We start from the raw sequence: 229,184 nt of genomic DNA on the forward strand, positions 1-229,184 counted from the left end.
TATCGCTTTAAGGGAGTAGGATTGACATGCGATGGGTCATTGGCGGCAGGGGGTGCCGCCATGCGTGCACCAGCTCAGACGGGGGCGGGCGGTGTGGCCGGCGGCGTGCTGGCGCGGGGGGCTTTTTGCGCCGTTACTTTACCGCCGTCGGCGATCCAGCGGCGATACACGCGCAGGGCCACTTGCGCATCGTCGGCTGCGTACAGGATCTGTTTTTCCGTCAGGCGCGAGGTGGCCCAGTTGGTGGTGGAGATCTTTTTTGATTTCTGCAGGTGCAGGCCAAAGAACTTGGCCACGGCAGTCTTCGCGCCCAGGTCGTTGCGCTGGCCGCCGCGCAGGGCGACGGACAGGTCGAGCACCTGGGCCGGCGCGATACCGAGCTTGTTGCGCAGGCGCTTGACGTCGTCGGACAAGCCAAAGCCCACCTTGATGGTGGTGGTCGATTCGAGGATGGCTTTCAGTTCGGCCAAGGCCAAGGCCGGTGCACTGCCTACCTGGAACAGGTAAGCGATGTCGTCGGTGGCCAACTGGATCAGGTGCGGCCCCGTGGAGGACTCGCCCTTCACAAAGGTCGGCTTCGATTCCGTATCGAAGCCGATGGCGTCCGCTGCCAGCAGGGCTGCCATGGCGGCCCTGGCGTCATCACTGGTGCGTACCAGTTTGACGTGCTCGATTGCAATGCCTTGATATGGGGGCAGAGGCGGTGCGACAGCTGTGTCCATGAAACCGGATCAACCTTTGCGCGAGAATTTTGCGGTCAGCTGACTCAGTTTTTCCAGGCGCAAACGGTTCGCTTCTTCGGCAGCGGCGGCGTCGCGTTCGGCCTTTTTGCGATCGGCTTCCTTCTTGAAGCGTTGCTGCAACACTTGCGTGGCGTGGTCGCGGTGCGTCTGTGTCACTTCTGCGCCGGCTGTACCGTCGAGGTCATAGCGAATCTTGGCTTTTTCCATCATGCGCAAATAGCGCAGCGAACCCGTGTGGATGCCCAGCGCCGTGCGCATCAGCTTGCGGTCCAGGTCCGGCAGGCGTGCCAGGATCTGCTTGTCGATTCCGATCGATAATGGCAGGCAATCGCGGAACGGCGGGAATTGCTCTTGGAACTGCTTGAGCAGGGCGCGCGCTGTCAGGCCGGTAGGGGCCGGCGTGGCCGCTGCCGCTGGAGCCGCCGCTGGGGCTGCATCGACTGGCGTGTCTGGAGTGGTGGCTTGCTGGTCTGGCGTGGAGCTGGTCATCGACATCATTGGTTGGGCTATAAAAGGCGAGCATAGCACGCGCCACAGGCAAGTGCATTGTCTTTTTTGGCAACTTGTGCAGAGATAAGCTAGTCCGCACGACAGTGCACGCAGCGCGAATGGCGAGAAATGTGTATAATGTCCGCTTGCGCTGATGACTAGGCCCCGTATTTCACGGTCTGGCTCAGGTGTGCAGGGGATAAGAGCAGTGCGGTGCAGGGCCACTATTATTGATATTTTTGATACCAGATATTTTGCTTATCAATTATCCAGATAACTGGCCTTCGTGCATAATCTTGCTCTCCGCTGTGTCTTCACTGAACAACAATAGATTCAAGCCCGTTCTGGTACGGGCTTTTTTTCATTCCGCAATGTACATCGCTTATTTATCTGACCCGGCTTCGGCCCCGCCGCCGCTGTGTGCGCGGGCTTTGAACGTCCCGATAGACAGGCGCCGCTGCCCTTGACGGCAGCGGCAACAATACGCTCCATCGAGTCCGGTTTCGCAGGCTTAGGTGGAATCATTCACTTCGCGCCGACACCATCTGGTCTCGCATTAAGAGATATCTCATGAAGAATACGCCAAAAACTTTAACGTTGTCCGCCAAGGCGCCACGCCCAGCTGCGGCACCACTTGCCGTACCCAAAACGACTTTATCTTACTTCATCGATAATGCGCAAGCGAATCCGGAAGCCACCGTCACGACGGCGCCCACCGTCGTCACCGTGGTAAAGAAAAGCCGTTCGCGTCTCGCTGCCGTGCCGCCGGCCGAGTCGGCTGTGGAAGCAGCCATTGCCGCACCTGCCGCCGAAGCCGTTGCCGAGGTAGTCGATGCTGCGCCGGCCAAGACTCCGAGCGTGAAGATCGCTCCCGGCGCCAAGGCGCCGGTTGCGCCACGCAAGATCAGCGAAAGCGCCGCCACGAATAAAGTGGTGACGGCTGCCCGTTCGAAAGTCGTGCGCGCCAAGCCTGAAGTGGCGCCCGTGACCATTATCACCGGCGCGCAAGTGGTCAGCAAGACCACGGACGCCGATGCCCTGGCCGCCATCGACACCTCGAATTACTTCTTGCCGAGCGTCAAGGTGCCGGGTCGACGTGGCCGCAAACCGAGCGAATTCACGCCAGAAAACGATGAAGTGGCAGCGCTTAACGCCGTTGAGCGCGCCGAACTGAAGGCGGTATCGAAAGCGCGCGACCGCAAAGCCAAAGGCGGCCTGGCCGATGCACTGGGCGATCCGGAAGCCTCGGCAGCGGACCTGGAACGCCGTCGCAAGCAGATCACGGGCTTGATCAACATGGGCAAGGAGCGCGGCTTCCTTACCTATGCCGAGATCAATGACCAATTGCCGGAAAATATCATCGATCCGGAAGCGATCGAAGGCATCATCGCTACCTTTAACGACATGGGCATCGCCGTCTACGAGCGCGCCCCTGACGCGGAAAGCTTGTTGCTGACCGACAACGTCGCCACCGTCACCAGCGATGATGAAGTCGAAGCCGCTGCCGCTACCGCCTTGTCGACGGTCGACTCCGACTTTGGCCGCACCACCGACCCTGTGCGCATGTACATGCGTGAAATGGGCGCCGTGGCGCTGCTGACGCGCGAAGGCGAGATCGAGATCGCCAAGCGCATCGAAGGCGGTCTGAAGGACATGATCCAGGCAATTTCCGCCTGCCCGACCACCATCGGCGAAATCGTTGCTCTGTCGCAAAAAATCGCGCGCGACGAGATCAAGGTCGATGAAGTGGTCGACGGTTTTGTCGACTTGAACGAAAGTAATGCCCCGGCGCCTGCCGCTGCCGCTGCGCCGGTCGTCGCCAGCGGTGACGACGAGGAAGAGGAAGAAGAAGCCGAGGAAGAAGACGGCGACGCGAATGGCGGCGCAGCCGGTTTCTCCAGCGAGCAATTGGCCCAGCTGAAAAAGAATGCGTTGGAGAAGTTCAACGTCATTTCGACGCAGTACGAAAAGATGCGCAAGGCGCCCGAGGGTTACAACTCGAAAGCCTACACGAAGGCGCAGGAAGCCATTTCGCAGGAATTGCTGGGCATCCGCTTTACGGCCAAGGTCGTGGAAAAGCTGTGCGACACCCTGCGCGGCCAGATGGAAGAAGTGCGCCACATCGAGCGCGCCGTGCTGGAACTGTGCGTGAACAAATGCGGCATGCCGCGCGCCCACTTCATCAAGGTGTTCCCGGGCAATGAATGTGACCTGGAATGGGTAGACCGCGAAGTCGATTGCAAGTATCCGTACAGCGCCATCCTCAGCCGCAACGTGCCCGCCGTCAAGGAACTGCAAAAGAAGATGATCGACCTGCAAGCGCGCGTGGCCCTGCCGCTGGCTGACTTGCGCAAGATCAACAAGCAGATGGCTGCCGGCGAAAAACGTGCGCGTCACGCGAAGCGCGAAATGACGGTCGCCAACTTGCGCCTGGTTATTTCGATCGCCAAGAAATACATCAACCGCGGCTTGCAATTCCTCGATCTTATCCAGGAAGGCAACATCGGCTTGCTGAAGGCGGTCGATAAATTCGAATACCGTCGCGGCTACAAGTTCTCGACTTACGCCACCTGGTGGATACGCCAGGCCATCACGCGTTCGATCGCCGACATGGCGCGTACCATTCGCGTGCCGGTGCACATGATCGAAACGATCAACAAGATGAACCGCATCTCGCGCCAGATCATGCAGGAAACGGGCAGCGAGCCTGACCTGGCGACGCTGGCCGTCAAGATGGAAATGCCGGAAAACAAGGTGCGCGAAATCATGAAGATCGCGAAAGAGCCGATTTCCATGGAAACGCCGATGGGCGAAGATGGCGATTCGCAACTGGGCGACTTCATCGAAGACAACACCACCCTGGCACCGCTGGACGCCGCACTGCACGCGTCGATGCGCAATGTCATCAAGGAAGTGCTCGATTCCTTGACGCCACGCGAAGCGAAAGTGCTGCGCATGCGTTACGGCGTGGAAATGTCGAACGACCATACCCTGGAAGAAGTGGGCAAGCAGTTCGACGTGACGCGTGAGCGCATCCGCCAGATTGAAGCGAAAGCCATGAGCAAGCTGCGCCAGCCTTCGCGCTCGGACAAGCTGAAAACCTTCCTGACGCAAAACTAGAGACACCCGCCAGAACCTACTGCGCGTCCTCACTTGCGCCCGCTACGCTACTGTCAGGTGTCGCGATAGGTATTGAGTACATTTAAAAAGAGGCGCAAGCCTCTTTTTTTTTCGTCCATCCGTAGCGTTGGCTTACATGAGACGCGTGCGCGCGCCCGGCAGGCCCATGCGATAGTTGCGTTGCAATTTGTATAGCAGGACGCCGCTGGCCGAGATCACGATGGTGATCACCAGCCAGTCCAATGGATTACTGCGCTGCGGTGCGGGGGCCGCTTGTGATGGCACGGCGAAGGCCTGGAATTTATGCCCCGTGTAAATGGCGCCCACCACCAGGCCGGCGTCCGTGATCTTGTTGGTCAGGTACAGGCCATCGTCGCGGCGGCGCACCGTCATCACACCTTCCTTGTAGACAAAGGTCATCGGTTCAAAGCCCTTGATGTGGGCGCTGCCGACGATGTGTCCGGCAGCGTTGACTGCCGTGGCGTAGCTGTCGCCCTGGCCGATCAGGGCGCCCAGGTCGAGCATGCGCTTGCCATCCCAGGCGAATGCGTGCCAGCGGCGCTTGTCCGTTTCCGAGGCGCCCACGATCAGGCCCGCATCATTGATGGCGGTGGCCGAGCTGATGCGTCCGCCGGGCAGTGTGCCTATTTCCTGCATGCCCGCGCCGGGGCGGTAGGCGAAGGCACGGCGGTAGCCATCGCCGCGCTGCGCCGTGCCCACCACCACGCCATGTATATTTACGCCGCTGGCATAGCTGCTGGCGCCGCCCAGGGTGCCCAGGTCTTGCAGGCTGAGGTCGGCTTTCGTGATAAAGGCGTGGAAATCGCCGTCGCTGGTATCGGCATAGCCGGCCACCTGGCCGTCGCGCGTGATGGCGGTGGCGTAACTGCTGGTGCCGCCCAGGGTGCCCAGGTCGCGCATGCCGCCCGCTTCTTCAAAGCGGAATGCATGCCAGGCGCCAGTGGCTGTCTGCGCCGAGCCCACCACCACGCCATGCGTATTAATCGCCTTGGTGAAACCTTCATTGCCGCCCAGGGTGCCCAGTTCGCGGATACGGCCATGCTGATACGTCACGGCGCGGCGTCGTCCTTCTGCTTCCATGACGATGCCCGCTACCAGGCCGGCCGGGTTCAGGTCGGATGCGATACTGCCATTGCCATCTTTTTCACCAAAGCCGCGTTCGGCATAGTTGGTGGCACTGGCAGCGGTGACGGCGGCCAGCAGGAGCAGGCCGAGCAGGGTGGCGGGAAGGCATGAGAACCGTGGCGGCATGATAGGCTCTTCAAAGAAAAAACTTACTATACTTTTTTATGCCGTAAATGCATACTTAATTTACTACCTTTTTTGATAATTTTTGTGACGTGCTATCGCTATGCCGATGCGGATGCCATTGTCGCTGATGCGCAGGACGAGGCGCGAGTCGGCCTCCCTGGTCGCTGCGGTGTGCATGGGGCCTGCCCGTGGCCCGTGGCTCTCTCGGTGCCGGCCCCTGTCTGCCGATGGCAGCCTGATGCGATCAGCCGGTATTGCGCAGACCTGCCGCCACGCCATTGATCGATAGCTGGATGCCGCGGTGTACCCTTTCGTCGATTTTGCTTTCTGCCGACAGGGCGCGGTTGCGCTTGATCAATTCCACCTGCAAGTGGTTCAGCGGATCGAGGTAGGCGTAGCGGTTCTGGATCGAGCGCGCCAGCAGCGGGTTGCCCGCCAGGCGCTCCGTGTTGCCGGTGATCAGCTCCAGGCAGCGCAAGGTGGTGCCATGCTCATCTGTGATGCGCTTGTAGATGCGTTCGCGCAAGTCCTGGTCTGCCACCAGTTCCGCATAGCGCGAGGCAATCGCCAGGTCCGTCTTGGCCAGTACCATGTCCATATTCGACAACAGGGTGGCAAAGAATGGCCATGCGGCGTACATGGCGCGCAGGGTGGCGATCTTCTCATCTTTCGCGGCGCCCGCAGCGTCGTTAATCCACGCTTCGATGGCGCTGCCAAAGCCAAACCAGCCTGGCAGCAGCAAGCGGCACTGGCCCCAGGAAAAGCCCCAAGGAATGGCGCGCAAGTCTTCGATGCGCTGGTTGGCCTTGCGTGAGGCGGGGCGCGAACCGAGGTTCAGTTCGGCGATTTCCGCAATCGGTGTGGCCGAAAAGAAATACTCGGTAAATCCCGGCGTTTCATACACGAGGTGGCGGTAAGCGTGATACGCCAGTTTCGACAGGTCCGCCATCACGGCCTCGAACTGCGCCAGTTGGCTGGCGTGGGCGTCACTGGCTGCTTGCGGCGCCAGGCTCGCTTCCAGGGTGGCGGCCACCAGCAATTCCAGGTTGCGCCGGCCGATTTCGGCATTGGAAAACTTCGAGGCGATGATTTCGCCTTGTTCCGTCAGGCGGATCTGGCCGTTGACGGTGCCCGGCGGCTGGGCCAGGATGGCTTCATAGCTGGGTCCGCCGCCTCGGCCCACCGTACCGCCACGACCATGGAACAGGCGCAGCTTGACGCCGGCCTTCTGGAAGTCGGTCACCAGCGCCAGTTCGGCCTTGTACAGTTCCCAGTTCGAGGTGAGAAAACCGCCATCCTTGTTCGAATCGGAATAGCCGAGCATGACTTCCTGCAACTGTCCCTGTTTGGCGATCAGTTGTTTAAGCAAAGGCAAGGCCATGACTTGGCTCATGATGCCGGCCGCGCGCTGCAGATCGGGTATGGTTTCGAACAGGGGGATGACCATCAGCTCGCAGCTGCTGTCGCCGTCGCCTCCCGCCTTCCAGTCGCTGCGCAGCAAGCCTGTTTCTTTTTGCAGCAGCAGCACTTCCAGCAAGTCGGACACGGTTTCCGTGTGCGAAATGATGTAGTTGCGGATCGCGCGCGCGCCATAGCGCTGGCGGATATCGCGCGCCGTGCGCAAAATCGCCAGTTCGCAATCCGTTTCCGCGCTGTAGGCGATATACGGCGAGTACAGCAGGCGCGGCTGCGCCAGTTCATTCAGTAGCAGGGCCTGCTTATCTTCCTCGGGCAGGGCCGTGTAGTCGGCGCTTACGCCACTTTTCGCGAACAGGTCGGCCAGCACGCGTTCGTGCACGTCGGAAGTCTGGCGCATATCCAGCGAGGCCAGGTGGAAACCGAAGATGTCGGCCGCGCGCGCCAGAGTGGCCAGGCGCGGGCGCACGAGCGCTGCGCCATGGTGCGATTCGAGCGAGGCGACGATGGTGCGCAAGTCGGTCACAAACGCGGCGGCGTCGCGATACGCTGCGGCCGGCCCCACTTCCTTGCGCAAAATATTGGTGGCACCCAGGGCGCGGGCGGTGGCGGCCAGGCGCGCATAGATGCCGATCAGGGCGCGGCGGTAGGGTTCGTCGCTGCGGTGCGGCGAGGCGTCCGGCGACTGCTCGGCCAGCGCCTGCAGTTCCTCGCTGACGCCCACCATCAGGGTCGAGACGGACAATTCCGCACCCAGCGTGTGCACCTCGTCGAGGTAAAAGTCGAGGATGGTGGTGGCGTGGCGTGTCAGCGCATGCTGCATGGTGCCCGCATTCACGTTCGGGTTGCCGTCGCGGTCGCCGCCGATCCAGCTACCCATCTGCACGTAGGCGGCGTTGATGGGCTCGATGGTGCCGTCGCCGTTCGGGTATTGGGCGGCGATATCTTCCTCGATATCGTCGTACAGGCCCGGCAGTTCGCGCAAAAAGGTGATGCGGTAATAGGACAGCGCGTTTTCGATCTCGTCGGCGACCGTCAGCTTCGAATAGCGCAGCATGCGCGTTTGCCACAGGGTGGAGACGCGCGCGCGCAGCAGCTGCATATTGGCTTGCCGTTCTTTCGGCGTCAGCTGCCGGTCGCGCTCTGCCAGCAGACGCGCGATGTCGTGCTCGGCGTCGAGTATGCTCTTGCGCTGCACTTCCGTCGGGTGGGCCGTCAGCACGGGAGCGATCAGCGCTTCCTGAAAGAAAGTGTCGACGGTCTGGCGTGACACGCCGGCGGCGCGCAGTTTTTTCAGCGCGAAGCTGACGCTGCCCTTTTGCGCTGGCGAGCCGGCCAGCAGGTGGGCGCGCCGACGGCGGATATGGTGTTGATCTTCGGCAATGTTGGCCAGGTGCGAAAAATAGGAAAAAGCGCGCACCACGGAAATGGTCTGTTCGCGGCTCAGTTCCTTGAGCATGGCGTCGAGTTCGAGCGCGGCGCCCGCGTCCGCTTCGCGGCGGAAGCGCACGGACGTCTGGCGTATGGTTTCCACCACATCGAAGACGGCGTCGCCTTCCTGTTCGCGCAGTACGTCTCCCAGCAGGCGACCGAGCAGGCGGATGTCTTCTTTCAGTGGCGCGTCCTTGTCGGAGCCGGCCGCTGGAACTATTTCTGGTGCTACTGCGTCATTGAGCATGATAAAGAACCAAAGTAAGTGTAAAAGCAAGGAAATGTGGATCGCACCGGGCGTTTGGCCGCAGGGGGGAGGGGGCGCATGATAAAATTTGTGGTCTTCAACATGGACGCCAGCCTAGCTTGGCCTTCTAGGCAAAGGGATAACGATTATAGCCACGCCGGGCGCCACCCGATACACATTGATCGCGGACGCGCGCACAGGCAACGCCAATCGCAATGACAATCGCAACGACAATGACAGCGAAAGAACTTGTTTTGAAAGCATCCGAATTGACCCCGAACGAATTGCCCCCGAGCATACCCGCGCGCCTGGTGATCGCCACGCGCGAGAGCCGTCTTGCCATGTGGCAAGCTGAACACGTGCGCGCGCGCCTGGCCGCCCTGTACCCACAGTGTAGCGTTGAAATTCTCGGCATGACCACACGCGGCGACCAGATTCTCGACCGCGCCCTGTCGAAGGTGGGCGGCAAGGGCTTGTTCGTCAAGGAGCTGGAAGTGGCGATGGAAGAAGGCCGCGCCGACTTGGCTGTGCATTCGCTGAAGGACGTGCCGATGACGTTGCCAGAAGGCTATAGCCTGGCCGCCATCCTCGAGCGCGAAGATCCGCGCGACGCGTTTGTCTCCAACGATTACGTCAGCCTGGCCGAGCTGCCGCATGGCGCCGTGGTCGGTACCAGCAGCCTGCGGCGCCAGTCGCTGATCGCCGCGCGCTATCCGCACCTGACGATTTTGCCCCTGCGCGGCAATCTCGATACGCGTTTGGGCAAGCTCGACCGTGGCGACTATGCCGCCATCATCTTGGCCGCTGCCGGCCTGAAACGCCTGGGCCTGGCCGCGCGCATCCGCGCCGTGCTGGCGCCGGAAGACAGCCTGCCGGCCGCCGGCCAGGGCGCCATGGCGATCGAAATTCGCAGCGGGCGCAGCGACGGCGCCGACCTGGTGCGCCTGCTGGCGCCGCTGAACCACACGGAGACGGAGCAAGCTGTCACGGCCGAGCGCAAGGTGTCGAAGATTTTCGGCGGCAGCTGCCAGATTCCGTTGGCCGCGTTTGCCACCGTCGAAGGCGAACAGATGCGTTTGCGCGCCATGGTCGCCACACCGGACGGCGCGCGCATGGCCAGCGCCGATGTCAGTGGTCCGGCCAGTGCGCCGCAATTGCTGGGTGAACAGGTGGCTGAACTGCTGCGCGAGCAGGATGCCGCCGGCATCCTCGCCTCGTGTATCGTTACGCCTGACGAGCATGAAGGCCTGGCGCCGCATGCCTGACACCGTGGTCATCACGCGGCCGGCAGCGCAAGCGGCGCCATTGGCCGCCAAAATTGCGGCGCTAGGCTGGCCCGTGACCGTGCTGCCACTGCTGGAAATCCACGCGCTTGACGGCGCAGAGGAAGGCGCGCAGCTGCAAGCGGTGCTGGCGCGACTGACCGAGTTCGACCTGGTGGCGTTCGTCTCGCCGAACGCCATCGACTGCGTCTTTGCGCACTTGAGCGTCTGGCCGTCCGGCGTGCCGCTGGCCGTGGTGGGCGAGGGCAGCCGCCTGGCCTTGGCCGCGCATGGCGTCACGGCTGCGAATGCCAGCATTAGCAGCCCGCTGGACCCGTCGCGCAGCGATTCCGAACATCTGTTGCTGGCGCTGGACTTGCCGGCCCTGCGCGGCAAGCGCGTGCTGATCGTGCGCGGCGATGGCGGACGCGATTACCTGGCCGACGGCTTGCGCGCCGCCGGCGCCGACGTCGCGTTCCTGACGGCCTACCGTCGCCAGGTGCCAACGCTGACGCCAGCCTTGCGGGCCACCCTGGAAAGCCTGTTGCAGCATGATAATGACTGGATCATCACCAGCTCGGAAGCGCTGCGCGGTTTGCTGGCGCTGCTCGAAGAATTGGATGATAAAAAGACGGCTGTTGTGAAAATGCAACAGCAGCATCTGATCGTGCCGCACGCGCGCATTGCACAAACGGCGGCGGCCCTGGGTTTTGTCCGTGTTACCTTGACAGGATCAGGCGACGCAGGAGTGCTCGCCGCGTTACAATCACGACCATGAACGAAATGCCTACACTCTCCGAACCGAATGCAACGCCTGGCAGCGCCGTGAAGACGGCGCCGCAGGCGGCCGACCAATCCGCTGGCCGCGCGCCCAGCTTGCTTGAGCAGCTGCAAAAGCCCATGAGCATCGCCGTCATCGTGCTGGCGGTACTGCTGGCGGCACACAGCTGGTCGACCAGCAAGCAAATCCGCAATTTGCGCGAAGAAGTTGCCAAGCGCCTGCAAAAAGGCGATGTCAGCAACGCTGAAACAGGCGTGCTGGCGCGCAACGTGCAAGAAGGCACGAAAGAGCTGCAAATCAAGGTGGGCGCGCTGGAAAACCGCCAGAGCGAAACACAAAGCCAGCAGCTGGCGCTGGAACAACTGTATAACGACTTGTCGAAGAACCGCGACGAGTGGGCATTGACGGAAATCGAGCAAGTGTTGTCGACCGCCAGCCAGCAGCTGCAACTGGCCGGCAACGTGCCCGGTGCGCTGATTGCCCTGCAAAATGCGGATCGCAGCCTGTCGCGTTCCGACAAGCCGCAATTCATCACCATCCGCCGCGCCATCGGGCGCGACATGGAAAAACTCAAGGCCCTGCCCAGCGTCGATTCGACGGGCGTGGCACTGCGCCTCGATGCCGTGATCGCCCAGATCGACGCGCTGCCGATGCTGTCCGACGAGACGCCGGCCTTGGCCGCGCCGGAAAAGCCGGGCAAGGCCAAGGCCGAGGCCAAGGCCGAGGCCAAGCCCAAGGCCGTGCGCGATGCAAGCGGCAAGCTGGCAGGACCGCCGGCGCCCGAACCGCTGCTGCAAAAAGTGCGCGACGGCTGGGATACCTGGAGCGGCGACATGTGGACTGATGTGCGGCAATTGATACGCATCCGCCGCGTCGATACGCCGGAAGCGCTGATGCTGTCGCCGACGCAAGCGTATTTCTTGCGCGAAAACGTCAAGTTGCGCCTGCTCAATGCCCGCATGGCCTTGTTGTCGCGCAATGAAACCGCGTTCAGGAATGACTTGATCGCCGCCCAAGATGCGCTGGCCAAGTATTTCGACACCCGTGCCAAGAGCACGCAGACGGCACAATCCTTGCTGCGCCAGGTGCAGGGCAGCAACTTGGCCATCGACATGCCAACCTTGTCCGACAGTCTGACGGCTGTGCGCAACTACAAAGCGAAGTCCTGAGCCCATGCGTCTATTTCTCTGGTTACTCGCCCTGATGGCTACGGCGATCGGTATCGCCGTGACGGCCCGTTTCAACCCTGGCAATGTGGTGCTGTTCTACCCGCCATATCGCATCGATTTGTCGCTGAACTTCTTCCTGCTGTTGCAAGCACTGCTGTTCGTGCTGCTCTACCTGCTGGTGCGCGCCGTGCGCGCCACCGCGCGCATGCCAGCCCAAGTGGCGGCCTACCGCCAGCGCAAGCGTGAGCGTGATGGCAACAAGGGCTTGCGCGAAGCCTTGAAAGCCCTGTTCGAAGGGCGTTTCGGCCACGCCGAAAAGGCCGCCTTGCGCGCTGCCGAGCTGGAAGAAAACGCCGGCTTGGCCGCGCTGATCGGCGCGCGCGCTGCGCACCGCATGCGCCAGTCCGAACGCCGCGACAGCTGGCTGGCCCGCGTCGAAGCCGATGCCAGCTTGAAGACGGCGCGTTTGATGACGGTGACAGAATTGCTGGTCGACGACCATCAGCCCGAAGCGGCCCTGGCGGCCGTGCGTGAACTCAACGCCAGCGGCACGCGGCATATCCACGCGCTGCAATGGTCGCTGAAAGCCGAGCAGCAGGCCAAGAACTGGCCGGAAGTGCTGCGCCTCGTGCGTTCGCTCGACAAGCATCGCGCCTTGCATCCGGCTTTGTCGTCGCGCCTGCGCGAGTTGGCCTACGACCATTTGCTGTCCGACCCATCGCATGACGCCGAATCGTTGATGCGCGTGTGGTCCAGCGTGCCGAGTGTAGACCGCGTCAAGCCCTACATCGCCTGCCGCGCCGCCACGGCCCTGAATGTGCGCGGCCTGCACGACGAAGCGCGCCTCGTGTGCGAAGAATCGCTGGCCGCCGATTGGGATGCGCGTGTCGTGCGCGCCTACCGCTTAGCGGCGGCACCGGCCGGCACACCGGCCCTGCTGCTGCAGATCGAGCATTGCGAGCAATGGATGAAACAACGTCCGCTCGATGCGGAACTGGCGCTGACCCTGGGTGCCTTGTGCCTCAAACAAAAACTGTGGGGCAAGGCTCAGCGCCACCTGGAGCAGGCTTTGTCGGACGCGAACGAGCCGCAAATGGTGCGCGACGCGCACTTGAAGCTGGCGCAGATGCACGATGCCTTGCAGCAGACGGAACAGGCTGCTGCCCATTACCGGCAGTGCGCGCTGGCCACCATCCTGTAAGCCAGTTTGCAAGTCAGCTTGTAAGCTGTTTCTGCAGACCTGAAAAAGCCGTTCCGTGCACACTGAACGGCTTTTTATTGCGCACGCGGTGGCGCCTTGCGCGCCGTGCATGCCACTGTTGTTGGCTTGGGGCGCAAAATGTCGGCAGCGCTGCTGCTGCAGCGCACAAGCCGCCCTTACTTCGCTATAATTGCGCGGTTAAAACACAATCCGCTAATGAGGAACCCCATGAGTTTGAATAACGTCTCTTCCGGCCGCGACCTGCCAAACGATTTCAACGTCATCATCGAAATCCCGATGAATGCCGATCCGATCAAGTACGAAGTCGATAAGGAAAGCGGCGCGATTTTCGTCGATCGCTTCATGGGTACCGCCATGCATTACCCGTGCAACTACGGCTACGTGCCGAACACCCTGTCGCCGGACGGCGACCCGGTTGACGTGCTGGTCATCACCCCATTCCCGCTGATCCCAGGCGTGGTCGTGCGCTGCCGTCCTATCGGCGTGCTGAAAATGACCGACGAGTCGGGTGAAGACGCGAAAGTACTCGCCGTGCCAGTCGACAAGGTCCTGTCGATCTACAGCCACTGGCAAAAGCCGGAAGACTTGAATGAACTGCGCCTGCGCCAGATCCAGCATTTCTTTGAGCATTACAAAGACCTGGAAAAAGGCAAATGGGTCAAGATCGACGGCTGGTACGGTCCTGACGTGGCCAAGGAAGAAATCCTGAGCGGCGTCGCTGCGTTCAAGAAGGATGCTGAACAAGCCTAAGCAAGGCGGCGCCGGAGTCGTGTCTGACTCGCGCCTGAGGTTCACAGCGCTCCCCGTCTAGCATGGCCGGGAGCGTTTTTCTTTTTCTAGCTGCGAAACGGGCTGTGTTCGTTCAATTCATCGAGGTAGGCGTCGATGCCGCCGCGCTCGCGTTCGAGGAAGCGCTGCACGGCATCGGCAAAGGCAGGGTGCGCCAGCCAGTGGGCGGACCAAGTCTTTTGCGGCAAAAAGCCGCGCGCCATCTTGTGCTCGCCCTGGGCGCCACCCTCGAAGGTGGCGATGCCGTTGGCGATGCAAAACTCCAGCGGCTGGTAGTAGGCCGTCTCGAAATGCAAACACGGTACGTGCTCGAGCGCGCCCCAGTAGCGGCCATACAGGGTGTCAGCCGTGTGCAGCACCAGCGAGGCGGCAATGGCCCGGCCTTCGCGTTCGGCGATCACCAATAAAATGTTCTGCGCCATGCTGGCACCGATGCGACGGAAGAATTCCAGCGACAAATAAGGCGAGGAGCGGTGTTCGGCGTAGGTATTGCTGTAGCAGCGATGGAACAGGACCCAGTCGGCGTCAAGCGCGTCGACGCCGCGCACCTGGCGCATGGTCACGCCCGCTTCCTGCACCTTGCGCCGCTCGGCGCGGATATTCTTGCGTTTCTTGTGTTCCAGGGTAGCTAAGAATTGCTCGAAATCCGTGTAGCCCGGATTGAGCCAGTGAAACTGCACGCCACTACGCATCAGGTAGCCCGCTTGCGCCAGCTGGCGCGCCTCGCTTTCCGGCGGGAACAGGATATGGCAGGACGACACCGCACTGGCTTGCTGCTGGGTCTGCAAAAAGGCGAGCAGGGCGGCGCGCGCCTCGTCATCGCGGGCCAGCAAGCGTGCACCGCTGACGGGCGTGAAGGGGATCGCCGATAACAGTTTCGGGTAATATTCAAGACCATGCTGTTGATAAGCTTCAGCCCAGGCCCAATCGAACACGTATTCGCCATACGAGTGCATTTTCAGGTACAGGGGCAGGGCGGCGGCCAGGGTCTCGCCTTGCCACAGCGCCAAGTAATTCGGCTGCCAGCCGGTGTCGGCGCTGGCGCAGCCGGACTCGTGTAGCGCGTGCAAAAAGGCGTAGGAGAGAAAGGGACTGGCATCGGCCTGGCTGGCCAGCAGTTCAGACCAGGCCGCTTCGCCAATTTCAGCCAGGGTAGAGACGACAGCCGTGCGATAATTCATTGTTGTAGTTTGCATTGATCACTCTCGGGGCGCCATCACCGGCCTGTGCGCCCCTGTCTTGTTCTTGTTTAATTAAATTAATAAAACGAAATTTCCACCATCATGACAGTCAAAGTCGCAATTGCTCAAATGAATAGTACGGTCGGCGATCTGGCCGGTAACCGTGCCAAGATCTTCGACCTTTCCCGCCGCGCATTTGAGGCGGGCGCCGATATCGTGCTCACGCCGGAACTGTCGCTCGTTGGCTATCCGCCCGAGGACCTGTTGCTGCGTAATGCATTCTACGCAAAAACACAGGAAGCGTTTGCCGGACTGGCCGCCGACCTCGCCCAGTTCAAGGATTTGCACGTCGTGGTGGGCTTGCCCCTGCAAGACGCCAAGGGCGTGCGCCACAATGCTGCCTGCGTGCTGCTGAACGGCGAAGTGCTCGGCACCTACCGCAAGCACGACTTGCCGAACACGACTGTTTTCGATGAAAAACGCTATTTCACGTCGTCGGACCAGGCGTTTGTGTTTGGCGTGAAGGGCGTGCGTTTCGGCATCAATATCTGCGAAGACACATGGTTCGAGCATGCCCCGATGCGCGCCCGCTCGGCCGGCGCGCAAGTACTGCTGGTGCCGAATGGCTCGCCGTACCACATGAACAAGCAGCATCTGCGTTATGAAACCATGCGCAAGAATGTCAGTGCGCAAGGCATGGCCCTGGTCTACGCCAACCTGGTCGGTGGCCAGGATGAGCTCATTTTCGACGGCGATTCCTTTGTCATGGATGCGGCCGGTACCATTTGCGCCCAGCTGCGCCATTTCGAGGAAGACTTGCAACTGGTCCAATTCGACGGCGCCAAGCCCGTGCCGCAAGCGCTGGCCGCGCCGTTGAGCATTGAGGCGCAGGTGTACCAGGCCTTGGTGCTGGGCGTGCGCGACTATGTAGGCAAAAATGGCTTCCCGGGCGTGCTGATCGGCATGTCGGGCGGTGTTGATTCCGCCCTGACCCTGGCCATCGCCGTCGATGCGCTGGGCGCCGACAAGGTGCGCGCGGTGATGATGCCATCGCAATTTACGGCCGATATCTCGTGGATCGATTCGCGCGACATGGTAAAACGGCTCAATGTGCGCTACGATGAAATACCGATCCAGCCTACCTTCGATGCTTTCCGCGCCACCCTCGCTGGCGAGTTTGCGGGATTGGCGCAAGACGCGACGGAAGAAAACATCCAGGCGCGCATCCGCGGCACCTTGCTGATGGCGCTGTCGAACAAGCATGGCAGCATCGTGCTGACGACGGGCAACAAGAGCGAGATGGCAGTTGGCTATTGCACCCTGTATGGCGACATGGCGGGCGGCTTTGCCGTGCTCAAGGATATCGCCAAGACGCTGGTGTACCGCCTGTGTGCCTGGCGTAACAGCGTGTTGGACGTGATACCCGAACGCATCCTGACGCGCGGACCGTCCGCCGAGTTGCGCGCCGACCAGCTGGACCAGGATTCCTTGCCGCCATATGAGGTACTCGACGCCATCATGCAGCTGTACATGGAAGAAAACCGCCCGCTCGCCGACATTATCGACGCTGGCTACCCGCCAGCCGATGTGGCCCGGGTCACGCGACTGATCAAGATCAATGAATACAAGCGGCGCCAGTCGCCGGTGGGCATCCGCGTCACACACCGTGGCTTCGGTCGCGACTGGCGCTACCCGATTACTTCCAAGTTCTACGAATAAGCAGCCATCTGTCCACGATCCAACAATTTTTAGGAGTAGCCATGAAACAGATTACCGCCATCATCAAACCATTCAAGCTCGACGAAGTACGCGAGGCCCTGGCCGATGTCAACGTGACGGGCTTGACCGTGACGGAAGTGAAGGGTTTCGGCCGCCAGAAGGGGCATACCGAGCTGTACCGTGGCGCCGAGTACGTGGTTGATTTCTTGCCGAAAGTTAAAGTCGAAGTGGTGGTGGACGGCAGCATCTCGGAGCTGGTGGTCGACGCCATCATCAAGGCGGCCCGCACGGGCAAGATTGGCGACGGCAAGATTTTCGTGCGCGACGTGGAGCAGGTTATCCGCATCCGTACGGGCGAGACGGGTCCGGACGCGGTGTAAATCCAAGCCAACAATGTTGTCGGATGACGGCTCTTCGAGCCTATTCCGACCTACGTGTAGCAATGTGGGTCATGCCGCAGGTCGGGTTAGCGCGCCAGCGCGTAAGCCGACGCTGCTGAGCCACCAAAGCGGCCCGATTGCGCAGCAGCGCGCTTCACCGTCCCACCCGCATATCGAATTTCCAGCATATGAGGCGCAGCACCGTGATGCCGCTGGCACTGGTCCACAGGGCGAAGTCGTGCTCGGCGCCGAAATGCATTTGCAGCAGATAGGCCCAGCAGCCGAAAAACGCGCAGATGGCGTAGGGTTTGCCATCGCGAAACACCATCGGCACTTCGTTGCAGACAATATCGCGCATCACGCCGCCAAAAATCCCCGTAATCACGCCCATCATCGAGGCGATAAAGAGTGGCATGCCGGCGCGCGTGGCTTCGGCCACGCCGGCGATGGCGAACATGCCCAGGCCGATGGCGTCGGCGATGACGATCAGGCGTTCCGAGACGATCTGGCGCAAATGCTGTATCAGTGGCGCTGCCGTCAGTGCCAGCACAAAGATCAAAATCGCGTATTCCTGGTGCGAAACCCAGAACAAAGGCCGCTTGTCGAGCAGGATGTCGCGCAGGGTACCGCCACCAAACGCGGTGATGAACGCGACGACGAAGACACCGACCAGGTCCATGCGCTTGCGGCGCGCTTCGATGAAGCCGGAAAACGCGCCCACCAGGATGGCGGTGACCTCAATGATCTTGATCAGCGAGCCAGGCGGCAGTTGGGGTGGCATCATGGGCAGAGCACGTGGGCAGGAAATAATTATCACAGGTTAACATGACACGGCCCCGAATGGTGACAAACGGGGCCGTGCGCATGGGACTTGATTGGGATAACTTGTTGCTCAATTACAATTTCTGGCTATCAATCCTAGCGTATCGGCTGCAGCGCTGCGGAAAGCAAAACGACCAGCGCGCCATCGCCTCCTTCGGAGCGGCGCGCCTGGCAAAAGGCGATGACTTCATCCTTTTGCACGAGCCAGCTGTGCACCATCGATTTCAAGACCGGTTCCTGGCCTTTCGAGCCAAAACCCTTGCCGTGGATCACGCGCACACAGCGCAGCTTGCGCCGCGTCGCCTGGTTCAAAAAGGCACCGATGGCGTCGCGCGCCTCATCGCGGCGCAAGCCGTGCAAGTCCAGCTCATCCTGGATGGGCCAGTGGCCCTTGCGCATCTTCTTCACCACGTCCGGTCCCACGCCGGCACGGGCATAGTTCAGCGCCGGATCGTTTTCCAGGTAATGGTCGACCTCGAACAAGTCCGACAGCGATTCGCGCAGCACGGCCGCATGGTCCTCTTCCGGCGTCAGCTTGCGCACCGGCTGCGAGGCCATGGCGCCCGCCTTGGGCAGCTTGGGCACGTAGCGGTCTGACTCGGGCAGGCGCTTGACGCCGCCGATGCTGGCCTTGAACAGATTGCTCTCCACGGCCTGCACCTTGACTTGCTGGGCGCGCTCAACGGCGGCTTGCGCGCGCGCATCGGCCTGCTCCTTGAGCTGCTTGCTGACCGCTTTCAGGTCGGCAAAGTCTTTCATCGACGCCATGCGACGCTTACTCCTGGCCTTCCAGGTAGCGCTGGGCGTCGAGTGCTGCCATGCAACCCGTGCCGGCGCTGGTGATAGCCTGGCGGTAAATGTGGTCTTGTACGTCGCCGGCGGCAAACACGCCCGCTGCGCTGGTGGCCGTGGCCATGCCTTCCAGGCCGGTTTTTGTCTTGATGTAGCCGTTGTGCATCTCCAGCTGGCCTTCGAAGATGCCGGTGTTCGGCTTGTGACCGATGGCGATGAACACGCCGTGCACGGAGAGCGCTTCGACCTTGCCGTCGATGGTCGATTTGATGTTCAGGCCCGTCACGCCGCCTTCGTCGCCAGTCACTTCATCGAGGGTGTGGTTATATTTCAACACGATCTTGCCTTCGGCAACCTTGGCATTCAGGCGGTCGATCAGGATCGCTTCGGCGCGGAACTTGTCGCGGCGGTGGATCAGGGTGACTTTATTGGCGATGTTCGACAGGTACAGCGCTTCTTCGACGGCCGTGTTGCCGCCGCCGACGACGGCCACTTCCTGGTTGCGGTAAAAGAAGCCATCGCAGGTGGCGCAGGCAGACACGCCCTTGCCCATGAATTGCGCTTCCGACGGCAGGCCCAGGTATTGCGCGGAGGCGCCCGTGGCGATGATCAGCGTGTCGCACGTGTATTCGTGGCTGTCGCCCTTCAGGCGGATCGGTTTTTCGTTCAGGAAGGTGGTGTGGATGTGGTCAAACACGATTTCCGTATTAAAACGTTCGGCGTGCTGCAGCAAGCGCTGCATCAGGTCCGGGCCTTGCACGCCCATCGGGTCGCCGGGCCAGTTTTCCACGTCGGTGGTGGTCATCAGTTGGCCGCCTTGTTCCACGCCGGTGACCAGCATCGGGTTCAGGTTGGCGCGGGCGGCGTAGACAGCGGCGCTATAGCCGGCTGGGCCGGAGCCGAGGATCAAAACGCGGGCGTGTTTGGTAGTGGTCATGGGAGGCTTCTCTATGAGTGGGGTCTGTCCGAATTGGGGGCATACGCGCAAAGAACAAGGGTGTTTTGTGCTCGCGCAAGCAATTGCTGATTATAGACCAAGCCGTCTGTGGCGACGAATCGTGGGGCCGTCAGGGGCATATATGGCTTAGAATACTTGCTTATGATGGGAAATTCCCTTTCAGAAACATTTATCACCTTGCAGCGCTTCCCAGAATGACTAAACCAGCCCAGGCCAATCAAAATAGCTACACCCGCAAACCGGTCGAACGCCGGCCCCTGCCGAACCGGCTGGTGCGGCTGCTGTCCGAGGCGCGCTGGTTCGCGCTGGCCGCGTTTGCCCTGTATTTCGTGCTGATACTGGCCAGCTTCAATAAGCTCGATCCGGGTTGGTCGCATGCGACTTCGGTCGACAAGGTAGCCAACCTGGGCGGCAAGCTGGGGGCGACTTTTTCCGATTTGTTGCTGTATATTTTTGGTTTTTCCGCCTGGTGGTGGTGCGTCTGGCTGCTGCGCACGGTGTGGCATGGCTATCGCCGCCTGAGTAAGCGCTTCCTGCTCGAAGAGGAGGAGGTCGAGCGCGAGCACCATGTCGAGATGCTGATCCGCATCGTCGGCTTTTCCATCATGCTGATCGGCAGCATGGGCCTGGAATATCTGCGTATGGCGAAAAGCCTGCACGTGCAATTGCCGCGCGAGCCCGGTGGCGTGCTGGGCCAGTTGGTGGGACACGCGTCCCACGTGGCCTTCGGTTTCACGGGCGCCACCTTGCTGTTGCTGTTGCTGTTTGGCCTAGGTTTCAGCCTGTTTTTTCATGTGTCTTGGCTGCAAGTGGCCGAGCGCATCGGCGGCGCCATCGAAGACACCGTGAACTGGTTTGTCCTGCGCTACCAGGACCGCGAAGACCGCCGCCAGGGCGAAGTGGCGGCCGTGCGCCGCGACGAAGTGGTGGTGATCGAGCGCGCCAAACACGTGGAAAAGCATGTGGTCGCGCCGCCCGTGAAGATCGAGCCGCAAGTCGTTACGGTGGTGAAGTCGGAGCGCGTGGAAAGGGAGCGTCAAGCTCATCTGTTCGAGGGAGCGGGCGGTGGCAAGTTGCCGCCGCTGTCCTTGCTGGACGAAGCGCCACCTGTGGTGGAAACGGTTTCTGTGGAAACCCTTGAATTCACGAGCCGTCTGATCGAAAAGAAATTGTCCGATTTTGGCGTGGATGCCAAGGTGGTGGTGGCTTACCCGGGCCCCGTGGTCACGCGCTACGAAATCGAGCCGGCCACGGGCGTGAAGGGCAGCCAGATCGTGGGCTTGGCGCGTGACTTGGCACGTTCGCTGTCGCTCACTTCGATCCGCGTAGTGGAAACCATTCCCGGCAAGAACTATATGGCCTTGGAACTGCCGAACAGCAAACGCCAGATCGTGCGCCTGACGGAAATCCTCGGCTCCAAGGTCTACAACGATGGCGTGTCGAGCCTGACGATTGCGCTGGGCAAGGATATCGCTGGCAAGCCCGTCGTGGCCGACCTTGCCAAGATGCCGCACTTGCTGGTGGCCGGCACCACCGGTTCCGGTAAGTCCGTGGGCATCAATGCGACGATTTTGTCGCTGCTGTACAAAGCTGACCCGCTCGACGTGCGCCTGATCCTGATCGATCCGAAGATGCTGGAAATGTCTGTCTACGAAGGCATTCCGCACTTGCTGGCGCCCGTGGTTACCGACATGCGCCAGGCTGGACACGCGCTGAACTGGGCCGTCAACGAGATGGAGCGCCGCTATAAGCTGATGAGCAAGATGGGCGTGCGTAATCTGGCCGGCTACAACGCGAAGATTGCCGACGCGAAAAAGCGCGAAGAACATATTCCGAATCCGTTCAGCCTGACGCCCGATTCGCCGGAGCCGCTCGATAAACTGCCTACCATCGTCATCATCATCGACGAGTTGGCTGATTTGATGATGGTGGTGGGCAAAAAAGTCGAGGAACTGATTGCGCGTATCGCGCAAAAGGCGCGCGCCGCCGGTTTGCACTTGATCCTGGCCACGCAGCGCCCATCTGTCGACGTGATCACGGGACTGATCAAGGCGAACATTCCCACGCGTATCGCGTTCCAGGTGTCGTCGAAGATCGACTCGCGCACCATTCTCGACCAGATGGGCGCGGAAGCCCTGCTCGGCATGGGCGACATGCTCTACATGCCGCCCGGCACCGGCTTGCCGATGCGCGTACACGGTGCATTTGTTTCCGATGAGGAAGTGCACAGAGTCGTCAGCTATCTGAAGCTGCAGGGCGAACCGAATTACATCGAGGGCATCCTCGAAGGCGGCACCCTGGAAGGCGACGGCGCCGAAGGCGGCGCGCCGGGCGAGGGCGGTGGCGAGGCCGATGCCCTGTATGACCAGGCGGTAGCGGTGGTGTTGAAAAACCGCCGCGCCTCGATTTCGCTGGTGCAGCGTCATTTGCGCATCGGCTACAACCGCGCCGCCCGTCTGCTCGAGCAGATGGAACAGAGCGGGGTAGTATCAACCATGCAATCCAATGGCAACCGGGAAATCCTGGTGCCGGTGGCAAGTAGCGAACAAGGATAAAAAGAATGAAGCAACAATATAGTGTCGTGGCAAAAATCGTCGTGGGCGCGGCAGGCATCGCCTGCAGCCTGCTGTTCGCGGCCAGCGCCTCGGCCAGTGCCTTGGAACAATTCAAGAGCTTTGCGGCCGGTACCAAGTCGGCCAAGGGCGAGTTCGTGCAGCGGCAAGTCAAGAAGGCGGACGCCAGCGGCAAGGCCAAGGTATCGACGCCGGCCAGTGGCACGTTTGAATTCGCCCGTCCCGGCAAGTTCATCTGGACCTATCTGAAACCCTACGAGCAGTTGCTGCAAGCCGACGGCGACAAGTTGTATATCTATGACAAGGATTTGAGCCAGGTGACGGTCAAGAAACTGGGCGACGCGCTCGGTTCCTCGCCAGCGGCGATCTTGTTTGGCAGTAACGACCTGGAAAAGAATTTCACCCTGGCCGAAGCGGGTACGCGCGATGGCCTGGAGTGGCTGAAAGCCACGCCGAAAGCCAAGGACACGACGTTTGACGAAATCATGATCGGCTTGCGCAACGGCGTGCCCGAAGCGATGGAGTTGCGCGACTCGTTCGGCCAGACCTCGGTGCTGGCGTTCAAGAATTTCCAGAAGAATCCGGCGCTATCTGCCAATCACTTTAAATTTGTCATGCCCAAAGGGGCGGATGTGATTAATAATTAATTTTTCGCATACTGTTATTGACCGGCCTCGCACCATGCGAGGCCTTTGCATTCTTACCCGGTAAATATGATGGCGGATCTCTTTTCCACCGCACCGCGCCAGCCGCTGGCCGAAGCCTTGCGCCCAAGTACCCTCAACGAAGTGATCGGCCAGACGCATCTGCTGGGTGTCGGCAAGCCGCTGCGCCTGGCATTCGAGGCCGGCAAGGCCCATTCGATGATTTTATGGGGGCCGCCCGGCGTGGGCAAGACGACGTTGGCGCGCCTGATGGCGAATGCCTTCGACAGCGAATTCATCGCCCTGTCGGCCGTGTTTGCAGGCGTGAAAGATATTCGCGCAGCCATGGATCAGGCGCGTCACAGCCTGGACCAGTTCGGCAAGCACACGCTATTGTTCGTCGACGAGATACACCGCTTCAACAAGTCGCAGCAGGACGCCTTGTTGCCTTTCGTCGAGTCGGGCCTGGTGACGTTTATTGGCGCGACGACGGAAAACCCCAGTTTCGAAGTCAACTCGGCGTTGCTGTCGCGCGCGCAAGTGTATGTCTTGAAATCGCTCAACGAAGACGAGATGAAGCTCTTGCTGGCCAAGGCGCAAAGCACGGCGCTGACCCACTTGCGCTTCGACGAGGCGGCCGCCGACACCCTGATCGGCTACGCCGATGGCGATGCGCGCCGCTTTCTGAATTTGCTGGAACAGGCCGAGACGGCCGCCAGCTCGACGGGCACGACGAATATCGACGCAGCCTTTGTCGACAATGCGCTGACCCTCAATTCGCGCCGCTTCGACAAGGGCGGCGACAATTTCTATGACCAGATTTCCGCTTTGCATAAATCCGTGCGGGGATCGAACCCGGACGCCGCTCTGTACTGGTTTTGCCGCATGATCGATGGCGGCGCCGACCCCCGCTATTTATCGCGCCGCATCGTGCGCATGGCTTGGGAAGATATCGGCCTGGCCGACCCGCGCGCCTTGACCATGGCCAATGACGCGGCCGCGACGTATGAACGCCTGGGCTCGCCCGAAGGCGAGCTGGCGCTGGGCCAGGCGGTAATCTACCTTGCGATTGCCGCAAAAAGCAATGCCGGCTACAACGCTTTCAACACGGCCATGGCGTTTGTGAAGAAAGATAAATCAAAGGAAGTGCCGGTGCACCTACGCAACGCGCCGACCAAATTGATGAAGGAACTCGGCTACGGCCACGCCTACCGCTATGCGCACGACGAGCCTGACGCGTATGCGGCCGGCGAAACCTACTTCCCGGACGGCATGGCTGAACCGGGCTGGTACCAGCCCGTGCCGCGTGGCTTGGAAAGCAAGATTGCCGATAAATTGGCATGGCTGCGCGAGCTCGACAGGAAAGCAGGGAAAGTAGCCGGCAAGGGCTGAGCTAGAGTCCCAGCGCAGGGCGCTGGCGCCAGCCTGCCAGTGTGCCAGGCGCAGCGAGAATTGCCCGTGCCGACGTTGTTAGAAAGTGCTGTCGATGATGCCGGCAGCGCCCGCATCGGGCAGGCGATCAGCCGTTTAGTGCAGCTCGTCAAGGATGCCTTGTCACTGCGCGCTTCAAGCCCCGTTTTTTACCGTTCGCTCCCTGTTTTTGGCCGCTGGTCGCAAGCCGGTGGCCTTGTTTGTGGCCGTTAGCTAAAGTACCACCATACCAGCAGCAGTCAACGACGCAAACTAACCAGGAGTCACATCATGCACGCACTGAAAAACATGGAAATCACCTTTGTCGCCGCCGCCATGATCGCCATCGGCGCCAGCTTTGCCACTGCCGGCGCGCATCCCCTGGAAGTGAGTGCCAGCAACACCGTGATTGCCCAGGCTGCCGACAGCGCGATGCCCGTCGTCAGCGTCAGCGCCCGCCGCTTGAGCGCTGCCGAAAAAGCTGCGTTTATTTGATCCGCCGTCTGAGCACCTGCGATAAAGCGGGGCGAGTGTCCAGCCAGGCTACCATGATGATGCTTGGCGCTGCGCAAAACTCATAAAGAACTGAACGGGTCTTGGTACAATGGGTGCTTTCGATACATCGGCACCGCCATCCACCCATGATAGATATCCAACTTCTCCGTAAAGACATCGCCACTGTTGCCGCCCGCCTGGCAACGCGCAAATTCCAGCTCGACGTGGCAGGTTTCAATGCCCTCGAAGCCGAACGCAAGGCGATCCAGACGCGCACCGAAGAGCTGCAGGGCAAGCGCAACGCGCTGTCCAAGCAAATCGGCATGTTGAAAGGCAAGGGGGAAGATACCTCGGCCGTGATGGCGCAAGTGGCTGGCCTGGGCGATGAATTGAAAGCCGATGAAGCGGCGCTGGCCCTGGTGCAAGCCAAACTCAGCGATTTCATCATGGCCGTGCCGAATTTGCCGCATGAATCGGCGCCACTAGGCACTGACGAGTCGGGCAACGTGGAAGTGCGCAAGGTGGGCACGCCGCGCAGTTTCGATTTCGAGGTCAAGGACCACGTCGACGTGGGTGCTCCGCTGGGCCTCGATTTCGAAGTGGCGACGAAGCTGACCGGTTCGCGCTTCTCTGTCATGAAGGGTGGCATCGCCCGTTTGCATCGCGCGCTGGCGCAATTCATGCTCAACACGCACGTGGACGAGCATGGCTACACGGAATGCTATACCCCCTACATGGTCAACGCCGATTCGCTGCGCGGCACGGGCCAGTTGCCGAAATTCGAAGCCGATCTGTTTTCGGTCAAAAAGGGCGGCGTGGAAGGCGAGGGCGAGACCTTCTACCTGATCCCGACCTCGGAAGTGTCGCTGACCAACATCGCGCGCGATGAAATCCTTGCGCTCGATCAGCTGCCCCTGAAAATGACGGCCCACACGCCATGCTTCCGTTCGGAAGCGGGCAGCTATGGTCGCGACACGCGCGGCATGATCCGCCAGCACCAGTTCGACAAGGTGGAAATGGTGCAAGTGGTGCACCCGGATACCTCGTACCAAGTGCTCGATGAAATGGTCGGCCATGCGGAAACGATTCTGCAACGCCTGGGCCTGCCTTACCGCGTGATGTCGCTGTGCACGGGCGACATGGGCTTTACGGCCAGCAAAACTTTCGACCTGGAAGTGTGGCTGCCGGCGCAAAACACCTACCGCGAAATCTCTTCCCTGTCGAACACGGAAGCCTTCCAGGCCCGTCGCATGCAAGCGCGTTTCCGCAACGCGGCCGGCAAGCCTGAACTGGCGCACACCCTGAACGGCTCCGGCCTGGCAGTGGGCCGCACCCTGGTCGCCGTGTTGGAAAACTACCAGCAAGCCGATGGCAGCGTCGAGATCCCGCCAGTGCTGCGTCCTTACATGGGTGGCTTGACGCATTTGACGGCGTAAAAGAGCCCGGTAGGGGCCGCCATGGAAGGCTTGAAATAGTCCTTCCATTTTTTCGAGCGGCTGCTATAATCTTGCCTTCTCGCAGCAATGCGGGAAAAGACCGCAGTAAATGGAGAGGTGGCAGAGTGGTCGAATGTACTTGACTCGAAATCAAGCGTACGTTAAATCGTACCGTGGGTTCGAATCCCACCCTCTCCGCCAGAACAAATAAAAGAAGCTCCCGCAAGGGAGCTTTTTTTATTTGTGCCGGCGCAGAGGAGTACGCCCCCTGCGGGGCGTACGCGTGGGATTCGAAGACGAGCGCGTACTCGCGCGAGGCTCCCCGAATCGTCCAATTGGTTTTTGACTGGTAGTATTAGGCATACCCGGCGACGTCCCCGAATCGTCCAATTGGTTTTTGACTGGTAGTATTATGCATACCCGGCGACGTCCGCGAATCGTCCAATCAGTTTTTGACTGGTAGTATTATGCATACCCGGCGACGTCCCCGAATCGTCCAATCAGTTTTTGACTGGCAGTAATAAGCCCACCCCGCGACGCCTCCAAAAAATCGCCTCAATGGTTTTCGCCTTTCAACAGCAAGATTAGCAACAAACCCCCTACCCAACTGAACAATGCCCATGCTAAAATAGTGCCTCGTTCAAACGGGCATGCCAGTTTGAACGAATAGACCGCAGTAAACGGAGAGGTGGCAGAGTGGTCGAATGTACTTGACTCGAAATCAAGCGTACGTTAAATTGTACCGTGGGTTCGAATCCCACCCTCTCCGCCAGAATACATAAAAAAAGCTCCTGCAAGGGAGCTTTTTTTTATTCCCGCAACGCCAGAAAATCACCAGCGCATCAATGCAGGTAGAAAAACCGCCCAAAGCGCGCAGCGCAAGGCGTTTTTTCCTCCATTCAAGCAGTAACTGTCAGCGCCCCCACCGCAATAAACTGCTCCAGCCTCAGTCTTGCCAGTTGCCAGTTGCCAGTTACCAGCTGCCTAGCGCTGGCTGGTGCGCCTGCGGCGCGCCATGCAGCCCAGCAAACCCAGGCCGCCCAGCAGCATGCCGTAAGTGGCTGGCTCCGGTACGGCCGACACCGTCAAATTATTGATGGTTGGCCAGATACCGATCTGTCCGGCGCTACTGACGCTCAGCTCGGAGAAGGCGCCCGACGATAAGAAGCCGACAAATGACGCCTGCGTCGGCAAGGTCAACTTGTAGGTGAGCTGTTCACCCAGCGCATTGCGGGCGGTCAGGGTAATGCTTGGGCTGCCGGCATATTCACCGAACAAGTTCGACCCGAAAAAGAATCCCCCCACGCCGCGCACGGCACCGGAAAAGTTGGAGAACAGCACGCTGTCGTTACGGTTGTCCGTACTCAGCCAGTGGTCACTGCCCGCGCCGGCACCATACAGTATGGACGAGGCGCCAACGCTGCTGGCGGTGTAGGCGTAGCTGCCAGCGTTACGGTACAGCGGGCTGTCCAGTGCCGTGACCGGCAAATCATTGAAGGTATCGACACCGGTATTGCCGACCGCTGCCAGATAGGCAGACTGGCTGGTAAAGACCGTGATGTCAGCCTGTGCAGCGCTGGCGGCGAGCAGCAGGACGGCTGCGCTCATGATTTTCAGGCGGGACAATGTGGTTTGCAAGACTGGCTCCTTAAAAGGGATGGGGAAAAGGAAAGCGGCGCTGTGCATTAAAATTTCTGATGCCAATTCAATATAATATTTGCTAGAAAAAAATGCAACATAAAATGTTTGCCACAATTTCTATCTTGCATAGTTGAAATGCCGATGTTCCCCAATCGCCACTGCTTGCGCGCTATGTTGGCCATATGGACGCGCCATGCTGCCGACATAGGCCATTTGTGCAACAATAATTAGATTCATTCATCGACAGGACGGACAATATGGCAAAAATGGCATTCATCGGTTTGGGCGTCATGGGTTTTCCCATGGCAGCTCACCTGGCGGCGGGCGGGCATGACGTCACCGTGTACAACCGCAACCCGGCTCGCGCGGCCGCCTGGCTCGAGCAGCACAAGGGCAGCAGCGCCGCCACGCCGGCCGCCGCGGCTGCAGGCGCCGAGTTCGTCTTCACGTGCATCGGCAACGATAACGATCTGTATCAAGTCATCCTGGGAGACGGTGGCTTGCTGTCCGCCATGGCGCCGGGCAGCATCCTGATCGACCACACGACGGCATCAAACGAAGCGGCGCGCACCTTGCACGCGGCGGCGAAAGAGCAGGGCGTCTTCTTCCTCGACGCCCCCGTGTCCGGTGGCCAGGCGGGCGCGGAAAACGGCAAGCTGACCGTGATGGTGGGTGGCGATGTGGAAGCGTATGCGCGCGCCGAACCCGTCATCGCCCTGTTCGCGCGCGCCGTCACCTATATGGGTGCCTCCGGTTCGGGCCAGCTGACGAAAATGGTCAACCAGATCTGCATCGCGGGGCTGGTGCAGGCGCTCAGCGAAGGCATCGCCTTTGCGGAAAATGCCGGCCTCGACGCGGCGCTGGTGGTGGACGTGATTTCCAAGGGCGCGGCGCAGTCGTGGCAACTGGAAAACCGGGGCAAGACCATGATCGAACGCAAGTTCGACTTCGGTTTCGCTGTCGACCTGATGCGCAAAGACCTGGGCATTTGCCTCGCCGAAGCCCAGCGCAACGGCAGCGACTTGCCCGTGACGACATTGACGGACCAGTTCTATGCCGAAGTGCAGCAGGCGGGCGGCAACCGTTATGACACGTCCAGCTTGATTACTCGCCTCAGCAAGAAGTAAGCCGTCACAAGCTCTCGCGCGCGGCGCGCCCCTGCCAAGGGCCGCGCCGCGCGTCGTATACGGGGTGAAAAGTCTTGAAAAAGCGCGAAGAAGCGTGAAAAACCGCAGTTTCCGGTTTCGATTTTCATGACAGCTTGGCGGCTGCGCTGACGCGAAAGCCGCGCTCGCCGACAAATTTGCATCCTTGCCGTCGCACGATGGCCTCATCTACAAGCAAGACAAGCTTCAACGTGGCGCAACAATGGCGGATCGTTTTGGCGGCGCGCACTTGTGCCGGGCAGGGTGACATGGTCAGTTTTTTTGCGGCACATTCCCGACTGAATTGGTCGGGAATCGCTCAGGTTTGCTCACTTATAAATCCAGAATCTTTGTTGCATTGCGATTAAGGAATTTATGGTGCTTTTTGTCATATTTGTGTTTAAAAAAGCAACGTAAGTGGAAGCGAGGAGAGCCGTTGGCGCACGTGGCGCATGCCGGCTGACATCGTCGTTCCCGCCTTCTCACCCGTACCCATGGGCGCGCTTACAAAGGTGCATCGGTATTCCGTATGCAAAAGATTAACAAGGATAGACTGTATGCATCGTCATGGATCATTGAATCACATTTATCGGCTCGTCTGGAGTCACGTTTTGAACGCCTGGGTTGCTGTTGCCGAGACGTCGCGCGGGCGCGGCAAGGGCGCACGCCGCAAGTTGGCCGCCGCCGCTGCCGCCATGGCGGCATTGGCGCTGGGAGGCCCCGCTTGCGCCGGGCCGGCGGGTGGCCAGGTGGTGGCCGGCACGGCGACCATCAGCCAGTCTGGCACGACGACGACGATTCAGCAGACCAGCCAGCAGGCTACTTTGAACTGGGCCAGCTTCAATGTCGGCAGCAAGGAAACCGTCAACTTCGTCCAGCCCTCGGCCAGTGCATTGGCGGTCAACCGCATTCTTGATCACAACGGCTCACAGATACTCGGGCGCCTCAATGCTAACGGCCAGGTCTATCTGATCAATCCGAACGGCATCCTGTTTGGCCGTACGGCGCAGGTCAATGTAGGCGCTCTCGTCGCATCGACCCTGGATGTCGACAATGCCAGCCTGGGCGGCAACAAGCACGTCTTTAGCGGCAATGGCGCCGGCAGCGTCGTCAATGACGGCGCGATCCGCGCGGCGGACGGCGGTTATGTGGCCCTGATCTCGGCCAAGATCAGCAATAGCGGCACCATCGCTGCCCATGCAGGTAATGTGTTGCTCGGTGCTGGTAGTGAGGTCACGCTTGATCTTGGCGGCCCGGTCCGGCTGCAGGTGACACAGGGCGCGATCGACACCCTGATCGAAAATGGCGGCGCCATCCGCGCCGATGGCGGCCAGGTCTATCTTACGGCGAAGGCGGCCGGCCAGCTCGCTTCCAGCGTCATCAACAATACGGGCGTGATCGAGGCGCATACCCTGGCCACCGGCGAAAAAGGCCAGATCGTGTTGCTGGGCGATATGCACAAGGGGAGTGTCCATGTCGCCGGCGTGCTCGATGCCAGCGCGCCGCAAGGCGGTGACGGCGGCTTTGTCGAGACGAGTGCGAATCGGGTCGATATCGGCACCGCGCGTGTCTCCACGGCCGCTCCGCGCGGCAAGACGGGCACCTGGCTGATCGATCCGAACGACTTCACGGTGGCCGCCAGCGGCGGCAACATGACTGGCGCCGATGTAGCGGATGCGTTGGCCAGCAACAATTTCTCCATCATGACTACCAGCATGGGGACGACGGGCGGCAATGGCGACATCCACGTGAATGATGCCATCAACTGGTCTGCCAACAAGCTCACGCTGACGGCAGAACGCAACATCAACATCAATGCGAATCTGAACGCCACCGGCACGGCATCGCTGGCTTACCAGTACGGCCAGGCGACGGCCGATGGCGCTGGCAGTGCCTACCGTGTTTCGCCGGGCGTCGCCGTGAACATCCCGAATGCCAGCGCATTCACCTGGCAAAAAGGCAGTGCCGGACGCGTGAATAATCTGCTGCTGGGCAATGGCAAAGTACGTTTTGGCGATGGTGTTGAAAACTCGTTCACCAGCGATGGGCTGTTGAAGACGCCATTTTATTTCGACAATACCACTGCGGGTCGCGACGGCTGGTTTCAGCTGACCCTGAGACGCCCGTTTGAATTTGCCGTTGCCGCTGGCGGCAATGGTAGCAATGCCTGGAATAACGATGGACAGGTGCTGATCTCCGACGGCAGGCCCGGCGGCCCCGATGGCATGGGGACGGGGAGCAGCTACGCCACGGCGCTCAGCAACCGTTCACTCAATATCGCAGGCTACCAGGAAGGCATGGGATCGATCGTGACGACGGGGACGCTCAATTTCAGCAGCCTGAACTAGTCGGCCAGCATTACGCACACCTATACCTTGAAGGCTGGCGATGCTTTCGTCAACATGGATAGCCGGCTTACCAATCTGAGCAGTACAGCGCTGACGAATGTGCGCATGTGGTTAGGAACGGGCGACGACTTTATCGGTGAGTCGGATAGAAACTATAAGATCAAGGGCAATATCACAGCAGGTGCATTTGTTCCATTGGCTGGTAGCAATAATGCTTCCAACGCCCTGATGGTGACGGAAACCTCCAGCACCACGAGCGGTTCGGCCGTCCTGTTCTACTCCACCACGGCTGGCGTGGATACCGTCCATACCCGTTGCTGCAATTTTTCAAATGCCATCAATCAGGATCCGCGGGGCGTCGCCGTCACTTCCGGCCAGACTGACGGCAGTTATGCCATGTTCCTGCGCGCGGCCGACCTGGCGCCTGGACAGTCCGGAGGCCTGTCCGTGTATTACGCGGCGGCCCCAGTGGCGCAATTGAACGACGCTATCGTTTCTGTCGATAACGCGGCGGGCAATGCGTCCAAGCCGGTGTACGTACGCTTGACGCCAGGCAGCAGCGTGTATGGCGACGTGCCGGTCTTTAACTATGCGCTGTACGACGCGCTCAGTGGCGGCTTGCTGATCACGGATGCCAGCGCGAGCGGAAGCGTATCCTGGCTCGGTGCGCCGACGGCGACTTCGTCGGCCGGCGTGTACACAATTCAATATGATACGGGCCTGGTTCTGGGCAAGGCAGGCTATACCTTGACGCCGGGCGGCCCTGTCTACTGGACGGTGACGCCTCGTGCGCTGAACGTGGCCGTAACGAAAACCTACGATGGCAGTACCACGTTTAATGCCGGCTTCGTCCTGTCGGGCCTGGTCAATGGCGACAGCGCGCCTGCCGTCACGGGTTCTGCCAGCGTCAGCGGCCGCAATGCCGGCCGTTACAGCAGCTTTGATTCCAGCACCTTGAGCCTGTCGAATGCCAATTATGTGCTCAATACCAGCGGTATCAGCGCCAGCATCGACGCGCGCCCGGTCACGGTGACGGCCGATGCGAAGAGCAAGGTCTACGGCAACGTCGATCCTGGCCTCACTTATCAAGTAAGTAAGGGTGAATTGGTTGCCGGTGACAGCCTGGCCGGCGTCCTGCGCCGCGCCGCTGGTGAAAACGTCGGTAGTTACACGATCGACGCTTCCGCCTTGGCCAATGGCAATTATGTCGTGACGGCGCAAAACGGCAACTTGACGATAGATGCCGATCCGGCATTGGAGAACGCGATTCGCCTGGCGCGCCGTCAAATCACCACCGGCACCAACGATGTGGCGGCAGGCACGACTGCTTCGGCTATCGACCTGGCCGTGCCGGGTATCGCGTCTGTCGTTCCTGGTGCCAACAGCGTGCCCGATGGCGGCATCAGCCTGATCGGCGGCCTGGCCTTGGTGCCATGGGTGGAGGCGGCGCAATCCGCGCCAGAGGCTACAGGCACTGCGCCAGATACGTTGCTGGCCGCTTTGCCAGCGTCGGGTGGCAGCGGCATGTCAGGCTTTACGCGCATCTTTGTCATCAATGGCGGCATTAACGTTGCTCCCGCAGTCCCGGTCTCCGAAGGCGTGGCGCAATGATGTTACTGATTCAACATACAAAAAAAAGACTATGAAAAAACAACAACATCCACAGCACACCGCTGTTGCCATGGCGCTGGGTTTGGCTTTATGGCATTTTGCATCGGCCGCGCAGGCGCAAGTTCCCCCTGATGCGGGGCAAACCCTGCAGCGTCTGCAGCCACCGATTGCACCGCCGCGTGAAAGCCAGTCACTGAAGATTCAGGCGCCGTTGGGTTCCGCTGCCCTGGCGCCGGGAGGCGCGTCCGTGGTCTTGCGTTCGGTCACGCTGACGGGCAATTCCGTCGTCGCCGAGGAAGCCCTGCGTGCAGCGCTCGGCGATGTCACGGGCAAGACGTTCGATCTGGCCGGCTTGCGTGACTTGGCCGAGCGCATCACCGGTGTTTACCAGGCTAGCGGCTACCCGTTCGCCCGCGCCGTACTGCCGCCGCAAGACTTGGAACAGGGCTACTTGCGCATCGACGTCATTGAGGGGCGTTATGGCGCGGTGCAGGCGCAAGGCGACGATGGCGTTCTGGTGCGGCAGGCGACGGCCTTCCTCGATGGCTTGCGTCCCGGTAGCGTGATCGCCAGTGGAGCGCTGGAACGGGCCGCCCTGTTGCTGGACGATTTGCCCGGTATCACTTCGGCCGCCGCCATGCGTCCTGGAACGGCAGCGGGGACGGGCGATTTGATCGTCCAGGTTGCTCGCGACAAACGCGTGAGCGGTGATGTCGGCCTGGACAATGCCGGCAGCCGCTACACGGGAAGAAATCGCGTGCGTGCGAATGTCGACATCAATAGTCCCTTCCTGCTAGGCGACCAGCTCAGCGTGCGTGCTCTGTTGAGCGAGGAGGATTTATGGCTCGGCTCGCTTGGCTACAGCCTGCCTTTGGGAGCGTCCGGTTTGCGCGGTAACATAGGCTACTCGCATACCAGCTATGCGCTGGCGAAGGAATTCGCCAACCTGCATGCGAATGGAACCGCGAAGGTTGCCAGCGCTGGCCTCAGCTATCCCATCTTGCGCTCGCAAAAGGCCAATCTGACCTTGATCGCCACCTATCAATCGAAGGATTTGCACGATAACCGCGATAGCACCGCCACTTACGAAAGCAAGTCCAGCCAGTCCATGCCAATGGCACTGCAATTCGATTACCGCGACGCGTTCGATGGCATCACCTACGGTAGCGTGAGCTGGACTCCAGGCAAGCTGAAACTCGATGCGGGCTTGACTGCCGTTGATTATTACAAGAGCAACGGTCGTTTTCGCAAGGTCAACCTCGATGTGGTGCGCCTGCAATCCTTGCCCGCCGGTTTCAGCCTGATGGCCCACTTGAGCTGGCAGCAGGCCAACAAGAACCTCGATTCGTCCGAAAAGCTGAGCCTGGGCGGCGCCAGTGGCGTGCGCGCGTATCCATCCGGCGAAGCCACCGGCGACGAGGGCGGCCTGGCACAGCTGGAACTGCGCTATGCCGCTGGCGCCTATACGCCATATGCCTTCATGGATGCAGGGCGCATCACGGTCAACGCCGATCCGGTCGCGGCCAGTGATAACCGGCGCAGCCTGCGCGGCAGTGGCTTGGGTCTGCGTTACCAGCAGCAGGCCTGGAGCGCGGATGTGGCCCTGGCTTGGCGCAATACAGGAGGGCGGCCAATGTCGGAAACGAATAGTGATCCGCGGCCACGCGTATGGATCAACCTGGAGTACCGCTATTAAGCGTCTATGCCGCTAGATGAATACGCCCGCTGCTGACGCCAGCGGCGGACGTTTCCTACTGGCCTAGCTTGCAAGTGGCACATTGCAAGGCGCACGCTTCGAGCGTGTGCCTTGCAAAAAAACCAAACTGGTTTTAGATTGCTTTTTCTATCAAAACCCTCTTTTTCCCTGGTGCCCACAGTGCCTCGCATCTTCGCTATCCGTCGAGAGATGATGCATTCAGGTCGCTCGATGAAGCAGCTTCCTAGCGAAGCGACTCAAGCAGCTTTTGTTTGAGTGCCGTAGGAATGGCCTTCGTTGACGAAGGGGCGGATGTCAATTCATTTTTTGAACGCACATCGTATCGTTTCCTTGAAAATCTATTTAAGTGTTGATACTGCAACGCTTAAAAACGTGTACGGCAGTGCTAATACCACTTGCCGCAGCGTTGTCGGCGCGGTATTGCCGGCAGTTGCTGCAAACACGGCATTTTCCACTTCCCTCATTCGTTGCCTGCCGCGCTGTAGCGGGGCCGCCTGACGTGACTGGTATTGAAAAAAATACGGTTATATAAAACCACTTGACTACCAATTTCCGACGTCGCATTCTCTGTATAGAAAGCCGATGCTGCTTTGGGCTTTCTTTACGTACAACATAAAAAGCTACTTCGATAGTTTTCGTATAACGTTCAGGAGACAATGTGAAGACACGGCAATCAAGCCGGCTGGCGACGCCATTCATGGCTGGCCTGCTGGGCAGCGCGCTGCTCGCTTGCGGCGGCAATTCCACTACCCAACCCCCATCCCCATCGACGCTGCTCGCTGCCACCGCCGTCAGCGACAGTTGCACGGCCTGGAGCGCCAGCGCCGTCTACACGGCAGGGCAATGCGCCGTGTACGACGGCAAGGTCTACCGCGCCAAATGGTGGGTGCAGGGCACGGCACCGGGCAACGATCAGTGGGGGCCGTGGAGCCTCGATACCAGTACGCCAACCCCAACCCCAACCCCAACCCCAACCCCAACCCCAACCCCAACCCCAACCCCAACCCCAACCCCAACCCCAACCCCAACCCCAACCCCGCCACCAACCCCGACCCCGACCCCGACACCGACACCAGGCGTGCCCACCAAGGCCCAGGCCGAGGCCAACGAGGCAGCGCTGACGAATAATGACTTTTTCCGCAAGGTCAAGGCCTCGATCCGTACGTTGGGCAATACGGCCGTCGAAGCCGTTCAGCCTGGCCTGGCCACTAATCCGCTCAACGTCAAGCGCGTCGAACGCCTGCTGCCGGCGGCGAAGTGGGACTACTATTTTGCCGCGCGCGACGTCAGCTACACCTACCAGCGCTTCTTGCAAGCCGTGGCCAAGTTCCCTGCCGTGTGCGACGACTACAGCGACGGGCGCAATGCGGACGCCATCTGCCGTCATAGTCTGGCCACCATGTTTGCCCATTTCGGGCAGGAAACGGGCGACCATAATGCCAACAGCCCCTTGCCGCAATGGCGCCAGGGCTTGAAGTATTTGCGCGAACTGGGCTGCGACGAGATGGGTGTGGGCTGCGGTTACAACATCGAATGCGCCGACCCCGTCTTCAACAAGGTGTGGACCTGCGGCAAGAATGCCGACGGCAGCTTCAAAAAATATTTTGGCCGCGGTGCCAAGCAGCTGTCCTACAACTACAATTACGGTCCGTTTTCGCAAGCCATGCATGACGGCGATCAATCCGTGCTGCTGAAAAATCCTGACCTGGTGGCCTCGACCTGGCTGAACCTGGCCTCGGCCACGTTCTTCTTTGTCTATCCGCAGCCACCGAAACCGTCGATGCTGCATGTGCTCGACGGCACGTGGGTGCCGAATGCGACCGATACGGCGGCCGGTGCCGGCAATAACTTTGCCACCACCATCATGATCATCAATGCCGAGTGTGGGCAGGGTACGGAAAAGCAGGCCGCACAAAACCGCATTGATTACTACAAGCAATTTGCCACCGACATGGGCTGGGATTATTCCCGCGAACAATTGTCGTGCGCCAATATGCAACGCTTTACCCCGGCCAGTTCCGCTTCCTACAACATCTATTGGGAAAAGAACTGGAGCGCGGGTGGCGACAATCAATGCCAGTTGGTCAGCTATCAAACGCCCTACAGTGCCTTGCTGGCCGGGAACTACGTGAAATGCGTGGAAGCGAACTGGAATGTGAAGTTGCAGTAACAGCAAGCGCAAGAAAGTCAGCCAGGGATCACAGTTGACAAGAGCCCCTCAAGGGGCCTGCAACAGCTCACAACGTACAACCTGTACCACCATAACGGAGACCCATACCCTATGAAATCGAATGCATTATTGATGGCCTTGCTCAGCGGCGTGCTTGTCGCTTGCGGCGGTGGCCAGGAAGGCACGACGGCCACGCCAAACACCTTGCTGGCCGCCATGGAAACTTGCGCCGTCTGGGATGCCGCCACCGTCTACACGGGCGGCCAGTGCGTGCTCTACCAGGGCGTCACCTACAAGGCCAAGTGGTGGACGCAGGGCAATGTTCCCAGCGCTACCAATCAGTGGGGCGCGTGGGCCGTAACGGATACCCCAACGCCGACACCAACGCCGACACCAACGCCAACACCAACGCCAACACCAACGCCAACACCGACACCGACACCAACACCGACACCAACACCAACACCGACACCGACGCCGACGCCGACGCCTACGGCTTGCCGTCCCGACGGCTTGATTTCGGCCGTGCCAAATGTGCCGTACTGCAAGGTATATGACGCGAACGGCCGCGAAGTGCTCGGCAATGGCTTGAAGCGGCGCATCGTCGGCTATTTTGCCAGCTGGCGCACGGGCGTCGATGGCAGCCCGACGTATCTGGTGAATAACTTGCCGTGGGATAAGATCACCCACCTCAATTATGCGTTTGCTTCCGTCGATCCGGCCACCTCGAAAATCGCCATCGGCAGCGGCGCGGCCAATCCCGATACGGCCCTCACGTGGCCCAATGTGCCAGCCGCAGCCATGGACCCGTCCTTGCCGTACAAAGGCCATTTCAACTTGCTGGCGCAATACAAGAAGAAGTATCCAGGCGTGAAACTGATGATTTCTGTGGGCGGCTGGGCCGGTAGCGGCGGCTTTTATACTGCCACGACGAATGCGGACGGCAGCATTAACACGGCCGGCATCAACACCTTGGCCGATTCCATGGTGGCTTTCGTGCGCCAGTACAACTTCTTCGATGGCGTTGATGTCGATTACGAACACCCGACGACGAATAATGAAGCGGGCAATCCGAATGACTTCGCCGCCTCGAAGCCGCGCCTGGCGGGCTTGATGACGAGCTACAACGTGCTGCTCAAAGTGTTGCGCCAGAAGCTAGACGAAGCGGCCGTGCAGGACAATAAATACTATTTGCTGACTATTGCCGGTTCTGCCTCGGGCTGGGTCTTGCGCGGCGAGGAAAACATGTCGGGACTGAAATATCTCGATTACGCCAGCTTGATGACCTACGACTTGCACGGCGCGTGGAACCAGTATGTGGGACCGAATGCGGCGCTGTTTGACGATGGCAATGATGGCGAGTTGCGGGCCGGCAACGCCTACCAATACCAGAATATCGGCTACCTGAACACGGACTGGGCGTACCGCTATTATCGTGGCGCCATGCAAGCGGGACGCATCAATATCGGCGTGCCCTTCTATACGCGGGGCTGGAAGGATGTGACGGGCGGCACCAACGGTCTGTGGGGTACGACGGCGCTGACCAACTCCACCGTCACCTGTGCGGGCGTGAAAACCTGCGGCATGGGCGCTACCGGCATCGACAACGTCTGGTACGACCTTGACTCGCAAGGCAAACCCACGCCCGGTGGCGGCAACCCCATCTGGCATGCGCTGAACTTGCAGAACGGCATAGTGCCCAGCTACCTTGATGCCTATAAAGTCACTGATAAGGCGCTGGTAGGCAGCTATGTGCCGTACTACAGCAGCACCATGGTGGCGCCGTGGCTGTGGAATGCGACCAAGAAAGTGTTTATTTCCACGGAAACCACGCAATCGATCGCGGCCAAGGCCCAGTACATCGTCAACAACAATATCGGCGGCGTGATGATCTGGGAAATGGCGGGCGACTATGCCTGGGATGCCACGCGCAACGGCGGCAAGGGCGAGTACTTCATGGGCACCACCCTGACGGACGTGCTGTACCAGGCCTTCCGCGCGGCTGGCGTGTATGGCAACAAGCGCGCTGAAATCGCCATGCCGGGCACGACGGCCAATGTCAGCATCAGCCTCGGTGGCTGGAAGCTGGGCGACAGCAACTTCCCCATCAACCCGGTGATGACGCTAAAGAATAATACGGCATCGACCTTGCCGGGCGGCACCGTGGTGGAATTTGACTATCCGGTCTCGGCACCATCGGACATGAGCGACCAGTCGGGCTTCGGGTTGACGGTGATCAATGCCGGTTATACGGGGCCGAACAATATCGGCGGCTTCACGAAGAACTACAATCGGGCCCGCTTTACGCTTCCCGCCTGGCAATCGCTGGCGCCGGGCGGTTCCGTGGCGCTGACCCTGAACTACCGCTTGCCGATCTCGGGGCCGGCCAACTACACGCTCACCGTGGGCGGCAGCAAGTATGCATTAACCCAGGAGTATCCGGAATTGCCGGTGGCCTTGCCGTAAGGGCGCGCCGCTAGTGCATACAAGAAAGGGCGGAACTGCGGTTCCGCCCCTTTTCGTTGCTGCCGTCAAGCAGGCTTAGAACCAGGTTTCCACTTGGAAGCCGTACGAGGTGCCGCTGGTATTGTTGTTGTAGATCGGGCCGCCATTGTTCGACGCGTTGACCGAAGCGGTAGCGGCATCGTTCCATTTGCCGTACGTGACGAAAGCGCGCAGTTCAGGACGCGACCACAGGCCAGGACCGGCCGAAATCGTCGGGGCGATGGTCAGCTTGGTCAAACGCTTGGCCGGCAGGCCGCCCGCTTGCGTGACACGGTCGGTACCCAGTTCGCCCACCAGCTTGAAGTTGTCGGTGAACGCATACACGGGCCGCACGCCGACCGAAGTCCAGGTCGAGGAACCGGTGGCGTTCGACTCGTCTTTTTGCCACAGGGCGACCAATTCCATGCCGAAGTTGGCCATCGGCTGGATCGCCATATCATTGAAGATGCGCGTGCGCTTGACGTCGGAGCCGAAAGACGTGTCGCCCGAGGCGCCGAACTGGCCGTTGCCCGCACCGCCGACACCAGGACCGACGCCGTATTGCACGCCGAAGGTGTTGCCGCCGCCAAAGACTTTACCTTGACGGTGGAAGGCCGACAGTTGCCATCCATTATGCTTCTTGCCGTAGAGGTCGTTGTCCTTGCCTTCGGCCGTGATGACGGTGGCGGCCAGGTCCAGCGTGCCGTTTTCGTTGACGGCAATTTCGCCGTAGATGAAGTTCTGGCGCACAGCCGAACGGGTGCCAACGATGGCGCCCGTTTTCGGATCACGCTTGTTGATATCGTTATCCTTAAAGAAGGCATACGAGAATTTACCGGGGCCCGCAGGGATGCGGTCCAGGCCGGCGCCCGTGCCGTTCATGTTGATATATTGCATATCGAGCATGTGGATGTCGGGACGGTAGTAGAAGCGTTTGCCGACCCAGGCCGTGCCGCCGTTCAGGAAATCGAGTCCTTGTGCTTCGACATAAGCCTTGACGATACCGAGCTTGTTGTCGCCGAAATCGGAATTCGGTGCATAGGCGTTGACCCAGATGGTGGCCAGGTAGTTCACGCCGCCGGACTTGGCGACGGACTTGGTATAGCCGAATTCCGCGTAGGCATCGCACTCATTGCCCAGACGGTATTTCATGGTGTTGCCACCCAGGCCGAAGCAGCCTTGCGAACCGCCGTCGCCCGAGGTATTGCTGCCGGCGCCGGCGCGCAGGTAGCCGTGGAAGCCTTCGGCGTCGGATGGATACATGGGGTCGGCGATGACGGAAGCGCTGGTGATGGCCAGAAGTAAGGCAGCTAAAGTTTGCAATGCAGGGCGATTCATGCGTTCTCCAAAATAATGTGGTTGGTAGCGCTGGCCTCCCCGGGGGACGGCGAGCGCAGACGGTCTAATGCCGCAAACCAAGTCTAGCAGCGCTTTTTTAGGCGGCCTGACACAAAACGAATAAGTGACAATACTTTCCTTCAGAGTGTTGTTTTTACTGCATATCGATACGCTTGCACATACTGCTCCGGAGCAGACGGACGCTTATGTCAGCAACGTCTGTTACGCAGTGGGATTGAATGACGGGGCTAACTTCAAGCGCCGCTACCGGCAGGTGAAAGGCGTCACGCCCAAGGCGTTCCGGTGCCAGGCCGATGACCGTTCTGGCGGCATCGGCTTGTCGCGGATACGCCACTGGCGTGAAGGCTGTCATGGGCTTGTCACTTTGGCCAGTTACTCTGCAGGATTGAATTTCACCCTAGCCGAGGAATGCATGAACAATGCTGTAACGTCGACCCCGAAACTGACCCTGTTGGCCATTGCCGCCAGCCTGTGCCTGTCCGCTTGCGGCGGCAGCGATAATACGCCGACGGAACCGGCCAAGCCCGTGGCGCAGACGGGCGTGTTCCTCGACGGCGCGGTGGAAGGCCTCGATTACGTGGCCGGCAGTGCGGTCAAGGCCAGCACCAATGCCAAGGGCGAATTCATTTGCAACCCCGGCGATACGCTAGCGTTCAGTATCGGCGCCCTGGCCCTGGGTTCGGCGCCATGTGGCGCTATCGTCACGCCGCTGGCGCTGGCGGCCAGCACGAATGTCGCCGACGACAAGGTCGTCAACCGCCTGCTGGCGTTGCAACTGCTCGATGAGGACAGCGATCCGTCGAATGGCATCAAGCTGACGGCCGAAGTGAAGACGGCGCTGGCCGGCAAGACGCTCGACTTTGCTGGCGCCCCGGCCGTTTTTAACGCGGCCCTGGCCGCACACTTGAGCAGCGTGGGTGGCAAATTCGCCAGCCGCACGGTCGATGCCGAGCGCCGTACCCTCGTGCGCGAGCATTTTGAAGATACGCTCGCTTCCAAGGCGGGCGCGCCCGTGAATGAAGCGCTGACGCAGGCCAACCCGGTGGGTGAAGTAAAAGTCACCGTGACGCGCTACCAGATCCAGGCGGCCGACAAATACTATGTGCCGTACGAAGGCGCGAACGTCAAGATCAAGGGCGAATTCCCGAAAGGCTTCCTGCCGTCGTATGGCTCGGGACTGGCTTACAAGGGCAAGAACGCCGCTGGCGAGCTGGAATTCTATGGTTTGACGGATCGCGGACCGAACGGCGATGGCCCGCAGGTACCCGACCCATCGGGCAAGGGCAGCAGCGGTAGCAAGATCTTCCCGTCGCCCAGTTTTACCCCTTCGTTCGGCGTGATCACGGTGGGCAAAAATGGCGCCATGCTGACAGCGAGCACGCCGATCAAGGTATCGGCCAGCGTCAACAGTTCGGGCTTGCCCGTGCCCATCGGCGAGGTCGGCAATTCGGCCGAAATTCCCGTCATGGATGCGATGAAGTTCGACGCGACCGGCAAGGCGGTCTTCAATGCGGGCGGTCTCGATTCGGAAGCCATCGTTGTCGATGCGAAGCGCAATGTGCTGTGGGTGTCCGATGAATACGGCCCCTTCATCATCAAGATCGATGCCGCCACGGGCGTCATCCAGGCCAAGTACGAGCCGGGCAAGGGCTTGCCGGCGCTGTTCGCCAAGCGCCGCGCGAATCGCGGCATGGAAGGCATGACACTCGACACCAGCAACGACAAGCTGTATGCCTTCCTGCAAAGCCCCTTGTCGGACGGCAGTGCGCCGTACACGGTGACGAAGAAGAATGAACAGGTCGAACGCTTCGCCCGCTTCACGCGCTGGATCGAATTCGATCCGACGACGGGCAGCAGCGGCAAGATGTATGCGTATCCGCTCAATGGCGCCGACTACCAGGATGGCCGCACGGGCAACGCCAAGCTGGGCGACATGGTGGCGCTGGGCGGCGGCAAGTTCCTCGTCATCGAGCAAGGTGCCGCACCTTCGGGCAAGGTCTTCAACAAGCTGATGCTGGTCGAATTGAAGGGCGCTACCGATATCGCGGCCGCCGCCTTCAACGCGACGACGTCCGACCTGGAAAAAAGCAGCATGGGTGGCGCAGCCGTCAACGGCGCCGATTGGGCTGCTGTCACGCCGCTCAAGAAAACCCTGCTACTGGACTTGAACGCCATCGGCTGGGCGGCGGAAAAGGCCGAAGGCCTGACCCTGATCGATGACTCCACCATCGCGCTGGCGAATGACAACGACTTCGGCCTGAAAACCAAGATCTTTGACGCCAATGGCATGGAAGTAGCAGACGCCGACGTGACCAAGTGCACGGTTGATGCGAACGGCGCCATCGTCACCAGCAGCGCGGTCGGCTGCAACGCTGCCAACAGTATCCGCGTGGCGCGCGGCGACGACCGCGAGCGTCCTAGCCGTTTGTGGATCGTGAAGTTCGCCAAGGCGCTCGCTGCGTATTGATGGCGTATTGATGCAGTTTGACCGATGAAAAAAAGCCGCACAGTGCGAACTGTGCGGCTTTGTTATTTTGCGCCAGGCTTACTTTTTAGTATGCGTATTGAGCCAGTCCAGCACCGTGTGATGCCACAACAGCGAGTTTGCCGGTTTCAGCACCCAGTGGTTCTCGTCCGGGAAGACCAGCAGCTTGCTCGCAATGCCCTGGCGCTGCAGCGCCGTGAAAGTGCCCAAGGCTTGCGCGGTAGGGATGCGGAAGTCCAGGTCACCCTGCACCACCAGCATCGGCGTCTTCCAGTTCTTCACGAAGTTGACGGGGTTGAACTGTTCGTGCTTGGCTGGCGCGTCGTAGTAAGTGCCACCGTTTTCCCACTCGGTGAACCACAGTTCTTCGGTCGCGTAAGCCATGCCGCGGTTGTCGAACACGCCGTCATGGTTGACCAGGCACTTGAAGCCGTCCGGCCAGTTACCGGCGATCCAGTTCATCATGTAGCCGCCGTACGAGGCGCCCAGCGCGCAGCTGCGTTCGCGGTCCAGCCACGGGAACTTCTTGGTGGCCGCTTCCAGGCCCTTCTGCAAGTCGAGCAGCGGCTTGCCGCCCCAGTCGCCGCTGATGGAGTCCGTGAACTTCTGGCCATAGCCGGTGGAGCCGTGGAAGTCGATGAAGACGGTGGCGTAGCCGGCGCCCGCATACACTTGCGGATTCCAGCGGTAGCTCCAGCCGTTGCCAAAGCTGCCTTGCGGGCCGCCGTGGACCAAAAAGGCGATCGGATACTTTTCACCGGCCTTGGCATTCCATGGCTTCATCACGTGGCCGTAGACGGTTTCGCCATTCGCGCCCGCGAACGAGAATTGCTCGTACTCGCCGAAGCGCACGTTGGCCAGCGCGGCTGCATTTTGCTGCGTCAGCTGGAGCATCGGCGCCGTCTCCGACTTGGCGTCGAGTTTGCGCGTGTACAGCTGCGCGCCCGAGGCCAGGTTGGCTTGCGCCAGCACGATGGTATTGCCGCGCACGTCGAAGTCGCCCACGGCGCCCTTGCCGGTCAGCGCATTGACCTTGCCGCTGGCCGCGTCAATGTGGAACAGGCGATGCTGGCCCACGTCATCGGCGGCGACCAGGAAAGCCTTGCCGTCCGGCGTCCAGCGGAAATCGGCCACGGAGCGGTCCCAGTCATCGGCCAGGGTGCGCTTCTTGCCCGTGGCAACATCCATCAGCACCAAATGAAAACGGTCCGCTTCGAAGCCCGGCTTGGTCATGGCGACATAGGCCAGCGTACGGCCATCGGGCGAATAGGTGGCCTTGGCATCCCAGGCCGGATTGTCGGCGGTGAGGTTGCGCGGCGCCTGGCCGCCCGTTGCTGGAATCGTGTAGACGTCGAAGTTGGTCGACCACGCTTCCTTGCTGCCGGCCACGCGCACCGAGAATGCCACCGTCTTGCCGTCCGGGCTGAAGTGGTATTGGCCGTTGTCGCCGAACGGTTTCGAGGGGGCGTCGCCATCGAGGGTGCCGCTCAGGCTGACAGGCTCGGCGCTGACCTTGCCGCTGGCGTCGATGGGCGCCGAGAACAGCGCGTTGCGGCGGCCGTCAGCCCAGCTATCCCAGTGGCGTACGAACATCTGGTCGTAGACCATGCCGCTCGCCTTGTTCCTGGCTTTTTCATTCAAGCGCTTCTTGGTGCAGGCGATATCGGCGCAATCGAGGAAGACGCCCATGCTCAACGCCAGGCGGTCGCCCTGCGGCGATAAGCGGTAGGTGTCGACGTCCAGCGCCAGGTCGGTGACCTTGGCCGCTTCGCCGCCGTTCAGGGGCAGTTGCCACACTTGTGAGGAGCCGGAACGGCCCGAGAGGAAGTAGATGGCGTCGCCGTTCGGCGACCATTGCGGGTCGCTGGCGCTCGATTCGCCGCGCGTGAGCTGGCGTGGCGCCGCGTTCGGCGCGCGCAGGTCGATCATCCACAGCTGCGTGTTGCCACGGTTTTTGTCCAGGTTGGTGCTGCGCACCGTGTAGACGACGCGCGTGGCGTCCGGCGACAGCACGGGGCTACCCACGCGTTCCATGGCCACCATGTCTTCGACGGTGAAGCCGCGCGGCGCCGCTAGCGCCGGTGTTGCAGCAATGGCGGTGGTGGCCATGGCGGCACTGAATGCTCCCAAGAGCAGCAGACGTAAACTCATTCAAACTCCCGATTCTGATGACGACGTTGTTGATATGGTATCGACGTGGCCGGCTGTACCGCCGGCAGCCCGATATCATAGCAATAAAGAGGTGCTTGCATGACGAGTTGAGCGTCGCTTAGCCGGCTGGCAGTGCCAGTTGCTGGCACGCTACGCAATGGCGCAAGCTGCCGCAGTTGCCTCAGTTGCGCCAGGCTCCCGTTTACTGTGAGGCGAGCCACCCCGCGCCGGACGCTGGGAACATGTCTGTACAGAAACAGCTGTTTTATGCAAAGTGCTAGACTTTCGATCTTTAACGACCACTCTTGATGCCCATGCCCATGCCCATGCCATGCGCCTGACGACTCTCGCCCTGACCTTTGCCGCCCTGTTCGCCACCTTGCCGGCCCATGCCGCCTCCATGCCCACGCAGGAACAAATCCAGGCGGCCGTGCAGGCGGGCGTGGCCAAGACACATGCGAAGGCGCCATCGAGCCTGCCGATCAGCGTCAAGGTGAGCAGCTTGCACGGTTGTCGCGAATCGCAGGAAGTGCCAGGCGAGGTGGTGTGCCTGGTGGGCATGCGCGCCGGCATGCGCGATGGCTTTCAAGTGTTGCCCCTGCGCAAGGATAACGATACCTGGGTCGGCGTCGAGCGCAAGCACGCCAAGTTCGCCGGACCATCGCCGGCCGAGGCGCAAGCCATGTTGCGCGCCTGGGCCAAAGAGGAAGTGGCGCGCGATCCGGAAGCGGCCAAGGATGTGCAGATGCAGGAGGCGCAGAGCACCATGCAGGTCAAGGCCATCAACGAGTGCGAGGTCAAGAGCAAGACGGGTTACCTGGTGTGCGACACCGAGTTGAGCGTGCCGAGCCGTCCTGATGGCATCAAGACGGAACTCACCTTCATGCTGGAAAGCGCCGGCTGGCGTTACGTGCCGCGCTAGGCGCCACGCGCCACGCTGCCCCCGGCCGCGCCGACGGCATTGCTGGGCGTGCTGGCGTTGTCAGGAGTGAGCATCGGCTCGCCACGCTCAATGGCGCGCGCCAATGTGCACCGATAGCCATGTCATGCCCAAAAAATTGCCCCGTGTCAATATAAAGTCAATTAAATTGTTAAATTTAATTATTTTTGGCATGTAATTGGTGTTAATGATCAAAATTCATTATTTTTTGTTCGTTTATCCCCAATATATTGCGAATGTGCAATGTAAAGTGGTATATTTGGTTGAATCATTTATTCCAGCGTATGATGTGTCACACGCAATGCGCTGTCGCAACCTGAATGTCTGGAGAGCCTCCGTGCTGAAAAAAATAGCGAGTACCGACCTGGTATTGGGTATGTATATCGAGCGCCTCGGCCGCTCCTGGCTTGAGACGCCGTTCTGGAAGCGTTCTTTTTTGCTCGAATCGCCGGCTGACCTGGAGCGTATCCTGGCGGCCCGGCTGAACGAAGTGTGGATCGATACCGCACGCGGCCTGGCGCCGCCTGAACCTGTTGTCGTTGCCGCACCGCCCGCAGCCGCAGCCGCAGCCGCAGCCGCAGCAGTTTGCACCGAAGCCAAAGCGCATGGCGTCGACGTCGCCGTTGCGAAAGTCGCGCCCAGCCTGTCGCGCGACGAGCAAATGGCGCATGCCCGGCGGTTGATCGAGCGCACGCGCCAAGCCGTGCAAACGATGTTTGACGAAGCGCGCATGGGTAAGGCCCTATCCGTCGGGCATGCCTACGAGTTGGTCGATGATATCGCCGCCTCGGTGCTGCTGGGCGGCGGCATGTTGCTGGGCCTGGCTCGCCTGAAAACCGCCGATAACTATACCTATATGCACTCGGTGGCCGTATGTGCGCTGATGACGGCGTTGGCCCGGGAGCTGGAGTTGGCGCCCGAGCAGGTGCGCTCGGCCGGCCTGGCGGGATTGTTACACGACATCGGCAAGATGGCTGTGCCATCGGCCATCCTGAACAAGCCTGGCAGCCTCAGCGACGCGGAGTTTTCCTGCGTGCGCACCCATGCGGCGGCCGGCCATCGCTTGCTGCTCGAAGTCGATGATATCGATCCGGTGGCGCTGGACGTGTGCTTGCACCACCATGAAAAACTCGATGGCAGCGGTTATCCCAAAGGATTGCGTGGCGACGAAATCAGCTTGTATGCGCGCATGGGCGCCATCTGTGACGTATACGACGCGGTCACCTCGAACCGGCCATACAAGCAGGGCTGGTGCCCGGCCGAGTCGCTGCGCCGCATGGCCGCCTGGCGCGGCGGGCACCTGGATGCGAAACTGTTTGCCGCTTTCGTCAAATGTCTGGGCATCTATCCGCTCGGTACTCTGGTGCGGCTGCAGTCGGAGCGCCTGGCCGTGGTGGTGGGACAAGCGCAGGGCAAGACGCTGACCTCGCCGACCGTGCGTGCATTCTTTTCCGTCCGCGCCGGCACTTGCATCGTGCCCAGCGTCATCGACCTGGCCGCGCCGGGTTGCCAGGAGCGTATTGTTTCCACGGAAAGCGCCGCCCAGTGGGGCTTGCTGGACGTCGACCGTTACTGGGCCGGCGAACCTGCCGCGGCATAGTCGGAATAAAGGATATTTTATTTATAATAAAACATTAGAATAAGGGTGCCAGTGCCGCATCCGTTTTCCTGCCTGGTGATCGTTCCTTGTCCGCTTACCCGTCACCGCACGGGCTCATTCTGAGGGTGTAACCATGCGACTCAATCTTCCAGTCACCGATACCGAGATCACCCTGAGCGATACCGAGACCATCGTCTCGACTACTGACTTGCAAGGTAATATCACGTATGCGAACCCTTACTTCATCGCCATCAGCGGTTACAGTGCGGACGAATTGATGGGCGCGCCGCAGAACATTCTGCGCCATCCGGATATGCCGGTCGAAGCGTTTGCCGATTTCTGGGCCACCGCCCGCGCGGGGCGTTCGTGGAGCGGCATGGTCAAGAACCGCTGCAAGAATGGCGATTACTATTGGGTGCTGGCGAACGTGACGCCGGTAGTCGAGGATGGCGTGGCTGTCGGCTATATGTCCGTGCGCACCAAGCCGACGCGCCAGCAGGTGGCGCAGGCGTGCGCCCTGTACGCGCGCATGAAGGCGGGGCAGGCCAATGGCATCATCCTCAGGCAGGGCGTAGCCGTGCGCACGGGCTGGCTGGCCAAGGTGCTCAGCTTGCGTGACTTGGCACTGGGCAAGCGCATAGGCTGGAACCTGGGCTCGCTGAGCCTGCTATTGCTGTTGCAGTTGGTGTGGGATGCGGGTCTGTTGCCGACCAGAGCGGGAGGCTGGATAACGGGGTTGGCCGCGGTGGCCTTGTGCGCGACCCTGTATTTCTGGCGTGGCTTGCACCTTGCCGTGTTGCAGCCCTTGCAACAGGCGCGCCAGGCCTGTGACGTGATGGCGGGCGGCGATCTGACGGGCGAGTTCGATACCGCCCGGCGCGATGAGATGGGGCAACTGCTGCGCTCGTTGCGCCAGTTGCGCGTCAATTTGCACTCTATCGTCGGTGATGTGCGCGGTAATTTCCTGCGCATCAGCATGGCCAGCCAGGAAATCGCTGCCGGCAATATGGATTTGTCGGGCCGGACGGAAGCGCAGGCGTCGGCCCTGGAGCAGACGGCGTCGAGCATGGAGCAGTTGGCCGCTACGGTGCAGCAAAACAGCAGCAATGCCGTGCAGGCCAGCGACATGGCTGGCAAGGTACATGGCCTGGCGGGGCGCGGCGGTGAAATCGTTGGCCAGGTAGTGATGATGATGGATGAAATTAACGCCTCTTCCAAGAAGATAGGCGACATTACCGGAATTATTGAGGGTATTGCCTTCCAAACCAACATCCTGGCCCTGAACGCGGCTGTCGAAGCGGCGCGCGCAGGCGACCAGGGGCGCGGCTTTGCCGTCGTGGCAGGCGAGGTGCGCAGCCTGGCCCAGCGCAGCGCGTCGGCCGCCACGGAAATCAAGCAATTGATCACGGCATCGCTGGCGCAAGTGCAGGCGGGCGCGAAACTGGCGCAACAGGCAGGCGTCAGCAGTGCCGAGATGCTGGGCGCCGTGCAGGGCGTGCACGGCATCATGGATGAGATTGCTTCAGCCTCGCGCGAACAGAGCCATGGCATCGGCCAGGTCAATATGGCCGTCACGCAGATGGATGAAGTGACGCAGCAGAACGCGGCGCTGGTGGAGCAATCGGCGGCGGCCTCGGCTTCGCTGCAAGACCAGGCCATGCAATTGGAGCAAGCGATGGCCCTGTTCAAGCTGGAACGGCGGCGCGACGGCCAGGCGGCCACGGCCACGTCCCTGCGCGCCGCGCCGCCACGCCGCCACATGACAGCCGCCGCCCTGTCCGCTCCTTGAGGTTCACCGTGTCACGCAGCAGGCAAATGGTGTGGCTGCCTGCGGCAGTTGGCACTATTGCATGTGCCAGCCGTGGCTGACGACGATGGACTGGCCGCTTAGCGCCGTCGATGGGAAGGCTGCCAGGAAGACGGCTGTTTGCGCCACATCCTCGGTGGTGGTGAATTCGCCGTCAATCGTGTCTTTCAGCATGATTTTCTTGATCACGTCTTCTTCGCTGATGTTCAACTGGGCTGCCTGTTCCGGGATTTGCTTGTCGACCAGCGGCGTGCGCACGAAGCCGGGGCAGATGACGTTGGCGCGGATGCCATCTTTCGCACCTTCCTTGGCCACCACCTTGGCCAGGCCCAGCAAGCCATGCTTGGCGGCAACGTAGGCGCTCTTGAAGAGCGAACCTTCGTGCGAGTGCACGGAGCCCATGTAGATGATGGCGCCGCCGCGGCCGGCCTTGATCATTTCGCGCATGCAGGCGCGCGTGGTGAGGAAGGCGCCGTCCATGTGGATGGCCAGCATTTTTTTCCACTGATCGAACGGGTAGTCGACAACGGGGCTGATAATCTGGATGCCCGCATTGCTGATCAGGATATCGATGCCGCCGAAGTGGGCTGCGGCGTCCGCCACGCCCTGCTCGACCTGTGCTTCGCTGGAAACGTCCATGGCCACGGCAAACGCCTGGCCGCCCGATTGCTTGATTTCCTCGGCCGTCTTGCTGGCCGCTTCCAGCGCCAGGTCGGCGATGACCACCTTGGCCCCTTGTTTTGCATATTCAATGGCTATTTCCTTGCCGATACCACTGGCGGCGCCGGTAATCAGTGCGACTTTGTCTTTGAGTTGCATATTAATCCTTTGCATTGCGGGTTGGAGTGATCGTGGGAAGTCAGAGCATGCCAGTATAGCCAGAAAATGCGCCGGGCACGGCGCGCCCATGCCTAGAATCGGGCTTGTCTCGCCTGCAATTGATGCAGGCGCCAGGCGCCGGGATTGGTGCCCGCCCAGACGCGGAACGCGTGGTTGAACGCGCTTTGTTCCTGGTAGCCGAGCAGAAAGGCGATGTCGACCAGCGACAGGTCCGGCGTGCGCAAATAATCACGCGCCAGGCTATAACGGGTCTGGTCCAGCAAGGCCTGGAAACTGGTGCCCGCGTCGGCCAACTTGCGCTGCAGGGTGCGCGGCGTGACGGCCAGCATGGCGGCAACGCTGGCCAGGCGCGCCGAACCCTGGCGCAAGCCCGCCACGATGGCGGCATGTACTTGCGCCTCGATGGCGCCGCTACTTTCTGCTGTGGCCTGGCGCTGTGCCAGCAACTGCTCCGCGTGCTGGCACAGCACGGGGTACAGGCTGACGTCGGCGTTCGGCACGGGCCAGTCCAGCAATTGCGCCTCGAAGCTGGCCGTGTTCGTGCTGGCGCCAAACGCGGGCAGGCTGCCCAGCACGCGCACATATTCGTCGCGGTGCGTGGCGCAGCGCAGCAAGTCGCCGCCGCCATCGTGGGTGAACGCCAGTCGGGCCGGCGGCAGGGGTATGCCCGCCAGCCAGTCGCCGCACACTTTGACACCGGCAAAGACGCTGTCGACCAAGTGCCGGCTGGCGCCCGGATAGTGACTGCTCCAGCCGTAATGCGCGACGGCGCCATCGCGCTGCAGGGTCGAGCGGCCCAGGTCGTGCGCCAGCCGTTCATAGCGCGCCGTCTGTTCCAGCGCTTGGCCCATATTTTTGCAACTGAGCAAAATCAAGCCATACGCGCTATAGGTACCCATGCGTACGCGCTGGCCCACGTGCAGGCCAAAATGCGCGTCGCCCGCCAGTTGTGCGCCTGCATCGAGCAGGCGCACGTAGTCGCGTGCGGCCAGGCTGGCCGTTGACGCTTCCAGGCTGTGCGGCGCTATGCCTGCCGCCTGCGCCAGGGTGGCGGCAGCGATGCCGTGCGCGCCGGCCGCTTCCAGCAGCGGCTGCAGATAGGCGCCCGCGACCCGCCCTTGCGCGTGGTCGCTGTCAGTGCCTGGCATGATGCAACAATGCAATTGTCATGAAAAACCAATATCTTTCGTCTCTGGCGGCATATGCTATTCATCTAGCAAGAAAATCAGGCAAGCACAGTATAGCAAGCCGCCGTGGCGTGCAACTGGCCAACTACAGGGGATTTCGATGCAACGCTGGAATGGCTGGGGTGACGAGAGCGTCACGTTTGCGTTGAGCGCGGCGGCGCTGGCTTTGTTGGGCGAGCGCCTGGGGCCGGGTAGCGGCATGCACGATGCCACATTTGACGCCGTCTGTGCGGCAGTTCCCGCCTCGCGTCTGGCGCCGCATCCGCTGATCGATACCAAGCCTGCCACGCGCGTGCGTCATGCGCTCGGCCAAAGTCTGCCCGACTGGTTCAAGCTGCGCCACGGCCGCATCGGCGCGGTACCCGATGGCGTGGCCTTTCCCGACAGTGCGCTGCAGGTGCGCCAGCTGCTCGCGTATGCGCACCATGCCGGTGTGGCGGTGATACCCCACGGCGGCGGCACCAGCGTGGCCGGGCACCTGACGGTGGCTGCGGGCGCGCGCCCCGTGCTGTCGTTGAGCCTCGTGCGCCTGTGCGCGCTGGGCCATCTGGACCGCGAAGCGCAGTTGGCCACTTTCGGCGCCGGCGTCTACGGCCCCGACCTGGAAGCGCAGCTGCGCGCGCAGGGTTATACCCTGGGCCACTATCCGCAGTCGTTCGAATATTCCACCCTGGGTGGCTGGATCGCCACGCGTTCGTCGGGCCAGCAATCGCTGCGCTATGGCCGCATCGAGCAGCTGTTCGCGGGCGGTGAAGTAGAAACGCCATCCGGCACTTTGACGATTCCCACCTTTCCCGCCTCGGCGGCCGGCATCGACCTGCGCGAAATGGTGCTCGGTTCCGAAGGGCGCCTGGGCATCCTGACGCAAGCTACCGTGCGCATCTCACCGCTGCCGCCCCATGAAGCATTCCATGCCGTGTTTTTCGCCGATTGGGGCCAGGCGCAGGCGGCCGTGCGGGCATTGGCCCAGTCGCGTCTGCCTTTATGCATGCTGCGCCTGTCGAACGCGCTCGAGACGCAAACCATGCTGACCCTGGCCGGCCACAAGAAACTGGTGGCACTGCTGGAGCGCTACCTGTCCCTGCGCGGCTGCGCGCAAGGCAAGTGCATGCTGATGGTGGGCGTCAGCGGAGACGCAAAACCGGCGCGCGCGGCCCTGCGCGACGCCCTGGCGCTGGCGCGGCGGCACAAGGGCGTGCATGTGGGGCGGCACATGGGCGACAAGTGGAAGCAGGGTCGCTTTCGCAACGTCTACCTGCGCAATGGCGCCTGGGAGCACGGCTATGTCATCGACACGGTGGAAACTGCCGTCGACTGGCCCCGCGTCACGCCCATGATGGCAGCGCTGGAGCAGGCCGGCACCAGGGCGCTGGCCGCGCATGGCGAGCAGGTGCACGCCTACACGCATCTGTCGCATGTGTATGCGCAGGGCGCCAGCGTCTACACCACGTATGTGTACCGGCTGGCGCCCACGTATGAAGAAAACATGGCGCGCTGGCGCAGCCTGAAAGAGGCGGCCTGCGCTGCCATCGTGGCCAACGGCGGCACCATCAGCCACCAGCACGGCGTGGGTAGCGATCATGCGCCGTGGCTGGCTGCCGAAAAGGGCCCACTGGGCATCGCCGCCATGCGCGCATTGCTGCATCAGTTTGACCCGCAGGGCATGATGAACCCCGGTAAACTGCTGCCCGAAGTGGCGGGTGCGCCGTGAACCGCGACGATTTGCCTGGCGTCCTGGCGCGCCACTGGGATGTGCTGATCGTCGGCGGCGGCATCACCGGCGCTGGCATCTTGCTGGAAGCATCGCGGCGCGGCCTGAAGGCGCTGCTGGTCGAGCAGCGCGATTTCGCCTGGGGCACGTCGAGCCGCTCCTCGAAGCTGGTGCATGGCGGCTTGCGTTACCTCAAGCAGGGGCAGTTCGCGATGACGCGCGAGTCGGTGCATGAACGGCAAGCCTTGCTGGCCGACGCGGCCGGATTGGTCGAGCCGCAGGGCTTCGCCTTTGGCGACTACGCGGGCAGGAAACCGGGACGGCGCCAGTTCATGCTGGGCCTGGCCATCTATGACGTGATGGCGGGGCAGCGGGCGCGCCGCTATGTCGATGCGACCGATTTTTCCATGCTGGCGCCGCATGTCCAGCGCGAAGGACTGCGCGGTGGCATGCTGTACCAGGACGCCAAGACGGACGACGCGCGCCTGGTGCTGCGCGTGCTGCAGGAAGCGCGCCGCCATGGCGGCGTGGCTGTCAATTATCTGGGCGTGGAATCGCTGCTGCGTGAAGATGGCAGGGTCGTGGGGGGCGTTTTGAACGATGGCATCGGCGCCGCAACATTGACGGCGCGCGCGCGCCTGGTGATCAGCGCCACGGGCGCCTGGGCCGACCGCTTGCGCGGCCAGGTGGGAGAAAAGCCGAAGCTGCGGCCGCTGCGCGGTAGCCATTTGCTGCTGCCTGCCTGGCGCCTGCCGCTGGCGCAAGCGGTCAGCCTGATGCACCCGCGCGATGGCCGCCCCGTCTTCGCCTATCCGTGGGAGGGCGTGACCCTGGTGGGCACCACCGATGTCGACCATGACGCCAGCCTCGACCTGGAGCCTGCCATCACGCGCGGCGAACTCGACTACCTGCTGGTGGCGCTGCGCTGGCAGTTTCCGCAGTTGGCGCTGGGCGAAGACGACGTGCTGGCCACGTATGCCGGCGTGCGTCCCGTCATCGATAGCGGCCAGCTTGACCCGTCGAAGGAGGCGCGCGAACATGCGCTATGGCTGGAGCATGGCTTGTTGACGGTGGCGGGCGGCAAGCTGACGACGTTTCGTGTGATCGCCCTTGACGCATTGCGCCGCGCCGCGCCGCTGTTGCCAGGCTGGCAGGCGGATCTGCGCCCATTGCCAATTTTTGACGCAACGCCGCCCTTGTCGGGCAAGGCTTTGCTGCTCGATGGCGAGCAGCGCGCGCGTCTGCTCGGGCGTTATGGCGCGGCCGCGCAGGCCCTGTGCGATGCGTCGCACGAGGGCGAATTGGCGCAAATTGCCGGCACGCAGACGCTCTGGGCGCAGCTGCGCTGGGGCGCGCGCAATGAGAACGTGCAGCACCTGGACGATCTGCTGCTGCGGCGCACGCGCCTCGGTGTGCAGCTGGCCGGCGGCGCGCTTGCTATCATGACGCGCCTGCGTGCCATCTGCCAGCATGAATTGGGCTGGGACGATGCGCGCTGGGACGCGGAGCAGGCGCGCTACCTGGCCCTGTGGCGCAGTCATTACAGCGTGCCGCAAAGCAACTGAAGCGATCATAAAAATATAAAAGAGGAGAGTATCATCGAGACCATCCTGTTGCGCCAGCCCGTGGCCGCCCTCGTCGAGGAACTGGGCGAAGACCTGCTGCACATCACCTGCGCGAATGGCGACCGCGTCGACGTCGGCTGGTATCGAGTCGCGCTCGACGTTGCGCGCTGAATCCATGGCGAGCGTATCGGACCGGGCAGCTTACATTCTTGCCATCGACAATGGCACGCAAAGCGTGCGCGCGCTGCTGTTTGACAGGGACGGCAACCTGGCGGCCAAGGCGCAGGTGTTCCTGGAAGCATATTATTCCGAGCATCCCGGCTGGGCCGAGCATGATGCCGAAGGCTACTGGCAAGCCGTCTGCGAAGCGTGCCAGCAACTGTGGCGCAGCACGGCCATAGCCAAGTCCTCGGTGGTCGGCGTGGCGGTGACCACGCAGCGCGGTACGGTGGTCAATGTCGATGAGCATGGCGTCCCCCTGCGCCCCGCCATCACTTGGCTCGATCAGCGCTGCACGCGCCAGATTCCGCCGCTGGCGCCGTGGTGGCGCGCCGCTTTTCGCGTCACGCGCCTCGAGGGTACGATCACGTATTTCCGCCGCGAGGCCGAGATCAACTGGATTAGCGCGCACCAGCCTGACATCTGGCGCCGCACGCATAAATTCCTGCTGCTGTCGGGCTTCTTGAACCACCGCCTCTGCGGACGTTATGCCGATTCGACGGGTTCCCAGGTGGCTTACATCCCGTTCGACTACAAGCGCCACACCTGGGCCGGGCGCTTCGACTGGAAGTGGCAGGCACTGGCGATCGAGCGCTCCATGCTGCCGGAGCTGGTGACGCCGGGCACGCGCATGGGTGCCATCACGGCTGCGGCGGCTGCGGCGACGGGCATCTTGCAAGGCACGCCCTTGCTGGCGGCGGCCGCCGACAAGGCTTGCGAAGTGTTGGGCGCCGGCTGCGTCGAGCCGCATGTGGCGTGCCTCAGCTACGGCACCACGGCCACCATCAACACGACCAACCGCAACTACGTGGAAGTGACGCGCTTTATTCCGCCGTATCCGGCCGCCATGCCGGGCGCCTACAGCACGGAAGTGCAGATTTTTCGTGGCTACTGGATGGTCAACTGGTTCAAGGAGCAGTTCGGCGACCGCGAACGGGCGGCCGCCGCCGAAGATGGCACGGGCTGCTCTGCCGAGGCGCTGTTCGAGCGCCTGGTCGAGGCCGTGCCGCCCGGTTCCATGGGCCTGATGCTGCAGCCGTACTGGAGTCCCGGCATCAAGGTGCCTGGCCCGGAAGCGAAGGGCGCCATGATCGGTTTTGGCGATGTGCATACGCGCGCGCATATGTACCGCGCCATCCTCGAAGGGCTTGCGTATGCGCTGCGCGAAGGCAAGGAGCGCATCGAGCGGCGCAGCGGCATTGCCATTACGGAGCTGCGCATCGCAGGCGGCGGCTCGCAAAGCGACGCGGCCATGCAGCTGACGGCCGACATCTTCGGCTTGCCCGCTGCGCGCGCCCATGTGTATGAAAGTTCGGGCCTGGGCGCGGCCATCGCCGCGAGCGTGGGCCTGGGCTGGCATGCGGATTTCCCCGCCGCCGTGCAAGCCATGACGCGCAGGGGCAAGTTATTCCAGCCGCATCCCGAGCACTGCAAAATCTACGAACAGCTGTACCGGCGCGTGTATCGCAAGATGTATGCGCGGCTGCAGCCCTTGTACCGCGAAATCGCCGATATCACCGGCTATCCGGAATAAAACGCATGACACCGTATTGCGAATCATTCGCATCTAATATATGATGTGTTTTGCATTTCACTAAGGCAACTTATTCCAGTGATTGCAGTGCGCCGCCGGCCATGCGCCAGCGGCGCGTCCGTGCGGGCAGAGTCGCGCCGCCACGCTTGCTTCAACGCCACCGCTTGATCGTGCACAGTCTTCCTCTGCCCCAGCATTTTTTCATTCCATCAGTATGAAAACCAGGCAAGGATAGCGATGAAGAGTAGCAGTAAACAAGGACGGACCCCGCTGCAAGGATGGACCCCGCTGGCCGCCGCGCTGGCGCTGGCATTGGGCGGCGCGCAGGGCCATGCGCGGGCGGCAGCGATGGCCGACCAGGCCGATGAGGTGTCGATGCCCGCCATCAGCGTATTTGGCGACGCCATCAGCGCCGGCACGGCGGGCCGTTCGTATATCAACAGCGCCGATATCGAACGCCAGCAGGCGGACAATGTCGCGTCCTTGCTCGATACCTTGCCCGGCGTAGACCTGGCCGGCACGGCCCGTCCCAGCGGCCAGAGCCTCAATATCTGGGGCTTCAATAAAGTGCAGGACGTGAAAGTCATCCTCGACGGCGTGCCCAAGGGTTTCGAAAATACCGCCAGGGTTCCATTTTCATCGAGCCGGAGCTGATCAAGCAGATCGAGGTGAACAAGGGCGCGCATACGAGCTTGTATGGCAATGGCGGCTTCGGTGGTGTCATCACGGTCGAGACCAAGGACGCGCAAGACTTGCTGGAAGGCGGCGAGAAAGTGGGCGCCATGCTCAAGTACTCGCGCCACTCCAATAACGGGGAAAACGACGCCACCGTGGCCGTTTATGGCCGCACGGAAGACGGCCGCTACGATGCGATGGCCTTCACCACGCAGCGCAAGTCCGACGATTTGCGCAAACCCGATGGCAAGCCATTCCGCTTTTCCGCCATCGACGCGCCATCGAGCCTGGCGAAGCTGAATATCCGCCTGACGCCGGAACAGCTGCTGACCCTGACGGCCATGCAGAGCGGTAGCGCGGGCTGGGGCCCGTTCGCCGCCATGGGGGAAGACGTGCCCACGCCGACCGAGGCGGAGATCAGGAAGTATGGACTGGACGAGGCGTGGCAGCGCAAGGCCGTATATCGCGACCAGGACGACGATACATATGCCGTGAAGTGGCAGTACGCGCCGCAGGATAATCGATGGATCAAGCTGACGGCCAGCGTCGGTTATTCGCACACGGAGCAACATGACAAGCGCCTGCCATCGGCTTCGCTGGGCTCTTACCTGGGATCCTTGGGCAACGAGAGCTGGGCCTCGTACGTGGACCGCATTGCGGAGCTGCGCAATGAAAGCGTGTTGACGACGGGCGCCATTTCGCACGTGCTGCTCATGGGCCTGCAATGGCACAAGAACGTGCGCGACACCCTGATGTATTACCCATCGTCGACGGCGCTGAAGGATCCCAGCTACAACTACGGCTACTTTCAGCCTTACTATATGCCGGCCGGGCGCCAGGAAACCACGGGCCTGTATCTGCAGGATGCGATGACGTATGGCGACCTGACGCTAACGGCGGCGCTGCGTCATGACCGGGTTGTTTCCGGGGGCGTGCCGAACAAGGCGCCGCGCTACAACAGCGCGCTGGCGGCGGCTGGTCACGACTTCAGCGAAAAGGTGCACGCGGACTGGTCGCCCCGCCTGGGCCTGTTCTGGAAGGCGTCGAGCAGCGTGGCGCTGTTCGGCGATGTGAGCCGCACCTGGCGTGCGCCGACGATAGACGAGATGTATTCGAATGAATATTATGTGTCGTCCAAGCTCGGTTCATCGACACCGGGCACCAGCCGCAACCTGGCCGTCGAACGTGTGACGGCCGTGCGCACGGGCTTCATGCTGCACCGGCAGAACGTGTTCATGGAGCGCGACGACGTGCAGCTGCGCCTGACGGCGTACCAGAATCGCGTCAGCGACAATATCGGCCCGCGCCTGGGCATCCTGATCGAAGGCTATGTGCCTGGCTCGGGCATGTTGCCGCCAGCCCTTTCCACCCAGCGTAATCTGGCCGGTTTCCACACGCAGGGCGTGGAGCTCGAGTCCTACTACAACGCGCCGCGCCTGTTTGCCAGCGCTTCGTTGTCGAAGCAGCGCGGCACGCGCACCGGATCCCAGCGCGACCCCTGGGGTCATGACGAACCCGTGTCGACCATCGCGCCGAATAAATTGATGGCAGGTGTGGGCTGGCGCATGCCCGACCTTGGGGCCAGTATCGGTTGGCAGGGCCGTTTCGTGGCGAAGCAGGACCGCGTCCTGCCGCTGGGGAATGTCTACCGTCTGCCGCCATCGAAAGGCTATGCGCTCCATACGCTGTTCGCTTCCTGGGATGGCGGGCAGGGTATCTGGCACGGCACGCAATTGCGCCTGACGGTCGATAACGTCTTTAACCGCAACTATATGCCGTATCTGAGCGAGGCGGTCACCGGCGTGGGGCGCAATGCGAAGTTGAGCGTATCGCGTAAGTTTTGATTAATGTCAGGAACAGCGGGCCGAAGACGCGGGCCCGGGGTGCAATGCCGTTCAGTTAAGGGTTTTGGCGTGATTGATGAGCGCCAGTAAATTCGCTAACCCCAGAGGCAAAGAGCTGGGTCGGACCCGCCGGGGGAATGTGCTTCAATGGAGCACATTCCGATCACGAAGTGACCGACCCCTGTCCTGGTTCTTGGGCTAAAAATAGCGTCACTAACACACTAACTGAACGGCATTAGGGCCCAGGGTGCCTTTTTTGTAACTTTGGCCTACTTCCGGTCCGTTGCATGTTCCGTTGAACTTCCAACTTCAAACTTCAACGCAGCACCAGTGCCTTGACCGTTTCCCAGGCCGCGCTGCCTGAATGCGTGGTGCGTACCTGGTTGCGGCCGCCTTCCTTGGCCGCGTACAGGGCGCGGTCAGCGGCGACGAACAGCGCTTCGCGATCATCGAGCTGGTGCGGGTGGATGCTCGCCACGCCAATACTGACGGTGATCCACGGCGAGGTGATGGAGCGCGGGTGCGCCAGTTGCAGTGCTTCGATGTTCGTGCGGATGGCTTCGGCCAGCAGCAGTGCGCTGTCGGCGTCCGTGTCGGCACACAGCATGACGAATTCCTCGCCGCCGTAGCGGGCTGCCAAGTCGCCCGGGCGGGCCGCATGCGAGGCGATGGCTTGCGCCACCTGTTGCAGGCAGATGTCGCCGGCTGGGTGACCCAGGCTGTCGTTGTACAGCTTGAAGTGGTCGACGTCGAGCACCACGAGCGACAGGGCGCCGCCGCCGCGCACGGCGCGCTGCCACTCTTTTTCCAGGAAGCTGTCGAAATGCCGGCGGTTGGCGATTTTTGTCAGCGGGTCCAGATAGGCGGCGCGTTGCAAGGCGTCTTCCGACTGTTTGTGGTGTGTGATGTCGTGCAGCAGGCCGATGTACAGCGGTTGGCGCAGATACATGGGGGTCAGCGTCAGGTCCATGCTGAGCGACGCGCCACTACGGTGACGGATTGCCACTTCGCGCGTGCCGTGGTTGTGCGCCGTTTCCGGATTGGCCGCGTACATGGCGAAGTAATCGAGGTATTCCTGCGTCACCAGAGGGCTGAGCAGTTCGGCAATCGAGCGCCCAGCCAATTCGTTTTCGCTATAGCCCAGGTACTGATCGCAGGCCGGATTGGTGTACTGGATGCGCCCGTCCGCCTCGATGATCAGCAAGCCTTCAGCCATATTGTTGACGATGGTGCGCAGGCGCTCGGCCTGTTCCTGCTGGTTTTCATTGTTGTTGCGGATGTGCAAATGGGCGCGCACGCGCGCGCACACTTCGGCCATGCGCAGCGGCTTGCTGATGTAGTCGACGGCACCGCAGTCGAAACCGGCCACCACGTCTTGCGTTTCCGTCCTGGCACTCATGAAGATGACGGGAATGCGCTGCGTCAGCGGGTGCTGCTTGAGACGGCGGCAAGTTTCGATGCCATCCATGTCCGGCATCAGCACGTCGAGCAGGATCAGGTCGGGATGGGCGCGCTGGGCGATCTCCAGCGCCCGTTCGCCGGACGTGGCGACATAGGTTTGATAGCCCTGTTCAGTCATCAGCTTGCGCAGCAGCTCAAGGTTGGCTGGCGCATCATCGACTATCAAAATAGCGGCTTCGCGCCGCTGGGAATGCCCCACACTACCTGTACTCATTGCTGCCGGCCTTCTTGGATGTACTCTGCGATGCCAGCATTTGCTGTACTTTCGGTGATGCCGAAGTCCTGCACGCCTTGGCCGCCACGTGCGGCGGCGAACAAAGTAGTGCCCGAGGTGCGGCCTTGGCCGCACCTCGGGCACCTGTGCATGTATAGTCAAAAGCTGAGCCGATTCAAATTTGATGCGGTGCTCAAATCATACCGCTTCGCCAATTTTTTGGGTTAAAAATCGTTGTTGCCGTAGAGCTTAAAGCAATACTTGTGTGAATTTTTTGAAAATAGATACACGAAGTTGCTGTTGTGAAGATGGCTTTTGCGTGAGAAAGATGCTGAGTCGTTGGCTCGGAAGGGGTAGCAAGACACGCCCCGCAGCAGGCGGGGCGTGGACAATGGCACTACATTTTTGCGGCGATCAGTTTGCCCAGGATGGCGATACCTTCGACGATGCGTTCCGGCGGCACCGTCACGAAGGACAGACGCAGGGTGTGCGTTTCCGGCGTGTTGGCATAGAACGGCGCGCCTGGCACGAAGGCGACCTTGTTGGCGATGGCTTCATCGAGCAGTTTCATGGCGTCGATGTGTTTCGGCAAAGTGACCCAGATGAACATGCCGCCTTCCGGTTTCGTCCATGTGACGCCGGCCGGGAAGTGCTCTTCCAGTGCCGACAGCATGGCTTGGCATTGCTTGCCGTACAAGCTGCGGATGCTGGGGATATGCCGCTCCAGGAAGCCATCCTTGATCACTTCATGCACGACCATTTGCGTCAACTGCGACGTGTGCAGGTCGGCCGCCTGCTTGGCCAGTTCCAGGCGGCGCACCAGCGGCATCGGCGCCACCACGTAGCCGAGGCGGATGCCTGGCGTGAGCACCTTGGAAAATGAACCCATGTAGATTACGCCGTCCGGATTCATATTGATCATCTTCGGATACGGCTCGCCGCTGTAGCTGAGGGCGCCGTACGGATCGTCCTCGATCAGCGGCAGGCCGTGGCGGGCGCAGGTCTCCACCAGTTCCACGCGGCGCGCCACCGACAGGCTGCGGCCCGTGGGGTTCTGGAAGTTCGGCAGCGCGTACAGCAGGCGTGCGCCATCGGCGACAGGGTCGACCGACGACGGCACCAGCCCCTCGTCATCGGTATCGACGGAAACGAATTCGGGACGATAGACGGAAAACGCCTGCAGTGCGCCCAGATAGCTGGGGGTTTCCACCAGTACGCGGCTGCCTTCATCGATCAGTACCTTGCCCAGCAAGTCCAGCGCCTGCTGCGAACCGGAGGTCATCAACACTTGTTCGGGCAAGATGCTGCTGCCCTGGGCGCAGAGCGAGTCGGCGATCCACTGGCGCAGCGGCAGATAGCCATCGGTGGGACCGTATTGCAGGGCCACCTTGCCGTTGTTCGACAGGACCTTGTCGAAAGCGGTTTTCATTTCTTCCACGGGGAAGGTGGCTGGCGAGGGCAGGCCGCCGGCAAATGAAATGATCTCGGGACGCTGCGTGATCTTCAGGATTTCGCGGATGAACGAGCTTTGCAGCTGTTCCGCGCGTTCTGCAAAGCGCCATTGGATCGGATTCGGATTTTCAATTTTCATACGAGTCTCACAGAAGATGCCGAGCTGCGCCGGCTGGTTTTTTTGGCCCGCTTGTGGCGGTGCGTGCGCAAGCGGCGCCGGGTAGGCGTCGCCATGGTGCCGCCTTATTGTACGGCTTGCACGCCGCTCTGCCCATCCGTACGCGCACGGGCGTTGCAAACGGGCGTCAAGCTGGCCTATTTCAGCTTGCGTCCGATGGCCACCACGGCGATCACGGCGCCGGCAAACAGCAGGCTTGCGCCTGTCAGTGGCTCATTGAGCAGCACGGCCGCGCCCAGTAGCGTAAGAAAAGGCTGTAGCAGTTGCGTCTGTCCCACGCGCGCCACGCTCCCCAGCGCCATGCCCCGGTACCAGAAAAAGAAGCCGATAAACATGGAAAAGACGGAAATGTATGCAAAGCCCAGCCAGGCCGCAGCGCTGGCCTGCGCCATCAGCGCGCGCTGTGGCCAGGCGTTCCATAGCACCACGGGCAGCACGAGGGGTGCGGCCAGCAGCAGCGCCCAGGAAATGACATGCTGGCCCGGCATGACTTGCGCCAGGCGCCCCCCTTCGGCATAGCCGAGCGCCGCTAGCAGCACGGCGGCAAAGATCAGCCAGTCGGCCTGGTGGAAGCTGCCGCCACCCTGGCGCAGTGCGAACGCCACCACCAGCGCCGTGCCCAGCAGGGCCATCAGCCAGAATCCCGGAGAAGGGCGCTCCTTGCCGCGCAGCACGGCAAACACGGCGGTGGCAAGCGGCAAAATGCCCACCAGCACGGCGCCGTGCGAGGCGGGCAGGCTGCGCATGGCGATCGACGTCAGCCAAGGGAAGCCCAGCACGCAGCCCAGCGATACGAGCGCCAGTGGTAGCCATTGTTCGCGCCGCGGCCACGCTGCCCGCTGCTGCCATAGCCACAGGCCAGCCAGGGCGGCAGCGACCAGGGCACGGCCCAGGGCGACAAAAGTGGGGTCGAGTTCGGTCACCGCCATGCGCGTAAAGGGGAGGGTGAGACTGAAGATGGCGACGGCTGTCAATCCCAGTAACAGGCCCTTGCGGTCTGCGGCTAGGCGCAGGAGGTGGCTGGGGGAGGTGGTGGCGTGCGATGGCATGGCTGTCCTGGTACCGGTGGCGTGGGTCTATCGGCGGGCTGAATGAAGGCGCCCAATGCTGTTATCCTAGAGCTCAATAGCGATACAGTACAAATACACTTTCGCACATAATTTCACACACTGTCATGGTCATATGAGCAATGCACCTGCATCGCCGCCTCTCCCCTTGCTGTCGCGCGCCTCGGGCGAAACGCTGATCGACCAGATCGTGCGTTCACTGGCTGCACGCATCGACGACAAGCTGCTGCGCGACGGCGCGCGCATGCCCTCGATCCGCCGGTGCGCCGCCAGCTTGAGTGTATCGTGCGCCACGGTCGTGGCCAGCTACGACAAGCTGGTGGCGCGCGGCTACCTCGAATCGCGGCGCGGCGCCGGCTTTTTCGTGCGCGAGCGCTTGCCGCTGAACGCGCCGGCGCCATCAGATGGCGCGCAGGATGCGGCGGCGCAGACGATGGATGTGGTCTGGCTGATCCGAAATATGTTTCGCCAGGCGCCCGCCATCCCCGCGCCTGGCTCCGGCATGCTGCCCGCCGAGTGGCTTGACGGCGACCTGGTGGCGCGCGCTTTACGCGACGTCAGCCGCCAGCCCGGCAACTTGCTGCTGGGGTATGGCGCGCCGCAGGGTTTCCTGCCGCTGCGCCAGCAGTTGCAACTGAAACTGGCGGGGCTGGAAATCGCCTGTCCGCCCGAGCAGATCGTCACGACGGTGGGGGTGATGCAGGCGCTGGACCTGGTGGCGCGCGAGTTCGTCCGTCCCGGTGAAACCATTTTCGTCGACGATCCCGCGTATTGGCTGATGTTTGGCGCCTTTGCCGCCATGGGTATCAACGTCATCGGCATTGCCCGCCTGGGTGACGGCCCCGATATCGCCGTGCTGGCCGAACTGGCGGCCTTGCACCGCCCTAAGCTCTATGTGATCAACTCGGTGCTGCACAACCCCAGCTCGACGTCGCTGTCGGCAGCCAAGGCTTTCCAGGTGCTGCGCCTGGCCGAGCAGCACGATTTCCTGCTCGTCGAGGATGATATCTATTGCGATATGCACCCGGGCGGCGCGGTGCAGCCGGCCACGCGCCTGGCCGCGCTGGACCAACTGCGCCGCGTGATTTACCTGGGCGGCTTTTCGAAGAGCCTGGCGGCGAACCTGCGCGTGGGCTTCATCGCCACATCAAAGGAGCGGGCGCAGCGCCTGGCCGACCGCAAGATGCTCGCTACGCTCACCACCAGTGACATCGGCGAGCGCGTGGTGTATAAAATTGTCTCGCAGGGACTGTACCGCAAGCATGCCGAGCGCCTGCGCGCGCGGCTCGACAAGGTGCGCGAGGGCACGTACCGCAAGGCCGAGCAGGCGGGCTTGCGCTTCGATCCGGCATCGGCGGGCATGTTTGTGTGGGCTGACGCGGGCTGCGACACGAATGTGCTGGCCGAAAAGGCGCTGGCCGAAGGGCTGGTGCTGGCGCCCGGCAGCCTGTTTTCGCCGCGCCAGTTACCGTCGACCCGCATGCGCCTGAACCTGGCGACCGTGCAGGACCCGCGCATTTGGGCATTTTTTGCCCGCGTACTGGCTTAGGCGGGACATGGCGCGGCATTGCGGTACATTTGGCAGGGCTCTTGAAATCGCTTGCAGCATCCCCAATTGAAAGAAAACCTTTCCATCCACGCCACAAGACTATGAGGTAAAAATGGCTGTCTCCGAAAAGCAAACCCTGGGTTTTCAGACCGAAGTGAAGCAAATGCTGCACCTGATGATCCATTCCCTGTACTCGAACAAGGAAATCTTCTTGCGCGAATTGATCTCGAACGCGTCCGACGCGGCCGATAAATTGCGCTTTGAAGCGATCGATAACGACGCCCTGTATGGCAACGATCACGAATTGAAGATCAAGGTCAGCTTCGACAAGGATGCGCGCACCATCACCATTTCCGACAACGGCATCGGCATGACCCGTGACGAGGCGATCTCGCACCTGGGCACCATCGCCAAGTCGGGCACCAAGGAATTCTTCGGCAAGCTGTCGGGTGACCAGCAGCAGGACGCGGCCCTGATCGGCCAGTTCGGCGTGGGCTTCTACTCGGGCTTCATCGTCGCCGACAAGATCACCGTCGAAACGCGCCGTGCCGGCGCGGACGCTCTTGAGGGCGTGCGCTGGGAGTCGGCCGGCGAAGGCGACTACAGCATCGAGAACATCGACAAGCCATCGCGCGGCACGGATATCATCTTGCACCTGCGCGAGGATGAGGATGAATTGCTGTCGAGCTGGAAGATCAAGTCCATCATCCGCAAATACTCGGACCATATCTCGCTGCCGATCGTGATGCAGAAGGAAGAGTGGGACGAAGAGAAAAAAGAAACCGTCCTGAAAGACGAATTCGAAACCGTCAACCAGGCCAGCGCCCTGTGGGCCCGCAACAAGGCCGACATCACGCCGGAACAGTACGACGAATTCTACAAGCACGTCTCGCACGACTTCCAGTCGCCTTTGAGTCACACGCACAACCGCGTGGAAGGGCGTAGCGAATACACGCAGCTGCTGTACATCCCGGCCAAGGCGCCGTTCGACATGTGGGACCGCAACAAGCGTGGCGGCATCAAGCTGTACGTCAAGCGCGTCTTCATCATGGACGATGCCGAGCAACTGATGCCGACCTACCTGCGCTTCGTGCGCGGGGTGATCGACTCGGCCGACCTGCCGCTGAACGTATCGCGTGAAATCTTGCAGGAATCGCGCGACGTCAAGGTGATCCGCGAAGGCTCGACCAAGCGTGTGCTGGGCATGCTGGAAGAATTGGCAAATGCGGACGAGCAGGACAAGAAAGACAAGTACGCCGTCTTCTGGAAGGAATTCGGCCAGGTGCTGAAAGAAGGCATCGGCGAAGATGCTGCCAACAAGGAACGTCTGGCCAAGCTGCTGCGCTTTGCTTCTACCGGCAACGACAGCGATGGGCAAATCACCGCGTTCGCCGACTACGTGGCACGCATGAAGGAAGGCCAGGACAAGATTTATTACGTCACGGCCGACAATTACGCCGCTGCCAAAAACAGCCCGCACCTGGAAATCTTCCGCAAGAAGGGTGTCGAAGTGCTGCTGCTGACGGACCGCGTCGATGAATGGATGCTGTCCTTCCTGCAAGATTTCGAAGGCAAGGAACTGGTCTCCGTGGCAAAAGGTGGCCTCGACTTGGGCGCGCTGGAAGACGAAGCGGAAAAGAAAGAGCACGAAGAAACGGAAACTTCGTACGCCGACCTGGTGGGCAAGATGAAGACCGTGCTGGCCGACAAGGCCAAGGACGTGCGCGTGACGTTCCGCCTGACCGATTCGCCAGCCTGCCTGGTGGCCGATGAAAACGAATTGTCGGGTAACCTGCTGCGCATGCTCAAAGCTGCTGGCCAGAGTGCGCCGGAATCGAAGCCGATTCTGGAAATTAACCCGAACCACCCGCTGGTGACGCGTTTGAAGTACGAAGACGCGCAAGGCGGCAAGTTCGGCGACTGGGCCAACATCCTGTTCGACCAGGCTATGCTGGCCGAAGGTGGCTCGCTGGCCGATCCGGCCAGTTTCGTCAAGCGCCTGAACGAATTGCTGCTCAATACGGCGAAGTAATCGTCTTATTGTCAGCGTCAGCAAGCCGGCCCTTTCTGCGTGAAAGGGCCGGCTTTTTCTTTAAGGAGCAGCATGAAAATGCGCTTGATGGCGGGCCTGGGCGCGCATGCGCTCGGCTGTCTGCTGTTTATTGTGTTGAGCTGGCTGGGGTTTTTCCTGTACACGCAGCTGTTCGGCAGCCTCGGTTCGCGCGGCGTGGCCGGTAGCCGTGCCTTGCTGCTGGTGTTTTACATGTATGCGGGCACGAATCTGCTGCTGGCGCTGCTGCCGCCCGGCAGGCTGAAACCGCTGCTGTGCGCCTTGCTGGGTGCGGCCGTGCTCGCGTACTTGCTGCCCCAGCATCCGCTGCGGGCCATTTACTTCAGCGTGCTCTCTGGTGGCTTGAGCTCGCTGGCGGTGCTGGCCAGCGCGCGCCTTGGCAGGCGCCTGCCGGGCTGACGGGTCCGCGATCAAAGCTGCGGCCGCCAGCGGCACCGCATGGGCGCTGGCGCCATGCTAGAATCGTCGCCGCCTCATGCGTGGCCGTCATAGCGGCCAAATCCCCGACAGACAGAATCATGCATATCACCTTTTCCAATTGCCGCAGCTTGGGTGGCGCCTTGCTGGCAGCGGCCTGTGTTCTTGCCCAGCCTGCCCGCGCCATGGCGGCACCCTCGTCGCCGGCCGGGAAAAGCCTGTCTTTCCTCGCTGCTGGCGGTCCCTTGCCGCGCCTGAGCGACGATGCGCAGGTGCGCGCGGCCCTGTTCGATTTCTTCGGTTACGCGCGCGGCAGCTACACGGAAGACGACGAACTGCTATTGGTGCAGGCGCTGGAAGCGATCAGCGAAAAGCGCGACGCCACGCGCACCGCGCTGGCTGACGGGCGCCAGTTGCTGGCGTCGATGAATGACCGCCAGCAGGGCCGTGAACGGGGCGCCATGCTGCTCGACAAGCGTGGTGTCATCATTGCCTTTGGCCTGGTCAACGGGCATTGCCACCTGGAGGGCCAGCCGCTGGCGAAAGTCTGCAACCCCGATCCGAATGCGGTACTGACGGTGTTCCACCGCAAAGGCATGCTGGTTGGCGAAGCGGCGCCTTTGCTGGCCTGGGCCCGGCAATTGCCGCCCATGCTGGCGCTGATCGCGGGCGACAAGGAAGCGGGCGTCGATGGGCAGAAGATCGCCAGCGTCGAATATGTGCTGGCGCAGCCGGCCCTGCCAGGCTGGAACCGCGCCCAGTTGCCGCCTGCCTATCCGCCCGCGCTCTTGCCGCTGCTGCTCGATAAATCCACGGTGCTGACGTCGGCCGGCGCTGGCGTATTTGCCTATCCGCTGACGCTCAAGGGCAAGAAACAGAACAATGTGCTGGACCATGCAGAAGGCCGCCCGCCGCGTGACCTGGAAGTGGCGCTGCGCAGCTACGCCAGTTTCGACGCGGTGGTGGCGCGTTACCGCCAGTTGGCCAAGGGTGCCAGGCTGCAGCGCAACGAGCGCACCGCCTATCTGGATGGTGATATGGGGCAGGGCAGCTATCGCGTGTATATCCGTAACACGGGCGTCGATGGCGTGATGATCGACGTGGCGCTGTGGCAGCACAAGCTGGCGGCCGGTCGCTGATACCAGTCAAGGCCGGCCTTTTCGTCGTGCTGCCTGTTGCCCGTCGCTAGAATCGGGTTCTTCAAGGTGGCCGGCGCGCCAGCGGCCAGCAGCGCCTCGATGCCGCGCCAGGAGCCATGGCCGGCATCAGTTCTCCTCTTGCGATCAGAGCTCCGTGCGAAGGGCGAAGAGCTCGGGGAACAACACGACGTCGAGCATCTTGCGCAAATAGCTCACCCCGGCCGTGCCGCCCGTGCCCGTCTTGAAGCCGATGATGCGCTCCACCGTTGTCACATGGCGGAAGCGCCAGAAACGGAAGGCCGTTTCCAGATCCACCAGTTTTTCTGCCAGCTCGTACAAGGCCCAGTGTTTCGACGGGTCGCGGTAGACTTCCAGCCAGGCCGCTTTTACCGAGGCGTCGGCGGCGGTCGGCAAGGTCCAGTCGGCGTCCAGGCGCTCGGGGGCAATGGGCAGGCCGCTGCGCGCCAGCAGCTTGATGGCTTCATCGTAGACGGATGGCGAGCGCAGGGCGGTATCGAGTACTTTGTAGGTATCGGGCGCCGTCGTATGTACATTCAGCAGGGCCGAGTTCTTGTTTCCTAAAATGAATTCGATTTCGCGGTACTGGAAGGACTGAAAGCCGGACGAGGCGCCCAGGTAGGGACGGATGGCCGTATATTCGGGCGGCGTCATGGTGGCCAGCACGTCCCAGGCATGCACCAACTGGTCCATGATGCGCGCCACGCGGGCCAGCATCTTGAAGGCGGGCGCCAGGTCGCCGCTTTGCAGGTTGGCGCGTACGGCATGCATTTCGTGCAGCATCAGCTTCATCCACAATTCGCTGCTCTGGTGCTGCACGATGAACAGCATCTCGTTGTGATTCGGCGAGAGCGGATGCTGGGCCGTCAGGATGCGATCCAGCGCCAGGTAGTTACCGTAGCTCATCGATTCGCTGAAATCCATCTGCGCGCCATGCCACTGCGCGTCCTGGCCGCCCGCATGCATGGGGCAGCCGCTGGTGTTTTCCTGGTTCATAGTCTTGTCGTCGCTCATGGGAAGGTTCAGGTCACTGCGTCGCGCTTGGCGGCGATGTCGTACGCTAGTGTGTCGAGGATGTCGCGCAGGATTTCCACTGCATCCCATACTTCGGCAAAGCTGGTGTAGAGAGGGGTGAAGCCGAAGCGCATGATGGCTGGCTCGCGGTAGTCGCCGATCACGCCGCGCGCGATCAGCGCCTGCATTACGGCATAGCCGTGCGGGTGCGTGAAGCTGACGTGGCTGCCGCGCCGAGCATGCTCGCGCGGCGTGACGAGGCCTAGCGGATGGCTGCTGCAGCGCTGTTCTACCAGCGCGATGAACAGATCCGTCAGTGCCAGCGACTTGCGGCGGATTGCCTCCATGCTCGTTTGCGCAAAGATCTCCAGGCCACATTCGATCAATGCCAGCGAGACGATGGGCTGGGTGCCGCACAGGGCGCGGGCGATGCCGTCGGCGGGAACAAAGAGCGGGTCCATGGCGAACGGCGTGGTGTGGCCCCACCAGCCGGACAGCGGCTGATGGAAGCGCGCCTGATGCTTAGCCGGCACCCAGATGAAGGCTGGCGAGCCGGGGCCGCCATTCAGGTACTTATAGGTGCAGCCGACGGCCAGATCGGCGCCAGCGCCGTTCAGGTCCAGCGGGACGGCGCCAGCCGAATGGGCCAGGTCCCACAGCGCCAGCGCGCCTTGCGCGTGGCAATGGCTGCTGACAAAGGCCATGTCGTGCTGGTAGCCGGTACGGTAATTGACGTGCGTGAGCATGGCGACGGCACAATCGGCATCGATGGCCTGCGTCAGTTCCTCGGGGCTGTCGACCAGGCGCAGTTGGTAGCCGCGATCGAGCCAGGCGGCCAGGCCTTGTGCCATGTACAGGTCGGTGGGGAAGTTGCTGCGTTCGCTGACGATGATCCTGCGCGCGGCATGGGCGGGGGTGGTGGCCTGCATCTGCAGGGCTGCGGCCAGCGCCTTGAACAGGTTGACGGAGGTGGTGTCGGTGATCACCACTTCGCCGCAGTCAGCGCCCAGCAGCGGTGCCAGGCGGTCGCCCAGGCGCTTGGGCAAGTCGAACCAGCCAGCCGTATTCCAGCTGCGGATCAGGTCATTGCCCCATTCGGCCGTGATGACATGCTGGGCGCGTGCCAGGGCCGCTTTCGGTCGTGCGCCCAGGGAATTGCCATCGAGGTAAATCACGCCTTGCGGCAAATCGAACTGCTGGCGCAAGGACGCCAGGGGATCATCGAGGTCGCGCGCGCTGCAGTCATGTCGAGAAATCATGGTGGCTTTCAGGTTGATACTTGTCTCAATAGTACTATATTGCTTGAGGCTTAAAGTATTGTTTTGGAGCAGGCAGTGTAACAAATCCCCGCCAAAAAGCGCAATTTCCGTCACAGACGGGGACGCGAAGTGTCTCTCTATCGTGCTGCAGCAAAAAAATGCACGATTTTCAAAAATATTTTCAAATCACCCTAAAGTTTTGCCAGGCGCTGCCGTGAACGAGTACATGAACGGTGGTAAACCGTTCAAAAAGAATCTAGGTCTTTTTAAATATTTTTCAAAAAAGCCCTAAAGTTCCTGCCTAGGCAGCCGTTATCTAGGTAAGCAGACTTGATTCCGGTCAAGTTGTTGTAAAGAAGCGGTATTTTTTACAAGCCTGAAGTTGGGTAAATCAGGTCCAGTGCCCACCTCCCACATCCGCGCCTTTACTGGCGTGCGAGCATGATCGAGCAGTGTTTGTCAGACAAACACCTACGATCGCACCCTCTATTGCCTGACCAAAAATACAGCGATCCGCCTCTGTTGCGTTTCATGTCGCTCCTGCAGAATGTATCTCACTGGCAACAAACAACGCCAGCTGAATTCAACGGATTGAGGAGATGGAAATGACTGCTAACGACATGATGGCTGAGATTCGCGACGCTAACCTGAGCTACTTGATGCTGGCCCAGCAAATGATTCGTGCAGACAAGGTAACGGCCATCTTCCGTTTGGGCATAGCCGCCGACATCGCAGAATTGATCGAAGGCATGAGCAATGCGCAGATCCTGAAGCTCGCTGGTGGCAACATGATGCTGGCCCGCTTCCGCTTTGACGACAGCGCCATCCTGGGCATGTTAACGAACTATAATAAGGATCGTTCGCTGGCCCAGTCGCACGCAGCAATTCTGATGGCCGGTCAGGGCGTCGAAGAAATCGCCTAAGGTTTCCTCAATGTCCATGGCGGCGCATTGCCTCGCCCGATATTTTTACTGTCTTCGGTAACACGTGTTGCACTGAACTTTTCGCCGGAAACCTTGTTAAATTAGTGTCTTTCAGTCGCGGAGCAGTCAGCATGGCCAAGAAAAGTGTTGTATCGGAAGCGCAGGAAATCCAGCTGGCCATCGAGTTGATACAGTTGGGCGCGCGTCTGCAATTGCTGGAGACAGAGGTGTCGTTGTCGCGCGAACGCCTGTTGAATCTCTACAAGGAATTGAAAGGTGTCTCGCCGCCGAAGGGCATGCTGCCCTTTTCCACAGACTGGTTTCTCACCTGGCAGCCGAATATTCATTCATCGCTGTTCATCAATATCCACAAATTCCTCGTTGACCACGCCGGTGCCACCGGTATCGAAGCCGTGATGAAGGCGTATAAACTGTATCTGGAACAGATGCCACCCGAGGCGGGGGCGGAGCCGCTGCTGTCGCTGACGCGCGCCTGGACTCTGGTGCGCTTTTTCAGCAGCAAGATGCTGAACATGGCGCCTTGCGGCAAGTGCGGCGGCAAGTTTGTCGTCAACTGCCTCGACCTGAATGCCGATTATGTCTGCGGCCTGTGCCACATGCCTTCGCGTGCGGGCAAGACCAAGAAGGCGCGCGACGAAGCTGCCGCTGTCGCGCCGCAGGATATGAACGCCTGATATTAGTTGCATCGCACAAGCCGGAGCCGCTCGCCATACCGGACTCCGGTTTTTTCATCGTGCTTTCGCTTACACTGGCGTTTTCCTCCGATAACTGTCTCATGCTGCAACAAATCCTGCGCGCGCCCGCGCTCAAGGCCATCCTGATCCAGCTGCTGGCCTTTCCCTTGCTATTGCTATTGGTATATGGACTGGTGCGCGCAGGCGTGACCGTCTCATTGCCAGTCGTCGCCATGCTGCAAGGCATCCTGGCGGCGCTCATTACCTGGCGCGCGCGCCTGGCGCGCTGGTGGTGCGCCATCGGCCTGCTGTTTGCGCCTGCGCTGCTGGCGGCCAGCCTGCTGGAATGGCCGCCGACGGTGTTCCTGGCGGCGTTTATTTTCTTGCTGAGCCTGTATTGGTCGACGTTTCGTACGCAAGTGCCGTTTTACCCGTCGGGGCCGCGCGTATGGCATGCGGTCGCCGCGTTGATCGCGGACCGTCCCGGCGTGCGGCTGATCGATATAGGCAGCGGCCTGGGCGGCCTGGTGCTGGACTTGGCCCAGCGTCGGCCCGATGGGCAGTTTTCCGGCATCGAACTGGCGCCACTGCCGTGGCTGGCGAGCCGTCTGCGTGCGCGGCTGTCAGGCAGTCGCGCGCGCTTCATGCGCGGCGACTACGAAGCGCTCGATTTCAGTTGCTACGATGCGGTCTTTGCCTATCTGTCGCCGACGGCCATGGCGGCCCTGTGGCGCAAGGCGGAAAGAGAAATGTTGCCCGGAAGTATGCTTCTTAGTTACGAATTCCAGATTGCGGCACGCCGACCCGACAAGACCATCGCCGCCACAGAGGGCGGCCCTTTGCTTTACATATGGTGCTTTTAAGCAATTGTCTGCGTTATTTGCTTGCCCATAGGGCAATCTCACGTTATTGTAGTTCCAGAAGGCATTTTCTCGAAATTGCATTGAAAAGCGGCCATGTTTATTGACTTTTAGTCATTTTTGTCGCGGCCTTCTTCGTCGGCGCAGTCGCCAGAGGGCGGGAACAGGTTTGAACATGCCGGGTACGCAGTCCCGGCCATTATTGGGAGTCAGGGCACTTGTTAGTCATAATCGGATACATCATCGTCTGCGCCTCGGTCTTTGGCGGCTTCGCGATGGCGGGCGGGCATCTTGCGGCGCTGTTCCAGCCATTGGAGTTGCTGATGATCGGCGGCGCCGCTGTGGGCGCCTTCCTTGTTGGTAACAATAACAAGTCGATCAAGGCGACGATTGCCGCCTTGCCCAGCCTGTTCAAAGGCTCGCGCTATACCAAAGACATGTACATGGAACTGATGTCCATGCTGTTCGAAGTACTGAGCAAGGTGCGCAAGGAAGGCTTGATGTCGATCGAAGGCGATATCGACAAGCCCGAAGAGAGCCCTCTGTTTTCCAAGTACCCGGCTGTGCTGGCCGACCACCATATCGTCGAATTCATGACCGATTACCTGCGCCTGATGGTATCGGGCAATATGGACGCCTTCCAGATTGAAAATCTGATGGACAATGAAATCGAGACGCACCATCACGAAGGCGCCGTGCCGGCCCACGTGATTGCCAAGGTGGGCGACGGTTTGCCCGCCTTCGGTATCGTCGCCGCCGTGATGGGCGTGGTGCACACGATGGAATCGGTGGGCATACCGCCAGCCGAACTGGGCATGTTGATCGCGCACGCGCTGGTCGGTACCTTCCTCGGCATCTTGCTGGCCTATGGTTTCGTCGGGCCCCTGGCCAGCCTGCTCGAGCAGAAGCTGGAAGAGTCGAGCAAGATGTTCCAGTGCGTCAAAGTCACCCTGTTGGCCAGCCTGAACGGCTATGCGCCGGCGCTGGCCGTGGAGTTCGGCCGCAAGGTCCTCTACTCGACGGAGCGTCCGACGTTCAACGAGCTGGAAGACCATATCAAGAAATCGAAAACGAAGTAAGCTGTGTACATACGCATGGACACTATGATTTATTTGCAGGACACGAAAGGAGGACGCCATGGCCGATGAAGGCATGCGCCCGATTATCGTCAAGCGTATCAAGAAGACGGCTGGCGGCCACCATGGTGGGGCGTGGAAAATCGCCTACGCCGATTTTGTCACGGCCATGATGGCTTTCTTCCTGCTGATGTGGCTGTTGGGCTCCACCTCGAAGGGCGACTTGAACGGCATTTCCGAATTCTTCAAGACCCCCTTGAAAGTGGCGATGGCGGGCGGCTCAGGCAGCGGCGAAAGTAATTCCGTGATCCAGGGCGGTGGCCAGGATCTGTCACGCCAGGATGGGCAAGTGCGCAAGGCGCAGGAAGAGCAGCAGCGCAAGTCGTTTGACCTCAATTCCGCCAAGGCCGCGCTCGAGCGCGAGGAGGGCAAGCGCCTGCAGGCGCTCAAGGCGCGCATTGAGGCGACCATCGATGCCGATCCCCTGCTGAAAAAGTACAAGAATCAATTGCTGCTCGATATTACCAGCGAAGGCTTGCGCATCCAGATCGTCGACGAGCAGAACCGTCCGATGTTTGCGCTCGCCAATGCTAATCTGCAAGCGTACACCAAGGAAATCTTGCATGCCATCGGCTTCGTGCTCAATGAAGTACCGAACCGCATCGGCCTGTCCGGGCACACCGACTCGACGCCCTACATGAGCGATGCCGGCTACAGCAACTGGGAGTTGTCGGCTGATCGCGCGAATGCGTCGCGGCGCGAACTGGTGATAGGCGGCATGAAGGAAGAAAAAGTATTGCGCGTGGTGGGACTGGGCTCGGCCGCCCACCTGGACAAGCTTGACCCTTTCAATCCGATCAACCGGCGCATCAGCATCATCGTCATGAACAAGCGCACGGAAGAAAATGTGCTGCGCGATGGGGCGGCGATAGAGCTGCCGGTGACCGATGCCGCTTCCGCCGCTGTCGCTTCAGGGCTGGTATCGGGTGCGCCGCCTGCGGCGGCACCGGCTGCCAGCCCGGCAGCGGTGAAAAAATAACACGTAATGATGTCAACGCGTGGTGTATTGAAACAATGAGACCTTTATGACAAGAAAGAAAATACTTGGCTCGCATGTAAAGCGCCTGATGTCTGGCGTGTCGGACCATGGCGGCAAGCACTTGACGGAGGTGGAAACCGACCTGATGCAGACCGGCATCTTGCTGGAAGAGGCGATCGAGAAGCTGTCCTTCAATTTTATGGCGATACATGCAGCTGTCGCTGCGCAGCAAGATACCATCGCCATGTTGCTCGAAGGTGGTATTCCGGCCGAGCAGCAGCGGGAAAAATTGCTGGCACTGCAGGACGAAGTGGGGGGCTATGTCAATGCTGCCATCACTAGCCTGCAGTTCCAGGATATGACCAGCCAGCTGATCGCCCGCACCTTGAAGCGCGTGACGGGCTTGCGCGAGTTCCTCGGCACCTTGGGCTCGCATAGCGCGGAGATGTTGCCGGAAAGCGACAACGAAGAAATTGTCGCCTTGCTGGGGCGGGTCAGCATGGCGCTGGCGATTCAAAGCCTGGAGTTGCGCAGCGTACTGCGCAAGGCTGTCAGTCAACAGCATTTGGAAAGTGGCGACATCGAGCTGTTTTAGCATACCAGTGCGAAACGCTTGCGGTTGCGTGGATTGTTTAATCAAATACTCGGGCAGGATGCCCGGAATAAGTGGGAGCAAAGATGGCCAAAACGATACTTGCAGTGGACGATTCCAGCTCATTGCGCCAGATGGTGGCGTTCAGTCTGAAAGCCGCCGGTTACCAGGTGGTAGAGGCCGTCGACGGCCAGGACGGACTGGAAAAAGCCAAGCTGCAAAGCGTGGACCTGGTATTGACGGATCAGAACATGCCGCGCATGGATGGCCTGGAGCTGATCAAGCTGCTGCGCGAACTGCCGAATTATCAGAAGGTACCCATCCTGATGCTGACGACAGAGTCGTCGGACGAAATGAAGTCGAAAGGACGTGCCGCCGGTGCCAATGGCTGGCTGGTCAAGCCCTTCGATCCACAACGCCTGATTGAAGTGGTCAAGAAGGTGATCGGCTGATGCTAGCCGCGCAGCGCAACGATGCAAATGACGGAGTCACCCTATGACCATCGATATTAGCCAGTTTTTTCAGGTCTTTTTCGATGAGGCTGAAGAACTGCTGGCTGAAAAAGAACGACTGCTGCTGGCCGTCGATATTGCGGCGCCTGACGCCGAAGACTTGAATGCTATTTTCCGTACCGCTCATTCGATCAAGGGGGGCGCATCGACCTTCGGCCTTTCCGACATGAGCGAGGTGACGCATATCCTCGAGTCGCTGCTCGACCGTATCCGCCAGGGCCAGATGGCTCTGACGGCGGATCACGTCGATGCCTTTTTGGCCGCCAAGGACATCCTCAAGATGCAGCTCGACGGCCATCGCCTGGGCAGCGCCGTCGACCAGGATGCCGTGGCCAATGTGCGCATGATGCTGCAGTCGTTCTCGTCGGACGTGCCCGTGGCTGCGCTCACGCCCGTCGCGCCAGCTTTCCATACGGCGGAAAAAGAAGCTGTCAACCATGCCGGTGGTCAGCGTTATCGTCTCGCGCTGCCGCAGATGGAAGAGCGCGAAGTCGATGCGCTGGCGGCCGAACTGGGCTTGTTGGGCGACGTCGCCGTGTCCACGCTGGCCGATGCGCGCAAGATGCTGGAAGTGACGACGCATGAAAGCCTCGACGATATCCTGGCCATCTGTTCGTTCGTACTCAATCCCGACGACATGGTGATCACGCAGGCGCCACCATTGGCACCAGGCGAAGCTGAAGCGGCCCGCAAGGCGCAGGAAAAAGCCCAGGGCTATGGTTTCTTCGATCCGCTGCCTGGGGCGCCTGGCGCTGCGGGCGCGATGGACCCCGGCTATGGCTTCTTCCAGCCGCTCGAGGAGATTCGCGCCGCCGCCGATGTGCGCAGCGACACCGAACAGGGCTATGGTTTTTTCCAGCCCTTGGACCAGATCCGCGCCGACGCCGCCAAGGCAGGCAACGCCGGCGCTGCCGGCGTGCCGGTCGTGGCGAGCGCCGCGACCGAGGTAGAGCAGGAAAAGAAACCGGCCAAGAAAGAGGGCGACAAGGCTGGTGCCGAATCGTCGTCGATCCGCGTCTCGATTGAAAAAGTCGACCAGCTGATCAACCTGGTGGGCGAGCTGGTGATTACGCAGGCGATGATCGAGCAGCGCGCAGGTGCGCTCGACCCGATGCTGCACGAGAAATTGCTCGACAGCGTCAGTCACCTGACGCGCAATACGCGCGACTTGCAGGAAGCGGTCATGTCGATCCGCATGATGCCGATGGATTTCGTCTTTTCGCGCTTCCCGCGCATGGTGCGCGATCTGGCGACCAAGCTGGGCAAGAAGGTCGATTTCATCACCAATGGCGCCGCCACGGAACTGGACAAGGGCCTCATCGAGCGCATCGTCGATCCGCTGACGCACCTGGTGCGCAACAGCATCGATCACGGCGTGGAAATGCCGGCCACCCGCGTGGCAGCCGGCAAGACCGAGGCTGGCCGCCTGTTCCTCTCGGCCAGTCACCAGGGTGGCAACATCATCATCGAAGTATCCGATGATGGCGCGGGACTGAACCGCGAGCGCATCCTGGCCAAGGCGCAGCAGCAGGGACTGGACGTGTCCGACACGATGAGCGACGCCGAAGTATGGCAGTTGATCTTCGCGCCCGGCTTTTCCACCGCCGAGGCGGTCACCGACGTGTCGGGACGAGGCGTGGGCATGGATGTCGTCAAGCGCAATATCAGCGCCATGGGCGGCGTCGTCGACATCCGTTCGGCGAAGGGCTTTGGCACGACGATTTCGATTTCTCTGCCGCTGACCCTGGCCATCCTGGACGGCATGTCGATCCGTGTCGGCGACGAAGTATATATTTTACCGCTGGGCTTCGTCATCGAATCGCTGCAGCCAGCCGTTGAGGATGTCAAGGACATCGCTGGCCGTGGCCAGGTGGTGAAGGTGCGCGGCGAGTACCTGCCCTTGATCCCGCTATACCAGATGTTCGATATCGCACCGCGCTTTACCAGTCCCTCGGAAGGCATCTGCGTGATTCTCGAGACGGAAGGGCGCAAGGCGGCCCTGTTCGTTGATGACCTGGTGGGGCAACAGCAGGTCGTGGTGAAAAACCTCGAGTCGAACTACCGCAAGGTGGTGGGCATTTCTGGAGCCACTATCCTGGGCGATGGCGGCGTGTCGCTGATTCTCGATGTTGCCGCCCTGATCCGTTCCTCTCGCCAGCTGGCTGACGAGTCCATTTTTTCGTAATACCGATAGATTAAGATAGGAAAACACACCATGTCAGATACTCAACAAAAATCCGCAGGCAATGCGGGCGACGGCAATGACATCGCCGGCCGTGAATTCCTGGCCTTTACCCTTGGCTCAGAAGAGTACGGCATCGATATCCTGAAGGTCCAGGAAATCCGTGGCTACGAAGCGGTCACCCGCATCGCCAACGCGCCTGAATTCATCAAGGGCGTGATCAACCTGCGCGGCATCATCATTCCCGTGGTCGACATGCGCATCAAGTTCAACCTGGGCACACCTGTGTATGACCAGTTCACGGTAGTGATCATCCTGAACATCGGCGGGCGCATCGTCGGCATGGTGGTCGACAGCGTCTCCGACGTGACCACCCTCAGCCCTGAGCAGGTCAAGCCTGCGCCGGAAATGGGCACGGCCTTCTCGACCGACTATATGATCGGCCTGGGGACCATCGACGAACGCATGCTGATCCTGGTCGACATCGACAAACTGATGTCGAGCAGCGAGATGGGCCTGATCGACAAGCTGGCGGCGTAAGCGGCCCGATGGCAGCAAGGCGACGCCCGGTGCGTCGCCGCTTTACCACGCCAAGCATCACTGCAAATATGCATGTGCCGACGCGCGCAGTATCTTAGTGCTTAATGCTTAATGCTTAACGCTTAACGCTTAACGCGCGCTGGCAGGCTGCAAGGTCCGACAGAGGCCAGGCCACAACACGGCGCCTTACGGTTGAAAGGGCGCCGTTCACAGAAATATTGGAGACTGTAATGAGTTTGCGTGATTTCAAGATAGGCACCCGGTTGGGAATAGGTTTCGGTAGCATCCTCGCCATCCTGGTGGTGGTGATCGTTTCGGCGAATGCATTGAATTACCGTAACAAGTCCCAGTTGCTCACGGGCCTGGCACTGGCAAGTGAAAAGAATACGCAGGCGTCGCTGATGAAAAGCGCGATGCTCGAAACCGGCATCGCCATGCGCAATATCGGCCTGCAGGGCGATGTGGGGCTGATGCAGGTGGAAGAGGGCAAGGTGCGCGAGCAACGCAAGCTGTACGAAGGTGCGCGCGGCAAGCTGTCCAGCCTGGGTCTGTCCGATGGCGAAAAGACGCTGCTGGCCAATGTCGCCAAGGTCGACGGCGAAGTCGATGCCGCCTTCAAGGAAGCGATGGGGCAGGTGCTGGCGTTTAACAGCGAGGGCGCTGCCAAGGTGATTGCCACCCGCATCGACCCCTTGAACAAGACCACCCTGGCCGACATCAACAAGCTGCTCGACTTGCAGCATGTGGCCCAGCAAAGCTTCATGGACGACTCGCTGGCGGCCGATACGCGCCTGATGATGATACTGTTCATTCTGGGCGGCGCGGCGGTGGCGATCGGCGCCTGGTGCGCCATCTTCATCACGCGCTCGATTACCGTGCCGCTGTCCGGTGCCGTGGCGGTGGCGCAGAAGGTGGCCGCCGGCGAGCTGACATCGCGCGTGGTGGTCGAGGGCAAGGATGAAACGAGCGCATTGCAGCAGGCGCTCAAAGACATGAACGATAGCCTGGTGCAGACGGTCAGCGACGTGCGTAACGGAACGCAAACCATCACCGTAGCGTCCAGAGAGATTGCCAGCGGCAATGCTGACCTGTCGGCCCGCACGGAAACGCAGGCCAGTTCGCTTGAAGAGACGGCATCGTCGATGGAAGAGTTGACGTCGACCGTGAAGCAGAACGCGGACAATGCGCGCCAGGCCAACCAGCTGGCCGTGTCGGCATCGTCGGTGGCAGAGCAGGGCGGCAAGGTGGTGGCGCAAGTGGTCGATACCATGGGCTCGATCAAGGAAAGTTCGCGCAAGATTGTCGATATCATCGGCGTCATTGACGGCATTGCGTTCCAGACGAATATCCTGGCGCTTAATGCGGCCGTCGAAGCGGCGCGCGCAGGCGAGCAGGGTCGCGGTTTTGCGGTGGTGGCGTCCGAGGTGCGTAATCTTGCCCAAAGGTCCGCTGGCGCAGCGAAAGAGATCAAGGGCCTGATCGGCGACTCGGTCGACAAGGTCGATGTTGGCAGCCGTCTGGTGGATGAGGCTGGGCAGACCATGGGCCTGATCGTGTCGTCGATACGACAGGTGGCCGACATCATGGGTGAGATCACGGCGGCAACGCAGGAACAGAGCCATGGTATCGAGGAAGTGAACCAGGCCATCGCGCAGATGGACCAGATGACGCAGCAAAATGCGGCGTTGGTCGAGGAAGCGGCGGCGGCCGCCGAAAGCATGCAGGACCAGGCGCAGAAGCTGGCCGACGCCGTGAGCATCTTCAAGCTCGACGGCGAGAGCGCGGCGCTGGCGTCCGCGCCCGCGCCCGTACCGGTGAAGGCGGCGGCACGGCTGGTGCCGGCAGTGACGACCAATACGCGGCGCTTGGCCAAGACGGCGCAGGCCGGCACGCCACCGCCCGCAAAAAAGCCGGCAGCGGCCAGTGGCGACGATTGGGAAGAATTCTGACGACAACCCGGTCCCGCTAGTTATACTTGCAAAGGCATTGGTCAGAGTAGTCATAGAGAGGTAAAAATAAAATGCCGCAAAATAAAATGGATTCGGTCAAGGAGTTCGATTTCACTGGCAAGGACTTTGAACGAGTCCGCGCCATGATTTACAAGCGAGCGGGCATCGCGTTGGCCGACAGCAAGCAGGAGATGGTCTACAGCCGCCTGGCCAGGCGCTTGCGCGCCACCGGCATCTCCTCGTTCGTGCGCTACCTGGACGACCTGGAAGCTGGCCGCATGGGCGACGAGTGGGAGGCGTTTACGAATGCGCTGACGACCAATCTGACGTCATTCTTCCGCGAGGCGCATCACTTCCCTCTGCTGGCCGAGCATGTGAAAAAATTGAGTGGGCCGATCACCATCTGGTGTTCAGCCAGTTCCACCGGCGAGGAGCCTTACTCGATCGCCATGACGGTGTGCGAGGCGTTCAACACGCTCACGCCGCCGGTCACCATTATCGCCACGGATATCGATACGAATGTGCTGGCCACGGCCGCCAATGGCGTCTATAACCTGGATCGGCTCGAGAAGATGCCGGCCGAGCGTGCGCGGCGCTTTTTCTTGCGCGGCAAGGGCGATCGCGATGGGCAGGTGCGGGTACGCCAGGAACTGCGCCAGATGATCACGTTCAAGCCGCTCAACCTGCTGGCCGACAGTTGGCCCTTGACGGGACATTTCGATGTCATCTTTTGCCGCAACGTGATGATTTATTTTGATAAGGCAACGCAGCGCAAGATACTGTCGCGCTTTGTGCCGCTGATGAAGCCCGATGCCCTGTTGTTTGCGGGCCACTCGGAGAATTTTCTGTACGTGTCGGATTCATTGAAGCTACGCGGTAAAACAGTCTATGAGCTCGACCAGTCGCGGGACGCCGCGCCCAAGGCATCGTCGCATCGTACATGAGAGTGAAATATGAGCATGGAATCCAAAGAGCAATTCGCCACTAACGTCTATTACGACAGGACGTTCAATTGTGAGGCCGCCAAGATCTTGCCTGGTGAGTACTACTTTACCAACAAGGATATGCTGATCGTCACCGTGCTCGGCTCGTGCGTTTCAGCCTGCATCCGCGATCGGGTCTCGGGCCTGGGCGGCATGAACCATTTCATGCTGCCCGACGGCGGCAGCGATCCTAACAGCCCGATTTCAGCATCGATGCGCTATGGCACCTACGCCATGGAGATCCTGATCAACGATTTGCTGAAGGCCGGCGCGCGGCGCGAGAACATGGAAGCGAAAGTGTTTGGCGGCGGTGCCGTGCTGCGCGGCTTCACGGCGATTAACGTCGGGGAACGCAACGCGGCCTTCGTCATCAATTACCTGAAAGCCGAAAAAATGCGCGTGGTGGCCGAGGACTTGAATGATATTCACCCGCGCAAGGTATATTTTTTCCCCCGCACCGGCAAGGTGTTGGTGAAAAAGCTGATGCAGACGCACAATGACACCTTGGTACGCCGCGAACTCGATTACGCAAGCCGTCTCAAGGTGGCGCCTGTGGGCGGCGAGATCGAGCTGTTCTAGTAACACCAGACCAAATCTACTGCGCGTCGCGCTGTGCGCCTTGCGACGGTTTTGTCTGGCGTTTTACCGATTAAGAATAAGGGCCGCAAGGCCTGGAAGGATATGTTATGAAGATCAAAGTATTGATCGTGGATGATTCGGCGCTGATACGCAGCGTCATGACGGAAATCGTGAATAGCCAACCCGACATGGAAGTGGTGGGGGCAGCGCCCGATCCGCTGGTAGCGCGCGAGATGATCAAGCAGACCAACCCCGACGTGCTGACCCTTGACGTCGAGATGCCGAAGATGGACGGCCTCGACTTCCTGGAAAAACTCATGCGCTTGCGTCCGATGCCGGTGCTGATGGTGTCGTCGTTGACCGAGCGCGGCTCGGAAATCACCATGCGCGCGCTGGAGCTGGGCGCCGTCGATTTCGTCACCAAGCCGAAGATGTCGATCCAGAGCGGCATGCGCGAGTACACCGACATGATCGCCGACAAGATCCGCGCCGCCTCGAAGGCACGTATCCGCCCGCGCACCCTGCCGGCGGCCGGTGACAAGGTTGCCACGCCGCTGCCCGCGCTGCGCAGTCCCTTGACGTCGAGCGAAAAACTGATCATCGTAGGTGCCTCCACCGGCGGCACGGAAGCGATCCGTGAATTCCTGATGCAGATGCCGTCCGATTGTCCCGGCATCCTCATCACGCAGCATATGCCGGAGGGATTTACGCGCTCGTTTGCGCGCCGTCTCGATTCACTGTGCAAGATCTCGGTGCAGGAAGCAGCAGGCGGCGAACGCGTGCTGCCCGGCCATGCTTATATTGCGCCCGGCCATTCGCACCTGACACTGACGCGCAGCGGCGCCAACTACATGACCAAGATCGACCAGGGCGAACCGGTCAATCGTCACCGCCCCTCGGTCGATGTATTATTCCGTTCTGCCGCGCAATCGGCGGGCAAGAATGCCGTCGGCGTGATCCTGACCGGCATGGGCAAGGATGGCGCACAAGGTATGTTGGAGATGAAGGCTGCAGGAGCGTATAATTTCGCGCAGGATGAAGCAAGTTGCGTGGTGTTCGGCATGCCACGCGAGGCGATCGCCGTCGGTGCTACGCATGAGGTCGGCGCTCTGACGGCGCTGCCGGGCATGGTGCTGGGATACCTGGCTGCGCATGGCATGCGTGCTTTGCGCGTGTAAGCCACGTTTTGTATGATCTGGGGCAAGTTTGTTCGCCTAAAAGCAACGAAAATGCTATCCTACAACTTGCTGCCGTAGTGTCGACCATAATGTCGGCATTCATGTCGATATTATTAACAAACCGCTACAGAAACAACGGAGTTATTCATGGCTGATCCAAAGATGAAATTTTTAGTCGTTGACGATTTTTCGACGATGCGCCGCATTGTCAGGAATCTGTTGAAGGAACTGGGTTATGCCAACGTCGATGAGGCGGAAGACGGCGTGATGGGCCTGGCCAAGCTGCGCGCGGAATCGTATGATTTCGTTGTCTCGGACTGGAACATGCCTAACATGGACGGCCTGACGATGCTGCAGCATATCCGCGCCGATCCCGCACTGGCCAAGCTGCCGGTGCTGATGGTCACCGCAGAAGCGAAAAAAGAAAACATTATCGCCGCCGCGCAAGCCGGCGCCAGCGGTTATGTTGTCAAGCCGTTCACGGCCGCGACCCTCGATGAAAAGCTGAACAAGATTTTCGAGAAGCTGGAAAAAGCCGGCGCCTGATCCCGGTTTGCTACACTTAAAAAAAACGCTGCCCGTGTGAATGAACTGGCAGCGTTTTTTTCATCGGTTTGTCCCTTGACGGCACCAAGCCGTCCGCGCGCGCAGTTTGTTGCTTCATCCAACGCTCGCGTGGGGGCAATGGCGTCGACGCTGCCCCGGCTGGTGGCCTCATGCGTGGCCGCCATCGCACAGTCAGTACGGTGGGCGTCATGGATGGCCGATGCGCTGAGTACCTTTAGTTTTTGCCCAGGCAAAGGCCATTCTGCGCAGCCGGAGGCTGCCTGCGACCCAGCACAAGCTGTGGGCGTGAGAGGGCGTTGTGCTCGATGCGGTAGCGATGACATGTGGCAGGCTGCACGCGGCCACGACAAGCGGCTGTTTGCCGAGTTCCAGCTGGCAGGAATGGAAAAGTGCTGGGGCGATAAAGAGACGGGGCCGAATGTCCCCGTCGAACTTGATATCAGATTTCCAGATTATCGATCAAGCGCGTCTGTCCCAGCTTGGCGGCCGCCAGGACCACCAGCGGCTCGCCGGCGGCCAGTTCGGCGGCACTCGGCGCTTGCAGGTTGGCGCGCTTGCGCACGGCGATATAGTCCGACTTCCAGCCACGCCCGTCGAGCACACGCATCGCCGCCTGTTCCAGTTCACCCACCGCCAAGTTGCCCTTGCGCACTTCTTCGGCGACGACTGTGAGACCACGGTACAGCTCCGGTGCTTCCGCGCGTTCGCTTTCCGACAGATACATATTGCGCGAGGACAAGGCCAAGCCATCGTCGGCCCGGTACGTTTCGGCAGCGATGATTTCTGTCGGCAGCGCGAACTGGCGCGCCATGTTACGGATGATCATCAACTGCTGGTAATCCTTCTTGCCGAACACGGCCACTCTCGGGCCCACGCAGGAAAACAGCTTGGTGACGACGGTGCATACGCCTTCAAAGAAGCCGGGGCGAAATTCGCCTTCGAGGGTATTGCCCAGGTCATCGGGTGGGCGTACGCGGTATTCCTGTGGCTCCGGATACAGTTCCTTTTCCGTCGGCGCAAATAGCACGTAGACGCCTTCCTTTTCCAGCTTGGCGATGTCGGCCGCCATGGTGCGTGGATATTTCTCGAAGTCTTCGTTCGGGCCGAATTGCAGGCGGTTCACGAAAATCGAGGCGACGACGGGGTCGCCATGCTTGCGCGCCAGGCGCATCAGCGACAAATGGCCTTCATGCAGGTTACCCATGGTGGGGACGAACGCCGTGCGCAGCTGTCCGCTGAGCTGGTCGCGCAATTCTTCAATGTCGGAAATAATTTTCATGGATTGCTTTCGCTAAAACCCCGTTGTACGGTGGTCAGTGACAAAGGGAGAGGATCAGGCGGGCGAATATGCCAGCCGGACGTAGATGGGGGCAAACGGTTCTGCTTGCGTGATTTCGATCAGGGTTTCCTTGGCCAGTTCCAGCAGTGCCACGAAGTTGACCACCACCACGGGCACGCCGCCGGCAATGTCGAACAACTCGCTAAATTCGACAAAGCGCGACGATTGCAAGCGACGCAGGATGCTCGACATGTGCTCGCGCACCGATAGTTCCTGGCGGCTGATGCGGTGATGCTGGGTCAGTTTGGCGCGTTTCAGCACGTCCAGCCACGCCTGCTGTAAGTCCACCGGCTCCACCTCCGGCCAAGTCGGCGTCAGGCTTTGCTCGATGAAAATCTGCGTACGCACGAAATCGCGTTCGAACTGCGGGATGGCGTTCAGGTCGTAGGCTGCCAGCTTGATCTGCTCGTAATCGAGCAGGCGGCGCACCAGTTCGGCACGCGGGTCGCCGCCGTCTTCCTCGACGTCGCTCTTGCGTGATGGCAATAGCATGCGCGATTTGATCTCGATCAGCATGGCTGCCATCAGCAGGTACTCGGCGGCCAACTCCAGGTTACGCACGCGAATCTGGTCCACATACTTCAGATATTGCAGGGTGACCTGCGCCATCGGAATGTCGAGAATGTTGAAGTTTTGCTTGCGGATCAGGTAGAGCAGCAAGTCGAGCGGGCCTTCGAAGGCTTCGAGGAAGATTTCCAGTGCGTCCGGCGGAATGTATAAATCCGTCGGCATGCGCAGCATGGGCTCGCCATACAGGCGGGCAATGCCCAGGGCATCGGCGGCGGGCGCTGCGTCCGTCGGCGCTGTCGCAGGGGCTGCAGGGCCGCCACCATCAACGCCACCATCGACGCCAATAAGCGGCTGTGGCAACTCGATGACCGCGCCGGCACCGGCAGCGTCGGCTTGCGGCATCACTGCAGAATCTTCAGGCAACATCGTGCCGGTTCCAGATCTTAGTTCTTGTTCTGGTAGACGTAAGGCTGTTGCTTGACGGCCGATGCCAGCTGGCGCTCCTGCTCATCGATGCTGACAGCCGGCTTGTCCCACAGCAGGGCGCGGCCGGCTTGCTGGCCCGCTTCCATGCCAGGGTTTTTGGCTTTCAGTTCGGCGATGAACAAGGTATGGTCGGATACGTAGTTGTTGTGTTTTGCAGGCAGTTTCATATTTTCTTCTGAGTGTCTTATAAGTAAGGTCAGGCGGCCGTATTTTACCGCGCCATGTCGCTTGGCGGGTTGTTGTATCGGTCAGTCCGGGGGCGAAATTGCTAAAAATCAATAACGCAGCAGGCGTCGCATCACCATCGGCGCCGGTTCAGCGGGATTGGCGTGCGAATATTCCAGTTCTTCGGCCAGTTCGAATTCGAAGGCCGCATAAAAATCGATCAGCTTGCGCTGGTCGCGCCGCACGGCCAGGCGCAATTCCTCGGCCTGGCACGACAGGCCGTGATGAATGATGGCTTCGAGCAAGTGTTGTGAGACGTGGCTGCCGCGGTAAGCTGGCAGCACGCCCATGCGTGAAATCTTCCAGATGGCGGAGTCGCTATCGAGCGGCATCCAGCGCAGCGAACCGGCTGGAATGTCGTCGATCAACAACACAAAACCGCCGCCGTGGCGCAGCTGGGCTTGTACCTGCTGCGCCGTCTCGTGGTGTCCGCTGGACGAGGCCGCGACCTTGCCGGCCCACGCAGCACGGGTCAGATCGGCCATCAGTTGTGCATCGGCATTCGTTGCTTCGCGCACCACGATATTCATCATCGGTTCCTGTTGGTCCTGGTGTCGATCGTTAGCGGATGCGCATGCCAGGTTCGGCACCTGGCCAAGGGTTCAGGATGTAGATGCCCGGATTCGCCTTTTCATCGGCGGCGGACGCCGCCATGACCATGCCTTCGGAAATGCCGAACTTCATCTTGCGCGGCGCCAGATTGGCCACCAGCACCGTCAGCTTGCCGACCAGTTCTTCCGGCTGATACGCCGAACGGATGCCGGAGAACACATTGCGCAGGCGACCTTCGCCCGCATCCAGGGTCAGGCGCAGCAGCTTGTCGGAGCCGTCCACCAGTTCGCAGTTGACGATCTTGGCGATGCGCAGATCGACCTTGAGGAAGTCGTCGATCTTGATTTCGGGCGCCAGTTCTTCGATGGCGGCGGCGGCGGGAGCGGCGGCGTCAAGCACGGCATCGCCAGTTGGTGCAGCAGCAGTAGCGGCTGCGGGTGCATCAAACAGCGCTTCGATCATCTTCGCATCCATGCGCGTCATCAAATGGCTGTAGGCGCCGATGGTACGGCCCAGCATGCTGTTCGAGACGGCGTCACCGAACACTTGCGTGTCGGCCCAGGTGAATTCGGCATCGTTGAGGAAGGACGCGACGTTCTTTGCCACGCCCGGCAGTACCGGCGACAGCAGAATCGTCAGCTGGCGGAACAGGATCAGGGCCGTGGTGCATACGTCGTGCAGTTCGGCCGTCTTTTCGACGTCCTTGGCCAGGACCCACGGCTTGTTTTCATCGACATACTGGTTGGTGATGTCGGCGATCTCCATGATTTCGCGCAAGGCCTTGCCGAACTCGCGGTTTTCAAAGTGCGCTGCGATGCTGGCCTGGCGCTCGACGATGACGCCATTCACGTCCACCGTCAGCGCGCGCTTGATCCAGCTTTGCGCGCCTGGCGACAGCATCGATGCGAGCTTGCCGTCGAAACGCTTGGCGATGAAACCGGCGCAGCGGCTGGCGATGTTGACATACTTGCCGATCAGGTCGCTGTTCACGCGGGCGACAAAATCTTCACCGTTGAAGTCCAGGTCTTCCACTTTCGAGTTCAGCTTGAAGGCGATGTAGTAGCGCAGCCATTCCGGGTTCATGCCCAGATCGAGGTAGCGCAGCGGCGAAATGCCCGTGCCGCGCGATTTCGACATTTTTTCGTTATTCACCGTCAGGAAGCCGTGGACATTGACTTTCAGTTTGTCGATCACCGGGTGGCCGGCAAACTTCAGCATGGCGGGCCAGAACAGCAAGTGGAAGGAAACGATGTCCTTGCCTATGAAGTGAATTTGTTCCGTGGCAGGATCGTTCAACAGGGCGTCGAAATCGAGGCCTTTCTTGTCGCAATAGTTTTTCAGGCTGGCCAGGTAGCCGACCGGTGCGTCCATCCACACATAGAAGAACTTGCCCGGTGCATCGGGAATCGGGATGCCGAAGTAGGGTGCATCGCGCGAGATATCCCAGTCAGCCAGCTTTTCGCCCGCTTCGCCCAGCCATTCGCTGACCTTGTTGACCATCTCCGGCTGCAAGCGTCCTGGCGTGTTGAGCCAATCCTTGAGAAACTCGAAGCAGCGCGGGTCGGACAGCTTGAAGAAATACTGTTCCGACGGCTTCATTACCGGTGTCGCGTTGGTGAACACGGAGAACGGATTGACCAGGTCGGTAGGCTGGTAAGCGGCGCCGCACACTTCGCAATTGTCGCCGTACTGGTTCTTGGCGCCGCATTTCGGGCATTCGCCCTTGATGTTGCGGTCGGCCAGGAACATGCCCTTGACTGGGTCGAAGAAACGGTCGACGGTTTTCGTGACGATCAAGCCCGTATCGCGCAGTTTGCGGTAGATCGATTGCGACAGATCAACGTTTTCCGGCGAATCGGTCGAATACCAGTTGTCGAAGGCAATATGGAAGCCATCGAGGTACTGGGCGCGGCCGGCGGCGATGTTGGCGACGAATTGCTGCGGCGTGATGCCTTCCTTTTCGGCAGCGATCATGATGGGCGTGCCATGTGTATCATCGGCGCCCACAAAGTGCACTTCACGGCTAGCTGTGCCATCGCGTTGCATTCGCTGGTACCGGACCCAGATATCAGCCTGGATGTATTCCATGATGTGGCCAATGTGAAAAGCGGCGTTTGCGTAAGGCAGGGCAGTGGTGACGAACAGCTTGCGAGTCATGATTGATGCACTTTTGGGATGGATAATAGGTCATTTTAACAGCGGAAACGCAATATGAGCAGATGCAGCGTTGGCAACGGATGCTTTTGTCTTGATCGCGCCTGGCGAATTTGCGCTAGACTGCGCATATTGCACGTAGGTAGTACACATGGAGATTTACATGAGCATCACAGTAGAAGACGTCAAGGCCGCGCTGGCCCAGGTTATTGATCCCAATACACATAAAGATTTTGTTTCCAGTAAAACCGTCAAGAATCTGAAAGTTGATGGGAGTGATATTTCCCTCGACATCGAGCTGGGCTACCCAGCCAAAAGCCAGATCGACCTGATCCGTAAAGCCGTGCTGGCCGCGCTGCGGGTGCTGCCGGGCGCGGGAAATATCAGCGTGGGCGTGTCGTCGAAAATCATTTCGCACACGGTGCAGCGCGGCTTGAAGCCGATGAGCAACGTGAAAAACATCATTGCGGTGGCTTCCGGCAAGGGCGGAGTTGGCAAATCGACTACTGCCGTCAATCTGGCCCTGGCCTTGGCTGCCGAAGGCGCCAGCGTCGGCATGCTGGACGCCGATATCTATGGCCCATCGCAGCCGATGATGCTGGGCATCAGCGGCCAGCCGAAGACGCTCGATGGCAAGAGCATGGAGCCGATGGAAAACCATGGCCTGCAAGTATCGTCGATCGGCTTCATGATTGATCCGGACGAGCCGATGGTGTGGCGCGGCCCCATGGTCACGCAAGCCTTGCAGCAATTGCTGGACCAGACCAACTGGCGCGACCTCGACTATCTGATCGTCGATATGCCGCCAGGCACGGGCGACATTCAATTGACGCTGTCGCAGAAAGTGCCCGTCACCGGCGCCGTCATCGTCACCACGCCGCAGGACATCGCGCTGCTCGATGCACGCAAGGGCTTGAAAATGTTCGAGAAAGTCGGCATTCCGATTCTGGGCGTGGTGGAAAACATGAGCACCCACATTTGCTCGAATTGCGGCCATGCGGAAGAAATCTTCGGTGCCGGCGGCGGCGCAAAGATGTGCGCCGACTTTGGCGTGGAATTTCTCGGCGCCTTGCCGCTGACCATGGCGATCCGTCAGCAGATCGATTCAGGCACGCCGACCGTCGTGGCCGAGCCGGATGGCCCCGTCGCCGCGATCTACAAGCAGATCGCCCGCACCATCGCCATCAAGGTGGCGGAGAAAGCCAAGGATATGAGCAACAAGTTTCCGAGCATTGTGATTAAAAACGATTGATCAGGAAAACGCATGACAATGCCGCGCCGCCATGCGCGGCATTTTTTTTGCCTGTGCCGACATGCAACCCTGGCCAAGGCTGGAAAACGGCGCGTAAAACAAGATCACCATGGCATCTTTACCAGAATTTACATATAATAATAAGAATCATTCTCAACTAGGTGAAGATGCTCCATGATATCCTGCCTACACCCCGTCGCATCGCCTTTGCCGCGCGCCTGCTGTGCCTGACTATTTCTTCCACCTTGCTCTGCAATCCGGCCCTGGCCGACGGTAGCGCGGCTGTCGCGGCGAACGCTGATGCCGCGCCTGACGCCATCGTGAGTGTGCACGTGGCCAGCAGCCGCGACGACAGTGCGGGCTTTGGCGCCTTGCGCGCTAGCGCCAGCACCACCAAGTCTGACTTGTCACTGTTCGAGACGGCGCAGTCGATTTCGGTGCTGACGCGCGACTTGCTCGATTCGCGCCAGGTCACTACCCTCAACGAAGCGATCCAGAGTTCGGCCGGCGTGTCGTCGGGCACCTGGGGCAAGCGTGGCTGGGATGACTTCTCTATCCGCGGCCAGCGCGCTTCGGAGTCGATTTACGTGGACGGTCTGAAGCTGAACCAGTCTAACTATGTGGCGCAGGAAGTGTTCGGCGTAGAGTCAATCGACATCCTCAAAGGCCCGGCTTCGATCAATTTCGGCCTGGTGCAGCCCGGTGGTATGGTCAATATGGTCAGCAAGCGTCCGCGCGCCGAAGGCTTTAACCAGGCCGGCTTCGCCGTCGGCAGCTACAACTACAAGCAGGCTACTTTTGACTTGGGCCGGCCCTTGAACGACAGTGGCAAGGCGGCATGGCGCATCAACGGCCTGTGGTCCGACACCGACGACCAGACCGGCCAGGTCTGGTTCAAGAGTCAGTACCTGGCGCCATCGCTGTCGCTGGACTTGGGCGCCAGCACCGACTTCACCATTTTCAGTTCCTATACGCGCCGCGAATACCTGCGCACCCAGGGCGCGCCGCTCAAGGGAACTTTGCTGCCGAATCGCAATGGCCCGCTCAAGCGCGATCAATTCTATGGCGAGCCCGGTTTCGGCCCTTATGACTCCTCGCAAAAACAAGTCGGCTACAGCCTGGCGCACAGGTTCGAGAATGGCTGGACAGTGGCGCAGAACTTCCGCTGGCAGAGCATGTCGATGGATGGCCGCTTTGTGCCGCTGTCCGGCTTGTCCGTCAACCAGTTGCTGCTAAGCCGCTCGGCCCAATTGCAAGATGTCGATGGCAACAACCGCGCTTTGGACACCAATGCCTCGCGCACGTTTGCGCTTGGCGGCATGCAACACAAAGTACTGGCTGGCCTCGACCTCAATCACGACCGCGTGCGCTATGCCAACCAGGCGTGCCACATCGGCGCCCTGAATGTGCTGAATCCGGTCTATAACATGGCTGTCACATGCCCGCCGGCCAACCGCCTGAGCAATACTACGGTATCGTCGAGCGGCTTGTACCTGCGTGACCAGATCACATTGAACCAGCAGTGGCGCCTGAATCTGGCCGTGCGCCACGACCGCGCGCGCAACCGCGAGCTCAACGGCCTGACCAATGTCACGCAGCGCCAAGATACCGCGTCGACCACCGGCAATGCGGCGCTGTCATATGTATTGACGCCGAATATCATCCCTTATGTCAGCTACGCCACTTCCTTCTTGCCTGTCAGCGGCAGCGACTTTTTCAGCGTGCAGTTCAAGCCCGAAGAAGGGCGCCAGACGGAAGTGGGCAGCAAGTTTCAGTTTGCCGGCGGGCGCATTAACGGCGCCATGGCCATCTATGACCTGACGCGCACCAACGTCACCACGGCCGACCCGGATCCGGCCCATATCGCCATCTTGTCGAGCGCCCAGGTGCAGACGGGCGAGCAGCGCACGCGCGGTTTCGAGGCGGAAGTCAGTGCGGACCTGCGCAATGGCTGGCACGTGCAGGGCGCCCTGACCGTGCTCGACGCCCGCGTGACCGAAGACAATGGCGGCATGGCGGGCCGCCGCCTGCTCAATACGCCGCGCCAAAGCGCCAGTGTGTGGGCCAATTATCGCTTCCGCGGCGGCGTGCTGGGCGGCTGGACGGCCGGCCTGGGCATGCGCCATGACGCGAGCAAGACCGGACCAGCCGTCGATTACGCGGTGTCCGGCTATACCGTGGCCGACGTCAGTCTGGCTTATCAAGGGCGCGGCTACCGGGTCAGCCTGAATGTGAAAAACCTGTTCGACAAGGAGTACTACGCGGGCGTGCTGAACGCCAACGTGCTGCCGCTGGGCGACCCGCGGGTGGCCGTTGTGAAGGCAGTGTTTGACTTTTAAGCAAGCTTGAACGAGGATGGCAGCGGTCCCGGTGTGCGCCGTCATGCTCTTGTCATGTTGTGTGGGTACGCTGCCGGGCTGGCCGCGGTGTGATTGCCGCGCACATCAATCAGCTATCTACACGACTCCATGACACTCATGATTTCTCTTACACGCAAGATAATGCCTGCCTTGTTACTGCTGGCATTGTCCGCACATGCCGCGCCCGCGCCACAAAAGGTTGGCGCACAACCCAAGCTGGTGGTGGTGCTGGTGGTGGACGGCCTGCCGCAAGAACAGTTGACGCGCTACCACGAGCAGTTCGGCCAAGGTGGTTTTCGCCGTCTGCTCGAGCAAGGCGCGTGGTTCAGTGATGCGCACCAGGCCCATGGCATCACGGTTACCGCCATCGGCCACTCGGCCGTGCTGTCGGGTGCCTATCCTTACCAGCATGGGGTGATCGGCAATAACTGGATCGATCCCGTCACGAAAAAATCCGTGTACTGCACCGAGGATGGCAATTTCCATTACATCGGCGAAGAGACCAAGCCGGACGATGGCACCGCGCCGACCAAGCTGCGCGTGAGTACGCTGGGCGACGAGTTGCGCTATGCCACGGGCGACAAGGCCAAGGTCATCAGCGTGTCGGGCAAGGACCGTGGCGCCATCCTGCTGGCCGGGAAAACGGGCACGGCCTATATGTATATGGAAAAGACGGGCAATTTCGCCAGCAGTAGCTATTACATGCAGCAGCATCCGCAATGGGTACAGCGCTACCAGGCGGCCAAGCCGCAGGATCGTTACTATGGCAAGAGCTGGACGCCGCTGCTGGCCGATTCTGCCTATGCGCGCGACGCGCGTGATGACCTGGTGCCGGCCAAGCCCGGCACGCGCAACACCTTCCCGTTCGCCTACTACAGCGACAGCGGCAAGCTCGATGGCGAGTACTACAGCCGTTTGAAGTCCGGTCCCTTCCTCGATGAATTGACCCTGGAATTCGCGCGCGCGGCTGTCGACGGCGAGAACCTGGGGCGCAATCCGGCCGGCGTGCCCGATATCCTGGGCGTAAGCTTGTCCGCGCACGACTATGTGAACCATGCCTACGGCCCGGAAAGCAAGATGTCGCACGACCACCTGCAGCGCCTGGACCGCATGTTGGCTCGCTTCTTTGCCGACCTGGATAAAAAAGTCGGCATGGACAACGTGCTGGTGGTGCTGACGGCTGACCATGGATTTGCCAATGTGCCTGAATTCACGGAAGCGCGTGGTGGTTTTTCCGCCAAGCGCATCGACGGTGACAAGCTGGTGCCGGCATTGAACCAGCACTTGGCTACGACCTTGGGCGTGGACAAGCTGGTGACGACGTCGTCGCTGCCGAATATCTACCTCGATTACGCGCTGGCCGAAAAGAGCGGTATCGAGCGCGCTGCCCTGGAAGATGCGGCGGCCCGCTTCCTGCTGCAGCAGGACGGCTTGGCGCAAGTCTACACGCGCACGCAGATGGAAACGGGAGCTGTGGCCACGCGCATGGATACCCTGATGCGCCGTGCCTGGAACCGCCAGTTGTCGGGCGACCTGATGCTGGTGACAAAGCCGGCCTGGTACTTCGGCAAGGGCGTTGGCGGCACCTCGCACGGCACGCCGTACACCTATGACACCAACGTGCCGCTGATGGTATTGGGCCCGCGCTGGATCAAGCCGGGCGCCTATGGCCAGTACGCGGAAGTGGTCGATATTGCGCCGACCCTGGCCCATCTGCTGCGCATACGCCAGCCGTCCGCGTCGGAAGGGCGGGTGTTGACGGAGGTGGTGCGGTAAAAGAGGGGGGCTACGTGCTTGTCGGGTTACGCGCTTTGCGCTAACCCGACCTACGATGACCTTGCGAAGAGCGTAGGTCGGATTAGCGGGGCAAAGCCCCGCGTAATCCGACAACAGTGTTGGCAAAACAGCTTACAGCAGCCAATCTATCGGCAGCAGCGACAAAAGCGCCATCCCCATGCGCTTCCACACGCTGCTACCTGGCTCCGTATCGTAGCGCGTGGCGGCGCCGTGGGCGTCGCGGGCGATCCAGTACAGGGTGCCGCCGGGGTTCAGCAGCACCTGGCAGGCGCGATGCTGGTGCGCATGGCTTGCCCCAGCTAGCTGGCCAGCGCGGGGCTGTCGATGACGAGGCCCAAAGGCGATCGAACGCGGATCGAAATTGAAGGAGCCGACAAAGATGCGCTGCGCGTCGACGGCAAAGGTCTTCGCATGCAGGCTCGATGCGGAGCTGCCGAGGTGGCCCGGCTGCGCGCGCTTCGCCTGCTTCCCACGAGCGGCGCGATTCATACAGCAGCACGCCCGCTTCCAGCAGCGCTTTGCGCCATTTCGCATAGCCCGCATGCACGGCCGCCACGTCGCTCGCTTCCAGCGCATTGCTCAGGATGCGCACAGCCACGCCCTTTTGTGTCAGGTCGGCAAAGGCCCGGGTGCAAACGGCAAGGTGCGCTCCATCATCTGCCTGACGAAGGGGGAGGTGCGCAGCGCCTGCAGGTATTGCCCGGCCGCGCTGGTGTTGTCGATGCGTTGCCCCGATGTTGGCAGATGCGCATGCCCGCACGGGGCGAGTATCGCAAACCGCTTAGAACTGTTCCAGGGCGATCAGCTCGGCCACCGTCTGGCGGCGGCGGATCAGCCGCGACGGGTGTTGCTCATCCGCGCCATCGACCAGGTATTCGGCTGCATGCGGGCGGCTGTTGTAGTTTGACGACATTGACGCGCCATACGCGCCGGCGCCTTCGAAGACGACGTAGTCGCCCACCTGCGCTGCTGGCAGCAAACGCGTTTCCACCACGCCGCCATCGCGCTGGGTAAACACGTCGCCCGATTCACACAGGGGGCCGCCGACGACGGTGGCGCATGCCGCGCTGGCGTCCAGGGCGCGCCCGTCATGCGCAATCACCGACATTTCATGGTAGCTGCCGTACATGGCGGGGCGCATCAATTCATTGAAGCCCGTATCTAACAAGGTGAAGTGATTGCCGCCCATTTGCTTGGTGGCGCGCACTTCGGCCAGCAGCAGGCCCGCATCGGCTACCAGGAAGCGGCCCGGTTCGATTTCCAGGTGCACGGCGTGGCCCAGGTGCGCCTCGATCTGCTTGCGCGCCGCATCCCACAGCTGGAAGTAGTGGCCCGTGTCGACCGGCTGCTCGCCTTCGCGGTAAGGCACGGACAGGCCGCCGCCCGTGGAAATGGCTTCCAGGTCGTGGCCCATGTTTTTCACCAGGTCGACCATGGTGCCGCAGACGGTTTCCAGGTGGCTGTAGTCGACGCCCGAGCCGATGTGCATGTGCAGGCCCACCAGGTGCAATCCATGGGTGCGGATGACGGCCAGCGCCTCTGGCAGCTCTTCGTGCCAGATGCCGTGCTTGCTGTTTTCGCCACCCGTATTGGTCTTGTTGCTGTGGCCATGGCCATAGCCGGGATTGATGCGCAGCCAGACGCGGTGGCCGGGCGAGACTGGGCCCAACTGGCGCAGCATGTCGACCGAGCCGCAATTGACTTCGATCTTCGCCGCCGCCACGCGCACCAGGGTAGCGCGGTCGAACAGATCACAGGTGAACACCACGCCGGCGGCGCCATTCGTTTGTGCGGGCGTAAAGCCTGCCTGCAGCGCGCGTTCGATTTCGCCCAGCGACACGGCGTCGACGTGCACGCCCGCTTCGCGCATCAATGTGAGCAGGTGGATGTTCGAATTGGCTTTTTGCGCGAAGCGCACGGTGTCGAACTGTGCCAGCTGGGCGACGCGCGCGCGGATGGTGGCCGCGTCATACACCCATAGCGGCGTGCCGTGTTGCTGGGCGAGTTGGGCGAGGGTCTGGTCGTTGACGGGCTGCATCTTGTGCTTTCGGTAAATGAGGGTATGACGGCATGATGGCTGATGACGCTTCGAATATAAAATATCCATTTGAGCCTGCCTTATTCATTTATGATATGGGCATGACTATCTCCTTGCGCCATATCGAGGTCTTCCGCGCCATCATGACGACGGGCAGCGTGACGGCTGCCGCCGCCATGCTGCATACGTCGCAGCCCACCGTCAGCCGCGAGCTGGCGCGCCTTGAACATTTGACGCGCTTGATCCTGTTCCAGCGCGAGCGGGGGCGGCTGCGCCCGACCGCCCAGGCGCTGCAGTTATTCGAGGAGGTGCAGCGCGCGTATTTCGGCCTTGAGCGCATCGTCAGCACGGCGGCGGCACTGCGCCAGTTCGACCAGGGGCAGTTGTCGATTGCCTGCCTGCCCGTGTTTTCCCAGTCGCTGCTGCCGCAGGCGTGCAAGCGCTTCGTCGCCGACTTTCCGAACGTGAGCATCAGCATCACGCCGCAGGAGTCGCCGCTGCTCGAAGAGTGGCTGTCGGCGCAGCGCCACGATATCGGCCTGACGGAAGTGGGCAATGCGCCACCCGGCACCGCGCTCGCTACCTTGATGTCCGTCGATGAAGTGTGCGTGCTGCCCGACGGCCATCCATTGGCTGGCAAGACGACCTTGGCGCCCTCGGACTTCGCGGGCCTGCCTTTCATCAGCCTGGCCGCCGTCGACCCCTACCGCCTGCAGATCGACGCCATCTTCGCGCAGGCCGGCGTGGAGCGGCGCATGGCGCTCGACACGCATAGTGCGGCCTCCGTTTGCGCCATGGTGCGCGAAGGGGTGGGCCTGGCGATAGTCAATCCGCTCACGGCGCTGGACTATGCGGGGCAGGGCTTGCAGATCCGCCGTTTTGCCGTGTCCCTGCCGTTCACGGTGAATCTGGTCAAGCCCCTGCACCGGCCTTTGTCGCAACTGGTCGCCCTGTTCGAGCAGGCGCTGCAGGCGCAGGCGGGCGAGGTGAAAAGGCGGCTGCAGCAACTGTGACGGCGCTTGTGGAGTGGTGGCGGTCAACAGAGTAAAATGGCGTTTTACTTATTCAAGCCTGATAACATCGATGACCACAATCGCTACCCCTGTCCGCACCCGTTTCGCTCCCAGCCCGACCGGCTATCTGCACCTGGGCGGCGCCCGCACCGCTTTGTACAGCTGGGCTTATGCCCGTCACTTCGGCGGCACTTTCGTGCTGCGTATCGAAGACACAGACTTGGAGCGTTCCACGCCGGAAGCCGTGCAAGCCATCATCGAAGGCATGAAGTGGCTGGGCCTGGACCATGACGAAGGTCCGTTCTACCAGATGCAGCGCATGGACCGCTACCGCGAAGTGGTGGCGCAGATGCTCGCCGAAGGTACTGCTTACCATTGTTATTCGTCGCCGGAAGAGGTCGAGGCGATGCGCGAGCGCATGCGCGCCGCCGGCGAAAAGCCACGCTATGACGGTACCTGGCGTCCGGAGCCGGGCAAGACCCTGCCGGCCGTGCCAGCGGACCGCAAGCCGGTCGTGCGCTTCAAGAATGCGCTCGATGGCGACGTGACCTGGGACGATGTGGTCAAGGGCACGATCACGATTTCCAACCGCGAACTGGACGACCTGGTGATCGCCCGCCCGGACGGCACGCCGACGTATAACTTTTGCGTGGCCGTCGATGACTGGGACATGCAGATCACGCACGTGATTCGCGGTGACGACCATGTCAACAACACCCCGCGCCAAATCAACATCCTGCGCGCCATCGGCGCACCGCTGCCGCTGTATGGTCACCTGCCGATGATTTTGGGAGCGGATGGCGAGAAGCTGTCGAAGCGCCACGGCGCCGTCAGCGTCATGGATTACCCGGCGCAGGGCTTCCTGCCCGAAGCGATGCTGAACTACCTGGCGCGCCTGGGCTGGAGCCATGGCGACGATGAAGTGTTCTCGACCGAGCAGTTCTGCGAGTGGTTCAACCTGAACCACCTGTCGAAATCGGCGGCCCAGTTCAACAATGAAAAACTCGCCTGGTTGAACAACCACTATATCAAGCAAGCCGACAACACCCGCCTGGCCGACCTCGCGCGCCCGCAAATGCTGGCCGCCGGTGCCGTCTTCGAAGGCGCGCCGGACCTGGCGCAAGTGCTGGGCATGATGAAAGAACGCGCCAACACGGTTAATGAACTGGCAGCGGCTTCGATGCTGTTCTTCCGCGCGCCGCAGCCGGAAGCGGCATTGGTGGCGCAGCACATCACGGACGCCATCAAGCCCGTTCTGGCGCAGTTTGCCGAGCGCATCGCTACGGTGGAGTGGAGCAAGGAAGCCGTGGCCGCCATGGTCAAGGAAGTGCTGGCTGCCAACACCATCAAGATGCCGCTGCTGGCCATGCCTTTGCGTTTGATTTTGACGGGCCAATTGCAGACGCCGGCCATCGACCAGGTAGTGGTGGTCTTCGGCCGCGAGACTGTGCTGGCGCGTCTGGCAAACTGGCTGTAAAACTGGCCGTAAACATCGCGACCAAATAGTCGGAAAAGAGTGTGCGGAAACCGTCCCGATGAAAAGTTGTTCATAGACGAAAAAGGGTATTTGCAGAGTGAAACTTCTTTGCTATACTCTTGTTTCTGCACCAACGGGGGTATAGCTCAGCTGGGAGAGCGCTTGCATGGCATGCAAGAGGTCAGCGGTTCGATCCCGCTTACCTCCACCAGCAGCAAAATCGCAGTCAGGTTTTGTTAGTCGTTGAGGTGGTGCAGATGTTGTTTGGAAGTTCCGCGGTCCCCATCGTCTAGAGGCCTAGGACATCACCCTTTCACGGTGAGTACAGGGGTTCGAATCCCCTTGGGGACGCCAGGTAGTTGTGGTATAGTAGTGGCAGTTGTTTGTACTGATTGTTGTAAGTTCAGGCTCGTAAAAACGTGCTCTGGGCGGAAAGCAAGTAGTGGAACAAAGTCGCCAAGTGCGGCTTTTATTATTTCTGCGCCCGGGGGGTATAGCTCAGCTGGGAGAGCGCTTGCATGGCATGCAAGAGGTCAGCGGTTCGATCCCGCTTACCTCCACCAACAGCGCAGAAGTAAAAATGTAGTACCGAGGTCCCCATCGTCTAGAGGCCTAGGACATCACCCTTTCACGGTGAGTACAGGGGTTCGAATCCCCTTGGGGACGCCAGTTCAGTCTGGTGTTTTGGTAGTGAAGAAGTAGCAGTGTTTCTGCGCCCGGGGGGTATAGCTCAGCTGGGAGAGCGCTTGCATGGCATGCAAGAGGTCAGCGGTTCGATCCCGCTTACCTCCACCAACAGCGCAGAAAACACACGATAATCAAAGTCGCCTTGAGCGGCTTTTTTTATTTCCGCGACACTTTCCGCCATACCCCTAGGGGAATAAGACTAAGCTGTTAGAGCGCTTGCATGGCATGCAAGAGGTCAGCGGTTGGCTCCCGCTAACCTCCGCCAATAGCGCTGAAACAGATAGTGAACAGATTAAAGTCGCCTTGAGCGACTTTTTTTATTTCCGCGACACTTTCCGCCATACCCCTAGGGGAATAAGACTAAGCTGTTAGAGCGCTTGCATGGCATGCAAGAGGTCAGTGCTTAGCTCCCGCCAACCTCCACCAACAGCGCAGAAAACACGTGATAACCAGAGTCGCCTTGAGCGGTAATGCTGTTCAGTTGGTGTTAGTGATGCTATTTTTAGCCCAAGAACAAGGACAGGGGTCGGACCCGGCGGGGGAATGTGCTTCAATGGAGTACATTCCGATCACGGAGTGACCGACCCCAGCTCTTTGCCTCTGGGGTTAGCGAATTTACTGGCGCTCATCAATCACGCCAAAACCCTTAACTGAACGGCATTAGCCTTGAGCGGCTTTTTTTAATTCTGCGACACTTTCCGCCATACCCCTCGGGGGAATAGGACTTAGCTGCCCGGCTGTGAGAGCGCTGCATGGCATGCAAGAGGTGGGGGTTATCAGCTTGCTGCCGCGCTGCCTCACTACCGTGCTGGCAGCGCGAGCTGGGTATGTGTATGCTGCTCATTGTCGGCGCATCGCGCGAAGGGGATCTGGGGTAGGCCTGAGTCAGATGCTTGGCGTGCTGCCGCCTTGCATGTCTTCTTGCCATCATTCTGCTCCCGCGGGAGAGAGGAATGCAAATAAGGTGGAAAATAAGAAGCCCAGTGGTTGATTTTGGGAATCGCTTCGTGTTAAACTTCGCGCACGCTTTTTTGAGGGCTTAAGCAAAGCCTTCAACGAAGAGTCCGCTGAGAGTAAAGCCAGCACAGGTCCCCATCGTCTAGAGGCCTAGGACATCACCCTTTCACGGTGAGTACAGGGGTTCGAATCCCCTTGGGGACGCCAGGATGTCGTTGTAAAGTGAGTGCAGTGCTGAACGGGCCTGACAAGTCAGGCTTTTTTTGTTTCTGCAGTTGCTGCTGTACAGGGTCAGGATGCGAAGTAATGCATTCAGGACAGATTTCTGTCCCCATCGTCTAGAGGCCTAGGACATCACCCTTTCACGGTGAGTACAGGGGTTCGAATCCCCTTGGGGACGCCAGATTCGCGTAGTAAACAGGTCGGGATGCAGAGTAGCGCATTCAGGACAGATTTTCTGTCCCCATCGTCTAGAGGCCTAGGACATCACCCTTTCACGGTGAGTACAGGGGTTCGAATCCCCTTGGGGACGCCAGACCGGCTGAATCAGCCAACAAAAAAGCCGCCTGGTAACAGCGCGGCTTTTTTGTTGTTTGCCGGCATCTCAACGTTGTTTCCATCACCTTTACCTGCTCATGTCATTACCTAGCGATCGCACACCATCTTTGGCTATCTTCTGTAAAGTTGTCGATAATTACGGTGATATCGGTATTTGCTGGCGCCTGGCGCGCCAGTTGAGCGGCGAACACGGCGTCGCCGTCACCTTGTGGGTTGATGATCTTGTGAGCTTCCAGCGCATCTGCCCCGCCATCGACGTGGCGGTAGAGGTGCAGCAGGCCGGCGGCGTGACGGTGCGCCATTGGCGCGCTCAGGATGGCGTGTTTGCCACTGACGATATCGCCGATATCGTCATCGAATTCTTTGCCTGTGACATTGCGCCCGGCTACATCGCCGCCATGGCGCAGTGCGCGCCGCATCCTGTGTGGCTGAACCTGGAAGGCTTGACGGCAGAAGAGTGGGTCGAGGGCTGCCATGCGCTGACCTCGCCACGCCATGGCATGATCAAACATTTCTTTTTTCCCGGTTTTACGCGGAAGACGGGCGGCTTGCTGCGCGAAGCGGGGCTGGACGAAAAGCGGCTGGCGTTCCAGGTCGATGCCCTTGCCATGGCAGCATTCCTGGGGCAGTTCGGCGTGACGGCAGCGGAAATGTCTGCTCTAAAAGTATCGCTATTCTGCTATCCGTCCGCCCCGGTCGCCGAGCTGTTTGCTGTGTGGCAGGCGGGTAGCGAACCGGTGACGTGCCTGGTGCCAGAAGGGGTCGCGTTCGATGCCGTTCAAGCGTTTATCGGCGACGATGCTGCGGCAGTCGGTGCTGCGCGCACGCGTGGCGCGCTCACCGTGCGCGTGCTGCCTTTCGTGGCGCAAGACGATTACGACCGCTTGCTGTGGGCCTGCGACGTCAATTTCGTGCGCGGCGAGGATTCTTTCGTGCGCGCGCAATGGGCTGGCCGACCTTTTCTCTGGCATATCTACCTGCAGGATGAAAACTTGCACCATGTGAAATTGCGTGCCTTCCTGCAGCGCTATGCGGCCGATGCGGACGCTGCCATCGACAGCCTGGTGCAAGCGGCGCTGGCCTGGAATGGCGCTAGCGTGCACGCCTTGTCGTGGGCGCAACTGTGGCCGGCCTTGCAAGCCGACTTGCCGCGCATCAGTGCGCGCGCCCAAGCTTGGCAGCGGCAGATGCAGTCCAATGGCGATCTGGCAAGTAACTTGCTGGCGTTTGCCGGCGCGACGAGATAGGCGCTTGCTTAAAATTAAGGTAAAATGCCCGGTTATTTCTAACGTATTTTTAACCGATCAAACGCAAGCTTGCGGCGCTGATGGCGCCCAGGCGGCAGATGGTCTTCATGCAACCCCACTTTTTACGTACATTCCTATGAAACCCGCAAAAGAAATTCGTGTTGGCAATATCATCATGGTCGACAGCAAGCCAATGATCGTGTTGCGTTCTGATGTCAACGGTTCGAGCCGCACGGGCTTCACCTACAAATGGAAGATGAAAAATCTTCTGACGAACACCCCGATGGAAAACGTGTTCCGCGGCGACGACAAGTTTGACGTTGTTGTTCTGGATAAAAAGCCAGTGACGTATTCGTACTTCGCCGACCCGCTATTCGTCTTCATGGACACCGAGTACAACCAGTACGAAATCGAAGAAGAAAACCTGGGCGATGCACTGCATTACCTGAAGGACGGCATGGAATGCGAAGCCATTTTCTACGACGGCAAAGCCATCTCCGTTGAACTGCCAACGACCATCGCCCGTCTGGTGGTGTACTCGGAGCCTGCAGTCAAGGGCAACACATCGGGCAACGTCCTGAAAGAAGCCAAGATCGAAAACGCCATCGATGCACACCGTCATAGCGTGCAAGTGCCGCTGTTCGTGGCACAAGACGACGTCATCGAAATCGACACCCGTACCAACGAATACAAGCGTGTCGTACGCAACTGATAGAGCGTCATGCTGCGCTGCTCGAAGGGTCCGACGAACACCGGTCCTGCCTGTCCCAGTGCTTGACTGCCAAGAAACGCTGCCTTCGTGAACTGACCCCGTAAAGTTGGACGGTTAAGTTTGTTAGGCGGCCAAGGGCTGGGTTCTGTATTGCACGGGACTCAGCCCTTTTAGTTTCATCTTAATACGGTCGTGATTATAGTAGTGAATGTATTTCTTGATGCCGGTTTGTAGCTCTTCGACGCTGCTGAATTTGTTCAGGTAAAAGAACTCCGATTTCAGCACTGCGAAGAAGCTCTCCATTGCCGCGTTATCGAGGCAGTTGCCCTTACGCGACATGCTTTGCACAACGTGCTTGTTCCGCAACGCCCGCTGATACGCAGGCATTCGGCCTTGCCATCCCTGGTCCGAATGAAGAATGGGGTTCTCGCCCGCTTTAAGCTTCGCCAGCGCCTTCTTGAGCATGACACCCACCAGTTCGAACGCTGGCCGCCTGGCGGTCTCAAATGCAACGATTTCGCCGTTGTACAAGTCCATCACCGGAGATAGATACAGCTTCTCGCCAGAGACATTGAATTCCGTCACGTCGGTGACCCATTTCTGATTGGCGCATGGTGCATCAAATTGCCGCTTCAGAACGTTAGGGGCAGCGTGGCCTACTTCGCCTTTGTACGAACGGTATTTCTTTGGCCGCACCAGTGACTTGAGACCGAGCTTGCCCATCATGCTTTGAACGGTCTTGTGGTTGACCTTTTCGCCCAGCTGCCGAATCGCCGCTGTGACCCTCCGATAGCCGTAGCGCCCCTTATGGAGGGCAAAGATGATGCCAATCTGCTTTTTCAGTTCCTGATGCTTGTCGCAGACCTGCGCCGCCTTCTGTTGATAGTAAAAAGTGCTGCGCGCCAAGCCGGCCAGCTTGAGCAGGCCAGCCAGGGGAAAGTGCTGCCTTAGTTCAATAATTACTTGCGCTTTTTGCGTGCTGTCGCCTGCGGTAGCTGCTGTGATTGAACTAAGGCCCGCAACTTTTTTAGGTAGGCCACCTCCATGCGCAACTGATTCACCTCTGCGACCAACTCCTCGTGGGTACGCTCTGAATCATTAACGGGCAAAGATGGCTTTGTGTCTGGAGGGCTGGGCATTTTCGTGGGTCTGCCACGGCGACGTGGCATGAGGGCGTCTATACCGCCCGTATGATAGCAGCGCTCCCATACGCCCACGGCGGCATGATGCCGAATATTGAAAACTGCAGCAGTCTTGCCATAAGACAAGTCATTGGCCCACATATGTTGCAATACCGAAAGCTTGAAGTCTGCATCATAGTGGCTGAACTTCTTTCGCAAGCCGTCCTCACCATGCTGGCGAAATAGTCCCACCCACTTGCGAACCATGGAGTAAGGAACACCATGCTGGTTCGCCAAGAATTGGAAACCACTCGCGCCGGCAAGGTATTGCTTGACCACTGCCAGCTTGAACTGTTCTGCGTACTTCGACATGAAAAACCCCAATAGGTTGGTGTCCAACTTATTGGGGTCAGTTCATTCGGGCGGCGTTTTTTTTTGCTTAAAAATTAATTTCTGTCGACAACAATTATGTTGCAAGGACTGCTATGCTATGCCCAGAACATTATTGCGTTAGAAACATTGAGGTTTCCTGGAGATACCATGCAGCGTAGTCATATGGTGCGCATCGGCGCACATCGGGGAGCGCCGCCTATCGCAGCGGCCGTGCCGGTGCGCCTGTCGCGCCCGGTACTGACCCGTGCCACAGCGCCCGCCAGCCCGATGGCCCATCTGCTCGATGCGGGCGTCTTGCCGCAACAGCAGATGATGACGGCAGGCAAGCTCAGTTCCCATGCGCTGACGTCGCAGTACCTTGCCCGCATCCGCTCGCTGTCGAGTACCGGTGCGCGTGCCCATCCTGGCATTGAAATCAATCCCGATGCGCTGAAAATTGCCCTGGAAATGGATCGCGAGCGGCAGGTGCAAAAGGTGCGTGGTCCTTTGCATGGCATCCCTATCGTCCTGCGTGACAACATTGCCACCGGCGACCGCATGAAGACGCGGACCCAGGCGCCCCTGTCCACGCGTGCCAGCTGCGATTCCTTTGTCGCGGCGCGCTTGCGCGCGGCTGGCGCCGTCATCATCGGCAAAAGCGATTTGCACCAATGGGCTGCGGTCAGCGTGCCGTATGCCAGTGCCAGCTGGGCTGGCCTGACCATCCTGGCCGTGGACAGCGCGGCGGAGGGCTCCACCGTCGCGCCCGCATCGACGTGTGGCCTGGTCGCCATCAAGCCCACGGGCAGGGCGGCAGGCGGGCAGGGCGGCGAGCCAGCCACTGCCGGGCCGATGGCACCGAGCGTGCGTGAAGCGGCCTGGCTGCTCGCCGCCCTGACGGGCGAGCGCCTGGTCGATGGCACGATGCTCGATGTGGCCGGCTTGCATGGGCGCCGCATTGGTGTCGCACGCAGTCTGTTTGGCCAGTGTGCCGGGACCGATGCCGTGATCGAGCAGGCACTGCGGGTGCTGCGCGAGCAGGGCGCGGAACTGATCGAGCCGCCGCCTGCGTCCGCGCCAGGCGATATTGCCGCGTTGCTGCGTTCGCACGCGCTCGATGCGCTGGTGGGGCCCACATGTGATGGCATATCGCAGGCGCCGTGCGCCTTGCCGCATATCACGGTGCCCGCTGGCCTGGTGGGGAGCTTGCGTGTGGGTTTGTCCTTCATTGGCCCTGCCCACAGCGACATACCGCTCATTGCGATGGCGTATGCTTATGAGCAGGCGACGTTGCACCGGCGCACACCGGCACTGCCGTCGAGCATCATGCAGGCGCTGCGCTGATCCTGGGCGTCGCCGTGGTGCTGGCCGCCATGCCGGCGCAAGCGCAAACGCCCAAGCCGCCGTTCATGGAGCAAGCGCAACGCTGCGACGGTGGCCACACCTGCCCATATTCTGTCGAGATCTACAAGGCCGATGATGCGTTTCGCACGGCCTCCAACGTGGCTTTGAAAAAGGCCGGCCTGAAGCGGCAGCGCTGGGTAGCCGATGGCATGGCCAGCCCGCTCAAGTCCATCGAGATCGATGGCAAGGCGCGCCTGCTGAGCCGCGTCTGCGAACCGCACAATTGTTTTCACCACTACACCATCCTGTACGACCGGCTGCAGCGCTGCATGGCCGGTGTGTACATGGGCAGCGATGCCAATGGTGGCGTGCACAGCGTGCACTTCGGCGCGCCCAGCATCGCCGAAGCCGACTTGCTGTTGAAGAACTGATGCACGCGTCGCTGCGTATTTCCAGCGCAAGCGGCGAGCTGGACGTTATCCTGATTCACCGTTACATGAGCGACAAGTTCCACCTGTTCATAGACGCAGCGCAGTGGTAGCTATTCCTCTTCCTCGCCGCCGTGATTGGCGATGCACGCTTGCGTCATTCTCAGTCAGCAGCGCGCCACTCGCTCAGATAGTGCTGCGGCGTGCGCCCCAGGATGCGGCGAAACATGGCGCTGAAAGCGCTGGGGCTGGCATAGCCCAGCGCATAGGCGATGGCGGCCACGCCTTCACCCCGGTCAAGGCGGCAGAATGCCTCTGCCAGGTGGACTTGCTGCAGCCATTGTCGATAGTGCAAGCCCGTTTCCTTGGGAAACAAGCGGATCAGGGTGCGCGCACTGGCGCCTGCATCCTGCGCCCAGTCCTCCATGCTGCGCCGGCTGCCGGGGGCGCGCATGATGGCTGAGCAGATGGCCACCAGGCGGCGGTCGCGGGGCCAGGGTATGGCGATGGGCACGCTAGCGGCCGCCGTCAGTTCCGACAAAATCAGGTGCGCGAGCCAGTCGCCGCGCCCCGCCAGCGCATATTCGATCGGTTCGGCCAGCAAGGCCAAGATCAGCTCGCGCAGCAGCCGACTCACTTCCAGCACCTTGCAATCGGCGCCATACGGGGCCGCCACCTGCGCATCGATGTACACGGTGCGCATGCTCAGTTCGCTCAAGATGTGGACTTCATGCACGACGCCCACAGGAATCAGCAGGGCGCGCCGGGGTGGCAATATCCACACGCCATGCTCGGTCGAGACGCGCATCACGCCTTGTGTCGCATACAGCAGTTGCGCGCGCACATGACTGTGCAGCGCCGTATAGTCGCCCGCCGCATATTGCCGGGACATAGCTGTCACGGGCCGTGGCACGTGCTGGTAATCGTGCGAGCTGGTAGCGAGGCTGAACGGCACGCCATCGGCATGGGTCTGGGCGGGGTGGTGGGTATGCATGTGGGGCCTTGGGTGGCGCTCTCAGTTGTCACTCAGTTATCACTCGGTTGTCACTTATGCGACGATTATTGGAAGTTATCAGTTCGATGACCATACTATACTGGGTGCTTGGCCGGCCGCCCGCCGTGCCCGATTATTGCGGAAGATACATGCATACAAGTACACCTGCCCCAGCATTGGCCCAGTCCGTGCCGGCGGTCCCCTCGCTTCATCGCTCCCCACAAGAATCCGGTCTGGCCATGCACATGCTGGGCGCCGTCGCCTTCGTGCATTTGCTCAATGACCTGATCCAGGCATTATTGCCATCGATTTACCCGATGCTGAAAGCCGAGTTTTCACTCAGTTTTACCCAGGTCGGCCTGATAACCCTGACGTTCCAGTGCACGGCATCGTTGCTGCAGCCGTGGATCGGCTTGTACACGGACCGCCGCCCCTTGCCTTTCCTGTTGCCCGTTGGCATGTGCTTTACCCTGGTCGGCGTGCTGATGCTGTCGATCGTCTCGACCTTCCCGACCCTGCTGATCGCTGCGGGCCTGATCGGCGTCGGTTCATCGACCTTCCACCCGGAAGCGTCGCGCGTGGCGCGCATGGCATCGGGCGGGCGTTATGGCTTTGCGCAGTCACTGTTCCAGGTGGGCGGCAATGTCGGCTCCGCGCTCGGACCGCTGCTGGCGGCGGCCGTCATCGTGGGCCGTGGCCAGGGCAATATCGCCTGGTTCAGTCTGCTGGCCCTGCTGGCCATCGGCGTACTGTACAAGGTCAGCCACTGGTACCGCGGCCACCTGGCCAGCTTCAAGCCGAAGGCCGGTGGTCATGGGCTGAACTTGTCGCGCAACAAGGTACTGCAAGCGCTGGGCGTGCTGGCCTTGCTGGTGTTTTCCAAATACATTTACATGGCCAGCCTGTCGAGCTATTACACCTTTTACCTGATCGACAAGTTCCACCTGTCCATAGGCGCAGCGCAGCTCTACCTATTCCTCTTCCTCGCCGCCGTAGCGGCCGGCACCTTCATGGGTGGCCCCATCGGCGACCGCATCGGCCGCAAGCGCGTGATCTGGATTTCCATCCTTGGCGCCGCCCCTTTCACCGTGCTGTTGCCGTATGTCGACCTGTTCTGGACGGCCATATTGACGGTGATTATTGGCTTCGTGATTTCCTCCGCATTTTCCGCCATCGTTGTTTTTGCACAAGAACTGGTGCCAGGCAAGGTGGGCATGATCGCGGGCATTTTCTTTGGCCTGATGTTTGGCGTCTCCGGCATCGCTGCCGCTGCCATGGGCCACCTGGCGGACGTGTCAGGTATCGCCCATGTGTACCGGATATGTTCCTACCTGCCGCTGCTGGGCATATTGACGGCGCTGCTGCCGCAGATCGAGCAGGCAAAAAAATAAGCGCGTGGCGCGGGCGGGCTTGACGGCCCGCCCGTCTGCATGCGATATTTGTGCCATGACCACGTTTACTATCGTTCCAGTTTCTGCCTCGGGCGCCGCTCTTGCGCTGTGTCCTTGCGCCTGGCTCCGTGAGGATGCGGCAACGCGACGGTAAGGTTTTACTCCTCATTCGATGGCCACAGTGTTGAAAAACCTGTGGCCATTTTCTTTTTCCGCAGCGCTCATGAAAGTTTCGCATGACACTCCATTTGTACGACACATATAGCCGCAGCCTGCGCCCGTTTGAACCCATTGCTGCAGGCCATGCGGGCCTGTACGCTTGCGGTCCCACCGTCTACGATTACGCGCACATCGGCAACCTGCGCACTTATCTGTTCGTCGACGGCTTGCGCCGCGCGCTCGCGTTCAATGGCTTGCAAGTGCGCCACGTGATGAATATCACGGACGTCGGCCATTTGACATCGGATGCGGACAGCGGCGACGACAAGGTCGAAGCGCGTAGCCGGCGCAGCGGCGAGTCGGCGTGGGACATCGCCGCCACATTCACGCGCGCGTTTGAAGACGATTTGCGCCAGTTGAATATCTTGCCGCCCACCGTCTGGTGCCGCGCGACGCAACATATCGCGGAACAGATCGCCTTCATCGGCGATCTGGAAGCGAAGGGCTACACCTACCGCACCGACGACGGCATTTATTTCGACACCACGCGCCAGGACGATTATGGCCAGCTGGCGCGCCTGCAGTGCGATGGTCTGCAGGCAGGCAAGCGGGTGGAACTGGGAGAGAAGCGCGATATCTGCGATTTTGCGCTGTGGAAGTTCAGTGGTGTAGCGGGACAGCGCCAGATGGAGTGGGATAGTCCGTGGGGCCTGGGTTTCCCGGGTTGGCACATCGAATGCTCGGCCATGGCCGAAAAGCACCTGGGCACGTATTTCGACATCCATTGCGGTGGCGAAGACCACGTGGCGGTCCACCACAGCAACGAGATCGCGCAAACGCAAGCACGCCATGGCACGCGCCTGGCGAACTTTTGGCTGCACGGCGCTTTCCTCAAGACGCAGGATGCAAAGATGTCGAAATCCGCAGGTGATTTTTTGCGCCTGCAAAGCCTGCTGGAGCAGGGTGTCGAGCCGCTGGCCTATCGCTATCTGTGCCTCGGTGCCCACTACCGCAGCAGCCTCAATTTCACGCACGAGGCCTTGCTCGCTGCCGCCACCGGCCTGGCGCGCCTACGCGTGGCCGTACATGCACTAAGCCAAGAGCGGGGCGCGACGGATGGCGAGGCCGATCCCGTTTGGCTGGCGCGTTTTACGGCGTGCATCAACGATGACTTGAACTATCCGCGTGCGCTGGCCGTGGCCTGGGAGCTGCTGAAAAGTGATGTGCCGGACGGCGTGAAAAAAACGACCTTGGCCCGCTTCGATGCGGCGCTGGGACTGGACTTGCTGCGCTGGCAGCCAGCGCAGGTAGACGTGCCGGCGCAGGTGCAGGCGTGGATGGCGCAGCGGGCCTGCGCCCGCGCGCAATGCCTGTGGGCCGAGGCTGACCGCTTGCGCGCGCTGGCGCGCGCGGCCGGTTATGTCATCGAAGATACGCCTCAGGGCCAGCAGGCGCGCGCCTTGTGAGTGCCTGCTGCGAGCCGTCGGGCCGGAGTGTTCGCCCCGCAGCCAGCGAGTGCCCAGGCTTGCCCGTCCTGGTTACGTCGCACGAGACGCCGCTGCGCGTACTGGCGCTGCTTACGCTTCGATAAAGCGCATCTTGAAGCTGCGGCCCTTGATGTTGCCGAAGTCGCGGCCCAAGGTATTGCCTGCGTTCAGGCGCTTGAAGGCGGCTTCGGCGACCTTGCGATCGAGTGCCACGTAGGTCATGAACTCGAAGACGTTGATCTTGCCCACTTGCTCCTTGGTCAGGCCCGCGTCGCCCGTCAGCGCGCCCAGCAAGTCGCCCGGGCGCAGCTTGTCCTTCTTGCCGCCCATGATGCACAGGGTAACCATGGGCGCCGGCAGCGCTTCCATGCCATCATCTTCAGCCAGTTCCTTCAGGTCGTGCCATTCGGCGGCGCTGTTCTGGTACTGCTCGATCAACTTGACCCATTTTTTCTCGTTCGGCGCGCACAGCGACAGGGCCAGGCCCTTCTTGCTGCCGCGGCCCGTGCGGCCGATACGGTGGATATGCACTTCCGTGTCTTTCGAGACGTCGACGTTAATCACTGCACCCAGGTCGGAAATATCGAGACCGCGCGCGGCGACGTCGGTGGCGACCAGCACGGAGCAGCTGCGGTTGGCGAACAGCACCAGGATTTCATCGCGCTCGCGCTGTTCCAGTTCGCCGTACAGGGCCAGCGCGGAAAAGCCTTGCTGGCGCAGTTCTTCGGCCAGTTCGCGGCAATGCACCTTGGTATTGCAGAAAGCCAGCGTCGATTCCGGCTTGAAGTGTTTTAACAGCTTGCCGACGGCGCTGTTGCGCTCGTCGAAGCCGATTTCGTAGAAGCGTTGCTCGATCTTGTTGTTGTCGTGCTGCGCCTCGACCGTCACTTCCAGCGGATTGACGAGGAACGATGCCGTGGCGCGGCGGATGTCTTCCGGATACGTGGCCGAGAACAGCAGGGTCTGGCGGCGTGCGGGGCAGGCGCTGACGATGCCGGCGATTTCTTCGTAAAAGCCCATGTCCGTCATGCGGTCCGCTTCATCGAGCACCAGCGTTTGCACGTGGTTCAGATTGATGGTGCCGCGGCCCAGATGGTCGCGCAGGCGGCCCGGCGTGCCGACGACGATGTGGGCGCCGTGTTCCAGCGAGGCGATTTGCGGGCGCATCGGCGCGCCACCCGTCAGTGTCAGAATCTTGATGTTGCCAGCCGCGCGCGCCAGACGGCGCAATTCATTGGCCACCTGGTCTGCCAGTTCGCGCGTGGGGCACATGACCAGGCCCTGCACGGCAAACCAGGCCGGATTGAGCTTGTGCAGAATGCCGATGCCGAAGGCGGCGGTCTTGCCGCTGCCCGTTTTCGCCTGGGCGATCAGGTCGCGGCCATCGAGCACCGCCGGCAGGCTTTGTGCCTGGATGGTAGTCATCTCGTGGTAGCCGAGCGAGTCCAGATTGGCCAGGAAGGCGGGCGTCAGCGGCAGGCTGGAAAAAGAATGGGTGGTGTCAGTGGTGGTGTTCATAGGGGCGTAGCCGGTAAAAAGCGGGTGGATGGGCACAGTCTACAGGCGTTCTACGCCCTTGTGCGGATGGTGGTGTGGGAGCTGGCGGCAAACGGCCGCCGGCATGGGTCAATGATCTGGCGCCCAGATGGGCAAGCCGGTCAGATCGAGGCCGGCGTCGCGCGTCCACACGGGTAAGCCCGTGGCATCGGTCGGCTCCAGCAATTCGAGCTGCACCTGCTTCAAAGCCACCTTGCGCACGCGCGGGCGGCGCTGCGGTTCCGGCGCAGGCTCTGACACTTCAAGCGCTGGCGGCGGACCGAAACCTGGCAAGTCGATGGTGGCGTTATCTTTTTTATCTCTCATTTCTGAACCTCTGGCCCCTGGCAGCGACAAAACGGCGCCGGGGAGCGGGCAAAAAACTGTCCGCCATGTGAATACTCTATGCATCTCGTCCAGAAAACAAAAGCCCGGCTACTGGAGTCGGGCTCATTGTTGGAACAACCGTCAGGAAAACCGGTCCTGCGGATTTAAGAACCTGCGGCGACAGGTTCAAAGTGCGGCACGCAGTGTATCACAGGCGTGCCGCATTGTGGGCGCCGCCGCGATGTGCCGCTGCGCGATCAGCGGAAGCTCAGCGCGCCAGTCAAGTCACCTGGCGGCAGGGCGCCGCGCGCCGCAAAGGCATCATTGCGTACTTTCAGGCCTTCGAGCAGCGGCAGATCGTGCAGGCGCGTGATCAGGCGCAGGATCGAGGTCGTGTCGTAGAAGCTGTGGTCGACGGCACCTTTTTTTGCGTAGGGCGAGACGACGATCGCGGGAATGCGCGTGCCAGGCCCCCAGCGGTCGCCTTTGGGCGGCGCCACGTGATCCCACCAGCCGCCGTTTTCGTCAAACGTGATCACCACGATCATGTCTTTCCACTGCGGCGATTGCTTCAGATGCTCGATGACGTTGGCCACGTGCTGGTCGCCCGACTCGATATCCGAGTAGCCGGCATGCAGGTTCAGGTTGCCTTGCGGCTTGTAGAAGGTCACGGCCGGCAGCTTGCCCGCCACGGCGGCGGCCAGAAATTTGTTCGAGATCGGGCTGTCGCCGGTGCCGCCGTCGCGCAGATGCTCGGCGCGCGCAGCGGTGCCAGGCGCGAACTGTTTGAAATAGTTCAGCGGTTGGTGGTGGAACTGGAAGTTCGGTTTGCTGCCGCCGCCCTTGCGCTCGAGCGCCGCTTGCCAGCCGCCGCCATACCACGCCCAGCTGACGCCCTTGCGCGACAGCAGGTCGCCGATGGTGTCATAGGTTTGTGGTGGCAGCGTGTTCGCGTCAGCCGGATCGGCATGCAGCGGGTCGCCGTCAAAGGCGGGGCGGATATAGCTGGGCTGGTACGGCGGCGCCATGGTATTGACGGCGTAGCCGTCCGGCGTGAGCGCGCCGTCGTTCACGTACTTTGGCTTGCCATCGAGCGCAGAGGCGGGGCAATCGGGCGAGATCGCCAGGCGCACGCCTTGCGGGCCATCGGACAGCACGGCGATCTTTTTCTTCGCCGCTGTCTCGGCCGCATTGAAATATTCGTTGGCGCGGCCCGTCACCAGGAACTGGTGGTTCATATAGGAGCCGCCGAAGGCCGCCATGAAGAAGTTGTCGCACAGCGTGTACTGCTCGGCGATCTGCCACAGGTTCAGGTTTTTCGACGTTTCGCCGTAGTGACCCATCACCAGGCCGCCGCTGTCGGCCCACGCGGCAAAGCCGTCGTTTTTGCCGCCATTGATCTGCATCTGGTTGTTATAGAAGCGGTGCACCAGGTCGCGCGTGATGATGCTTTCGGGCAGGGGCTTGCCGGCTGCGTCGTTCAATTTGTAGGGGGCGTTGGGCAGGCCGGAAATCTGCTCTTCCTTGATCAGATAATCGATGCCACCAATATTTTGCTGGTTCGGCACCAGGCCGCCCCAGATCTTTGGCAAGGTGGCCAGCGGCTTGCCGTCGCGGTCCAGCTGCTGCGCCTGTTCGGCCGTGACGGCGGACAGGGGCGCGCTGGTGCCGGGGAAGTTGGCAAACAGATTGTTGAAGCTGCGGTTTTCCAGGTAGATCACCACCACGTTCTTGACGTGCGCCTTGAGTTTCGCATCGAGCGAGCCCTTGACGATAGACTTTTTGGCTGGCGCTGCGTCGGCCAGCACTGGCAGGCTGGCGGCCAGGCCGACTGCGGAAGCGGCCTGGAAAATGCGCCGGCGCGAGGGGTTGGCAGGTTGGTCGGCCGGATCGGCTGGCATGGCGGGGGCGAGGTCCTTCACACATTCTCCTTGGGTGTTTCTATGGGCGCAGGCATTGGCGGTTAGAGCTGCCGATGTCCGTGAAGCGGAAAATTGTATCACTGGCCCTGTGCCGGTGTGAACTATTGAGCCAGTCCTAGAACGGATACCGCACCCTCAGTGCCGCCTTGCGCTCGCGCTCATGCATGCCTGAGTAGCACCAGTCCAACACCTAAGCCGTGTACCGCCGGTCAAACAGCTTGGCCAGATGCATGTTGACCGATTGCGGCGTTTCCTGCACGGACAGGCCCAACTCAATGCTGGACGCTGCCGCGTGGCAGATGTAAAAGTTTCCTTGGCGCAAGCTTCCATGTGAGAAAATGCGGGCTGTCGATGTGCTGCGGAGCGAAAAATGATGTGGATAGTTGGCGCAGTCCTGCTTGTCTTGGTCGCCAGATTTTTATGGTTGGCTTTTTTTCATCGGGTCAAGGCGATGTCGCGCCAGGCCGAACTGATGAACTGGCGCGATATCGGCCGGGTGTCGAATCCTCAAGGCGGCAAGGATATATTGTTGGCGAGAAATGAGCGCGGTGCCCGCATCGACTGGCGCACGGGCGAGGTCTGGTTGATGAATCCCAAGGTAGCCGAGCCGTTTGCCGATTTTCTTGCCATCGAACGCTGGCTGACTTTGCGCGACATGCCGGTGGCGGACAAGCCGGTGCATGCCGCTCCTGCTCCTGCGGAGCCGGAACCGGCGCCTGAGCCCGGGCCCGGGCCCGTGCGCGACACCTTGCCGGCCTTCCAGCAAAAGGTCGACGCTTGCGTGGCCAAGGCCGAGGGTGGCCAGGAATTGCTGGAAACCAAGCAGGCTTTCGAGGCGGGCAGCGCTTCTTGCCTCGAGGCGTCGACGGAATTGAGCAAGACCGCGCTGGAGCTCGAAGTGTCGCCGGCGATGGTGGCCACGTTGCATATCAGCGCCTTTGCCGCCCTGGCTGAAACGGCGGGCGCCGACAAGCTCGAACGCGTAGCGGCCAGCCTGCATGCGGCGGCCAGGCAGATCCGGGCCAGCGTCGCCGCATAGCTGCGGGCAAGGCCAGACATGAAAAAACCGCTGAGTCCCTTGCAGAAGTCAGCGGTTTCTATGTATTGGTTGCGGGGACAGGATTTGAACCTGTGACCTTCGGGTTATGAGCCCGACGAGCTGCCAGACTGCTCCACCCCGCAGGCGAATTATAACCGACTTTGTTGCATTGCGAAAGGGCGCATGAAAAGCGAGGGTCTTGGGCTTGCATGAAGGCGCTGAGCATGCTGTGCCGAAAATGAAAAAACCGCTGAGTTCCTTGCGGGAATCAGCGGTTTTTATGTATTGGTTGCGGGGACAGGATTTGAACCTGTGACCTTCGGGTTATGAGCCCGACGAGCTGCCAGACTGCTCCACCCCGCAGCCGAATTATAGCGCCGTTTGCTGCAATGCGCAATGGCCTTGCAGCAGTTCTGTTATCAGGCTGCCGCGAGGCGCCACAGCGAGGTGATTTCCTTCGAGCGGGCCGCATGCAGGCTGTCCGTGGCATCTTGCGCGCGCGGGTGCGTGGGTTTCACGTCCAGGCGGTCGACGACCTTCAAGCCCGCTTGCGCTATCCATTCAAGCAATTGCGCACGCGGGCGCAGGCCCAGGTGCTCGGCCAGGTCCGACAAGATCAGCCAGCCTTCGCCGGCCGCTTCCAGGTGCTCGGCCAGGCCGGCAAGGAAACCGCGCAGCATGCGGCTGTCCGGATCGTAGACGGCATATTCGATGGGCGAGCTGGGACGTGCGGGCAGCCAGGGCGGATTGCACACGATCAGCGGTGCGCGTCCCGCAGGGAACAGGTCGGCCTGCACTACGTCGACTTTATCGAGCAAATCGAGGCGGGCCAGGTTTTCGCGCGCGCACGATAGGGCGCGCGCATCCTGGTCGGTGGCGACGATGCGTGCGACGCCGCGCTGTGCCAGCACGGCGGCCAACACACCCGTGCCGGTGCCGATATCGAACGCCAGGCTGGCGCGCGGCGGCAGGGGAGCGTCGGCCACCAAGCCCACGTATTCGCCTCGGATCGGGGCGAATACGCCGTAATGCGGATGGATGCGCTGGCCCAGGGCCGGCAGTTCCACGCCAGTGCGGCGCCATTCATGCGCGCCGATCAGGCCCAGCAGCTCGCGCAGCGAGGCGATAAACGCTTCCTCGCCGCGGCCATACGCTTCATTGCAAGCCAGTTTCACATCCGGTGCGCGGCGCAGCGCGATCGTGTAGTCGGCCTCGAAGGGCAGCAGCAGCATGGCCAGGGTGCGGGCGCGCTGCGACTGCGCCTGGCGGTGCAAATGGAACGCTTGCGTGGCCGAGGGTTCGGCTTGCACCAGCTTGGCGGCCTTGGCCTTCTTGCTGGGCTTGTCGTTCTTGTGGTCGGCACGCCGCGCCAGCGCTTGCAGCAACTGGCGCGCGTTCTGGAAGTCGCCGCGCCATAGCATGGCCGTGCCTTCGCAAGCCAGGCGGTAAGCCTGGTCGGCCGTCGTGCGGTCATCCGCGATGACGACGCGTTTGGGCGGCGGCATGCCGCTTTCCGAGCGCCAGCGGGCCGAGTGCTCGGCGCCGTTTTCGCTCCAGTGGATCTGCGGATGAACGGTAGGGGAAGAAGTGTCGGACATGGGATTCAATCGATAGAAGGTGGCGCGCGGCATGGTCGCCTGCGCAGGCCGTCTTCCATTATACGTCGCTGGCCGTGCTCTCAGCGCTGTCGGCGCCATAGGCGATGGCCAGCGCACGCGCGCGCGCCTGGTCGTCGGGCATGCTTTGCACGGGTTTTTTGGCTGTTTCGGCGCTATTGTCAGGCTGCACCAGTTTGAGCAAACGCAAGCTCAGGCTGCCCGCCAGGTCGCCCTCCTTGCCGCTGGCGCTGGCGCCATCGGATTGCTGATTGAAAATGCTGCTTTGCAATTGCTGGCCCAGCAGCTTGAACAGCTCGTGCAGATTGCCGGCGAAGGTCGTGGCGGCCAACGCTTTGGCGGGCAGCCCGGCGTCATCGGCGGTGCTTGCTTCCGGGCTTGCTTCCTGGCTTGCGCCTCGCGTTTGCTCAAGCACGCCCGCGCTGATGTTCGATTGATATTGCACTTCCAGTTCGAAGTCGAAGGTTTGGCCATCGGCCGTAGTGATCTTGCCCTTGCCGATGAAATGGGCGTTTTCATCGAGGCTGAAGGCGGCGGCGCGACTGCTGTTGCCGGCGCCCGAAACGCTGGCGCTGCCACTGCTGAAGCTGGAAGCGGCTTGCAGGTCGACCGAATCGAAAGCGATGCTGGCGCCGTCGCCGAACAGCTGGCGCGTCATGCTGGAGAGGAAATCTTGCGCTGTATCGACGGTAGCGTTGCCCAGCGCGTCCGTGCGCCGTTGCAAGCCCTTGGTCGACAGGTCCAGCGCATTGCTCGACAGGGCCACCATGTCTTGCCCTGCGCGCTGCATCAAGGGCATAGCGGCCAGGCCGGCCGTGCCGGCGCGCGGTTTTTGCAGCGCTTGCCCAGGCATGGGCGTGGCGGCAAGCTGGCGCGAGCCGGAAGCGAGGGGGGAAGCGTAGGCGGGAAGCTGGGACATGGTCGGTTCTATACGGGCTGTATATCGTCATTAACGATACTTCATTAACGACAATAATCGTCCGTACTTTAACCATTAGTGATGGTGCGACCAACTACCATCGGCCGACTCCAGGTAGGACTTGACGGCATCGGCCTGGCCCGTGGCGTGGCGCTTGAGTTCGCCGCATGCGCAAATACCCTGGTAAGGCTGGATATGCGAACAGGCGGAGACTTTTTGCAGGTAGACCTGCATGGATTTTTGACATTTGACGCACTTGAAGGTGAGGCTGCGGGCGGCTTTCATGGTTTTCCTTGAACTGTTGCGGGACGCAGGCGGTGCCTGCGCGAAGGCGGCGATTTTAACGTACTCCGGCCATCGTTACACCTTGTTGCATCTGCGCCACGCGCAGGTCAACTCAATTCGCGCCATGACGTTGAACGTCTACAGGAGGTCGTTGGACCGCCATTGAAGAGGTAGCAGCATGGAAAAGCATGACAAGCAAAAGCCTGTACCGCCGGCCAAGGAGCTGGTCAGGAAATGGTTGAAAGCGGAGCTGGAACAGCGCCGGCCCCCGCCCGACCCGGAGCAGATTCGCCGCGAACTGGGCTGGGATTTGCTCAAGCTGGGCCGCGAGTCTCTGCCTCGCTGATGGGCCGATGTGCGGGCAGCTGCGCTAGCGCACCGTCACCACGCTCTTGCCGCCGGACCCCGGCTGCACGAGGATGCGGGTGGCGATGCGCTCCGTCATTTCCTGAACGTGCGAGATGACGCCCACCTTGCGGCCCATCGCTTGCAAGCCGTCGAGCGCATCCATGGCGACGCGCAGGGTTTCCGTGTCCAGGCTGCCGAAACCCTCGTCGATGAACAGCGACTCCACGCGCACCCGGTTCGACGATAGCGAGGCCAGGCCCAGTGCCAAGGCCAGCGAGACGAGGAACGATTCGCCACCTGACAGCGAGTGTACGGAGCGTAGCTCGCCGCCCATGTCCTGGTCGCGCACCATCAGGCCGAGAGACGGATTGTTTGGATTGTCGATGCGCTCCAGTTGATAGCGGCGCGCCAAGTGGTTCAAATGCGCGTTGGCATAGCCAAGCAGCACTTCGAGCGTGAATTGCTGCGCGTAGTTACGAAATTTCTTGCCGTCGGCCGAGCCGATTAATTCATTCAGGCTGGCCCAGCGCCGTTCGATGAGGGCTTGCGCCTCGATTTGTGCCAGCATCGCCTGTGCGCTGTGGCGTCGGGCGTCATCTTGCGCGATGGCCAGGCGCAGACGCGTCGCTTCCTGGTTGGCCGCCTGGCGTTGCGTGCCAAGTGCGTCGAGCGCGCCCAGCAGCGTGGCCTCGTCCGTTTCTAGTGCTTCCGGTGGCCGCTCCAGGTGGGCCGCATGCTGCTGCTGGCGTTCGGCCAGCACCGACAGTGCCGCCGTGTGGCGGTCGGCGATCCATTGCAGGGCTTCGCGTTCGGCGCGCATGGCTTCCGGCGTGATGGCCAGATGTGCATGCAAGGCGGCCATGTCGGCGGGCGCATGGGCCCGATGGGCAAGCTGGAACTGGCGCAGCCAATCTTCCAGCGCCGCTGCTGCCGCGCTGTCTTGCCGGCGCAAGGTATCGAGGCGCAGGGCCGTTTGCGCGCACGCCTCATCGAGCCGCGCGCGCGCCTGGCTCGCTGCCTGCGCCGCCGCTTGCTGCTGCGCCAGCTCAGTTCTTGCGCGCGCGACGGCGCTTGCCAGCGTGCTTTCCACTTCGGCCACGGGCTGACCACCCCACAATGCCGCGCGCTGCGCTTGCAGCGCTTTTAGCTGCACATCGAGGGCCGCGTATGCGCCATGCGCGTCCAGTGCCAGTTGCTGCGTCGTGCGTGCGGCGGCATTGGCCGCGTCCAGCTGCACTGCCAGCGTGGTCAGAGCATGGCTGCGGCTGTCCTGGTCCGCCTGCTGTTTCAGCCATTGCCGGCTTTCCGTTTCGCGCGCCGCGCGGAAGGCGGCAGGGCCGGCGCGCCAGCCATCTTTCCAGTCTTCGGCGCCATCCGTGTCGGCAAAGGCGGCATCGAGCTGTGCCAGCAAGCCATCGAGGGCGCTGCGCGAGGTCTGCGCCCTGTCCTTGTTTGCCGCCTGCTGCGTTCGCAACTGCGCCAGCCGTGTTTGCGTCTCAGTGACGGCGGCCGTCAGGCGCGCGTGCTCCGCACCGGCCAGTTCGTGCGCCACCTGTGCTTGCTCGCGCCGCGCGCTGGCCTCGCGCAACGCCGCCTCCTGCAGCGCCAGCGCCTGCAAGCGTGCCGCATTGGCCGCCAACTGCTGCGTGAACCAGTGCGCGCGCCCGGCTTCTGGCGGCAGTTGCAGTGTCTCGTCATGCGGCCGCCATTGTGCTTCCAGGGCGGCGATGGCGGGCGGCAGGGCTGCCAGTTCGGCTGCTGTTTGCGCCTGCTCACGCGCATAGCCGGCCAGCGCCGCCCTGTGCGTGGCCAGCTGCTCCAGATTGCTGCGCGCCTGCGTGCGGCAGGCCAGTACTTCATCTTGCAAGCTGGCCAGCATTGCTTGCAAAGGGTGATTGCCATGCTGCGTGTACGGGTGTTCGAGTGCGCCGCACACGGGGCAGGGCTGTTCTTCCTGCAGGGTCGCGCGCAGTTGTTCGACGCTTGCCGCGCATGCCGCTTCGGCACCCTTCAAGGATTTTTCCGCCTGCGCCAGGCCCGCTTCCAGCTGCGCCGTCCGCGCAGCTTGCGCCGCTAGCGCCGTGTCTTCCGCCAGCGCCGCCTGCGCCAGTTGGGCCGCCCTGGCTTGTCCGTGCGCCAGTTCCTGCCGCTTGCGCGCCAGCTCCGTCCACGTCTTTTCCGCCGTATTCAACTGGCGCGCATGCTCTTCGAGCTGGCCACGCTGTTGCTGCAGCAGCTGTCCATCGATCGCTTGTACGGCGCCAGCGGCTGCGCGCCGCTCGGCATCGCGCGTAGCCAGCGCCGCTGCGGCAGCGGCCAGCGCGGCCTGCTCTTGCTGCGCCGCATCGGTGGCGTGGCGTAGCCGCTGCGTCGATTCGGCCACGCTGGCGTCGGCCGCATCGGCTTGCGCGGCGACCTGGCCTGCCTGGGCGAATAGCTGGTCTGATAATTGCCATGACGTGGCCAGTGCCTGCCAGTGCTGGTGCGCCGTCAGCCACAGACGGCCCGTGTCCTGCTCCGCCTGCACGGCGTGCTGGCGCTGCTGCACTGCCAGTAGCGCGCCGCGTGCCGACTCGTTGGCCTGGTCTGCTGCCTGCGCCGCGTCGCTGGCCTGGCGGTGCGCGGGCAAGCGGGCGCGAATGCCGGCATCGAGCGCCTTGGCATTGTCGAGTTGTGGCGCCGCATCGCGTTGCGCCGCTTCCTTGGCCTGCAAGGCCGCCGCCGCCAGCTGCAAGGCCTGCGCCAGTTGCGCCTCGGCAGCGACGGCTAGCGTCGCCTGCCCGTGCGACGCTTCCAGCGCGGCGCCGGTACCGGCGATCTCGCTGGCCAGGCGCGCCACGTCGTCGATCAGGGCGCGCGCCGGCTGCAGCAATTCCCACTGCGCCAGCGCCGTGCGGCGTGCTTCTGCGGCGGCGTGTTCGGCAGCCGCATTGCCCAGCGCCTCCTGCGCCGCTGTCACCTGGGTTTGCAGCTTGTGCGTCTCCTGGTGCCAGCGCTGCTGCAGTTCCAGTACCGCCTTGCGCTGGTCGATGTGTTGCAGGCTGCTCTCGGCAGCACTGCATAGCGCCTCGCTGTCGGTTCGCTCTTGCGGCGACAGGGGGCGCTGGTCGGCCAGCTTTTCGCCCAGGCGTTCGAGGATCTGTTTTTCCTTCTTTGCCCGCTCGAAGGCGCGCATGGAAATGTCGCTATAGATGCTGCTGCCCGTCAGGGTTTCCAGCAATTCTCCGCGGTCATTATCTTCCGTCTTGAGGAAGGTGGAAAATTCGTTTTGCGCCAGCAGTACGGCGCGCGTGAACTGCTCGAACGACAGGCCGATGCGTTTTTCGATCTCTTCCTTGACTTCCGTCTTGGTGCCGCCGATCGCTTGCAGCGCGGGTAACTGGTGCAAGCTCATGGCGGTCGCCTGCAGCGCTCCTTCGGCTCTGGTGCGCGAGCGACGCACGCTCCAGCGCGCGCGGTAGTGAGCACCATCGTTGCCGACGAAGTCCACTTGCGCATAAGCGTCCGGCGTGCCGCGACGCAGCAGGGTGCGCGTATCCTGGGCGTTCACGGTTTCCTTGCCCACGTCGGGCAGCGCGCTGCCCCGGCCCAGCACCTTCAGCAGGCGCGGCGTGGCGTCATACAGGGCCAGGCACAGCGCGTCGAGCAGGGTGCTTTTGCCCGCGCCCGTGGGGCCGCTGATGGCGAACAGACCGCTAGACGCCAGTGGTTCTTGCTGGAAGTCGACTTCAAATTCGCCGGCCAGCGAGGCCAGGTTCTTACCGCTGATTTTCAGGATTTTCATGGTTCTTCAGGAGCGAAAAGGTCAGGCGCCGGGCAATAGCAGTTCGGCCAGGGCCGAAAGGAGTTCGGGCGGCGCTTCCTTGCCGTATTTTTGCAAGTACAGGCGGCGGAAAATGTCGTCGGGCTGCAACTGGCCCAATTGGTCGAGCGTCATGCTTTGCGTAGCGCTGCTGCGTGCGGCGCTCGAGGTTTCGATCTTCGCCAGACGCACGCTCTTGCCGTCGAGCGCGGTCTCGATGCGCGCGCGCAGGCCCGGTTCGGGCGCGTCCAGGCGCACGCGCACTTCGAGAAATGGCTGCTCTTGTGCCGGTGCAGCGGGCACGTCGAGCGCGCCCAGTTGCGCCAGCACTTCGGCTATGCTTGCTGGCGTGGCCGGCACGCGCAAGAGCGGCACGGCGCGCGGCACCTCGATGGCGCGTACGCACTGCAGCATTTCGCCGTCGATATCGAGGCACAGCACCTGGTGGCGGTAATTGACTTCCGCGAACGATAGGGGTATCGGGCTGCCGCAGTAGCGGATGTGTTCCTGCCCGCCGACGGCCTGCGCCTTGTGCAGGTGGCCCAGCGCCGCGTAGGCGATGCAGGCGTCGAAGATCCCTGACGGCAGCATCTCGGTGCCGCCGATGACGATGCGGCGTTCGGAATCGTTCGACATTTCGCCGCCCACCATGTGGCAATGGCCCATGGCAAGGATGGCTTGCCCGGGCTGGCGGCGCGCCAGCGCCAGGTCCGTCAACTGACGGTACAGCAGGGCGATGCCGCCCAGGTAGGCATCCTGGGTATCGCCGGTCGGCAGCTTGGGCACGTCGCCGGGGCGCAGGAAGGGCACGGTCAGGCACCAGGCCTGTACTTTTCCGTCGGCGCCGGGCAAGGGCAGCAGCAGGCGTTCCAGGTCGATATTGCCAGCTTCATCGCGCAGCAGGTGGCCAATCACGTGCGTGCCATGCGCTGCCAGCAGGGGGGCGGGCGCTTCGAGCCGTCCGGCAGAATCGTGGTTGCCGGCGACGATGACCAGTTGCAGCGCGGGCAGGCGTGCGCGTGCCTGCTGCAGGAACACGTACAGCTGCTTTTGCGAGGCTGCCGATGGGTTGGCGTTGTCGAACACGTCACCCGCTACCAGCAGTACGTCGATGCGTTCGGTGACGAGCGTGTCGAGCAGCCAGTCGAGGAAGCGCTGGTGTTCGTAGCCCCGTTCATGATTGTGCAGGGTCTGGCCCAGATGCCAGTCGGAGGTGTGCAGCAGGCGCATGGTGTGGCAAGGGTAGGGAAGACAGGCGCCAATATAGCAGGAATGATAGGGGGCAGACTCGCGCGCTGCGCCAGCGGCCATATCAAGTAGTCAGCACGCCAGCCCTGTAGGTATTGCGCCCATCCTGCTTGGCCTGGTATAGCAGGACGTCGGCGCGTTGCAGCAGCACGGCGGGAGAAATATCTTCGTCGCGATAAAAGGCCAGGCCGATGCTGGCGGAAATGCGCACGGTGATGCCATCGAGTTCGAACGGCTGCTGCATGGCTGCGACGATCTTTTCCGCCAGCACGACGGCGTCGTACGGCCGGGCGATCTGTTCCATGACGATGGTGAATTCGTCGCCGCCCAGGCGGGCGACGATGTCGGTGACGCGCATGGTCTGCGTCAGGCGCTGGGCGAAGGCACGCAGCAGGGCGTCGCCGGTGCCGTGGCCATGTGTATCGTTGACGTGCTTGAAGTGGTCGATATCCATGTACATGACGGCCATCAGGTGCTGTTGCTGGCGGCTGGCGTGCATGGCGTCGCTGAGTTTTTGCTGGAAGCCGGCACGGTTCGACAAGCCGGTCAGGGCATCGACCTGGGCCAGCTTCAGCAAGCGCTGTTTCTCGCGCTTTTGCACGGTAATATCCTGGCGCATGACATGAAAACCGACCACTTGCAGCTTGTCTTCGCCGATCTGCGGAATGTAGATCACTTCCATGCAACTCTCGATGCCTTCCTTTTGATCTTCTTCCTCGAAGCTCAACGTTTCACCGGCCAGCACGCGCGCGATATACGGCGCAATTGTGCGGTAGCGTGCCTCGCCGACGGTCTCGCGCACGCTGCGGCCCAGCGCCTGCCGTCCCGTCAGGCCGAATTCACGCTCATAGGCGATGTTCAGGAAGCGGTAGACCTGGTCCGCGTCGATGTATGCGATCATGGCCGGCAAGGTGTCGGCGATGGTGCGCAGGCGCGCTTCGCTTTCCAGCAGCGCCACTTCCGATTCGCGCAAGGTGGTGATGTCGTCCAGGCTGCCCACGTAGCCTTCGATCTGGTCATCGATGAGGATGGGGGCGATCTTCACGGAGACCCAGACCAGCTTGCCATGGCGTTGCAGGCAGCGCAAGGTCGCCTGGAACGGCGCCTGGGTGCGCGTGAGTTGTTCCAGCGCCACGTGCAGCAGCGGATAGTCGTCCGGGTGCACGGCGCTGCTCCAGCCGGCGCCCAGGGCGGCGGCGCGCGGCAGACCCGTGATCGATTCGAAGGTGCGGTTGACGTAGGTGCAGCGGCGTTGGCGATCCATGCGCACCAGACCGAGCGGCGAGGCGTCGTTGACGGCGGTCAGTTCGGCCTGTTTCTGGCGCAGTTGCAGTTCCTGCTGGCGGCGCTGCGAGATATCCTCGGCGATGCACAGGATATGTTCGATCTGCTGTTGTTCGTCGAACACGGGCACGGAGACGCAACGCAGGTAGTGCAGGCTGCCATCGGCCAGGCGCAACGGTTTTTCCGTGCGGTCGATGACGCCGCGCTCGGCCAGGATGGCGCGATCGTCCTCGGCATCGTGCAGGCCGAAGTCGGGCGGGAAGGCCTGGCAATCGGTCTTGCCGATGACGTCGTTGGCCAGGTGGCCGGTAATATCTTCGGCCGCTTTGTTCCACACCTCCATCTGGCCGAAATTTTCGGGGCGTGCGCTTTTCACGTAGACCAGCACCGGCAAATGGTCAATCAGCGACTGCAGGAAGCTGCGGTTGTCCTGCAGCGCCAGTTCGTCGTGCTTGCGCGCGCTGATGTCGCGCGAGGTGACGGCCACGCCGTCGGTGATCGGCACCACTTGGTGGCGCAGCCAGCGCGTGCCGCCCGAGGCCAGCGTCAGTTCGAATTCATCCTCCATCGGCTGACCCGTTTCCATCACCTGCACGAAACACTTGAAGAAACGCTCGTCACGCAGCAGCGGCACCTGTTGCAGTACACGCTGGCCCAGCAGTTCGCAGCGTGGCTTGCCCAGCATGTCGGCGGCCCGCTCGTTGACGTCGGCGAAGATGAAGTCTGCCACCGGCTTGCCCGGCGCGGCGCGCCAGGCCTTCAGCAGCAGTACGGAGTCGAGGCTAGCCTGGTGCGCCGCGCGCAGCAAGGCTTGCGCTTCCGTGGCCTGGCGGATGCTGTGGCGCAGGCGGGCGCCCTGGCGCATCAGCAGGGCCGTAAAGCCCACGATGAGCACGCTGGCGGCGAGCAGCGCATAAATATACGTCAGGCGGCGATGTTCGAAGCGCGCCAGGGCGCCAGCACGGCTGACGCCTACCACGGCCAGCAGCGGGAAACGTGGTAGTTCGCGGTAGCTGTAGATGCGCGCTGTTGTGTCGACGGGTGGATCGAGCAGCAATTCTTCGCTCGCCTGCTGGAGTGTATCGGGCTTGCGCAAGACGATGTGCTCGCTGCGGAACCATTGCTCGCCGATGCGTCCTACCGTCAGGCCGCTATCGCGCGCCACCAACATCAGTGCGCCCTGTTCGTCGAGGTTCAGCCGGTCATAATCGTCGACAAAATAGGTGGGGTCGACATGGATAATGATGGCGCCGGCAAAGCGGCCCTGCGCATCGTTCAGGCGGCGTACCAAACGGATGGTCCAGTGCTTGCTGCCGGCATCGAGCATGGGCGTGTCGACCAGGGCCGTATCGGACGAATTGACGGCCAGCGCCCGGAAAAATGCCTGCTTGGCCAGGTTTTCCGAAAAATACGCGTTGGCGCTGTCGATCACACGGCCTTGTGCGTCGATCAGGGCAATCGGCAGTGCCAGCTTCAATGGCAACACGCTGTCGAGCAGGCCCCGCCGGCGCATGAATTCATTCAGGCGCAGGCCGCCATTCGATTCCTCGTACTTCAGCTTGAACAATTGCGTGGCATGATCGGCCTGGCGCAGCGTGAAACTGGTATGGTCGGCGAGAGTGCGCGTCAGCGACTGACTGGCGGCCACGGCGTCGCGTACGGCGCTGGCGCGATCCTCGCTCACATGGTAGTAGACGGCCGTCCACAGCACCAGCAGCAAGACGAGCGCGAACAGGGGCACCAGGCTGATAAGGTACAGGCGGCGCGCAAGTCGTTGCAGGGGTCTGGTTATCGCTATCACGGGCGCTAGCAGGCTTGATTCATTGAAAAGGGGAACGTGGAGCAGTTGCATGGCGCAGATGAGGTCCGATCGGCTTTTTTCGCGGCGCCCTGTTACTGTCTCCATCGTCCGTTTATAGTCTGTCGCTGATTCTATTTTGCGTTAATTCTGCGATAAATCAAATATGCGCGTCGCTGCACAGGCGAAAAACAGGCGCCGCGCTGGTGGCACGGGCATTGAGAGTGGCAGAAAAAGTACAATTGGCCCTGCATCGTCATTAAAATGCGGATTCATTCCTTCCATATCGAAAGTTGTCATGCAAAGTAAAAAGCCCGACGCGGCAAGACTGGACAAGATCGTGGCTGAAGCGCGCCGTGCCGCCGACCAGCGCGAGAGCGGCTACCGCGAGCGCTCGCTAAAGATGTATCCGTGGGTGTGCGGCCGCTGCACGCGCGAATTCACGCGTGCCAACGTACAGCAACTGACGGTGCACCACCGCGACCATAATCACGACAATAATCCGCCCGACGGCAGTAATTGGGAATTGCTGTGCCTATATTGCCACGACAATGAGCACTCGCGCTATCTGGAAGCGGACCGTGGCGCCGGCTTGCTGTCAGCCGAGGTGGCGCCCGCCACGCACAATCCGTTCGCCGCACTGGCTGGCCTGATCAAGAAGAAGGACTGAACCGGTCGCTGGCTGCCCCTCCCATGCGCATGTGGTGACCTAAGCTGGGCGCGAATGCGCTGCGCTTGCCTGTCGTCGGTTGCGTTTGCGGCATCGTGCGCCTGGACCGCGTGCAGTTGGCGGGCAAGCCGAGAGCGATAAAACGTGCAAGTACCACGTGCAATGCGGTATCTTTCAGCTATGCACAGCCCAGACCATCATATTTCTCTCGACCTTTCTCTTTTATCGCTAGCTGCCGCGCGCGCCTGGCACCGGGGCGCCGAGGCGCACCGTTCGCATGGGCGCGTCGAGATCAAGTCGCTGGCGCTGGAGGAGGGCGTGCGCCTTAATTACCGCCTGGTGCAGGACGTGGCCGGCGCCGTGCAGCGCCTGGCGCACTGGCATGCCTGCCCGAATATTGATATTGCGCAAGCACGGCCGGGGCTATTCGGCGCGCAGCTGGCCGAGGCCCTGTACGACAGTGGCGCTAGCGCAAGGCGGGCCGCATGATGCTGCCACCGGCTCCTTCCCACCTGCTCGACGCTAATGGCGTTCCATGCTTAGGTCGCTACACGGGCCAATTGGATGCATTCGACTGGGCCGCGCTGGCGCCGCCGTACGCGCGCGGCGCATTCTGGCGCTTGTTTCACCACAAGCGCTGGCATTACGTGGCCCTGTCGACGCCGACCCTGTTCTGTGGCGTGGCCATCGTCGACCTCGGTTGGACCAGCACGGCGTTCGCGTATGCCTTCGACCGCCACAAGGGCAAGATCGTGGCTGCCTTTTCGCAGGACGGCGTGCCGGGCCTCTGCGCCTCCGTGGCGCCGCACGCTGCTGCCAGCAGCCGTTTCCGCTTCCTGGCACACAGCATCGCCATCGAGGCGCAACCGCAGCAGCGTTTCCGCCTGCAGCTCGATTGTGGCCATTTCGGCATCGACGCGCAATTCGGCCCGCCTGTGGCGCCTATCCTGTTGGCGATCGGGCCGGTGGCCGAGGGTGGCAGCGTGCATGCGACGCAAAAATCGGGCGGCCTGCCCTTGTCGGGCAGCGTGCGTTGCGGCGCCCTGGGCTACAGCCTGGATGATGGCGTGGCCAGCTTCGACTATTCGAACGGCTTGCTGGCACGCGAGACGGAATGGCGCTGGGCTTCGGCGCATAGTCTGGAGCTGGGTTTCAATCTGCAGGCCGGTTATTTTGGCGCGCATGAAAACGCGCTGTGGCTCGATGGCCAGCTGTATGCGCTGGGCCGCGCGCATTTCGACTTCAACCCCGACAACCCGCTGGCGCCTTGGCACGTGTGGACGGACGACGATTTATTGGACTTGCACTTCAAGCCGGAAGGGGCGCGGCGCGAGGATAAGAATCTGTGGCTCGCCGCCAGCCGCTACATCCAGCCTATCGGCACCTTCAGCGGCTGGGTGCGTGCCAGCGCGGATTGTCCCAAGCGCATCGTGGCACAACTGGCGGGCGTGACGGAAAGCCATCGTTCGCGCTGGTAGGCGCATGGTTTTTTGCGAAACGCACCATGCGGTCAAGTTTTTTTGGCAGCGTATCCGATACACTGGTGTCGCCGCTCCGGCAATCCATGAGGCCAGAACATGAGTATGCGTAATCTCGACAAGCTGTTCAAGCCGACCTCGGTGGCCCTGATCGGTGCCACGGCGCGCGAACATAAGCTGGGCGCCATCGCGCTGGCCAACCTGCTGGGCGCGGCGGGGCCGGGGACGCAATTGAACGGTACAAAATTCAGCGGAAATATCTGGCCCGTCAATCCCAAGTATGACGCGTTGATGGGCCTGAAATGCTACCGCAATCTGGCGCAGCTGCCGAAAGCGCCGGACTTGGCCATCATCTGCACGCCGCCCGCCACCATCACGGCGCTGATCCGCGAACTGGGCGCGCTGGGCACGCGTGCCGCCATCGTCATGACGTCCGGCCTCGACCCGGTGCGCGAGCAGTCGCTGCGCCTGGCCATGCTGAAAGCAGCCAAGCCGCATCTGCTACGCATCCTGGGGCCCAACAGCATGGGGCTGCTCGTGCCCAAGCTGGGCCTGAACGCCAGCTTCGCCCATCTGGGCGCTTCCAGCGGCAAGATCGCCTTCGTGTCGCAGTCGGGCGCGCTGGTGTCGGGCGTGCTCGATTGGGCCAATGCGCACGGCGTGGGCTTTTCCAAGTTTATTTCGCTCGGTGGCAGCTACGACATCGATTTCGGCGACCTGCTCGACTATTTGGCTGGCGACATCGATACGGCTGCCATCTTGCTCTACATGGAGGACATCCAGGCGGCGCGCAAATTCATGTCGGCCGCGCGGGCGGCCGCGCGCAGCAAACCCGTCATCGTCTTGAAAGCCGGACGCGAGGCCGAAGGCGCGGCCGTGGCGGCCTGGCACACGGGCGCGCTGGCCGGTTCCGACGCCGTGTATGACGCGGCCATCCGCCGCGCCGGCATGCTGCGCGTGTATTCGGCCGAGGAACTGTTCGACGCCGTGGAAACGCTCACGCATATCCGCTCACAGCGTGGCGAGCGCCTGGCGATCTTGTGCAACGGCGGTGGCCTGGGCGTGATGGCTACCGATGCGCTGGTGGGCAGCGGCGGCAAGCTGGCCGATTTGTCGCCCGATACGGTGATCGCGCTGGAAAAGGCCCTGCCACGGGGCTGGTCGCACGACAATCCCGTGGGCTTGCCCGGCGACGCGCCGGTGCAGCGTTATGTAGACGCCATCAAGCCCCTGCTCGACGAGCCGCAGGCGGACGCCTTGCTGCTGCTGCACGCGCCCACGGCCATGGTCTCGTCGATCGACATCGCCGAAGCCGTTACGCCGCTGATCAAGGCCACTTCGCGCACGGTGCTGTCGTGCCTGTTGGGCGGCACCACCGTGGCGCCCGCGCGCCAGGTCTTCAACCGGGCCGGCATTCCCACCTATGACACGCCGGAAAAAGCCGTGCATGGTTTCATGCAGATCGTGCAGTACCGGCGCAACCAGGAAACCCTGATGCAAGTGCCGGCGCAGCTGCCCATGTCGGCCACGCCGCGCCGCGCCCGCGTGCGCGAAATCGTCGCCGCCGCGCTGGCGGCCGGCCAGACGGTGCTGGGCGAGTGCCGCTCGAAGGAAATCCTGGCCGCCTACGGCATCCCCGTGGCCACTACCCGCATGGCGGCCGACGTGGAAGCGGCGCTGGCGGTAGCGGCGGACATCGGCTATCCGGTGGCGCTGAAGATCCACTCACCAGATATCGGCCACAAATCCGACGTCGGCGGCGTGGCGCTTGACCTTGATACGCCCGACATCTTGCGCATGGCCGCCGCCGCCATGCTCAAGCGCGTGCGCCGCATGCGACCCGATGCGCTGATCGACGGCTTTACGGTGCAGCAGATGGCGCGCCGGCCGCAATCGCATGAACTGATCGTCGGCGTCACCACGGACGCCGCCTTCGGCCCCGTCATCCTGGTGGGGCAGGGCGGCATTGCCGTGGAAGTGACGGCCGACCATGCCATCGGCCTGCCGCCGCTGAACATGGTGCTGGCGCGCGACATGCTGGCGCGCACGCGCGTGTCGAAACTGCTGGCCGGCTACCGTAATCAGCCGCCGGCCGATATCGACGCCGTCTGCTACACCCTGATCCAGGTGGCCGAACTGGTGGCCGACATCGGCGAGCTGGCCGAACTTGATATCAACCCGCTGGTGGCCGACGCTGACGGCGTGATCGCCCTCGATGCGCGCATCCGCCTGCAGCCTGGCCAAAAGAGTGACCGCTTGGCCATCCGCCCGTATCCGCAGGAGCTCGAAGAGCAGGTGACGTGGATGGGGCTATCGATCCTGCTGCGCCCCATCCGCCCCGAGGACGCACCGCAGCACATGGACCTGTTCCACGCGCTGGACCCGGATGATGTGCGCCTGCGCTTTTTCACCTCGATGCGCGAGCTGCCCGTGTCGCAGCTGGCACGCCTGACGCAGATCGATTACGACCGTGCCATGGCCTTCATCGCCACCCACACGGGCCCCGACGGCAAGCCGGAAACCCTGGGCGTAGTGCGCGCCGTGGCCGATCCGGACAATATCCATGCCGATTTCGCCATCGCCGTGCGCTCGGCCCTGAAAGGCAAGGGCCTGGGCCACATCCTGTTTGAAAAACTGGTCGACTACTTCCGTAGCCGTGGCACGGAAGCGTTGGTGGGCGAGGCCATGGCACGCAATAAGGGCATGCAGCGGCTGGTAAAAAGTTTTGGCGGCGAAGTCACGCCATCGGAAGAGCCAGGCGTGGTCAACCTGCATATCCGATTGCGCGCGCCCTGAAAAAGCGCAGGGGGGGGGCGCTGTGGGTTTGTGCAGGATCAAATCGGCCGCCGTCGGTAGTCTTTACACTTTCACTTCCAGGATCAGACATCGAGCGCATTTTTGGGAGTGAGTGCATGCTTACGGCAACATATATATTGGTTTCCCTGTCGGTAGAACAGGCAAGCATCCGCATGAGTTTGTTGGCATTGCAAAAATACATGCAGGTGCAGCTGCGCCAGCATAGCCAGCTGAGCCTGGCGCAACTGCAGACCACGGGCGACTGCCTGAACCGGCTGTACCAGGGGGGCTATTGGCGCAAGGTGGAGATGTATCTGATCCCCGCCATTCGCCAAGCTACGCCGCATGCCGATGGATTGCTCAATGGTTTGCTCAATGAGATCAGCGGCTTGAACCATGCGGCGCTGGAAAGCATCAATGTCGTGCAGCACAGTATAGGCAGCGCTCTCGACAGCTCCGAGCAGCAGGCCGAGCAGCTGTGCGCGGCGATCGACACCTTTTGCGCGGCCTTGCTGCAGCGCCTGGAAAAAGAAGAGCGCGAACTATTTACGCTGGCGCGCAAGGTCATCGTCGGCGAAGCGTGGTTTGCCATCGCCCACCAGTTCCTTGCCCATGATGCGCGCTTGCAGGAAGCACGCCGCGGCAAGGCACAAGTGCTGCCTTTTGTTTTGCCCTTGCCTGTGCCGGCAACGGGTGTGCCCGACGCTGCAGCAGCAAGCATGGGCAGCGCCGGCAGCACCGCCGCTGATAGCGTGCCTGGCGTGCCGCAGCCCCTGCGCGCGCGGGCTTGAGCGGGGAGCGAGCGCACACCTCGTCGGCCCCTTAGTACCGGCCCTGCGCCCCTGATTTTTCGCCGATGCCAGCATGGGAGAAATGTCAAGTTACCCATTTAATAACTTGTGCAGACCTGTTCGATGCAATGTGCCGGGCTTTGCTATGATGGTGCTTTTGATCCACGCGAAACCCGTCATGTTCGAATTTCTTTTCAAGCGTTCTGCCAGCAAGCCTTCCGCACCAGACCCTATCGTGGCAGAACAGGCCGCCGCCTCGGCACAGAGCGCATCGCGCCGCGCCGAACAGGTTGCGCGTGCCCGCGCCGTGGCGGGCGATGAAGCAGCGGCCTTTGAATTTATTGTTTCCAGCGAATTTGCCGATGCCCGCCTGATCGCGGCAGAACACATCCATGCCTTGCCGCTGCTGGAAAAAGTCCATCAGGCCATGCGTAACACGGACCGCCGCGTCGCCAAGCTGATGCAGGGGCGCATCGACTTGCTGCGCCACCAGGCGGCAGAAACTCAGCGTGCCCAAGCCAGCATAACCACGGCCCAGCGCCTGTTGCAGGATGATAAGCTGAGTCCCAACCAAGTAGCCGAGCTGGACCGTCAATGGCAAGTCATCAAGGCCACGCCCGAGCTGGCGACTGCCTTTGCCGCTGCGCGTGCCGCGCTGGCGGCCCGCCTGGAAGCGCAAGTGCTATTGCAGCGCGCCGTGATCGACGCCGTCGCCGCCGCGCGCGCTCTTGCAAGCAATGGCCAGTGCGCCGCAGAGCTGGCGCAGACGCTGGCCAACCTGGATGCGCAACATGCGCAGCATGTACTATCGCCCGAGCGCGCTTCGCTGCCAAAACACCTCGAGAACGACTTTGCGCAAGCGCGCGAGCAGGCGCAGTCCGTCTTGCAAGCCTTGCAGCAGCATCAGGCCTTGTTCGACGCGCGCCAGGCCTTGCTGGCGCAATGGCAGGCACAGGATGGCGCCACGCTGGACGCCGATACCTTGAAGCGCGCTTGGCAAGCTCTGCCGCGCCTGCCCGAGTCGCCGCTGTCGGACAGCTTGCAGCAGCAGTTTGCGGCCGTGCTGGCCAGCGCGCCAGCGCCTGTCATTACTGCGCCGGCCGTGGCCGCGCCAGCACTTGCCGAACCTGCGCCGCGCAAGCCGCGCCAGGAGCAGACGTCCGTGGCGAAGGAAGTGACGGAAGCGTTTTTCAAGACGTTAGACGCCATGGAAGCGGCGCTGCAAGATGGTTTGTTGCACGTGGCTTCCGAGCATGACAAGACTTTGCGCGATAGCAAACACGGCCGCCTGACGCCTGCGCAAGCGGACCGCCTGGCGCATGTGCGCGCACAATTCAAGCAATTGGCGGACTGGGCGCGCTGGGGTGGTAACGTGTCGCGCGAAGAGCTGGTCAAGGCGGGCGAGGAATTGCCTGCGCAGCAATTGCCGATGGCCGAACTGGCCAAGAAAGTGGGCAGCTTGCGCGAGCGCTGGAAGTCGCTCGATACCTTGTCCGGCCCCGCGCCTAAATCCCTGTGGGAGCGTTTCGATGCCGCCTGCAGCCTCGCCTATGCGCCGGCGGCCCAGCATTTCAAGCAACTGGCCGAAGAGCGTCATGGCAATGCAGCCAGGGCCCAGGAATTGATCGCGGAAACGGCGGCCCTGGCAGCAGAAGAAAGTACCGACTGGAAACACGTCGCGTCAAGCTCGCAGCGCCTGCGCCAGGCATGGACGCACCTGGGCACCATCGACCGCAAGGAAAAGAAACGCCTCGATGCCGAGTTTGGTGCCGCGCTGGACGCCTTGTCAAAGCCGCTGGACACGCAACGCCAGATCGAGACGGCGCGCCGCGAACAATTGATCGTCGAAGTAGGCTTGCTCAAACCATCGGAGCGCAACACGGTCGACATGCTGAAAGCGTTGCAGGATAAATGGCAGGAACTGGCGAAAGCCTTGCCGCTGGAGCGGCGCGCGGAACAGGCGCTGTGGCAGCGTTTCCGCGCCGCCTGCGACGATATTTTTGCCAAGCGCAAGGAAACGGCGCACGCGGCCGACCACGAACGCCGCGAACACCTGCAGGCGCGCGCAGCCCTGTGCGTCAGTCTGGAAACGGCCGTCGTGCCCGACACCGACGACAAGGCCCGTCGCGCTTTCATCGAGCAATTGCTGCGCGAGACGCGTGCCGCCTGGAATGCCACCGGCCCTGTGCCGCGCGCCAGCGAAGCGAAGATCGAGCAGCGCTACCAAGCCGCTGTCGCCGGTGTGCAAGCGCAAGCGGACGCCATTGCCGAGCGCGCCGGTGCTGCCCAGGCCAACGCCCTGCGCGACAAGCTGCGCCTGGCGCAGGCATTGGAAACGGCCTTGCTCGAAGGCGATGCCGGCGCCGATGCGGCGCTTTGGGCGCAGCGCTGGAGCGCCTTGCCCGCTCTCGACGCCCAGTATGAACGTAGCCTGCAGCAGCGCTTTGCCGCCGCCCAGGCGGCACTGGGCGAGGGCAGTGCTGCCTACGTGCAGCAATTGCAGGCCAACCAGGAGCGCTTGCGCGCGGAAGTGCTGCGTCTGGAAATTGTCGCCGGCGTCGATAGCGGCGCCGAATTTGCCCGCGACCGCCTGAAAATGCAGGTGGAAGTATTGCAATCGTCGCTCAAATCAGGCCAGAAGCCGTTCACGCAAGCGGCGCAGCTCATGCAGCTGTGTGCGATTGCCGCCACCACCGATGCGCGCACCGCCAGCCGCATCGAAACCTTGCTGCGGCGCATAGGAGGCCAGGTCAAATGAGCATTTCAGTGCGCGTCCAGCAAGCCGATTTTGACCTTGGTCAAGAAATCGCACAATTGCGTGCAGGCAACCCCAAGGTCGGCGCTGTCGTCGGCTTTGTCGGCACGGTGCGCGACATGAACGACGGGCTGGAGGTGGCCGCCATGGAGCTCGAACATTATCCGGGCATGACGGAAAAGGCCATTCTGGCCATCGTGGAACAGGCGCGAGCCCGCTGGCCCGTGTCGGCTGCGCTGGTGATACACCGGGTCGGCCCCTTGCTGCCGCAGGAACAGATCGTGCTCGTGGCCGTCTCGTCGGCCCACCGCGGCGAGGCCTTCGCCGCCTGCGAGTTCATCATCGATTACCTGAAGACGGAAGCGCCGTTCTGGAAGAAGGAAGATACGCCCGAAGGCGCGCGCTGGGTCGATGCGCGCGACAGCGACGCGACGGCGCTGGATAAATGGACGGCACCAGAGAACGCCATGTAAGGCGTATGCATGGCGCACGCCAGCATTTACAAGAATGCATCAGTTTTCTAGTTTGTGACTGCTTGAAAAGTACGGCCTCACCCCAATTTGCTTAATAACTAATTAACCGGGAGTACTTTTCATGCGACAAGATAAACTCACCACCAAGTTACAGGAAGCCCTGGCCGATGCGCAAAGCCTGGCCGTGGGCAATGACAACCCCTATATCGAACCAGTGCACCTGCTGACGGCCCTGTTGAACCAGGACGACGGCGGTGCCCGCTCGCTCTTGCAGCGGGCCGGCGTCAACGTGGGCGGCCTGTCCAAGGCCCTGGGCGCCTCGCTCGAACGCTTGCCCAAGGTGTCCGGCACGGGCGGCGACGTGCAGGTCAGCCGCGAATTCGTGGCCCTCTTGAACTTGTCCGACAAAGAATCGCAAAAGGCCGGTGATCAGTTCGTTTCCAGTGAAATGGTCTTGCTGGCCATGACGGACGACAAGTCCGACTGCGGCAAGCTGGCGCGCGAAAATGGCCTGACCCGCAAGGCCTTGGCATCGGCCATCGAGGCCGTGCGCGGCGGCAACAAGGTCGATTCGCAAGAGGCCGAAGGCCAGCGCGAATCCCTGAAAAAATACACGCTGGACCTGACGGAGCGGGCGCGCAAGGGCAAGCTCGATCCTGTGATCGGCCGCGACGATGAAATCCGCCGCACCATCCAGATTTTGCAGCGCCGCAGCAAGAACAATCCCGTCTTGATCGGTGAGCCGGGCGTGGGCAAGACGGCCATCGTCGAAGGCCTGGCGCAGCGCATCGTCAACGGCGAAGTGCCCGAGTCCTTGAAAGGCAAGCGCGTACTGTCGCTCGACATGGCCGCCTTGCTGGCTGGTGCGAAATTTCGTGGTGAATTCGAGGAGCGGCTGAAATCCGTGCTGAAGGAATTGGCCATGGATGAAGGGCAAACCATCGTCTTCATCGACGAGATGCACACCATGGTCGGTGCGGGCAAGGCCGAAGGCGCGATGGATGCCGGCAATATGCTCAAACCGGCGCTGGCGCGTGGCGAGCTCCATTGCGTGGGCGCCACCACCCTTGACGAGTACCGCAAGTACATCGAGAAGGATGCCGCGCTGGAACGTCGCTTCCAGAAAGTGCTGGTCGACGAGCCGAGCGTGGAGGCGACGATCGCCATCCTGCGCGGCTTGCAGGATAAGTACGCGCTGCACCACAAGGTGGAAATCACGGATGCGGCCATCATCGCCGCCGCCGAGCTGTCGCACCGCTATATCACGGACCGTTTCCTGCCCGACAAGGCGATCGACCTGATCGATGAAGCGGCAGCGAAGATCAAGATCGAGATCGATTCCAAGCCGGAAGTGATGGATAAGCTGGAACGCCGCTTGATCCAGCTCAAGATCGAACGCGAGGCCGTGAAAAAGGAAAAAGACGAAGCTTCCTTGCGCCGCCTGGGCTTGATCGAGGAAGAAATCGTCAAGCTGCAGCGCGAATATAATGATTTCGAGGAAATCCTGAAGGCGGAAAAAGCCGTGGTGCAAGGCAGCACGCACATCAAGGAAGAGATCGAAAACGTCAAGCTGCAAATGGAGCAGGCGACGCGCGAAAGTAATTGGCAGAAAGTATCTGAATTGCAATACGGTAAGTTGCCGCAACTCGAAGCCCAGCTCAAGCAGGCTGACAGCGGCATCCCGAAACGCGATCCCGACCAGCCCAAATTGCTGCGCACGGAAGTGGGCGCCGAGGAAATCGCCGAAGTGGTGTCGCGCGCGACGGGCATACCCGTGTCGCGCATGATGCAGGGCGAGCGCGACAAGCTGCTGCACATCGAAGAGAAGCTGCATGAGCGCGTCGTGGGCCAGGATGAAGCAATCACGGCCGTGGCTGACGCCATCCGCCGCTCGCGCGCCGGCCTCGCCGACCCGAACCGTCCCTATGGTTCCTTCATGTTCCTGGGGCCGACGGGCGTGGGCAAGACCGAGCTGAGCAAGGCGCTGGCGACCTTCCTGTTCGATACGGAAGAATCGATGATACGCATCGACATGAGCGAGTTCATGGAGAAGCATTCGGTGGCTCGCCTGATCGGCGCGCCGCCCGGCTATGTCGGCTACGACGAGGGCGGCTACCTGACGGAAGCCGTGCGCCGCAAACCGTACAGCGTGATCTTGCTCGACGAAGTGGAAAAGGCGCATGCCGATGTCTTCAATGTGCTGCTGCAAGTGCTCGACGATGGCCGCATGACGGATGGCCAGGGGCGCACGGTGGACTTCAAGAATACCGTCATCATCATGACCTCGAACCTGGGTTCGCATAAAATCCAGGCCATGGAGAGCGATGATCCCGGTGTTGTGAAGCTGGCCGTGATGGCCGAGGTACGCTCGCACTTCCGTCCCGAGTTCGTCAATCGCATCGACGAAATCGTGGTGTTCCATGGCCTCGACGAGAAAAACATCGGCGCGATCGCGAAGATCCAGCTCAAAATTCTCGAAGAACGCCTGGCGCGCATGGACATGCAGCTGAGCTTGACGGACGCGGCCTTGCAGCAAATCGCCGAAGCTGGCTACGATCCGGTGTATGGCGCCCGTCCACTGAAGCGGGCGATCCAGCAGCAGATCGAAAATCCGCTGTCGAAGTTGATCCTGGAAGGCAAGTTTGGCCCGAAAGACGAGATTCGCATCGATGCGCAGCACGGCAACCTGGTGTTTTCGGGTGCGCCAGTGGGGTTGGACAAGGTGTAACGTTGGCCCCAACGGCGAAAGGCTGGGGTCGGACCCTCAGGGTCCGACCCCGGTGTTTGCGGTGGGGGGATTTTGCAGCAATAAGAAGGGCGGTATCAGGCTAGACCTGATGCCGCCCTTCTTGCTATTATCGTGACTATTTTCTGATTCTTCTGGAGGCGGTACGATGGCAAACACATGGCAAGCAGGACGGCGCATCGGCGTGGGATTGACCTTGGCGGCAGCCATGCTGGCATTGCCTGCCCAAGCTCAGGCTCAGGAAGAAAAAGTACTCAACATCTATAACTGGTCGGACTATATCGGCGACGACACGATCAAGAATTTTGAGAAGGAAACCGGCATCAAGGTACGCTACGACGTTTTCGACAATAACGAAATCCTCAACGCGAAACTGGTGGCGGGCAAGTCAGGCTACGACATCGTGGTGCCGACGGCACAGTGGGCGCGCCTGCAGATCGATGCGGGCCTGCTGCGAAAACTCGACAAGAGCAAGCTGACGAACTTGAGTAACCTCGATCCCAGCCTGCAGGCCAAGCTGGCGAAGATCGATCCGAACAACGATTACCTGGTCGACTGGCTGTGGGGTTACACGACGGTGGGCATCAACGTCAACAAGGTCAAGGCTGCCCTGGGCGGCATGGCCATGCCCGACAATGCCTGGGACCTGGTCTTCGACCCGAAATACGCGTCGAAGCTGAAATCGTGCGGCGTGTCCTTTCTCGACTCGCCGTCGGAAGTGCTGCCCGCTGCCCTGCAATACCTGGGCAAGCCTGCCTACTCGAAGTCCAGCGCTGACTACCAGGAAGCGGGCAAGGTGCTGCAAGCCATTCGTCCCTATGTAACGCTGTTCAGTTCGTCCGGCTACATCAATGACATGGCCAACGGCTCAGTGTGCGTAGCGCTGGGCTGGTCGGGCGACATCAATATCGCGCGCCAGCGTGCCATCGACGCGAAAAACGGCAATGTGATCCAGGTGCTGGTGCCGAAGACGGCGGCCCTGATGTTCGACACCATGGCCATTCCCGCCGATGCGCCCCATCCGAACAATGCGCACCTGTTCATCAATTACATCCTGCGCCCGCAAGTGCATGCCAGCCTGAGCAACAAGGTGTTTTACGCGAATCCGAATCCGGCCAGCATCAAGTATGTGCGCAAGGACATCGGCGAAAACAAGGCCATCTTCCTGTCCGATGCCGACAAGCAGCGCATGGCGGCACCAGAAGCGACCACGGCCGATATCCGTCGCCTCATGACGCGCATCTATACGAAGTTCAAAACGGGAGTTTGAGCGGCCATTGCCGGTTTGTAATGTTGACAGATCCTCAATACCGATGCCTAACTATTTAACAGTTGAGCACGTCGAGATGCCAACCATGCGACACCGGCGTGCCGACACGCCACCAATTCTTGGCTGACAATTTCAAACAGCGAATCAAATTTGTCAGTTTCCTCCGCCTTTAGGGCGGACTCGGCGGCGCGGGTCGCCTGTGCAAAACGACTCGCACCCAATGAGCCGAGAGTGCCCCGCATCTCGTGCAGCAAACGACACGCAGCGCTATAGTCTCCGGCAATGCGCGCGCAATCAGCTGTCTCGAAGTCGTTAGCGACCGCTATCAGGATTGTTTCAATTAAGTCAATTGTCGTAACATGAGTAGCTGGATCATCAACGACGAACAAGTAATCGACATCGAATACGCCGTCAAGTGCTGAACCGATTGCTTGCGACACCACCGCTGTTGCCACGCTAGCAGCAGTGGTGGGCAAATAATGCTTGAGCATCGCAAACACAAGGTTAACATCGAATGGCTTGGGGATGATATCGGTCATGCCTGCATCGAGGCACTGTGAACGCTCGGTATCGAGCACGCCTGCGGTCATGGCCAATATTGGAACATCTAGTCCAAGGCACTGGCGTATCGCCACAGTGGCCTGTATCCCATCCATCACCGGCATTTGCACATCCATCAGAACGATCTGGTAGTGCAAAGGTTTTTCCCTCAACATCTCGACCGCTTGCTGACCATTATTGGCGATATCGATGTCGATTCCCGCCCGTCGAAGAATACTACTTGCGACGATTTGGTTCAGCACATTATCCTCCACCAGCAATATACGAGCATCAATGCGATGCTGCATCTTCTGCTGTGTCGATGGTAACGCGGCCTTTGCGCCAAGGTCGTGGCAAGTACGCGCTTCGTCCACTGCTTTGCGCAGCGTGGCCGATATGACTGGTTTGGTGAGGAAGGCATCGATACCAACGGCGCCCGCTTGCTCTAGCAAGCGGCGTCCGAAGACATTTGTCATACACACGATCAGCGGAATCTGTGCATCGCATCGCAAGGCCTGAATTTCCCGTAGCAAGGTCACCGTGCCTGTGGTGTCGCTGTTGCCATCGACTAGCACCACTTCGTAATGGCTGTCTTTCTGTGCTGCTGCATGGATGAAATCGAGAGCCTGCTCGGCGCTCACTGACTGCATCATCTTCCATCCGCTTGCCTCGATCATTTCACCTACATATCGGATACTCGCCGCATAGTCGCTGACCAGTAAAACACGAAGACCAGAGCCGTGCGCACTGACTGATGCCGAGGCTGTGGAGCTTGCTTGCCCGAGAGGAGCGACCGGCAACTCCAGCGAGAAGCAGAACTCGCTGCCATGTCCGAATTGACTGCTGATCGTTATTTCTCCCCCCATCATTGTTGCAAGCCGATGTGAAATCGATAGCCCCAAACCCGTTCCCCCAAAGCGTCGCGTCGTTGATGAGTCTGCCTGAGTAAAGGCCTGGAACAAGCGGCACTGCTGTTCTTCGCTGATACCGATTCCGCTATCGCGTACCCTGAAACGCAAGACGGCGCTCTGGGCACGGCGCTCGATGCAATCGATCAACAGCGATACCTCGCCCACTTGCGTGAACTTGATGGCGTTACTTAGCAGATTGAGCAGCACCTGATGCATGCGCAGTGGATCGCAAAGATAGGCCGTGGGAACTGCGGGGTCCACGCCGATCAGCAATTCTAGATCCTTGTCGCCGGCGCTGACGCTCATCATCGCCGCCAGTGGCTGTAGTAGATCGCTGAGCAACGTGATCGTCGGCGTCAGCATCATCTGGCCTGCCTCGATTTTCGAAAAATCGAGGATATCGTTGACGATCGCAAGCAAGGACTGTCCCGATGACTCTATCATCTTGAGATAGCTATGCTGGTCATCCGACAGAGTCGTTGTGCTTAACAGGTAGGTCAGCCCGAGCATCGCGTGCAGTGGAGTGCGAATCTCATGACTCATATTGGCCAGAAAGTCGCTTTTGGCGCGGTTCGCTGACTCCGCGTTGTGTTTTGCGACCAGCAATTCCTGGTCGTGGCGTCTGCGCTCGGTGATATCGCGAAAGATGCCTGCAAAGCCCCGATAGCCCGGGCAACTGATCTCACTGACGGACAGTTCCATTGGAAACTGTGTGCCGTCGCGTTGACGCCCGTTTACCTCTCGCACGGTACCGATAAATTTGTCGATGTCATCGGCGATGAACGCACGCAGGTCGCTCCCCTCGCGATGATACGTTTCTGGCATCAGCGCTTGAATGTTTTGCCCGATCACCGCCGCAGCGTCGTAGTCGAAAATACGCGATGCCGCCCGATTTATCGTTTCTATATTGCCCTCGCAATCCGTGGTGATGATGCCATCCATGATGTTGTCGATCACCGCCGTCATTCTGGCCTGGCTCAGTAGTGCCGCTCGCCTCGATGCAGCGAGCGAAGTGGCGCCAAGCTCGCCCTCGATCAGATCACCCAAATCCCGTAACGAGGCCACGTCGCTGGGGCTGAAGCGCCGAGGTTTCGTATCGATAACGCACAAGGTGCCCAAGGGGTAGCCGGCGGGGCCCAGCAATGGAATCCCGGCATAGAATCGTAATCCGGGCGGCCCAACGACCAGCGGATTGTCGGCGAAGCGTACATCGAGGTGCGCATCCTCGACCACCAGAGCCTGATCCTCAAGAATCGCATGACCACAGAACGAAATATCGCGCGCCGTCTCGCACACGGAAAGTCCCTGATTCGACTTGAACCATTGACGCTTGGCGTCAACCAAAGAAACCAGCGCGAATTTGACATCAAACAAGCGCATTGCGAGGCGAGTGATGCGATCGAACCGCTCCTCAGGCGCCGTGTCCAGTATGCCCAAGCCATGCAGTTCCAATATACGCATCGCTTCATCAGGATGATCGTCAGGTCTTAGCACAATATTTCCCCGCTAGAATTAAGTGAGATATCGAAAAACAATACGACAGAAGCAATTTTGTCGCTTTGCGTGCGTTACTGCGGAGCTAATATGGCGTATGCTTGGCTTAATATGGAGGCCCCATGAATAGTGCTATCAATTCATTTTCTTCGTTTCAGCAATTGCGCATTCTGATCGTCGATGACGATGAATTCCAGCTTGAAATACTCAGTGACATGCTGCACCAATTGGGCGTTGAGGAAATCACCTTGGCGCGCAGTGGTGTGCAAGCCTTGTCGCTGCTCGATGGAGCCTGTACCCGGACCGATCTTCTCATCAGCGACCTGCACATGCCCGGCATGGATGGTTTTCAATTCATCGGCAGCGTCGCCGAGCGCGCTTTCCGGGGGGCTCTTCTGCTGATATCTGGCCAGAACAAGCAAGTGCAGCATTCGGCGTCACTGGTGGCACAATTGCAACGCTTCAAGCTGTTGGGTGTATTGGAAAAGCCTGTGACGATGGAGGCGCTCAAATCCGTCTTGCAACAATTGCTGGGCGATGGGCCGACGCTGGTGTGAGCGGAAATCATGGCGGATTCACGCCAGGGCGAATTTCTGAACTTCCTTCGCCATCTGATCTAGCCGAACGATATGCTGCACGGCGCCCAGTCGCTGCGCCTCGCGCGGCATGCCAAATACGACACAGCTTTCCTCATCCTGGGACAGCGTGCGCGCGCCCGCCGCGCGCATGTCGCGCAAGCCGCGCGCGCCGTCGTCACCCATGCCGGTCAGGATAATGCCCAGCGCGTTGCCGCCGGCAGCCCCTGCGACTGACTTGAACAGTACGTCCACCGACGGTTTATGCAGATTGATAGGCGGGCCATCAAGCACTTCCACCAGATAATAGGCGCCGCTGCGAGCCAGTCGCATGTGCTTGCCCCCCGGAGCAATTAGCACCCGGCCAACCAATACACGGTCGCCATCGCTGGCCTCGCGCACATCGACTGCGCATAGACTGTTTAGCCGCGCCGCAAACATCGTTGTAAAGGTGGGCGGCATATGCTGCACGATCACGATGCCGGGGCAGACCGCTGGCAAGCCGGTCAACAGCAATTCCAGGGCTTGGGTGCCGCCGGTAGAGGCGCCGATGGCGACAACTTTATCTGATGTGCGCGCCAGCGCCGGCGCGCACATCGGCACTGGCGGCATGGTCGGCGCACCAGACAGCCTGCGTGGTCTGGTTTGCGCTGCCTGCAATACGTGACGAATCAGCTCCGCCGCCGAATCTGACAAAAAATCTCGCAAGCCCAGCTTGGGCTTGGTCACATAGCCGACGGCACCGGCTGCCATGGCCTGCAGCGTCACCTCGGCGCCGTGTTCACTGAGGGTGGAGCAGATCAACACGGGGGTCGGTTGCTGTTGCATGATCTGGCGCAGGAAAGTCAAGCCATCCATGCGCGGCATCTCCAGGTCCAGCACAATCACGTCAGGCCATTCCAGCGCCATCTGCTGCTGGGCAAGTATGGGGTTGGCTGCGCAGCCGATCACCTGCAGCTGCGCACTTTCTGACAGAATGGCATTCAGTACCTGGCGCACGACAGCCGAATCGTCGACGATCAAGACCTTGATAGCTGGCTTCATAATATGGTGTCGTCCTGGTCGCCGTCGATCCAGTCAAACTTGAGCCAAACATCGCCGCTGCCGACATCGAAGTACAGGCGCCGGTAGCCCTCGTCGCCGACATTCTCGGCGCTGACAGCCAGGCCGGCGCTGGCCAGCAGCTGGCGCGCCATCGCCACGTTGCGCGCGCCGATATCCTGCACGTCAGAGGCGCTGTTGAACATGCGCCCGCCGCCGAAGATTTTAGCCGTGCATTCGTGCAGCGGTATGCCATAGCGCGCCAGATCGGCGCGCATCAGTGTGAATGCGCTGCTGCCGTAGCGTCCATCGGCGGTGGACGCCTGCGCCGCCGTCGGCAGGACAAAATGGCAGATGCTGCCGAAGCGATAGCGCGGGTTCCATAGCGTTATTGCCACACAGGAACCGAGCAGGGTACCAAACACCTCGCGCTGGAATCCGCAAGCAAGTTCACCGGGATTGAGAAACACCTCGCGTGCCGCCAGTGCGCTGAAATTGCGTTCGCTCACGAGCGTCGCTCCATCCGGTAGGCGCCCGGGCCGCAGGACACCAGGCCGTCTATGACACCGCTCAGGGTCTCGGCCATGCCGATGAACAGCACGCCGTCCGGGCGTAATGTGTCTAGTAGCTGTGTGACGACCTTGCGCTTGACGGGCGGGTCAAAATAAATCAGCACATTGCGCAGGAAAATGACGTCGAAAGGCACCAGCTGCGGCAACGGTTCGATCAGGTTGATCTGGGCAAATTCCACGCGGTCGCGCAAGGCACTGTCCACCAGCAGCGTGCCTTCATATTGCCCTGTGCCGTACAGGCAATAGCGTTTCAGCAGTGCCGGTGGCATGTCACCGGTGCGGGCCCGCGTATAGTGGCCCTGGCGCGCCGTCTCCAGGACCCGTGTGCTCAAATCCGAGCCGCGCACTTCCCAAGTGGGTGCACGCGCAGTGCGGCTCAGCTCGGCCAGGGTCATTGCGATGGTGTAGACTTCTTCGCCGCTGGAGCAGGCCGCGCTCCAGACCCGGAACGTGCGCTGGCGGTCGGCCTTTTCCGCCAGGGCGGCGAGCATGCTGAAATGCTCTGCCTCTCGGAAAAAATACGTTTCATTGGTGGTGAGCAGGTCAATCGCGATCTGCAGCTCCGCGCCATCGTTACCCGACATCAGCAGCGCAAAGTAGGCACCATAGGTATCGAGTCCGGTCGCCTGCAGCCGTTTGAACAGCCGACTGCAAACCAGCGCTTTTTTGGCCGGCGTCAGCGCGATGCCGGCCTGCTGAAATAGCAGATCGCGGATGGTGGCAAAATCGGTATCGCTGATGCCTGTCGATTCCGCCGGCCTGCCAGCGAGGCCGTGCGCGCGATCCATCAAGGTGTCGGCCGTCATACGTCGCCGGCCTCCGCCGGCACCATCTGGCTCAGTGCGAACGTGCGTGCGGCATGCAAGATGATCACGAAGCCTTCGCTGAGTTTGCCGATGCCTTCGATGAACTCAGAGCGCACCGGTGTACCGAAGGCGGGCGCCGGTTCTATCCGCTCGGCGGCGATGTCGATCACGGCCGCCACGGCGTCGACCATGATGCCGATTTCCAGCGTGTCACCTTCTTCGCTCAGTTCGAGCACGATGATCGACGTGTTTTTCCCCACCACCAGCGCGGGCCGCTTGAACAGCAGCGCTAGGTCGATCACCGGCACCACGGCGCCGCGCAGATTGATGACGCCTCGTACATGGGCTGGCATCAGGGGCACAGTGGCCGGGTGGACATTGCGCAGGATTTCCTTAATTGACTCGATCCCAAGCGCGAACACTACTTCACCCAGAGAAAAGGTCAAATACTGTCTGAGCTCGGTGTGCCCGTCGTCGTCGTCCGGCTGTGCGCTGGCGTTCAATGCTGCAGTGTGCATGAAAGTTCCTTCGCTTCAGAAACGCTTGAATTGAGACTCGTCGATCAGCTGTCCGGCGGTGATCTTGCGTCCGCTCCCGACCACCTGCCGTACATTGCCCACCTTGCGTACCGGTTCCAGCTCGGGACGCTCGCGCGCCTGCTGGCTGATGGTGAAGAAGCTCATCAATTGCTGCAGCGCGCCGGCCTGGCCCGACATCTCTTCGGAGGTCGCGGCCAACTGTTCAGACGCGGCGGCATTTTGCTGGGTCACTTGGTTTAACTGTCCCATGGCCTTGCTGATATGCGACAGTCCGCCGGTTTGCTCTTCCGATGCCGCTGCGATTTCCTGCACCAGGTCGGACGTCTTGCGGATCGACGGTATCATCTCGTCCAGCAGGCGCCCGGCGCGTTCCGACATGGTCACGCTGGTGCCGGCCAGCTCACCGATTTCCTTCGAGGCGACTTGGCTGCGCTCGGCCAGTTTGCGCACTTCGGCGGCCACCACGGCAAAGCCCTTGCCTGAGGCGCCGGCGCGCGCCGCCTCGATGGCCGCGTTCAGGGCCAGCAAGTTGGTCTGGTCGGCGATGTCGTCGATGATGCCGACCTTGGCGGCGATCTGCCTCATCGCCTCAGCGGTGCGCGTGACGGCGTCGCCGCCTTCCACCGCTTCGCGCGACGATTTTTGAGCCATACTGTCCGTGACCTTGGCGTTTTCCGTGTTTTGTGCCACGGAACTGGAAAGCTGTTCCACCGAGCTGCTGGTACGTTCCACGCCGGACGCTTGCTCCGATGCTGCTTGCGACAAGCTCTGAGCCGTCGAACTGACCTGTTCGGAGGCAGAGGTCAGGGCGTCGGCGGCATTACGCACATCGGTGATGATATTGGTCAACTGGTCGCTGGTGCTGTTAGCGTACTCCTTCAATTGGCCAAAGGTGCCGTCGTAATCGGCGCTGATGCGCTGGGTCAGATCACCGCTGGACAGCGCCTTGAGCATGCGCAGCACCTCGTTCAGGCCTGTTTCGCTGGTGTCCATCAGGCGGTTCATGCCGGCCGCCATGATGGCGAAGAAGTCTTCCTTGCCGTTCGGATCGATGCGGTGGCTGAAGTTGCCCGCCGCCGCGCCATCGACGACGCCAGCGATCTCGCGTTCGACCAGCACCTCGCCGGTGCGGTCGCGCCATTCGACGACCGTGCCCAGGCGTTCTGATCGCGCGTTCAGGACGGGGCTGGCGGTGAGCTGCATGGTGCGCCCGCCGAGCACGAGCTCGGAGCGGTCCGTGCCGCGCAGGTCGGCCAACAGCGCCCGCTGGTGGGCGGGATTTTTGTGGAAGCTGTCAAGATTGCTGCCCAAAATGAGATCGGCCCGGAATTGCGGCAGATCCTTGCGCAGATCCGCCTCGGCCTCCTTCATCATCGCGGCTACCGCGTCATTGAGGTAAATGACGGCGCCCTCGATATCGGCGATCATCACCCCGGTCGAGCACTTGTCCAGCGCCTGGCGGATGCGCGCGTTGGCACGCGCATCGTGTTCGGCCGCCAGTTCGCCGGCGCGGTCCTTCCATTCCACCACGGTGCCGCTGCGCTGGCCCTGTGGGTCGACGATGGGCGTGGCGGTCAGGTTGAAGACGCGCCCGCCAACATTAATGTCGACCTTGTGCACGCTCTGCAGGCTGGCCAGCAGATTGCGTTGATGCGACGCGTTTTTATGGAAGCGGTCAAAGCTGCCGCCGATGATCTCGGCCGCGCGGAACTGCGGCAGCTCCTTGCGGATGTCGCCTTCGGCCTCGGCCATCAACGCCGTCTGCGACTGGTTCATGTAGATGATGGTGCCGTCGGCGTCGGCAATCATGGCGCTGGTGGACGTGCAGTCAAGTGCCATCTTGATGCGCAGGGTCTGCTTCTGCTGCTGGCCGACCAGGGTTTGCATATTGCCCAGCGCCGTCATCATGCGTCCCAGCTCGTCATTGCGATGGGACTCGACCAGATTGTCGAATTTGCCGCCCGCCATGCTTTCGCAAACGGCGATACTGCGCAGTAAAGGCTTGATGATAGCGGCCAGCAACGATCGTCCCATCCAGAGCGCTAGCGCCAGGCCCAGTGCGATGGCGCCTATCGTGATGGCGCGTATGGTGGAGAATGTTCCCAGCGCATGCTGATATTGCTGCGCCAGGATATCATTTTCCATTTTTTCGATTGCCATGATGCTGTCGTGTACCGGCACATAGCGCGTGCCCGATATGGCCGCCAATGTCCCCGCCTGTTTCAGGTCGTTGATGCGCAAAGCCGCCAGCATCGGGCGCAACACTTCCGCCACATATTTACCGTGTGCGTCTTGGAATCGTTCGGCCAGGCGCTGTTGCTTGGGGCTCCTCTGTATGCGCTGGTAGGCCGCCCATTGGCTGGTGTTTTCCGCGATGTTGGCATCGACCTTGGCGCCATGTTCCCGAATCAGCGTGGGCTCCACGATGGCTTCCGCCAGCAGGCCGCGATTGCGCAATAGCCGGACCTGGATATCGTTGATCGCCGTCAGGTCCCTGACTTCCTCGTCCACCAGGCGGCGCATGCTTTCATTGCCACTTTGCATACCGTACAGGCCCAAGATGCCGACGGCCGCCAGTAGCACGCCCAACAAGGCCATCACTATCACCAGCCTGGCTCGAATCGATAGTTCCTTTAACATGTTGTCCTCCTTGGACGCTTGAAATAGGTGGCTTGCGAGGCGTATCGGGCAGCGGCGCCTCTTGTTTATGTGCTCAGTTACAACTGCTGTGGGCTAACCCGGGATGGCCAAGGCGGCTCCGCTGTCGCGTGGCGTGCCCTGGGCCGCCATCTTGACCAGGGTGGCCACATCGAGAATCAGAGCGACGTCGCCCGAGCCAAGCACGGTCGAGCCGCTGATGCCGCGCAGATTGCGGAACAGTTTGCCTAGCGGCTTGATCACGGTCTGGTATTCGCCATCGAGGTGGTCGACTATCAGGCCGGCGCTGCCGCCGCCCTGAACCACGACGATGCGCCGCTTGGCCGGCGCCGGTCCTGGCACGGAAAAGATCGTGCGCAAGTCCAGCAGCGGCAGCACACCGTTGCGTAAATTGATGAAACCGGCCGCCTGCCGGCCCACTGCGGCGCCGTCGTCGACGGCGTCGATGCATTCGACGACGGCGTGCAGCGGGATCACGAAGGAGCCGTCGCCGATGCGTACCAAGAAGCCATCGATGATGGCCAGCGTCAGCGGCAACTGGATCTCGACGGTTGTGCCCTTGCCGGGCACGCTGTGCAGGGTCACCGTGCCGCGCAGCGCTTCGATGTTCTTGCGCACCACGTCCATGCCGACCCCGCGCCCTGACAAATTGGTGACCTGCTCGGCCGTGGAAAAGCCGGGCGCGAAGATCAGTTCAAGCTTTTCGCGCTCGCTCAACTGCTGTGTGGCACCGACCAGACCGCGATCGCGTGCCTTGGCCAACAGTTTTTCGCCATCCAAGCCGCGGCCGTCATCGCTGACTTCGATCACGATATTGCCCGCGTCGTGGCGTGCCGTCAGGCCGATCCGGCCTTGTGCCGGCTTGCCGGCGGTCAGCCGGCTCTGGGGCGGCTCGATGCCATGATCAAGTGCATTGCGCACCAGGTGCATCAGCGGGTCGCCGATCTTCTCGACTACGGATTTGTCGAGCTCGGTCTCGGCGCCATCGATTTCCAAGCGCACTTCCTTGTCCAACTCGCGCGCCACGTCGTGCACCACGCGCCGGTAGCGCACGAAGGTCTCGCCGATGCGTACCATGCGCAAGCCGAGCGTACCGTCCCGAATTTCTTCGATCAGTCGGCTCAGCTGATGCGTCGTGCCGACCAGACTGGTATGCCCGGCCTGCACCGCTTGCAGGCTGGCGCTGGCGCCGCAGATCACCAGTTCGCCCACCAGATTGATGAGATCGTCGAGCTTGTCGGCCGGCACCCGCACGAACAGGCCGCCATCCTGGCGCTGCGTTGGGCCGCGCTCTTGCCGCTCCAGCGCGGCATCAACCACTTCGACGGGGATCTGGTGCCGGGCCACCAGTATTTCGCCCAGTGGGGTGTCATTGAGCGTTTCTTTTTTCTGGCGCGCCAGCGCCGCGTCGAGTGCATCACGTGTGAGGGCGCCGCAGCTAACCAGTATGTCACCGAGGCGTAGCTCTTGTGGCAAATCATTGATCAGGGCAATAAAATCAGCCACACGCCGAGTCGGCGGGATAAGGCGTATGTCGCAGTCTTCCGCCACGAATTCGAAGGCCGCTTCGATATCGCTCTTGCTGGCGCTGGTCAGCAGGCAGATCTCGAAACCCAGGTGGCAGGATTCAGGATCGAGTGCTTCCCAAGCAGGCAAGCCGTCTTCGACTGTGACGATGGTATCGAACTGGCCGAGCGTCTTTAAGTAGGCGATGACGGTCAACGGATCGAAACCGTTGCGGTAGGTGTCGCACCGGAAGCGCAGAGACAGGTGCCAGGACGCCGCTTGCGGCGTCGCTGCTGCGATGTTGCTGGCCGGTTGTGTCACTGTTACGTCGCCGTTCAGGTAGCGCGTAAGGCGGGCGGCCAGCACGGCAGCGCGAGCGTCGGTCTCAGCCAGGGTCGCCACGTCGGCGCAGTGCTGCTCGCTTTGCTGCAGCAAAGCGCCGATCATGTCACGGCTGGCCAGCAGCAGTTCGCCGAGGGCTGGATCGATGTGGAGCGCTCGTTTGCGTACCTGATCGAGCACGCTTTCAAGCAAGTGCGTGAAGCACACCACACGTTCCAGGCTGAACACTCCGCTGCTTCCCTTGATCGTGTGGGCGGCGCGAAACAGCGTGTGCACCGCTTCCGTATTGTCTGGGTCCTGCTGCAGGCACAGTAGACAATCCTCAATCTGCTGCAGCATTTCGCGCGCTTCCTCGAAGAAGATCAGCAGCGCGTCTCCGTACAGTTCGTCATTCATGCCGCTTGCTCCAATGAAAAGCGTTCCGACAGACCGTACTCGGCTAGCAAGCGCGCCACCGGCTCTGGCACCCGGCGAAGGGCCACTGCCTTGCCGCTGTCGGCGGCACAACGGACGAAGGCCAGCAGCAGCTGCATCCCGGCGCCGTCGAACTCGACGACCTGGGCCAGGTCCAGGACGAAGTCGTTATTGTCGCCGGCCATCAGCGCCGTTTGCATCGTGGCGCGCAAGGCCGCCACGTGCTCGATGGTCAAGTTCTCGGCGATCGCAATCACGCTCATGGCGACTCCTTCAGGGCAGGATCAGTTTGGTGACAGCGTTCAACATTTGCGCCGGATTGAACGGTTTGATGATCCAGGCCTTTGCGCCGGCGGCCCGCCCGGCATGCTTGACTTCATCGTCGCCTTCCGTGGTGAGCATGATCACCGGCGTAAACTTGAAGGCGTTTTTCTGCTTCAGTTGGGTGACGAATTCAATCCCATCCATGCGCGGCATATTGACGTCGCTGATGATCAGGTGCACTTTCTTGCTACCCTGCTTTTCCAAGGCCGCGAGGCCATCGACGCCATCGCCGGCTTCGATCACCTCATAGCCGGCGTTGCTTAGGGCCAGCGCGACAACGCGCCGCAGCGAAACCGAATCATCTACCACCAAAATAGTCTTTGCCATGCTTGGGCTCCCACCATTCAATAATACGTATCAATGTCTCAGAAAAAATCCACTTCGCCGCTTGCCGCGGGCTGACCCGGGGTGATAGTCGGAGGCTTGCTCAGGATGCCGTGTCGGCGCTTGAAGGAACTGTCCGCGCCGCTCATCCAGTCATCATTGCTAGGCAGTTCGCTCGACGGATCGCTCAGTAGTTCGCGCAGGCGTGTCATATCACTGCCCAACACTTCCAGTATCTGCGACACACGGTCCTGGGATTGCAGTGCAACCATCATCTGTTCGACATCGTTGCGGATGATGTTGCCGTGTGTGCGCATCTGCATCATTGAACTGCCCAGCGAACGGACATGCTGCAGCACGTCACCGATGACTTCGGCTGTCACGCTCATGGTTTTGCGGTCACTGGCGGCAGCGATATTGGCGCTGTCCAGTGTGGTAGTCATGCTCTGTCCGATATGCTGCACCCGTCTGGCGATATTCTTGCCCGTTTCTGCCGACATATTCGACAGCTTGCGCACTTCGGCCGCGACCACGGCGAAGCCGCGTCCGGAGGCGCCGGCATGCGCCGCCTCGATCGCGGCATTGATGGCAAGCATATTGGTGTGGGCGGCGATCAGACTGACCTCGCTGGCCATCGCTTTCAACTCTGCAGTTTCCTTCGCCAGATCGTTCACCCGCTGAAGCAATTCGTCCTTGCTGCGAACTAATTGCTCGAGCATGGCGACAACCGGCGTTAATTCGCGTTCGCACAAGGTGAGCAGATTGATGGTGGTGTCCTCGTTGGCCGCACTTTCCTGCCCACCGACGCCACCAAAGCCAGCGTTGTCAAATTCCCTGATCATGGAGGTGAAATTGTCGACCACTTGCAGGCCGGCCGTGTCGTTCTGCGATCTGGCCATACCCGTTTGCGTCTGCCATACAGGAAGGATACCGGCCAGCAATCGGCTCAGTTGTTGCGCGCCACCGTCACTGTCAACGCAACGCGCCTCGGTCGATGCGGCGATCGGCGCTACGCGGCCGACGCACCAGACGCTGCCCAGGCTAGCAAGCGTCACGCCGATCAATGTAAGCAGTTGCAATGGGCCGGCATGGTGCCACGTCGGCAGCGCAGCACAGGCGATGGCGACAGCGGTGCATGCCAGCACCGCGCCGCGAGCTTGTACGAGACCGAGGGTGGCAATGGATCTGTATAGTGGCATGGTCTAGTCTTTATCTGACGTCAACGGTGGCATAGATGCGAGCAACATGGCCAGCGACTCTGGTCGCGACCTTCAGGAGAGGCCGGCTAAGGTGGCCGGCGCGGCAAACGTGAATGTGTCTGCCATATGCTGCATAGTTTGGAGGATCGACGCTGAATTGAATGGTTTGGCGATGAAGCCATCGGCCCCTTCCTCCATGGCCCGTTTGACGTTGTCGTCATCATCATTTGCAGACACCATCAGTATCCGAGCTTGTGGCCTGATTTTCTTCAAGGGTCCGATAGCATCGAGCCCCGGTACGCCGGGCATCAGGATATCGAGTAGCACCACATCCGGTTGCATGGTCTGACACATTTGTATCGCTTGCTGCACCGATATCGCCTCGCCCACAATGTCATGTTCATCGCCGCGCAGTATCACACGCAGTAAAGCGCGGGATAAATCATTGTCGTCGACAATCAGGATGCGCAGCGGTCTTGCTTTAGGCATTTTTTTCCTCAATATTAAACGACATTTCATCGGATGGAGCGCTTGTCCCGGCAATTTTTATCAGTGCCGCGATAACAGCGTGCTCTGTTTGCGGGAGCTTAGTTTTGCCCCCCGCTTGATTTAGATTAAGGTACAAGCGATGCCAACACAAGCGATTATTATGCTGCTTGCGCTGGCGTTGTTTTCTCGATGTAGCGCTACGCGGTCGGGCTCAGCGATTGAGATTAAATCGGTTCCCGTTGCAGATGCGAGCGTCGAGAGCTGGTGACATGGTTTGTATTGCAGTCGCTCGTCAAGTCAATTATTTTTTCGTCGGGCCGTACGTCGCTTTCACTCGCTCGTCCTACCTGCTCGCCTATCGACCTTTACGGCCACTTTTTGCGCTGCCAGGCGGTCGTTGTGGCGCATGTCAAGGGCAACGCTTACCATCCGCCGGGCGATTGCATGAAGGCTCAGATTGCCAAGCCGAATACCTTGGCAAGTAAGCGCTAAACAGACGGTGTCATTGACGTCACTGGCGTTCGTCGCGCTGGTCTAGGTCGGAGCGCAGCGGCTTGTTGGCGCACAGCGACTTCCACAGGCGCGAGGCCAGTTGTTCGATCTCGGGTGCGCAATGCTGGCCCACGCGCTGCAAGACAGCGACCAAGTAATCGTAAGGATGGACATTGTGCCGGCGCGATGTCGCGAGCAGGCTTTGGACGATGCCGATTTGCCTGGCGCGCAGCTCGGTGCGACTGAAGATCCAATCGCGCAGTGAGTTTTGTCGGCAGATACAACGATGGCGCGAGGGGCGGACCTGTAGGTCGTCACTGGCGCCATGCAATAGTGCCGAGGTGAACGCTACTCGTGGTAGCGGTCCATCAGCTTGTGGTGACTGCCGCGCATTTCTTCGACCAGTTCAAATGCAACGAAGCCGATAATGGCGGCGAAGATGGCGATAAAGAGAAAAACGAGCAAGGTAATCATGGTCTTTCAGCCGCCGTTGGACGGCTGTCCGCTGGGTTGCTCAATGTGCCGGGGCAGGGCTCCGACACGTAGTTGATGCAATTAAACTCTAGCAGATCGGCAGCGCTTTGCAAGGCCGCGGAGTTGGGATCTCCGCCAGTATTTGTCCCGCCGCATTTTTTGCGCATTGCTCTATTTCAGCCCCCTTATTTCACAAGCAAGTCATGCGCCATCACGGCTTTCACATAGATACTGACCGGGTCGTCAGGTTCGCGCCGGGAGAACCTTTCCATCCTTGCGCTGGCCTAGCGCATTTCCGTGATTGATCGCTTATTTTATGACCAAGTCATGCGCCATCACGGCTTTCACATAGATACCGACCGGGTCGTTTGGTTCGTGCGGGGAAAACCTGTCCACCCTTGCGCTGGCCTTGCGCATTTCCGTGATTGATCGCTTATTTTATGACCAAGTCATGCGCCATCACGGCTTTCACATAGATACCGACCGGGTCGTTTGGTTCGTGCTGGGAAAACCTGTCCACCCTTGCGCTGGCCTTGCGCATTTCCGTGATTGATTCCACTTATTTCACGACCAAGTCATGCGCCATCACGGCTTTCACATAGATACCGACCGGGTCGTTTGGTTCGTGCTGGGAAAACCTGTCCACCCTTGCGCTGGCCTTGCGCATTTCTCCGCTTGATTCCGCTTATTTCACGACCAGGTCATGCGCCATCACGGCTTTCACATAGATACCGACCGGGTCGTTTGGTTCGTGCTGGGAAAACCTGTCCACCCTTGCGCTGGCCTTGCGCATTTCCCCGTTTGATTCCACTTATTTCACAACCAGGTCATGCGCCATCACGGCTTTTAAATAGACGCTGATGGGGTCGCCTGGTTCGTGCTGGGAAAACCACCACGCGCTGGCCTTGCGCATTTCCCATTCCTGCTCCTCGCCCGTCAGCAGCAGGGCGGCCGCCTGGCCCAGGGTGGGCTGGTGGCCGACGATGAGTACGGTTTCCTTGCCGCCGGGCCAGTTGGCCGCCTTCAGGATGTCTTGCGCCTCGGCGCCGGGCGCCAGTTCCGGCATCAGCTTGAACTTGCGCCCAAGTGCTTGCGCCGTTTGCAAGGTCCGCAAGGCGGGGCTGACGAGGATGCGGCAATTTTCTGGTAGTTGCGATGCCAGCCACTCCCCCATGCGGCGCGCCTGTTTCTGGCCTTTGAGGGTCAGGGTGCGTTCCAGGTCGGGCAAGCCCGGCTCGGCTTCTGCGTGTCGCCACAAGATCAGATCCATGCTGTGCTCCTCTATGTAAAAAGTGCCTACTCGCCTACCTCCACGCTAGGCGTGCCCAGTGTGTGCATCAAATACTGCTGGGCGCTGAACGGCGTTTGTTTGCCGCGCGGCTTGCGGCGCGCGTAATGGCCCGTCGGCTCCAGTTCCCAAGCGTTCGTATTATCCTTCAAATAGGGATTCAGGCCCTCGGCGATTACGCGCCGCTTGAGCGCCCGGTCCAGTACCGGGAATGCCACTTCCACGCGACGGAACAGGTTGCGGCTCATCCAGTCGGCACTGGCCAGGTAGACATCGTGTGCCAGATCGTTGCGGAAGTAATAAATGCGGCTATGTTCGAGGAAACGGCCGATCACGGAGCGCACCTTGATGTTTTCCGATAATCCCGGCACGCCCGGCTTCAGGGTGCAGGCACCGCGCACGATCAGGTCGATCTTCACGCCATCGGTCGAGGCTGCATAAAGGGCACGGATCACGGACTCATCGACCAGTGCGTTGACTTTTACGATGATGCGCCCGCGCTGGCCGGAGCGGGCGATCTTCGCCTCGTTGCGGATGGCCTTGATGATCTCGCTTTGCAGGCCGAATGGCGCCAGCCACAGATGATTCAGGTTGTGCGGCTTGGTCAGGCTGGTCAGGTGGATGAAGACTTCGTTTACTTCCACGGCCAGGTTCTGGTTGGCCGTCAGCAAGCCGAAGTCGGTGTACAGCTTGGTGGTGGTAGGGTGATAATTGCCGGTGCCCAAGTGGGCATAGAAGCGCAGCGCGCCTTCTTCTCGGCGGATGACGAGCGCTACCTTGGCATGGGTTTTCAGTCCCACCACGCCATAGACGACCTGCGCGCCCGCCTGTTCCAGCTTGTCGGCCCAGTTAATATTGGCTTCTTCGTCGAAGCGCGCCATCAATTCCACGATGACCGTCACTTCCTTGCCCAGCTTCGCCGCCGTGATGAGTGACTCCATCAAGTCCGAATTCATGCCCGTGCGGTAGATCGTCTGCTTGATGGCGACCACGGATGGATCGTAGGCGGCGCTGCGGATGAAGTCGATTACTGTCTGGAACGATTGGTAAGGGTGGTGCAGCAAGATATCGTGCTTGGTCAGCGCGGCAAAGATGTCGTTGCCGATGGCTTTATGTGCCAGTCCCGGGAAAAAGGGCGGGAAGCGCAGCTCGGGCTGCTTGACGTGGTCGATCATTTCCGACAAGCGCACCAGATTGACGGGGCCATTGACGCGGTACAAACGGCTTTGATCGAGGTTGAACTGGTCGAGCAGGAACTGCGACAGTTCTGGCGGGCAGTTGTGGGCCACCTCCAGGCGCACGGAGGTGCCGAACTGGCGCCCTACCAGTTCGCCTTTCAGGGCCTGGCGCAGGTTCTTGACTTCGTCCTCGTCCACCCACAGGTCGCTGTCGCGCGTGACCCGGAATTGCGAATAGGCGATCACTTCACGCCCGGCGAACAAGTCCGAGATGTGTGCATGGATGACGGAAGACAATAAACAGAACGATACGCCATCGCCCGATATGTCGTCCGGCAGCTTGATGACGCGTGGCAAAACACGCGGTGCCTTGACGATAGCAATCGCCGTGCCGCGTCCGAATGCATCCTTGCCGCTCAGCGAAACGATGAAATTGAGACTTTTATTTACCACTTGCGGGAAGGGGTGCGCCGGGTCCAGGCCGATGGGGGTGAGCAGGGGGCGCACTTCGCGGTCGAAATACTGCTTGACCCAGGCGCGCTGTGCCTCGTTGCGGTCGCTGTCGCGCAGCAAGTGCACGCCCGCTGCGCGCAGCGCCGGCAAGACATCGCTATTTAATATCTCGTACTGGTGTTCCACCATCGCATGGCACTCCTTGCCGATGCGCTGCAGGTTGGCCGCCAGGGCGGGGTGGCCGGCCAGCGTGCCACTGATGCTGCTGGCCGCCATCAGGCTGGCCACGCGCACCTCGAAGAACTCATCCATGTTGCTGCTGACGATGCACAGGTAGCGCAGGCGCTCGAGCAGCGGAATGCTCTGGTCTTCCGCCTGGGCCATGACGCGCCGGTTGAAAGTCAGTTGCGACAGTTCGCGGTCAAGCAGGATGCCCGATTTGTTCACTTCCGTGTGCAGTTCTGGTTTCATATTCTTTTGTCTTTGCAGATAGTTAATTCTAGCCGTATTTCATCATATATGACGCGCTGTGAGTGTAATCATGAAATATGACGTAAGCGTGACATAGTCTGTCATAAATCGTCCTACATGCTGTCATTTTTCCTGCCGGAAATAGCACTCTCCGGGGCGTAGGCATATATTTTATGAAATTTGACGCATGTCATAAAGCTGTCATATTCGCTTGCTAGACTGCGCAGCATTCAACCGGGACTTTGCGCCCTAACAACCCTGAGGACTTGATATGCAAATGAAGCAAATGTTCAAATTTATCGTCGTGGGTGCTTCGGCAGCGATGGCATTTTCTTCTGCTTCCGTCATGGCGGCAGATATGACAGGTGCTGGTGCTACCTTTCCGTACCCGATCTACGCGAAATGGGCTGAAACCTACAAGGCCAACACGGGCAATGGTTTGAACTACCAGTCCGTCGGTTCCGGCGCCGGTATCAAGCAAATCAAGGCCAAGACTGTTGAGTTCGGCGCCTCGGACATGCCTTTGAAGGCAGAAGAGCTGGAAGAAGCCGGCCTGATGCAGTTCCCTGCCATCATGGGTGGCGTGGTCACCATCGTCAATCTCGATGGCGTCAAGCCAGGCCAGTTGAAGATGACGGGCAAAGTCATCGCCGACATCTACCTGGGCAAGATCACCAAGTGGAGCGCGCCGGAAATCGCTGCCCTGAACAGCGGCGTCAAGCTGCCGGACGCGGAAATCACCGTGGTGCACCGTGCCGACGGTTCGGGCACGTCTTTCCTGTTCACCGACTACCTGTCGAAAACCAACCCGGAATTCAAATCGAAAATCGGCGCCGGCTCGGCTGTGAAATGGGCCGTGGGCGTGGGCGGCAAGGGTAACGAAGGCGTCGCCGCCAACGTGCAGCGTATCAAGGGTGCGATCGGCTACGTCGAGTGGGCTTACGCCAAGAAAAACAATATGTCGCACACCCAGCTGCAAAACAAGGACGGCAACTTCCTGCAGCCTGACGACGAAAACTTCAAGGCAGCAGCCGCTTCTGCACCTTGGACGCAAACCCCAGGCTTCGGCGTGGTCCTGACCGACCAGGCTGGCAAGAACAGCTGGCCTATCACGGGCGTGTCGTTCATCCTGATGCACAAAGTCCAGGCTGACGCAGCCAAGGCAAAAGAAGTTCTGAAGTTCTTCGACTGGGCCTACAAAAACGGCGGCGCCGCTGCGGTTGAACTGGACTACGTGCCTATGCCGGCATCGGTCGTAAAACTGGTGCAAGAGTCGTGGAAAGCTAACCTGAAAGACGCATCGGGCAAAGCGATTTACTAATCTGCCAGCTCGATGGCTTCAATAGCTATCTAAAGTATCCATCCTTGCCCCTCCGCCAGCAGTACGGCGGGGCAGGGAGTTAGCCAAGGCCGCGCGCAAGCCCTTGCAGGCGGTCCTGGCTAAAAGAATAAAAGTAATATGCCTGACAAAACTGTAGTGAGCGCAAGGGAGTTGCGGCCGGGAAGCGCAACTGTACGAAGGTACAGGGAGCATCGCAGGCCGTAAATCGCGACGCGCAGTAGGTTTTGACAGGCATGCAAAAGCAAGAGTTCAAAATAGGTAATACCTGCAGTACCACCCACACGGCACATTATGAGCGCACAATCTACCACCTCCACGATCCCCATGCCAGGCGGCACCATGAGCGATTCCATCAGCTACACGCAAATGCTTTCCACCATGCGCAAGCAGCGCATCCAGGATTTCCTGTTCCACAAGGTGACGATGCTGTTCGCCCTGTCGGTGCTGATCGTCCTGGTGGGCATCATCATTTCACTGATCATGGAATCGATACCGGCCTTCAAGACGTTCGGCCTGCATTTTATCGTGTCGGCCGAGTGGGACCCCGTCAATGACCAGTACGGTGCCCTGATTCCCATCATCGGTACCCTGGTGACGTCGGTGATCGCCCTGCTGATCGCCTTTCCCGTCAGCTTCGGCATCGCCCTGTTTCTCACGGAAATCTGCCCAGCCTGGCTGCGCCGCCCGCTGGGCACGGCCGTCGAGCTGCTGGCCGGCGTGCCATCGATTATCTACGGCATCTGGGGCCTGTTTGTCTTCGCGCCCCTGTTTGCCGACCATGTCCAGCCTGTCTTGAAAGCCACTCTGGGCAACGTGCCCGTCATCGGCCAGCTGTTCAGTGGCCCCATGATGGGCATCGGCTTGTTGACGGCCGGCCTGGTACTGGCCATCATGATCATCCCTTTCATCGCTTCCGTGATGCGCGACGTGTTTGAAATCGTCCCTGCCGTGCTGAAGGAATCGGCATACGGCCTCGGTTGCACGCGCTGGGAAGTGGTGCGCAAGATCGTCTTGCCTTATACCAAGACCGGCGTCGTCGGTGGCGTCATGCTGGGCCTGGGCCGCGCGCTCGGTGAAACCATGGCCGTTACCTTCGTCATCGGCAACGCTAACAAACTGTCGTGGTCATTGTTTGCCGCAGGTAATAGTATTACTTCCCTGCTGGCCAATGAATTCGGCGAAGCGCAATCGGAGCTGCACGTGGCTTCGCTGTTCTCGCTGGCACTGATCCTGTTTGTCATCACCTTAATCGTCTTATCCGCCGCCAAGCTGATGCTGGCTGGCATGTCCCGCAAGGAAGGCACGAAATGAGCCAGCTCAGCCCAGTAAGCACTCTCGACGTTACGGCCAAGCCGGCCATGAATCCTGTCTACCGCAAGCGCCTGCTGATGCACCGCATCGGCATCGGCCTGTCGGTCGCTGCCATGGCGCTGGGCTTGGCCGTGCTGGTGTGGATCCTGTTCACGCTGGTGATCAAGGGTTTCGGCGCGCTGTCCATCGACCTGTTCACGCAAACGACGCCGGCGCCCGGCAGCGAAGGCGGTGGCTTGATCAATGCCATCGTCGGCAGCGCCCTGATGGTGGCACTGGCAACGCTGGTCAGCACCCCGATTGGTATCCTGGCCGGTATTTACCTGGCCGAATATGGCGAAGAAAACAAGCTGGCGCAAGTGACGCGCTTCGTCACGGACATCATGCTGTCGGCACCATCGATCGTTATTGGCCTGTTCGTGTATGCGCTGTACGTGGCGCACGTCAAGCATTTCTCCGGTTATGCGGGCGCCATCGCGCTGTCGCTGATCGCCGTGCCGGTGGTGGTGCGTACCACGGACAATATGCTGCGTCTGGTGCCGAACAGCTTGCTGGAAGCCGCCTTTGCTCTCGGTGCGCCACGCTGGAAGGTCGCCACCCTGGTGCGCTTGCGCGCCGTCAAGGCAGGTGTCATCACCGGTGTACTGCTGGCTTTGGCCCGTATCGCCGGTGAAACGGCGCCGCTGCTGTTCACGGCGCTAAATAACCAGTTCCAAAGCTTCAACATGAATGCGCCTATGGCCAACTTGCCGTCGGTCATCGCATCGTTTGCGATGAGCCCGTACGACAACTGGCGCTCGCTGGCCTGGGGTGGCGCAATGCTGATCACCTTCAGCGTGCTGGCCTTAAATATCCTGTCGCGCACCGTGTTCAGCCAAAAAGTCCCTAATTAAACAGATACCGAGCGAAGCGAACCCCTATGAATACGCAAATGAATCCAGCACAAGACCTGGCACCAAAGAAAAAAACCATCGAGATTTCGGGCCTGAACTTTTTTTACGGCAAAACGCAAAGCTTGCATAACGTCAACCTGGACATCCACGAAAAGAAGGTCACGGCCTTCATCGGCCCGTCCGGTTGCGGCAAGTCGACCCTGCTGCGCACCCTGAACCGCATGTATGATTTGTATCCGGGCCAGCGCGCGGAAGGTTCCATCCTGTACCGCGGCCGCAACGTGCTTGACGCCGACCAGGACGTCAATATGTTGCGCGCCAAGGTCGGCATGGTGTTCCAGAAGCCGACGCCGTTCCCCATGTCCGTGTACGACAACATCGCCTTCGGCGTGCGCCTGTATGAAGACCTGTCGAAGGGCGAGATGGACGAGCGCGTCGAATGGGCGCTGAAAAAAGCTGCATTGTGGGGCGAAGTCAAGGATAAGCTGTCGAAGAGCGGCCTGTCGCTGTCGGGCGGCCAGCAGCAGCGTTTGTGCATCGCGCGCGGCGTGGCGGTGAAACCGGACGTCTTGCTGCTCGATGAACCGACCTCGGCGCTGGACCCGATTTCGACTTCGAAGGTAGAAGAGCTGATCAGCGAACTGAAACAGGATTACACGATCGCCATCGTGACGCACAATATGCAACAAGCCGCGCGCTGCTCCGACTACACGGCGTATATGTATCTGGGCGAGTTGGTGGAATTCGGCGAAACGGACCAGATTTTCATGAATCCGGCGCGCAAGGAAACGCAGGATTACATCACCGGCCGCTTCGGCTGATCCGCCGCGTATCGCTACACACAAGACAACTGAATACGGAGAGACAGCATGATAGGCGAACATTCATCAAAGCAGTACGACAACGAACTCGAAGCGATCCGCTCGAAAGTGCTCCTGATGGGCGGCATCGTTGAAACCCAGTTCCTTGACGCGATGACGTGCTTTCGCATCGGCAACTCGGAGCGCGCCGACCGCGTGATGCGCGAAGACGACGTCGTCAACCAGCTCGAAGTGTCGCTGGACGATGCCTGCAGCCATTTGATCGTGCGCCGCCAGCCAGCCGCCAACGACTTGCGCACCATCATGGCCACCATCAAGGTGATTACCGACCTCGAGCGCGTAGGCGACGAAGCGACAAAAATCGCCCGCGTAGCGAAGAATCTGCACATGCGAGGCAACGGCGTCGTCAACCATTACGAGATGGTGCGCGGCATTGCCAATACGGCCACCGACATGTTGCACGACGCGCTAGACGCCTTCGCGCGCAACGATGGCAAGCAGGCGCTGCAATTAATTGCACAAGACGCCATTATCGACCATGAGTTTCGTTCTATCATGCGCAACTTGATCACCTTTATGATGGAAGACCCGCGCACGATTTCGGCGGCGCTCGATACCCTGTGGGTGGCCAAGGCCATCGAACGGATCGGCGACCATGCGAAAAACATCGCCGAATACGTGATTTACGTGGTCGAAGGCAGGGATATCCGCCACACCAAGTTGGCTGCTCCCGCCATTTCCGAGGAGCTCCCTGAGTAAGCTTTATGGCATCTGATAAAACCACGGTATTGATTGTTGAAGATGAACCGGCCATCGTTGAACTGGTGACCTATTCGCTGCGCGAATCAGGCTGGAATTGCTGTTCTGTACAAAACGTTGCCGATGCCTGGGAATTCATCCAGCACCGCACGCCGCACCTGATCCTGCTGGACTGGATGCTGCCTGACCAGACGGGTTTGCGCTTGCTGTCGCGCATTCGCGCCGACCGCAATTTCGCCGCCATTCCCGTGATCATGCTCACCGCCAAGAGCATGGAAGAAGACAAGTTGGCCGGCCTCAATAGCGGCGCGGACGATTACGTCACCAAGCCGTTCTCGCCGCGCGAGCTGCTGGCCCGCGCCAAGGCTCTGCTGCGACGCAAGAGTCCGGAGCACGCGCAGGCACCCATGCGCGCTGGCAAGGTGGCCCTGGATCCCGTCAGCTGTACCGTGATGATGGATGAGCAGAAGATCGATATCGGCCATGCCGAATACAAGTTGTTGAAATTCTTGCTGGCCCATCCAGAGCGCGTATTTTCGCGCAGCCAGCTGCTCGACAAGGTCTGGGGTGACCATGTGGTGATCGAGGAACGCACGGTCGATGTGCACGTATTGCGCTTGCGCAAAGCATTGAAAGAGGCGGAAAGCCTGATCAAGACCGTGCGCAGTGTCGGCTATATGTTGTCTGAAAAGTAAAGCCTGTCTCTTATGAATCCGAAATTGCTGTTCTGGGTACCGGCCGCCTTGCGCATGGTGCTGGCGTTGCTGGGCGTGTCCATCGTCTGGTATCTGTTTGGCGCCACGTATGCGCTGGGCATTGCCTTCGTACTGATGGCCATGATGGTGTTCGTGCAGCTGTCATATCTGTTCCAGCTCAGTGACTGGCTGGACAATCCGCAAAGCGCCAAGCTGCCCGACGGCTGGGGCGCCTGGACCAGTATCTTCGCGCGCCTGTACCGCATGCGTCGCGACGACGAGAAAAACCAGTCCGAGCTGACGGAATGGCTGGCGCGTTTCCGCCAGGCCATGCATCTGCTACCCGATGGCGTCGTCATCATGGATGACGTGCTGTTCCTCGAATGGTGCAATCCGGCTGCCGAGAAACACCTGGGCCTGACGCATGAGCGAGACAAGGGCATGCGCGTGACTAACCTGATCCGCAGCCCCGAGTTCATGGATTACATCATCCTCGGCCGCTATGACCAGCCGCTGACGATTACTTTCCGCAATCGCAAGCTGATCGTGCAGATTATTCCCTTTGAAAACCGCCGCCAGATCCTCGTCACACACGATGTGACGGAGACGGAACGCATCGAAATGATGCGCCGCGACTTCATTGCCAACGCTTCGCACGAACTGCGCACGCCCCTGACGGTCATCGTCGGCTTCCTGGAAATCGCCTCTACCGAGCTGGACCTGGATGCCGCCACGCGCGCCGCACACATCAAGCTGATGACGGAGCAGGCGCATCGCATGCAGCATTTGATCGAGGACATGCTGACCCTGTCGCGACTCGAATCGGTCGACTATCCGCTGCGCCCCGAGCCGGTGGATGTCAAGAAGCTCATGCAGCAAGTCTTGCGCGACGCCAAGGGTTTGTCTGCAGGCAAGCATGAAGTGAGCATGGAATGCAAGGGGCCCGATGTCTTGGGCAGTTATGACGAGCTGTACAGCGCCTTTGGCAACCTGGCGTCGAACGCCGTGCGCTATACCCCAGCCGGTGGCAGCATCACGCTGCGCTGGCAAGATGGCCCGGCCGGACCGCAATTCATCGCGCAGGACACGGGCATCGGCATCAGTCAGGAGCATATTTCGCGCCTGACCGAGCGTTTCTACCGCGTCGACAAGAGCCGTTCGCGCGAAACTCAGGGCACCGGCCTGGGCCTGGCCATCGTCAAGCACGTATTGCTGCGCCACGGGGGGACGTTGGCCATCCAGTCCGTGGCCGACAAGGGCAGCAGTTTTATTGTCAGCATGCCCAAGTCCGTCGTGATGCCGCTGCAGGGTGAGCTGCTGGTCAAATAGTTCGCAGGGGCGATAGTTTCCCCCGGCGACTGGTGTAATGTTGGCATAAGTCGTTACAATCAGCGCATGACTTTAATCAACGCTTCTTTTCGCCACGCCGGCGCGCAGCAACTGGCCCAGTCGCTGCAGGCCGCGCGCCAGAATACCCTGTCCCTGTTCGACTGTTATATCAGTGCCGGCCTGGACGTGGTGGCGGGCCTGCCCCACCATCCGCGCCTCAATCCGCCCTTATGGCAACTCGCGCACATCGCCTGGTTCGCCGAGTGGTATATCCTGCGTGAAGCCGCGTCCAGCCATCCTGGCGACGCCGTCAGCAATTGCCTGCTGACGCGCGGCGACGACCTGTTCGACGCCAATATGGTCGAGCACCGTGCGCGCTGGAAGCTGGAACTGCCGAGTCCGGGCGCCGTGAAAACGTATTGCCGCGAAGTGCTCGACAGGGTCCTGGATAAACTTTCGCGCGTACCCAATGTCGACACCGCCCTGGCGCCGTATCGGCTGGCGCTGGCGCATGAGGATTTGTGCTGCGAGGAAATGCTGACCGGTTTGCAATGGCTGGGCCTGGAAGCCCCGCAGTGCCTGTCTTCCAGTGCCGTCTTGCCGCCGGGAGCAGGGGAAATCACTTTTCCTGGCAAAACCATCGAACTGGGCTCGCCGCGCAGGCCCGGGTTTGCCTTCGACAATGAGTCTCCGCCTTACCGCTGCTACGTGGCGCCGTTTTCCATCGATGCTTGCGTCGTATCAAATGCCCAGTTTGCCGATTTTGTCGCCGATGGCGGCTACCAGAACCGCCAGTTCTGGAGCGCGGCCGGCAGCGCCTGGCTGATGCAGCAGGAGCGCTCGTCGCCCCTGTACTGGCTGCGCGAAGCGACACAGTGGCGCACCATGCGTTTCGGCCAGCGCACGACCTTGCCGCCGAATGAAGCCGTGCGCCACATCAACCTGTATGAAGCGCAAGCGTACTGCGCCTGGGCGGGGCGCCGCCTGGCGACCGAGGCGGAATGGGAGTATGCTGCGCTGTCAGGTCATCCGGGCTTTGCGCTGGACGCCTGGCGCGAGTACTCGGCGCCGTATTTCATGCAGCACCAGGTGTTGCGTGGCGCCGCCTTCGCTACGCCGCCGCGCCTGCATTGCTTGCGTATGCGCGCCTTCCACGCGCCCGAACGCGGCGACATTTTTGCCGGCCTGCGTACCTGCGCCTGGTAAGCCCGACACAGGCAGATGCCGTTGCCACCCTTTTCAGGAATATTTTTGAGTACCGATAACGCCCCGCAGTTCATTCCCAAACGCATCACGCCCACGCCAGAGCAGGTGGCTATCCAGACGGCGCAAAAGAAAGTGGTCTTGATCGACGCCAATGCCGGCGCCGCCAAGACGACGACGCTGGCCCTGCGCCTGGCCGAGGCGCTGCACCGGGGCCGCGCGCCCGAGCGCATGCTGGCCCTGGTCTTCACCGAGGCGGCGCGCGTGGCCCTGCGCCAGCGCCTGCTGGAAGTGGGTGTGCCGCTGGGCGTCGTCAAGCGCCTCATCATCGATACCTTCGACGCCTTTGCCGCCAAGTTACTGCTGCAACTGGAAAACATGCAGGTGGCGTTCATGCGCAGCGATGAAGAGCTGCGTCCCGTGGCCTGGGAAGCACTGGAAGTGGTCTGCGAGAAGTACGCCGAGCGCTATGCGCTGGAAATCACTACGACGAACGGGGCGATTGCCGAATTCCTGAAGTTACAGTTGCGTACCAAGGCACGCCTGGATTTTCAACATCCCGACTTCGAGAGCAACTCCCTCGATGACAATCTGGACATGCTGGGCATGTCGCGCACGCACTATCTGTGGCTGCGCGAGTATGAAGGCTTGCGCGGTGCCGACACGGGCGACATCGAGTTCCGCGCAGCGTTTGATGCCACCTACGACCTGGTGCGCATGCTCGATGGCGACGAGCCGTTGCGCCAGCAATTGCCGGCCTTCCAGATCATCGTTGCCGATGAATTGCACGATTTGAACGAAGCCTCGTTCCGCTTGCTTACCATGCTGATACGTCGCGGCAACGCGTTTTTCTGCGGCGCTGGCGACAAGGATCAAGTGATCTACACCTGGTCGGGCGCCGATCACCGCTTCCTGCGCCAGCGCTTCGAGCAAGAGTTTCCTGCCTTGCAGCGCTTGCCGCTGACGGCATCTTACCGCTACGGCCCGCAACTGGCGCAGGCCATGGGCGTGCTGAAGAACAAGGCCAGCGTCTCGGCCCTGGCGCGCGCCACCCACATCGAGCTGCTGGAATATGACCATGCACAGCCGCAGGCCTGCAGCGCGCAGCTGATCGCCGCCCTGGAACACGCGCATGCGGGCACGACCGCCATTTTGCTGCGCGACCGTGACCAGGCGATCCGTGTGGAAACGGCGCTGTTCCAGAGCGGCATCGCGTACGGACTGGTGGATATGAATAGTTATCTGCTGAGCCTGGAAGTGCTGATGCTGCGCGGCATGGTCGCCATCGCCCGCAAGGATTTGCACGCCATCAAGAGCGGTCCGCGTCGCGGCGAGATCCTCGAAGCCCTGGTGGCGTTTGCGGAAATCCCGTTTACGCGCACGCAATTGCAGCAAGCCAAGGCCGACGTCGCCAATTATCCGGACTTGCTGGAAGGCTTCTTGACGAACCAGCTGGCCAAGTCGCATAACCAGGACAAGGCGGCGCTGACCCTGGCTGCCGTCGACTATCTGCGCGCCTTGCCAGCCGATGCGTTGGCGGGCGAAGCACTGCAGCACATCTTTGGCTTGATGCAACTGGAACAGACGGCGCGCCGCATCTATGTCGACCCGGCCCAGGCGCGGGTCGTGGCGCGCTCCCTGCATGGCTTCATTGCCGTGTGCAAGGAAGCGGGCGTGGCGCTGGGCGGCTTTGCCGGCTGGCTGGGTGAGATGGAGGAGGCTGTTGCCGTGACCAGCGGCAAGGCCAAGCTGGTCATCGCCTGCATCGACCAGATCAAGGGCCTCGAATACAACCATGTGATCCTGCCTTACCTGGCCGTTGACGAATTTCCGCGCAGCAAGACCGACCCGCTGGAAGAGGAAAACCGTTTTTATGTGGCCGCCACGCGCGCGCGCGACAGGCTGACCCTGCTGACGCCGCAAGACCCCGCCTACCGAAGCCGCTACATCGCCGCCCTGCAGCTCAAACAGAAGACAGTTGCGTCCAAGGCATAGCTATTGTGTCGCGCGAGCACTTTTATGTGATGGCCGCAGCGCACCAGCGCCGTTTGATGCAGCTCAACAAAGCGGCATCTGTGTACGCTAGCGAACGGTGCCAAGTGGCGATCGGGAGTATGATGGTTGCGCTTGGTTGAGACGCACTGCCGTGAAGTTGGCGCCATGTTCGATCTTCCAGCAGGTCAGCCGGTCGCCTCAAGGATCGGCACCAGATTTCCGCTGCTGGCGCACTTGCGCCAGGCGGCCGCGCACTGCTACTCCAGCTTGTGGTGCTTAGCGCTTAGCGCTTGCCGCTTACCGCTTACTCCATCCATGCCGGCCCAGCCGGTCTTGCCTCTCATGCCAGCCGCTGCGCCATTCACCGCTGCCTGTCCGCCATTGGCCGAAGCGGTGTTTTCGCGCGCCCGAAATCGGCGTATCTTTACGATTAACCAACTTCAAGGGGACAACGTGAAACCTGAACCTGCTTATTCCCGCCGTACCCAGCTGCTGTGGGGCGTGCTGCTGATCGCCATCGGCGCCGTCATCTTGCTGGACCGGCTCGATGTGATCTATCTCCACGATTACTTTGCACTATGGCATTATTGGCCGCTGATACTGCTCGTCTTCGGCCTCAACAAATTGCTCACGCCTGTGTCCGCCAAGCAGGTGCTGAGCGGCTTGTGGCTGATCTTTTTCGCTGCCTGGTGGTATGTATCGTACGAAGAACTGTGGCACTTGAATTTCTACCGTAGCTGGCCAGCTTTGTTGATCGCCTGGGGCGTTGGCCTCGTCCTGGAACCGCTGCTGAACAAACATTTTATTGCCTACCGGGAGTCCGAGCATGAAAAATAAACCGCCGCTGCACTCGCCATCGCAGATCGTGCTCGGTGTCATCGTCATCGGCTTGGGGCTGTTGTTCCTGCTCGATAACCTCGGCCTCATCAATGTGCGCTACACCTTTCGCTTCTGGCCCACGGTGCTGATCGTGTTTGGCTTGCTGAAACTGTCGCAAAGCCGCAGTGCGAAAGGCTATTTGTTGGGCGGCACGCTGGTGCTGCTGGGCGTGGTCGCCACCCTCAAACACATGGGTATTTTCTACCTGAACTGGGACTTGCTGTGGCCCTTGCTGATCATCGGCCTGGGCGTGGCCGTAGTGTCGAAGTCTTTGCCCGGCGCGCAGCAACGCCAGCGGCGCCGGCGTTTTACCGCACAGCAAGACAGCACGGCCGCGCCCGATTCCTTCGGCCTGCCCCGTAGCGGTGCCGTGTCGCTGGACAAGGCCGCTGCCGACACCACGGCAGTGCCCGGCACCGGCGCGCAGGCCGATGATGACTGCATCATCGAAGTGACGGCTATCCTCGGCGGTTATGTCAGGCGCGTGTCGTCGCAGCGCTTCAGGGGCGGCGATATCAATGTCATCATGGCCGGCTGCGAAATCGATTTGCGCCAGGCATCGATCGAAGGCGAAGCCGTGCTCAACGTATTTGCCCTGTGTGGCGGCGTCACCATCAAGATTCCGCCCGACTGGAGCGTAGTGCTGCAGGGCACGCCCATCCTCGGCGGCTTTGAAGAAAAGACCATCGTGCCGCCGAATCAGGCCAAGCGCTTGTACGTGACCGGCTACGCCATCATGGGTGGCCTGGAAATCCGCAACTAGGCGCGCATGTCCGGGCCCTTGTCGAAGTGGCACGGCGGCGCGGCCGTGGTGGTGCTCTGCCTGGCGCTGGGGCTGGCACTGGCGTGCGTGCTGGCCAGGGTAGCCCAGGCGCCCCGGCTCAATGCAATCGTGCTGGTGGTGCCGGCTACGCTCGTGTATGCGATCGGCTCGGGTTTTTCCGCATTTTACCTGTGCCGCGCCTATCCCTTGCATGCGCGCCATCCGCTCGCCATTGCCGGCGTGATGGGCGTGGCGGCCCTGTTCGCGGGCTTGCTGTGGGCTACCCTGCTGCAATTTATGAATAGCGCCAGCCTGTTGCTGCAGCTGCGCTGGCTGGGCGTGAACCTGACGCAATCGCTGCTGGCTTTGTTTTTCGGCCTGGGCGTGCTGCTGTATTGCCTCGCTGTCGCCGTGCATTATTTGTTGCTGCAATTTGTGCGCGCCAGGATGGCAGAGCAGCGGGGCCTGGAAGCGCAGCTGATGGCGCAGGAAGCGCAACTGCGCATGCTGCGTACGCAGATCGATCCGCATTTCCTGTTCAACAGCCTGAACTCCATCAGCGCCTTGACATCGATCGATGCAGCGGGGGCGCGCCAGATGACGCTGCAACTGGCCAGTTTCTTTCGCCAGAGCCTGAGCCTGGAAGCGCACAAGCACATTGCGGTGGAGCAGGAACTGGTGCTGATCCGCCATTTCCTGGCCATCGAGCAAGTGCGTTTCGGCGCGCGCCTGCAAGTGGCGCTCGTCATTGATGACGGCGCGCTGGCCTGCCTGCTGCCGCCCATGCTGATACAGCCGCTGGTGGAAAATGCTGTCAAGCATGGTATCTGCGGCTTGACGCAGGGCGGCCTGATCGAGATCGCGGTGCAGCGCGCGGGCAGCTTGCTGCACATTGCCGTGCGCAATCCGGTGGATGTGGATCAAGGACCGGCCCACGGCAAGGGCGTGGGGCTGGACAATGTGCGCCAGCGCCTGGCCAGCACCTATGGGCATGAAGCGGGCGTGCACTGGATACGGCGCAACGCGACGTTTGAAGTGACGCTATCGATGCCGGCGCAGACCGGCGACACGGAGGAAGCATGATGCAGGCAAGAATGCGGGTGGCCATCGTCGATGACGAAGCGCTGGCGCGCAGCGTGTTGCGCGAATACCTGGCGCGCCATGACGATATCGACATCGTGGCCGAATGCGCCAACGGCTTCGAAGCCGTCAAGGCCATCGCGGAGCTGGCACCGGAACTGGTGTTTCTCGACATCCAGATGCCGCGCCTCGATGGCTTTGAAGTGGCGCAGCTGATCGGCGCGAAGACCAAGCTGATCTTTGTTACGGCGTACGACCAGTATGCATTAAGGGCGTTCGAATACCACGCCTTGGACTACCTGCTCAAACCGTTCAGCGAACAGCGCTTCGAGCAGGCGCTGGCCCATGCGCGCAGCAACTGCAGCATGCCCGAGACCGTGTTGACGCTGGCGCGTGAGGCGGCCACGCGCGCCGCCCCTTTGGCCCGCGTGCTGATACGCGACGGTGCCAAGGTCCATGTGATCGCCAGCGCCCGCATCGACTATATCGAGGCGCAGGACGATTACATCAGCATCCGTTCCGAGGGCAAGTCTTACCTGAAAAGTCAGACGCTGGCGCAGCTCGAAATCCAGCTCGATCCCGCCAGGTTCGTGCGCGTGCACAGGTCGTATCTGCTCAATATCGATGGCATAGGCCGCATCGAGGCGAGCAGCAAGGATAGTCACGTAGCCATCTTGCGCGATGACACGCGCATTCCCGTGAGCAAGGCCGGGTATCAAAAACTCAAGGCATTAGTCGGCTAGCCGCACGTCCCACCAGGTCGGCAGCAATTGACGGATTTCGGGTCGGGAAAAACGGTCGTCGATCAGATAGACGACGCCCTTGTCCGACTGCGTGCGGATGACTCTGCCAGCCGCTTGCACTACTTTTTGCATGCCCGGATACAAATACGTGTAGTCGTAGCCGGCGCCGAAGATGTCGCCCATGCGCTGGCGGATCTGCTCGTTGACGGGATTGATCTGTGGCAAACCGAGGGTGGCGATGAAGGCGCCGATCAGGCGCGCGCCCGGCAAGTCGATGCCTTCGCCGAAGGCTCCGCCCAGCACGGCAAAGCCGATGCCGCGCGTGTCCAGGCCAAAGCGGCCCAGGAATTGCGCGCGGGCATTATCGTCCATGCGGCGCGGCTGCTGCCAGATGGGCACGTCGGCGTGCTGCTGTACAAACAGGCTGGCGGTCTTTTCCATGTAATCAAAACTGCTGAAGAAGGCCAGGTAGTTGCCCGGCGTTTCGGCGTACTGGCGCGCCATCAGTTGCACGATGGGCAGTAGCGAAGCGGCGCGGTGCTGGTAACGCGTGGAAATAGTGTCAGCCACGCGCACGGATAGCTGTTCCGCCTGGAAAGGCGATTCCACGTCGACCCAGGCCGTGTCGGCGGGCATGCCCAGGGTGTCGCTATAGTAATTCCACGGGCTCAGGGTGGCGGAAAACAGGGCCGTGCTGTGGCTGGCCGCGAAACGTTCCTTGAGGAAGGGCGCCGGGACGATGTTGCGAATGCAGACGGTGGAGCCAGCAGTCGATCCCGTATTTGTCTTGCTGACATCGAACAGCGAATGTGCGCCAAAGCTCTCCGCCAGGCGGTTGATCAGCAACACGTCAAAATAAAAGCGCTGCACATCCTCATCCAGCGCTGCCGCGTGTTCGGCCTGGTAGTCGCCGATGGCCGTCGCCACACCTTGCAGGGCGCCAAAGAATTTTTCCGGCAAGTCCGCATGCACGTGGTAGTCGCCATCTTGTTCCTTGAGCAAGGTCGTCCACTGGCGCGAGAGGCGGTCCAGCGGTTTCTTCAAGGCGACAGGCGCGACCTTGCGCAACAGCTTCAGCTTGACCTGCTCCAGCTCGGCCGTATACATGCTGCGCGCGCGCGACACCATATTGTGCGCTTCGTCAACCAGCACATTGACCTTCCAGTCGTGCGCCAGGGTCATGCCGTACAGCATGGCGCTGAGGTCGAAATAGTAATTGTAGTCGCCGATGACGACATCGCTCCAGCGTGCCAGCTCCATGCCCAGGTAGTAGGGGCAAACACCCTGTTGCAAGGCGATGGCGCGCACCGCTTGCTTGTCGAGGATCAAGCCGCTGGCCAGCGCGACTTCGCGCGCCAGCGGCAAGCGGTCGTAAAACCCCTGCGCCAGCGGACACGATTCGCCGTGGCAAGCCTTGTCAGGATGCTCGCAGGCGCTGTTCTTGGCGCTCAGTTCCAGCACCCGCAGGGGCAGTAGCGGCGCGCTCTCCTTGAGGATGGCGCAGGCGTCGAGCGCCATTTGCCGCCCCGGCACCTTGGCGGCCAGGAAAAACAGCTTGTCGAGGCCGTGCGCGGCCGTGGCTTTCAACATGGGGAACAGGCTGCCCACCGTCTTGCCGATACCCGTCGGCGCTTGCGCCAGCAAGCCGCAACCACGGCTGCTGGCCTTGTACATGGCCTCTGCCAGCTGGCGCTGGCCCGGACGGAAGTCGGCGTGCGGAAAGACCATGCTGGCGAGCTGCGCATCGCGGCTGGCCCGGTGCGCCATTTCCTGCTCGGCCCAGTCCAGGAAGAGGGTGCAATGCTGCTCGAAGAAAATGCGCAGCGCCTCGGCCGTGCATTCCTCGTGCATGACGCTTTCCTTCTGGCTGACGATGTTGAAATACACGAGCGCCACGCGCAGCATGGGCAGTTTCAGTTGCTTGCACAGCAAATGGCCGTAGATGCGCGCCTGCGCCCAGTGCAGCTGGCGGTGGTTGGCGGGCATGGCGTCGAGCTCGCCCCGGTAGGTCTTGATCTCTTCCAGCTGGCGCCGCGCCGGGTCGTAGCCATCGGCGCGCCCGCGCACATGCAGGGGGCCGAAGTCGCCGCAAAGGCTGATTTCCCGCTGGTAATCGTCGTCGCGCCGGCTAGTCACGGTGGCGTGGCCGGCCATGCCTTCCTGCGCCGTGGGGGCGGGCGTGAAACGCAAGTCCAGGTCGCCCACCTTGGCGGTGAATTCACACAGGGCGCGCACGGCGATCGTGTAGCTCATGGCGCGCCCTCCCATTGCAGGTAGCACACGCTGACGGGCATGGCGTGTTCGGCGCAGTACGCTATCCAGCGCAGCTGGTTGTCTTGCAGGCGGTCACCCGGACCCTTGACTTCGATCATGCGGTAGCGCTGCTCGGCCGGCCAGAACTGGATTAAATCGGGCAAGCCGCTGCGGTTGTTTTTAATATCGAGCAAGATGCGCTCAAACGCCTTCTTCAGGTGGGCCGCCGGGATGCAGGCCAGCGCCAGGTCCAGCAAGTCCTTGTCCAGCGCTTGCCAGCTGACGAAGGGCGAAACGATGCCGTGCTTGCTGGCCAAGGTGGCGCGGATGGCGGCGTGGTAACGGCCGTCGTCCAGTTGCGCCAGGCAGGCGGCAAAGTCCCGGCTGCGGCGCGCATGGAAATCGGCGCTGTGCAAGTCGGCCGGGCCCCGGTGAAACGGGTGGAAAAAGGCGCCCGGTATGGCCTTGAAGATGGCCGGCCAGCACAGCAGGCCGAACAGCGAGTTGATCAGGGTGTTTTCCACGTAGTACACGGGCGCGTCGTCCTGCATCAGGTGCTGCTGCACCACGCCTTCGACGTAGCTCGCTGCGCCTGGATGCGGCAGCCGCAGATCGATGCGGTCCACGGCGGCGGCAACGTTGGCTGCCTGTTTTGCGTGGCCCAGCTTGCGCCGCAAGCGTGGCGCCATGCGTAGCAGCAATTGCTGTTCTCCTTCGCTTTCCGGCGCGGCCAGGGCCAGCGTCAGGCGTTCGTAGGCCGCTTGCGCCTGCTCATCTTTTTCCAGCACGCGGATGGCGCGGCCGCGCGCGCCCGGATAGCGGCAATCGGCGTAGGCGCGGTAGGCGGCTGGCCAGTCCTGGCATTTTTCCAGATGCTGGGCGATCTGGAAGCGCAGCTTGTCGCGCCGGCTGGCTAGCCAGGTATTGTCCGGCGATAATGGCAGCGCCGCCAGTTGCTGCAGCACTTCTTCTGCCGGCACGTCGTCGTTGTAGCGTTCGCGGCACTGGTACAGCACTTCATAGTGCTCGATATCCTGGCGCGTGCGAAAACCGCGCGACTGCGGCGAGAATTCCACTTTTTCATATTGGTACACCCCGAGGTCGGACAGCACGAATTGCGACCAGTCCTGGCGATAGTTGCCAAAATAGATCAGGCGCAGGCGGTCGCACAGCGGTTGCAGACCGATGCGGTACAGTACGTCGCCCGAGGCCGGATACCAGGCGGAAAACGGCTTAGCTTCAGCATGTTGTTCGCGCAAGGCGTCGAGTTGCTCGGCCTTGCGCGCCGTCTTCAGGGGGGCTGCAAGGCTGAAGGCTTCGGCGACTTCTGCTTTCAGCAGCAAGTCGAATACCGCATCGAGCGCAATGACAGGGTCGGCCTCCACCCATGCCAAGGCGAGCAAGGGCAGGGCGGCCGCGCGCGTGTCGCCGATTTCCGGGTAATTGAGTTTGCTGGCGCGAAATAGACAGCCTTTGCGCATGACCAGGCGCACGAACAGGGCGCGCGAGGGCTGCGGCAGTGCGCCGAATGCGGCGATGAACTGTATTTCTTCAGTGCTCAGCAGATCGGCGTAACGCGCGCCGATCCAGTGTAAGACTTCCTGGAAATTATCCAGATAGTACAAGGGATTTTCCAGGACTCTCAGCATGGGGGCGATAGGGTAACAGGGCAACAGGGCAATAGGGCGGTGGTGCAACAGGGCAAGTTGCAAGCGGATGATTTTTACTGTGTTTATATACAGTTTAAACCTTCCGCCGCCGCTTGCCCAGCGATTTCATGTCCAGCCACCTGTACGGCAGGCAAAACAGCGCTTGAGCTTGTGATTGCTCGGGCAATGATAGCCGAGGCGATGGCATGCAAGGCAGCAAAGCAATGACGGGTATAATTAATAAACATTTAAGTTTACTTATATGGCGTGGCCACGTAGGCTTGCCAGAGACAATCCGCCGAGGCCGCATGAAAAACATCATTCTCATTTGCGCCGCCTGTATGCTGGCGCTGCTATCGACCATCGGCGCCTCCCTGCCATACCCGATCTTGCCGCCCTTGTTCGCCGCCGAGGCGCCGAATGCCTTCAATCATTTCCTGGGTTTGCCGTCGAAACTGCTGTTCGGCTTGGCGCTGACCATCAATCCGCTGGGCCTGCTGATCGGCTCGGCCGTGCTGGGGCCGCTGTCGGACCGCTATGGTCGCCGTCCCTTGCTGATGCGCACGGCCGTGGGCGCCGCCATTGGCCACGCCATCACGGCATGGGCACTGGTGATCCAGTCCTATCCGCTGTTCCTGGTGGCCCGTTTCATCACGGGTTTGCTGGAAGGAAACGGCGCCGTGGCGCGCGCCATGCTGGCCGACCAGTTGACGGGGCCGCTGCGCTTGCGCGCCATGTCCTGGCTCAATGGCGCGTTTTACCTTGGTTGGCTGGTGGGCCCGATCCTGGCGGGTGCGACCCTGCATTGGGGCGTCACGGTGCCATTCTGGATCGCCGCCACCGCCCTGATGCTCGTCGCCGTGCTGGTGGCCGCCGGTTTGCCGCGCGAAACGCCTTCGCTATTGACGACCTCGTGGTGGCAGGTGGCGCGCGACCGTCATGTGCTCAATTTGCTGCGCCATGCCGAGTTGCGCACCTTGTTCATCGTGCAACTTGCGCTGACCTGCGGCGTGGCCAGTTTTTACGAGTTTTATCCGCTGTGGCTAGTCGAGACGGCCAGTTACCATGCGCAGGAGATTGCCTGGGTGAATGTAGGCCTGTGCGGCACGATGACGATCACCTCGCTGCTGGCGGGCGGTCCCAGCCGCCATGCGCCGCTGCTGCGCGCCAGCTGGTATGCGAGTGGCGTGGCGCTGGCCATCGGCGTGCTGGCGCTGGGTGATATATGGGTGGGCCTCGCCGCCATCGTGCTATTCGGCATTCCCAATGCGCTGTACAACACGGTCATCCAGGGCTGGTGCGCCGAACGCTTCAGCGTGCACGGGCAGGGCGCCGTGATGGGCTTGCTGTCCACCACCTTTTGCATTGCCAATATCGTCGTGGCCCTGAGCGGCTCGGTGCTGACGCTGATCGACACGCGGCTGATCCTCGCCGCAGGCGCCATGTCCGCCGCCTGGGCTGCCTGGCGCATGGCGGCCTGGCGCCGCCAGCTCGATGGCGCCGCCGACGCCAAGGCGGTCGCATGAGCGCCAGTACGTCCGGGCAGAGCTTGTCGCTGTTGAAGCTGCGCGGGCCGCAGACGGCGCAGCAACTGGCGCTCTTGCTCGGCATCACCTCCATGGGCGCGCGGCGCCAGCTCGAAGCGGCGCAGCAGAAGGGCCTGGTGGCTTTCGAGGACGTGGCTGACAAGGTGGGGCGCCCGGCGCGGCGCTGGGCGTTGACGCGCGAGGGCCACGCGCGCTATCCGGACCGGCATGCCGACCTGACCCTGGAATTGATCGGGCAAGTGAAAAACCTGTTCGGTGACGAGGGCCTGGATAAATTGATCGACGCGCGCGAACGCAGCAGTGTCGCCGCCTACAGCACGCTGATCGACTTGCGCCTTGCGCTGGCGCAAAGAGTGGAGATCCTGGCGCGGACGCGCGATGACGAGGGTTACATGGCCCATGCCGAGGCGCAGGACGATGGCAGTGTCTTGTTGGTGGAAAACCATTGCCCGATTTGCGCAGCGGCCACCGCATGCCAGAATTTCTGCCGCTCGGAGCTGGCCATCTTTCAGCGGGTGTTGGGGGACGATTGCATGGTGGAACGCAGTCAATATCTGCTGCAGGGCGGGCGGCGCTGCGTGTACCGGATCGTGCCGGTGAGGTGAAGCCAAGCAAAGGCTGGGGTCAGACCCGGCGGGTCTGACCCCACATGGAGTCAACTTACTTCTTGGCAGCCTTCGGCTTGGCAGCGGGCGCCGCCTTTTCAGGCGCAGCTTGTGCGCCGGCCGTGGCCTGCGCCACTTGCGCGCTAGCCTTGGCAATTTGATCTTCCACCGTCTTCACGGCCTGTTTCGTGGCCTTGGTTACTTGTTCGTAACCGAGGAAGGCGTTGTCGATGGCAGCCTTGACGATGGCCACGGCGTTTTCCGAGCCCGGCGGCACGTTTTTCGTGACGTCATAAATCAGGGCGCTCAAATTGCTTTTTGCTTCGGCCACGTGGGCTTCTGCGGCCGTGGTGAATTCCGTGTGGATTTCCTTGATGATGTCGTCGAGTTGCTGTTTATACGCTTTTGCACCGGCAACACCCGGTTGCAGTTGGGCAGCGGCGGCCGCCATGGCAGCCTTTGGATCCTTGGCCTGACTGATTTCCTTGCTGGCGGCAAGGCCATCTTCGATGCCGGACTTGGCGGTAGCCATGTTCAGCGCCAGTACCTGCTCCACGCCTTGCACGGCCTTGGAGGTGAGGCTGTTGAAGGTCATCAGCTGGAATTCAAACAGGGCCTTGGTGGCCGATGCGAATTGTTCGGGATTTGTAAACATGTGGTCTCCTCGGTTTGAATAGATACGTTCTTATCGTTCCATACTCTTTCGATGCCGCATTGCCATTGCTTGCTCTCAAGCCGGTGCCCCGTGTGGTCATGGCCCCATTATTTAACAAGCGCCGGTTTTTCGCAACGGCTATCTTTGTACGGTCCCGAGGCCAGTTCCCAGCCAAATCCCAGGGTGGACTGGGCGCATGACAGGGTGCCGTCGATCTTGCTGCGCCATTGGTACCAGGGTGCCGGCGCGGCCGAGGCGTACGCGCAGGCGGCCAGCAGGACTGCGGCGATCAGGTATTTCATCAGTGCTCCGAAAGAAAAGTCTGCCGATATTGTAGCGCGCCAGCGATTCAGGCAGCCGGCGATTGCGGCGCTGCGGCCGGTAACTGCAGGGTGAAGGTGGTGCCGCTGTCGGCACCGGTGCTGCTGCTGGCGCCGATATTGCCACCCAGCACGCCCGTGACGATATTGTGCGCCACATGCAGGCCCAGGCCCGAGCCGCCGGACCCGAGCTTGGTCGTGAAAAAGGGGTCGTAAATGCGCGCCAGATCGTCGGCGGCGATGCCCACGCCCGTGTCGGCGATGGACACGGTGATCATCTGCCCGTCATCGCTGGCGCACGCGGTGATGCTGATATTGCCGCCGCTGCGCCCCTCGAAGCCATGGCGCAGGCAGTTTTCCAGCAGGTTGCTTAGTACCTGACCCAGCGGATCGGGATAGCTGTCCATGACCAGGCCGTCTGGTACGTTTTGCGTCAGGCTCAGGCCGGCGGCCTTGAGCAGCGTGGACATGGGCAGCATCAGTTCGGCGATGAACTGGCGTAGCGGAAAGCGCCGCCGTGGCGAGCTGGCGTGGTCAACGGCGATCAGCTTGAAGCTCGAGACCAGGTCAGCGGCGCGCTGCAAGTTGCGCAGCATGATGGCGTCCGCTTCACTCGCTTGGCTCAGGTAGGCACCGAGTTCGGAGCGGCGCAGTCCGTCCTGGAAGCTGGCCTGGATATCGCGCGTGCGCTCGGCCATGGTGGTGGCCACCACCAGGCCGTTGCCGATCGGCGTATTGAGTTCGTGCGCAATGCCAGCGACCAGCGCGCCCAGTGCGGCCAGCTTGTCGCGGCGCACCAGTTCTTCTTGCGTGATGGACAGGTTTTCCAGCGCTGCGGCCAATTCCCGGTTCGTCTGCTCGGAGTGCTCCTTGGCCTGCGTCAAGGCTGCCGTGCGTTCGTCTACCAGCTCTTCGAGGTGGGCGCGGTGGCGCTGCAGTTCGCGTTCGTGGCGCATGCGCCCGATGGCGATGCCTGCCAGGTCGGTGGCCGTATCGATCAGCTGCAGCTCGTGCGCATCGGGCTTGCGCACTTCGCGGTAGTACATGGCGAAAGAGCCGAGCACGGCGCCATCCTGGCCGAAGATGGGGCGCGACCAGCAGGCACGCAAGCCGAACGGTGCCGCCAGATCGCGGTAAGGTGCCCACAGCGGATCGTGCATGATATCGCTCACGACCACCGGTTCGTGCCGGAACATGGCCGTGCCGCAGGAGCCCACGCCGGGTCCGATGGCCACGCCTTCGAGCTGGGCCAGGTACTCGGGCGGCAGGCTGGGACCGGTCGCGCTGTGCATGTGGATGCCATCATCGTCGAGCAGCATGATGGAACAGAGCACGCCACGCGACTGGCTTTCGATCAGCAGCAGCTGGTTCAGGGTGGGGTTCAGGGGTGCGCCCTTGGCGACCATTTCCAGCAAGGCGCTCTGGCCCGCGCGCATCGCTTCGGCGAAGTTGCGTTCGGTTAAGTCGATGACGCGCGCATGGACCAGCTGGCGCCCTGGCACGGACAAGCGCATCAAACGGATTTCGCAGGCGATCAGGTGGCTGTCGCGGTGGCAGCAGATGGCGCGGAAAACGACGATCTTGCCTTGCAAGGTATCGCCGATCTTCTCTTCCAGCAATTGCGGCGAGGCGCGGCCGTCGTCCTGATGCCTGGGGAACAGCGGCTCGATGCCGCCTTGCAGCAGTTCGGCCAGCGGCATGCCGAACAATTCTTCGGTCAGGTGGTTGGCGTCGATCAGCAGGCGGTTGTCGATATCGAACAGCAGCACGGCGTCGGGTGAGCCAGCCAGGATGGCATGGTAATTGACTTCCAGCGTTTGCGGATGCCGCGGCCGCGCCGGTGTTGCAGCCGTTGCAGTGGTAACGGAAAGGCGCGCGGCCTGCACCTCGGCCTTGTGCAATGCCAGTTCCATGAGGATTTTTTCCGCCACGTCGCGCGCATTGAAGGGCATTTTGATGTAATCGCTGGCGCCGGCGCCCACGCTGCGGCCCTGTTCCTCGGCGCTGGGGGTGGCCGACATCAGCAGCAGGGGCACGCCGTGGCTTCCGCCCGCATTGCGCAGGCGCAGGCAGGTGGCGCCGATATTCGTGCCGGCCAGCGCCGCGTCGAGCAAGATCAAGTCGGTACCGCCGGCCGCCAGTTGCACGCCTTCGTCGACATCACCCGCCAGTCCCGTGCCCAGGTTATGTCGGTCCAGCACATACAGCAGTTCGCGCACATCGTCAGGTGAATTGCTGACCAGTAGCACCTTGGCCCGATCGGCGATGGAAGAAATCAACTGAGTCATGGTGGCGCGCCCTTACGCGTATCGTGAGGTGTGAGGTTAGTATTACATCAAGGCAAGTCGGAGTAAACGACAATTCCTGGTAAGCCAAAGCAAGGCAATGGCAGACGATGTTACGCCTTCTGTGATGCCAGTTCGGTGCGCGCCTGTTCGATACGCGCGTAATTATCCTCGATCCAGTCGACCAGCACGGCCAGCCGTTCGGCCGCCTCGCGTCCCAGCGGCGTGAGGCTGTATTCTACCTTGGGCGGTATCACCAGATATGCCTGGCGCAGCACGAAGCCGTCGCCTGCCAGCGCTTCCAGAGTTTGCGCCAGCATTTTTTCGCTGACCCCGCCCACTTCGCGGCGCAGTTCGCTGAAGCGCCGCGTGCCGCTTAGTAGCAATACCAGCACTAGCACGGCCCAGCGGCTGGTCAGGTGGCTGAGCACGACGCGCGACGGACAGGCCGCTGCGAGCAGTTGCGCGCCCTGGTTTTGCTCGGTGAGGGCGGCGCGCAGGCTGGCCCCTGGAGTGTCTGTGGACATGCTAGTTGGCCTTCAAGATGGGAGTGTGGTGGGCGTGTAAATTAATACTTACCAAAAGGTACGTACTTACAATAAGTAAGTAATAGTCCTATTATAGGGTCTTGTCATCCACTCTCCAAGGAAAAATCATGATCGTCATCACCGGTGCCACAGGTAATCTGGGCCAGCACGTCATCGCCAGCCTGCTCACGTGCGTACCTGCAGAGCACATCATCGCCGCCGTGCGCAACCCGGCCAAGGCCGCCAACCTGGCCGCACTGGGCGTGCAAGTGCGCCAGGCCGATTACAACGATGCTGCCAGCCTCGACGCGGCTTTCAAGGGCGCGACAAAAATCCTGCTCATTTCGTCGAGCGAAGTGGGCCAGCGCGCGCCGCAGCACCAGAATGTCGTCGACGCGGCCAAGCGGGCAGGCGTGTCTCTGCTCGCCTACACCAGCGTCTTGCGCGCCGACACGTCACCGCTGGGCCTGGCCGCCGAACACGTCATCACGGAAGCGGCTATCCGCGCCTCCGGCCTGCCTTACGCTTTCCTGCGCAACGGCTGGTATCTGGAAAATCACACGGAGCACCTGGCGCCCGTGCTTGAACATGGCGTGGTATTGGGTGCAGCGCAAGGCGGGCGTTTCTCGTCGGCCGCGCGCGCCGACTACGCCGCCGCCGCCGCTGCCGTGTTGACGGCGCCAGAGCCGCAAGCCATTTATGAACTGGCCGGCGACCAGGGCTTTAACCTGGCCGAGTACGCCGCTGAAGTGGCGCGTCAGTCGGGCAAGGCGATTGTCTACAAGGATATGGCGCAGGCCGACTTCAAGCTAGCCTTGCTTGGCGTGGGCGTGCCGGAAGGTTTTGCGCAGTTGCTGGCCGATTCCGATGCGGGCGCAGCCGATGGGGCTCTGGAAGACAATGGGCAGCAATTGAGCGCGCTGATTGGTCGTCCGACGACTAGCCTGCTTGACGCCGTCAAGGCGGCGCTGGCGAAGTAAGGGAAATGCAGGGGCGCGGCCGCAGGAGAGGGTGGCCGCGTGGCATTCTGGAATGAAAAAAGCCGCAAACTCGTGAAAGTTTGCGGCTTTTTTGCGAATTAGGTAATGGTGCCCACGAAGGGACTCGAACCCCTACACCCGAAGGCACATGGACCTGAACCATGCGCGTCTACCAATTCCGCCACGTGGGCACTGATGCTGCTTAATGCTTATTGCTTATTACTATCTGCTGCTGTCTCACTACTGTACTGCGGACTACAACGACAACATCTCGTTGCTGGTGGTGCCCACGAAGGGACTCGAACCCCTACACCCGAAGGCACATGGACCTGAACCATGCGCGTCTACCAATTCCGCCACGTGGGCATTATGCTGCTGACTGCTTTACTACTTTATCACTTTTTACTGCGGATCACAACGCTCAACAACGCGTTGCTGGTGGTGCCCACGAAGGGACTCGAACCCCTACACCCGAAGGCACATGGACCTGAACCATGCGCGTCTACCAATTCCGCCACGTGGGCAATGTTACTGCTTGCTACTCTTTATCGCCGCGTGTTCTGCAGCGAGGACAAAATCATAAGGGCTGGCGCGCATTCGGTCAATCAACATTTTGCACTTTTCTTCAAGAAACATATCTTTTCGCCTGAAAACGGCTGTTCCCTATGAAAAAAGGCAAGATGTGCCTCTTTTTTCAGCGCTTTTTCGTCAGATTCCTTCCTTGGGGAGCGGGAGCGGGCGCGGCTGCCGACCTGCCGCAGTATGAGCGGCAGGCGGTGATTTGCGGCACAGAAATGAAAAAAGCCGCAAACTCGTGAAAGTCTGCGGCTTTTTTGCGAATTAGGTAATGGTGCCCACGAAGGGACTCGAACCCCTACACCCGAAGGCACATGGACCTGAACCATGCGCGTCTACCAATTCCGCCACGTGGGCACTGATGCTGCTGTAACTCACTACTTTACTACTTTGCTTCTGGCGTCATTGTTGCCAAATAACTTAGCAACAATTCTGCTATCATAGCGACTTGAAGAGTTTTGCGCCAGATGAGCTTTCGCTCCATACTGCACATCAACCCTGTACCGCTTCTCTTGTGACGCCACGCCGATAAAGGCGTTTTGCTGCAAGAGGGCTAGATTATAGAGCAATATTTGCCGAAGTCAAATGCATTGCGCACTTTTCCCCCTTTTTTTCATTGGCGGGGCACTTGTTCGGTTTCCGCTACGCTGTCCGTTAGGCAAACCAAGGCGTCGTCCGGTACACTACCGGACATCACCGTGTCAATATTGACGGTGATGTCATCGGTCTTTGTATTCCGTTTGATCACTGTCAATAACAACTATAGAAATACTTTTGAGCCAAAATACCCACACCATCCCCAGCCGGGAGGACATTCTCGGCATATTCCGCAGCGTCAACGCGCCTCTCGACCCGCAGTCTCTGGGGAAAACGCTGCAAGTGCATGCCGATTCCATGGATGTCCTGGTCCGTCGCCTGAAGGCGATGGAGCGTGACGGCCAGCTGAAGTCTGATGCCAGCGGCGTATTCTGCCTGGCCGACCAGAGTGCGCTTGTCGCCGGTCGCGTCACCAGCCACCGCGATGGCTTCGGTTTCGTCATTCCCGACGACGCCAGCGCCGACCTGTTCTTGCCTGAAAAAGAAATGCAGAAAGTCTTGCATGGCGATAAGGTCATGGCCCGCATCGTCGGCACGGACCGTCGCGGTCGCCCGGAAGGCACGATCGTGGAAGTCACTTACCGCGCCAATACCCACGTGATCGGTCGTTTGATCCAGGAAAACGGCACCTGGGTCGTGGCGCCGGAAGACCAGCGCATCGGCCAGGACATCCTGGTGACCGGCTCGGTGGGCAAGGCGAAGGCCGGCCAGATTGTCAGCGTCGAGTTGACCGAACAGCCGATGCGCTTCAAGCAGCCGGTCGGCAAGATCGTTGAAGTGCTCGGTGCACTCGACGATCCCGGCATGGAAATTGAAATTGCCGTGCGCAAATTCAACGTGCCACACATCTTTTCCGCCACTGCCTTGAAACAGGCGGAAAAACTGCCGTTCGAAGTGCGTGCCGCCGACTTGAAAGAGCGTGTCGACCTGCGCGACGTGCCATTGGTGACCATCGATGGCGAAGATGCGCGCGATTTCGACGATGCCGTGTATTGCGAACCCGTCAAGATCGGCCGCGCCAACTGCTTCCGCCTGATCGTGGCCATTGCCGATGTCAGCCATTACGTGAAGCCGAACGACGCGCTCGACGTCGACGCGCTCGAACGCAGCACGTCCGTCTACTTCCCGCGCCGCGTGATCCCGATGCTGCCGGAAAAGCTGTCGAATGGCTTGTGCTCGCTGAACCCGGCCGTCGACCGTCTGACCCTCGTCTGCGACGCCGTCGTCAGCGACAAGGGCGAATTGAAGGCCTACCAGTTCTACCCGGCCGTGATCCATTCTGCCGCGCGCCTCACGTATGATGAAGTCGCTGCCGTGCTGGGCAATACCAAGGGACCCGAAGCGGCACGCCGCGCCGACATCCTGCCGCAGCTGCAAAACCTGGAAACTGTGTATCGCGCCTTACTGAAAGCACGCACGCAGCGCGGCGCCATCGATTTCGAGACGACGGAAACGTACATCGTCTGCAATAGTGCCGGCAAGATCGAAAAGATCATCCCCCGCACGCGCAATGAAGCGCACAAGATTATCGAAGAGTGCATGCTGGCAGCGAACGTCTGTGCCGCTGATTTGTTGCTGCGCAACAAGCATCCTGGCACTTACCGCATCCACGCCAGCCCGACCAAGGAAAAGCTCACGCAAGTGCGCACTTTCCTGAAACAGGTAGGCTTGAACTTGACGGGTGGCGACACGCCATCGGCATCGGATTACCAGACGCTGATGCAGCAGATCAAGCTGCGCCCCGACGCGGCCCTGTTGCAAACGATGCTGCTGCGTTCGATGCAGCAAGCCGTCTATAGTCCGGACAATATCGGCCACTTTGGCCTGGCCTATGAGGCTTACGCCCACTTCACCAGCCCGATCCGTCGCTATCCCGACTTGCTCACGCACCGCGCCATCAAGGCTATTTTGCAAGGCAAGAAATACGAGCCCAAGCTGTCCGATAAGGTCGTGTTGAACACCAACGTCTCGAACGCCACGCGCAAGCAGCAGGCCAAGGACAAGGCCGACGGCAAGCCGAAGAAGACCGATCTGACCATATGGGACGCGCTCGGTGTGCATTGCTCCGCCAACGAGCGCCGTGCCGACGAAGCGTCGCGCGACGTGGAAGCGTGGCTGAAATGCTACTTCATGCAAGACAAGCTGGGCGAGGAATTCACGGGCACCATCACGGGCGTGACCACCTTTGGCGTGTTCGTGCAGCTCGACACCCTGTTTGTCGAAGGCTTGGTGCACGTCACCGAGCTGGGCACCGACTACTTCCAGTACGACGATGCGCGCCATGAATTGCGCGGCGAACGCACGGGCAAGCGCTTCCAGCTGACGGACCGCTTGACGGTACAAGTGGCGCGTGTCGATCTGGAGACACGCAAGATCGACCTGCGTCTGGTGACCGATGCGGAACTGGCGGGCGAAGAAGCGCCAGCCAAAGCGAGCGGTGGCGGCAAGCGCAAGGGCGAGAAGAAATCGATGCACAAGCCAGGTCCAGTGACCGAACAGCGCCACGAGATCAAGGCCGTCGTCAACAACGGCGGCAAGGCCGGCAATGGCTCCGGCGGCCGTGCCAATGGCGCCCGGGCGCCAGCCAAGCCTGCTGCCAAGGCGCAAGCCAAGGCGGCGCCGAAAGCGGCAGCCCCCAAGGCAGCGGCGCCCAAGCGTAGCAAAAAACCTGTTGCGGCCCCCGCCGCAGCGGCACCACGTGCAGCAAAAACTGTATCAAAAACAAGCAAAAGCAAGCGATAAAAGAAGCGATAACACATGAAGAATAAAATGATTTTCGGCTTCCATGCCGTCACCTCGCGCCTGCGTCACGAAGCGTCGTCCGTGGAAGAAATTTTTGTCGATGCCAGCCGCGTCGACGGCCGCATGAAAGACATGATTGCTGCCGCCAAGGCTGCCAACGTGCGCGTCATGCCGGTTGACTCCTCGCGTCTGGACAAGATTGTCGGCACGCGCCGTCACCAGGGCGTAATCGCCTTTGCGTCGCAGCTGTCGCTGGCGCGCAATCTCGATGAGCTGCTGGACGCCATCGACGGCCCGCCACTGCTGTTGATACTCGACGGCATTACCGACCCGCACAACCTGGGCGCCTGCCTGCGCGTGGCCGACGGCGTCGGCGCACATGCCGTCATCGTGCCGAAGGACCGCGCCGTGGGCTTGAATACCACGGCCGCCAAGGTCGCCAGTGGCGCCGCCGAAACCGTCCCGTACATCACCGTGACGAACCTGGCGCGTACCATGCGTGAACTCAAGGACCGCGGCATCTGGCTGATCGGTACCTCGGACGATGGCGAAAAAGGCCTGTACGAAGCCGATTTCACGGGCCCGACCGCGCTGGTCATGGGTTCCGAAGGCGAAGGCATGCGCCGTTTGACGCGCGACACCTGCGACATCCTCGTCAGCATCCCGATGTTCGGCTCCGTCGAGAGCCTGAACGTGTCGGTGGCCTCCGGTGTGTGCTTGTATGAAGCGCGCCGCCAGCGTATTGCGCTGGAGCCATAACAAGCGGCCAAGTCTTCAGCGTGCCATTTGCTTGAGCTATTTTTACCCCAAAAGCAAATCCTGGGGTCGTACCCTCAGGGTACGACCCCGGCACTTTCGCCGTTGGGTTGAGTGCATTTGATCAGCCGCCGCCCTTGAGGCGGCGCTTGTTTATCTGCCTCCCCGGCAGCGCACCGCCGAATACGCTACCATTTGCGTCTTGTCTCTTATCTATTCAGAAATCCGTCTTATGTTCCACCACCTGCGCGAAGATATCAACAGCATCATAGAACGTGACCCCGCCGCCCGCAATGGCTGGGAGGTGATGACCTGTTATCCGGGCTTGCACGCCATCGTCATGCATGGCTGGGCAAACTGGTGCTGGACGCGCCACATGAAGTGGGTGGGGCGCTTCATTTCCTACATCGCGCGCATCATCACGGGTATTGAAATCCACCCGGGCGCTGTCATCGGCCGGCGCGTCTTCATCGACCATGGCTTCGGCGTGGTGATCGGCGAGACGGCCGTCGTCGGCGACGACTGCACCATTTACCAGGGCGTGACCCTGGGCGGCACCTCGCTGCACAGCGGCGCCAAGCGCCATCCGACCCTGCAGCGTGGCGTCATCGTGGGCGCCGGCGCCCAGGTGCTGGGCAGCTTCACCGTAGGCGAGTATGCCAAGGTGGGCTCGAACGCCGTGCTGCTGAAAGCCGTGCCGTCCGGCGCCACGGCTGTTGGCAACCCGGCGCACATTGTACAAAAGGATGTCAGTGCCTTGCGCGAGGGCAGCACGGCGCACCTGTTTGCCGCGTATGGCGTGACGCCCAACGGCGACGATCCCCTGTCGAAAGCGCTGCAAGGATTGATCACGCATGCCGTGGCACAGGAGCAGCGCATCGAAACCATCGTCGCCACGCTGAAGGCGGCGGGCATCTGCTGCCAGGGCGTGCCCGATTGTGATAAATTCGATTCCGAGCAAATGAACAAGCTGGTTGATTAAGGAAACAGGCATGACTACAGACGCAAATGCAGCAGAAAAGAGTAGTGACAATCCGAATTTGCTCGACCCCTTCGAGATCCGCGTGCTGGCCGTGCTGGCTGAAAAGGAAGCGCTGACGCCGGACAGCTACCCGCTGTCCCTGAATGCCCTGACGAACGGCTGCAACCAGCTGTCCAGCCGCGACCCCGTCATGGTCTTGTCCGAGGAAACCGTGTACGACGTGCTGCAGCGCTTGATGCAGCGTAAATTCGTCAACGGCATCACGCAGGCAGGTGCACGGGTCGCCAAGTATGAACACCGCATGCGCATCAAGTGGTCGCTGGAACAGGACAAGCTGGCCATCCTGACGATATTGATGCTGCGTGGTTTGCAAACGGCGGGCGAGATTCGCAGCCGCAGTGGCCGCGTGCATGAGTTCAAGTCGGTGGCGGAAGTGGAGTCCGGCCTGCAATTTTTGATTGACAAATATCCGCCGCTGGTGGCCAGGCTGGCGGTCGCTCCCGGCGCCAAGGAGCCGCGCTATGGCCACTTGCTGGGCGGCGAAGAGGCGCTGGCGCAGATCGAGACGGCGGCCGGTTTTGCCGGTGCCGTCAGCGCGCCGCAGCAGGGCAGCCGGGTCGCCCAGCTGGAACAGGAAGTGCTGCAATTGCGCAGCGACTTCGATGGCCTGGCAGCGCAGTTCGAGGCCTTCCGCAAGCAATTCGAATAGCAGTCCTTCACGCCTGGCTTTTAGCCGCTCCCTGTCAGTTCGAGCGCGTTTCCGGTATCATTGGGCATGAATAAGATTTCTTTCCAACCGTTTGTTATTGGTGTCGCTGGCGGTAGCGGCAGTGGCAAGTCCACCGTATCCCAGCAAGTACTGGCGTCCTTTGGTGCCGACATGGTCTCGGTCGTGATGCAGGACGATTACTACCGCGACCAGACACACCTCACCCCAGAAGTTCGCCGCCAGCAGAATTACGACCATCCGCAGGCGTTCGAGTGGTCATTGCTGGTGCAGCACATCCAGTCTTTGCGTAACGGCGTGGCCATCGAGATGCCCGAGTACGACTTCACACTGCATAACCGCTCCAGCAGGACTATTCTAGTCAAGCCGGCCCCGGTGATCGTGGTCGAGGGCTTGTTTGCCTTGTACGACGCCAACTTGCGCGACATGATGTCGCTGAAGATTTTCGTCGATACCGCTTCTGACGTGCGCTTCATCCGCCGCATGCAACGCGATATTACCGAGCGCGGCCGTTCGGTAGAGAGCGTCACCGAGCAGTATCTGGAAACCGTACGCCCGATGCACAAGCAATTCATCGAGCCCACCAAGCGCAATGCCGATGTCATTTTGCCGCATGGCGCCAATGGTCCTGCGGTCGATATGATTACCGCCAAGGTGGCCAGTGTTATCGGCCAGTTGCAGCGGGCCACTTGAAGCAGCGCTCCCCTTGCTTAACCGCTCCCTCATCGACTCCGACAAGGTTGCGGTGATCGCTTCTGCCGATCAGCTTGCGCCCGCCGGTGTTGGTAAATAACTACTTTTTCAGGCGACTGAACCGGTCCAATATGCAAAAACGCCCCGACGGACGGTAATGCCGTTCAGTTAGTGTGTAGTGATGCTATTTTTAGCCCAAGAACTAGGACAGGGGTCGGACCCTGAGGGTCCGACCCAGCTCTTTGCCTCTGGGGTTGGCGAATTTACTGGCGCTCATAAATCACGCCAAAACCCTTAACTGAACGGCATTACCGACGGACGGGGCGTTTTAGATGGGGCCGGTATCGTGCGCTGTCAGCCTTCTTCGCGCCAGCGGCGCAGGCCGATGGCCGCGTATATCATCGCCGCGCCGGCCACCGCACCCAGCCAGACGGCTGGCAAGGCCAGGCTGGACCAGGAATTGCTAAAGACATCGATGCGTGTCATGTGCGATCCCCCTGCTGCCATGGCGTACATCTGCGGTAGCAGTTGCGGCTCGAACATATACCAGCTGCCGGGCAGGGTGCCCAGCAGGGCGCGTCCGAAGACAGGCAGTTGTACCCAGCTAAGTTCGTTTTCCGTCTGCGTCAGCTTGCCTACCCAGGCTGTCAAAATGAGCAATAGCAGCGGCACGCCGACGGCCCACAGGAAGACTTTCGATTTGGCCCAGCTCGATATCATCAGCAGCCAGCCGACCGTCGGCAAAGCCCACAGGCAATACACGGGCAGCAAGCCGAACACGCGCAGCGGTCCCAGGTACAGGCCGGGAGAACCTAGCAGTTCGGCAAACACGTCGATGCCGTTGGCCGCCAGCACGCCGCTCAGTAGCAAAATCAGGGCCAACGAGGTCAGGCTGGCGGCGGCAGCCACGATCAGTGGCGCGACCAGCAGGGCGATGGCCACTTTCGACAGCACCGTCTGCGCATCCGAGATGGGCAGCGATTTCCAGAACAGCACGCTGCGGTCGCGGCGGTCGTCATGCAAGGCGCTCAGGCAATAGAAGAACACCAGCAAACCCAGCGCCAGGAACAGCGGCGCGGCCGCGTAGGTATAGTTGTTGGCGACGGCGTCGATGATTTCCGTACGGCGCGGAGCGAAGCTGCGGGTATTGAAGATGGTGCTCCAGGAAATTTCCTCGCCATTGACCACCAGCGCCGTGCGCATTTTGGTCTTTGCGACCGTCGCAGCCGCCATCACGGCACCGAGCACCGTCATGACGACGCCGATCAGGGCCGGGGTCCACACCAGCATGCCCTTGTGTTCCCATAATTCACGCCGGAGCAGCCATTGCAGCTTGTTTGCAGGGGAAATATTCATTGGTACGATCCTTTCATGGTCGCGACAAACAGATCAGCCAGGCTAGGCGTGCGTACTTCGCCCAGGGCCGCCAGTTGGGTGCGGTCAACGCCGTCGAACAGCATCACCGATTTGCCGAACACGCTGCGTTCGCTGATCGGCTGCAGCGCGCGCGCCGGATTGACGTGCTGCGGGCCCACCATCACCTCGATGTAGCGCTCGCCGACCTCTTCCATGGTCGAAGCGAGCACGATCTTGCCGTCGCGAATGAACATCAGGTCGCTGAGGATGTGTTCCACTTCCTCGATCTGGTGCGTGGTGATGACGATGGTCTTGTTCTCATCGAAATAGTCTTCCAGCAGGTTCTGGTAAAACTGCTTGCGGTACAAAATGTCCAGGCCCAGCGTGGGCTCGTCGAGCACCAGCAGTTTGGCGTCGATGGCCATGACCAGCGCCAGGTGCAGCTGCACCACCATGCCCTTGGACATGGCTTTGACCTTCATCTTTGGCGTCAGCTTGGTGTGGGCCAGGTAGCGTTCGGCCTTGCTGCGGTCGAAACGTGGATGCACGCCGGCAACGAAATCGATGGCGTCGGCCACCCGCAGCCAGCCCGGCAGGATGGCCACGTCGGCGATGAAGCACACGTCGTCCATCAGCGCGTCGCGCTGCACGCGCGGATCGCGCCCCAGCACCGACAAGTCGCCATCGAAGCCCGTCAAGCCGAGGATGGCCTTGAGCGTGGTGGTCTTGCCGGAACCGTTAGGCCCGATCAAGCCGACGATGCGCCCTGGCGCGATATCGAAGCTGATGCTATCGAGGGCCACCTGTTTGCCGTACTGCTTGCGCAGGCCGCGCGCGCTGATGACACTATCGTTGTTCAATGCATTCATGCGTTCTCTCCAGGTGCGCCGCTGTCGCGGCTCGCTTGCAGCAGTCGATCGAGGTCCAGCCCCAGTTGCGTGATGCGTTCCAGCATCGCCGGCCATTCTTCGCGCAGGAAGCGCTCGCGTTCACTGGCCAGCAATTTGTCGCGGGCGCCTTCCAAGACATACATACCGAGTCCTCTGCGTTTTTCCACCAGGCCATCGTCGACCAGCTCCTGGTAGGCGCGCGAGACCGTGATGGGATTCAATTGATAATCGGCCGCCACCTGGCGTACCGAAGGCAGGGCGTCGCCCGATTGCAGCATGCCATCGAGCATCATGCCCACCACCCTGGCCTTGAGTTGGCGGTAGATGGGGCTATTGTCGTTCCATTGCGCGCTCATGGAATGCGCTCCGATATGGGTGGCGCGGGGCGGGGAGTAAAAAGTACTGTCGGCATGCAAGCTCCGTGATGTATTGAGTTGGTGTTGTAGTTAACTATAACACTAAGAATTGGAAAATCAACACATATTTTTGCGCCAGTTGCCTGGCCATGCGCTGCAGATGGCTGCCATCAAGGAGGAAGTGGCTGGTGGCGGCGTGGAGATGTGCCAGCCGGCCGTGCCGAGGTGATCAGTATGGACGTCGCCATGACGGTTAGCCCAGGCAAACGCGGCTACCGAGCAAATGCCCGTGCGCCAGTCAGCGCTGGTCTAGTCGATGATATCGCCGTTCAAGCCATGGCGCATGATGTTGCCGCGGGTATCGATGGCAATCCAGCCGCCGCGCGGCTGTTCCTGCGCCGCGACGTCGCACTCCCAGTCGGGCAAGACATAGCGCACGGTATTGCCAACTTGATGCAGGGCCGGGCGGTGCGTATGGCCGTGTATCATCACGCTGCTGTCGTGTTCGGCAAATACTTGTGCGATGGCGTCGGGCGTGACATCCATGATGAGCATGGATTTTTCGCCATTGTGCTCGCGGCTGCTTTTGCGCAAACCGGCAATGATGGCCTTGCGCTGTGCCAGCGGCATGGACAGGAACTGTTTTTGCCAGGCGCTCTGGCGCACCATGGCGCGAAACTCCATGTATTGCAGGTCTTGCGTGCATTCGGCGTCGCCATGCAGCAAGACGATGCGCTGGCCGGCAATCGTGGCCACGTGCGGTTCCTCGAGCAGGGTGGCGCCAGCGGCGGCGGCAAAGCCGGAGCCGACGAGAAAGTCGCGGTTGCCGGCGATCCAGTAGACGCGCACGCCAGCATCGCTGACGGCGCGGATGGCTGCCGTCATGCGCGCATTGAACGGGTCTTCCAGGTCATCGTCGCCGGCCCAGTATTCGAACAGGTCGCCCAATAGATACAGCGCTTGCGCATATTGCGCATGGCGTTCCAGGAAAGAAAGAAAGGCCGCGCTGGTGCGCGGGTGCGAGCTCTGCAGATGCAGGTCGGAAATAAAGAGTGCGGCAGGCATTGTCATCGTTCAACGCTCCCGTAGTGAACGGATTGCTTGGTTGCGAGACGCATGATTACTGCCCGGTTTGGTTGGTGTATTGAATGAATTGCTGAAGGTGGCTCTGAAAACCGTAGCGAGCAGGCCCAATGCCGGGTCGAGTAGCGGAGCTGTACTTGAGTACAGCGAGCAACGGAAACCCGGCAGTGGGCTGAGCAATAGGTTTGCAGGCCTACCTTATGCTGCTTCGACTTTCTCGATGATGACGTCCGTTACTGGCACGTCGGCGAACATGCCGGTGCGCGAGGTTTTTACGGCGCGGATGGCGTCGACGACTTCCTTGCCGTCGGTGACTTTGCCGAACACGGCGTAGCCCCAGCCGTCCTGGCCTGGATAGTCGAGGAAGCTGTTGTTCTTGATGTTGATGAAGAACTGTGCCGATGCCGAGTGCGGGTCCGACGTGCGGGCCATGGCCAGCGTGTAGGTATCGTTTTTCAGACCGTTCTTGGCTTCGTTTTCCACGGTGGTGTCGGCTGGCTTTTGTTTCATGCCTGGCTCGAAACCGCCGCCCTGGATCATGAAGCCGTCGATGACACGGTGGAAAATCGTGTTGTCGTAGTGACCGGCTTGCATGTAAGCCAGGAAGTTGGCAACCGTTTTCGGTGCTTTCTCGGCGTCCAGTTCAGCGGTGATCTTGCCCAGATTGGTGGTGATGATAACGGATGTCATGATGATCCTTAATGAATTGGATGAAGAATGATTCGACGGCCCCCATGGTTCAGGGCCGTAAAAACGCTATTTTACAGTTTTGCGGGCGCAGATTTGAGTAAAGTCGCCGATTCGATCACCACGGGGGTGACAGGCACGTTCTGATGCGGTCCCTTGTCGGCAACGGGCACGGCCTTGATCTTGTCGACTACGTCCATGCCACTGACGACTTTGCCGAATACCGTATAGCCGAAACCGTCGCGGCCCGGATAGTCGAGCGCGCCGTTGTCATTGACGTTGATGAAGAATTGCGAGGTGGCCGAATGCGGGTCGCCCGTGCGCGCCATGGCGATGCTGTAGGTGACGTTTTGCAAGCCGTTTTGCGCTTCATTCTTGATCGGCGCTTTCGCCGCTTTCTGCTTCATGTTCTTCTCGAAGCCGCCACCCTGTATCATGAAGCCGTCGATGACGCGGTGAAACACGGTGCCCTTGTAATATCCGCTTTTCACGTACTGTAAGAAATTTGCCACGCTGTGTGGCGCTTTTTCCTGGTTCAGTTCCAGCACGATCTCGCCCAGGCTGGTTTTCAGGCTGACGTGCGGCGCCGAGGCGGGGGCAGCCGCAGGGCTTGCAGGCGCGGCTGCCACGACGGCGCTGCCCAGGGTGAGGCCGGCAAACACGGTGCAAAAGCGGGCCAGGAAAGACAGGCGTTTCGATTTAATTTCTTGCATGAAGGTGTCCTTGATCGTTATTTTTCTCTAAACTTGCTGTCGTGCTAAAGAAATGAGTTTCGGTTCAACATCGTAAAAACCTGATTCATATCGGGCCAGTATGGTTTTTATCAATGTTATACTTGAACGCTAACGCCCTAATTCTAACAAACAAGAACAACACTACAGCGGCTCGACCAGCCTTGGCGCACACGGCAGTTCAGTGGCGCGGCACCCCCGGTGTCCGCGCCCGTCTGTCGTTTCCCCAGGCTGGCGGTCGTTCCACTTGCAAAGTACGATGAGCAATCTAAAGATTTACAACACCCTGGCTCGCGAGAAGCAGGTATTCGTCCCGATGGAAGTCGGCAAGGTACGCATGTACGTCTGCGGCATGACCATCTACGATTATTGCCATATCGGCCATGCGCGCATGATGATGGCGTTCGACGTCATCTATCGCTGGCTGAAAGCTTCCGGTTTCGACGTCACCTATGTGCGCAACATTACGGACATCGACGACAAGATCATCCGTCGCGCCGTGGAAAACGGCGAGACGATTTCCCAGCTGACGACGCGTTTCACCCGCTACATGGATGAAGACACGGCCGCGCTGGGCATTCTGACGCCCGATCATACGCCGCGCGCTACCGAGTACGTGCCGCAGATGGTGCGCCTGATCGAGCAGCTCGAAGCGAAGGGCCTGGCTTACCAGGGGGGCGATGGCGACGTCAATTACGCCGTGCGCAACTTTCCCGGCTACGGCAAGCTGTCGGGCAAGTCGCCCGATGACTTGCGCGCCGGCGAGCGCGTCGACGTCAATACGGGCAAGCGCGATCCGCTCGACTTCGTGCTGTGGAAGTCGGCTAAGGAGTCGGAGCCGGAAGAAGTCAAATGGGACACGAAGTGGGGCCGCGGCCGCCCGGGCTGGCATATCGAGTGTTCGGCCATGTCCTGCGCCCTGCTCGGTGAGCAGTTCGACATCCACGGCGGTGGCGCGGACTTGCAATTCCCGCACCATGAAAATGAAATCGCCCAATCCGAAGGCGCGTTCGGCCATGCCAGCGTGAATTATTGGATACATAACGGCTTCGTGCGCCTGGACAATGAAAAAATGTCCAAGTCGCTCGGCAATTTCTTTACCATCCGCGAAGTGCTGCAAAAGTTCGATGCCGAAGTGATCCGCTTCTTCATCCTGCGCGCGCACTACCGCAGCCCCCTCAATTACTCGGACGTGCATCTGGACGACGCGCGCCTGTCGCTGACGCGTTTGTACACGGCGCTGTCCGATGTGGTGGTGGAAGAGGGCGCCATCGACTGGAACGAAGCGCATGCAGCCCGCGTCGCCGAGGCGATGAATGACGATTTCAATACGCCACTGGCCGTCGCTGCCCTGTTTGACCTGGCAACGGAAGTCAATAAGAGCAAATCGCCGGCCCTGGCGCGTCAATTGAAGGGTCTGGCGAGCGTGTTTGGCTTGCTCGAGCGCACGCCGCAGCAATTCCTGCAAGCGACTGTCGGCGCTGCCGCTGGCGGCGAAGATGCGTCAGCCGGCATCGAAGCGGCCATCGCGGCGCGTAGTGCGGCGAAAAAAGCGCGCGACTTCGCCCAGTCCGACAAGATCCGTGCCGAACTGTTGGCCGCTGGCATCATTCTCGAAGACAAGCCTGACGGCTCGACCAACTGGCGCCGCGCATGATGCCAACGTCCAGGGAAAACGGGGAAGCACCCAAGGTGACGAATTCGGCGCAGGTGATCCAGGTGCCGCACTATTGGGAAGAGGCGAAGATCGAGCTGATGAAGCGCGACCGCATCATGAAAAAGCTCATCCCGCAATTTGGCGACCTGCACCTGGTCGGCCATAGCGACCCGTTTACCACCCTGGCCCGTTCGCTGGTGGGCCAGCAGATCACGCCCAAGGCGGCCGATGCCGCCTGGAAAAAGCTGCTGGCCGCTTGCCCCAAATGCACGCCCTCACAAGTGTTGAAGGCGGGCGCCGAGCAACTGTCCGCCTGCGGCTTGTCCAAACGCAAGACCGAATACATCCTCGACCTGGCCGACCATTTCAAGGCCAAGCGCGTGCACGCCAGCCAGTGGGACCAGATGGATGACGAAGCCGTCATCGCCGAACTGGTGCAGATCCGCGGCATCGGCCGCTGGACAGCCGAGATGTTTTTGATATTTAATCTGCTCCGGCCGAATGTCTTGCCGCTCGACGATCCCGGTTTGATCCAGGGTATCAGCGTCAATTATTTCTCCGGCGAACCTGTTTCCCGCAGCGATGCGCGCGAAGTTTCCGCCAATTGGGAACCGTGGCGCACCGTGGCGACGTGGTATTTGTGGCGCAGTCTCGACCCTGCTGCCGCACCCGATGCAGCCCCCGGCGCAGCAGCCGGTACGGTAAAATAATCATAGATGAGGCCGCGCGCGCTGGCGCCGTGGCCGGTAAAACCTGGAGGTACAATGACTAAAACGACTTTCCTCAATTTTGAACAGCCGATCGCGGAACTCGATTCCAAGATCGAAGAGTTGCGCTTCGTGCAAGACGATTCGGCCGTCGATATCTCGGAAGAGATCGACCGTCTGGCCAAGAAGAGCCAGCAGCTAACCAAAGATATCTACGCCAAGCTGACGCCCTGGCAAGTGGCGCAGATCGCGCGCCACCCGCAGCGCCCCTACACCATGGATTACGTGAATGAAATCTTCACCGATTTCCACGAATTGCATGGCGACCGCAGCTACGCCGACGATTTGTCGGTGGTAGGCGGCCTGGCCCGCTTCAACGGTCAGCCGTGCATGGTCATCGGCCACCAGAAGGGGCGCGACACGAAAGAGCGCGCTCTGCGCAATTTCGGCATGCCCAAGCCGGAAGGCTACCGCAAGGCCATGCGCCTGATGAAAGTGGCTGAAAAATTCAATCTGCCCATCTTCACCTTCGTCGACACGCCAGGCGCCTTCCCCGGCATCGACGCGGAAGAGCGCGGCCAGTCGGAAGCCATCGGCCATAACCTGTACGTGATGGCCGAGCTGAAAGTGCCGCTGATCGCCACCATCATCGGTGAAGGCGGTTCCGGCGGCGCGCTGGCCATCGCCGTGGGCGATGCCGTGCTGATGCTGCAATACTCGACCTATGCCGTGATTTCGCCGGAAGGCTGCGCCTCCATCCTGTGGAAGAGCGCCGAGCGCGCCTCCGACGCGGCCGAAGCGCTGGGCTTGACGGCGCACCGCCTGAAAGCCATGGGCCTGATCGACAAGATCATCAATGAACCGCTGGGCGGCGCCCACCGCGATCCGAAGCAGATGGCGACCTTGCTGAAACGCGCACTGGCCGACACCCTGCGCCAGTTCCATGGCATGAAAACCAAGGACTTGCTGGCCGCGCGTCATGAAAAACTGCTGAGCTACGGCAAGTTCAAGGAAACCACGCCGAGCGAGTAAATTATGTAAGCCCAACGGCAGAGTATGGGGTCAGACCTTAAGGTCTGACCCCGGCTTTTCAAGGTCTTGGGTTGAGACAACACCAGGGACAGTCCGCTAAACGACACCATCCGTTTAGCAGCCTGTCCCTCTTTGCATTCATGGAGTCCTGATTGAAAAAGCAACAAACCGCCACCGTCGCCGATATCTTTGCCCGCGCGCTGGACGCCTGCGCACCGCCAGTTGGCAGTGCTGTCGGCATCGCCCTTAGCGGCGGCCTCGATTCCGCAGCCCTGTTGCACTTGGCACATGCCTGGGCGCAGGGACGGTCCGTGACCCTGCACGCGTTTCACGTACACCACGGCCTGAGCCCGAATGCGGATGCGTGGCTGGCCCATTGCGAGCAAGCATGCGCCGACCTCGGCGTACCCTTTGAGGCGCGCCGTGTGACCCTGGAAAAAAATGCCAAGACAGGCACGGAAGAGGCCGCCCGCAAGCGCCGTTACGCAGCCTTGGGCGAACTGTGCGCCGTGCACGGCGTGCGTCTGCTGCTGACGGCCCATCATCAGGATGACCAGGCTGAAACGGTGCTGCTGCAATTGCTGCGCGGCTCCGGTACGGCGGGTCTGTCAGGCATGGATGGCGCCAACAGCGCGCCCGAGCTGCTGGGTAATCCGGATCTGGTGATGGCGCGCCCTTTACTTTCCGTGGCGCGCAAGGAGCTCGAAGCGTATGTGGGGCAACATGGCGTCGCGCACATTCACGACGAATCGAATGATGATCCCCGCTTTGCCCGCAATGCCTTGCGGCACCAGGTGATGCCCGTTCTGGCGCAAGCCTTTCCCGGTTTCCAAGAGCGTTTCGCCCGCAGCGCCCAGCATGCGCAATCGGCGCAGCGCCTGCTGGCGGAACTGGCGACCCAGGATCTGGCCGCTTGCCTGGACGACGATTGCATCACACTGGCGACATTGCGTGAATTGAGCGCAGACCGATGCTACAACTTGCTGCGTCACTGGTTCGGCACGCGTGGCTTGCGCATGCCATCGACGGCCTGGCTGGCGCAAATGCTGGCGCAATTGCTCGAAGCGCGGCCCGATGCGCAATTGCTGGTGACGCATCCTCAATGCCATGTGCGGCGTCACCGCGATCGTTTGTACCTGACGCCCAAGCTCGATGATCTCGCTGGCATGCGTGACAAGAGCGACGCGAACATCCCCGGCCTGGAAAAAGCCAGTCAGCAATTTACCTGGCGCGGCGAGGCCAGCCTGGCCTTTCCCGCGTATGGCGGCGTGCTGCATTTCGATGTGCTGGCAGCCGGTGAGCAGGGCATTGATATTGCCTGGTTGCAAGCTCAAACCTTGACGATCGACTTCCGCCAAGGTGGCGAGCGCCTGAAACTGGCCCTGAACCGCCCCACCAAGAGCTTGAAATACCACTATCAGGCGTTTGGCGTGCCCGCCTGGGAGCGTGAACGTCTGCCCCTTGTGTGTGCGGCGCAACAATTGTTGTATGCGGCCGGTATCGGTCTCGATTGCCATTGTTTGAGCTTGCTGGAGCGGCCGCGCGTAGCCCTGCGCTGGCTCCCCTGCTGAGCGTAAGGGCAGCCGCTACGGCCACTCTCGGGGTGGCTGGCAAGTGGCTGTCCATGCGCTCCCGACTGCATGGATTGCTTATTTCCTTATGCGTAATCGGTATGAGCTCATGCGCTTTTTAGCTTGTTATTTTGCATTGCGGCATGTAGAGTAAAGCCCTCCTTTTTTATTCTTCTTGAGCGGAAACTTCACTCTTATGGCTTTAATCGTCCACAAATATGGCGGTACGTCGATGGGCTCGACTGACCGTATCAAGAATGTCGCCAAGCGCGTTGCCAAGTGGCACGACGCGGGGCATCAAATCGTGGTGGTGCCATCTGCCATGTCGGGCGAAACCAACCGCCTGATTGGACTGGCCAAGGAAATCATGGATCAACCCGATCCGCGTGAACTTGACATGATCGCCTCGACAGGCGAACAAGTGTCTGTCGGCCTATTGTCGATGGCACTGCTGGCGATCGGCAAACAAGCCGTATCGTATGCTGGCTGGCAAGTCGCGATCAAGACCGATTCCGCCTTTACCAAAGCACGCATCCAGTCGATCGATGACGAAAAAGTCAAGCGCGACCTCGATGCGGGCAAAATTGTCATTATTACCGGTTTCCAGGGCGTCGACGAACACGACAACATCGCGACCCTGGGCCGCGGCGGTTCGGACACGTCGGCAGTGGCCATCGCCGCTGCCATGAAGGCAGCCGAATGCCTGATCTTCACGGATGTCGACGGCGTCTATACGACCGATCCGCGCGTGGTCTCCGAGGCGCGCCGCCTGAAGACCATCACCTTTGAAGAAATGCTGGAACTGGCTTCGCTCGGTTCCAAAGTGCTGCAAACGCGTTCGGTGGAATTTGCCGGCAATTACCGCGTTCCCACGCGCGTGCTGTCGTCGCTGACCGACCCGATGTTGCCGCTGGAAATAGAAGCCAATTCAGGCACCCTGATTTCGTTTGAGGAAGATACAAACATGGAACAAGCAGTCATCTCCGGCATCGCCTTCAACCGCGATGAAGCCAAAATCACCGTGCTTGGCGTGCCCGACCGCCCAGGCGTGGCGTATCACATCCTGGGGCCGGTGGCGGACGCAAATATCGAAGTCGACATGATCATACAGAATCAGTCGGTCGACGGTAAAACGGACTTCACCTTCACCGTCTCGCGCGGCGAGTACCCGCGCGCGCTGGCCGTGCTGGAAGCGAACAGCGTATCGCTGGGCGCGACGAGCATCACGGGCGACGCGAAAGTGTCGAAATTGTCCGTCGTCGGCGTGGGCATGCGCAGCCATGTTGGCGTTGCCTCGCAAATGTTCCGTACCCTGTCGGAAGAGGGCATCAACATCATGATGATCTCCACTTCCGAAATCAAGATCTCCGTACTGATCGATGAAAAGTACATGGAGCTGGCCGTGCGCGCGCTGCATAAAGCGTTCGAGCTGGAAAAAGCTTAAATTTCCAAAAATATTGCTCCACGCCCTTGACCAAAGGGGGGGCAGTCGATATTATGACGTTCGTCGCTGCAGCGCAGTTAGCTACAGAGACATAGTTGAGTAATCAGCTAGGAGACGTGGCCGAGTGGCCGAAGGCACATCCCTGCTAAGGATGCATACGGCTTATACCTGTATCGTGGGTTCGAATCCCACCGTCTCCGCCAGTATTTTTAAAAAGCCCTTGATTTTCAAGGGCTTTTTTCATTTCTGAAATCCCTACCCACATTTCTACCCACATCACTTTTTTACCGCTGACCCCTGCGCATCAGCGATGATTTTGTCCTGCCAGTCAGCTATCGCGGTCGAATCCCACACCACCGCGCGCGGCCCAAGGCTGATCGGCGCCGGGAACGTGCCGCGTTTGATTCGGTCGTAAATGGCCGTGCGTTGGATGCCGACGATTTCGATCACCGAGGGCAGGCGCAGGAATTTTCTTATTTCGGTCGTGGTGCTCATGATGTGCTTTCCATTTGTTTCAGGGGTTTGATCAGGCCCATCTGGCGCGGATCGCTTTTATCCAGGACGTAGATATAGGTCATGCCGGCCGGTGAGCGGTCGTCGCAGTCCGGCTGGTCGTTGGCCGTGGCCAGCGCCGCGGCGGCCGAGCACACGCCGTAAGAGCGCTCGAACAGGCAGCCGGTGCAGCTGGGAGCTATCGCCTCCTGTGCCTTGAAGCGGACAGCAGCAGGGCTGGCGGCGCTGGCCGCTGGCTCGATTTCGCCCAGGCTCACGGCCAAGCTGCCGGTGATGGCGCCGATGATGGCCACGGCGATGACGATGTAGAAATTGAATTTCACGAAAGCTCCTAGAAGATGCGTTGAAATTGATAAATGATTAAATTTTGAATCTGCGAACGGCGCGGGCGCGGCCCTCGTACGAGCGGAAGTCGTTGTCCTGGCTGCCATCGTCGAAATTCTGATTCCACGCGGTAGAGGGGCCGGCCTGCTCACTGGACCAGTAATAGCGCGCTTGGAATTGGTCAGGCAGGTTTGCCATGAGTAGGCGGTGCTCGGCCCGCGTTGGCAGGGTTGCGCCCTTGGCTTCGGCCCAGGCGCATGCAGCGTCCCAGGTGACGCCGTCGGTGTCGCCGTCCAGCAGCACCAGGTATTGATCTGGTGCGCCGTCGACGCCGCGGATGATGCCGGCATACACGCCGCCAGCGAAGGCGCTGCCGATGGCGCCTGGGCCCGCCAGCAGTTCCAGGGTGGCGACGGCATCGCTGTAGTTCAGGCGGGACATGCGCGCGTCGGCCTGGGCTTGGTCCATGCCCCAGTTATGCATGAAGATGGCGCGGATCTCGGCGACGAGCTCGCTGTCTTCGGGCCAGAGTTCGGCGTCGAGCAGGCGGTCGGCGATCAGGTCGATGGCTGACGCTGGCTTTGCGCCAGGCTGCTCTCTGGCGTTGGCCTGGATGATTGCGTTGCATTCAGCGCAGGCGAGGTAGGGGATTTTGACGGTGGCGCTGGGTGCTGGGGTGCTGCTGGCGGCGTGTGACATTTTCTCTCCATCGGTTGAGGTGGTGCGTCGATGGATAAATAGTAGCACTGCTATTTTTCAATAGCAATAGCAATGCTATTGAAAAATAATATTTTTATTAGACGAAAAAAAAGGGGTATTCGGATTGTCTGGTTGAAACTATGCTGCCGGGTCGTTGCCGTACAGAATGTCGTCCATGGTTGACAGAGGGGTGCCGTAGTTGAGCACCGTCTCGGTGGAGCCCATCATGTCTGGGGTCCAGCGCCCCATGAAGGTGCCGTCGAATGGCGAGGCTTTCGCGACACGAGAGCGGACGACCTTGTGCTTAGCGCCCAGCAGCACCTTGGCTCGGAAGGACTCGAACGACATCCCCCTGGTGGCCCGGTTCAGGTCCTTCATCTTCCGATTGGCAGACTCGGTGAAGGCGTTGGTGACGCGGTAGTCCATGGTGAAGTAGTTGAAGATGGGGCCACGCCAGCGCTCCACGGTGCCTGCCAGCCCGCCCCACAGCTCCTCCTGGCCCGCTGGGATGGTCTTGCGCCACTCGTCGTAGGCCAGGGTAGCCTCCTTGAGGTCCTTGGCGTCGTAGAGCTTGAAGAACCGTTCCTTCGAGGCGTAGGCCGCCCCCAGCGCCGGAATCTTGTCGAACCACTCGGCGATTACCAGCCTGGTGGCCGGGGTCAGGTCGCGCTCCCGCATCAGCATGAGCTTTCTGTCGTTTTTTAGCAATTTGCGGTGGTAGTCGCTCAGGTCCTTCTTTATGCTCTTGCGCACCACCTCCATGGCCTCGTTGGCCATCTTCACGACGTGGAACTTGTCCACCACGGGCTTGGCATCTGGGAAGGCGTGGCGGCCCGCCTCCAGGTAGTTCTTGTACATGTCGGTGCTGAGCACCTCGACGTTCTTGCGGTCGGGCAGCGCCATGAAGGTCGCCTTGACCAGCTCCAGGCTGCGGTTGGGCAGCAGCTCGACGACGGTCTGCTGCTCGATGTTGGTCAGGACGCAGCAGAACTGCCTCTGAAGGTACAGCTCATCAACACCCAGCACGCGCGGCGTCACAAAGTCCAACTCGCCCTTCTGGCGCTCGACGAACGCGGCGAACACCAGGCGGACGGTCTTCTCCTCGATGCCGCATTCCCTGGCGATTTCGTTGTTGGTTCGATACAACACCGCCTTCTCGATGTAGGTCATCAGCCGCTTGGTCATGGCCCTGGTCTCGTCCATGTCGTCCAGCGCCGGCCGGAACACGCTCCGGCACGAGTTACAGCGGTACCGGCGGCGCTGGAGCCACAGCGTCACCCGCTTCCCGTGGATAGGCACGTCACGGTACGCCTGGTCGTTCTTGCCATACTTGACCAGGTCGTCCACCACCCCGCAGCCAGGGCACGTATTCGGCTCGGGAGCCTCTACGTGGAAGTGGTAGTCGTACTCCTCCTGCTTGAAGGCGGTGACGGTCAAGGAGAGGGGGTACAACAGGCTGGCTGGGGTTGTCATTTCTTATACTTTGCGATGTTCGACTTGAATACCTGCATGAGGCGGTCGTTGGCTACTTCGAGGACGGCGGGCAACAGCTCCAGGGGGATACTCTCGCCAACCATGGTCGACAGCTGGCTAGGGTCGTTGCAGTTGATGACGCAGGCGTCCTTGTGAACCGGCGTCGTCTGCAGCTGGCCCCGGTAGTCGAAGCTCATCAGCCAGCGGCGGCTGCTGAGGATGTCGGTAAGGTAGCCGTCGGCAATGCGCTGACGCTTCTCCTCGTCCGCCGGCCACTTGACGCCCGGGCCCATGCTGTCGGCGAAGGCAAACAACTCATCGCGGCACTCACGGTAGTAGCCAGGGTTGCCAATCAATCGGTCCGCAGGGGAGCCGGCATCCTGGCCGGCGGCCGCCTCGTACCGGCCAGTTGTCCGGATGGCGGGCAGCACCTCGTGGGTGACCCAGCGCTTGAACTGCTTGGCCTCGGACTTGCGGCTGCTCATGACCAGGCTATACAGGCCGGACTCGTTGATGATGTTCGTGTTCGGGTTTCCGGCGGTGGGCTGAATACCGTCCGTTAAACAGACGGTATTCCTCTCGTCGTCATCGAGGCGGCCCACTGCTTGACGAGGATTGGCGATGTCGAGCGCGGCGCAGATGTCGCCGGCCACGAACCAGATTTCGCCGTTCTGGTCGATGGTGCGGATGGATTGGGTTCCGAAATTGAACACTACAGGCAGGTTTGACATGGTGAATCTCCAAGTGATTGTTGAATGTCACCCTGTTGAGGGGTGGCCGGGTACTTCAACACCGCACTTGGACGGCTCGCAGCTTTTCCCCTTGCGGGTCTTGTATGGGCTGCGCACTACCCGGCCGTAGGAAACCTATAGCCGTAAAAATACCCCAAATCTTTCGCGTGGGGAGAGCGCCAAGTGATGGGTGTGTTGAGCACCTGGGAAGTAGATTACGCGGCGACACGCGCTCTGTCAACTATATTTTCCGTTTCACCTGTTGTAATTCCCTCCGCTCAACGGAGGGTAGTATCCACCAAGCAATCCGAATACCCCACATTTGTAGATGTAGTGGTCATGGTGATTCTCCGCTGAAATTGAGTTCACCCTTTTTTAGAGGGTGGCCGGGAGCTAAAAACTCATCAAATGCCAGCGGCAGCACGTGACGAGCAGACTTCTTCCCCTTGCGGGTCTTTTATCCGTCGCACTCCCGGCCATAGACGGGAAAAACCAATGGCCGAACGCAGAAAACCGCATGACGCTTACACGTCCAATGCGGTTGTTCACCGCCGCTGTTACTTCGTAGGCGTTTTTAGCACCTGGGACAAAGCTTACGCGGCAATGGGCGGGGAGTCAAATTTATTTTCCGTCTCACCTCGTTAGATTGTGTTGCATCTACGCCACCCCATATCCACCAAGCAATCCGAATACCCGAAAAAAGCTCGCATATAGCGAGCCTCGGTGGATCGTGATTTACGTCATGTCGGAAACGGCTCGCCGCAGCGGTGGCACTCAACTGCATCGCCCGCACCCATGCAATGACAATTCCGGCATATTGAGACGGAGCTGCTAGTGGGGCCTGATATAGGCAAGTCATGCTGTGTTTCGCCCTCTTCCACCTCGGCCTCTTTGCTGTTTGATGGCTTCGAAATCGAACCAAACCCGACCAAAATGGCGCCCACAACTGACAGCATCCCGGAGAAAATGAGAAAGCCCTGGCGCTTCGCGATAAGGTCAATGTTGGAAACCTCCATCGCGGGCGATGTTACGCCGTAGCCGTAATCACGCTTCTTCACCGACACCGTAGTGTCCATAAAGAGCGCAAAGACCGACAAAACTAGGCCGCAGACTAAAATGACAATACCTGTTATTTTCATATTCTTTCAGTTTCTCTTTTGACAACTTTGCCCACTACCATGCACTCTCCATCACGACAGCGTTTTCTGCGATACTTTTGCTGGTCTGGATTGTCTGACGATAGCCACCATTCTCCGGAATCTCGCGCCATGCGCTTGACCACAGCTTCCCCTTCATAATTTACTGCATAAACTGCCCCATCAACGATTTTTGTGTCACCTGTATTGATGATGACTACATCATCCGCATACAGGTTAGGCTCCATGCTTTCCCCTTTTACGGTCAGCGCTAGGAGTTTGCTGGGGATAAAACCGTTCCTATCCACCCAGTTCTTGCTGACGCTCACTTTGCTGCCGTCGTAAATTTCAGGAACGGTTTGGAATCCCGTCATACCCGCCGATAAGCGCAGCTTGACCTTGGGGATCTGGTAGAACTCCGGGCTGTCTGGATCTGCCACGACGACTTCCTGATACTTCCCAGTAGCCATGCGAACCTCCTCGTATTGCTGCTCGCCCACAGATTCTACTGACTGGAGCAATTGAGATTCCAGCGTAGGGCTGATTGCCCTCACCGGGACACGAAGTCCGCGAGCAAAGTTGAGAGCCGCCTTTAGATTGAGAGGGCGGTGACCAGAAAGGTACTGCCACACCATAGCCTGCGATCCAAGCGAGTACGTCGCACCAAATTCCGCCTGCGAAAGTTTAGGCTCGCGAGCAGCAAACAGTTCCTTTAGTCGGGCGGCGTCTTCTTGTTGCCAGGGTTCTAGTGAGTTTGTTTCTTTTTTCATTGGCAAAGTATAGCAATGCTATTTAACGAAGCAACGAGCATTGCTATTGACTTACGAAATAGCAATGCTATTATTGCGGCATGAACCTCTCAACCTACCTGACTAATTCGAAGACCCGCCAAGTAGATTTCGCGAGGGCCCTCCAAATTTCTCCAGCAGTGCTTCATCAGTGGATCAAGAGCATCCGGCCTATCCCTATTCGGTACTGCGCATCAATCGAATCCTTAACGGCTGGGCAGGTAACGAGACAAGAACTGAGGCCCGATGACTGGAATTTGATTTGGCCGGACCTGCCGAATGCACAAATTGAGATGCGTTGATGAAATATTGTCCATTCACCCAGCATAAATTACCCCAGGGAAAAAAGCATGCGTAACGAGTCGCACAAAACAGCAGAGGTCCAGTCGGAGCCGCCAGTTCCGGGACCGCTGAACGCGGCCGAGATGGTCGAGTACAAAAGGCTGACGAGTTTGCTTGATGACAATTACGCCCGCCGACAGCAGCTTGCGCTGATGAAAGCGGGGCTGGCAAAAGATCCAGTCCGCCTGGCCGCGCTTGATGCCAGGGAGGCTGAACTAGAGGCTGCCGGCTGTGCGATTGCCCATCTGCGCCAGCATCTGCATGGGCGGTACAAGTGGCCAAAAATTTATCGCGGATCAGTACCAGCTGCCCATTGATCAATGTGGTTCACCACGGGCTTCAACTGATCCAAGTAGTCGAACACGATTGCCTCCAGATCATCGCAGGGGAGTGTTTTGAGTGGCGTGCGCCGGGTTTTTTCCTCGATTGCCGCAGCAATTTCCGGTTTTGCCAGCTGTAGCAGCTGGAGTGCAAGCGCGTATTTCGAGTAGTCCATGAGGGTTCCTTTGTGTCGGGTTGATGTTGTGGAACTGACACTGTAGCGCATCGGCAACCCTCACCCTAATTTGCAGTAGCAGTTGCATCACAAAACGTCATAGGAGACGCAATGCGTAACGAGTCGCACAAAACCCTGATCGGCATCCTGCGCGAGCACGTGGCCGACTGGCGCCGGGCCGCCGGCCTGTCGAGCGCGAGCGCCATCGACATGGTCGTCGCGGCGCATGCGCACGTCGGCGGCCCGGCCGTCACCGGCATTCGCTTCGACGCGCATACGGACGAGTTCCAGCGCATGAAGAACAACAGCGACCGCGTGCTGCGCTGGCTCGAGGACGAGACCAAGGAAAACAACCTCCTGCCGTCCAACTTCATCCTGTCGATCCTGGCCGGCATGCCCGACGACGCGCGCGTGCACTGCCTGAACGACATGCTGCGCCGCTTCGGCCTGTGCGTGCGCGCCATCGAGACGCAAGACGAGGGCGGCCTGGGCCTGGGCGATATCTGCGACCTGGCCAGTGCTGACGCTGACGCGATGGCCTCGCTGGCGGCCGTCGTGGCCGCGCCCACGCAAGCCAATTACGAAATCGCGCTGCGCAAGGCAGCGCGGGCGGCTGAGAAGAAGGCGCGCATCGTGCGCATCCTCACCGGCGCGCGCAAGGCAATGTCCCGGACGAAGGATGTGCTGCAGCGTGTGCTGCATCCGGGGCGCGCGGCGAGGGAGAAAGCATGAGCCCAATCGCTGACGGCGACCTGAAGCCAGCAAGCCAGGTTCGCCTTACTGGTCGCGCCTTTACTGGTTCGACCGAAACCTATCTGTCCATCGATACGCATTTGACCGAGTTTTGGCTCGCATTGGGCAAGCTTGGCGCTGACGAACCAATCGGCTACGAGCGCTATGAGCGACGCGATGGCTGGGAGCAGAAAACCGCAGGCCGCCTTATACCAACGTTTGAATTGACCGAAGTACGGCCGGGACACTGTCCGCCGCCGCATCCAATAGTTTCAATGTCAGGTGTTTTATGGACTCGCCACGCAGCTCTCGGAGCTGATCAACGAATCCAGTCTTTTCAGCGGCAGGAAGGTTGGATGCCTGGATGTGGGCCTCGAGGATTTGTTTGATTGCATCGTCATGAAATTTAATCACAATCACACCAAGGATTGCAGACAGTCCGCCGTCTGCCTCCAAAAAATCGAGCCCATCGTGTGTTATGCGAGCACCGCCGTGCCCCCAAGTGCCGTCGGCAAATTGAGTCAGGCCCGCTTCGACCAACCCATGCGCCTGCAGATACATCAGATTAAACACAAGACTATCACGCTCTTCTTGTGGCGTTTGCTTGCCCATCAGGTATTGCGGCATCCCAGTGAAATGGGGCGCTAGGTCTTCAAGTATTTTCCGCTGCAAAGCGCGATCAAGTTTCACGGGGATTGCCTTATGTAAATTGTTGAGTGGAATTGATAATTTAACACCCAAAGGTAATCCCCACCAAAAAGTCTGGCAGCACGGCCAGAACAAGTTTCAAACGGGGCAGCGGCTGCGCAGCTGCGACCTGGCGAATCCAGCCCGCCGGTCACGCCCCGACCCATTCACGGCTGGATGGAAGGCTGGACATGACTTTGAACAACGACCAGGCGCATGCGATACGCGCCGTCGATGCTGGACGGGGTGGGTGGAAATAATGTCCAACCCCTGGTTCCGCATGTATGCCGAGTTCGCGCACGACCCGAAGGTGCAAATGCTGCCCGAGGTAATGCAGCGTCGTTACGTCATGTTGATGTGCATGCGTTGCAGTAACGCGCTTGTAACGTTACAGGCAGATGAGATTGCGTTTCACCTGCGTATCGACGCCGCGCAACTTGAAGAAACGAAGGCGCTTTTCCTCGCGAAAGGTTTCATCAACGAGGCGTGGGAACTGCTGAACTGGGAAAAGCGCCAGTTCAGCTCAGACGCCAGCGCACAGAGGGTGGCGAAGCACCGGGCGGCCAAGAAATTAGCCGAAGAAGTAGCGCGAAACGGCGATGTAACGTTACCGCAACGGAAAAGTAACGCCCTAGATACAGATACAGATACAGATACAGATACAGATACAGAAAAGAACAAAGAACATACGGCCGTGCCGGCCGCTGCGGCTGCGCCGAAGTATTCGGCACAAGTGGATCTGGTCGCATCGGGCGTCACTCAGCAAACGGCGGCGGACTGGCTAGCACTGCGCAAGACCAAGAAGGCGCCGGTGAGCAAGACGGCCCTGGACGCGATCAAACGCGAGGCGGACGCGGCCGGCATGAGCCTGGACTCGACACTGGCGATGTGCTGCACACGCGGCTGGCAGGGGTTCAAGGCGGAATGGGTCTTGCCGCCGGCAGGCAACGTCCAGCGGACCGGGCCACAGCAGGCATCGCGCCACAGCAATTTTGAAAATATAAACTATCACGAAGGAATCCACGATGGCCGAATTACCTAACCGCCTTGCCGCCCTGACGGTGGCGCAGAGCGAGCGTCCCGCGTCGTGCGACATTCATGGCGACTACACGGCCAAGGGCTTTGCCGTCGGCCGCATGACGCACTGGATGGGCTGCCCGGATTGTTCGAAGCAGGCCCAGGCCGAGAAGGATCAAGCCGAAGCCGTCCGTAGTGTGGCAGAGGCGCAGCGCCGGCTGGAATCGAGCCTGAACCAGGCCGGCATCCCCGAGCGGTACCGGCGCAAGACGTTCGAATCGTTCATCGTCGAAAACGATGCGCAGGAGCGGGCGCTGTGCGTGGCCATGGAGTTTGCCGGTAACTTCGACGCACACCGCCGCAGCGGTACCGTGATCGTGTTTTCTGGCGTGCCTGGCACCGGCAAGAGCCATCTGGCGATCGCCATCGCCCAGGCGGTCATGTCCGGGCACACTGCGCTCTACACCAGCGCCATCGATGCCGTGCGCATGATCCGTAACACCTGGCGCCGCGATTCCGAGCGCACTGAAACGCAGGTGCTCGACATGCTGGCCGGCGTGGATTTACTGGTGCTCGACGAGGTCGGCGTGCAGTACGGTACCGAGGCCGAGCAGGTGAACCTGTTCGACATCATCGACAAGCGGTACCGGGCGCTGATGCCGACCATCCTGCTGACGAACCAGGGCAAGGGCGGCTTGAAATCGTTCCTGGGTGATCGCAGCTTTGACCGGCTACGTGAGGGCGGCCAGTGGGTGGTGTTCGACTGGGAATCGTATCGCGGACGGGCTGCAGCATGACCTTCCACCTGTTCCGCGCCGGCAAGGCCAAGAATTACCACTATCGCTTCCAGATCGCCGGCGCGCGCGTGCAGCGCAGCACCCGCGAGAGCAGCAAGACGAAAGCTAACGCGGTGGCGCAGCGCGCGTATGACGAGGCGCTGACCCTGACCAACGGCGGCAAAGTCGTGCCGACGCTGGCGGCCATGGCACAGGAGTGGCTGGAGGTGAACGGCCCGATCAGCAGCGCCGCGCACCAGCGCAGCGTGGAGACCACCGCCCGGCTGCACTTCTACGACCTGGGCAGCCTGCCGCTGAACCAGATCACCACCAGCCACGTCGAGCTGGCGCGCAACCAGCACCTGGTCGACCACAAGCCGGCCAGCGCGAACCACTGGCTGCGCGTGCTCAAGCTGATCGCCAACTGGGCCGTGAAGCGCGAGATCATCCGCTCGATCCCCTGGCAGGTGCGCATGCTGAAGGTGCAGAAGCGGCCGCGCTCGATCCTGCCGATCGCCGCGGTGGCCGAGTGGTTCGCTGCCGTCGACAAGGTAACGCGCTCCGATCCGTCGGTGGCCACGGCCATTCGCCTGATGTTTGGCCTAGGCCTGCGCGAGTCCGAGGCGGCCGGCGCGCGATGGGAATGGCTGGACTGGCAGCGCGCCACCTACACGCCGGGCATCACCAAGGGCCGCGAGGCCGAGCCGGTGCCGGTACCGGACTGGCTGGTCGAGCAGCTGGCGCCGCACCGCCAGGTGGAGGGCCTCATTGCCGGCAAGCGCGGCGGCGCCCAGCAGCACCCGCCCGGCTTCGCCCGCAAGGCCATGAAGTCAGCCAACCTGAGCTGCAAAATCAAGGGCATCACCCCGCACAGGCTGCGCGGCACCTTCGCCACCATGCTGTCGGAGCAGGGCGTGCCGATCCAGACCATCCAGGCCGTGATGCGCCACAAGTCGCCGATGACCACCATGGCCTACCTGGAGAAAAACCGCGACACCGCGGCGCAGGCGCAGAACGATATTGCCGACAAAATCGGGTTTGGTCGTGGCGAGAAAGTGGCGGGAGATACCCCGTGAGGCCGCATGAATACACATTGTAGTGATTATCATCAGTCATCAGTTGATGGCGTTTCCGGCCCTGATTCAGGGGCAATCGAACCGGTACCAGGAGAATAAATTGAAGCCAAAAGATCACGTCCTGCGCGAAGTGGTGAATGACCTGCGCGCTATCGCCATCAAATTCCATGATGCTGACCAGCTGCGCGAGCGGCTGCGTGCCGCGCTGGAGCCGTTACTTGCAGCATGCCCGGTGGTGGCAGGCGAGCGCGAACGCGTTCAGGCTGTGGTTGAGTGCCCTCCATGCAACGGTCACGGGGCAACGCACTACCAAGATGGCGAGTGGGAGGGCAGGTGTGCAGCTTGCAGCGGCACTGGCGTGCTGCCGGCCATTCAAGCGCAGGACGAAGTTCCGGAAGCCGCCCAGCAGAATGGCGGACTGATCCGCGCAGCCCTCATTGACTTGATGGCGCTGGAAGCAATCACCTCGATTTACCTGATGGGCGACGCGACCCCGCGCCAGCCCGATGAAATCACGTTTGTGGAGCAATCCTGATGGTCGACCTGAACAAACTAAACCCGGCGGCCTTACGTGCGGCGGCAACCGGCGGCACGGATGGATGGGGCCGCATCGCTTCATCTACTGGAAACGTCCGTTACAGCGAGAAGAAACCCAGGCGTCCTGGGCGGCAGCGCGCCTGTCACTGCGGTTGTGGTGGCCGGGTCACGCATGCTGGCATGGCAAACGGCATCTGCCTAACGAGTGCGTGCGAATTGGGCATTGCCCGGTGGGTGCGAACTGGGGAGACAAGGCCTAAACGGGCAATTTTAATTACGGCGCCCTTGATCGAGAAAGAAAAACCATGAAAATCTACATTGCAGGCCCGATGACCGGCATGCCGGGCCTCAACTTCCCCGCGTTCCATGCGGCCACCGCTGAGCTGCGCGCCCAGGGCCATACCGTGATCAACCCTGCCGAGGTGAACCCAGATCAGACGACGTCGTGGGAAGCGTGTATGCGGCGCGATATCGCCGAGCTGGTGACGTGCGATGGCATCCACCTGTTGCCTGGCTGGGAGGTGTCGCGCGGCGCGACGCTGGAGCATCACATCGCCACGCAGCTGAGCCTGGCGGTGACGCTGCACCCAGCATAGGAAATGGCAAAAGCGTTGGCGGGAAAGTGGCGAAGACCACCCCGGCAAGCCGCATATTTCCTCATATTCATGATTATTGTGAATCATCGGTTAAAGATGGAATCTGCCCCGGCGCTTAGCGGCGCCAATCAATCAGGGAATGAAATGTATAACGAAGTGAAGCACCCCAGCCCGCGCAAGATATCGATGCGAACCATCGCGACAGTGGCGATGTTCTTATTTTGGATTTTTATCGGATGGTATAGCGGCATCGACTACACCGTGCGCGGGACCATGCCGGCGGTCCACTTGCTTCTTTCGGTCGTGTGCACCGTGGCGGCGTATGCCTTCCCAGTGTGGGGCAAGGACGGCAGCATCAAGTGGTAGCTGTCTAGCAGTAATAAGAATAGGGCGATAGCGCCCGCAATGGCAAAACAGTCAAGGGAATGGAATGAAACGAGAAAAAATTACGCTGGGATGGGCCGGCAAGAGCGCACCAGTACCTGATGTGATCTTTGACGACTATGTCGATCCTTTGTCCGAGTTGGTGACGCCTGCGCCAGCAGTGCGCGGGCCGGTCCTTCCATCGATTCAGCCACGCACGGTGCTGGAGCGGCACCACGATAACGTGCTGTCGCTGCTCGACCGGTGGGCCGACTGGATGCGGACCAGTGAGCCGCTGACCGAGGGCGTGCCACGACAATGCCTCGGCGCACCCGATGCGCGCATACACTCCTTCGAAGACATGGAGATCGAGGTGAACAAGCGCCTGGTGCGCGAGGTACACACGGCAGTGTGGGAATTGCCGGTAATGCAGCGCGAGGCAGTGATGATGCATTTCGGCTTGAACACGCGCTGTGTCTGGCGCGCCCAATTCGACGCCATCTTCGACCAAGCCGTGCACAGGCTGTACGAAATACTCAAGGGTCGCGTGGCATGCTGACCCTTGCGCACGCCGTGCAAGCGGTGTAAGATTCGCTCATCGGGACTTTCTGCGCCCGGAAATATTGAAGCCTGCCACCTCTAGGTCGCAGGCTTTTTTTGTTTGGAACTCCACTTTCTCCGCCTTCCCTGGCTTTAGCCGCTGCCTGCATTCATGCGCCAGCGGCCTTTTTATTTGAGGTGCCGCATGTTCGATATCGACTTCCGCCGGATGCTTATCACCATCGCGCTGACAGCTGCGGCAATCGGTGGCGCCACTATCGCACTCATACTGCTGGCGTGGCCATGGATGTGGGCACCGGCCAAGCCTACGCTGCATACCTGGACCGCGTGATATGAAGCCACGCCACTACCGAGACCTGATCACCCGTGCCAGCAAGGCCGGCGACATGCACCGCATCGACCAGCTGGCAGCACAACTGGCCCAGGCCGAAGAGGCGCATCGACTGCTGCAGGCGCTTACCCATTGTTTCGGCTTGAACACGCGCTGTGTCTGGCGCGCCCAATTCGACGCCATCTTCGACCAAGCCGTGTACAGGCTGTACGAAATACTCAAGGGTCGCGTGGCATGCTGACCCTTGCGCACGCCGTGCAAGCGGTGTAAGATTCGCTCATCGGGACTTTCTGCGCCCGGAAATATTGAAGCCTGCCACCTCTAGGTCGCAGGCTTTTTTTGTTTGGAACTCCACTTTCTCCGCCTTCCCTGGCTTTAGCCGCTGCCTGCATTCATGCGCCAGCGGCCTTTTTATTTGAGGTGCCGCATGTTCGATATCGACTTGCGCCGGATGCTTATCACCATCGCGCTGACAGCTGCGGCAATCGGTGGCGCCACTATCGCACTCATACTGCTACCCATTGCCCAGCGTGTGTTGCCAGTGCGGCGGCCGGGCTGGTACCCAAGGTCACACAAATCGAAAGATAGTCACATGAGCCAAATTGATTTCCATACCGGTATCGAGTTCGCTCGCGCCGTTGTCGCACACTTCAAGCTTCCAGCCAACACGCTCGCGGGCGTGCGCATGGCAACTGATGCCGATGATGTGCTCGCGCTGGAGGTCCGTATTGCGCTGACTGCGGATGACCTGGCCGCCGTCGCCAGATTGATGAATGCAGCGGGGCGCGCGAACGTGGACGTGTGGCTATCCCATTTTCTTAATGGTGGTGCGTCGCCTGGCCAGGCTACTGGCATCGTAAGCAAATGAAGTTGCAAGTAAAACCAACTGAAAGAAAGCCGCTTCCATGACCGTCCGCTTGCTGAAACCATACGCCCAGCGCCCTGTTGGCGCCATCGCCACATTCGAAGCAAGCACCGAAGCGGGCATGATCGCGTCGGGCCAAGCGTCAGCCAATCTAACTGGCGGGTTCGAATACTTTATTCCTCGTCCGGGTCTACGTTTGCAGGCGGTACAGATCGCTGTTGGCTCACTGACGTTACGCGCCGCCGAGCAAGCGCCCGTGCTGCTGCCGGAAGGCCAAGTCCTGAACATCAGCGGCTCGGCCGGTACCGCTGGCGTCGTCTACCGCCTCGATCCTGTGCTGGGTGGCACGAATTCTCTGCAATCCTGGCCGGTCGGCGCGGGTGCGCTTGCGCCTATCGGGCCGTATGCTGGGGAGCAGCAGTTTCTGGTCGCGTGCTCAGTAGGGAGTGTTGCCGCGACGGCTGGGGATGCGGTGCTGGTACCGACTATTCTCCAGTTCGACGGATATGGCGCGCCGCTGGCAATCCCAGGTGCGGGAGTGCAAACCCCACAGTTCTACGGTTCGAACGTCGCTATCATGGGCGACTCGATCGCTCAGCAGAGCACGAGCATCATCGCCGGCAGCTTGAGCTACAATCAGCGCGGGCCTGTTTGCGTGGCGCTTTCTTATCTCGGGTGGTCATGGAATTTTGAGCCAACCGACAACGTCGCAGTGTACGGATCGACCATCGACGCGATCATCGCTACCCAACTCCCAGCCCTGGCGGCGCGGCATGCGACGCGCCGGTATTCCCGCGTGTTCCTGTCGTGCGGCACAAATGATACCAATAGCGGCCTGTTCACCATCAGCCAGATTAAGGCGAACTACAGCGCGCTGTTTCAAGCACTCCGGGCGATGGGCATCATTCCCGTGCATACTGGAATTCGCCCGCGCGGAAACGATGCCGCCACTACGGCGGCAAAGCAGCAGAATCAACACCTGAACGAATGGCTGTACCAACTGTCGCTTTCTGGCACCATTGAGTTCATCCCGGTGAGCGAAGTATATGGCGACAACACCACGGCGTTCGGCAACTGCATCCCCGCCCTGATGTATGACTCGGTGCTGCACCCGAACGGCCGGGGCGCCTGGCTCGAAGGCATGGCGATAGCGAATTACTACATCGCACGCGGCATTCAGCCGCAACTGAAATTTGCTACGCTGCAGTCTGATATCTTTGACCGGGTGAACAATCCAACTGGAGTTTGCTTCAACATCGCGGGCTTGTGTAATCCGCTCATGCAGGGTGGAACAACGACCCCGACCGGCATGACCACTGCCGGCGGAAGCTGGTCCAAGGCAGCGCGCGCGCTGGCGAACGGGCAGAGCCGCTCAGACCCATCTTGCATAATGACCGCGCTTACAACTCACTACTTGTACGACGACTTCATTGCAAGTGGTAACTGGACGACACCCCAGCTACAGCCCGGTGACATTCTCGAAGGCAGGGCAAAGGTAGTGATTGCAAACGGGGTGAATCTGCAATTCGTAAGTATCCGGGCGAACATCAACGACGGTACGGCGGCGCGGTCGCATTACGGGCTTTTCACTGATTCAACTTCTATCCCGGATGGCAACCACACGCTGCACCTCAAGACGCCGCGTTTCGTGGTCCCGCCTTACAGCGGCAGCGGCAACGCCTCCATGTTCATGCGCGCGGAGGTTGGAACCCTGGCGGGCGGAAGCGGGACCATGACGGTACAAGGTTTTGAAATGCGCAAAGTAGGCTAAATCCCATGACCATTATCACCGAAACCGGCGCCGGCCTCCCCGACGCCGAATCCTACGCCAGCGTTGCCGCAGCAGACGTGCGCTGTGCCAGCCTAGGTGGCCAAGAGTGAGCGTCACCGTGGGGCATATCGAGATTCGCGTAGCATGGTGGCTTTTCCCCTATCTGAACACGGTTCGCGCACTGTCCTTCCTACTCGATGTTGAGCCGAACATGGATCGAGTCGACTACTGGATTCGCAAGGGCTTGACGTTCAAGCCGGTAGCCATCTGATGGTGCGCCTCACCACCCTGAAGTCTCGCCTTGCAGTTCTGCCTGGCAGCGTTCCAGTGCTGGCCGCAAGCTCGTGGCGCTCGTCTACTGCTAGCAGCACCAAGCGCGGCTACGGCTACGCCTGGCAGAAGGCCCGTGTCGGCTATTTGCGTAGCCACCCGTTTTGCGTGTATTGCCTGCGTGATCCGCTCTATGCCGCCATTCGTGACATGGCGCCCAGCACGGCCATTTTGCACTGTGCAGACGTGGGTCTGGCTGTGCCTATGGCGTCCGTGGTCGATCACATCGAGCCGCATCGAGGCGACCAAGCGCTGTTCTGGAATAAGGCCAACTGGCAGTCGCTGTGCGGCATGCACCATAGCGCAGACAAGCAGCGCGAAGAGGCGGCCCAACGGCGCGGCGAATAGATGGCACAAAAGCAACATCAAGAAATGTTCCAAAAAGAAAATATTTCACATGTTGCAAAATAATAACACTGATCAAGAGAAACATTTCAAAAAAGCAATATCAGGGGAGGGGGGGGAGGGGGGAGTGAAAAGTCCTCGACCCCTCGCCGATCTAGACCGCGTCCTCTCCCACGCGCAGAATTTTTCCCTCACTGAGGATTTTGTTAATGGCTTTAACAGGCAAAAAGCGTGCGTTCGCCGATGCCGTTTTGGCTGGCCGCAGCAATAAGGATGCGGCGATTGTGGCCGGGTACAGCGCGGCCACGGCATCGGCTGCTGGCTCGCGTCTTGTTAAAGATCCGGCCGTGGCCGAGTACCTGAAGGCGGCGCGCACCAATGTCGTCCCTGGTACGCCTGCGGCGCTGCCGCCAGCCGCTCCGTCGCCACGCCCAACGTTCGATTTGAACCGCGCGTTGCAGCACACGGACCCAAAAACGTTCCTGATGGCAGCGATGAACGATATTGAACTGGGCGAGAAGCTGCGCATTGATGCCGCCAAGGCGCTGATGCCCTTCGTGCACAAGAAGCCAGGCGAGACCGGCAAGAAAGAGGAAAAATTGGATGCGGCGCAGAAAGCTGCCAGTGGGCGGTTCGGCGCGCCGCCAGCACCGCCGCGCCTGGTATCAGGTGGCGGTAAATGACGCCATACCCGGAGTGGAGCACAGCATGCCACGACTGGGAGACGCGCATAGTCGCTGGCTTGCCGCTAACGCCGTGCCCACCGCTCTATCCTGACCAGGCCGAGGCAGCGCTGGCGATTTTCAAAGAGCTGCGCATGGTCGATGCGCCGGGCAGTCCGCGCATGGGCGACGTGGTGCGTGAGTGGGTGCTCGATTTCGTGGCGGCGATCTTCGGCGCCTACAACGCCGAGACCGGGCGCCGGCTGATCAAGGAGTTCATGCTCTTGATCAGCAAGAAAAACGGCAAGTCGACGATTGCCGCCGGGATCATGATCACGGCGCTGCTGCTGAACTGGCGCTTGGAAGGGGAATACATCGTCCTGGCGCCTACGAAAGAGGTGGCAGACAACAGCTACAAACCGATGGCGGCCATGATCCGCGCCGACGACGAGTTGGCTGTGCTGTTGAAGGTGCAGGATCATATCCGCACCATCACGCACCTGACCACCAACGCCACGCTCAAGGTGGTGGCCGCCGACGGCGAAACAGTGTCGGGCAAGAAGGCGATCGGCGTGTTTGTCGACGAGTTGTGGCTATTCGGTAAAAACCCGCGCGCAGACGCCATGCTGCTGGAGGCGACTGGCGGCCTGGCCTCGCGGCCCGAGGGATTTGTGATCTTTGCGACCACGCAGTCGGACGATCCACCGGCCGGCGCATTTCTGTCGCGGCTTCTGTATGCGCGCGGCGTGCGCGATGGCCGGATTCATGACCCGGCGTTTTACCCGTTGCTGTATGAGTTCCCGGAGAGCATGCTCAAGGCAGGTGCGCACCGAGAAGTGGCGAACGCCTACGTGACGAACCCGAATATGGGAACGTCGGTCGATGAGGAATTCATCGAGCGAGGCTTCCGCCAGGCGCAGGAAAAGGGCGAAGTGGAATTCCGCGGCTTCCTGGCCAAGCACTTGAATGTGCAGATCGGCCTGGCGCTGATGTCGAACCGCTGGCCTGGCGCCGACTTTTGGGAGCAGCAGGGCTTGCGCCCGGCGCTGACCCTGGACGAGTTGCTGGCGCGCAGCGAAGTGGCCACCGTCGGCATCGATGGCGGTGGACTGGACGACCTGCTGGGCCTGGCAGTAATCGGCCGCGAGCGCGAAACGCGCCGCTGGCTTCTGTGGACCCGGGCATGGGCGCACCCTTCGGTGATGGAGCGGCGCAAAATCGAGGCCGCCCGATTCGAGGATTTCGCCAAGCAGGGCGACCTGGTGCTGGTCGAGCGCATCGGCGAGGACGTCGAGCAGGTGGCGGCGGCCGTGCTGCAAGTGGAGCAATCCGGGCTGCTCGACAAGGTCGGCTGTGATTCGGCCGGCATCGGCGCCATTCTCGATGCGATGGTCGAGGCCGGTATACCGCAGGAAAAAATTGTCGCCATTTCGCAGGGCTGGCGCCTCGGCGGCGCGATCAAGACCACCGAGCGTAAGCTGGCCGAGGGCGTGATCGAACACGGCGGCCAGCCGATGATGGCCTGGTGCGTGGGCAATGCCAAGGTCGAGCCGCGAGGTAACGCCATCTTGATTACCAAGCAGGCGTCCGGGTCCGCCAAGATCGACCCGCTGATGGCGGCCTTCGACGCTGTCTCTTTGATGGAACTGAATCCGCCGGCGCAAGGTGGCTCGGTGTATGAATCGCGCGGCATAAGGACTGTTTAACCCATGAGCATTTTAGATTTCTTCCGGCCAGCAGCAGCGCCGGAGGCACAGTCACGCCCAAGCGATGTGAGCGAAGTCTCGGAGCCGGCCGCCGCAGCACCGGTGGCGCCGAGTATCCAGGCGTCGACCGGACACCTGTTTGCCGGCCTGGACGATCCCGACCTGCTGGCCTTCATGCGCACGGGTGGCGAAACCGCCTCGGGCGCTTACGTCAACGCGTCGAAGGCGCTGCAGAACATGGCCCTGCTGCGCTGCGTGACGCTGATCTCGGAATCGATCGGCATGCTGCCGCTCAACCTGGTCGAGCGCGGCGACGAGAAACGCTATGCCACCGAGCACCCGCTGTACGACATTTTGAAGGCCAAGCCGAACAGCTGGCAGACCGCCTACGAATTCAAGGCGCTGATGCAGCTGCGCGTGATGATGCACGGCAATGCCTATGCACGCGTGATCTGGTCGCGCGGCCAGGTATTACGCCTGATTCCGATGTGTCCGGGCCGCGTCAAGGCTGAGTTGGATGACAGCTGGAACATGGTCTATACGTACACCCGCAAGGATGGACACCAAGTCCCGCTGCCGGCGGAAGAGGTATTCCACCTGCGCGACCTGTCCGAAGATGGCGTGACGGGCCTGTCCCGCGTGCGCCTGGCGCATGAAGCCATCGGCATCGCGCAGCAGGCCGAGAAGGCTGCAGCACGCCTGTTCAAGAATGGCGTCATGGCCGGCGGGGCGCTCTCGGCGGCAGGCGCGCTCACCGACAAAGCCTTTGGGCGTTTGCAAGACTCGATCAACGAGAAGACCGGCGCCGAGAATGCAGGCAAGTGGATGATCCTGGAAGAGGGCCTGAAGGCTGAGCAGTGGGCCACGACGGCCGCTGACGCCCAGCACATAGAGAACCGCAACCACCAGATCGAGGAAATTGCCCGCGCCATGGGCGTGCCGCGCCCGCTGTTGATGATGGACGATACCTCTTGGGGCAGTGGCATCGAGCAGCTGGCCATCCTGTTCATCCAGTTCTCGCTGCAGCACTGGTTCACGATCTGGGAGCAGGGCATCGAGCGCACGTTGCTGTCGAAGGACGACAACAAGAAGCTGCGCGCCAAGTTCAACGAGCGCGCGCTGCTGCGCGGCACCCTGAAGGACCAGGCCGAATTCTTTACCAAGGCGCTGGGCTCCGGTGGCCACGCGCCATGGATGACGCAAAACGAAGTGCGCGAGCTGCAAGACCTGGCGCGATCCACCGACAAGGGCGCCGACGAGCTGCGCGCGCCCGCCAACCAAGCGAAGACACCCAATGACCCTGTTAAAACTGCCTGAGATCAACGCCGCCCAGGGCCTGAGCGCCATCCAGTTCGACATGCGCCCTGATGCGCTCGAGCGCTGGGAGCCGGGCATTCGCGCCGCTGCGGAAGACAACGGCGCCAGCATTTCGATCTATGACCGCATCGGCGAGTCGCATGACGGCGAGGGCGTGACCGCCAAGCGCATTTCGGCCGCACTGCGCAATATCGGCGCGCGCGACGTGACGGTGAACGTCAATTCGCCTGGCGGCGACTTCTTCCAGGGAGTGGCCATCTATAACCTGCTGCGCGAGCACAAGGCCAAGGTGACCGTCAAGGTGATGGGCATCGCCGCCTCGGCCGCCTCCGTGATCGCCATGGCCGGTGACGAGATCCTGATGGGCGACGGCGCATTCCTGATGATCCATAACGCATGGGCAATGGCGATCGGCAACCGCCACGACATGATCAAGGCATCCGAGCAGCTGGCACCGTTCGATGCGGCCATGGCCTCGGTTTACGCCGCCCGTTCCGGGCTAAGCGCGGCCGAAGCGGCCTCCATGATGGACAAGGAAAGCTGGCTGGGCGCAGCCCAAGCCGTCGAGCAAGGCTTTGCCAGCGGAATCCTGGCGCGCGAGCAGATGGGCCACGATCCCGAGGCCAGCGCCGACACGAAATATCTTGCGATGGTGGAAGCGGCCATGGCCCGGGCGGGGCATTCCCGTTCGGTGCGCCGCGAAGCCATCAAGTCCTTGTTTTCTGGCACGCCGGGCGCTGCTGGAAAAAACGCCATGCCGAGCGCTGGCACGAAAGAAGTAGCAGCGTCACTGCAAACCCTGATCAACAATCTGAAAGGCACCAAATGAAAAAAGTAATGATGACCGGCATCGCCACGGCGATGATCGCCAGCGCCCTGACGGCGCACGCCGCCCAGGCCGGCCAACCCATCCCGCGCGGCATTGTTGCCGTGCGCGCCGACGGCGAAGTGAATGCGCTGATCGAAGGCGTGAACAAGGCCTTCCACGATTTCAAGGCCGAGCACACCAAGCAGCTGGACGAAATCAAGAAGGGTAACGCCGACGCGCTGCAGGCACTGAAGGTAGACAACATCAATGCCGACATCGCCAAATTGCAGGCCGCTGTCGATGCCGCAAATGAAAAAATCGTTGCGGCGCAAATGAACAGCGCCACCGGCGCTCTGAAGGACAAGGAATATACCGAAGCCTTCAGTGCGCACTTCAAGAAGGGTGAAGTGCAGGCCTCGCTGAACAAGGGCACGGCCAGCGAAGGCGGTTACCTGGCGCCGGTCGAATGGGACCGCACCATCACCGACCGCCTGCTGGTGGTCTCGCCGATGCGCGCCTTGTGCTTCATCCAGAACATCAGCACCAATGGTTTCAGCAAGCTGTTCAACAACCGCGGCACGAATTCTGGTTGGGTGGGCGAAACGGCGCTACGTCCTGAAACCAACGGACCGACGCTCGGCAGCCTGGCCTACAACACGGGCGAGCTGTACGCGAACCCGGCCGCTACACAGCAGATGCTGGATGATTCCGCTGTGAACCTGGAAGCATGGCTGGCGTCGGAAGTCGAAACCGAGTTTTCGATCCAGGAAGGTGTTGCCTTCCTGACCGGCAATGGCACCAACAAACCGAACGGCTTGCTGACCTACATCACCGGCGGCGCCAACGCGGCGGCCCACCCATGGGGCGACATCAAGACCGTCAAGAGCGGTGCGGCGTCGACGCTGACCGCCGACGGCCTGATCGACCTGGTGTATGCCCTGCCGGGCGAGTATACAGCCAATGCACGTGCGGCGATGAACCGCAACACGCAGGCGGCCATCCGCAAACTGAAAGACGGCCAGGGCAATTACCTGTGGCAGCCGTCTTTCGAAGCGGGCGCCCCCGCGACTGTGTTGGGTTATGGCATTGCCGAGATGGCGGGCATGCCCGACGTCGCCGCCAACTCCAAACCGATCGTGTTTGGCGACTTCAAGCGCGGCTACATGATCGTCGACCGCACCGGCGTGCGCGTGCTGCGCGACCCGTTTACCAACAAGCCGTACGTGCACTTCTACACCACCAAGCGCGTCGGCGGCGGCCTGATGAACCCCGACGTGCTCAAGGCCTTGACGGTCGCAGCCTAAACCACCAGCACCGGGTCTGCCAGGCCCGGTGCGACCCTCGAAAGGAATCACCATGATTTTCAGCAAAGAGTTCCGTGGCGTGCGCGACGGCGAAATCTATCCCGAAACGTTCCAACCGGGCGACGAATGCCCGCTCGAGCTGGTCGACGCGGCGCTGAGCCTGGGAGTGCTTGAAGTGCCTGAACCGGTCGAGTCGAAGAAAAAGGACAAGTAATCCATGTTCCTGACACCTGATCTGGCCAAGGGCTATCAGCGCATCGTCGGCACCGACGAGGACGACGTGATCCCCCTGATCCTGTCGGCCGCCGAAAGCGCCGCGCTGACCTACCTGAACCGCCAGGTGTACGCCGATGCGGAAACGATGGCGGCGGCTGTCGACGCCGGTACCGCCGGCCTATTCCCCATGGTCATCACGGACGATATCAAGGTCGGCATCCTGAAATTGTTCGGCGATATGTACGAAAACCGCGAGGACAGTGTGCTGGCCGTATCGGTGGCGCAGTTGCCGCTTGGCGCGCGCGAGCTGCTGCGCCCGCACCGCATCGGGAATGGCATCTGATGCGCGCCGGCCAACTGGATCGGCGCGTCACCTTCGAGCGCCCAGGCATGATTGAAGGCGAATATGGACCGCAGCCTGGCGGCTGGGCGCCGTTCGCCGCGCGCGTGCCGGCCCAGGTGCAGGATGCCTTGCCCAGTAAGTCGGAAACGGTTCAAGACGGCCTGGCTGTGGCCACGCGCCCGGCGCGCCTGCGCATGCGCTACCTGCGCGGCATCACGTCCGACATGCGCATCACGCTGCATGGCGACACCGATGTGGTTTTCCAGATCGTTGGTGGCCCGGCCGAGATCGGCCGCCGGGAATGGCTGGAAATGACCATCGAGCAGTATTCAACCCAGGGGCAATAATGGCAGACGACCGCAACATCACCGGCGGCAAGGCGCTGGACGACTTCCTCAAGTCCCTGCCGGCCAAGATCGAGCGCAACATCATGCGCTCGGCGCTGCGCCAGGGCGCCAACGTGTTCAAGGCCGAGGTGCAGGAAAACATCCCGGTCGATAGCGGCGAGCTTCGCCGCAGCGTGCGCGTGGTCACCAAGGCCAAGGGCGGCAAAGTGTCGGCATCCGTGCGCGTAGGCAACAAGCGCGCCTGGTATGGCCACATGGTCGAGTTCGGCACCAAGCCGCACAAGATCGTGCCGAAAAAGAAGGGCGCCCTGGTCATTGGCCAGACCCGCGCCCGGGTGGTGCACCACCCGGGCGCCAAGGCGCACCCCTTCATTCGCCCGGCGTTCGACACCAAGCCGGACGCCGCCATCGCCGCCGTGGGCGCACAGATCCGCAAGCGCCTGACCGCCGAAGGCATCAATGTGCCAGCGGCTGAAACCGATTAGGACCACCATGAAAATCAAGATGCTGAAAACCATGCCCGGCTCGATCGATGGCGTGACCGTGATCGAACTGCAGGCCGGCGCTGAATACACCATGACCGACGCCGCGCGCGGGCAGCGCCGTGCTGCTGCCTATTTCCGACGCGACGAAGCCGTCGAAGTGGCAGCCATCATTGCCGAGGCAGCACCGGCGCCGGCGGCCGCTGGCAAGGCGCGCAGCAAGAAATGAGCGCCATCAAAGTGATCCGCGCGCTGCTGATCGCGCATGCTCCGGTGCTGGCCTTGGTACCGGCCGCTCGCATCGTGGCTGGTACCGTGCCGCAGGGCACGCCGCTGCCGGCCATTGGCCTGACGGAGATCAGGCGGGGTGAACTGCCCACCGTGTCGCTGGGCCAGCGCGCCGTCCAGGTCACCGCGCGCGTCCAGCTCACGGTGCACGCCGGCACCTATGCAGACCAGAAGGCCGTGCTGCAGGCCGCTAAGCTGGGCGCGGGTGCGCATACCGGCACGGTGGCAGGTATTGCCGTGCGCAGCGTGATGCGCGACGTGGTCGGCCCCGACATTATCGACGACGATGCAGGCATTTATCAGCAGTCGCGCGACTTCAAGGTGGTCTTTGTCGAAGAAAATTAGATGTAAAAATACAGCAACAGCCGTCTTGTGCGGCTTTTTTTACGCCCCATGGGCACAGAAAGGCGATATGAGTGAATTGACATTCGATGGGAAAAAGCTGCGCATCATCGAGCGCGACGGGCAGACATGGCTCACGGCTGCGGATATCGCAGCCGCGCTGGGCTACAGCCGTAGCGATAAGGTGTCGCGCATCTATCAAGTCCATAGCACGGAATTCCGGGCTTCCATGACCGCGCTCGTCGAGACCCCGGTTTCGGGGTTCTCGGGCATTACGGCCGAGGCCCGTCTATTCAGTTTGCGCGGCGCGCACCTGATTGGCATGTTCGCCCGCACTCGCAAAGGCGTTGAGTTCCGCGCCTGGGTGCTGGACCAGCTCGAAGCTCAGTCCGGGCCGAACCGTTCGCTAATGGCAGCATGGTTCGAAGCCAAGGCTGCCGTCGATGCGCAAGCTAGATTTGCCAGCATGTGCGGGAAGGGGTTGCAAGAGCACCAGTCGCGCAAGCCGCCACTGGCAGCAAGGCTGGCCGAAATAGACAAAAAACTACAACCATCACTGCAATTCACCTGACCGGCTAAGCCGGTTTTTTTACGACCACAGGTTTTCCAGCCCGCCCGTACCGCAATCCTGCGTGCGGGCTTTTTTAATGAAAGGTATCAAAATGGCATTCGAAAATGATTTCGAGACAGTTGCGGGCACCAAGCTGTACGTCTGCGCGACCCGCCCCGCTGCTGATACGGTGGCGGCTTATGCGGCCCTCACCTGGATCGAGGTGGGCGACATCACCAACGTGGGTGGTGTAAAGGGGCGCGAGTACAGCACCTCGACGCTGTCGACCGTCAGCAACGCGCACGACCGCGAAAAGAAAGGCAGCTACAAGCTGCCAAATGCAGAAATGGAATGCGCCTGGGTCGAAGACGACGCCGGCCAGATCCTGATCGAAGCGGCGGCCAACGACTACACCATTCCGGCGTTCAAGGTCGTCAAACAGGGTGGCGGCATTCGCTACTTCACCGCCCAGGTGATGAAGTTTGTCGAAAACCTGGGCGGCAGCAACGACACCGTCAAGGGCGCTTTCACTCTGCTGCGCCAGAGCGACACCCTCACCGCGTAAGCGGCAACCATCACGGCCACAGGCCACCCCAGCACCGACCGGGTCCGCTTCGCCCTTCGAGGGGCGGGCGGGCTTGGCACGGGCATTTACCTACCCTCGAAGAAAGAAACCACCATGTCGATCAAAAAATATGCAGTTGCCGCCACCTCCGTCGTCCACCTGAAAGACGGCAACGACGAACTGATGTATGCCGATGGCGCCGACGGCAAGCCGGACCTGAGCCGTCCGATGCGCGTCACCCTGTATGGCCCGGGTTCGAAACAATTTGCCAAGGTCACGGCCGTCAACACCAGCGCGCTGATGGACCGCATGAAGAAAAAGGGCAAGGACAAACAGAGCGCTGAAGAGCGCACCGAAGAAGCGGCCAATACTCTGGCGGCCTGCACGGCATCGTTCGAAAACATCGAAATCGACAGCCTGGCCGGCGAGGCGCTGTACAAGGCCGTGTATTCCGATCTCGAACTGGGCTTCGTCAACTCGCAGCTCAACGCCCACCTGAATGACTGGGCAAATTTTACGAAGCCGTCGGCGAACAGCTAAGCCTGTTTGTCCGGCATGGCGCCTGGCTGAATGCGGTACCGGCTCGGCCAAATCAGGAGCGGCGCGCCGGCAGCCGGGATGACGAAGAAGCGCCCAGCCGGCGCGAAGAAATGCTGGCGCGCAAGGTCGACGTGGAAATGCCGCCTGTCGACTGTGGTCAGCACCTGCTGGGTTACCTGTATGAGTTTGGCCCGGCGATGGCCGGCGGCATGGGCGCCGTGCCGGTGACGTTTGCTGAAATGGCGGCATGGCAGCTGGCCACGGGTGTCGATCTGGAGCCGTGGGAGGCCCGGCTGCTGCGCCGGCTGTCAGCAGATTATGTGGCCGAATCGCACAAGGCCAGTAAGACCGATTGCCCACCACCATGGGGCGAGTCGGCACCGCTGCGCGCCAGTCAAGGCCGCGCTGCAGCGCGCGCCCTGGAGTTGTTCCTTGCATAGCACTAAAAAAGCAAAAAGCCCGAACGCGCAAACGTCTCGGGCTTTTTTAATTCAGTCGTACACCACTACGAAAGAACATTTATGGATTTTACCGTATTACTTGGAATTTTCAAGGCGCTTGGAAAAGGGGCAATTATGGAACTCGTAAAAAACAAGTGGATTCAGTTCAGCATTGGAGCCGCCATTCTGATGCTCTCGTCACAGGGTCTTGTGAAAGCGGTTCGCTGGTGGTAGCGGCGCCGCACATCAGCACGTGCCCTTGAGTTGTTTCTTGCATAGCAAGAAAAAAGCAAAAAGCCCGAACGCGCAAACGTCTCGGGCTTTTTTAATTCAGCAATCAAGCCAAATTTGAAAGTGAATTTACGTGAAGTATACCCCGAAAAATAAAGTGAAGGTGGAGGGAAAGATGAACCCAAAGGATGCTGGGATTGTAGGTAAGCGGCTTGCTGCCGCTGCGGTGATTGCGGCAACTGGAATAGCCATCGGCTCTGCATGCGCAGGCTTGGCGCTCACGCTGAAACTGTTTTTGCAATAAAGGCCGTAGCAACGGCATTACTACAAGGCATCACCGGTAAATATCACATACCAATCGCCCGCCGCCAGCGGGTTTTTTTTCGTTCATGCCGCCCGCGAGGTGGCCTTTTGTTATTGGAAAAGCAATGATTGTCGGAGACATGGAGATCCGCCTGCGGGCGGACATTGCGCGGCTTCAGAATGATATGACCCAGGCGCGCCGCGTCGTCACGGAGACACAGGACAGGATCAACGCGGCCGCCAATGCCATGAAGACGGCACTGGCCGGCATCGGTATCG

The 229,184-nt window shown here is 60.8% G+C and carries 202 protein-coding genes, 17 tRNA genes and 1 pseudogene (1 of these 220 running past the window's edge); 141 read left to right on the plus strand and 79 right to left on the minus strand.

The window, feature by feature from the left end; translation table 11 throughout:
• Nucleotides 1–74: 74 nt before the first annotated feature.
• Entirely contained in the window at nt 75–722 is a 648-nt protein-coding gene (locus H4V96_RS06765; protein ID WP_010396528.1) for a 3'-5' exonuclease, read from the minus strand.
• Between the two features lie 9 nt (nt 723–731).
• Nucleotides 732–1,232 (minus strand): ProQ/FINO family protein, encoded by a 501-nt coding sequence (locus H4V96_RS06770; protein ID WP_142303323.1) that lies wholly within the window; start codon nt 1,230–1,232, stop codon nt 732–734.
• A gap of 570 nt (nt 1,233–1,802) precedes the next feature.
• On the opposite strand from H4V96_RS06770, the gene rpoD reads away from it, so the two are divergent.
• Nucleotides 1,803–4,352 carry an RNA polymerase sigma factor RpoD gene (gene rpoD, locus H4V96_RS06775; RefSeq protein WP_010396532.1) on the plus strand — a complete coding sequence of 850 codons (2,550 nt, stop codon included), beginning with the start codon at nt 1,803–1,805 and terminating at the stop codon, nt 4,350–4,352.
• A 132-nt stretch (nt 4,353–4,484) separates the two neighbouring features.
• Here the strand turns inward: rpoD and H4V96_RS06780 are convergent, their stop codons facing one another.
• Both H4V96_RS06780 and ppc read right to left on the minus strand, forming a co-directional pair.
• On the minus strand, nt 4,485–5,624 hold the full coding sequence (locus H4V96_RS06780; protein WP_196856442.1) for an HAF repeat-containing protein: 1,140 nt from the start codon (nt 5,622–5,624) through the stop codon (nt 4,485–4,487).
• 244 nt (nt 5,625–5,868) lie between these two features.
• Complete coding sequence (ppc, locus tag H4V96_RS06785; RefSeq protein ID WP_196856441.1) at nt 5,869–8,718, minus strand: phosphoenolpyruvate carboxylase; 2,850 nt, start codon at nt 8,716–8,718, stop codon at nt 5,869–5,871.
• 233 nt (nt 8,719–8,951) lie between these two features.
• Here ppc and hemC point away from each other — a divergent pair, with 233 nt between their 5' ends.
• From hemC to ppa, 5 genes are all read left to right on the plus strand, one after another.
• Nucleotides 8,952–9,983 (plus strand): hydroxymethylbilane synthase, encoded by a 1,032-nt coding sequence (gene hemC / locus H4V96_RS06790; RefSeq protein ID WP_196856440.1) that lies wholly within the window; start codon nt 8,952–8,954, stop codon nt 9,981–9,983.
• A complete protein-coding gene (locus H4V96_RS06795; RefSeq protein ID WP_070346515.1) occupies nt 9,976–10,758 on the plus strand; it encodes a uroporphyrinogen-III synthase in 783 nt (260 codons plus the stop codon). The genes hemC and H4V96_RS06795 overlap by 8 nt, the downstream gene beginning before the upstream one ends.
• Nucleotides 10,755–11,930: a uroporphyrinogen-III C-methyltransferase gene (locus H4V96_RS06800; protein ID WP_280720811.1), complete on the plus strand. Its 1,176-nt coding sequence runs from the start codon at nt 10,755–10,757 to the stop codon at nt 11,928–11,930. Before H4V96_RS06795 ends, H4V96_RS06800 begins: the two co-directional genes overlap by 4 nt.
• Nucleotides 11,931–11,934: 4 nt before the next feature.
• Complete coding sequence (locus H4V96_RS06805) at nt 11,935–13,131, plus strand: heme biosynthesis protein HemY (RefSeq protein ID WP_080570602.1); 1,197 nt, start codon at nt 11,935–11,937, stop codon at nt 13,129–13,131.
• 228 nt (nt 13,132–13,359) lie between these two features.
• Nucleotides 13,360–13,902 carry an inorganic diphosphatase gene (gene ppa, locus H4V96_RS06810; RefSeq protein ID WP_010396547.1) on the plus strand — a complete coding sequence of 181 codons (543 nt, stop codon included), beginning with the start codon at nt 13,360–13,362 and terminating at the stop codon, nt 13,900–13,902.
• A gap of 86 nt (nt 13,903–13,988) precedes the next feature.
• Here the strand turns inward: ppa and H4V96_RS06815 are convergent, their stop codons facing one another.
• Nucleotides 13,989–15,122 carry a GNAT family N-acetyltransferase gene (locus H4V96_RS06815; RefSeq protein ID WP_196856479.1) on the minus strand — a complete coding sequence of 378 codons (1,134 nt, stop codon included), beginning with the start codon at nt 15,120–15,122 and terminating at the stop codon, nt 13,989–13,991.
• Between the two features lie 102 nt (nt 15,123–15,224).
• On the opposite strand from H4V96_RS06815, the gene H4V96_RS06820 reads away from it, so the two are divergent.
• On the plus strand, nt 15,225–16,841 hold the full coding sequence (locus tag H4V96_RS06820; RefSeq protein ID WP_010396552.1) for an NAD+ synthase: 1,617 nt from the start codon (nt 15,225–15,227) through the stop codon (nt 16,839–16,841).
• 41 nt (nt 16,842–16,882) lie between these two features.
• Complete coding sequence (locus H4V96_RS06825) at nt 16,883–17,221, plus strand: P-II family nitrogen regulator (protein WP_196856438.1); 339 nt, start codon at nt 16,883–16,885, stop codon at nt 17,219–17,221.
• A 154-nt stretch (nt 17,222–17,375) separates the two neighbouring features.
• Here the strand turns inward: H4V96_RS06825 and H4V96_RS06830 are convergent, their stop codons facing one another.
• From H4V96_RS06830 to trxB, 3 genes are all read right to left on the minus strand, one after another.
• Nucleotides 17,376–18,005, minus strand: coding sequence for a trimeric intracellular cation channel family protein (locus H4V96_RS06830; protein WP_196856437.1), 630 nt, complete (start codon nt 18,003–18,005; stop codon nt 17,376–17,378).
• Nucleotides 18,006–18,139: 134 nt separating this feature from the next.
• Nucleotides 18,140–18,811, minus strand: a complete 672-nt coding sequence (locus H4V96_RS06835) for a Smr/MutS family protein (RefSeq protein WP_196856436.1) — start codon at nt 18,809–18,811, stop codon at nt 18,140–18,142.
• 7 nt (nt 18,812–18,818) lie between these two features.
• The gene (trxB, locus tag H4V96_RS06840; protein ID WP_010396559.1) at nt 18,819–19,772 is read right to left on the minus strand and encodes a thioredoxin-disulfide reductase; all 954 of its coding nucleotides are present in this window, start codon (nt 19,770–19,772) and stop codon (nt 18,819–18,821) included.
• Between the two features lie 215 nt (nt 19,773–19,987).
• Here trxB and H4V96_RS06845 point away from each other — a divergent pair, with 215 nt between their 5' ends.
• The 7 genes from H4V96_RS06845 to H4V96_RS06875 all read left to right on the plus strand — a co-directional run bounded on the left by H4V96_RS06845 (nt 19,988) and on the right by H4V96_RS06875 (nt 27,123).
• A complete protein-coding gene (locus H4V96_RS06845) occupies nt 19,988–22,348 on the plus strand; it encodes a DNA translocase FtsK (protein WP_196856435.1) in 2,361 nt (786 codons plus the stop codon).
• Between the two features lie 5 nt (nt 22,349–22,353).
• On the plus strand, nt 22,354–23,013 hold the full coding sequence (lolA, locus tag H4V96_RS06850) for an outer membrane lipoprotein chaperone LolA (protein ID WP_010396563.1): 660 nt from the start codon (nt 22,354–22,356) through the stop codon (nt 23,011–23,013).
• Between the two features lie 69 nt (nt 23,014–23,082).
• Nucleotides 23,083–24,402, plus strand: a complete 1,320-nt coding sequence (locus tag H4V96_RS06855) for a replication-associated recombination protein A (protein ID WP_196856478.1) — start codon at nt 23,083–23,085, stop codon at nt 24,400–24,402.
• A 309-nt stretch (nt 24,403–24,711) separates the two neighbouring features.
• Nucleotides 24,712–24,915: a hypothetical protein gene (locus tag H4V96_RS06860; protein ID WP_010396568.1), complete on the plus strand. Its 204-nt coding sequence runs from the start codon at nt 24,712–24,714 to the stop codon at nt 24,913–24,915.
• Nucleotides 24,916–25,061: 146 nt separating this feature from the next.
• Complete coding sequence (gene serS, locus H4V96_RS06865) at nt 25,062–26,351, plus strand: serine--tRNA ligase (protein ID WP_196856434.1); 1,290 nt, start codon at nt 25,062–25,064, stop codon at nt 26,349–26,351.
• A gap of 111 nt (nt 26,352–26,462) precedes the next feature.
• Nucleotides 26,463–26,552: transfer RNA gene (locus H4V96_RS06870), tRNA-Ser, on the plus strand.
• A 481-nt stretch (nt 26,553–27,033) separates the two neighbouring features.
• Nucleotides 27,034–27,123 (plus strand) — tRNA-Ser (locus H4V96_RS06875).
• A gap of 212 nt (nt 27,124–27,335) precedes the next feature.
• On the opposite strand, the gene H4V96_RS06880 is transcribed toward H4V96_RS06875, so the two are convergent.
• The gene (locus tag H4V96_RS06880; RefSeq protein ID WP_280720812.1) at nt 27,336–27,989 is read right to left on the minus strand and encodes an FxDxF family PEP-CTERM protein; all 654 of its coding nucleotides are present in this window, start codon (nt 27,987–27,989) and stop codon (nt 27,336–27,338) included.
• Between the two features lie 260 nt (nt 27,990–28,249).
• On the opposite strand from H4V96_RS06880, the gene H4V96_RS06885 reads away from it, so the two are divergent.
• The 6 genes from H4V96_RS06885 (at nt 28,250) to H4V96_RS06910 (ending at nt 39,449) form a co-directional block, all read left to right on the plus strand.
• Entirely contained in the window at nt 28,250–29,119 is an 870-nt protein-coding gene (locus H4V96_RS06885; RefSeq protein WP_196856432.1) for an NAD(P)-dependent oxidoreductase, read from the plus strand.
• Between the two features lie 575 nt (nt 29,120–29,694).
• A complete protein-coding gene (locus H4V96_RS06890) occupies nt 29,695–31,485 on the plus strand; it encodes a filamentous hemagglutinin N-terminal domain-containing protein (RefSeq protein ID WP_280720813.1) in 1,791 nt (596 codons plus the stop codon).
• Nucleotides 31,486–31,512: 27 nt separating this feature from the next.
• Nucleotides 31,513–33,096 carry an MBG domain-containing protein gene (locus H4V96_RS06895; protein WP_280720814.1) on the plus strand — a complete coding sequence of 528 codons (1,584 nt, stop codon included), beginning with the start codon at nt 31,513–31,515 and terminating at the stop codon, nt 33,094–33,096.
• Between the two features lie 31 nt (nt 33,097–33,127).
• Nucleotides 33,128–34,792 carry a ShlB/FhaC/HecB family hemolysin secretion/activation protein gene (locus H4V96_RS06900; RefSeq protein WP_196856429.1) on the plus strand — a complete coding sequence of 555 codons (1,665 nt, stop codon included), beginning with the start codon at nt 33,128–33,130 and terminating at the stop codon, nt 34,790–34,792.
• 679 nt (nt 34,793–35,471) lie between these two features.
• A complete protein-coding gene (locus tag H4V96_RS06905) occupies nt 35,472–36,983 on the plus strand; it encodes a glycoside hydrolase family 19 protein (RefSeq protein ID WP_280720815.1) in 1,512 nt (503 codons plus the stop codon).
• 111 nt (nt 36,984–37,094) lie between these two features.
• Nucleotides 37,095–39,449, plus strand: coding sequence for a glycosyl hydrolase family 18 protein (locus H4V96_RS06910; RefSeq protein ID WP_280720816.1), 2,355 nt, complete (start codon nt 37,095–37,097; stop codon nt 39,447–39,449).
• A gap of 75 nt (nt 39,450–39,524) precedes the next feature.
• Here H4V96_RS06910 and H4V96_RS06915 read toward each other — a convergent pair whose 3' ends face one another.
• On the minus strand, nt 39,525–40,805 hold the full coding sequence (locus H4V96_RS06915; protein WP_280720817.1) for a carbohydrate porin: 1,281 nt from the start codon (nt 40,803–40,805) through the stop codon (nt 39,525–39,527).
• Nucleotides 40,806–41,238: 433 nt separating this feature from the next.
• Between H4V96_RS06915 and H4V96_RS06920 the strand changes: the two genes are divergently transcribed.
• Nucleotides 41,239–43,293 (plus strand): esterase-like activity of phytase family protein, encoded by a 2,055-nt coding sequence (locus tag H4V96_RS06920; protein WP_196856603.1) that lies wholly within the window; start codon nt 41,239–41,241, stop codon nt 43,291–43,293.
• 78 nt (nt 43,294–43,371) lie between these two features.
• Here H4V96_RS06920 and H4V96_RS06925 read toward each other — a convergent pair whose 3' ends face one another.
• Complete coding sequence (locus H4V96_RS06925) at nt 43,372–45,462, minus strand: S9 family peptidase (protein WP_280720818.1); 2,091 nt, start codon at nt 45,460–45,462, stop codon at nt 43,372–43,374.
• 331 nt (nt 45,463–45,793) lie between these two features.
• On the opposite strand from H4V96_RS06925, the gene H4V96_RS06930 reads away from it, so the two are divergent.
• The 3 genes from H4V96_RS06930 (at nt 45,794) to H4V96_RS06940 (ending at nt 49,791) form a co-directional block, all read left to right on the plus strand.
• The gene (locus H4V96_RS06930) at nt 45,794–46,384 is read left to right on the plus strand and encodes a hypothetical protein (protein ID WP_196856604.1); all 591 of its coding nucleotides are present in this window, start codon (nt 45,794–45,796) and stop codon (nt 46,382–46,384) included.
• A 355-nt stretch (nt 46,385–46,739) separates the two neighbouring features.
• On the plus strand, nt 46,740–48,002 hold the full coding sequence (locus H4V96_RS06935; protein ID WP_196856605.1) for an HD-GYP domain-containing protein: 1,263 nt from the start codon (nt 46,740–46,742) through the stop codon (nt 48,000–48,002).
• A gap of 133 nt (nt 48,003–48,135) precedes the next feature.
• Nucleotides 48,136–49,791 (plus strand): methyl-accepting chemotaxis protein, encoded by a 1,656-nt coding sequence (locus tag H4V96_RS06940; protein ID WP_280720819.1) that lies wholly within the window; start codon nt 48,136–48,138, stop codon nt 49,789–49,791.
• A gap of 54 nt (nt 49,792–49,845) precedes the next feature.
• Here the strand turns inward: H4V96_RS06940 and H4V96_RS06945 are convergent, their stop codons facing one another.
• On the minus strand, nt 49,846–50,628 hold the full coding sequence (locus H4V96_RS06945; RefSeq protein ID WP_010396615.1) for a 3-hydroxybutyrate dehydrogenase: 783 nt from the start codon (nt 50,626–50,628) through the stop codon (nt 49,846–49,848).
• A 92-nt stretch (nt 50,629–50,720) separates the two neighbouring features.
• Nucleotides 50,721–51,797, minus strand: coding sequence for an AraC family transcriptional regulator (locus H4V96_RS06950; RefSeq protein ID WP_196856607.1), 1,077 nt, complete (start codon nt 51,795–51,797; stop codon nt 50,721–50,723).
• Between the two features lie 139 nt (nt 51,798–51,936).
• On the opposite strand from H4V96_RS06950, the gene H4V96_RS06955 reads away from it, so the two are divergent.
• From H4V96_RS06955 to H4V96_RS06975, 5 genes are all read left to right on the plus strand, one after another.
• Nucleotides 51,937–53,547, plus strand: a complete 1,611-nt coding sequence (locus tag H4V96_RS06955) for an FAD-binding oxidoreductase (protein WP_010396620.1) — start codon at nt 51,937–51,939, stop codon at nt 53,545–53,547.
• A complete protein-coding gene (locus H4V96_RS06960; protein ID WP_196856608.1) occupies nt 53,544–55,112 on the plus strand; it encodes a glycerol-3-phosphate dehydrogenase/oxidase in 1,569 nt (522 codons plus the stop codon). The genes H4V96_RS06955 and H4V96_RS06960 overlap by 4 nt, the downstream gene beginning before the upstream one ends.
• A gap of 175 nt (nt 55,113–55,287) precedes the next feature.
• On the plus strand, nt 55,288–56,865 hold the full coding sequence (locus H4V96_RS06965) for an FGGY-family carbohydrate kinase (protein WP_196856609.1): 1,578 nt from the start codon (nt 55,288–55,290) through the stop codon (nt 56,863–56,865).
• A gap of 237 nt (nt 56,866–57,102) precedes the next feature.
• Nucleotides 57,103–57,519: a Plug domain-containing protein gene (locus H4V96_RS06970; RefSeq protein ID WP_196856610.1), complete on the plus strand. Its 417-nt coding sequence runs from the start codon at nt 57,103–57,105 to the stop codon at nt 57,517–57,519.
• Nucleotides 57,520–57,527: 8 nt separating this feature from the next.
• Nucleotides 57,528–59,384, plus strand: coding sequence for a TonB-dependent receptor (locus H4V96_RS06975; protein ID WP_280721178.1), 1,857 nt, complete (start codon nt 57,528–57,530; stop codon nt 59,382–59,384).
• Between the two features lie 316 nt (nt 59,385–59,700).
• Here H4V96_RS06975 and H4V96_RS06980 read toward each other — a convergent pair whose 3' ends face one another.
• From H4V96_RS06980 to H4V96_RS06990, 3 genes are all read right to left on the minus strand, one after another.
• Entirely contained in the window at nt 59,701–61,059 is a 1,359-nt protein-coding gene (locus H4V96_RS06980) for a diguanylate cyclase (RefSeq protein ID WP_196856611.1), read from the minus strand.
• 397 nt (nt 61,060–61,456) lie between these two features.
• Nucleotides 61,457–62,650 (minus strand): PLP-dependent aminotransferase family protein, encoded by a 1,194-nt coding sequence (locus H4V96_RS06985; protein ID WP_010396631.1) that lies wholly within the window; start codon nt 62,648–62,650, stop codon nt 61,457–61,459.
• A 176-nt stretch (nt 62,651–62,826) separates the two neighbouring features.
• Complete coding sequence (locus tag H4V96_RS06990) at nt 62,827–63,738, minus strand: DMT family transporter (RefSeq protein WP_196856612.1); 912 nt, start codon at nt 63,736–63,738, stop codon at nt 62,827–62,829.
• A gap of 133 nt (nt 63,739–63,871) precedes the next feature.
• Between H4V96_RS06990 and H4V96_RS06995 the strand changes: the two genes are divergently transcribed.
• From H4V96_RS06995 to H4V96_RS07010, 4 genes are all read left to right on the plus strand, one after another.
• A complete protein-coding gene (locus H4V96_RS06995) occupies nt 63,872–65,305 on the plus strand; it encodes a PLP-dependent aminotransferase family protein (protein WP_196856613.1) in 1,434 nt (477 codons plus the stop codon).
• 112 nt (nt 65,306–65,417) lie between these two features.
• Entirely contained in the window at nt 65,418–67,337 is a 1,920-nt protein-coding gene (gene htpG / locus H4V96_RS07000; RefSeq protein WP_010396637.1) for a molecular chaperone HtpG, read from the plus strand.
• A gap of 72 nt (nt 67,338–67,409) precedes the next feature.
• Nucleotides 67,410–67,775 carry a hypothetical protein gene (locus tag H4V96_RS07005; protein ID WP_010396639.1) on the plus strand — a complete coding sequence of 122 codons (366 nt, stop codon included), beginning with the start codon at nt 67,410–67,412 and terminating at the stop codon, nt 67,773–67,775.
• Between the two features lie 119 nt (nt 67,776–67,894).
• Complete coding sequence (locus tag H4V96_RS07010; RefSeq protein WP_280720820.1) at nt 67,895–68,932, plus strand: hypothetical protein; 1,038 nt, start codon at nt 67,895–67,897, stop codon at nt 68,930–68,932.
• 144 nt (nt 68,933–69,076) lie between these two features.
• Here H4V96_RS07010 and kynA read toward each other — a convergent pair whose 3' ends face one another.
• Nucleotides 69,077–69,946: a tryptophan 2,3-dioxygenase gene (gene kynA, locus H4V96_RS07015; protein ID WP_050855893.1), complete on the minus strand. Its 870-nt coding sequence runs from the start codon at nt 69,944–69,946 to the stop codon at nt 69,077–69,079.
• Between the two features lie 26 nt (nt 69,947–69,972).
• Nucleotides 69,973–71,223 carry a kynureninase gene (gene kynU, locus H4V96_RS07020; protein ID WP_010396647.1) on the minus strand — a complete coding sequence of 417 codons (1,251 nt, stop codon included), beginning with the start codon at nt 71,221–71,223 and terminating at the stop codon, nt 69,973–69,975.
• Between the two features lie 605 nt (nt 71,224–71,828).
• On the opposite strand from kynU, the gene flhD reads away from it, so the two are divergent.
• The 14 genes from flhD (at nt 71,829) to cheY (ending at nt 84,877) form a co-directional block, all read left to right on the plus strand.
• Nucleotides 71,829–72,146 (plus strand): flagellar transcriptional regulator FlhD, encoded by a 318-nt coding sequence (gene flhD, locus H4V96_RS07025; protein ID WP_010396649.1) that lies wholly within the window; start codon nt 71,829–71,831, stop codon nt 72,144–72,146.
• A gap of 131 nt (nt 72,147–72,277) precedes the next feature.
• Complete coding sequence (flhC, locus tag H4V96_RS07030; protein ID WP_070347028.1) at nt 72,278–72,841, plus strand: flagellar transcriptional regulator FlhC; 564 nt, start codon at nt 72,278–72,280, stop codon at nt 72,839–72,841.
• Between the two features lie 101 nt (nt 72,842–72,942).
• Complete coding sequence (locus H4V96_RS07035; RefSeq protein ID WP_196856616.1) at nt 72,943–73,704, plus strand: class I SAM-dependent methyltransferase; 762 nt, start codon at nt 72,943–72,945, stop codon at nt 73,702–73,704.
• A 215-nt stretch (nt 73,705–73,919) separates the two neighbouring features.
• Nucleotides 73,920–74,780 carry a flagellar motor stator protein MotA gene (gene motA, locus H4V96_RS07040; RefSeq protein ID WP_010396655.1) on the plus strand — a complete coding sequence of 287 codons (861 nt, stop codon included), beginning with the start codon at nt 73,920–73,922 and terminating at the stop codon, nt 74,778–74,780.
• Nucleotides 74,781–74,838: 58 nt separating this feature from the next.
• Complete coding sequence (motB, locus tag H4V96_RS07045; RefSeq protein WP_010396656.1) at nt 74,839–75,816, plus strand: flagellar motor protein MotB; 978 nt, start codon at nt 74,839–74,841, stop codon at nt 75,814–75,816.
• Nucleotides 75,817–75,862: 46 nt separating this feature from the next.
• Entirely contained in the window at nt 75,863–76,411 is a 549-nt protein-coding gene (locus H4V96_RS07050; protein ID WP_029496290.1) for a hypothetical protein, read from the plus strand.
• Between the two features lie 83 nt (nt 76,412–76,494).
• Nucleotides 76,495–76,860: a response regulator gene (locus H4V96_RS07055; protein ID WP_010396662.1), complete on the plus strand. Its 366-nt coding sequence runs from the start codon at nt 76,495–76,497 to the stop codon at nt 76,858–76,860.
• A gap of 43 nt (nt 76,861–76,903) precedes the next feature.
• Nucleotides 76,904–79,105, plus strand: a complete 2,202-nt coding sequence (gene cheA, locus H4V96_RS07060) for a chemotaxis protein CheA (RefSeq protein WP_280720821.1) — start codon at nt 76,904–76,906, stop codon at nt 79,103–79,105.
• A 30-nt stretch (nt 79,106–79,135) separates the two neighbouring features.
• On the plus strand, nt 79,136–79,642 hold the full coding sequence (locus H4V96_RS07065) for a chemotaxis protein CheW (RefSeq protein ID WP_010396668.1): 507 nt from the start codon (nt 79,136–79,138) through the stop codon (nt 79,640–79,642).
• Between the two features lie 230 nt (nt 79,643–79,872).
• Nucleotides 79,873–81,591, plus strand: a complete 1,719-nt coding sequence (locus tag H4V96_RS07070; RefSeq protein ID WP_010396670.1) for a methyl-accepting chemotaxis protein — start codon at nt 79,873–79,875, stop codon at nt 81,589–81,591.
• A gap of 71 nt (nt 81,592–81,662) precedes the next feature.
• Nucleotides 81,663–82,535, plus strand: a complete 873-nt coding sequence (locus H4V96_RS07075) for a CheR family methyltransferase (RefSeq protein WP_010396672.1) — start codon at nt 81,663–81,665, stop codon at nt 82,533–82,535.
• Nucleotides 82,536–82,544: 9 nt separating this feature from the next.
• Nucleotides 82,545–83,153: a chemoreceptor glutamine deamidase CheD gene (gene cheD, locus H4V96_RS07080; RefSeq protein ID WP_010396674.1), complete on the plus strand. Its 609-nt coding sequence runs from the start codon at nt 82,545–82,547 to the stop codon at nt 83,151–83,153.
• Between the two features lie 107 nt (nt 83,154–83,260).
• The gene (locus H4V96_RS07085) at nt 83,261–84,331 is read left to right on the plus strand and encodes a chemotaxis response regulator protein-glutamate methylesterase (RefSeq protein ID WP_010396676.1); all 1,071 of its coding nucleotides are present in this window, start codon (nt 83,261–83,263) and stop codon (nt 84,329–84,331) included.
• 147 nt (nt 84,332–84,478) lie between these two features.
• Nucleotides 84,479–84,877 carry a chemotaxis response regulator CheY gene (cheY, locus tag H4V96_RS07090; RefSeq protein WP_010396677.1) on the plus strand — a complete coding sequence of 133 codons (399 nt, stop codon included), beginning with the start codon at nt 84,479–84,481 and terminating at the stop codon, nt 84,875–84,877.
• 460 nt (nt 84,878–85,337) lie between these two features.
• On the opposite strand, the gene panC is transcribed toward cheY, so the two are convergent.
• The 5 genes from panC to metG form a co-directional block, all read right to left on the minus strand.
• Nucleotides 85,338–86,177, minus strand: coding sequence for a pantoate--beta-alanine ligase (panC, locus tag H4V96_RS07095; RefSeq protein ID WP_010396682.1), 840 nt, complete (start codon nt 86,175–86,177; stop codon nt 85,338–85,340).
• A gap of 54 nt (nt 86,178–86,231) precedes the next feature.
• Nucleotides 86,232–87,173 (minus strand): ScpA family protein, encoded by a 942-nt coding sequence (locus H4V96_RS07100; protein WP_196856618.1) that lies wholly within the window; start codon nt 87,171–87,173, stop codon nt 86,232–86,234.
• 17 nt (nt 87,174–87,190) lie between these two features.
• Nucleotides 87,191–87,400 (minus strand): DUF3460 family protein, encoded by a 210-nt coding sequence (locus tag H4V96_RS07105; RefSeq protein WP_010396687.1) that lies wholly within the window; start codon nt 87,398–87,400, stop codon nt 87,191–87,193.
• Nucleotides 87,401–87,508: 108 nt separating this feature from the next.
• Nucleotides 87,509–87,988, minus strand: coding sequence for a GNAT family N-acetyltransferase (locus H4V96_RS07110; RefSeq protein ID WP_010396689.1), 480 nt, complete (start codon nt 87,986–87,988; stop codon nt 87,509–87,511).
• A gap of 31 nt (nt 87,989–88,019) precedes the next feature.
• The gene (metG, locus tag H4V96_RS07115; RefSeq protein WP_196856619.1) at nt 88,020–90,167 is read right to left on the minus strand and encodes a methionine--tRNA ligase; all 2,148 of its coding nucleotides are present in this window, start codon (nt 90,165–90,167) and stop codon (nt 88,020–88,022) included.
• Nucleotides 90,168–90,327: 160 nt separating this feature from the next.
• Between metG and apbC the strand changes: the two genes are divergently transcribed.
• The 3 genes from apbC (at nt 90,328) to H4V96_RS07130 (ending at nt 95,552) form a co-directional block, all read left to right on the plus strand.
• Entirely contained in the window at nt 90,328–91,416 is a 1,089-nt protein-coding gene (gene apbC, locus H4V96_RS07120; protein ID WP_196856620.1) for an iron-sulfur cluster carrier protein ApbC, read from the plus strand.
• A 167-nt stretch (nt 91,417–91,583) separates the two neighbouring features.
• Entirely contained in the window at nt 91,584–93,755 is a 2,172-nt protein-coding gene (locus H4V96_RS07125; protein WP_196856621.1) for a TonB-dependent siderophore receptor, read from the plus strand.
• Between the two features lie 162 nt (nt 93,756–93,917).
• Entirely contained in the window at nt 93,918–95,552 is a 1,635-nt protein-coding gene (locus H4V96_RS07130) for an alkaline phosphatase family protein (protein ID WP_280720822.1), read from the plus strand.
• 132 nt (nt 95,553–95,684) lie between these two features.
• Here H4V96_RS07130 and H4V96_RS07135 read toward each other — a convergent pair whose 3' ends face one another.
• Nucleotides 95,685–96,062: a hypothetical protein gene (locus H4V96_RS07135; RefSeq protein ID WP_196856623.1), complete on the minus strand. Its 378-nt coding sequence runs from the start codon at nt 96,060–96,062 to the stop codon at nt 95,685–95,687.
• A 292-nt stretch (nt 96,063–96,354) separates the two neighbouring features.
• Entirely contained in the window at nt 96,355–97,611 is a 1,257-nt protein-coding gene (lysA, locus tag H4V96_RS07140; protein ID WP_196856624.1) for a diaminopimelate decarboxylase, read from the minus strand.
• A 101-nt stretch (nt 97,612–97,712) separates the two neighbouring features.
• On the opposite strand from lysA, the gene H4V96_RS07145 reads away from it, so the two are divergent.
• The 12 genes from H4V96_RS07145 (at nt 97,713) to H4V96_RS07200 (ending at nt 104,262) form a co-directional block, all read left to right on the plus strand.
• Nucleotides 97,713–98,624, plus strand: a complete 912-nt coding sequence (locus H4V96_RS07145; RefSeq protein ID WP_196856625.1) for a LysR family transcriptional regulator — start codon at nt 97,713–97,715, stop codon at nt 98,622–98,624.
• A gap of 70 nt (nt 98,625–98,694) precedes the next feature.
• Nucleotides 98,695–100,101, plus strand: coding sequence for a glutamate--tRNA ligase (gene gltX, locus H4V96_RS07150; protein WP_196856626.1), 1,407 nt, complete (start codon nt 98,695–98,697; stop codon nt 100,099–100,101).
• A gap of 135 nt (nt 100,102–100,236) precedes the next feature.
• Nucleotides 100,237–100,312: transfer RNA gene (locus H4V96_RS07155), tRNA-Ala, on the plus strand.
• A 67-nt stretch (nt 100,313–100,379) separates the two neighbouring features.
• Nucleotides 100,380–100,455 (plus strand) — tRNA-Glu (locus H4V96_RS07160).
• 133 nt (nt 100,456–100,588) lie between these two features.
• Nucleotides 100,589–100,664 (plus strand) — tRNA-Ala (locus H4V96_RS07165).
• A gap of 30 nt (nt 100,665–100,694) precedes the next feature.
• A tRNA-Glu gene (locus H4V96_RS07170) sits at nt 100,695–100,770 on the plus strand.
• A 50-nt stretch (nt 100,771–100,820) separates the two neighbouring features.
• Nucleotides 100,821–100,896 (plus strand) — tRNA-Ala (locus H4V96_RS07175).
• Between the two features lie 980 nt (nt 100,897–101,876).
• Nucleotides 101,877–101,952 (plus strand) — tRNA-Glu (locus H4V96_RS07180).
• A 120-nt stretch (nt 101,953–102,072) separates the two neighbouring features.
• Nucleotides 102,073–102,148: transfer RNA gene (locus H4V96_RS07185), tRNA-Glu, on the plus strand.
• 56 nt (nt 102,149–102,204) lie between these two features.
• Nucleotides 102,205–102,280 (plus strand) — tRNA-Glu (locus H4V96_RS07190).
• Between the two features lie 100 nt (nt 102,281–102,380).
• Nucleotides 102,381–103,550, plus strand: a complete 1,170-nt coding sequence (gene earP / locus H4V96_RS07195; RefSeq protein ID WP_196856627.1) for an elongation factor P maturation arginine rhamnosyltransferase EarP — start codon at nt 102,381–102,383, stop codon at nt 103,548–103,550.
• Between the two features lie 136 nt (nt 103,551–103,686).
• A complete protein-coding gene (locus H4V96_RS07200; RefSeq protein WP_010396714.1) occupies nt 103,687–104,262 on the plus strand; it encodes an elongation factor P in 576 nt (191 codons plus the stop codon).
• A gap of 123 nt (nt 104,263–104,385) precedes the next feature.
• On the opposite strand, the pseudogene H4V96_RS07205 reads toward H4V96_RS07200, so the two are convergent.
• Nucleotides 104,386–105,755: pseudogene (locus H4V96_RS07205) on the minus strand (IS3 family transposase).
• 168 nt (nt 105,756–105,923) lie between these two features.
• Between H4V96_RS07205 and H4V96_RS07210 the strand changes: the two are divergent.
• Together H4V96_RS07210 and H4V96_RS07215 are read left to right on the plus strand one after the other, a co-directional pair.
• On the plus strand, nt 105,924–107,099 hold the full coding sequence (locus H4V96_RS07210) for an amidase family protein (protein ID WP_196856807.1): 1,176 nt from the start codon (nt 105,924–105,926) through the stop codon (nt 107,097–107,099).
• Nucleotides 107,100–107,113: 14 nt separating this feature from the next.
• Nucleotides 107,114–107,530, plus strand: coding sequence for an Ivy family c-type lysozyme inhibitor (locus H4V96_RS07215; protein WP_196856808.1), 417 nt, complete (start codon nt 107,114–107,116; stop codon nt 107,528–107,530).
• Nucleotides 107,531–107,690: 160 nt separating this feature from the next.
• Here the strand turns inward: H4V96_RS07215 and H4V96_RS07220 are convergent, their stop codons facing one another.
• Nucleotides 107,691–108,521, minus strand: a complete 831-nt coding sequence (locus H4V96_RS07220; protein WP_196856809.1) for a helix-turn-helix transcriptional regulator — start codon at nt 108,519–108,521, stop codon at nt 107,691–107,693.
• Nucleotides 108,522–108,760: 239 nt separating this feature from the next.
• Here H4V96_RS07220 and H4V96_RS07225 point away from each other — a divergent pair, with 239 nt between their 5' ends.
• Both H4V96_RS07225 and cysS (H4V96_RS07230) read left to right on the plus strand, forming a co-directional pair.
• Nucleotides 108,761–109,912, plus strand: coding sequence for an MFS transporter (locus tag H4V96_RS07225; RefSeq protein ID WP_196856810.1), 1,152 nt, complete (start codon nt 108,761–108,763; stop codon nt 109,910–109,912).
• A gap of 236 nt (nt 109,913–110,148) precedes the next feature.
• The gene (gene cysS, locus H4V96_RS07230; RefSeq protein ID WP_196856811.1) at nt 110,149–111,537 is read left to right on the plus strand and encodes a cysteine--tRNA ligase; all 1,389 of its coding nucleotides are present in this window, start codon (nt 110,149–110,151) and stop codon (nt 111,535–111,537) included.
• Nucleotides 111,538–111,648: 111 nt separating this feature from the next.
• Here cysS (H4V96_RS07230) and dbpA read toward each other — a convergent pair whose 3' ends face one another.
• From dbpA to H4V96_RS07250, 4 genes are all read right to left on the minus strand, one after another.
• Nucleotides 111,649–113,076, minus strand: coding sequence for an ATP-dependent RNA helicase DbpA (dbpA, locus tag H4V96_RS07235; protein WP_196856812.1), 1,428 nt, complete (start codon nt 113,074–113,076; stop codon nt 111,649–111,651).
• Between the two features lie 108 nt (nt 113,077–113,184).
• Nucleotides 113,185–113,421 (minus strand): hypothetical protein, encoded by a 237-nt coding sequence (locus tag H4V96_RS07240; RefSeq protein WP_010396727.1) that lies wholly within the window; start codon nt 113,419–113,421, stop codon nt 113,185–113,187.
• A gap of 257 nt (nt 113,422–113,678) precedes the next feature.
• A complete protein-coding gene (locus H4V96_RS07245) occupies nt 113,679–115,322 on the minus strand; it encodes an acid phosphatase (RefSeq protein ID WP_196856829.1) in 1,644 nt (547 codons plus the stop codon).
• A 211-nt stretch (nt 115,323–115,533) separates the two neighbouring features.
• A complete protein-coding gene (locus tag H4V96_RS07250) occupies nt 115,534–115,665 on the minus strand; it encodes a hypothetical protein (RefSeq protein ID WP_280720823.1) in 132 nt (43 codons plus the stop codon).
• A 102-nt stretch (nt 115,666–115,767) separates the two neighbouring features.
• Here H4V96_RS07250 and H4V96_RS07255 point away from each other — a divergent pair, with 102 nt between their 5' ends.
• A complete protein-coding gene (locus tag H4V96_RS07255; protein ID WP_196856813.1) occupies nt 115,768–116,382 on the plus strand; it encodes a hypothetical protein in 615 nt (204 codons plus the stop codon).
• A gap of 66 nt (nt 116,383–116,448) precedes the next feature.
• On the opposite strand, the gene H4V96_RS07260 is transcribed toward H4V96_RS07255, so the two are convergent.
• The 5 genes from H4V96_RS07260 to H4V96_RS07280 form a co-directional block, all read right to left on the minus strand.
• Nucleotides 116,449–116,525: transfer RNA gene (locus H4V96_RS07260), tRNA-Met, on the minus strand.
• A gap of 143 nt (nt 116,526–116,668) precedes the next feature.
• A tRNA-Met gene (locus tag H4V96_RS07265) sits at nt 116,669–116,745 on the minus strand.
• A gap of 56 nt (nt 116,746–116,801) precedes the next feature.
• A complete protein-coding gene (locus H4V96_RS07270; protein ID WP_128089323.1) occupies nt 116,802–118,013 on the minus strand; it encodes a class I SAM-dependent methyltransferase in 1,212 nt (403 codons plus the stop codon).
• A gap of 25 nt (nt 118,014–118,038) precedes the next feature.
• Nucleotides 118,039–118,917, minus strand: coding sequence for a hypothetical protein (locus tag H4V96_RS07275; RefSeq protein WP_196856814.1), 879 nt, complete (start codon nt 118,915–118,917; stop codon nt 118,039–118,041).
• Between the two features lie 75 nt (nt 118,918–118,992).
• Nucleotides 118,993–119,202, minus strand: coding sequence for a hypothetical protein (locus H4V96_RS07280; protein WP_010396752.1), 210 nt, complete (start codon nt 119,200–119,202; stop codon nt 118,993–118,995).
• Nucleotides 119,203–119,380: 178 nt separating this feature from the next.
• Here H4V96_RS07280 and H4V96_RS07285 point away from each other — a divergent pair, with 178 nt between their 5' ends.
• Nucleotides 119,381–119,548, plus strand: a complete 168-nt coding sequence (locus H4V96_RS07285; protein ID WP_193365523.1) for a hypothetical protein — start codon at nt 119,381–119,383, stop codon at nt 119,546–119,548.
• Nucleotides 119,549–119,572: 24 nt separating this feature from the next.
• Here the strand turns inward: H4V96_RS07285 and H4V96_RS07290 are convergent, their stop codons facing one another.
• The 3 genes from H4V96_RS07290 to H4V96_RS07300 all read right to left on the minus strand — a co-directional run bounded on the left by H4V96_RS07290 (nt 119,573) and on the right by H4V96_RS07300 (nt 127,685).
• Nucleotides 119,573–123,334 (minus strand): AAA family ATPase, encoded by a 3,762-nt coding sequence (locus tag H4V96_RS07290; RefSeq protein ID WP_196856815.1) that lies wholly within the window; start codon nt 123,332–123,334, stop codon nt 119,573–119,575.
• Nucleotides 123,335–123,355: 21 nt separating this feature from the next.
• Nucleotides 123,356–124,582 carry an exonuclease SbcCD subunit D C-terminal domain-containing protein gene (locus H4V96_RS07295; RefSeq protein ID WP_196856816.1) on the minus strand — a complete coding sequence of 409 codons (1,227 nt, stop codon included), beginning with the start codon at nt 124,580–124,582 and terminating at the stop codon, nt 123,356–123,358.
• 82 nt (nt 124,583–124,664) lie between these two features.
• Nucleotides 124,665–127,685 carry a PAS domain S-box protein gene (locus tag H4V96_RS07300; protein ID WP_280720824.1) on the minus strand — a complete coding sequence of 1,007 codons (3,021 nt, stop codon included), beginning with the start codon at nt 127,683–127,685 and terminating at the stop codon, nt 124,665–124,667.
• A 295-nt stretch (nt 127,686–127,980) separates the two neighbouring features.
• Between H4V96_RS07300 and H4V96_RS07305 the strand changes: the two genes are divergently transcribed.
• The 9 genes from H4V96_RS07305 (at nt 127,981) to H4V96_RS07345 (ending at nt 140,661) form a co-directional block, all read left to right on the plus strand.
• The gene (locus H4V96_RS07305; RefSeq protein WP_010396763.1) at nt 127,981–128,352 is read left to right on the plus strand and encodes a YajD family HNH nuclease; all 372 of its coding nucleotides are present in this window, start codon (nt 127,981–127,983) and stop codon (nt 128,350–128,352) included.
• A 180-nt stretch (nt 128,353–128,532) separates the two neighbouring features.
• Nucleotides 128,533–128,841 (plus strand): hypothetical protein, encoded by a 309-nt coding sequence (locus tag H4V96_RS07310; RefSeq protein WP_196856817.1) that lies wholly within the window; start codon nt 128,533–128,535, stop codon nt 128,839–128,841.
• Nucleotides 128,838–129,830, plus strand: a complete 993-nt coding sequence (locus H4V96_RS07315; protein WP_196856818.1) for a DUF2804 domain-containing protein — start codon at nt 128,838–128,840, stop codon at nt 129,828–129,830. The genes H4V96_RS07310 and H4V96_RS07315 overlap by 4 nt, the downstream gene beginning before the upstream one ends.
• A 99-nt stretch (nt 129,831–129,929) precedes the next feature.
• Nucleotides 129,930–132,626 (plus strand): bifunctional acetate--CoA ligase family protein/GNAT family N-acetyltransferase, encoded by a 2,697-nt coding sequence (locus H4V96_RS07320; RefSeq protein WP_196856819.1) that lies wholly within the window; start codon nt 129,930–129,932, stop codon nt 132,624–132,626.
• 116 nt (nt 132,627–132,742) lie between these two features.
• On the plus strand, nt 132,743–133,417 hold the full coding sequence (locus tag H4V96_RS07325) for a hypothetical protein (protein WP_196856820.1): 675 nt from the start codon (nt 132,743–132,745) through the stop codon (nt 133,415–133,417).
• 178 nt (nt 133,418–133,595) lie between these two features.
• The gene (locus H4V96_RS07330) at nt 133,596–136,175 is read left to right on the plus strand and encodes a DUF349 domain-containing protein (protein WP_196856821.1); all 2,580 of its coding nucleotides are present in this window, start codon (nt 133,596–133,598) and stop codon (nt 136,173–136,175) included.
• A gap of 2 nt (nt 136,176–136,177) precedes the next feature.
• Entirely contained in the window at nt 136,178–136,645 is a 468-nt protein-coding gene (moaE, locus tag H4V96_RS07335; RefSeq protein ID WP_029496299.1) for a molybdopterin synthase catalytic subunit MoaE, read from the plus strand.
• Nucleotides 136,646–136,766: 121 nt separating this feature from the next.
• Nucleotides 136,767–139,373 (plus strand): ATP-dependent chaperone ClpB, encoded by a 2,607-nt coding sequence (gene clpB / locus H4V96_RS07340; protein ID WP_196856822.1) that lies wholly within the window; start codon nt 136,767–136,769, stop codon nt 139,371–139,373.
• A 226-nt stretch (nt 139,374–139,599) separates the two neighbouring features.
• Entirely contained in the window at nt 139,600–140,661 is a 1,062-nt protein-coding gene (locus H4V96_RS07345; protein ID WP_261981093.1) for a polyamine ABC transporter substrate-binding protein, read from the plus strand.
• Between the two features lie 47 nt (nt 140,662–140,708).
• Here H4V96_RS07345 and H4V96_RS07350 read toward each other — a convergent pair whose 3' ends face one another.
• Nucleotides 140,709–143,573, minus strand: a complete 2,865-nt coding sequence (locus tag H4V96_RS07350; RefSeq protein ID WP_280720825.1) for a response regulator — start codon at nt 143,571–143,573, stop codon at nt 140,709–140,711.
• A 155-nt stretch (nt 143,574–143,728) separates the two neighbouring features.
• Here H4V96_RS07350 and H4V96_RS07355 point away from each other — a divergent pair, with 155 nt between their 5' ends.
• Nucleotides 143,729–144,163: a response regulator gene (locus H4V96_RS07355; RefSeq protein WP_196856824.1), complete on the plus strand. Its 435-nt coding sequence runs from the start codon at nt 143,729–143,731 to the stop codon at nt 144,161–144,163.
• A gap of 18 nt (nt 144,164–144,181) precedes the next feature.
• Here H4V96_RS07355 and H4V96_RS07360 read toward each other — a convergent pair whose 3' ends face one another.
• The 14 genes from H4V96_RS07360 to ppk1 all read right to left on the minus strand — a co-directional run bounded on the left by H4V96_RS07360 (nt 144,182) and on the right by ppk1 (nt 158,751).
• A complete protein-coding gene (locus tag H4V96_RS07360) occupies nt 144,182–145,225 on the minus strand; it encodes a chemotaxis response regulator protein-glutamate methylesterase (protein ID WP_010396784.1) in 1,044 nt (347 codons plus the stop codon).
• The gene (locus tag H4V96_RS07365; RefSeq protein WP_010396786.1) at nt 145,222–145,731 is read right to left on the minus strand and encodes a chemotaxis protein CheD; all 510 of its coding nucleotides are present in this window, start codon (nt 145,729–145,731) and stop codon (nt 145,222–145,224) included. The genes H4V96_RS07360 and H4V96_RS07365 overlap by 4 nt, the downstream gene beginning before the upstream one ends.
• Nucleotides 145,728–146,600: a CheR family methyltransferase gene (locus tag H4V96_RS07370; RefSeq protein WP_280720826.1), complete on the minus strand. Its 873-nt coding sequence runs from the start codon at nt 146,598–146,600 to the stop codon at nt 145,728–145,730. The genes H4V96_RS07365 and H4V96_RS07370 overlap by 4 nt, the downstream gene beginning before the upstream one ends.
• On the minus strand, nt 146,597–147,118 hold the full coding sequence (locus H4V96_RS07375) for a chemotaxis protein CheW (protein ID WP_010396790.1): 522 nt from the start codon (nt 147,116–147,118) through the stop codon (nt 146,597–146,599). The genes H4V96_RS07370 and H4V96_RS07375 overlap by 4 nt, the downstream gene beginning before the upstream one ends.
• 15 nt (nt 147,119–147,133) lie before the next feature.
• Nucleotides 147,134–149,779 (minus strand): methyl-accepting chemotaxis protein, encoded by a 2,646-nt coding sequence (locus H4V96_RS22480; protein ID WP_196856825.1) that lies wholly within the window; start codon nt 149,777–149,779, stop codon nt 147,134–147,136.
• Between the two features lie 93 nt (nt 149,780–149,872).
• A complete protein-coding gene (locus tag H4V96_RS07390; protein WP_196856826.1) occupies nt 149,873–152,041 on the minus strand; it encodes a chemotaxis protein CheA in 2,169 nt (722 codons plus the stop codon).
• A complete protein-coding gene (locus H4V96_RS07395) occupies nt 152,038–152,322 on the minus strand; it encodes an STAS domain-containing protein (protein ID WP_196856827.1) in 285 nt (94 codons plus the stop codon). The genes H4V96_RS07390 and H4V96_RS07395 overlap by 4 nt, the downstream gene beginning before the upstream one ends.
• Nucleotides 152,323–152,332: 10 nt before the next feature.
• Nucleotides 152,333–152,710, minus strand: a complete 378-nt coding sequence (locus H4V96_RS07400; RefSeq protein ID WP_010396800.1) for a response regulator — start codon at nt 152,708–152,710, stop codon at nt 152,333–152,335.
• Between the two features lie 38 nt (nt 152,711–152,748).
• Complete coding sequence (locus H4V96_RS07405; RefSeq protein ID WP_280721179.1) at nt 152,749–153,762, minus strand: methyl-accepting chemotaxis protein; 1,014 nt, start codon at nt 153,760–153,762, stop codon at nt 152,749–152,751.
• Nucleotides 153,763–153,978: 216 nt separating this feature from the next.
• Nucleotides 153,979–154,395 carry a response regulator gene (locus H4V96_RS07410; RefSeq protein ID WP_010396804.1) on the minus strand — a complete coding sequence of 139 codons (417 nt, stop codon included), beginning with the start codon at nt 154,393–154,395 and terminating at the stop codon, nt 153,979–153,981.
• A gap of 511 nt (nt 154,396–154,906) precedes the next feature.
• The gene (locus tag H4V96_RS07415) at nt 154,907–155,041 is read right to left on the minus strand and encodes a hypothetical protein (protein WP_280720827.1); all 135 of its coding nucleotides are present in this window, start codon (nt 155,039–155,041) and stop codon (nt 154,907–154,909) included.
• A gap of 194 nt (nt 155,042–155,235) precedes the next feature.
• On the minus strand, nt 155,236–155,361 hold the full coding sequence (locus tag H4V96_RS07420) for a hypothetical protein (RefSeq protein WP_261981081.1): 126 nt from the start codon (nt 155,359–155,361) through the stop codon (nt 155,236–155,238).
• 811 nt (nt 155,362–156,172) lie between these two features.
• Nucleotides 156,173–156,631: a phosphohistidine phosphatase SixA gene (gene sixA, locus H4V96_RS07425; protein ID WP_010396806.1), complete on the minus strand. Its 459-nt coding sequence runs from the start codon at nt 156,629–156,631 to the stop codon at nt 156,173–156,175.
• 26 nt (nt 156,632–156,657) lie between these two features.
• Entirely contained in the window at nt 156,658–158,751 is a 2,094-nt protein-coding gene (gene ppk1, locus H4V96_RS07430; protein ID WP_196857026.1) for a polyphosphate kinase 1, read from the minus strand.
• 271 nt (nt 158,752–159,022) lie between these two features.
• On the opposite strand from ppk1, the gene pstS reads away from it, so the two are divergent.
• The 13 genes from pstS (at nt 159,023) to H4V96_RS07495 (ending at nt 172,564) form a co-directional block, all read left to right on the plus strand.
• Nucleotides 159,023–160,072 carry a phosphate ABC transporter substrate-binding protein PstS gene (gene pstS / locus H4V96_RS07435; RefSeq protein ID WP_029496301.1) on the plus strand — a complete coding sequence of 350 codons (1,050 nt, stop codon included), beginning with the start codon at nt 159,023–159,025 and terminating at the stop codon, nt 160,070–160,072.
• Nucleotides 160,073–160,432: 360 nt separating this feature from the next.
• Nucleotides 160,433–161,404, plus strand: a complete 972-nt coding sequence (pstC, locus tag H4V96_RS07440) for a phosphate ABC transporter permease subunit PstC (protein WP_196857034.1) — start codon at nt 160,433–160,435, stop codon at nt 161,402–161,404.
• Nucleotides 161,401–162,297 carry a phosphate ABC transporter permease PstA gene (gene pstA, locus H4V96_RS07445; protein ID WP_010396815.1) on the plus strand — a complete coding sequence of 299 codons (897 nt, stop codon included), beginning with the start codon at nt 161,401–161,403 and terminating at the stop codon, nt 162,295–162,297. Before pstC ends, pstA begins: the two co-directional genes overlap by 4 nt.
• A 26-nt stretch (nt 162,298–162,323) precedes the next feature.
• The gene (gene pstB / locus H4V96_RS07450; RefSeq protein ID WP_029496304.1) at nt 162,324–163,118 is read left to right on the plus strand and encodes a phosphate ABC transporter ATP-binding protein PstB; all 795 of its coding nucleotides are present in this window, start codon (nt 162,324–162,326) and stop codon (nt 163,116–163,118) included.
• 48 nt (nt 163,119–163,166) lie between these two features.
• Nucleotides 163,167–163,877 carry a phosphate signaling complex protein PhoU gene (phoU, locus tag H4V96_RS07455; RefSeq protein ID WP_010396819.1) on the plus strand — a complete coding sequence of 237 codons (711 nt, stop codon included), beginning with the start codon at nt 163,167–163,169 and terminating at the stop codon, nt 163,875–163,877.
• A 5-nt stretch (nt 163,878–163,882) separates the two neighbouring features.
• On the plus strand, nt 163,883–164,572 hold the full coding sequence (locus tag H4V96_RS07460) for a response regulator (RefSeq protein WP_010396821.1): 690 nt from the start codon (nt 163,883–163,885) through the stop codon (nt 164,570–164,572).
• A gap of 12 nt (nt 164,573–164,584) precedes the next feature.
• Nucleotides 164,585–165,901 (plus strand): phosphate regulon sensor histidine kinase PhoR, encoded by a 1,317-nt coding sequence (gene phoR / locus H4V96_RS07465; RefSeq protein WP_010396823.1) that lies wholly within the window; start codon nt 164,585–164,587, stop codon nt 165,899–165,901.
• A 66-nt stretch (nt 165,902–165,967) separates the two neighbouring features.
• Entirely contained in the window at nt 165,968–167,107 is a 1,140-nt protein-coding gene (locus H4V96_RS07470) for an SUMF1/EgtB/PvdO family nonheme iron enzyme (RefSeq protein WP_280720828.1), read from the plus strand.
• A 45-nt stretch (nt 167,108–167,152) separates the two neighbouring features.
• Nucleotides 167,153–169,099, plus strand: a complete 1,947-nt coding sequence (locus tag H4V96_RS07475) for an ATP-dependent helicase (protein WP_196857027.1) — start codon at nt 167,153–167,155, stop codon at nt 169,097–169,099.
• Nucleotides 169,100–169,552: 453 nt separating this feature from the next.
• Nucleotides 169,553–169,936 carry a DUF5668 domain-containing protein gene (locus H4V96_RS07480; protein WP_029496305.1) on the plus strand — a complete coding sequence of 128 codons (384 nt, stop codon included), beginning with the start codon at nt 169,553–169,555 and terminating at the stop codon, nt 169,934–169,936.
• On the plus strand, nt 169,926–170,741 hold the full coding sequence (locus H4V96_RS07485) for a DUF5668 domain-containing protein (RefSeq protein ID WP_070347001.1): 816 nt from the start codon (nt 169,926–169,928) through the stop codon (nt 170,739–170,741). The genes H4V96_RS07480 and H4V96_RS07485 overlap by 11 nt, the downstream gene beginning before the upstream one ends.
• A 6-nt stretch (nt 170,742–170,747) precedes the next feature.
• Nucleotides 170,748–171,824: a histidine kinase gene (locus H4V96_RS07490; RefSeq protein WP_010396841.1), complete on the plus strand. Its 1,077-nt coding sequence runs from the start codon at nt 170,748–170,750 to the stop codon at nt 171,822–171,824.
• Nucleotides 171,821–172,564: a LytTR family DNA-binding domain-containing protein gene (locus H4V96_RS07495; protein ID WP_334686070.1), complete on the plus strand. Its 744-nt coding sequence runs from the start codon at nt 171,821–171,823 to the stop codon at nt 172,562–172,564. The genes H4V96_RS07490 and H4V96_RS07495 overlap by 4 nt, the downstream gene beginning before the upstream one ends.
• On the opposite strand, the gene H4V96_RS07500 is transcribed toward H4V96_RS07495, so the two are convergent.
• Together H4V96_RS07500 and H4V96_RS07505 are read right to left on the minus strand one after the other, a co-directional pair.
• Nucleotides 172,553–174,817, minus strand: coding sequence for an ATP-dependent DNA helicase (locus tag H4V96_RS07500; RefSeq protein ID WP_196857028.1), 2,265 nt, complete (start codon nt 174,815–174,817; stop codon nt 172,553–172,555). The two genes, H4V96_RS07495 and H4V96_RS07500, sit on opposite strands and share 12 nt — an antisense overlap.
• Nucleotides 174,814–176,466, minus strand: coding sequence for a VRR-NUC domain-containing protein (locus tag H4V96_RS07505; RefSeq protein WP_196857029.1), 1,653 nt, complete (start codon nt 176,464–176,466; stop codon nt 174,814–174,816). The genes H4V96_RS07500 and H4V96_RS07505 overlap by 4 nt, the downstream gene beginning before the upstream one ends.
• Nucleotides 176,467–176,774: 308 nt before the next feature.
• Between H4V96_RS07505 and H4V96_RS07510 the strand changes: the two genes are divergently transcribed.
• Both H4V96_RS07510 and H4V96_RS07515 read left to right on the plus strand, forming a co-directional pair.
• Nucleotides 176,775–177,992: an MFS transporter gene (locus tag H4V96_RS07510; RefSeq protein ID WP_010396845.1), complete on the plus strand. Its 1,218-nt coding sequence runs from the start codon at nt 176,775–176,777 to the stop codon at nt 177,990–177,992.
• Nucleotides 177,989–178,618, plus strand: coding sequence for a metalloregulator ArsR/SmtB family transcription factor (locus tag H4V96_RS07515; protein WP_010396846.1), 630 nt, complete (start codon nt 177,989–177,991; stop codon nt 178,616–178,618). The genes H4V96_RS07510 and H4V96_RS07515 overlap by 4 nt, the downstream gene beginning before the upstream one ends.
• Before the next feature lie 55 nt (nt 178,619–178,673).
• On the opposite strand, the gene phaP is transcribed toward H4V96_RS07515, so the two are convergent.
• The 4 genes from phaP to H4V96_RS07535 form a co-directional block, all read right to left on the minus strand.
• Nucleotides 178,674–179,273 carry a TIGR01841 family phasin gene (gene phaP / locus H4V96_RS07520; protein ID WP_010396847.1) on the minus strand — a complete coding sequence of 200 codons (600 nt, stop codon included), beginning with the start codon at nt 179,271–179,273 and terminating at the stop codon, nt 178,674–178,676.
• Between the two features lie 107 nt (nt 179,274–179,380).
• Entirely contained in the window at nt 179,381–179,575 is a 195-nt protein-coding gene (locus tag H4V96_RS07525) for a hypothetical protein (RefSeq protein WP_196857031.1), read from the minus strand.
• A gap of 47 nt (nt 179,576–179,622) precedes the next feature.
• On the minus strand, nt 179,623–181,881 hold the full coding sequence (locus tag H4V96_RS07530) for an ATP-binding protein (RefSeq protein ID WP_280720829.1): 2,259 nt from the start codon (nt 181,879–181,881) through the stop codon (nt 179,623–179,625).
• Nucleotides 181,882–181,991: 110 nt separating this feature from the next.
• Nucleotides 181,992–182,405, minus strand: a complete 414-nt coding sequence (locus H4V96_RS07535) for a helix-turn-helix domain-containing protein (RefSeq protein ID WP_010396855.1) — start codon at nt 182,403–182,405, stop codon at nt 181,992–181,994.
• A 128-nt stretch (nt 182,406–182,533) separates the two neighbouring features.
• On the opposite strand from H4V96_RS07535, the gene H4V96_RS07540 reads away from it, so the two are divergent.
• A complete protein-coding gene (locus H4V96_RS07540; RefSeq protein WP_196857033.1) occupies nt 182,534–183,385 on the plus strand; it encodes an SDR family oxidoreductase in 852 nt (283 codons plus the stop codon).
• A gap of 106 nt (nt 183,386–183,491) precedes the next feature.
• Here H4V96_RS07540 and H4V96_RS07545 read toward each other — a convergent pair.
• The 3 genes from H4V96_RS07545 to H4V96_RS07555 all read right to left on the minus strand — a co-directional run bounded on the left by H4V96_RS07545 (nt 183,492) and on the right by H4V96_RS07555 (nt 183,909).
• A tRNA-Leu gene (locus H4V96_RS07545) sits at nt 183,492–183,576 on the minus strand.
• A gap of 90 nt (nt 183,577–183,666) precedes the next feature.
• Nucleotides 183,667–183,751: transfer RNA gene (locus tag H4V96_RS07550), tRNA-Leu, on the minus strand.
• A 73-nt stretch (nt 183,752–183,824) separates the two neighbouring features.
• A tRNA-Leu gene (locus tag H4V96_RS07555) sits at nt 183,825–183,909 on the minus strand.
• A gap of 141 nt (nt 183,910–184,050) precedes the next feature.
• Here H4V96_RS07555 and H4V96_RS07560 point away from each other — a divergent pair.
• Nucleotides 184,051–184,203, plus strand: coding sequence for a hypothetical protein (locus H4V96_RS07560; protein ID WP_196857106.1), 153 nt, complete (start codon nt 184,051–184,053; stop codon nt 184,201–184,203).
• A 30-nt stretch (nt 184,204–184,233) separates the two neighbouring features.
• Here H4V96_RS07560 and H4V96_RS07565 read toward each other — a convergent pair.
• A tRNA-Leu gene (locus tag H4V96_RS07565) sits at nt 184,234–184,318 on the minus strand.
• Between the two features lie 417 nt (nt 184,319–184,735).
• Here H4V96_RS07565 and rnr point away from each other — a divergent pair.
• From rnr to udk, 5 genes are all read left to right on the plus strand, one after another.
• Nucleotides 184,736–187,300 carry a ribonuclease R gene (rnr, locus tag H4V96_RS07570; RefSeq protein ID WP_196857107.1) on the plus strand — a complete coding sequence of 855 codons (2,565 nt, stop codon included), beginning with the start codon at nt 184,736–184,738 and terminating at the stop codon, nt 187,298–187,300.
• Between the two features lie 15 nt (nt 187,301–187,315).
• On the plus strand, nt 187,316–188,059 hold the full coding sequence (gene rlmB, locus H4V96_RS07575) for a 23S rRNA (guanosine(2251)-2'-O)-methyltransferase RlmB (protein WP_010396865.1): 744 nt from the start codon (nt 187,316–187,318) through the stop codon (nt 188,057–188,059).
• Between the two features lie 229 nt (nt 188,060–188,288).
• Nucleotides 188,289–189,038, plus strand: a complete 750-nt coding sequence (gene cysE, locus H4V96_RS07580) for a serine O-acetyltransferase (protein ID WP_010396867.1) — start codon at nt 188,289–188,291, stop codon at nt 189,036–189,038.
• Nucleotides 189,039–189,048: 10 nt separating this feature from the next.
• Complete coding sequence (locus tag H4V96_RS07585; RefSeq protein WP_010396869.1) at nt 189,049–189,747, plus strand: YceH family protein; 699 nt, start codon at nt 189,049–189,051, stop codon at nt 189,745–189,747.
• Between the two features lie 66 nt (nt 189,748–189,813).
• Nucleotides 189,814–190,458 (plus strand): uridine kinase, encoded by a 645-nt coding sequence (gene udk, locus H4V96_RS07590; RefSeq protein ID WP_010396872.1) that lies wholly within the window; start codon nt 189,814–189,816, stop codon nt 190,456–190,458.
• A gap of 354 nt (nt 190,459–190,812) precedes the next feature.
• On the opposite strand, the gene H4V96_RS07595 is transcribed toward udk, so the two are convergent.
• The 6 genes from H4V96_RS07595 to H4V96_RS07620 form a co-directional block, all read right to left on the minus strand.
• A complete protein-coding gene (locus H4V96_RS07595) occupies nt 190,813–191,814 on the minus strand; it encodes a hypothetical protein (protein ID WP_010396874.1) in 1,002 nt (333 codons plus the stop codon).
• The gene (locus H4V96_RS07600; RefSeq protein ID WP_010396876.1) at nt 191,811–192,683 is read right to left on the minus strand and encodes an ABC transporter ATP-binding protein; all 873 of its coding nucleotides are present in this window, start codon (nt 192,681–192,683) and stop codon (nt 191,811–191,813) included. Before H4V96_RS07600 ends, H4V96_RS07595 begins: the two co-directional genes overlap by 4 nt.
• The gene (locus H4V96_RS07605) at nt 192,680–193,060 is read right to left on the minus strand and encodes a GntR family transcriptional regulator (RefSeq protein ID WP_010396878.1); all 381 of its coding nucleotides are present in this window, start codon (nt 193,058–193,060) and stop codon (nt 192,680–192,682) included. Before H4V96_RS07605 ends, H4V96_RS07600 begins: the two co-directional genes overlap by 4 nt.
• Nucleotides 193,061–193,369: 309 nt before the next feature.
• On the minus strand, nt 193,370–194,125 hold the full coding sequence (locus H4V96_RS07610; RefSeq protein WP_196857112.1) for a UDP-2,3-diacylglucosamine diphosphatase: 756 nt from the start codon (nt 194,123–194,125) through the stop codon (nt 193,370–193,372).
• Nucleotides 194,126–194,341: 216 nt separating this feature from the next.
• A complete protein-coding gene (locus H4V96_RS07615; RefSeq protein WP_070346992.1) occupies nt 194,342–194,833 on the minus strand; it encodes a peptidylprolyl isomerase in 492 nt (163 codons plus the stop codon).
• Between the two features lie 71 nt (nt 194,834–194,904).
• Nucleotides 194,905–195,543, minus strand: a complete 639-nt coding sequence (locus H4V96_RS07620; RefSeq protein ID WP_010396885.1) for a peptidylprolyl isomerase — start codon at nt 195,541–195,543, stop codon at nt 194,905–194,907.
• Between the two features lie 277 nt (nt 195,544–195,820).
• On the opposite strand from H4V96_RS07620, the gene cysS (H4V96_RS07625) reads away from it, so the two are divergent.
• The 6 genes from cysS (H4V96_RS07625) (at nt 195,821) to H4V96_RS07650 (ending at nt 202,175) form a co-directional block, all read left to right on the plus strand.
• On the plus strand, nt 195,821–197,218 hold the full coding sequence (gene cysS, locus H4V96_RS07625; protein WP_010396887.1) for a cysteine--tRNA ligase: 1,398 nt from the start codon (nt 195,821–195,823) through the stop codon (nt 197,216–197,218).
• Complete coding sequence (locus tag H4V96_RS07630; RefSeq protein WP_050855903.1) at nt 197,218–197,928, plus strand: DNA-3-methyladenine glycosylase; 711 nt, start codon at nt 197,218–197,220, stop codon at nt 197,926–197,928. Before cysS (H4V96_RS07625) ends, H4V96_RS07630 begins: the two co-directional genes overlap by 1 nt.
• Before the next feature lie 54 nt (nt 197,929–197,982).
• A complete protein-coding gene (locus H4V96_RS07635; RefSeq protein WP_010396889.1) occupies nt 197,983–198,957 on the plus strand; it encodes an acetyl-CoA carboxylase carboxyltransferase subunit alpha in 975 nt (324 codons plus the stop codon).
• A gap of 152 nt (nt 198,958–199,109) precedes the next feature.
• A complete protein-coding gene (tilS, locus tag H4V96_RS07640; protein WP_196857108.1) occupies nt 199,110–200,528 on the plus strand; it encodes a tRNA lysidine(34) synthetase TilS in 1,419 nt (472 codons plus the stop codon).
• A gap of 196 nt (nt 200,529–200,724) precedes the next feature.
• The gene (locus H4V96_RS07645) at nt 200,725–201,972 is read left to right on the plus strand and encodes an aspartate kinase (RefSeq protein ID WP_010396891.1); all 1,248 of its coding nucleotides are present in this window, start codon (nt 200,725–200,727) and stop codon (nt 201,970–201,972) included.
• Nucleotides 201,973–202,082: 110 nt separating this feature from the next.
• Nucleotides 202,083–202,175: transfer RNA gene (locus H4V96_RS07650), tRNA-Ser, on the plus strand.
• 73 nt (nt 202,176–202,248) lie between these two features.
• On the opposite strand, the gene H4V96_RS07655 is transcribed toward H4V96_RS07650, so the two are convergent.
• From H4V96_RS07655 to H4V96_RS07685, 7 genes are all read right to left on the minus strand, one after another.
• A complete protein-coding gene (locus H4V96_RS07655; RefSeq protein WP_196857109.1) occupies nt 202,249–202,467 on the minus strand; it encodes an AlpA family phage regulatory protein in 219 nt (72 codons plus the stop codon).
• Nucleotides 202,464–202,808 carry a hypothetical protein gene (locus H4V96_RS07660; protein WP_196857110.1) on the minus strand — a complete coding sequence of 115 codons (345 nt, stop codon included), beginning with the start codon at nt 202,806–202,808 and terminating at the stop codon, nt 202,464–202,466. The genes H4V96_RS07655 and H4V96_RS07660 overlap by 4 nt, the downstream gene beginning before the upstream one ends.
• Nucleotides 202,809–202,845: 37 nt before the next feature.
• Complete coding sequence (locus H4V96_RS07665; protein ID WP_196857111.1) at nt 202,846–203,508, minus strand: DUF1566 domain-containing protein; 663 nt, start codon at nt 203,506–203,508, stop codon at nt 202,846–202,848.
• A 138-nt stretch (nt 203,509–203,646) separates the two neighbouring features.
• Nucleotides 203,647–204,945 (minus strand): ISL3 family transposase, encoded by a 1,299-nt coding sequence (locus tag H4V96_RS07670; RefSeq protein ID WP_280720830.1) that lies wholly within the window; start codon nt 204,943–204,945, stop codon nt 203,647–203,649.
• Nucleotides 204,946–204,977: 32 nt separating this feature from the next.
• Nucleotides 204,978–205,712 carry a Bro-N domain-containing protein gene (locus tag H4V96_RS07675; protein WP_196857172.1) on the minus strand — a complete coding sequence of 245 codons (735 nt, stop codon included), beginning with the start codon at nt 205,710–205,712 and terminating at the stop codon, nt 204,978–204,980.
• Nucleotides 205,713–206,452: 740 nt separating this feature from the next.
• Nucleotides 206,453–206,851, minus strand: a complete 399-nt coding sequence (locus H4V96_RS07680) for a hypothetical protein (RefSeq protein WP_280720831.1) — start codon at nt 206,849–206,851, stop codon at nt 206,453–206,455.
• The gene (locus tag H4V96_RS07685; protein ID WP_196856754.1) at nt 206,848–207,618 is read right to left on the minus strand and encodes a S24 family peptidase; all 771 of its coding nucleotides are present in this window, start codon (nt 207,616–207,618) and stop codon (nt 206,848–206,850) included. Before H4V96_RS07685 ends, H4V96_RS07680 begins: the two co-directional genes overlap by 4 nt.
• Before the next feature lie 80 nt (nt 207,619–207,698).
• Here H4V96_RS07685 and H4V96_RS07690 point away from each other — a divergent pair, with 80 nt between their 5' ends.
• Entirely contained in the window at nt 207,699–207,938 is a 240-nt protein-coding gene (locus H4V96_RS07690) for a YdaS family helix-turn-helix protein (RefSeq protein WP_196856755.1), read from the plus strand.
• A gap of 48 nt (nt 207,939–207,986) precedes the next feature.
• On the plus strand, nt 207,987–208,295 hold the full coding sequence (locus H4V96_RS07695) for a hypothetical protein (protein WP_196856756.1): 309 nt from the start codon (nt 207,987–207,989) through the stop codon (nt 208,293–208,295).
• Here the strand turns inward: H4V96_RS07695 and H4V96_RS07700 are convergent.
• Nucleotides 208,265–208,474, minus strand: coding sequence for a hypothetical protein (locus H4V96_RS07700; RefSeq protein WP_196856757.1), 210 nt, complete (start codon nt 208,472–208,474; stop codon nt 208,265–208,267). The genes H4V96_RS07695 and H4V96_RS07700 overlap by 31 nt on opposite strands.
• A 111-nt stretch (nt 208,475–208,585) precedes the next feature.
• Here H4V96_RS07700 and H4V96_RS07705 point away from each other — a divergent pair, with 111 nt between their 5' ends.
• Entirely contained in the window at nt 208,586–209,206 is a 621-nt protein-coding gene (locus H4V96_RS07705; protein WP_280720832.1) for a hypothetical protein, read from the plus strand.
• A 207-nt stretch (nt 209,207–209,413) separates the two neighbouring features.
• Here H4V96_RS07705 and H4V96_RS07710 read toward each other — a convergent pair whose 3' ends face one another.
• Nucleotides 209,414–209,896 carry a hypothetical protein gene (locus H4V96_RS07710; protein ID WP_196856759.1) on the minus strand — a complete coding sequence of 161 codons (483 nt, stop codon included), beginning with the start codon at nt 209,894–209,896 and terminating at the stop codon, nt 209,414–209,416.
• Nucleotides 209,897–210,152: 256 nt separating this feature from the next.
• Here H4V96_RS07710 and H4V96_RS07715 point away from each other — a divergent pair, with 256 nt between their 5' ends.
• The 31 genes from H4V96_RS07715 to H4V96_RS07860 all read left to right on the plus strand — a co-directional run.
• On the plus strand, nt 210,153–210,935 hold the full coding sequence (locus H4V96_RS07715; RefSeq protein ID WP_196856760.1) for a hypothetical protein: 783 nt from the start codon (nt 210,153–210,155) through the stop codon (nt 210,933–210,935).
• Complete coding sequence (locus tag H4V96_RS07720; protein ID WP_196856761.1) at nt 210,919–211,707, plus strand: ATP-binding protein; 789 nt, start codon at nt 210,919–210,921, stop codon at nt 211,705–211,707. The genes H4V96_RS07715 and H4V96_RS07720 overlap by 17 nt, the downstream gene beginning before the upstream one ends.
• The gene (locus H4V96_RS07725) at nt 211,704–212,762 is read left to right on the plus strand and encodes a site-specific integrase (protein WP_196856762.1); all 1,059 of its coding nucleotides are present in this window, start codon (nt 211,704–211,706) and stop codon (nt 212,760–212,762) included. The genes H4V96_RS07720 and H4V96_RS07725 overlap by 4 nt, the downstream gene beginning before the upstream one ends.
• 22 nt (nt 212,763–212,784) lie before the next feature.
• Nucleotides 212,785–213,297 (plus strand): hypothetical protein, encoded by a 513-nt coding sequence (locus tag H4V96_RS07730; protein ID WP_196856763.1) that lies wholly within the window; start codon nt 212,785–212,787, stop codon nt 213,295–213,297.
• A 307-nt stretch (nt 213,298–213,604) separates the two neighbouring features.
• The gene (locus tag H4V96_RS07735; RefSeq protein WP_196856764.1) at nt 213,605–213,895 is read left to right on the plus strand and encodes a DUF4406 domain-containing protein; all 291 of its coding nucleotides are present in this window, start codon (nt 213,605–213,607) and stop codon (nt 213,893–213,895) included.
• Nucleotides 213,896–213,898: 3 nt separating this feature from the next.
• Nucleotides 213,899–214,261: a hypothetical protein gene (locus H4V96_RS07740; protein ID WP_280720833.1), complete on the plus strand. Its 363-nt coding sequence runs from the start codon at nt 213,899–213,901 to the stop codon at nt 214,259–214,261.
• Nucleotides 214,262–214,325: 64 nt separating this feature from the next.
• Nucleotides 214,326–214,817, plus strand: a complete 492-nt coding sequence (locus H4V96_RS07745) for a hypothetical protein (protein ID WP_280720834.1) — start codon at nt 214,326–214,328, stop codon at nt 214,815–214,817.
• Between the two features lie 186 nt (nt 214,818–215,003).
• Nucleotides 215,004–215,150, plus strand: coding sequence for a hypothetical protein (locus tag H4V96_RS07750; RefSeq protein WP_280720835.1), 147 nt, complete (start codon nt 215,004–215,006; stop codon nt 215,148–215,150).
• A gap of 1 nt (nt 215,151) precedes the next feature.
• Complete coding sequence (locus tag H4V96_RS07755) at nt 215,152–215,391, plus strand: hypothetical protein (RefSeq protein WP_280720836.1); 240 nt, start codon at nt 215,152–215,154, stop codon at nt 215,389–215,391.
• A 186-nt stretch (nt 215,392–215,577) separates the two neighbouring features.
• Nucleotides 215,578–216,018: a hypothetical protein gene (locus tag H4V96_RS07760; RefSeq protein ID WP_280720837.1), complete on the plus strand. Its 441-nt coding sequence runs from the start codon at nt 215,578–215,580 to the stop codon at nt 216,016–216,018.
• Nucleotides 216,019–216,055: 37 nt separating this feature from the next.
• Nucleotides 216,056–217,786, plus strand: coding sequence for an SGNH/GDSL hydrolase family protein (locus tag H4V96_RS07765; protein WP_280720838.1), 1,731 nt, complete (start codon nt 216,056–216,058; stop codon nt 217,784–217,786).
• Between the two features lie 5 nt (nt 217,787–217,791).
• Nucleotides 217,792–217,896: a DnaT-like ssDNA-binding protein gene (locus tag H4V96_RS22485; protein ID WP_334686051.1), complete on the plus strand. Its 105-nt coding sequence runs from the start codon at nt 217,792–217,794 to the stop codon at nt 217,894–217,896.
• Between the two features lie 160 nt (nt 217,897–218,056).
• Complete coding sequence (locus tag H4V96_RS07770; RefSeq protein ID WP_280720839.1) at nt 218,057–218,464, plus strand: HNH endonuclease; 408 nt, start codon at nt 218,057–218,059, stop codon at nt 218,462–218,464.
• A 206-nt stretch (nt 218,465–218,670) separates the two neighbouring features.
• Entirely contained in the window at nt 218,671–219,144 is a 474-nt protein-coding gene (locus tag H4V96_RS07775) for a terminase small subunit (protein ID WP_196856772.1), read from the plus strand.
• Nucleotides 219,141–220,829 (plus strand): terminase large subunit, encoded by a 1,689-nt coding sequence (locus tag H4V96_RS07780; protein WP_196856773.1) that lies wholly within the window; start codon nt 219,141–219,143, stop codon nt 220,827–220,829. The genes H4V96_RS07775 and H4V96_RS07780 overlap by 4 nt, the downstream gene beginning before the upstream one ends.
• Before the next feature lie 3 nt (nt 220,830–220,832).
• Nucleotides 220,833–222,146, plus strand: a complete 1,314-nt coding sequence (locus tag H4V96_RS07785) for a phage portal protein (protein WP_196856774.1) — start codon at nt 220,833–220,835, stop codon at nt 222,144–222,146.
• On the plus strand, nt 222,124–222,975 hold the full coding sequence (locus H4V96_RS07790) for a head maturation protease, ClpP-related (RefSeq protein WP_196856775.1): 852 nt from the start codon (nt 222,124–222,126) through the stop codon (nt 222,973–222,975). Before H4V96_RS07785 ends, H4V96_RS07790 begins: the two co-directional genes overlap by 23 nt.
• Nucleotides 222,976–223,007: 32 nt before the next feature.
• A complete protein-coding gene (locus H4V96_RS07795) occupies nt 223,008–224,258 on the plus strand; it encodes a phage major capsid protein (protein ID WP_196856804.1) in 1,251 nt (416 codons plus the stop codon).
• Nucleotides 224,259–224,310: 52 nt separating this feature from the next.
• A complete protein-coding gene (locus tag H4V96_RS07800) occupies nt 224,311–224,472 on the plus strand; it encodes a hypothetical protein (RefSeq protein WP_196856776.1) in 162 nt (53 codons plus the stop codon).
• Nucleotides 224,473–224,475: 3 nt separating this feature from the next.
• Nucleotides 224,476–224,817: a head-tail connector protein gene (locus H4V96_RS07805; protein WP_196856777.1), complete on the plus strand. Its 342-nt coding sequence runs from the start codon at nt 224,476–224,478 to the stop codon at nt 224,815–224,817.
• A complete protein-coding gene (locus tag H4V96_RS07810) occupies nt 224,817–225,164 on the plus strand; it encodes a head-tail adaptor protein (RefSeq protein WP_196856778.1) in 348 nt (115 codons plus the stop codon). Before H4V96_RS07805 ends, H4V96_RS07810 begins: the two co-directional genes overlap by 1 nt.
• On the plus strand, nt 225,164–225,649 hold the full coding sequence (locus H4V96_RS07815; protein WP_196856779.1) for an HK97-gp10 family putative phage morphogenesis protein: 486 nt from the start codon (nt 225,164–225,166) through the stop codon (nt 225,647–225,649). The genes H4V96_RS07810 and H4V96_RS07815 overlap by 1 nt, the downstream gene beginning before the upstream one ends.
• A 7-nt stretch (nt 225,650–225,656) precedes the next feature.
• Nucleotides 225,657–225,875 carry a hypothetical protein gene (locus tag H4V96_RS07820; protein ID WP_196856780.1) on the plus strand — a complete coding sequence of 73 codons (219 nt, stop codon included), beginning with the start codon at nt 225,657–225,659 and terminating at the stop codon, nt 225,873–225,875.
• Nucleotides 225,872–226,279: a hypothetical protein gene (locus tag H4V96_RS07825; RefSeq protein WP_196856781.1), complete on the plus strand. Its 408-nt coding sequence runs from the start codon at nt 225,872–225,874 to the stop codon at nt 226,277–226,279. The genes H4V96_RS07820 and H4V96_RS07825 overlap by 4 nt, the downstream gene beginning before the upstream one ends.
• A 67-nt stretch (nt 226,280–226,346) precedes the next feature.
• Nucleotides 226,347–226,847, plus strand: coding sequence for a BRO family protein (locus H4V96_RS07830; RefSeq protein WP_196856782.1), 501 nt, complete (start codon nt 226,347–226,349; stop codon nt 226,845–226,847).
• A gap of 91 nt (nt 226,848–226,938) precedes the next feature.
• Complete coding sequence (locus tag H4V96_RS07835; protein ID WP_196856783.1) at nt 226,939–227,391, plus strand: hypothetical protein; 453 nt, start codon at nt 226,939–226,941, stop codon at nt 227,389–227,391.
• A 114-nt stretch (nt 227,392–227,505) separates the two neighbouring features.
• The gene (locus tag H4V96_RS07840) at nt 227,506–227,931 is read left to right on the plus strand and encodes a hypothetical protein (protein WP_196856784.1); all 426 of its coding nucleotides are present in this window, start codon (nt 227,506–227,508) and stop codon (nt 227,929–227,931) included.
• Between the two features lie 110 nt (nt 227,932–228,041).
• Nucleotides 228,042–228,371, plus strand: coding sequence for a hypothetical protein (locus H4V96_RS07845; protein ID WP_196856785.1), 330 nt, complete (start codon nt 228,042–228,044; stop codon nt 228,369–228,371).
• An 81-nt stretch (nt 228,372–228,452) separates the two neighbouring features.
• Nucleotides 228,453–228,605: a hypothetical protein gene (locus tag H4V96_RS07850; protein ID WP_196856786.1), complete on the plus strand. Its 153-nt coding sequence runs from the start codon at nt 228,453–228,455 to the stop codon at nt 228,603–228,605.
• A gap of 130 nt (nt 228,606–228,735) precedes the next feature.
• Nucleotides 228,736–228,906: a hypothetical protein gene (locus tag H4V96_RS07855; protein WP_196856787.1), complete on the plus strand. Its 171-nt coding sequence runs from the start codon at nt 228,736–228,738 to the stop codon at nt 228,904–228,906.
• Nucleotides 228,907–229,030: 124 nt separating this feature from the next.
• A protein-coding gene (locus H4V96_RS07860; protein WP_280720840.1) for a tape measure protein crosses the window boundary here: on the plus strand, nt 229,031–229,184 show its 5' end (the start). 5,213 nt of this gene lie beyond the right edge of the window; the window shows 154 of its 5,367 coding nt (coding positions 1–154); the start codon lies at nt 229,031–229,033; its stop codon lies beyond the right edge, outside the window.

The sequence above is a fragment of the Janthinobacterium sp. CG_23.4 genome (assembly GCF_029892305.1).
Taxonomy (GTDB): Bacteria; Pseudomonadota; Gammaproteobacteria; order Burkholderiales; family Burkholderiaceae_D; genus Janthinobacterium; species Janthinobacterium lividum_D.

Excerpts from the sequence above, each read along its gene's own strand:
- H4V96_RS06765 (WP_010396528.1), bottom strand. The coding sequence starts at position 722 with ATGGACACAGCTGTCGCACCGCCTCTGCCCCCATATCAAGGCATTGCA.
- H4V96_RS06770 (WP_142303323.1), bottom strand. The coding sequence starts at position 1,232 with ATGACCAGCTCCACGCCAGACCAGCAAGCCACCACTCCAGACACGCCA.
- rpoD (WP_010396532.1), top strand. The coding sequence starts at position 1,803 with ATGAAGAATACGCCAAAAACTTTAACGTTGTCCGCCAAGGCGCCACGC.
- H4V96_RS06780 (WP_196856442.1), bottom strand. The coding sequence starts at position 5,624 with ATGCCGCCACGGTTCTCATGCCTTCCCGCCACCCTGCTCGGCCTGCTC.
- ppc (WP_196856441.1), bottom strand. The coding sequence starts at position 8,718 with ATGCTCAATGACGCAGTAGCACCAGAAATAGTTCCAGCGGCCGGCTCC.
- hemC (WP_196856440.1), top strand. The coding sequence starts at position 8,952 with ATGACAGCGAAAGAACTTGTTTTGAAAGCATCCGAATTGACCCCGAAC.
- H4V96_RS06795 (WP_070346515.1), top strand. The coding sequence starts at position 9,976 with ATGCCTGACACCGTGGTCATCACGCGGCCGGCAGCGCAAGCGGCGCCA.
- H4V96_RS06800 (WP_280720811.1), top strand. The coding sequence starts at position 10,755 with ATGAACGAAATGCCTACACTCTCCGAACCGAATGCAACGCCTGGCAGC.
- H4V96_RS06805 (WP_080570602.1), top strand. The coding sequence starts at position 11,935 with ATGCGTCTATTTCTCTGGTTACTCGCCCTGATGGCTACGGCGATCGGT.
- ppa (WP_010396547.1), top strand. The coding sequence starts at position 13,360 with ATGAGTTTGAATAACGTCTCTTCCGGCCGCGACCTGCCAAACGATTTC.
- H4V96_RS06815 (WP_196856479.1), bottom strand. The coding sequence starts at position 15,122 with ATGAATTATCGCACGGCTGTCGTCTCTACCCTGGCTGAAATTGGCGAA.
- H4V96_RS06820 (WP_010396552.1), top strand. The coding sequence starts at position 15,225 with ATGACAGTCAAAGTCGCAATTGCTCAAATGAATAGTACGGTCGGCGAT.
- H4V96_RS06825 (WP_196856438.1), top strand. The coding sequence starts at position 16,883 with ATGAAACAGATTACCGCCATCATCAAACCATTCAAGCTCGACGAAGTA.
- H4V96_RS06830 (WP_196856437.1), bottom strand. The coding sequence starts at position 18,005 with ATGATGCCACCCCAACTGCCGCCTGGCTCGCTGATCAAGATCATTGAG.
- H4V96_RS06835 (WP_196856436.1), bottom strand. The coding sequence starts at position 18,811 with ATGGCGTCGATGAAAGACTTTGCCGACCTGAAAGCGGTCAGCAAGCAG.
- trxB (WP_010396559.1), bottom strand. The coding sequence starts at position 19,772 with ATGACCACTACCAAACACGCCCGCGTTTTGATCCTCGGCTCCGGCCCA.
- H4V96_RS06845 (WP_196856435.1), top strand. The coding sequence starts at position 19,988 with ATGACTAAACCAGCCCAGGCCAATCAAAATAGCTACACCCGCAAACCG.
- lolA (WP_010396563.1), top strand. The coding sequence starts at position 22,354 with ATGAAGCAACAATATAGTGTCGTGGCAAAAATCGTCGTGGGCGCGGCA.
- H4V96_RS06855 (WP_196856478.1), top strand. The coding sequence starts at position 23,083 with ATGGCGGATCTCTTTTCCACCGCACCGCGCCAGCCGCTGGCCGAAGCC.
- H4V96_RS06860 (WP_010396568.1), top strand. The coding sequence starts at position 24,712 with ATGCACGCACTGAAAAACATGGAAATCACCTTTGTCGCCGCCGCCATG.
- serS (WP_196856434.1), top strand. The coding sequence starts at position 25,062 with ATGATAGATATCCAACTTCTCCGTAAAGACATCGCCACTGTTGCCGCC.
- H4V96_RS06885 (WP_196856432.1), top strand. The coding sequence starts at position 28,250 with ATGGCAAAAATGGCATTCATCGGTTTGGGCGTCATGGGTTTTCCCATG.
- H4V96_RS06890 (WP_280720813.1), top strand. The coding sequence starts at position 29,695 with ATGCATCGTCATGGATCATTGAATCACATTTATCGGCTCGTCTGGAGT.
- H4V96_RS06900 (WP_196856429.1), top strand. The coding sequence starts at position 33,128 with ATGAAAAAACAACAACATCCACAGCACACCGCTGTTGCCATGGCGCTG.
- H4V96_RS06910 (WP_280720816.1), top strand. The coding sequence starts at position 37,095 with ATGAAATCGAATGCATTATTGATGGCCTTGCTCAGCGGCGTGCTTGTC.
- H4V96_RS06915 (WP_280720817.1), bottom strand. The coding sequence starts at position 40,805 with ATGAATCGCCCTGCATTGCAAACTTTAGCTGCCTTACTTCTGGCCATC.
- H4V96_RS06920 (WP_196856603.1), top strand. The coding sequence starts at position 41,239 with ATGAACAATGCTGTAACGTCGACCCCGAAACTGACCCTGTTGGCCATT.
- H4V96_RS06925 (WP_280720818.1), bottom strand. The coding sequence starts at position 45,462 with ATGAGTTTACGTCTGCTGCTCTTGGGAGCATTCAGTGCCGCCATGGCC.
- H4V96_RS06930 (WP_196856604.1), top strand. The coding sequence starts at position 45,794 with ATGCGCCTGACGACTCTCGCCCTGACCTTTGCCGCCCTGTTCGCCACC.
- H4V96_RS06940 (WP_280720819.1), top strand. The coding sequence starts at position 48,136 with ATGCGACTCAATCTTCCAGTCACCGATACCGAGATCACCCTGAGCGAT.
- H4V96_RS06945 (WP_010396615.1), bottom strand. The coding sequence starts at position 50,628 with ATGCAACTCAAAGACAAAGTCGCACTGATTACCGGCGCCGCCAGTGGT.
- H4V96_RS06950 (WP_196856607.1), bottom strand. The coding sequence starts at position 51,797 with ATGCCAGGCACTGACAGCGACCACGCGCAAGGGCGGGTCGCGGGCGCC.
- H4V96_RS06955 (WP_010396620.1), top strand. The coding sequence starts at position 51,937 with ATGCAACGCTGGAATGGCTGGGGTGACGAGAGCGTCACGTTTGCGTTG.
- H4V96_RS06965 (WP_196856609.1), top strand. The coding sequence starts at position 55,288 with ATGGCGAGCGTATCGGACCGGGCAGCTTACATTCTTGCCATCGACAAT.
- H4V96_RS06970 (WP_196856610.1), top strand. The coding sequence starts at position 57,103 with ATGAAGAGTAGCAGTAAACAAGGACGGACCCCGCTGCAAGGATGGACC.
- H4V96_RS06980 (WP_196856611.1), bottom strand. The coding sequence starts at position 61,059 with ATGAGTACAGGTAGTGTGGGGCATTCCCAGCGGCGCGAAGCCGCTATT.
- H4V96_RS06985 (WP_010396631.1), bottom strand. The coding sequence starts at position 62,650 with ATGAAAATTGAAAATCCGAATCCGATCCAATGGCGCTTTGCAGAACGC.
- H4V96_RS06990 (WP_196856612.1), bottom strand. The coding sequence starts at position 63,738 with ATGCCATCGCACGCCACCACCTCCCCCAGCCACCTCCTGCGCCTAGCC.
- H4V96_RS06995 (WP_196856613.1), top strand. The coding sequence starts at position 63,872 with ATGAGCAATGCACCTGCATCGCCGCCTCTCCCCTTGCTGTCGCGCGCC.
- htpG (WP_010396637.1), top strand. The coding sequence starts at position 65,418 with ATGGCTGTCTCCGAAAAGCAAACCCTGGGTTTTCAGACCGAAGTGAAG.
- H4V96_RS07005 (WP_010396639.1), top strand. The coding sequence starts at position 67,410 with ATGAAAATGCGCTTGATGGCGGGCCTGGGCGCGCATGCGCTCGGCTGT.
- H4V96_RS07010 (WP_280720820.1), top strand. The coding sequence starts at position 67,895 with ATGCATATCACCTTTTCCAATTGCCGCAGCTTGGGTGGCGCCTTGCTG.
- kynA (WP_050855893.1), bottom strand. The coding sequence starts at position 69,946 with ATGAACCAGGAAAACACCAGCGGCTGCCCCATGCATGCGGGCGGCCAG.
- kynU (WP_010396647.1), bottom strand. The coding sequence starts at position 71,223 with ATGATTTCTCGACATGACTGCAGCGCGCGCGACCTCGATGATCCCCTG.
- flhD (WP_010396649.1), top strand. The coding sequence starts at position 71,829 with ATGACTGCTAACGACATGATGGCTGAGATTCGCGACGCTAACCTGAGC.
- flhC (WP_070347028.1), top strand. The coding sequence starts at position 72,278 with ATGGCCAAGAAAAGTGTTGTATCGGAAGCGCAGGAAATCCAGCTGGCC.
- H4V96_RS07035 (WP_196856616.1), top strand. The coding sequence starts at position 72,943 with ATGCTGCAACAAATCCTGCGCGCGCCCGCGCTCAAGGCCATCCTGATC.
- motB (WP_010396656.1), top strand. The coding sequence starts at position 74,839 with ATGGCCGATGAAGGCATGCGCCCGATTATCGTCAAGCGTATCAAGAAG.
- H4V96_RS07050 (WP_029496290.1), top strand. The coding sequence starts at position 75,863 with ATGACAAGAAAGAAAATACTTGGCTCGCATGTAAAGCGCCTGATGTCT.
- H4V96_RS07055 (WP_010396662.1), top strand. The coding sequence starts at position 76,495 with ATGGCCAAAACGATACTTGCAGTGGACGATTCCAGCTCATTGCGCCAG.
- cheA (WP_280720821.1), top strand. The coding sequence starts at position 76,904 with ATGACCATCGATATTAGCCAGTTTTTTCAGGTCTTTTTCGATGAGGCT.
- H4V96_RS07065 (WP_010396668.1), top strand. The coding sequence starts at position 79,136 with ATGTCAGATACTCAACAAAAATCCGCAGGCAATGCGGGCGACGGCAAT.
- H4V96_RS07070 (WP_010396670.1), top strand. The coding sequence starts at position 79,873 with ATGAGTTTGCGTGATTTCAAGATAGGCACCCGGTTGGGAATAGGTTTC.
- H4V96_RS07075 (WP_010396672.1), top strand. The coding sequence starts at position 81,663 with ATGCCGCAAAATAAAATGGATTCGGTCAAGGAGTTCGATTTCACTGGC.
- cheD (WP_010396674.1), top strand. The coding sequence starts at position 82,545 with ATGAGCATGGAATCCAAAGAGCAATTCGCCACTAACGTCTATTACGAC.
- H4V96_RS07085 (WP_010396676.1), top strand. The coding sequence starts at position 83,261 with ATGAAGATCAAAGTATTGATCGTGGATGATTCGGCGCTGATACGCAGC.
- cheY (WP_010396677.1), top strand. The coding sequence starts at position 84,479 with ATGGCTGATCCAAAGATGAAATTTTTAGTCGTTGACGATTTTTCGACG.
- panC (WP_010396682.1), bottom strand. The coding sequence starts at position 86,177 with ATGAAAATTATTTCCGACATTGAAGAATTGCGCGACCAGCTCAGCGGA.
- H4V96_RS07100 (WP_196856618.1), bottom strand. The coding sequence starts at position 87,173 with ATGTTGCCTGAAGATTCTGCAGTGATGCCGCAAGCCGACGCTGCCGGT.
- H4V96_RS07105 (WP_010396687.1), bottom strand. The coding sequence starts at position 87,400 with ATGAAACTGCCTGCAAAACACAACAACTACGTATCCGACCATACCTTG.
- H4V96_RS07110 (WP_010396689.1), bottom strand. The coding sequence starts at position 87,988 with ATGAATATCGTGGTGCGCGAAGCAACGAATGCCGATGCACAACTGATG.
- metG (WP_196856619.1), bottom strand. The coding sequence starts at position 90,167 with ATGACTCGCAAGCTGTTCGTCACCACTGCCCTGCCTTACGCAAACGCC.
- apbC (WP_196856620.1), top strand. The coding sequence starts at position 90,328 with ATGAGCATCACAGTAGAAGACGTCAAGGCCGCGCTGGCCCAGGTTATT.
- H4V96_RS07125 (WP_196856621.1), top strand. The coding sequence starts at position 91,584 with ATGCTCCATGATATCCTGCCTACACCCCGTCGCATCGCCTTTGCCGCG.
- H4V96_RS07130 (WP_280720822.1), top strand. The coding sequence starts at position 93,918 with ATGCCTGCCTTGTTACTGCTGGCATTGTCCGCACATGCCGCGCCCGCG.
- H4V96_RS07135 (WP_196856623.1), bottom strand. The coding sequence starts at position 96,062 with ATGAATCGCGCCGCTCGTGGGAAGCAGGCGAAGCGCGCGCAGCCGGGC.
- lysA (WP_196856624.1), bottom strand. The coding sequence starts at position 97,611 with ATGCAGCCCGTCAACGACCAGACCCTCGCCCAACTCGCCCAGCAACAC.
- H4V96_RS07145 (WP_196856625.1), top strand. The coding sequence starts at position 97,713 with ATGACTATCTCCTTGCGCCATATCGAGGTCTTCCGCGCCATCATGACG.
- gltX (WP_196856626.1), top strand. The coding sequence starts at position 98,695 with ATGACCACAATCGCTACCCCTGTCCGCACCCGTTTCGCTCCCAGCCCG.
- earP (WP_196856627.1), top strand. The coding sequence starts at position 102,381 with ATGTCATTACCTAGCGATCGCACACCATCTTTGGCTATCTTCTGTAAA.
- H4V96_RS07200 (WP_010396714.1), top strand. The coding sequence starts at position 103,687 with ATGAAACCCGCAAAAGAAATTCGTGTTGGCAATATCATCATGGTCGAC.
- H4V96_RS07210 (WP_196856807.1), top strand. The coding sequence starts at position 105,924 with ATGCAGCGTAGTCATATGGTGCGCATCGGCGCACATCGGGGAGCGCCG.
- H4V96_RS07220 (WP_196856809.1), bottom strand. The coding sequence starts at position 108,521 with ATGCATACCCACCACCCCGCCCAGACCCATGCCGATGGCGTGCCGTTC.
- H4V96_RS07225 (WP_196856810.1), top strand. The coding sequence starts at position 108,761 with ATGCACATGCTGGGCGCCGTCGCCTTCGTGCATTTGCTCAATGACCTG.
- cysS (WP_196856811.1), top strand. The coding sequence starts at position 110,149 with ATGACACTCCATTTGTACGACACATATAGCCGCAGCCTGCGCCCGTTT.
- dbpA (WP_196856812.1), bottom strand. The coding sequence starts at position 113,076 with ATGAACACCACCACTGACACCACCCATTCTTTTTCCAGCCTGCCGCTG.
- H4V96_RS07240 (WP_010396727.1), bottom strand. The coding sequence starts at position 113,421 with ATGAGAGATAAAAAAGATAACGCCACCATCGACTTGCCAGGTTTCGGT.
- H4V96_RS07245 (WP_196856829.1), bottom strand. The coding sequence starts at position 115,322 with ATGCCAGCCGATCCGGCCGACCAACCTGCCAACCCCTCGCGCCGGCGC.
- H4V96_RS07270 (WP_128089323.1), bottom strand. The coding sequence starts at position 118,013 with ATGCCGCGCGCCACCTTCTATCGATTGAATCCCATGTCCGACACTTCT.
- H4V96_RS07275 (WP_196856814.1), bottom strand. The coding sequence starts at position 118,917 with ATGTCCCAGCTTCCCGCCTACGCTTCCCCCCTCGCTTCCGGCTCGCGC.
- H4V96_RS07280 (WP_010396752.1), bottom strand. The coding sequence starts at position 119,202 with ATGAAAGCCGCCCGCAGCCTCACCTTCAAGTGCGTCAAATGTCAAAAA.
- H4V96_RS07285 (WP_193365523.1), top strand. The coding sequence starts at position 119,381 with ATGGAAAAGCATGACAAGCAAAAGCCTGTACCGCCGGCCAAGGAGCTG.
- H4V96_RS07290 (WP_196856815.1), bottom strand. The coding sequence starts at position 123,334 with ATGAAAATCCTGAAAATCAGCGGTAAGAACCTGGCCTCGCTGGCCGGC.
- H4V96_RS07295 (WP_196856816.1), bottom strand. The coding sequence starts at position 124,582 with ATGCGCCTGCTGCACACCTCCGACTGGCATCTGGGCCAGACCCTGCAC.
- H4V96_RS07305 (WP_010396763.1), top strand. The coding sequence starts at position 127,981 with ATGCAAAGTAAAAAGCCCGACGCGGCAAGACTGGACAAGATCGTGGCT.
- H4V96_RS07310 (WP_196856817.1), top strand. The coding sequence starts at position 128,533 with ATGCACAGCCCAGACCATCATATTTCTCTCGACCTTTCTCTTTTATCG.
- H4V96_RS07315 (WP_196856818.1), top strand. The coding sequence starts at position 128,838 with ATGATGCTGCCACCGGCTCCTTCCCACCTGCTCGACGCTAATGGCGTT.
- H4V96_RS07320 (WP_196856819.1), top strand. The coding sequence starts at position 129,930 with ATGAGTATGCGTAATCTCGACAAGCTGTTCAAGCCGACCTCGGTGGCC.
- H4V96_RS07325 (WP_196856820.1), top strand. The coding sequence starts at position 132,743 with ATGCTTACGGCAACATATATATTGGTTTCCCTGTCGGTAGAACAGGCA.
- H4V96_RS07330 (WP_196856821.1), top strand. The coding sequence starts at position 133,596 with ATGTTCGAATTTCTTTTCAAGCGTTCTGCCAGCAAGCCTTCCGCACCA.
- clpB (WP_196856822.1), top strand. The coding sequence starts at position 136,767 with ATGCGACAAGATAAACTCACCACCAAGTTACAGGAAGCCCTGGCCGAT.
- H4V96_RS07345 (WP_261981093.1), top strand. The coding sequence starts at position 139,600 with ATGCTGGCATTGCCTGCCCAAGCTCAGGCTCAGGAAGAAAAAGTACTC.
- H4V96_RS07350 (WP_280720825.1), bottom strand. The coding sequence starts at position 143,573 with ATGCGTATATTGGAACTGCATGGCTTGGGCATACTGGACACGGCGCCT.
- H4V96_RS07355 (WP_196856824.1), top strand. The coding sequence starts at position 143,729 with ATGAATAGTGCTATCAATTCATTTTCTTCGTTTCAGCAATTGCGCATT.
- H4V96_RS07360 (WP_010396784.1), bottom strand. The coding sequence starts at position 145,225 with ATGAAGCCAGCTATCAAGGTCTTGATCGTCGACGATTCGGCTGTCGTG.
- H4V96_RS07370 (WP_280720826.1), bottom strand. The coding sequence starts at position 146,600 with ATGACGGCCGACACCTTGATGGATCGCGCGCACGGCCTCGCTGGCAGG.
- H4V96_RS07375 (WP_010396790.1), bottom strand. The coding sequence starts at position 147,118 with ATGCACACTGCAGCATTGAACGCCAGCGCACAGCCGGACGACGACGAC.
- H4V96_RS22480 (WP_196856825.1), bottom strand. The coding sequence starts at position 149,779 with ATGTTAAAGGAACTATCGATTCGAGCCAGGCTGGTGATAGTGATGGCC.
- H4V96_RS07390 (WP_196856826.1), bottom strand. The coding sequence starts at position 152,041 with ATGAATGACGAACTGTACGGAGACGCGCTGCTGATCTTCTTCGAGGAA.
- H4V96_RS07395 (WP_196856827.1), bottom strand. The coding sequence starts at position 152,322 with ATGAGCGTGATTGCGATCGCCGAGAACTTGACCATCGAGCACGTGGCG.
- H4V96_RS07400 (WP_010396800.1), bottom strand. The coding sequence starts at position 152,710 with ATGGCAAAGACTATTTTGGTGGTAGATGATTCGGTTTCGCTGCGGCGC.
- H4V96_RS07410 (WP_010396804.1), bottom strand. The coding sequence starts at position 154,395 with ATGCCTAAAGCAAGACCGCTGCGCATCCTGATTGTCGACGACAATGAT.
- H4V96_RS07420 (WP_261981081.1), bottom strand. The coding sequence starts at position 155,361 with ATGATTACCTTGCTCGTTTTTCTCTTTATCGCCATCTTCGCCGCCATT.
- sixA (WP_010396806.1), bottom strand. The coding sequence starts at position 156,631 with ATGGATCTGATCTTGTGGCGACACGCAGAAGCCGAGCCGGGCTTGCCC.
- ppk1 (WP_196857026.1), bottom strand. The coding sequence starts at position 158,751 with ATGAAACCAGAACTGCACACGGAAGTGAACAAATCGGGCATCCTGCTT.
- pstS (WP_029496301.1), top strand. The coding sequence starts at position 159,023 with ATGCAAATGAAGCAAATGTTCAAATTTATCGTCGTGGGTGCTTCGGCA.
- pstC (WP_196857034.1), top strand. The coding sequence starts at position 160,433 with ATGAGCGATTCCATCAGCTACACGCAAATGCTTTCCACCATGCGCAAG.
- pstA (WP_010396815.1), top strand. The coding sequence starts at position 161,401 with ATGAGCCAGCTCAGCCCAGTAAGCACTCTCGACGTTACGGCCAAGCCG.
- pstB (WP_029496304.1), top strand. The coding sequence starts at position 162,324 with ATGAATACGCAAATGAATCCAGCACAAGACCTGGCACCAAAGAAAAAA.
- phoU (WP_010396819.1), top strand. The coding sequence starts at position 163,167 with ATGATAGGCGAACATTCATCAAAGCAGTACGACAACGAACTCGAAGCG.
- H4V96_RS07460 (WP_010396821.1), top strand. The coding sequence starts at position 163,883 with ATGGCATCTGATAAAACCACGGTATTGATTGTTGAAGATGAACCGGCC.
- phoR (WP_010396823.1), top strand. The coding sequence starts at position 164,585 with ATGAATCCGAAATTGCTGTTCTGGGTACCGGCCGCCTTGCGCATGGTG.
- H4V96_RS07470 (WP_280720828.1), top strand. The coding sequence starts at position 165,968 with ATGACTTTAATCAACGCTTCTTTTCGCCACGCCGGCGCGCAGCAACTG.
- H4V96_RS07485 (WP_070347001.1), top strand. The coding sequence starts at position 169,926 with ATGAAAAATAAACCGCCGCTGCACTCGCCATCGCAGATCGTGCTCGGT.
- H4V96_RS07490 (WP_010396841.1), top strand. The coding sequence starts at position 170,748 with ATGTCCGGGCCCTTGTCGAAGTGGCACGGCGGCGCGGCCGTGGTGGTG.
- H4V96_RS07495 (WP_334686070.1), top strand. The coding sequence starts at position 171,821 with ATGATGCAGGCAAGAATGCGGGTGGCCATCGTCGATGACGAAGCGCTG.
- H4V96_RS07500 (WP_196857028.1), bottom strand. The coding sequence starts at position 174,817 with ATGAGCTACACGATCGCCGTGCGCGCCCTGTGTGAATTCACCGCCAAG.
- H4V96_RS07505 (WP_196857029.1), bottom strand. The coding sequence starts at position 176,466 with ATGCTGAGAGTCCTGGAAAATCCCTTGTACTATCTGGATAATTTCCAG.
- H4V96_RS07510 (WP_010396845.1), top strand. The coding sequence starts at position 176,775 with ATGAAAAACATCATTCTCATTTGCGCCGCCTGTATGCTGGCGCTGCTA.
- H4V96_RS07515 (WP_010396846.1), top strand. The coding sequence starts at position 177,989 with ATGAGCGCCAGTACGTCCGGGCAGAGCTTGTCGCTGTTGAAGCTGCGC.
- phaP (WP_010396847.1), bottom strand. The coding sequence starts at position 179,273 with ATGTTTACAAATCCCGAACAATTCGCATCGGCCACCAAGGCCCTGTTT.
- H4V96_RS07525 (WP_196857031.1), bottom strand. The coding sequence starts at position 179,575 with ATGAAATACCTGATCGCCGCAGTCCTGCTGGCCGCCTGCGCGTACGCC.
- H4V96_RS07530 (WP_280720829.1), bottom strand. The coding sequence starts at position 181,881 with ATGACTCAGTTGATTTCTTCCATCGCCGATCGGGCCAAGGTGCTACTG.
- H4V96_RS07535 (WP_010396855.1), bottom strand. The coding sequence starts at position 182,405 with ATGTCCACAGACACTCCAGGGGCCAGCCTGCGCGCCGCCCTCACCGAG.
- H4V96_RS07540 (WP_196857033.1), top strand. The coding sequence starts at position 182,534 with ATGATCGTCATCACCGGTGCCACAGGTAATCTGGGCCAGCACGTCATC.
- H4V96_RS07560 (WP_196857106.1), top strand. The coding sequence starts at position 184,051 with ATGAAAAAAGGCAAGATGTGCCTCTTTTTTCAGCGCTTTTTCGTCAGA.
- rlmB (WP_010396865.1), top strand. The coding sequence starts at position 187,316 with ATGAAGAATAAAATGATTTTCGGCTTCCATGCCGTCACCTCGCGCCTG.
- cysE (WP_010396867.1), top strand. The coding sequence starts at position 188,289 with ATGTTCCACCACCTGCGCGAAGATATCAACAGCATCATAGAACGTGAC.
- H4V96_RS07585 (WP_010396869.1), top strand. The coding sequence starts at position 189,049 with ATGACTACAGACGCAAATGCAGCAGAAAAGAGTAGTGACAATCCGAAT.
- udk (WP_010396872.1), top strand. The coding sequence starts at position 189,814 with ATGAATAAGATTTCTTTCCAACCGTTTGTTATTGGTGTCGCTGGCGGT.
- H4V96_RS07595 (WP_010396874.1), bottom strand. The coding sequence starts at position 191,814 with ATGAATATTTCCCCTGCAAACAAGCTGCAATGGCTGCTCCGGCGTGAA.
- H4V96_RS07600 (WP_010396876.1), bottom strand. The coding sequence starts at position 192,683 with ATGAATGCATTGAACAACGATAGTGTCATCAGCGCGCGCGGCCTGCGC.
- H4V96_RS07605 (WP_010396878.1), bottom strand. The coding sequence starts at position 193,060 with ATGAGCGCGCAATGGAACGACAATAGCCCCATCTACCGCCAACTCAAG.
- H4V96_RS07610 (WP_196857112.1), bottom strand. The coding sequence starts at position 194,125 with ATGCCTGCCGCACTCTTTATTTCCGACCTGCATCTGCAGAGCTCGCAC.
- H4V96_RS07615 (WP_070346992.1), bottom strand. The coding sequence starts at position 194,833 with ATGACATCCGTTATCATCACCACCAATCTGGGCAAGATCACCGCTGAA.
- H4V96_RS07620 (WP_010396885.1), bottom strand. The coding sequence starts at position 195,543 with ATGCAAGAAATTAAATCGAAACGCCTGTCTTTCCTGGCCCGCTTTTGC.
- cysS (WP_010396887.1), top strand. The coding sequence starts at position 195,821 with ATGAGCAATCTAAAGATTTACAACACCCTGGCTCGCGAGAAGCAGGTA.
- H4V96_RS07630 (WP_050855903.1), top strand. The coding sequence starts at position 197,218 with ATGCCAACGTCCAGGGAAAACGGGGAAGCACCCAAGGTGACGAATTCG.
- H4V96_RS07635 (WP_010396889.1), top strand. The coding sequence starts at position 197,983 with ATGACTAAAACGACTTTCCTCAATTTTGAACAGCCGATCGCGGAACTC.
- H4V96_RS07645 (WP_010396891.1), top strand. The coding sequence starts at position 200,725 with ATGGCTTTAATCGTCCACAAATATGGCGGTACGTCGATGGGCTCGACT.
- H4V96_RS07655 (WP_196857109.1), bottom strand. The coding sequence starts at position 202,467 with ATGAGCACCACGACCGAAATAAGAAAATTCCTGCGCCTGCCCTCGGTG.
- H4V96_RS07665 (WP_196857111.1), bottom strand. The coding sequence starts at position 203,508 with ATGTCACACGCCGCCAGCAGCACCCCAGCACCCAGCGCCACCGTCAAA.
- H4V96_RS07675 (WP_196857172.1), bottom strand. The coding sequence starts at position 205,712 with ATGTCAAACCTGCCTGTAGTGTTCAATTTCGGAACCCAATCCATCCGC.
- H4V96_RS07680 (WP_280720831.1), bottom strand. The coding sequence starts at position 206,851 with ATGAAAATAACAGGTATTGTCATTTTAGTCTGCGGCCTAGTTTTGTCG.
- H4V96_RS07685 (WP_196856754.1), bottom strand. The coding sequence starts at position 207,618 with ATGAAAAAAGAAACAAACTCACTAGAACCCTGGCAACAAGAAGACGCC.
- H4V96_RS07690 (WP_196856755.1), top strand. The coding sequence starts at position 207,699 with ATGAACCTCTCAACCTACCTGACTAATTCGAAGACCCGCCAAGTAGAT.
- H4V96_RS07695 (WP_196856756.1), top strand. The coding sequence starts at position 207,987 with ATGCGTAACGAGTCGCACAAAACAGCAGAGGTCCAGTCGGAGCCGCCA.
- H4V96_RS07700 (WP_196856757.1), bottom strand. The coding sequence starts at position 208,474 with ATGGACTACTCGAAATACGCGCTTGCACTCCAGCTGCTACAGCTGGCA.
- H4V96_RS07705 (WP_280720832.1), top strand. The coding sequence starts at position 208,586 with ATGCGTAACGAGTCGCACAAAACCCTGATCGGCATCCTGCGCGAGCAC.
- H4V96_RS07715 (WP_196856760.1), top strand. The coding sequence starts at position 210,153 with ATGTCCAACCCCTGGTTCCGCATGTATGCCGAGTTCGCGCACGACCCG.
- H4V96_RS07720 (WP_196856761.1), top strand. The coding sequence starts at position 210,919 with ATGGCCGAATTACCTAACCGCCTTGCCGCCCTGACGGTGGCGCAGAGC.
- H4V96_RS07725 (WP_196856762.1), top strand. The coding sequence starts at position 211,704 with ATGACCTTCCACCTGTTCCGCGCCGGCAAGGCCAAGAATTACCACTAT.
- H4V96_RS07735 (WP_196856764.1), top strand. The coding sequence starts at position 213,605 with ATGAAAATCTACATTGCAGGCCCGATGACCGGCATGCCGGGCCTCAAC.
- H4V96_RS07740 (WP_280720833.1), top strand. The coding sequence starts at position 213,899 with ATGGCAAAAGCGTTGGCGGGAAAGTGGCGAAGACCACCCCGGCAAGCC.
- H4V96_RS07745 (WP_280720834.1), top strand. The coding sequence starts at position 214,326 with ATGAAACGAGAAAAAATTACGCTGGGATGGGCCGGCAAGAGCGCACCA.
- H4V96_RS07750 (WP_280720835.1), top strand. The coding sequence starts at position 215,004 with ATGTTCGATATCGACTTCCGCCGGATGCTTATCACCATCGCGCTGACA.
- H4V96_RS07755 (WP_280720836.1), top strand. The coding sequence starts at position 215,152 with ATGAAGCCACGCCACTACCGAGACCTGATCACCCGTGCCAGCAAGGCC.
- H4V96_RS07760 (WP_280720837.1), top strand. The coding sequence starts at position 215,578 with ATGTTCGATATCGACTTGCGCCGGATGCTTATCACCATCGCGCTGACA.
- H4V96_RS07765 (WP_280720838.1), top strand. The coding sequence starts at position 216,056 with ATGACCGTCCGCTTGCTGAAACCATACGCCCAGCGCCCTGTTGGCGCC.
- H4V96_RS22485 (WP_334686051.1), top strand. The coding sequence starts at position 217,792 with ATGACCATTATCACCGAAACCGGCGCCGGCCTCCCCGACGCCGAATCC.
- H4V96_RS07770 (WP_280720839.1), top strand. The coding sequence starts at position 218,057 with ATGGTGCGCCTCACCACCCTGAAGTCTCGCCTTGCAGTTCTGCCTGGC.
- H4V96_RS07775 (WP_196856772.1), top strand. The coding sequence starts at position 218,671 with ATGGCTTTAACAGGCAAAAAGCGTGCGTTCGCCGATGCCGTTTTGGCT.
- H4V96_RS07780 (WP_196856773.1), top strand. The coding sequence starts at position 219,141 with ATGACGCCATACCCGGAGTGGAGCACAGCATGCCACGACTGGGAGACG.
- H4V96_RS07785 (WP_196856774.1), top strand. The coding sequence starts at position 220,833 with ATGAGCATTTTAGATTTCTTCCGGCCAGCAGCAGCGCCGGAGGCACAG.
- H4V96_RS07790 (WP_196856775.1), top strand. The coding sequence starts at position 222,124 with ATGACCCTGTTAAAACTGCCTGAGATCAACGCCGCCCAGGGCCTGAGC.
- H4V96_RS07795 (WP_196856804.1), top strand. The coding sequence starts at position 223,008 with ATGATCGCCAGCGCCCTGACGGCGCACGCCGCCCAGGCCGGCCAACCC.
- H4V96_RS07800 (WP_196856776.1), top strand. The coding sequence starts at position 224,311 with ATGATTTTCAGCAAAGAGTTCCGTGGCGTGCGCGACGGCGAAATCTAT.
- H4V96_RS07805 (WP_196856777.1), top strand. The coding sequence starts at position 224,476 with ATGTTCCTGACACCTGATCTGGCCAAGGGCTATCAGCGCATCGTCGGC.
- H4V96_RS07810 (WP_196856778.1), top strand. The coding sequence starts at position 224,817 with ATGCGCGCCGGCCAACTGGATCGGCGCGTCACCTTCGAGCGCCCAGGC.
- H4V96_RS07815 (WP_196856779.1), top strand. The coding sequence starts at position 225,164 with ATGGCAGACGACCGCAACATCACCGGCGGCAAGGCGCTGGACGACTTC.
- H4V96_RS07820 (WP_196856780.1), top strand. The coding sequence starts at position 225,657 with ATGAAAATCAAGATGCTGAAAACCATGCCCGGCTCGATCGATGGCGTG.
- H4V96_RS07825 (WP_196856781.1), top strand. The coding sequence starts at position 225,872 with ATGAGCGCCATCAAAGTGATCCGCGCGCTGCTGATCGCGCATGCTCCG.
- H4V96_RS07830 (WP_196856782.1), top strand. The coding sequence starts at position 226,347 with ATGAGTGAATTGACATTCGATGGGAAAAAGCTGCGCATCATCGAGCGC.
- H4V96_RS07835 (WP_196856783.1), top strand. The coding sequence starts at position 226,939 with ATGGCATTCGAAAATGATTTCGAGACAGTTGCGGGCACCAAGCTGTAC.
- H4V96_RS07840 (WP_196856784.1), top strand. The coding sequence starts at position 227,506 with ATGTCGATCAAAAAATATGCAGTTGCCGCCACCTCCGTCGTCCACCTG.
- H4V96_RS07845 (WP_196856785.1), top strand. The coding sequence starts at position 228,042 with ATGCTGGCGCGCAAGGTCGACGTGGAAATGCCGCCTGTCGACTGTGGT.
- H4V96_RS07850 (WP_196856786.1), top strand. The coding sequence starts at position 228,453 with ATGGATTTTACCGTATTACTTGGAATTTTCAAGGCGCTTGGAAAAGGG.